Here is a 226,900-nt window from a genome sequence, read left to right on the forward strand (position 1 = left end):
CTTGAAGTGCCTGCTCAGATGACTCCTGAAGTATGCAACACATCCCTGGGCTCCCTGCACAAAAGGCATGGTGCCGTCGAAGCCTGAGGCACAGAAGACTGCGCCGAGAGGCTGGCATGCCTTTGCAGGATTGATCTTGATGTTCTCCCTCTTGAAGTTGAGCTCCTTATATTCTTCGGTCTTGGTCCAGTCCGAAACTTCCTTCACCTTTTCTGCGGGCCAGGGCCTTTCGAACTCTTTCTTGCGCTCGAACTGGGCCTGATAATCAGGCTGATTGAATAATTCGTTATGGTCTTTTATCTTGATCATTTCTTCCTCCTTAAATTACACCCTCCCCTTTGTCCCCTCCCCTCAAGGGAGGGGGTTATATGGTCCCTCGCCCCATAAGTGAGGGAGAGGGCTGGGTGAGGGGCTTTGCTATGCTTTCTTCCTCCGTATCAAATCCCATGTGGGGCTGTTGACCGTCATGTCCATGTCCCGGGCAAAGACCGGAAATCCGTCAAACCCATGGTAGGGTCCCGAGTAATCCCAGGAATGCATCTGACGGAACGGCACGCCGAGTTTGTGGTATGAATATTTTTCCTTGATGCCAGAGCCGACCATGTCCGGCTTCAGCCTTCTGGTGAACTCCTCAAGCTCATATAACGTGGCGTCGTCCATGATGACCGCACCCTCCTTCAGTTCCGGGTATGTGCGCTTATAGTCATCGCTGTGGCCGAACTCATAACCCGAGGCAACCACTTCCATGCCAAGATCTTCATATGCCCCGATGGTGTGGCGGGGGCGAAGGCCTCCGACATAGAGCATCACTTTCTTTCCTTCAAGCTTTGCCCTGTACTGTTCCACGACTGCATCCATGATCGGCGTGTACTTTGCAATTACCTCTTCCGCATTCTTCTGGATCTTCTCGTCGAATTTGGCAGCGATCTTCCTGATGCTGTCATACGTCTTTGTGGGACCGAAGAAATTGAACTCCATCCAGGGAATGCCGTATTCCTCTTCCATATGTCTGCATATGTAGTTCATCGACCGGTAGCAGTGGATCAGGTTCAGTTTTGCCTTGGTCGCGATGGCGATCTCGTTGAGCGTTGCATCACCCGTGTACTGTGAGATAACGCGAAGCCCCATCTCCTCAAGGATCTTGCGCGAGGCCCAGGCGTCGCCACCGATATTGTAGTCGCCGATCAGGGCAACATCGTAAGGAGTCGAAACATCAAGCTGCCCTTTGCCAAGCACGTAATCCTTGATCGTATCGTTCGCAATATGATGACCCAGGGATTGGCTCACACCGCGGAACCCTTCACATCTCACCGGGACGATCGGATAGTTGAACTCCTTTGCCACGCGCTTGGACACAGCCTCGATATCGTCTCCGATCAGACCGACCGGACATTCGGAGAGTATGCCGATGCCCTTGGCGAGCGGGAAGAGCCCCTTCAACTCATGGAGCGCGGCATCAAGCCCCTTGTCACCGCCGTACACGATATTCTTTTCCTGAAAGTCAGTGGTGATATGCATGGTGCCGAACGTATCGATGCCGGTCTGACCGTTATAGTAGTTGCGGCGCGACCACCAGCTGTACTGACCGCAGCCTATGGGGCCGTGGCTGACCGTGATCTGATCTTTGACCGGGCCCCAGACAACGCCCTTTGCCCCTGCATACGCGCAGCCCCTGACCGTCATAACGCCCGGACGGGACTTGACGTTCGACTTCACCTGGCAGGTGCTGCACTGGCCCGAAGGATCGTTCGCAGCAAGATGCTTTGCCCGGTCCTTCTTCGACTTTTCCGGATATGCATCCAGGACTTCCTCTATCATTTTTTGTGTATCTTTAATTGCAGTGCTCATTGGTTTCTCCTTCTGTATTGGATAATGCGTGAACGCGTTTACGCGTGGATGCGTGCTGAGTTTCTCATGTTTTTACGCATATCCGCTTCTACGCATCTGCGCGTCAGCGGCTACGCTGCCTCTTCTTTTTCCATAATGCCGTAATCCATCAGCAGCCGTTCCAGTTCGTCCATGGTGATCGGCGTCGGGATCACGAAGTTTTTGTTGTCAGCGATCTTCCTGGCAAGCTCCCGGTATTCGTCTGCCTGCGGGTGATCAGGCGCATAATCGATGACGGTCTTTCTCCGAAGCTCTGCGCGCTGCACCTCGTTGTCACGAGGCACGAAGTGGATCATCTGGGTCCCAAGCTTGCTCGCCAGCTCTGAGATAAGCTCAAACTCCATGTCTGTTTTGCGGCTGTTGCAGATCAGGCCGCCCAGGCGAACTCCGCCGGACTGGGCATATTTCAGGACTCCGCGTGAGATATTGTTCGCTGCGTACATGGCCATCATTTCACCAGAGGTGACGATGTATATCTCTTTTGCCTTGCCTTCGCGGATCGGCATCGCAAACCCGCCGCAGACCACGTCGCCTAACACATCATAAAAAATAAATTCCGTATCATCGCCATATGCTCCGTTTTCTTCAAGGAAGTTTATGGCCGTTATAACGCCACGGCCTGCGCAACCAACTCCCGGCTCAGGGCCGCCCGATTCAGCGCACCTGATGCCCTTGAACCCGGTAAGCAGCACTTCATCCAGATCCAGGTCCTCTACCGTGCCCTTTTCCCGCGCCATGTCCATGACCGTGTTCTGCATCTTGCGGTTGAGGATAAGCCGCGTTGAGTCTGCCTTGGGGTCGCAGCCGATAATCATGCACTTGCGGCCTGCCTCTGCGAGTGCTGCTACCAGGTTCTGTGTTGTTGTTGATTTGCCGATGCCGCCCTTGCCGTAAATTGCTATCTGTCTCATGTAATCCTCCTGATGATAGAGTTTGTAATTCTTTGTCATTGACCATTGTGCAATTGACATGCCAGACATGAAATCCCTGCAGATATGATCTTTTCAATACGTCCCTGTCATTACTTGAAGACATTTATGTAGGCTAATAAACAATTCTGTTGTTTGCAAAATACCCGGCGTCTGCGGATAGAAGAGCATGCTTATGTGGTATAGTTTCCCTATGAGGAAGGCAACGAAAGAGATAGCAGACAGAGCGGTTATTATCAACCTTCTAAACAGCTGCCATGTCGGCAGACTCGGCACGAACGGGAGAGACGGATACCCCATGGTCAAGCCGCTGAATTTCGCCTGCTCTGACGACCGGCTCTATTTTCATTCGGCGATTGAGGGCGAAAAGATCGATGATATACAGCGGGACAACCGGGTCTGTTTTGAAATTGACCTGCCGATCGCGTTCGTGAAAGGCGAAGAAGATCCCTGCAAAGCCTCATATCGTTACCAAAGTGTGATCATCAGGGGAAGAGCATCTATCGTGGAGGACCGGCAGGAAAAGGTGTTTGCCCTTTCCTGTCTTATGAACAAATACCAGCCTGAGGGCGGATATGGGGACTTTCCGGAAGAGAAGCTGAGGATAACCGGTGTTGTCAGAATTGATATCGAGGAGATGGTCGGCAAGGAAGACCTGGGCAGGTAGATTTGCCATGATGAGTGATCACTGTTACGTGTTTAATTGCAGCCTCATTTACTAACAATTCAATATTCAAGACTATGGAGGCATGGTATGGAACTTTTCGAGGCGATCGAGACAAGAAGAAGTGTGAGAAAGTTTTCGGACAGGCCCGTTGAAGACGAGAAACTGCAGCGGGTCCTTGAAGCAGTACGCATGGCCCCTTCGTGGGCAAACATGCAGTGCTGGCGTTTCGTCGTAGTGAAGGAAAAGGCGGTCAAAGAGCAGATCAGCGAGTTGTCCTATGTGGAGTCTTTCTTTGCACCAAAGGGATATAAGGTCAATCCTGCAAAAAAGGCACTTGCCGAAGCCCCTGTAGTGATCGTTGCCTGCGCAGACCCTGAGAAATCAGGGGTATTGTGGGACCAGACGTATTATATGACCGATCTCGGCATTGCCTGCCAGAACCTTTGGCTCGCTGCCCGCGGACTTGGCCTCGGCACGGTCTTTGTCGGTGTGTTCGACGAAATAAAACTCAGGGAACTTCTCGGCATTCCCTCGAATATCAGGGTCGTGGGCCTTTTTCCTCTCGGCTATCCTTTTGAGGAAAAGACAGGAGGGCCTGTACGGAAACCGCTGAACGAGATCGTTTTTATGGAGAAATGGCAGAGTTAATTTTATTCATAAAATCCCTCCTAACCTCCCTTTGCCAAAGGGAGGAATTAGTGACCCCTCTTTGGCAAAGAGGGGCGAGGGGAGATTTATTCAATGCAAACACTATTTCAAGAACTGCTGATAATCTGCCTGCATGAACCTCATTCTTCTTTCTGAAGACGATTTCACGGGGCAGAACTGTGTACAGCTAAAGGGCCGCAGACTGAAACATATCCTGACCGTGCACCGCGCCGTTCTGGGCGACCAGTTATCAGTAGGCCTGCTGAACGGACCGCTCGGAAAAGGGACCGTCACCACGGTGACGTCTGAGACCATCACCCTGGAGCTGCATCTCGGCCAGAAGCCGCCTGCCCCGCTTCCAATCACGCTTATCCTCGCCCTGCCACGCCCCAAGGTGCTGAAGCGCGTGCTCATTGCCGCATCCTCCATGGGCGCGAAAGAGATCTTTCTGATCAACGCCTTTCGCGTAGAAAAAAGCTTCTGGAAAAGCCCGCTGCTGAACAGGGAACGCATTGATGAATTTCTGACCCTCGGCCTTGAACAGGCAAAGGATACGCTTATGCCTGAGGTGCATCTCAGACCGCTGTTCAAACCGTTTGCAGAGGACGAACTGCCTGCGATCATAAAAAACAGTCTCGCGCTTGTCGCCCATCCTGCAGCGCAGCATCCCTGCCCCCGGGGCACGAAGGAACAGGTCACCCTTGCGATCGGCCCTGAGGGAGGTTTTATTGCTTATGAGATCGAAAAACTTGTCTCTCTCGGGTTCAGCCCTATAAGCCTCGGAGAACGTCCCCTGCGTGTCGAAACAGTTGTGCCTGCCCTGCTTTCAAAGTTATTCTAAGACATGCGATGCAATATCGATCTTCACGTTCATTCAGTCAACAGCGGAGACAACCCGGCCGATCCAGAGGAAGTGGTCCAGAAGGCCATCGAGCGAGGACTGGACGGCATCGCCTTTACAGAGCACTACTATTATGAGGCTTCTGAAGGCGTCGAACTCCTGCGCGAGAAATACGGCAGTCAGATCATGATCTTCAGGGGTGTCGAGTTCTCTGCTGCTGAAGGCCACTGTCTTGTTTTTGGCGTGAACACGGACAGGCTGTCGATCAAATACGCACCGATAGCAGACCTGGTCAGGATCGTGAACGAACATGGCGGCATCTCGATTCCGTCACATCCTTACCGCGGAGTCAACAGCATCGGCGACATGATAAAGAACCTGCACGGGCTTTGCGCCCTGGAAGGATACAACGGCTGCAATATGCACCCCTTCAACAAGAAGGCTGTTGATACAGCACAGGCACTGAACCTCCCTTTCACAGGAGGTTCAGATGCACATGCTGCCGGGGAAATCGGTTCGTGCTACACGGAATTTTCTGATATCGTTACGTACGACAATTTCATTTCTCTGCTGAAACTGGGCAGGTATAAAGGTATTGATACCCGCAGAGTCAGCCGGATGTGGCCATTCTGACAGGTCTTCGCCTCTATGCTGCCGCAAGGGCTGCGCCTTTTCCGTTATATACCTCTGCTGAGCGCTCTTTCGGAATGAACTGCAGCCCCAGGTTCCCTTTCTCATCATAGTCAAAGACAACCTTTTCCCTGACCAGGACCGAAACAGTATAGGCAAGGTCTTCGAGCTTTTCTGCCAGGCCTGCAGGAGTCCTGTCCTCAATATCGTAAAGTTCAAGGATATCAATGATATCCTCAATGTCGCCGGTATTGTAAGACTCGAGGATAATGCCGCCCTCCGGCGCTGAACCATCGCCGAGCCTCTCATTGGCCTTTGTGATCTGGTGTTTAACTCTCATAAGGCATACATTGTATATTTTTGCATCATCCATGATCCTTCTCCTTACCTTAAGTATTGATTATCTCCATAATTAGCAAGCTCCGTGCCAGGCCTATAATGAAGCATTACCGGGCCATTATAGCCATACAACACGCCTTTAATGATTAAATAATGCCCATTGTGTATATTATTTATACAGATAAATGGGCTTTCAGCGGCAATGGCAGCAAACATGATCGCCAACCTCCTTTCCACGGCACTTTTCATGCCTTCAGACCCCGGGAGCAGGACTAATTTACCCAAAAAATCTGAACAAATGCCCTCTCTCCAAGTCATATGGTCTCATGCGTAAAGGGATAAAAGGGGGGGCGTTGCTCCTGGCAAGACCTGTTTAAGAGGCCTGATTAATCTAACCTTAGCAAGTCATCGAAGAGACGATTCACAGGTGCTGTCATATCCCGGAGAGGGATCTTCTTCCGAGTCAAGCCGTGCAACGATTTTTACATAGCGGCATTGTGACTTTGTCTCAACTGCTCTGGAACAGTAGTGAGACCTAATGAAAGTTACCGGATCATCAGGGGCAACCCCTGTAAGGGCAGCGAGAATGGCCAGGGCAGTTCCCGTCCTTCCGTGTCCGCCGACACAGCAGACCATAACATGCAACGCATCTTTTCCCATGCGGAGTCTCAATCCCCTGAGATCCTCTATGAGCGCCCTCCAGTTGTCCTCTGTCAGGGACGGTATTCCACCGTCAGGCCAATCTATCCGTATTACCTGTTGAGCATGAACTTCAGAAGAGTTGCCACCCGCGCCGGAAAATTCCTCGCAGCCTTCAACCTCAGCCCCGCAGTCGATGATAACATCCATATCATCGGTGTTTAACCCACGGTTGCTTCCAGCCCCGTAGAAAAGCAGCCCCTCGGAATAAAAGGCGTTTCGTGTGCCCCAGTGACATGATGTCACCGCGTCTCCTTCAGTCTTCTTCACAACTACATTGTACGACTTCCTTTAAGCCGAAATCTACCGGCAGATTCCGGCGTCATATATCGAGACAGCATTACTCAAGATTTTCGAACCCCACTGTACCGGCCGATAGAGACTGCTATCGGAGGTCTTTAACTCAGGGATGCCATCTGCCAGTCTCAGGGTATAGGCGCGTACCAGCAGGTCCTTCGCAAAACTGAAGACAGGGAGCGGGCCATCGATATCCAGTATGGAGCTGTTTTTTTTCAGGTCAAGTATGTCCAGGTACTTCCGTTTGTGCCAGACATGAAACCCCGTTTCAATCTTGTTAAATACCAGTCCCCCATGATGGCTGAGATCTACACAGTGATCCACAAATATTTCATCAGGCAGGGACCAGTATTTCAGGGTCGTCTCACAAATAATGGCCCAGGCAGTCCCTCCATAGGGCTGAAGCCAGCACTCAAGGAAAACGTCCCTGAGTTTAGGCAGTGCGTCCCTGGGGTCATATTCTTCAGCAAGACGATAGGCGGCCTTTCTGTCCAGGACACTCGATATTTCAGGTATGACGATACCGCAGCGCTCGTGCGCGTGGCGCGCTTCTCCGAAACACATCTTGACCAGCGTATCAAAAAGAACGCTGGCCAGCAGCCGCTTGAACCCCTGGCGCCTTGCACATAAATCCTCTCTCAATCGCAGGCGTGCATGAGAGGTCTCGTGCGGACCAAGCCGCAGAAGCAGGTCTTCGAGCAGATAAAAACTCGATACCCAGTAGATAAGGTCTTTTTCTGTTTCCATCGCCTTCGTTGGAGGGCTGCCGGACTTGCCTGAAGCTGAAGGGTTACAATGAAAGCCCCGCTGATTCTTATTAATTTTTGCCGTCATGAAGAAAATACCCTTAGATTCCTAAAGTGAGCATAAACCGTTTCTCCCTCCTCCAGCTCCAGTGTCTGGAAGCGGTCTCTGCTCAATTCAGCCTCTATCTGTTCTCCGGTGAAGTGTTCGCGGAGTTCAAGTTGTGCAACCGCTCCTTTGGCAATAATGCGCGTAATCGTTGCTGTCAGGGCAGGTTCTCCGTTGCGTTTCTTCAGGATTTCGATATCGTGGGGCCTGACGTAAGCCACGGCCGGGATATCGTCAGCGTCGGAATGCTCCGGCGTCTCAAATTCCAGGTCGCAGATGCGGGCCAGTCCCCGGTGCATCCGGCCGTGGAAAAGGTTGACGTTGCCCAGAAACTGGTAAACAAAAGGGGTTGCAGGATGATCATACACAAAGTCGGGAGCTCCTGCCTGCTCGATGCAGCCTTTGCTCATAACTACAACCTCATCCGATACCTCCATGGCCTCTTCCTGGTCGTGGGTGACGAATACGCTGGTAACATTCAGGTCGTCGTGAAGCCGCCTCAGCCACCTTCTCAGTTCCTTCCTGACCTTCGCGTCCAATGCGCCGAAAGGTTCGTCAAGCAGCAGCACCTCAGGTTCTACCGCGAGAGCCCTGGCAAGGGCCACACGCTGGCGCTGGCCTCCGGAGAGCTGGGACGGGAAATGGTCCGAAAGCCACTCGATTTGAACAAGTCGCAACAGTTCGGTCACTCTCTCCAGAATCTCTGTTTTCCCCGGCCGTTCAGAACGCGGACGCACCCTGAGGCCGAAGGCGACATTCTCGAAAACCGTCATATGTCTGAAGAGCGCGTAATGCTGAAATACAAAGCCGACCTTTCTGTCACGGACATGTTGGCCTGTCGTATCTTTGCCGTTGATCAGAATCGCACCCCTGTCCGGGGGCTCGAGGCCCGCGATGATCCGCAGCAGCGTCGTCTTGCCGGACCCGGACGGCCCAAGCAGGGAAACCAGACCGCCGGAGGGTATCACCAGGGTAATATCCCTCAGGGCCGTGTAATTGCCAAACGTTTTCGTAATCCCTTTTATATCAATGCTCATATTATTCCTCCTCCTGTCTCTTTCCGCTCATGCCCGGCTGCCCGGTGCTTCCATTCAACAAGGGCTTTTGCGACAATGGTTACCAATGCCAGCATGATAAGAAGCGAGGCCACTGAAAAGGCGCCCACAAAATCATACTCGTTGTAAAGGATCTCAACATGCAGGGGGACGGTATTGGTGAGTCCGCGTATGTGACCTGAAACAACGGACACGGCCCCGAATTCTCCCATGGCCCTCGCGCTGCAAAGAATTGTCCCATAGAGCAGGCCCCATTTAATATTCGGCAGGGTGATCCTGAAAAAGGTCTGCCACCCGCCTGCGCCAAGGACCGTTGCAGCCTCTTCCTCATCCGTGCCCTGGGCCTGCATGAGAGGGATAAGCTCTCTTGCCACAAACGGAAACGTCACAAAGACTGTGGCCATTACAATGCCCGGGACGGCAAAAATGACCTTAAGCCCTGATTCGGCGATGATGGGCCCGAGCAGGCCATAGATACCGAAAAGCAGTACGAATATCAGCCCTGATATCACCGGGGACACGGCAAAGGGCAGATCAATAAGCGTCGTCAGCAGACCTTTTCCGGCAAAATCGAATTTCGCAATAAGCCATGCCGCGGCAACTCCAAACAGAAGATTACACGGGACTGCGATGGCCATCGCCAGCAGACTCAATCTGATAGCAGAAATCGTATTGGGCTCGGCAATAGCCTTAACATATGCAGTAATGCCTTTTTCGAATGCCTGCCCAAATACGGCTGTCAAGGGAACAACAATGAACAGACCGAGAAACAGAAGGGCTGTCGCCGTCAGAGACCACCGCACAAAGACAGACTCTTCATTGATCCTTTGATGGTGCGAAAAAACCGGCTGCTGCTCCGCAAGTTCCTTTATCTTTGAAATATACATGGCATCCTACCTTAATGACCGTCTCCACCACTGAAACAGGTTTATCACCAGCAGCAGCGTGAATGAAGTAACGAGCATCACCACGGCAATAGCCGTGGCGCCGGTAACATCATGCTGCTCCAATTTAGTCACAATCAGAAGCGGCACGATTTCGGTCTTCATCGGCATGTTGCCGGATATGAAGATGACAGAGCCGTATTCTCCCAGGGCACGCGCAAAAGCAAGGGAAAATCCGGTAAGCACCGCAGGGAAAAGATAAGGGAAAATGATCCGGGAGAAAATTTGAAACCTTCCCGCTCCAAGGGTCGCTGCAGCCTCTTCGACCTCCCGGTCAAGATCTGCAAGCACCGGCTGGACTGACCGAACAACAAAGGGCAACCCTATGAATGTCAGGGCAATAATTACCCCAAGGGGAGTGAAGGCTATTTTAATGCCGATCGCCTCGGCGTATCTTCCGATCCAGCCATTGCCGGAATATACCGCAGTCAGCGCAATGCCCGCAACCGCAGTCGGCAAGGCAAAGGGGATATCCACAATACTGTCGAAGATGCGTCTGCCCGGAAAGCGGTACCGCACCAGCACCCATGCGACGAGCAGGCCGAAGAAGCTGTTGATCAGTGCCCCGGCAAAAGCCGCTCCGAAACTCAGCCTGAACGACGCCAGCAGCCGTGCAGAGGTGATCGCCTCCAGGAACTGGCCAGTGGGAAAACCCGATGCCCTGATAAAAATCGTAGACAGGGGAATCAGCACGATCAGGCTGAGATAGAGCATGGTTATTCCCATGGCAGGGCCAAAACCGGGGAGTACGCTGTGATGCCTTAATTGAAATGTCATTGTTTTCTCGCTCACTTCCTGTATCAGTATACCCCTGCAGGTATCAGCTTGTGATTCGGTATTGTGTAGACAAGACATGAGACATCGTTTGAAACAGCCTTGTAACGGAATGGGGAATAAACAATGTCTATATCCTCCTCCTTTACATACTGCACGATCATATCTTCAGGAGACCCTTCGGCCACTATGACCTTTGACCAGATACCGGCCGCTTCTTCCTGAAGTGTCTTCCCTGCTTCTTCGAGATATCGTAGTGACTCCTGTCTTGCTGTCACCTGTGCTCTGTATCCACCCTCATAATCAATGAACAGATTACTTCTAAATACATGAAGCAGGATAAGCCTTCCGTTTTCCTGGCGGGCCTTTTCGATGCCGGTCCGCAGGGCATGCTTTGAGCAAAGTGAGCCATTATAAACAACCAGAATATTCATATCGTTCTCCTTCATTTCTGGGGCTGGTAGATCTGGTCGAAGTTGCCCTTTTCACTGAAGTGGATCTTCTGCGCCTTCTGCCATCCGCCGAATACTTCGTCAATAGTAAAGAGCTTTACCTTTGCAAACTGTTTTCCGTATCTGTCGGCGACAGATACCAGGCGGGGACGGTAATAGTGCTTCGCAGCAATCTCCTGACCTTCTTCTGTGTATAGGTAATCCAGATACGTCTGGGCAACCGTCCTTGTATTCCGCTTGTCAGCAACCTTGTCCACAATTGCTACCGGAGGTTCCGCCAGGATGCTGATTGACGGGGTAATAATTTCAAAACCATCTTTACCTGTTTCCTTTATGGCGAGCAGTGCCTCATTTTCCCATGCCAGCAGCACATCTCCTATGCCCCGCTGCATAAAAGTGATAGTGGAACCTCTTGCTCCCGAGTCGAGCACAGGAACATTTTTGAACAGTTTTGTAACAAAATCCTTTGCCCTGGCATCATCCCCTTTAAGCTTTTTCGTGACATAGCCCCAGGCTGCAAGGTAGTTCCACCTTGCGCCGCCTGAGGTTTTAGGGTTAGGGGTTATTACGGATATGCCAGGCCTGACAAGATCGTCCCAATCCTTTATGCCCTTGGGGTTCCCCTTGCGCACGAGAAACACAATAGTCGAAGCATAAGGCGCGCTATTGTTGGGAAGTCTCTTCTGCCAGCCGTCGCGTATCAGCCCGCTCTTCTGTATCTCATCGATATCATACGAAAGCGCCAGGGTCACCACGTCAGCCTCCAGTCCGTCGATGACCGCCCGAGCCTGTTTCCCCGATCCGCCATGGGACTGATTGATCGCGATCTTTTCACCTTTTTTTGAAAACCAGTGTTTTACAAAGGCAGCGTTAAAATCCTGATAAAGCTCTCGGGTCGGATCGTAGGACACATTCAAAAGGGTGACATCGGCCCGAGTCCCTGCCGGAAGTGTGATAATTGTCAATGTTGCGACGACGAAACATATAATGATATTTTTCATAATAGGGTCTCCTTATGTTCTTTCCTGCTCGTAAACTACGCGGTTTAATTCCTGCTGTTAGCGTGTAATCCGCACTCTTTCTGGTCTTTCGTTTCCCACCACCAGCGGCCTGCCCTGACATCCTCTATAATCCTGACTGCACGGGTACAGGGTTCACAGCCTATGGACGGGTATCCCTCATCGTGAAGGCGGTTGTAGGGAATATCATATTTCTTTATATAAGCCCATACATCGGTCTCTTTCCAGTCTGCCAGCGGGTTGATCTTTACAATGTTTTTATTGGAGATATCAATCTCAACTTTTCTGATATCAGTCCGTGTGGGGGACTGTTCCTTTCTCAATCCGCAGATCCAGGCGTCCAACTCTTTGAGCTTTTCCCGTAAGGGTTCCACTTTTCTGACATTGCAACATAATTTACGTTCCTCTATTCCCCGGTAAAATGAGTTGAACCCGTGCCCGTCTGCCAGTTCCTGCACCCGCTGTCTGTTTGGGAAACATACCTCTATCGTAATACCGTATTTTTTTATTATTTCGTCCATCAATACATAGGTCTCCTGCGGCAGCCGGCCTGTGTCGAGAGTAAATATCCGCACGCGCGGGTTGATCCTTACAGCCATGTCTATCAGAACCACGTCCTCTGCCCCGAAACTTGATGCTACGGCCGATTTTTCGCCATAAACCTCAAATGTCCGGCGCAAAACATCTTCGGCGGTTCCGGAATCCAGCTCCACCTGTGCATCTGAAAATCTGCTAACCATTGTTTGATTCCTCCTCTGTTGCATGATATACATATCTGCTATCGGCCGCCTCAGCAGATTCACCGCTGTGCAAGGCTGCCTCTCTCTCTTCCTTCAGTCCTGTCATGATCTTTATCGCGGCATCGAAATCCCCTGCCTCGGCAAAGGTCACCGCTTCGAAAATCCTTTCCAGCTTTTCCCTGATACCCATGACAGCATTCCTTTCTGAATCGTTATATTTAAAACCTCTTTTGCAACTCGCATGCCATGCCCTATTTCCAGCTAACTATGAGCATCAGGCAAGCGAATTAAATAAGAGTTGATTAATATTTAACCACTATGTATATTATTTATCAGAGGTAGGCCATGAAGAAAATTATCGTTTTTACAAAAGATCCGTCGCTGAAAAAAGAACTTTCATCTGTATTGCCGAAGGACTACAGGCTGGTCACCGAGGCAACAAGGGAGAAGGAGGCGTTCATCTTTTTTGATATAGACACTATGAAGCCGGGCCTGATCCGTGAGCTGAGCGAACGGAATTTCGTGATTGCCGCTACCAGCCAGAAATGGACTGAGCCGGTTATGGAGGCTGCTACGTTCGGGGCCTACGAGGTTGTACACCGGCCCATCTCCGCAGAGACCGTGCTCCCGATCCTCAGAGAACTCGGCGCGTTCAGCGAAGAACTGCAGAACCACATCAACCTTGCGAGTCTTCCTCCTACCCCGACTTGCGCCATCGTCGGCCAGTCACCCATGATCATGGATGTCTGCAAAAAACTGGCAAGGCTCTCACAGGTCGATGCGCCGGTGCTGATCACCGGCGAGACAGGAACGGGCAAGGAGCTGATCGCCGAATCGATAGCCCAGCTCTCCTCGCGCTTCGGCAAGCCCTTTGTAGTTGTCAACTGCGCTGCCATGCCCGAGAATCTTCTGGAATCCGAACTCTTCGGCTTTGAGAGAGGGTCATTTACCGGAGCTGTTGCTGCAAAAGAAGGTATACTGAAGATCGCGGACGAAGGCTGCGTATTTTTTGATGAGGTGGGAGAGCTGCCGCCTTCTCTTCAGGGAAAGCTTTTGCGCTTTCTCCAGACCCAGACATTTTATCCCATTGGCAGCACCAAAGAAGTGCAGGTCAACGTACGGGTGATTTCTGCTACAAACAGGGATCTGGGGATAATGGTCAAGGAGGGCAAATTCAGGGAAGATCTCTATCACAGACTGCGGGTCACTTCGATCCATATCCCGCCTCTACGGGAGCGCAAGAAAGACATACTTCCGCTCGTCACTTTTTTTGTGAACAAATACAAACATACTGCACCTCGTCAGATCAAGGGACTTTCAAAGTCGTTTCTGAAGAAACTGGCCTCCCATGACTGGCCCGGCAATATCCGCGAGCTTGAAAATGTCATCCGCTCGGCCCTGGCCTTATCCAAGACACAACACCTCACTACTCATGAGCTGAAGGAACTCGGCAGCAGACCTGTTGCCGTTTCCCAGCCGGAAATAACGGAGTCTGTCGCCTCTGCAATAATCCCTTTTGTAAAAAATGCCATCGAAAAAGGCGAGAAAAATATCTATGACAGGGTGCATAATGAGATCGATAAATCGCTGATCAGTTATGTGCTGTCTTCCACAAGGGAAAACCAATCAGAGGCCGCGCGTATCCTTGGCATCAACCGCCTCACCCTCAGAAAAAAACTGAAATGATATTTATTGCCCGCTATTTTCTGAACATCTGGTGGCAGCTTACGCAGCCATCGAGGAGCTGTTTTGTCAAAGCCAGCATCTTCTTCTGGTCGTTCTTGTGCGCTGCGTGAGCAAGGGTCTCAAGCCTGGCATGGAAATCTTTATCCATCTTGACGAACTCCTTAACCTTCCCGGAATTCTTCGGTATGGTGACCTTCCCGGCTTTCACTCCCTCATGGGTCTTCTCCATGGCGCCGTGCATGGACTCGATCGCTGCATGCACCCTTTCACCGTCTCCCAATGCAACGCCTGAAAACACAGAACGGAACACTTCATCAAGCTGCACCATCTCCTCTATCAGGGGATTGGCCCCGTTGTCAGCTGCTGCGTGCATCTTACTGTGGTCATGCCCTTCAGACATGGCTGCGTACACTGCCGGAACAGCCGCTGTAAGGCCCAATACCAACCCTGCTGCGATCTTCTTTCCTGTCTTCTTCACTAGATCACCCTTCCTTTTTCAAAAAATGTGTTCTTATCATAACAAGGCCAGAAATCGTCTGCCTTGATCTAAATCATACTCTGTTCTGAGCCCTGCTGCATTACATTTAACTTCTTGCCGAATGGCTTGCCTGCCGGTATACTGGTGAAGATGGAACAGATAAAGCCTAACATCATTGAATCTGTGCAATTTCTTGCCGCGACTATCGGACAGAGAAGCTGGAAAGATCTGGACAAGCTCGCTGCATCAGCAGACTTTATCGAAGAGAGCTTTCATGCTTCGGGATGCAAGACCATACGGCAGCCCTTCTTCTTCAAGGGGAATACCTATCAGAATATCATCACAGAGGTCCGGGGCACTGATCCTGACTGCCGGGAAATCCTTGTTGTGGGCGCCCACTATGACTCCTGCGAGGGCACGCCGGGAGCTGACGACAATGCAAGCGCAGTGGCTGCGCTGCTTGAACTTGCACGCCTGACAAAGGAGAGGCCACTCAGCAGAACCGTGCGCTATGTGGCCTTTTGCCTTGAAGAACCGCCTGCATATATGACACACCACATGGGCAGTTATGTTCATGCGGAAAGCCTGAATGATGAAGGAGCTAAGGTCTTTGGCATGATCTCGCTTGAGATGCTGGGTTATTACAGCGACGAAGAAGGGACGCAGTATTATCCGTCGTCGCTCTTCAAGCCCTTCTATCCGAACACCGGCAATTTCATCGCCTTTGTCGGCAACTTCTCTTCACGCAATTTTTCGAACAGCGTCAAATCTGCCTTCAGCTCTGTTTCGTCATTTCCTGTCGAATCCCTGAACGGGTTTTCGATCATTCCGGGCGTGGACTTCTCTGACCACCGGAACTACTGGAAGTTCGACTATCCTGCGTTCATGATCACAGACACTGCCTTTTACCGCAACCCGAATTACCACGATTCCGGCGATCTGCCTGATACGCTGGACTACAACCGGCTTGAGCAACTGACCAAGGCCTTGTATGAAACATTTCGAATTGTTTAATGTGACGTGTAAAACAGTGCGGCAACGGACAATTCCCGAAAACAAATCACACTTATTCGGCGTCGGTGTTGATGCTGACGTTATACATTCTGTTGTTCCAGTTTTACCGTTGCTTCGGTCAATTCCTCCAAAATAGCAATAAAGTCTTCCTCAGTATATTCTTTCAGTTTCATTATGCCGGCATTAATGACATAGGCAATCTCGTTTCCTTGATGGACCGTATTTGGCGTTGGTCTTTTATAACTGATCATAAATGTAGGCTCCTTGTTTAGTTCTCTAAGTGGTGTCATGGCAATTCGTATTGACATGGAAGAGACGATAAACAAAGAGTTAAAAGAACAGGCAACTTTTCTGTTTTTGTATTGTCCACTGATTTTCATGAAAACAGGTAATATGGGAAATGAATATTCTACTGATGTGTTAAGCAGTTTTGATAAAGCTTGAAATTTCGGTTTCCAATAATAACCATTGCCGATATTCAGAGCGACTCTGAAAAAGAGAACAGCTGCGAAAATGCCTATAATTTGTATTACTGTCATAATTTTATTTCAATGCATAACATTGTCTTTTTATAGCATGAGAGTTTTCATCATTCTATGGACAAGTGGTGGTAACGTCAAGAAAAAACCGACCGCAATATCCCTTTCCTCCTCCAAATTCCGCTTCATGCTATAATCCCCCATGCGTTTTATTGCCGACCTGCATATCCATTCGAAATATTCCCGCGCAACCAGCAGGGACCTGAACCCGGAGAACCTCTGGAAATGGGCGCAGCTGAAAGGCATTTCTGTGGTCGGTTCCGGAGATTTCACGCATCCCCAGTGGATCAAGGAACTTGAGGATAAGCTCGAACCTGCAGGCAATGGACTTTTCAGCTTGCGAGAATCTTTCAGAATTGACGATATACCAGATTCCTGCAGAGCAGAGGTCTCTTTCATCCTCTCTGCCGAGATCAGCTGCATCTATAAAAAGAACGACAAGACCAGAAAGATTCATACGGTTGTCCTTGCGCCCGGCTTTGCAGCTGCAGAAAAGATCAATACCCGGCTCAAACAGATCGGCAACCTGCATTCAGACGGCAGGCCGATACTCGGGCTTGATGCAAAGGAGCTTCTGAAGATCATTCTTGATATTTCGCCCGATGCCATGGTAATCCCGGCCCATGCATGGACACCGCACTTTTCGGTCTTTGGCGCAGCATCAGGCTTTGACAGCCTTGAGGAATGCTATGAAGAACTAACACCCCATATCCATGCGATCGAAACCGGCCTCTCTTCTGACCCGCTGATGAACTGGCGGCTCTCTGCGCTCGACAACATAACGCTCATCTCGAACTCTGATGCACACTCACCATCCAAACTGGGCCGCGAGGCAAATGTATTGGATACGGACATTTCGTATGACGCGATCGCTGATGCACTCAAGACGCGGAAAGGCTTCTCCGGGACGATCGAGTTCTTCCCTGAAGAAGGCAAATATCATTATGACGGCCACAGGGCCTGCGATGTGAGCTTTACGCCAAAAGAATCGGTCAAATATAACAACATCTGCCCTGTCTGCAACAAGAAACTCACGATTGGTGTCATGCACAGGGTCGATAAACTGGCTGACAGAGAAGAAGGTTTCCGGCCAAAGAACGCGCCGCCCTTTCATTCGATCATCCCTCTCACTGAAGTTATCGGCGAGGCATTGAGCGTCGGCCCGACCAGCAAGAAGGTGGCGGCCATGTATTTCAACCTTCTCAACGCGCTCGGCAATGAGTTCAGGATTCTCCTGGATGCACCTTTGCATGAGATCGAGGCAGCCGGTTCTGCAAAGATAGCCGAGGCGGTTGCAAAAATGCGGTCAGGTGATGTATCGATTGCTCCTGGATATGACGGCGAGTTCGGCAAGGTCAGGATATTCGAACGGTTCGAAAAGAAAGTGTACCGGGGTGAGATAAGAAAGTGCTTGAAATTACAATAAAGGACTTCCGAGAAACTAAACGAAAGGGTTACGGAAGGGTAAAAGAGTGGAATTATCAAGCGAGAATTGATAAGGCAACCAACCATCCCTCCCCCTGATCTTGCGAAGCAAGGGCTGTCCAGTTTTTTCTCCCTCCCCAGCATTCTTCGTCATCAATTCATACCACACTCACCCGGCAAAAAAGGCTGTTTTGCGTCGGCCAGCTTTCAATCCTCGCTTGAAAATAATATTATTCTTCTGCGGCAGAAACCGGAGGGGCATCGCTCTGGGATACCGGTGATGGTAAGGGACAGAATTCAGGAGCTGCAGGAGCTGTGACCTTCTTCTCTTTTTTACCCTGCTGCCTCTTCACGCATGCCTTTGCCATCTCATATAATTCAGCGCTAAAAAGCTTGCTGATGCACTTGTCTATAGCTTCTTCGCTGACATTATGGCCGGTAACAGTCTTCAGCTCAAGTCGTATTGCAGAAAGGACTCTCTTAGAAAGCATGGCCTGGACGAGATTCTTGTCTCCCAGGGATGTAACCTCTGCAATGTATTTGTCGATAAGACCCTTTCTGAAGCTCTCTTTTGACAGCAATTTCAGTTTTTCTGAGACAATATCGATGTCATCGTCAAGAAGGTTGAAGGAAAGGATCATATTGTTTTCGACCTTGGCCTTATCCCAGGTCAGATGATAGAGTCTGTAGTCGATACCGTTAGTGAGCACGCACAAATTGACGCCTCCGGATGCTGCATAGTTAGTGGCCTGGTATGCGTGGGTGTCCCTCAGCGTAGTATCGACAGATTTGGCCTCGATGAAGAAGACAATCTTTCCCTTGTTCTTAACCGTCAGATCCACATAGTGACCTTGTACCATGTGCTCCTGCGTAATCTCATCTAAAAGATCGTAGCCAAGTACCTCGTGAAGCAAAAGCCGTATCCTCATCCTGGTGTCTGCCTCATTGAGGCTCTTCTCCTTCGCATCCCTGATCTTCGGCATGAACTTCCGTAGCGCTGCCTTAATTACTTTCATTTTCCTTGTCTCCTTTGTAAACTTTCCATCTGTGCTTCATATCCCCGCCTTTGCTTTCTCTTGCTCAACTCTAAACGATAGAGGTCCTTGCAAGCGGCAAGAATCCGAAGGGATTCAATCTTGTAGGGGGCCGACGCGATTTCAGTTTCAATGACAGGCTTGAGGCCTTCGGACCGCTCCATGTAGCCCTGGAATATTAAATCAGGCCTTGGGTCATTCGTCTTTGGAACATTCGCGCAGATATCGTCAAGCTCAGACTGAAATGACGGGGTTGATGATGTCGAAGATGGAGATTTAGCCTTTGGCGCTACGCTTTTTCTGGGAGAATCACCCGTAATATTGACATGAATAACGCCGTCATCATCGACTGTTCTTGAGGATTTCACCTCGGCAGCAGATGGCATTACATACAGGCAGATCAGCATGCAGATAATAAAAGCTCTCTTCATCATTGTCCCCCTCCTCTTTTGTGAAATGCATATCTCAAAAATGTTTAATTGGAACGCCTTGCCCACAGATAGCAACCGATAGACAAGAAGGCTCCGAACCCCATTGGGATCAAAGCGACTTCCTCGTTTGATTCCAGCCTTCCACCAACAAACCCCATGATAATTATAAAAACACCCAAAACAATACCGATATAACCGAGGACAGAAAGCTTTCCTTTTCTCATAGTAATATCTGATTTGTAATGAGCAAAAGGGTCTATGGCGCTTATGCTAACGTCAGCCTTATTCTGGCTTCCATCAAGCATTGATCCACAATGCTTACATTTTACGGCTGACGCCTTTATTTCTTCAGAACAAAAAGGGCAAGTCTTAGTTGAGGAGGTCGAAGTGGTACCACCACTATTTTTCCATCTCTCGTAATCTTCCGATGTTTTAACCCAATCCGGAAACTTCTTTTCCATTGTCCCCTCCTTATTAATGTAGCAGCAGTCTCATTATATCAGTTCAATGGTCAAGCGCAATCATCCGGCGTCTTTCAGCTTTTTGCGCTCTTCGAGAAGCTCCCGGAGGAGTTTCTTTTCCTCAACACTTCGCAGTATCTCCAGCCGGGCCTCCTCCGGCATATCCTTCAGCATAATTACGATCTTTTCCGTCACCGAGTCGGGGCCGTAAGCAGCACGCGGATCACATACCACATCAGTTGCCGCCGGTGCGCGCTCTTCGTGTTCATGTCCGGTCAATAGCCAAGCCGGGTCGCAGTCAGTAGCATTAACCATTCGGTTAAGCTGAGCAGCATCAGGCGTCCTATGTCCGTTCTCGTATTTGCTTAGGGTTTCCTTTGCAACGCCAACCTGCAAGGCCAATTGATCCTGTGTTAGAGATGCCTTTTCGCGAGCTGTTTTTATTCGCAGGCCCAATGACTTGTCCGTTTGATTAATTTCTCTTGACATTAGTTAACCGTTTGATTATTCTTTCTGTAGTTCAGGTAAAAACATTTACCACAGGAGGAAAAAAAGAGAGTGTTTTTAGATCGACGGGAATATGAAGACCTTAAAGACCTGATTGGAGAAGAGTCAACGCTCATATTAGCCAGGAAGTTCAATGGGACTTACCTTTATCTTCCCAAAATACAGGGGACTGAGCCGACTTCCAATACTTCTCCTCAACAGCATCAAGAGCCTGAAGCCAATCCACCTTCCGAAGGGCATCAGGGGCAACAGGCTGGAGAAGGCCGGAGCTGATGATGGTTTCTTTAAACCGCAGAAACAACTCATTGAACTGCGCTTCAGGAGCTCCTGAGATGGCGGCGAGATACTCTTCGTCAAACCAATCCCGGATTGCCCTCAACAGTGACAAAGACATCATGGAAGAAAGCCAGCTTACGCGGGCGTCAATATCCATATCCATGGAGGCCTCCATTGAATAACGAGATCAAGGCAGAGCTTGTCCGGGCAGGCATAAAGCAGAACGAGCTTGCACGCAATCTGCGGGTCAGCAGCACGATGATCTCCCTCGTGGTAGCAGGGAAGAAACAGTCTGCACGGATACAGAAAGAGATCGCCCGGCGTTTGGGCGTGCCGGCGAATGAACTTTGGCATAAGAAGGCGGCATAAATGGAACTGATCAAGCGGTTCACCTCCGTCAAATCTGCCTTGATTATATATTTTTTTGCCCTGAGGAGCAATGTCTAAGATGAAAACCAAAATAGACTCCGGCCAGCTCAATATCTTCGATTTGATCAAGGAAGTATCCCGTAAACAGGCAGAGATCACAGACCATCCACAGACCACAGGCAAGACCAGCATTGACGCTGCCACAAGGCATCTAATCAGCGATGCGCTGAAGCACACAAGGTTGTCGCGCTATGAGGTCGCAGCCCGCATGTCAGAGATCCTCGGCTGGGAAATTACCAAGGCCCAGATAGATGCCTGGTCAGCAGAAAGCAAGGAGCAGCACCGGTTCCCCTATGTCTACGTCGGAGCATTCTGTCAGGCCACCGGTGACAAGACACTCACCCGATATATATGCGAGCTTTGCGGCGGCTTTTTCATCGAGGGCGTCGAGGCGCTGGAGCTGGAATTGGGCAAGATCCACGAAGCAAAGAAGGACCTCTCCAAAAAAGAAAAGCTGATCATGGACACACTCAATCAGGTGAATCATGGGCGCTGATTATAAAGGACAGGACAAGGCCATCGCAGAGCTGAGCGCACTCAGCCGGGAGGCAAAGGAATTTCTGAACCATCATATCGGAAACTCGCTGAACATCGTGATCGTCGGCATCGAGGTCGACAACAAAGAAATGGCAACAGACGCAGCATGGCACATCATCGATGACCTGCATATGGCAGGCATCCGAAATACACGGAGGTGAGCATGGAGACAGCAGTCAGCAATCAGTGGTCAGTCATCAGCAAAAAGGGGGGATGCATTAATGAGTAAGGAAGGCAAGACGGATTTCACGAACGAGACGCAGCAGAACCTGATGAAGATCGTGGAGTTTCTGGCCACGGATGTCTTCAGGCCGACAACGGTAAAAGAGATCGTGGACGCGCTGGGCATCACAACGAGCAAGGCAGTCTGGGCGCTGCATAACCTGAAGATCCGCGACTGGGCTGAGCAGGTAGGAGACTCCTGGCGGCTGAGTCCCCGGATCGTGAAGATCGCTGATGCGGCGAGGGCAAATCTTGGAGAGAATTTGAAGCGATATTTTCCGGAGGTGAAGTGATGGACTTTAAATTTACAGAAGAAGAATTCAATGAGTTCAATAGAGCACTCGACATACAGAAGTTGGGTATGGATTGGCAGAAAGAATGGGAGCAGAACTGGCCACTATTTTTGCATGTATTTAAGTTCCTTGATGCTCAGGCGCAAGCGCATCCAATGGTAGGTATGAGCGCTTATGTGACAGCCCTCAATGGTGACGTGACCGAGGCGAAGAAAAATTTTGCACAGGTGAAAAGAGTGGTTGATGCATATTTCGAACTGATATTTTCGGCACTCAATGCAATAGACGAATTAAAAGAGAGGAATAAGCGCAATGGCGAATAAAAAAAACGAAGACAAGATCACGGATAGGGAAGCAGATATCGTGCTGAGAACGAAGGCCACGATGGATGATAGATACAAGCGAGAGATTGAGGCCCTACATCAGAAGAATGAGGCTCTTGCTGGGTTATTCATGACAATAGGGGAAGCTCGGGCACTTGGCATGATGAAATCTTTTGCCGGCTTTATCTTCCTGCTAAAAATCAAGAAACTCAAGGACTCCAGAGAATATTACACCAAATACGGGATGAACTGGGAGCAGACCTGTAAATATCTCGGGTAAAGAGACGTACAATGGATGAGAACTTAGAGGATTTAAGCCCAGTTCAGGATGATTTTCTGGCGGACTTCGCCAATTTAATGGGAGACGATTCCTATAAAATCAAATACTTATCTGCTGACATTGCGGCGGACTCCGCCGTAATTAAGGACAATGAGCTGTATTACCAGGGCAAGCATATCCCCATGTCCGAAATCCCCGCATATATCGCAATGCGAGAGGAGCAACACAAAGACCAGCTCGCAGCGCAGAAGAAAGAGGCCGACAAACATGCTAAGGGGCTTGAAGGGCAGTTGAAGGAGTCCGCCTCAGAGAAGAAGGCCCTGCTCGGGCGGGTCAAAGAACTCGAACCTTTTGAGCCAAAAGACCTCGACAAAGCAGCAATCGACACATTCGACGCTGTGGACAATCATCTCCGCTTGGCCGACAACATCCTCCGGGCCTTTGCCTTCAAAACAGACGACCTGAGTGATGACGCTGTAGCGCGGATCAACAGCATCCTCAATCGCATGAAGGACCGCGTTGAAATGTTCGACCAAAATTGGACAGCCCAGCTCACCGGCGACGAATAACATGTCCATCTCGGCGACGGTTATAGAGCAGATCAGAAGAGACCTCGACAGCGCACCCTTCGGCCATCAGACAACGAGAGGGCAAGAGTGGGCTGCCATGGTAGGGGTGGCTTATCCGACTCTCTGTAAACTGCTCAAACCGCTGAGCGAGAAAAAACGCGCATCAAAGGTCTTCAGGCCTGAATACCATGAATGGACACCGATCATCTTTGCGATAAAGAAATCACCGCCCAGCGGTGGAGGGGAGATCAGCACAGATCAGGCTGTGAAGCTTGCCGTTGAATGGCACAAAATACCAGCCACTGCGCTTGAGGTTGAGCCCGGAACGTTCGACCGCATAGCCAGAGAAAAGGGCCTGAACAGGAAGCAGCGGCGCGTGAGCCGCTTTCAGGCTGACAAGCCAAATCGGTTGCATCACTTCGATGCGTCGAGTTCCAAGTTCCTGTACATCGCAAAAGAGACTAATGACGGAGATTACATCCTGAAACTTCATAGGCCCGGCAGTATCGGAAGTTACAAGAACAAACCCATCCCCTGCAACCGGCTCAGGCCCTGGTATTATGGCATTGTAGACGATCACTCCGGGCGATTTGAGGGCAGTCTTTTTGCGGCAGAGGGCGAGACGGGCCTGCACAACCTCAAGGCGATATGCACTGCATGGGAATCAATGGGCATACCGGAGGAGCTGCTTGCAGACCAGGGCATGCTCAAAAAAAATCTCATATCGAAAGAGATGATCGGCAGGCTCGACGTAAAACTCCCGGAATCAATGCCCTATGCAAAGGAAGCGCACGGCAAGATCGAGCGGCCATGGAGAACGATATGGCAGCGGTTCGAGCGGCCATTCTTTGCAGGTGACTGGACAAAGTTTTCTATCCTGCTTTCAGAGCTGCAGCATCAGTTCGCTGTATTTCTTTCTGACGATTACAACCAGTTGGAGCACAGGTTCGAGCGCGATATCACACGCATGCAGGCATGGAGCAGGATCAACCTGCATGGCGGCATCGTGCAGATACCGGCGGATGCCATTGCCGCGGCAGCAAGGCGCAAGGAGCGGACAATTGATTCAGACGGCATACTCCGCTACGACGGTAAACTCTACGATGTAAAGCATCTGCATAGCGCAAAGGTGATCGTCTTCGAGGGTGTATTCAATGATCGCTTGATTGTTCAGGACATGGCGACCGGCAAGAAATACGAGGTGCGGGACTTCAAGCCGCTTAACGTGGGGGAATACAAAGGGCATGCAGACACACCGCATCAGGCCCTGATCAAAGAATACGCGCCGCAACTTACCGGCACTGCGCCGATGCTTTATGCAGAGAAAAAAGAGCAGACCGAAAAGGTCGTATCCATGCCGATCAGGACCAAAGAAGAGCGCACCATCGAAGATCCGTTCAACATCAACACCTATCCGCATATCGACGAAGCAATGAAGGATTTCATGTCTCACATGATCGGCATATTTCTAACACAGGAAGAAAGGGGGGATGTGGCAGCAGCGATCGAGGCGCACGGCCTCGACAGGCAGTGGGTGGAGAACTTCGCTCTTGAGGTGAGAGCGAACATGAGCAAACGAGTGGCAATGTAAGACCCCTCACCCTAACCCTCTCCCCCAGCCAGAGGTAGGTGCCTTAGGCAGGGCGAGGGGACTGATGGGAGGAGGAATGGAGGTGAAAGAAATGAGTGTAACAGCAGCACGGATATACCACATGCCTTATCGTCCGACAGTAGCGAGGGACCTGCTTGTTGAATGCGGGATATCCCAGAGAGAAGTGGCAGCAGCATTAGGCTTCAATATAGAGACACTTCGGCATGCAATCAATCGGGGCTTTGTACCCAGCACGCATGTCAAGAGAGACATCCGGCAGCAGCTCACGATCTTTATTGAAGCCAACGTAACGGCAGCAACATGGCTCAGGGAACACAGGTTAGCACTGGTGGATCTCTTCCGGCCCAGCGCAAACAAACAACGACACATCTATCCCATCAATCACGGAGAAAAAGTTTATTACGCCCGCAGGCATGGCCTGCAGGCAAAGTCTCGCGAAAGACGGGACATCAGAATTCTACGCAACCAGACAGAGAGGAGAAAGAAGATTATGGAGAATGGCTTCGCAACACTGGCCCAGTTCGGGTATCATCGCAATCCCTTTGAGGATGTGCATATCCAGACAGCGGACGGCAACACATTGAAACGCTTATTCAAGATGGCGACAGACTCAAACGCAATGGTGCAAATGATCGCCCAGTATGGCGCAGGCAAGACCACCGCAATAGAAGCGGCACTGGAAGGGATCGAATGCGCAACTGTCATGCTGAAGATGGCGGACAAGGAACGCATGACCATCGCAGACGTAGAGAGGGAACTGATCAGGCAGCTCTCGTCTGAGCCGGTCACCCGTGACCGGGGCGCACGCGCACGCCAGGTCAGCAGGATCGTGGGCGAAGCGGCGCGGACCAAGCCGGTGATCCTTATCATCGAGGAGAGCCACGTCATGCATCACAGCACACTCAGGGCGATCAAGCGCGTGAGGGAATATGACTGGATGGGCAAGCGCCCGCTGCTGTCGGTGATCCTGATCGGCCAGTATGACAAGCTCAAAACCGCAAACCTTGCAGAGTGCCACAGGGGCATGCGGTCGGACACGTACAAGCTGCAGGGTCTTGCGCCCTCAGAGTCACGCCATTATATCAACGAAACCGTGGGCCAGAACTTTGAGCCCGAAGCGATCAAGGCCACCAGCGATCTTGCCGAGGCCCGCAACTTCCTCGATCTTCAGGAGGCGCTGATCACGCTGATGCAGGCAGCGCTTCACAACGGCACGAAGATGGTCACTGTGCTTGATGTGTTTTCGACGTACGGCGGCGGCATCAAGCAGCTCATGGAGAAATACGACATCAAGCAGACACAGTTGGCCGAGATGATCGGGGAGTCAACGACAACCGTCAGCCTGATCGTCAACAACAAGTCTCACACTCTCAACAAGGACAAAGAGGTGCAGGTGCGCAGCGCCATACAGGACGCGCTGAAGACGCTGACACAGCAGCACAGCGATAAGAAGCATCAGGCCAGCCTGAAGGCGGTGTAACGATGGAGACAACACTCATGATCAAGTGCGAGGGCTGCAAGAAGGACCACAAAGCGGAAGGCGGGTATTACTTCAACATCGCGACGAACAGGGCTGGGATGCTCATGCTGACCGTCGCACCGGCAGGCACAGGCTTTTATCGTGAATCTTTCCAGTATTTTGCCTGCGGCAAGGAGTGCTACATGAAAAGCCTGAACGAGGCGATGGATAAAAAGATGGCCCCGGTCGGGACGGACCGGGGCCTGGGGACAACCACCCCACAAGGGGGTGTAAACGCGACTCCTCCCAAAACCCTGGGGGGGACGGAAAGGAGCGCGGCATGAAGATTATACCAGCAATCAGCAATCAGTTGTCAGCTATCAGCCATACACGGCCCATACGGGAGATCGCTCTCGGGCTTCTGGGCAACGTCATTCTGTGGGGCGCAGTCATGCTGCTGTATGCGGCGTGGGACATGTTGGGAGGGCGATGATGGAAAAGGCATGGGATGCATCGCTCAACCTCAAGAAAGTATTCGCTGACGTGGACAAGGCAAGCAGATGGAACAAGCAGCCCGGTCTCTGCCTCATGTGCGGAGAGATCGAGACGCGCTCTCCTGATCAGACCTGTGCAATCTGCAAGGTAATAGCGCGGGCACGGGAGAGAGTAATGAGTGGGGTATTGGAGATCCCCGTATTTTACAGGGGTCGCAAGCGAGGCAGGTTTTCCAAGCGCTTGAACTATGTGGGGGTGTGATGATGGAGACAATTAAAAGCGAAATACGTGCGCTCATAGAACAACATGGCCACGCTGCCGTATGGGAGACATTCCTGGTGATGCTTAAAGGTGCTTTCCCTGACACATGGGAGATCGCCCAGCGCAGGATGGAGCTTCACCTGGCAGCAAAGAAATTAAACCTTATACCCCACACCGTGGGGCAGGACGAAATCAAAAGGAGAACGAACTGATGGCAAGGATGAAACCGAAGAACATGATCACATCGAGGGCGCAGGCCGAGGCAGCAATGTCAAAGCTGAATGAGATAGACCGGCATCTCGCAACGTGGGATCTGGACGAGGCCAACGCAATAGCAGAGGTCCGGCAGGAACATGCTGACACGCAGCGCAAGGGTGGCAGGCCGGGGCTTGAGGCAGAGAAGGCCCTGCTCATAAAGGAAGTGGAGGCATGGGCCGGTGAGGATGTTGGCACATGGGAGAAGAGGAGCATCGAGACCCCGTTCGGGTCGTTCGGCTTCCGCGTATCTCAGCCGACCGTGGCACTGATCAAGAAGATAGCAAACAAGTTCGACGTAGCGCTTAACTCGCTTCAGATGCTCATGCCGCAATACGTGCGTGACGTGCCTCAGATCGACAAGGAAGCGATATTGGCCGATGACCGGGCTGAAGTATTGAATGCTGTTGAACTCGCTAAATGCGGGCTCAGGGTGATGCAGGACGATGAATTCTGGATCGAGACAAACGCCAGCAAGGACCTCGATGCAGCGGCCAAGAAATTGAGGGCGGCATGATTATTCAGGTGGTAGAAGGCATTTACCGGGGGCCGAGACCGAGGTGTCTCAACGATCTGATAGATCTGAACATCAAAACGATCTTGAATCTCGAAGACGACATGGCATGGGTGGAGAGTGAACAATCGGTCTCATCCATGTATCACGTCAACGTCATCAGTCTGCCGATGAGTGAGATAAAGAGGCCGTCGCGCGTGGATCTGTACAAGGCGGTGCACATTCTACAGGACGAAAGCCTGCATCCCATCTACGTTCACTGCCTGCACGGACAGGACCGCACCGGGTATGTCATTGCCGCATACCGCATGCTCGTCCAGGGATGGATTTATGAGTTTGCATACCAGGAGGCGAAGGACAACGGCCACAAGTGGTGGTTCGCACCCTATCTGCTTTTCTGGCCAAAAAGCCTGAAGGAACTGGCGAAATGAAATCAGCGTCAGACCTTGACTGGCTCACATCGTCATCAGCCGAGGATACGCGCTACTATGCCGCAAAATCGACGGATATGCCGCTGCTTCTACAAGCATTGGAAATCGTGCAGAAGAAAGGGGCAATTACAAAGGCAAAGCTGATAGAGGCCAGGATTATCAAACTACAAAAGACAAAAGGAGAGACATCATGACAAAAGCAGAATTGATAGCAAAGATGAAGGCAGAGTGGTTAGACATCAAGACAACTCCGCAGGCAGAGGGATATGTGAACACCGTGCTCATAGCGATCACTGACGCCCTGGCATCCGGTGACAACGTAATGCTCAAGGGCTTCGGCGCTTTCAAGGTGAAGGAGACCAAGGCGCGCACAGGCCGCAACCCGAAGACCGGGCAGGCTGTACAGATCCCGGCAGGCAGGAAGGTGAGCTTCACCGCGAGCAAGGAGTTGAAATCAAGAGTGGGAGGAGGTGATTAGAATGTCGTATTCAGTGATTCAGAAGTGCGGAACCTGCAAGAAGGAATCGAAATGCGCTGATGGGTTGATCATCAGAAATGCAGTGCAGGGAATTATCCATCAGATACCGTTTGGAACAGTGCATCTGGGCGGCGGAAGCGTTACTCATGACTGCACGTATGGCTTTGAGGATAAGAACGCTCCGGAAGTTCCAGCAGCAGGCTAAGGCCGAAACCCGCCTCGGCGGGTCGCACCGTGATGCGGTGCCTGATGAGGGCCATATGAAAGACTTTGAAGGAAAGCAGATCGTGATTGACTTTGAGCAGCTCGCAAGCGGGCACGCTACTGACATGACGCACGCGGAGACATTCATCCTCCACCTGATCCAGAGAGGCAAGGCAAACGCGATCAAGGTTCCTGTACTCGAGGCAGCAACGAACCTTCAGGGCGTCGAAGTCCGCGAGACTATCAGGCATCTGATCATGGAGCATGGCGTATTGATTGCCTCATGCACTCACGGTTTCTTTATCGCCGAGACAGCAGAGGAGATCACCGAGGCAACGCGGTCCTTACGGCACCGGGGAATCATGATACTTATGCGGGCTGCAAAGCTGCAGAAGATCAGCATTGAGGAGATATTTAATCAAACAGTATTTGAATTTACTACGGAGGTGAAGAAGTGAGCAAGGTAAAAAGTAAACTGACGGATTTAAACGATCATCTGTTTGCGCAGATGGAAAGGTTGAATGACGAGGATCTGGCCGGAGACAAACTCGACGAAGAGATCAAACGTGCCCACGCGATGGCCGGGGTAGCAAATCAGATCATCAGTAATGCCAGTCTCGCGCTGACTGCGCAGAAGGCGCTTGGCGAGACAGTTCGCAGTCTCCCTGAGATGCTAAGAATCGGGGGCAAGGAGTGAAACAATACTCCGCTGAGCAGATTGAATTCCTGCGAACAGGATATGCGGCCATGTCGCGGAGTGAACTCACCGTTGCCTTCAACACCAAATTTAAACTCCGCAAAACAGAAAACCAGGTCATATCGACGCTGAAGAATCACGGCATTGTTTCCGGTCGCACAGGCCGCTTTGAAAAAGGGCAGAAGTCATGGAATAAGGGCGTCAAGGGCTACATGGGGGCTAATCGCACGAGCTTCAAAAAAGGCAATGCGCCGAAGAACAGAAAGCCCATCGGACACGAGCGCATCCGCTCCAAAGACGGCTTTATTTTGATGAAGGTGGCAGAGAAAGACCCCTATACCAAAGCCCAGACAAGATACAAACATAAGCATGTCCATATATGGGAGAAGAAACATGGCAAAGTCCCGGACGGCATGGTCGTAGCATTCAAGGACGGCGACAACATGAACTGTGTCGAAAACAATCTAATGCTGCTGTCACGCGCTGAGCTTCTGCTTGCAAATCAGCATCGATACAAGGATATGCCGATCGAACTGAAGCCTTCTATACTGGCCCTTGTGAAACTGGAAGCCAAGGCCGGGTTCAGGACTTCCGGATACAGAGGCGGGCGCAAAAAAAATCTATCGAGGTGAATCATGACAACGCCACGTAAAATAGACAGCGTGCAGATCAAGCTCTTGCACATAGCAAAGGCAAAGTTGAAAATCACGGATGCTGATTATCGGGCGCTGCTTATCAAGTTCTCTCCCACGAGCTGGGACATGGACCCTGCGCATCCATCCTGCAAGGCCATGACCTATGCAGAGGCCTCAGTATTGATCGATCACCTGAAGGCGAAGGGATTTAGAATAATAAGCCGTCAGCAATCAGCTGTCAGCAGTCAGCAAAAGAAAAAACCGCTGCCGCCGAGCATCACTCAGATGGTGACGACTGAGCAGCTCAAGATGATTTTGCACCTGAAGGCGGATATCCGCTGGCGCATCATGCCGGATGGATATGAGCGGTGGCTGAAGAAGTATATGCAGATCGAGCGCGTGGCAACAATGAAGCAGGGGCAGAAAGTTATCGAGGCACTGAAGGCGATGAAAATCAGGCAGCAGAACGAGGACTCAATCAAGTCGCAGCAGGGCCAGCAGTTTTATGACAGACCGGCAAGCGAGGGCGGGAATTACAGATGGTAAATTCGTCTATGATAGAGCAGCTTCCCGGAGACATCCGGAGGATCGCCGAGGTGATCGGTGTAGAGGCTGCTCTTGCCCTTGCCAAGGAGTTCCGTGGCACGTATCTTTACATCCACAATCTGGACGATCTTCTCCGCGAGATCCGCAACAAAGATATCCGCACTGCATACAGCAACGGAAAGCCTGTCCGCACGCTTGCCATCAAGCACCGTTTGACAGAGCGGCAGATTTGGAATATATTAGGGAACGAGCCTGAGTGCGAAACATCCCCCTCCCTTCTTAACCTGCTGAAATAGACCTTCTGAAACGCTGCACGTAGTCTGCTGCATTCTTTTGCCTGTACTCTTTGGGCATGATTCATCAAACATCATCGGATACGAATAACAAATCTTTGCTGCCTCCTGCTGCCGTTGGTGCCGTTACTTTCTTCACCCCCAGGCGGGGGCCGGGCTTCACCTCCCTCAGCTCCCGCCACCCTTTTTCAAACACCACCGCCCCTCTCTCCCCTCCTTACCAAGGAGGGGATGGGGGAGGTTTTAGCAAGTCGGCGGCATGATTAAACCCACCCCCGAAATAGACTCCTTCATCCGCGCTGCCGCTGCAAAGCATAACATCCCTTATGAGCTGCTCTATGCGCAGGTCAAACAGGAATCCGGATTCAACCCGATTGCGGTATCGCATTGCGGCGCACGCGGCCTGCTCCAGATCATGCCTGCCACCGGCACAAAAGACCTCGGTCTGAAGGAAGAGGATTTCTTTAACCCGGAGAAGAACCTCAATGCGGGAGCTCTGTATCTGCGTCGGCAATATAAGGGCGGCAAGCGCATGATCGAAACCATGAAATGCGCCAACGAATGTGCTGATGACGACTATTGGAAACTCGCCCTTGCCTCATACAACGGAGGCCTCGGATACATAATCGCGGCGATCAACATCTGCGTGCAGGATGGGCTTTCCATCTGCTGGCCCAACGTGGCCGCAAAACTGGCAGACAAACGCTGCAGTGTCCGGGGCAAACGTCCTGACCATAAGCAGATGACGGACTACGTCGAAAGGATCTGGGCGGATTACACAGCCAACACAACCGCCCCTCTCTCCCCTCCTTGCCAAGGAGGGGATGGGGGAGGTGTAGACAAAGCATGAAACAGGTCGCCCCCATCTACGGAAAAGACTACGGGCCGGGCTTTGCCATGTTCTCAAAGAGCGACAGCAACCTGCTGTCAAACGGCATCAGCTGGTTCGGTTCCCTTCAGGAGGCCGCATCCTTCAGCGCCTCGCACGTTCTGCTCGTAGTGGATCACCGCATGGGCATCGAGGCTGCTGCGCAGGGAATCAAGTTCTGCCGCATTGATGAACGTATAGAAGATCCCGGCCTCCAGATCGTATTCAGGGAGCCGGTAGACCTCACCAGAAAGGCCGCAGGCCAGGCAATCGATTATGCCATTTCGCAGATCGGCAGGGCGTATGACTACACCGGCCTCGCGCTTGGGTTCCCGCTTATGATCGCCTCCGGGCTTTCGAAGTGGATCTCGCCTCTCCGCAAATTACCGGTGCCGTTTCATCTGCCCGGCTCACGCGTATGCTCTGCTGCTGTGGCTGATGACTATAAGCATACAGATCAATACCGGGATGCGCAGCTGCTGCGCGAGTGGCATGTGTCGCGCATCACGCCGATCATGCTCTGGAACAGCTTTCCCTTCAAGCCGTTCAGGTTTGAAGCACATTGATAGTGGAGGTGCAGCGTGCTCAATAAGCTCATCGAAAGAATTCTCGGCGGCGTCGGCAAAAGGCTGGACGGATACAAGACCACCATCGGCGGCATCGGTTCTATCCTCACCGGCATTGTCGGCATCATCAGCATCCTGTTCCCTGACCAGGGCTTCCCAAGTATCGGCATCGAGGCCAGTGTGGCCTTTATTGTCGGCGGCTTCTCGATCCTCGGTGTCGGCGGCAAGGCGGACAAACAGAAGGCCGCGATCGTCGCACAGACGGCAGTAATCAAACAGCAGAATGTGCTGGTCAAAAAGCAGAACGAGATATTGAGTTCAGCCTCACCCACCTTACAGGTCCCCCCTCTCCCAGTGGGAGAGGGCAAGGGTGAGGGAAGATCCGGCAGGATCGAAGAGATAAGGCCTGCTGATTGAACACCCCTGATCAGAAGGTCACGGATCTTCAGCGCACGATCGAGGGAGAGAAACGGGCAGTAGTAGACGGGATCATCAAAATCCCGCTTGACGGTAAGGATAAAGGCGCTCTGACGAAATACGGAATTCTCGGAGCATTAAAAAACATTCTAAGGAGGAAGTGATGAAAAAGTTATTTTCGGTAGTAATGATGGTGATGGTTTTAGTTCTTGGTGGCTGGGGCGCGGCATTCGCAGCGGATGTTCCTGCATCCGGGTTGAGTGATCTGGGCGGAAAGCTCACAAAGGCGGTCGATGGATCTGGCGTAGACATTGCGGGCGGCAAGCTGCATGGGTATATCACCGCAGGCAAGCTCTGGGATATCGATTATTCCTTCACCCCCAGCGCTAACGACACGATTGATAAATTCTCTGCAACATCTCCCCGGTCGCAGTTCCTGGTCGGCGGCGGACTGAAATACAAATACGGCAGCGTCGAGGCCTTCACAGATTATCTCGCGCTCACCAACAAGGACTCAATCAGCGGCGACCTGACCATCGGCAAGAGCCTGTTCAACATCGGCGCGGATATCGACATCTGGAAAAACGTCGGTGTGCGGGTGCAATACTTCGACTTCATCACCAGGACGGCAGCGGGCAAAGAGCACGATCCCCGTGCATACACCGGCCTGATCGTCAAGTTCTGAGGGAGGCACAGTGAGCTGGGAAGAGATCTTCAAGTCATTAGTCTTCTGGGGGCCGGGCGCGGTGATCGCAGGGCTGATGCTCTGGATCTTCTACAAGCTCGCAACAAACCTGGGCATGAAGTTCATCGATGCCCAGAAAGACCAGGCAACGGCGCTGGGCAGACAGGCACAGTCTATGGAAGGACTGCAGCAGGCCATCACCGGCTTTGTCACCAAGGACAACAGCGAGCACCGGGAAATGCTGGTGCTGCTGAAATACATCGCGCAGCAGCAGGAAACAAACAGGACCGTCTGTGAGGAACATACCGAGCACAGAAAAGAATCATGCCCATACAGGAAAACGATATTGAAGATCACGTCTACGGAGGAGCCCGTTGAAGAAGATTGACAGCGAAAAAAACAAGCGCATACGCATAGCGATCCTTGAAGCGCTCAAAACAGAGTATCCCGGATCGCTCGATATGAAGGTCCTTCTCTTCTTCCTGGATAACCTCGGTTATCCTCTTATGGACGACATGCTGAATGCGCACCTGCGCTATCTCGAAGAGAAGAAGCTCCTCAGGATCGAGCGGAAAAAGGGCTATGGCTTCCAGGTATCGTTCGCCACGCTCACTGCGGAAGGCTGGGACCTGCTCGACGGGCACGGCCATGAGCATGGCATTGACGAGGCGCTGTGAAAGGTAAATCCCTCATAGCGGAGAACCGCGAGCTGGCGTTCAGGATCTATTGCCGCTGCGGCGGCAACGTGGAGATGACCCTCCGGGAGATGGCCAAGGAAGGCCTGACTCTCAGCAAGCCCACGTTCTATGACTGGATGGAGAAGTTCAACTTCGAAGAACGACGGACGAAGGTGGACGCAGAGACGCAGAAGGCAAAGGACTCTCAACTCTCCTTTGATGACAAGATGCTCGGGGCGCTTCTCAAGCAGAAGGAAAAATACGAGACCTATTTCGAGACACTGACCATACCCGACCATCAGGCCCAGTATGCGTATGCCGGGATCATCAAGACGATCTTCGATATCAGGAGCAGGACGGCATCATTTAAAACCTCGCTCTTTATCGGCTTCATGAAAGACCTGATTAATTTCTACAGCAAGAACGATCCTGCAGTCGTTGCTCTCATCGAGAGCAGCTTTGATGACTTCATGACCTTTGCCAGGGAGAAGTATGCTGCCTAAATTATCAGAGAAGAAATTCAACAAAGAGCTGGAGGCCCTGCGGGGCATTATCCAGTCGGCGGCGAAGCCCTTTCCTGATGACAAGCAGGCGCAGAAGGAAAGGATCGCCAGGGCCGAGAAAGATATGGAGTATTTCGGCAGGACCTATTTCCCTCATTACATAAGCTCTCCGAGTTCGAAGCTGCATAAATACTTCTGCACCCGGTATCCGGAGATGATCGAGAGGGCAGTCAAGACCGGAGAGGGAGACAAAGAGGCCAACGCAGCGCCGAGAGGAAATGCTAAGTCCACCTGGGGCACATTCGTGCTTCCGCTCTGGTGCGCGGTATATAAGAAACGTACGTATACGCTGATCGTCTCCGAAACGTTGTCACAGTCCGAAAGCTTTGTGCAGGCGATCAAGGCTGAGATCGAAAGCAATGAACGACTGAAGCAGGATTTCCCCGCTGTCTGCGGAGAAGGCCCTATCTGGCAGTCAGACACCATTGTTCTGCGCAACGGGGTGAAGATCCAGGGCGTGGGCGCGGGGCAGAAGCTGAGAGGTCTGAGGCACGGCAGCAGACGGCCTGACCTTGTTGTCGGCGATGATCTTGAAAACGATGAATCAGTCGAATCTCCTGAACAGAGGAAGAAGCTCTCGAACTGGTTCTTTAAGGCGCTGATGAAGATCGGCGCGAAATATACGGTCTATATCGTTGTCGGGACTATTCTCCATGCGGAGGCTCTTCTCTCCGATCTACTTGAGCGTCCCGGCTGGAAGGGCCATAAGTTCAAGGCCGTCTTGAAATTCTCACAGTCCAAGCTGTGGGAGCAGTGGGAAGGCATATTCCGGGACATCTCTGTCGGCAAGGCCGAGGCTGAATCCCTGGCCGATGCGTTCTTTGATCAGAACAAGGTAAAGATGCTCGCAGGCACTGAGGTGCTCTGGCCTGAACAGGAAGATTATTACTTCCTGATGAAGATGAGGACCACTGACGGTCCTGCTGCATTCGACAGCGAAAAGCAGAACGAACCGCTGAACCCCGAAGACCAGGTATTCCTTGAAGAGTGGTTTGTGGACTGGGAAGACGGTGATGTGGACCTGACCGGCGTGTTGCATGCCGGGGCTGTGGATCCATCTCTCGGCAAGAAGAACAAACGGAGCGATCCCTCTGCGATCCTGGGCGGCAGAATGAAGGGCAATATCCTCTACCTCGATATCGCGGACATCGAAAAGAGACAGCCTGACAGGATCATGACGGATATCCTCGAACATCATAAGCACGATCCGTTTGACAAGCTCAGGATGGAGACGGTGCAGTTTCAGGAGTTCTTTGCACGGCAGTTTGCCCAACTTGCGCATGACAAAGGCCTGACGATCAATATCGATGAGTATATGCCGAATACGGACAAGGACCTCCGGATCATCCGGCTGCAGCCCTGGATCAAGAACGGCTGGATCAGATTCAGAAAAGAGATGAGAGAGCTGAAAAAGCAGCTCATCTATTACAGACCGAAAAATCGCGGCGGACATGATGACGGCCCGGACGACCTTGAAATGCTGCTGGGGCTTTGTGAATCCGGACTGGTGCAGGCAGCGTCAGCGGCGAGCGAGACCAAACAGGAAGATTATCACGCTGAACGCAAGGGCAGGATGGCAGGAGGACGGATGATGGGACGGATCAGGGGGAATGCGGTATGAAGATCACAGAACGTTTTGTCGCAGCCTTCTTCGGGGATGTTATTGACGCGAAGGTCAAGGCGCAGGTGAATGAGCGGATGCCGGCAGCGTCCGCGTCTGAAAGCCTTGAGGAGGAAGGATACCGCAGGCTCACCGGTGATTCCACCAGGGCGTTGCCGGGCATGAGTCAGGACAGGATGATCCAGATCGCATACTGGCTCTGGAAGACGAATCCGCTGGGCAACTGGATCATCGAGATCATGACCTCCTTTGTCGTAGGTGAAGGGTTCAGGATCGAGGCGGACAATGATACGGTCAAGGAGGTGCTCAATAAGTTCTGGGGCCATCCTCTGAACAATCTGAACATCTACCTCGAAAAGCATGTCCGCGAGTTAGGTATCTACGGCGAGCAATGCTGGCCCAAGTTCGTCGGAGATTACACCGGCACTGTCGCGCTCGGCTATGTGGACCCGGCAAACATCAAGACCGTAGTGACCGATCCGGAGAACTGCAAGATGATTATCGGCGTGGTCACCAGGGGCGTGAACTTTACAGACGGCAGGAAATACAAAACAGTGCTGCACCCGGATGCTGAGGAATTTCTCTCTCCGTCTGCCCGGTCCTGGCGGGACAATTGCCAATATGCCTGCTACTTCTCTGCGATCAATAACGTTACGAACGATCCTCGCGGCACCTCGGATCTGTTTGTTGTGGCTGACTGGCTCGATGCATATGAGCAGTTCCTTTATGACTATGCGGACAAGTGGCCCCTGCTGAATACGTTCGTATGGGACATGCTGGTCGAAGGCGGCACCCCTGCAACGATCGCCGAGCAGGTCAAGACCTTCACCAAAAAAAGCGGCTCCGTCTTCGGCCATAACGAAAAGGTAAAAGTTGAGCCTTCCACTCCGGACCTGAAATCCATAGACGCCGCGGAAGGGGCGAAGCTTTTCCGGAACCATATCCTCGGCAACAAGTCCCTGCCGGAACATTGGTACGGCGGCGGCGGTGATGTGAACCGTGCGACCGCTGTAGAGATGGGGACGCCGACCATGAAGATTCTCTCCTCGCGCCAGAAGCTGGTGATCTTTATCGTCTGTTCTGTCCTGGACGATGTGCTGAGGGAGGCGGATGCCCACGGCATGCTCAAAGGCGTTGCAAAAGATGCACGCGGGTACAAACTGATCACACCGGAGTTGTCGTCAAAAGACATTACCAAATTCTCTACAGCAATACAGGCGCTCACAACGTCGCTGGTGTCTGCAGAAGTGAATAACTGGATAGACAGGGACAGCGCGGTGAAGATCTTCGCCTTCTGTCTCTCGATGATCGGGTATGAACTCGACGTGGATACGATCGGAACTGCCCTCGATGATGAGGAGATGAAGAAGGCTTATCAGGATTACCTTCAGGATTACCTGAAAACAAGGCAGCCAAAAGAGGGGAAACCGGCAGATGAGTAGATCAGCCATTTGGCCTACAATCGATTTCCGGGCGACGGATGCGGCCAAAGAGTGGCGCATCGGGGAGTTATCGCCCATAAACCGGTTTATAAACCCGATTAGCGGGGATTGCTGAGTCCATGCCGACCGTCAATTCAGCCATAAAACGCATTCTGAGGGAAAAAGAGGCCGGAATCAGCTCAGGGATCGATGCCATTCTGGCTCTGCTGAGAGAGATGCAGGCCCAGGTGATCGGAGATCTCGGTAAGGCAGCTCTTGGGTCATGGGATTCGTATCAGCTGAAAAAAATGTTGAACAGTCTTGAGTCCCAGATATCCAGTTTTGATTCACAGGCAAAGGCAGAGATGAACGGGCTGCTGAATACATCGGTCAATAACGGGGTGATGATGGTGGACGGTCCGCTTGCCATGTCCGGGATCTCGATGGGAGGGTTCGGCCTCGGCACATCCGTGCTCGATACGCTCAAGGATTTTGCCTTTCATAAGCTTGAAGGTCTGAGTTCAGACCTCTGGCAGAAACTCAAGGGAGAGTTGACGCTCGGCATTCTTGGCGGCAAGACTCCGCAGGAGGTCGCTGCTGCGATCGGCAAGACGCTCGGAGAGGACCGGGGCATCTTCACTTCTGTTGCCGCCAGGGCCGAGGCGATCACGAAGACCGAGATGGGCAGGGTCTTCAGTCAGGCAACGCAGCTCAGGATGGACCAGGCAGGTGCGCAGGTTGAGGGTTTCGGCAAACAGTGGAAGCATGCAGGCAATCCAAAAGAAGCGCGGCCCAGTCATGAGGCAGTGCACAACCAGCATGTGGCCTATGACAAACCTTTCATCGTCGGCGGCAGTGCGATGATGTTTCCGCGTGATCCGGCTGCGCCGATCGCAGAGGTGATCAACTGTGGTTGAGACCATGTTCCATATCTCGCCCGTTGGGCGGATTAGAAAATAGTGAAGAGCGGTCAGCATCAGTAACGGGCGCTGATCAAAGACACTAAAAACAACGAAAGGAGAAATGACGATGGCTGAGGAGAGAAAAGAGATCGAAGCGAAGTATCTGAGGGGGTTGAAGTTCCGGACCTCAACGTCTGAAGTGGTGGCAAAGGACGGCGGCAGAAAGGTAAAGCAGTTTACGCCTGTCGAGCGAGCACTGGAGGCGGATGATGTGCTGTCCTGGAAAGACACGGGCAACGCTGTCGTGATCGTGACTGCGGATGGGCAGAAGATCACGGTACAGAAAGACGACGGGAAGAAAGACGACGGGAAGAAAGGCAAGTAGCCATGAAACTCTCATACGAGCAGCTCAGGGAAAAGCTCAGACAGATATTGCTCTCCATGTATATCTTGGAGCTGTATGACGACCATGCCATCTGCGAGAAGGACAGCGGAGGATACTGCCGGGTCGATTACAGCATTGACGATGCCGGGAACATGACCATGAAAGAGCCTGTTGAAGTTCAGCGGGAGTATGTGTCGGTCACGGCCCAGGCTGCAATGAGCATCACCGGCGCTGCATCTGCAGACACTGGAGAACCGTCAGGGTATAAATGGAGAGTCCAATTGATCGATGCAGGCCCGGACAAGCAGGGCAGGTTCGATTATCCGCTCGATGTTATCCATGCTGCCGCAGGTTTGTATGAGGGCGCTCCTGTGTTTGTGCTTTCAGAGGCACAGCACTCTGCCGGGAAGCATCCATTTGGCAAGCCGGTCGGCGACATAGTCGGCAGGATCTCGGATGTGAAGACAAACGCAAAGGGCAACGAAGGCACGCTCACGATCCTGAAATCAGCAGCCTGGTTCCGCGACATGATCACTGACGCTTTTGAGCAGGGCATGATCGGCAAGGCAGGGCAGAAGGATCTGATCGAGCTGTCTCACGACGTGCAGGGCAAGACGATCAAGGGCGCAGGATCTCCTGCGCGGGTTGCCCAGATCGTTAAAGTGGACGGAATAGATGTGGTATACGACGCCATCGGCGGCGGTAAGTTTATGAGGATGGCCGCAGCTCATTATGGAGCAGGCCACAAGGAGGACTCCATGTTTAAAAGACTGTTGGCCGCTCTGAAGACACAGCGGCCAGACCTTGCAGGGAAGATCGATGTGTTACTTGCAAAGGGCGATGATGTAACAGAGACAGAGATCAGTCAGTTGATAGCGGCAGCGATGCCGGGCGCTCAGGCGCTTGATATCGAGACGCTGGTAGCAGCGCTCAAATCTGACGACAAGGGCGCAGGCACAATGTTGGCAGATGTTCAGAAGCTCCTGGCCCAGACAAGGCTTGTTGCCTGCGGAACAACCCTGAGCACAGAGCTTGCCGGAAGCGAGCTTCCTGATGCAGTCAAGGAAAAGTTGACAGCAGCATTCACCGGCAGGATCTTTGAGGCAACGGAGCTGCAGGCAGCGATCAAGGCAGAAAAGGAAATGCTTGAAAAGCTCACAGGCTCAGGCCTCGTGACAGGGACCGGAGATATCAGGGTCGTGCAGGGGGATCTTCAGGCCCGCATAACGATGCTGGATGATTTCTTTGCGGGCAAGGTGCACAGCTTCAAGGCTGCCTACGCCCATATCACCGGCGACGATCTTGTGACGGGACACCTCAAGGCAGCACGCAGGCTCACCGCGTCCCTGGAGACAACGTCATGGGCGGAGATCTTCGGCGACTCTGTTGCCCGCGCAATGCTGCGCGACTATAACCTGCCCGGACTGGATGACTGGAAGAAGATCGCGGACATTGTGCCGCTGAACGACTTTCGCACCCAGCACAGAACGCGGATGGGCGGTTACGGAGATCTGCCGACCGTTGCACAGGGCGGACCATATACTGCATTAGGGTCACCCGGAGATGAAGAGGCGACCTATGCAGCAGGAAAGAAGGGCGGCACTGAAGATCTGACCATGGAGATGGTCAAGAGCGACGATGCCGGTGCGATCAGGAAGATCCCGGTCAAGCTCTCCCGTGCTGCAAAGAGGACCCTGTACAAATTTGTCTTTGCCTTTCTCTCTGCAAACCCGACCATCTACGATGCCAAGGCCCTGTTCCATGCGGACCACGCGAACCTCGGCTCTGCTGCGCTGGACGCTACGAGCCTTACTGCACGCAGGCAGGCGATGTTGAAGCAGACAGAGGCAGGATCGAGCGAGGTTATCGGCATTCCGCCCAAGTGGCTGATCGTGCCTGTGGATCTCGACAAGACTGCGCATGACCTGGTGGTTGTACCCGGCCAGTTCACACCGACCGCTCCGGACTTCACCCGGACACTGAATATGGAGGTGATCGTGGTGCCGATCTGGACTGACGCGAACAACTGGTTCCTGATGGCTGCCAAGGAAGATGTGCCGACTATCGAGATCGGCTTCCTCGACGGCAAGGAAGAGCCTGAACTCTTTATTCAGGACATGCCGAATGTCGGCTCGATGTTCAGCAACGACAAGCTGACCACGAAGATCCGGCACATCTATGGCGGAGCGGTGACTGACTACCGTGGAGCTGACGGCTCGATCGTAGCGTAACAATCGACCCTCTATCCTCCCCTAATCTCAGGGGAGAAAGGAGGGGACAACGTAGGGGGCGGTCCTTTGCGGGCCGCCCGCCAACAATATCGAAGGAGGAACATATGCAGAGAATCAAAGCTGTATTGACAATATGCGCAGTCGTGGCGCTCTGCTGCCTGCCGATCATGGCTTCGGCAGCGACCACGAACTATCCGGAAGTTGTCACCGGGATACAGGTAATCCCATTTCATTTCCCCGGCGCGATCACCGCAACGGTAACGCCGGTCAAGATCAGACTGCCTTTTAAGACTCAGGTGTTAGGAGTGTCTGCGTATTCGAGGGTGATAGACACATCGAGCGGCAATGAGACCCAGACTGTTGATGTGCTTGAAGGTGCGTCCTCGATACTGTCAGCCGCCATATCGCTTGCTGCACAGGACACGATCTATGAAGGCACGATATCGGACACCTCTATCGCAGATGAAGCGACCGTGAGCATTGTGCTGACCCTTGGCGGGACCACGCCGAGCCTGACGGATACAACCGTATTGCTGACGGTCAGACGAACGAATTGATGCGAAACCCGCCGCATGGCGGGTCATCCGGAGGTGGCGCTCCGGATCTGATGAGCAGCCAACAAGGAGGATTTGATTTGAAAAAGATTTTGCTTATACTTACAGCCCTATTAATCCCCGTCTCAACATGGGCCGCAGCCCTTGTCATCCCCGATCGCTCAACCGATCTGCGGGATATGCCCGCTGCGGTCTGCACAGACCAATACCTCAAGGGCAGCGCAGGCTCATATGTCTGCGCTGATGCTGCAACTGCTGAGACTGATCCTGTATATACTGCGGCCATAGCACCCGTTGAGGTCAGCACCACGCCCTACACCGTGCTCGCAGGCAATGTCAACAAGGTGCATAAAATCGCCGATCTGCCGGTAATAATCGATCTGCCCATGACAGGTTTTGTTGCTGGGGACAGGCTCACATTTATTTCGCAGGGAGCCCAGGGTAATGTGCATACGTTTGTCTCTGAGGGCGGGACTCAGTACATAAAAACCGGAACCGGAGATACTTTGAGTTTTGTCACGCCCGGTGATCCCGGTGAGAGCTATGTTTTCCAGTTTACCGACCAGTGGGTGATAATCGATGCGTTTGACCTCAAATATGCATACCAGTCAGACAAGCATACACAAGGAACTGATCTTGGACTCGACACAGGAGGCACTAACCCTGTTACGGCAGAAACTATTACCGGCCATATAGCCAGCACATCCGTTCATCTGGCGGCCAGAGATGATATCGCGTCAGTTCATATTGGTCATGATGCCGGAAAGGTTAGTACAGGTTATTACAACGTCTTTGTTGGATATGACACGGGGCTCAATAATACCATTGGCAATAATAGTGTCGGAGTCGGTTACAACTGCCTAAAATCAAATACCGTTGGTATCGACAACACGGCTATCGGATGGGAAGTCTTGAAGGCCAATACTGAAGGTCGCGGCAATGTAGGTCTGGGCTGGGGAGTTTTGCACGAGAATACTATAGGACAGCTCAACATCGCCATGGGCGATACGGCGATGTATGAGCATATAAGCGGCAATGATAATATCGCAATCGGAGCACAATCACTCGGATCGGATTTAACGGGACATAGCAATGTCGCCATTGGCTCAAATGCGCTGCTGTATGGATCAGCAAAACAGGAGAATGTTGCCATAGGGTTTAATACGGGCATGAAGTTTTACACCGGCAATAATTGCGTTTTTATAGGAAAGGATGCAGGGAGCAATAATAACCAAAAGGCGGATGCGGTAAACAGCCTTGCCCTTGGCAGCGGGACATACACGACAAAGGACAATCAGGTTGTCCTGGGCAATGACTCAATAAACGAAACATTGTTGAAGGGGAACATAGGGATAAATACCACCTCGTTCGGCACAAACGCAACGAAGACCATCGGTATTTCGACAGGCGTAGCTCCTACATCCAGTCCAGCAGATATATTCCAGTTGTATTCGGCAGATATTTCCGCAGGCAATGCGGCGCCCCACTTCAGAACTGAAAACGGAACGGTAATTAAACTCGATCAGCCGATAGATACCACTGCAGCGCCTGTTTTCAGCGCGGCGAATATGACGAGTTTCCCGACACTTAACCAAGACACCTCAGGGACGGCAGCCAACTTGTCAGGAACTCCTGCACTTCCTAATGGCACGAGCGCAACAACGCAAGCGCAAGCAGATAATACTACCAAAATAGCTACAACGGCGTATGTTGATACTGGTCTGGCGACCATCACAGCAGGCAATGGCTATATGCAGCACGTCTCTTTCTCACCGACAAGCCCAGCGGACAGCGCTACGTTGTATTTTTCTCATATAAACTGGCCCTTATTGTCAAGTGCAACGCTGTTCCGCGTTCCGGTTATTAAAGCCGGCACGATCAAGGCAGTCAGTATTTTTACTTATGCAAATGCCACGGCAGGATCAGGCGAGAATATATCAATGTATATACGTGTAAACAATACGACGGATACGCTGATTGCGACAGTTGGGTCGGCCACAGCCGAGAGGATATTCAGCAACACAGATTTGTCGATTCCTGTTTCGGTCGGAGATTTTTTCAATATAAAAATGGTCAACCCGGCCTGGGCAACTAATCCAACAGCTGTGTTTGGATCAGGCAGCATCTACATCGAATGAGGTCGGAATGAAGATTTCCAGCTTACTGCTTACTGCCTGCATCCTGCTGGGCGCGATAGAGGCACATGCAGTTGATGATATCTGCGCCATAGGCTTTGATGCAGGTAAAACAGTCTCGGTCGAGATTTACGATGCTACCGCTGCGGCAATAATTCTGGCGGACACAACCACAGGCGTAACAGAGCATGCCTCAACGTATAGTTCCAGCTATTGTTATGAGGGAGCTATCGCACCAACGGCCTGCCACAAACTGATAATGAGCTGGCATGACAACAGCACTCCAGTTAGGTCCTCAGTTGAGACCAAGGTGTGGGATTGCGCCTCCGATCCCTGGGCAACCGCTCTGCCCGGCGCATATACGGCAGGCACGGCCGGATACATCCTCGGTAATTACTCCCAGGGAGGCGGCGACACAGCAGTCAATCACAACACCGGCAGTGCTGATAATCTGCGCTATACGACAGCTCTGGGCGCGGGGATCTCAGGCGCAACAATCAAGGCATATTTAAAAACAGACTATGACGCAGGCAGCAGGACAGATGCATATGTTAAGGGCCGCACAACGACCGACGTCAATGGCCGCTGGAACAACGATCTGTATCTCGATGCAGGTTATACCTACACCGTCCTGTTCTACAAGAGCGGCGCATACGGGCCGGACACAAAGGAGGTCACTCTCCCATGACCGTTACAGGGACCCCTGCAGCAGGCGGCTCGCTGCTCGAAAGGACCATCGCCATTGTTGCTGACAGCTCTGCAAAGCTGGTCAACCCGGATGACTATCAGGCAAAGCTGACAGCCGCGCTCAAGACCTACACAGGCCACAGGCCCGATACTGCGGTCGTCGATATCACCGGAGATGCCGGACATGACTATGCCCTGCCCGCCGGATGGGTCGAGGGCGTCAGCAGGATCCTCTCGATCGAATACCCGGTCGACAGCGTGCCGGCTGCGCTTCTGGACAATGACGAATACCAGATATATCAGGCCACGGCCGCAAAGAAGATCAGGCTGCTGAATAATGCGCCTGCTGCGACCGAGACCGTCCGCGTCACCTTTACGACCCCCCGCACAGAGGCTACTGTGCTGGTGAGCGATGAGGACGCGGTCTGCGATCTCGCTGCAGCGGCCTGCCTCGAACAGTTAGCTAATCTCTTCGTGCAGACCTCAGATCCGACGATACAGGCGGATGTAGTCAACTACCGCTCCAAGTCTCAGGAGGCGGCGTCCAGGGCAAAGACCCTGCGCGGCCTGTACAAGGCGCATATGAACCTGAAGGACGATGACACGGTACAACCGGCCTCTGCAGTCGCCTCGCTTGAGCAGCACTATCCGGGCGGAGCTGATCGCCTGACGCATTCGCGCTGGTCCAGGAGGAGACGTTGATGGATATGCAGGCAACCATATCGGTCACCGGCAGGATCTTCAAGGGCGATGCTCCTGCTGTCATCAACAAGTCTATGACCGCGCTGATGTACAAGGTGGTTGCCTTCCTGGAGCGGGCAGTAAAGGCAAGAACACCGCGTGGTGTCTTCGGAGCCCAGGGCGGTCTACTCGGGAGCATCCAGGGCGAAGTCCAGGGCAAGGGCACTCCGACAATTAAGGGGACTGTGTTTCATGGCTCAAAACATGGCGATGTGGTAGAGAAAGGCCGTACAGCAGGCAAGGCAATGCCGCCTGCAGGGACACTTGTCAGGTGGCTGGAAGTGAAACTCGGCCTGAGCGAAAAGCAGGCGCAGAGGATTGAGTATGTTGTGCGCCGCAAGATAGCAAAAAAAGGGTTCGCTGGTGCATATATGTTTGAGCGGGCATGGACAGAACACTGGCCCTACATTCAACGGATGTTTGAGCAGGAAGGGTTTGAAATAGCAAAGGAGCTGTCTGAATGAGTGAGGCTCTGATCCGCACACAGATCTTTACCATCCTTTCGGGAGTCACAGACATCGGCAAGGTCTATGACTATGAACGCTGGTCCGCAGACTGGGGGGCCTTCATTTCACTGTTTAAATCCACGGTCGGCAGCAAGGACCAGATCAGGGGGTGCGAGATAGCAAGGCGGGCTGCTCCCGGTGGATATGACAGCAATGCAGAGGAGCTCATCAGGCATCAGTATGTGATCAGAATGTATATGTCTCTGTCCGACGCCGACGCAACGGAAAAAACATTCAACGCCCTAATCGAGGCAGTTAAAAGCGCATTCAGATTTAATTTTCAATTGAATGATACCTGCGAATCAGCAGGCCCGGTCAGTGCAGATATTATTGAACCAAGGTTTTTCGGCAGCGTGCTCTGTCATTACGCCGAGCTCAGTCTGCCGGTGATAGAAATGGTTACCAACTAAAGGAGGACGTATGAACAGAATAATCGCAGTAGCAAGGAGAAACGGAGTTGACACAAAGACGGGTCTTGACCTGAAGCGCGGAAATTCATATCAGATCAATGAAGACGAGATTGATCCATCAGTCTTCTCCCGCACAGGAGAGGATCTGGGGGAAGAGGCCATCGCCATCGCAAAAGAAACAAAAGGGAAAAAGATAAAGGAGGTAGCATCTGATGAAAAGTAAAACTGTTGCAATCTGGAGTCTGATGTTTCTGTTCGTGCTGATCGGTATTGTGGGCGTGGCTGGGGGCTCAGCGCCCTTTGCCCTGGGCTCTCTGCCCTTTGTCTTCGGTACGGTTGCTGTAGGCGCGGAGATTACAGCCGCCATCCGCAAGGCGCTTGTATGGGGCACGGCAAAGCCCTGCGGGGCCGGTCACGGCCTGTTGATCCTGCCGTCGAGCATAAAGAAGGACCGGAATAACCTGCTCGATGACAGCCTCGGCAGTTACTGGCCGACAGACAGCGATCCTGCTGAGGTGAAGGTCGAGGGAGACATAGTCTCATACCTGCGGTATGACGGGCTCGATTTGCTGATCGCGACTGTTATGGGCACTGCGGTTCTGCCGACCTATACCGCACCTGTTACAGGGACCGCGACAGGCGGCAGCACATCCACCCTGATTAAGGCCGCGGCCGGCTGGACCGTGGATGCCTATATCGGGAAGTTCGTGAAGATCACTGCAGGCACAGGCATCGGCCAGGTGAGAAAGATCACCGACAATGATGCGACAACGCTCACGGTAGATGTCACTGACGGCAACTGGATCGCGCCTGATGCGACCTCGGAGTTCGAGATCTTCAATGCGTATGCGTCACACCCCTACGACCTCGCGGATAATATCGATACCCTGTTCCTGACCTTCTGCGTCAACAATAAGGTCAGTGTCGAGGAATATGTCACGCTCAAGCCGATCGGCATGGTGATCAAGGGCGATGTCGGCGGCGCCGTGCAGGTGTCGTTTAAATGCCTGGCGTATGACAAGACCATGGGGTCTGTCATCAATACGCTCGTCACCTTCGCAAGCGTAACCACGAGGGAGACTGCAAACCGGGTGCTCTATTCGCAGGGGGTCTTTCGGATAAACACACAGAGCGGCGGCGCCCTTGGTTCCGGCGATACGGTCTATCCCAAGAACTTCGAACTGTCGTTAATGCGCAAGGCCTCCGGCGACTATGGTGCCGGCGGCTCGTTCGATTATATTGACGAGCCCACGAACGACGGCCTGCCAGAGGTTAAGCTGAAGGTCGAATTCCCGAAGTATACCGCAACAACTCATTTCGACGACTGGGATGCGAACACCGCGAAAAAGATGGATATCACCTTTACCGGTTCGGGATCTCGCAGCCTGCTGCTGCAGTTGCCGAACCTAAAATATGCGAATGTGGATCTGCCGATGGACAGAGGCAGACTTAAGCATTCGCTTGAGTTCAACTGTCTGGCCGCAGCAGCAGCGCCGACCGGCATGACCGGCGTAACAAAACCGTTCAGGCTTACCCTGGTGAACACATATGGCGGCGATCCCCTGCAGATAGGGAATTAGTATTAACCCGCGCTGCCTGAGTAAGCCGAACCTTTCCCGGACGAAAGGGCAGCGCATAAAACAAGGAAAGGGAGACAGCAAGATGGCAAAGTTAGGAGTTTTCACAGGCGAGAAATCAAAGTGGATCCAGTTCGATGCAGACACCGAGGTCCGTATCCGGCTGATAGGCAAGAAAGAGCTGCGGGAGATCGTCAACAAAGCGGAGAAGGCCGCCAGAAAAACAGGCGCTAATTCTCAAGATATTGTTGATCGCAAAATAGGCCGCGCCTCTGTATTGGGCTGGCGCAAGATAAAGGATCACGACCATCCCGGCCTGATCGTCGGTGACCAGCCTCTGCAATTTACACCTGAAAACGTCGATATGCTGATGGATCTGAGCATTGACTTTACCAGGTTTGTGAATCAGAACTGCAGCGAAGAGAAAGAGTTTATTGACGAGGACGAAACCGAAATAAAAAACGCCTGACAGCTTACATCCGGGCGAAGCTGGACTTCCCCGATGTGAGCTGCGATAAATGCCAAAACATAATGGAGGTTGATGGAGTTGAGCCGGACTGTATCGATGGGCAGTGCGTTATTCCCGAGCTGGATGACACAGGCACGCGGATCTTTAAGATCCGCTCGCTTCTGCTCAGCCTTCAGGGTGTCGTTGACCCTGGGACGATACTGAGAATGCACGATGCTACATTGGCAGATATCGAACTGCTGGCAATGCTCGAGGATGAAGTTAAGGAGCTGAAGGGATCTAAAGATGAGCAAACAGGGTAAAGACGATATAAAGGGCAGGAGCGCCGAAGTAGGCGATGACCGAAAGGATGAGCATGGTCTTGATTGTTGCCCAGATCATACTCACATTATGAGGTAAAACATGGCAATCGTCAAGATAGAAATAATTTCAGATACCACTAAGTCGGTTGCGCCTCTCAGGGAGGTCAGCTCTGCCTGCGACAAGGTGAAGTCTTCGGTGGTCGATATGGTGAAGAGTTTTGCACCCCTTGCCCTTGGCACGGCCGTAATTGCCAAACTGTCAAGCTCTATCGCATCTGCTGTTCCCGACACACAGAAACTCGCCTCAGAAATCGGGAGACTGCAGCGCATTACCGGTATGTCGGCAGAAACGGCATCCGAATATATCGCAGTTTTTGACCAGGTCGGTGTTTCATTCGGTGCACTTCAAAATTCTGTCACGGCGATAGCAAGGAAGATGGGCGGCCTGAAGGGCATCGAGGACATGGTGACTGACGCATCAGGCCAGATGGTTGATGTATTTGAGAAATTCGATATTCAGATCAAGAACAGCGACGGGTCTCTGAAATCCTTCTCTGACGTATTCGAGCAGATACGGGTAAAGATTAAATCAGCCTCTTCAGAGACCGAGCGCATGGCCATTGCTACACAGTTTTTTAAGGGTAATGCTGTCGAGCTGATGCCTGTGCTCACCATGTCCGCCTCACAATGGAAAGAGATAGCCGATGACGCCAAAAAATACGGCATTATCCTTTCCCAGGATAATGTGAACGCGGTCAAGCAATACACCATGGCACAGAGGGACATGGATGATGCGGTATCCGGACTTAAACTTGCGATCGGCAATGAGCTGATCCCTATTCTGAAAGAGGTCACCCTGGAGCTGACGGAAAACATCGCATCAGTGAGGGATTTTGTCAGTGAGCATAGAGCATTGCTTTCGCTGCCCTGGGAGATACTGAAGACGGTCAAGAATAACTTCTATGAGATCGCCGGTGCGATCACCGTTATGATGACGGTAGCAAAGGCCGATGCCATTGCGCTGCTCATTACCCGCCTGTCAACGCTTTCCACCACGTTGGTTCTAACGACAGCCCAGGCCCATGCATTAGGCGCAGGGCTTGCCCTTCTGGCTGGTTACGAGATCGGAAAACTTATCGATGAATGGACCTATAAACTGGCGGATATAGACATATCCGGCATGAACAAGGTTAATGAGGCTCTGCGGGAGGCGGCTGAAGAGATGGACTATCTCAGCAGCAGATCCGGAAAGCAGAAAGAAACCTTTAAAAGCCTTGGGTTTGAAGGGGCAGGCGCAATGAAGCAATTTAATGAGGCAGTAAAATCCGGCACTGTGGTATTTGATCAGCTCACCGGGCAATGGATAAAACAATCTGCAGCAGTCAAGGCCGGAGCCGGGCAGACAGCAGAGGAGATCAAGAAGATAGTAGAGGCGCTATCCAAGGCATCCGCCGAAATCGAAAAGATCGGTGAGGCACAGTTGAAGATAGGCGGTGACAATTTTACCGAAGCCCTGAAAAAAGAAGAAACAAGCATGGCGGCGGTGCGTGCCGAGACAGAGCGTTACGGCAAGAGCATGGCGACCATCGCGGACAAAAGCGCAGCAATGCAGGCGACAATGGCAAAAGAGGCAGAGAGTGTTAATGCTATCGCGACTGCCAACAAGGTCTATCTCAATGTGATTGAGTCTGTCTATGCCAGGCGGTTGGCAGGCGAAAGGGCAATCGCAGAGGCGATGAAAAAGGCAGGGGCTGACCCTGCTGCGCTGGCAACCCAGCAGACGCAGATCCTGCAGACCGAGATGGCCGGAGCTACTGCGAGGCTCGGGGCATGGAAACAATACTACATCACGCTGGAAGGCCTGCATAAAAGAGCAATCGATGAAATGGCGCGGCTGACACAGGAGCAGGCAGAATTCGAGAAGTCGAAAATAGCACAACTGAACGGCTATGCGGATCTGCAGAACTCCCTGCGGCAGCAGTTAATGACCGACCAGCAGAAGTATTACGACCAACTCACCATTTCTCAAATGAAATTTGACGCGGCAATGCAGCTCAGCGGGCAGGAAAAAATCAATGCTCTCAAAGATTGGCAGGCCACAAGAGGTTCTATCGTAAGGGAGGTGACCGAGGGCGATGCTATAGTCATCAGCAAAGAGACTGCGGTGAGAGACGCCCTGCGGGACATAGCAAAAGCCCAGGACGCCATAGTCCAGACAACAGGTGAGGTGGATGCTGCAAGACAACAGTCAATGGATCAGCTTGCGACATACACGCAGCAGATCGAGACGGCAATGTCAAAAGCCGCAGAGATGGTGGAACATTACAAGGCCTCTATCATCCAGCTCGATAGTGAGCTGGCAAAGCAGCGTGAGTTGAGTGTGAATACCGGACCGGCGCAAAAGGCCATCGAATCGGTCATAGCTGCAATGGCCGAGGTGAAAGACAAAACCGTCACCATAACGGTGCTGACAAACAATGTGCCTGCCGGGGGCGGCATGGGGCTGAGCAGTTCCCACGGGGAATCAGTTGGCGATGTATTTCAGGATACCTCAGTGAATGTTGATTTTACCGGCACAGGATCACCCAAAAAGCCGCTGACTGAAAAGCTGAACGATTATCAGCAGCAGTTGAAAGACTTATCAGGAGATATTGCTCATAATTTCGATTTCAGCGGTCTCAGTAGAAGCATTTCGTCAGTAGCTGCACAGTCCCAGATCATGGGGTCAGCTGCCTCGCAGGCGCAAGCATCGGCCACGGATGATACATCTGCGATCGGTATGTCAAGCGGCATGACAGACGGCATCGCAAAGGTCCTTGAGGAGCTGTATATGAAGCTGGCTGCAGCCGAGGGCCGCGTGGCCTTTGCCGAGCAGGCGCGCAAAAATCCGGAGTCACCATACTATGCGATCTATGCGACGCAGATTGCTGAAAATGAGGCGATAATCAGGACTCTTGAACAGGCCATATCAAAACTGCTTTCCAGTGCAGAAAAATCTGCTGATGACAAACAGCGAGTGTCCGGGGGCGGGCTGCAGTCTGCAGGGACCGGTTCCGGTGGATCAGCAGGAGCCTTTAATCCGAACGCGAAGAATAACTATCCCCCGCCGCCTTCGCAGGGCAATATCACCTTTGCCCCGATCATAAATATACACGGCACGAATAAGAATCCTGAACAATTGGCGCGGGAAATTGCCAGGCCGCTCGAAAAAGAATTCAGGCGGCTGCTGGTCCTGAAATAATAGCAAGAAAAGGAGTTAATCATGTGGAGCTTTGATATGAATTGCTGTGTGAACTGCGCCAAGATCAAGACCTGCCCTGATGCATCGGTATTACAGCAGGGCCTTCGGGGATTGCTCGATACACTCTCCGGCAACGAGGGAGGATCTGCAGCCGGTATCGTGGTTGTGGTCTGTAAGGACAGAGAATAAATAGCCTGTGCGCACCTTTGGCGGAGCCTTTACAGCAGAGAAGAACAAGAAGATCGGAGCGGCGCCTGTCTGGATCCTGAAATGCCCATTTGCCTCCTCCGGAACGTTTTACCTCTCAGATCTTGCCATGACAACACTCGACGGCTGGCAGACCCGGTCATGGATAAAAACATGGGGCAGCATCGATGAAAATATATCAGGCGACATGGCGTTGACGGCAGTGTCTGACTTCTCGATCGAGGTCATTATAGATCCTGATACAAGCCCGAATATCCATGATATCCTCTGGTTGGCCGCTAATAATATTGAGACGCGAGACTGTGAACTGTATCTGTATTTCCGCGATGCATCTGCCTTCGCCGAAAGGATCTGGGTAGGCAATATCGTCGATTTCGAGAAGCTGAACGAGTTGACCTATCGGATTGATTTTGCCGACCTGTCTGTCCGCCTCGATAAATACATCGGCAGTAAGATCAACCTGAGCGCGTATCCGTCGGCAGACCCTGACGACGTGGGCAAGGTACCTAACATCATCTATGGTACAGTCGAAAAGGTCCCTTGCCTGATCGTGGATGCAGGGGCCATGACCGGCCTGCCTGCTAATATTACCGCTGCGGCAACCAGTTTCAGTCTGTCAGACGGCTCGCGGTTTGCAAACGGCATGGTGATCACCATTGATGCCGAGGAGATACTCATATCGGGCATCTCCGGCGACACGATATCGTCATGCACCCGTGGGTATAACAGTACAACGGCAGTATCCCATGCCAAAGGGGCCGCTGTGTGGGAGAAAAAAGCAGCATTTGTCTATATGTGGGCGGATCACCCTGTGACCAGCATAGGCAAGATCTACGGCAGGGTCAATGACGCTGAGCTGGACATTACGGCGATATGCACAAAGCATCCGGGCGGCACGACAGGCTACACCAACAAGGCAGTGATTTCGGTGCCGGGCTATATTACGGCAGCGCAGGCAGTGGCCCTTTTGGTGGCTGACGGCATATCGATAAATGACGCTATTGCGGTAGTGGACACTATTGCGGTCAACGATACGATCAGCGTGGCCGACACCATATCTGTCGTGGACACTATCGGGGTGAGCGATGGGATAGGGGTGAGCGACACGATCGGGTTTAGTTCAGCAGGATCGACCATTACGAGATATCCCGACAGCGGGACTTACAATGAATACATCGATGGCGATGAGACCACCTACCGTTTGGTCACCAGCGGTTCTTACAACTACGCATATTACCCAACGACATCCTTCGGCACGATTGCCGAGCAATATCATTATGTAATTGCCGAAAACACCGCAGGGACTTCTCAATCATTGCAGTTGAATACGACTTCTTTTACCCTCCCCGCGAACTCAGGGAAGATCAAACTCAGAAAGATTGCGACAGGCGGCAATTGGAATGACAGCACGGTGATTTATACAGGTTCTTCCAGTATACGCATTTACGAGCTCTGGAAGGAAGTCCTATACACACAAACTCTGACGAAGGCAGGCTCTGCGTCAAAAACAGGATCAGCGAGTAAAACAGGCTCTGCGAGCAAGTCCGGGTCAGCGAGCAAGTCTGGCAGCGCGAGCAAAAGCGGGGCAGCCAGCAAGAGTGGATCAGTCACTAAATCCGGCACAGTTACCCTGTCCGGCAATAGTGTTGCCAACACTCTGGTTGGCACACAACTCGTGGCGAGTGGCGTTGGATATAATTATTCAGCCCCAAATGACATCATAAGCCATTTTCTGAGCACCTACCTGGGCTATGCCTCTTTCAGCGGAACTGCAAACGGCTCGTATGTCTTTGCGGTCGTGATCAACGAGTATAAACGCGCAAAAGAATGGCTGGCACTGATGGCGTTCCAGTGCAGATGTTATCTGCGATTTGCCAATGCTCAGACCGAGTTACTCAACAGACCCGATATGCTGACCAGCGACAAAACCATCACGGCGGCCATGATCCGCATGGAGAGCGATTATAAAACCTCTGTAAGAGGGCCTGCCCGTTCCCCTCTGGGAGAGGTGATCAATAAGATCGACGTGCACTATAATCGCGACTGGACAAAGTCTGGTGACGGTGCATACAGAAAACTGTATGCAATATCAGATGCTACATCGATCACCCGGTATGGTACAAAAGAGAACCCGCAGATGTTCATGTTCGATTTCATCAGGGATGACGCCACTGCCCAGAGCGTCGGGGATTTCTACCTTGCCAGATATAAGGACAGAAAAAAGATATTGAAAATGGATCTGTTTCTCGACAACGTCGAGCTGGAATTCGCTGACGGAGTCACTCTTGCTTCGGAGGGCAATTTGTTGTGCGAAGTGGAAAAGGCGAACGTTGCACCGGGCAGCGCGACGGGCAAAAGAAATGACCGGCTAACGCTGGAAGCGAGGGAGTATTGATATGGCGCTGATAAAATTTGAGAGGACATCCGCCCCGACCGGATCAGTGCAGTTTGCGCGGAACCCAGGCCCTGGAAGTTACAGCCGGAAAACAGAGTATATGCAGCCAAAAGAGCGGTCTAACGGCGGGGACCTGTACAGTTACGACAAGGGCATCTCGCCGGACAGGTTCCGGACACTGTCATGGAAAAACATATCCGCGACCGATCTGGCTAATTTCATGACGTTCCTCGGTGTCGTGGTCGGGATCAAAGAAAACTTCACGTTCACGGACTATGACGGTGCAACATACACGGCGAGGATCTGGAACGCCGACGATATCCAATCTGCACCGGTAGCTACTGGCCGGGAGTCCCTGACCGTGGTATTGAGGATTGAAAGTTAGCTTGTAGACAGGCGGACAGTATTCCGGGGAGTGCGACCTCCCCAAACCCTATGTATCTCGCATAGGACGGGATAACCCGCTACCATCCGCACCCTCGCGAAGGGCGGATAAATAATAGCAGGTTTCCCTTGTATTTCAAAGAAAAAGGGAGGTCGCACATGAAGAAAAGCTTTCTATCCTACGTCGGCGGCAAGTCGCTGCTGGCAAACAAAATCATCCCGAAAATCCCGGCTCACGAGTGCTATTGCGAGGTATTTGCCGGCGCGGCATGGCTCTTCTTTAAAAAAGAGGAGTCGGAGATCGAGATCATCAATGACATCAACACTGATCTGGTCACATTGTATCGGATTGTAAAGCTGCATCTCGATGAGTTTATTCGGTATTTTCGCTGGATATTGATATCGCGGGAAGAGTTCGATCGCTTCCGGATGGAGCGGCCCGAGACCCTGACCGATATCCAGAGGGCCGTGAGGTTCTATTATCTGTTAAAATGCGGCTTTTCAAGTAAGATCGTCGCGCCGACCTTTGGCGTCAGCGCTACCAGGGCTCCCCGTATAAACCTGTTGAGGATCGAGGAAGAGCTGTCTGAGGCCCATCTGAGACTGTCACGAGCCTATATCGAGAACCTGCCCTATGCAAAGCTCATCGAGCGGGTCGATCGCGCCGGCACATTCTTTTATATCGATCCTCCCTATTTCAATTGCGAGGATTATTATGGCAAAGGGATATTCTCGAAAGAGGACTTCGGCACGCTGCGGGATCTCCTTGGCAGAATCAAGGGAAAATTTATCCTGTCGTTAAACGACACTTCGCAGGTTAGGGAGATCTATAAGAGGTTCCGGATCGAGAGTGTGTCTACCAGTTACAGCTTGGGAGGCGGAAATAAGAAAAAAGCGGTCAAAGAAGTCTTGATTCGGAACTTTTGACCGCTCAGCGTGCTATACTTTTCAAGCGAAACTTGACCCTGTCAACGTACGCCGGGAAGCCAGTTTTCGCAATTCCGAGCCCTGACTTTTCGCGCGTGCTAACAAAGAGCCGAAGGGCCAGAAAACTCTTTTCTGATTATTTCACTTACTGTCCAATCTTCTCACGAAGCTTTTTCGCCAATGCCGGATCAATTACCTGCAGTATTTTGTATTCTTCAAGCGCAGGGACTCTGTCATCCAGATAGCTGTATAGCAGGCCAAGCCCGTAATGGGCATCAGCAAATGAAGGTTTCAGCCTGATCGCCTCGTTGTATGCTGTGACGGCAGACTTATACTTTTCGAGTTTTGTGTATGCAATGCCGAGATTGAAATGGGCAACCGCAAGCTCGGGCATGATCCTGATCGCAGCATTCAACTCATCAGCCGCTTCCTTATACATCTTTGCTTCAAGGTATGCCATGCCGAGATTGGAACGTGTCCAGGCCGATTGGGGGTCAAGACTGAGCGCCTTCCTGAGGGCTGTCAGGGCGTCGCTGTTCCTGTTCAGACTCAAATACGCCACGCCAAGGCCGTTATACGCTTCAACAGCGTATGGGTCAGCTGCCACAGCCTTATTGTAAGCTTCAAGGGCTTCGGTATAGCGCACTGCAGAGTTGAGGCTGTTCCCCAGGTTAACCCAGTAGCTTGCAGAACCTCCCGGATCACGGTAAAAAGCCTCCCGAATCGTGATGACACGGTCAAGGGATATGTTGTCCCAAAATGTATACAAAGGTGCAACAAAATTGACCGTGCTGTCCGTGATGGTTGACACCGCAATGCCGATCACGTCCCCATTCTGATCAAAAATAGCTCCGCCGCTGTTCCCCGCAGTCAATGGGATCGTGATCTGGAACATCTGTCTGCCGCTGATCTCCCTGAAGCCATTCACGCTCCCTTCCGTTATACTTACGCGGCTGCCCTGAGAGTTGTCCATGAGGAATACCTTGGCACCCTGTCTGACCTCACGACTGTCGCCGATCGTTACTGCCCGGAACGCTCCGCCACTCACCTTGAGGACCACAATGTCATGCTCACGGTCTGCATGCAGAACACCTTCGACCGGCAGGACCGCACCATTGACCTTTACCCTGACAGAGGCCGCATTGCTGATGATATGATAGCTGGTCAAGACAGCGCCGTTGGCTGCGATCGTAAACCCGCTCCCATGACTGAACGATCTCTCCTTTTCGTCATATGCCACAACGGCGGCAATTGAACTGACATTCGCCTTGAAGATTTCAACGCTGCCCATCGGCATTCGGGAAGCCCTGCCGGCTTCTTCACCTGCCCCCGATCCCGGGGCATCAGGCAATTGTCCGTGTCGTGTGCCGTATCGCTCCAGGTCCTGATCAGTATAAACAGGCTCTGCTGCCCGGGCCTGCGGCCTAACAAAGAGCATGGCGGCCAATAGCAGCAATGCGATAGACCTTGCTGAGTTCAATTCATTTCACCTTCTATCAGAATACTCATCTGACTTATCCCCGACTCTCTAATCAGTGTTATAACTTGTATCTATTATAGGTGATTTTTAAAGCCAGCCAAATTATTTCATTTGCTGCGACCAGCACAATATTTCTCTTCATAAGCTGAAAAATGGGGGTATAATGAAGGCATATCCAATCGATTCAGGAGGTCAGTCATGAAACCATTTCTCCGCATTATCTTCTGCATGCTCGTATCAGTTCTGCTATCAACCTCTGCATATGCCAAAATCCAGAGTAAGGCGATCGAATATAAGGACGGCGATGCTCTGCTTGAGGGATATCTTGTCTATGACGATGCATCAAAAGAAAAAAGACCCGGTGTGCTTGTTGTCCATGAATGGATGGGGCTCGGCGCATATGAGAAGGGCCGCGCAGAGCAGCTTGCAGCCTTAGGCTATGTGGCCTTTGCTGCGGACATCTATGGCAAGGGCATCAGGCCCAAGGACGGGAAAGAGGCTGCTGAATTTGCCGGGAAGTATCGCGGCGGCGACCGCAAGGTGCTCCGCTCCCGGGTAAATGCAGCGCTTGATGTATTCAAAAAGCAGCCAATGGTTGATACGACAAAGACAGCTGCTATTGGGTACTGCTTCGGCGGTACAACCGTTCTTGAGCTTGCAAGGAGCGGCGCAGACACTCTGGGTGTTGTGAGCTTTCATGGCGGCCTTGCCACCTCTATGCCAGCTGATGCGAAGAATATCAAAGGCAAGGTGCTGGCTCTGCATGGCGGAGATGATCCCTTTGTAAAGGCCGAAGAAGTGCTTGCATTTCAGGACGAGATGCGCAAGGCAGGCGTTGACTGGTCTTTTGTGAGCTACGGCAATGCTGTGCACAGCTTTAGCAATCCTGCGGCAGGCAATGACAACTCCAAGGGTGCTGCGTACAACGAGAAGGCTGACAAGCGCTCCTGGGAGGCGATGAGAAAGTTTTTCAAAGAGATCTTCGGAGAAAAGAAATGAGCACAAAGATGAAATATCTTATTCTCTATGCCCATCCAAACCCCAAGAGCTTTAACCATGCCATCCTGGAGACGGTCCAGGCTGAACTGCAAAAGGCCGGAAAAGAAGTCTCTGTACGCGATCTTTATGCCCAGAACTTCAACCCTGTGCTCTCAGCAAATGACCTTGCAGGCATGATGCAGGGACAGCTGCAGCCCGAAATAAAGGCGGAACAGGAGTTTGTCGGCTCGGCAGATCTGATCGTTGTGATCTATCCGCTCTGGTGGGCGGGCATGCCTGCGATCCTGAAGGGTTACATAGACCGCGTCTTTACTGAAGGCTTTGCTTATAGCATTGTTGGGCCAGACCTTAAAGGCCTGCTCCAGGGCAGGAAGGTGCTGCTCATCACCACGACCGGTGCGCCGCAGGAGATGTATGAAGCGTCAGGCATGTTCAAGAGCATCGCCCAGACCACCGGGGAAGGCATATTCCAGTTCACCGGCATGGAACTGATCGAGCATAAGTATCTCTGTGCTATACCGTATCTGACGGATGCGGACAGGAAGAAGATGCTGGAAGAGCTGAGAGAACTCGTTCAGAAGAAACTGCTGTAAGGTCAGACAGTCACGGCGGGGGCAGCCTCATCGCTCCCGCCTTGTTGTTGCTTTTACTTTATTGATTGAATGCATTTCCCTTTCCAAGATTGCATGTCTGACACTTGGTTTGCAAATTATCCGGTACAGTCTCACCTCCTTGAGACCATGGAAGTATGTGGTCTACATGTAGATCGATGCCCGGTATTTTAATGGGACTTCTGCCACAGGATTGGCAACGAAAGCCATCGCGCAGAAGTATAGAGAACCTCAGGCGGGGAGATATTTCTCTTTTGGTTCTTCTTACTTTCCGTGGTTTTGTGATGTCGTCTGGCTCATCGTTTGTTATAGTGTCAGATACCAACGAGTCAGTCTGCCCTTTATCGATGTAAGACATGAACGCCATTAATGCTTTGTTCCAAGTCCCGAAACGCCTTTCATAAGTCCCCGTAGAGTAATTGGATAGCGGCGGTTTCATTTCCTCATACCGAGGTTGTCGTGCAAGCGAAATCCAAACTTCTCTCAAGTTCTCAAAAAGAGCTTCTTCAGGGATATTCTTCCGCTGTGATGGGTTTTCTTTTAAACCAGCTACCTTAAGAGCTTTGGACCACGACCCGAAGCGTTTGGCTATACAATCGGGAGAGAAGTGGCCGAATTGTTTATAGGCTATTACAGTAACAGTGTTGGTTCCTCTTTCCTCACAGACCCTTTTCATGTCTGCTATTAGTTCAGTTTCGGGTATGTTGTACCTTTTTAAATTCAGTTCAAATTTCATTTTATTTCTGTCCATCATTTTAGAGACAAATGGGCAGAGGATCAAGGAATAACTGCAAAATTGCCACGGGTTACTTATCCCCTTTTTCTGACTTCTCATCCTTCTTCCCGAAGAGCATATTCGAAAAGATCATGCCCGGGCAGATACCGGTTGCCGCTGCAAAGAAGAAAGATATCACAAGCCAATCAAGCTGCCTTCTCTATTTCTCTTGCCTCATATTCAGGAAACATTATTATGGCCGGATGAACATTGAAGGCCACAGCAAGCTGCTCCGCACGCTTCTTGCCAATTTCGACCCTCTCATTCTCCAGAAGACTCAGATTAGGCACTGATATCCCTGAACGGCGCGCAAGCTCAGGCTGCGTCCATCCCTTCAGATCACGGAGCATTCGAATAACCTCACCTGTTGATAAAACAGCATGCGCCTTAGCGGCACGGTATTGAGTCTGAGCTTTCATTTTTTACCTCCTAATACTTATGCGGTGTTATTTCAACGACCATAACGGTAACGATATCGCGTTCTATCTCATAAATAAGCCGGTATTGATCGCTCAAACGCGAGGATCGCTGCCCCTTGCGTTCACCTTTCAATTTTTCATCATGAAATCCCGGAAACTCTCGCAATTTATCAGGACCGTGCCGGAATACGATATTCTTCCAGAGCTCATATTTTTTGAGAACCTGCAAGGGCAGCCTTACACACGTTTTCGCTATGGTGCGGTGCTCAAGAATATGCCACATTATGAATAATCATAACTTCTTATGTTTGATAAGTCAAGATGAGAAGCCGACAAAAAAAGCGATCAACCTCTCAGAAAATGACCTGCAAGACCTCGTCGATCTTTTTCAGCGTTCTGATAATGCCTGCGGACTGAACAGCGGACAGTGACGATATATCGATCTTCTTCAAGATCCCCCGCATAGCATCAAAAGCGGGCTTCACGCTCATGTCATTGTCCATGCAGGTGACAAAAGCATCTCCAAGATCACTGGAGATCTGCGACTTCTCAGGTCTAACAGAACCGGCCTTCCTCCTGATCAACTTCACGCACTCCCTGAAATCCCTCAGCCTATGCGCTGCTGCTTCCATGGCCTTATCAGAATAATTGAGCTTCTTCCGGTAGTGGCTGTACATCAGGAAGAAGCGGATCTCCTGTGCAGAATATCCCTTCTTGATCAGCATATCCGTGTACAGGATATTGCCCTTGGATTTGGACATCTTCTGGTTGTTCACGAAAAGATGCGCACCATGCATCCAGAACTGCGACATGGGATATGGCTTGATCGCTTCCAGGATCGCAAGGGAATAGTCATGATGGCGGTAGAGATTATCGATGCCGCCGCAGAAGGCAGAGAGCGTTCCTCTGAAATGACGCAGCACCATGCTGGGGTCCTGCACGTTCCATGACGGCCTGCCCTCGCCCAGTTCAGTATTCCAGCAGGCCTTTTCGCTGATCTCGCAGCCGTGCCAGAGGATGAAATCGCCGTAATTCCACTGTATGCCGGGATAGGTATCTTTATGGAACCTTCTCCTTTTCTTCGGCCATTTCGACATATCCAGCCCGAAAAGCTTGCCGAATCCGCGCACCTTGAGTGGATCAAAATAGATATTGCCGCCATGATTGTACGCGATCTTTTTCTCGATCAGCTTCTTTATGATCCCGACCGACTCATCCACGCATTCTGATGCACGGGGCATATAATGAGGCACCTTCATTTTGAGCAGTTTCAGCTCTTTAATGAATTGGGAGATATTGCGGTCAGTAAGCTTTTTTACCGAGGTCTTATGCTTTTCCGCCTCTTTGATCGCCTTGTCCTCGATGTCAGTGACCGCCATGCCGCGCTCCACCGCGAACCCGGAATATTCGAGGTACCGGACAAGGATATCTTCGAACAGAAAGGTCCTGAAATTGCCGATATGAGCGCGCTGGTACACCGAGGGGCCGCAGGTGAAGATCGCAGCGCGTTTATTGCCCGCAGTCCTGAATGGTTCAACTTTTCTGCCAAAGGTATTGAATAATCTCAACATGATCAGTTCCTCTCATAATTCTATCCCATTTTATCGTTTCAAACCATAATCAGCGACAGGCAGAAATGCCGGAAAAGGACTGCCTGCAACACCTTATGCCCTAAACCCTACCAGCCAACCTGTCTTCTGAATGGCTGAAATGGCAACAACTACGTTTACGTGATATTCAGTTAATCATGTTGTCATTGCAGACCTTTTACGGTGTTTCTGGCTGTTGCAATACAACGTAAAGATATATCTACTCAACCTTCAGATGCTTCCACGTTCCTTTATGGAACCGCGCTGACATTAGTATGCCCTGTATACACATCGATATGACCATCGCCATCCAGACGCCCGTGGCGCCGTAATTCATTACAAGCGCGAAAAACCATGCGAGAGGCAGCCTGATAAGCCACATGCTGATGCCGATCACTTTCAGAGTGCCCCTCGTGTCTCCTGCTCCCTGGAGAGCACCGCCAAGGATCGCGCTCATGGCCATAAAGGGCTCTGAGAGCATATTGAACTGGAGATACCGCGTTGTCTCTTCAAGCACGTCCTGGTTCCGTGCAAGAAGAGACGCAAAATACCGGGCATTCAAAAAGAAAACAACAGCCATGGCACTCATAAAGAACGCACCCGAAAGCGCGATCTTCCATCCGGCCTTTTCAGCACGTTCAGGAGAGCCTGCTCCGAGGTTCTGGCCGATAAGCACTGAAGCCGCCATATTCAGGGCAAAAGCAGGGAGATAGATGATACCCTCGATCCTGAGGCCATTCGATATGGATGCAAGCGCAGTAATGCTGGTATCGCCAAGCCTGCCGAGTATGTTGTACAGGACGATGCTGCCGGCGTTCCAGGTGATCTGGAGCATTGCCGCAGGCCAGCCAATACGCAGGATCTTGCCAACGGTCTCCCCCGAGATCCTCCAGGGTTCAGCAAAGAGCTTCCTCCATCTGCTGAAGCCGAGAAAAAGAAGGTTCATCAGCATGCCGATCATCAGCGAGATTGCTGTGGCGGTTGCGATGCCTCTATATCCCAGAGCAGGAAAAGGACCGAGGCCGAAGACAAGCCCGAAGACCGTGATCACGTTGACAACGGTCACCAGAGACATGGTCATGAGCGGTTTTTTTACTTCTCCGCTTGCATTAAAGACCGCATTGGAGATGATAAGCACATAGTTAGGAGCAAGGGCAATTACAAAGATCCTGAAGAAGTCTCCGGTGATCTCCCTGATCTCTGGCGGAACGCCTGCAAGGGCTATGATCTGCCTGTACATGAGGAGTCCGGCAGCTGCAAGGCTGACTGCGCAGACAAGGCTGAAAAGAAGGGACTGCCGCGCAATATGCAGCGCACGCCGAAGATCATCGGCTCCGATGGCTCGTGCAACCAGTGCAAGGGTGCCGACACTGACTGCATTGGCAACGATCACCACAAGGAAATAGAGCTGACTTATGAAGCCTACCGCAGCCTGGACCTGCGGATTGATCAGTCCTGCCACATAGATGTCTGTGAACCCGACAATGAAATTCAGGACCATGATGATCAGCATGGGCCATGAAAGCTGCCAGATGTTTTTCCAGAGACTTCCTGAAATGATACTTTCGTGCTGCTTCCGGGTCTCCGCCATAGGAATATTGTAGCAGTAAGAAAAGATCAAGAGAAACAGGAAAAGAAAAGAAACTATGCGGGTCTTTTGTTTATTCTTCCAGACTGATCGCGTCGACCGGACAGTTTTCTTCAGCCGCCTCGCAGCAGCCGGTATAGTCGCAGGCCTCTTCATCGATCACCTTTGACTTGCCGATCACAGGGTCAACATGGAAAACAGCAGGGCAGATCTCTTCACACCTGCCGCAGCCTATACAGACATCTTCATCGACTATAACTCTCATGGCATCTCCTCAATAACAGCAGCGGCCAGCAGCGGGAACATGATCTCATGATGACCGGTAAGGGCAAAATTCTGGCCGCAGTTCATGGTCGGCCTTTTCAGAACATTCTCTCTTGGCCGGTAGTGCTGAATGAAATCCATATTCACGGTCGTTAACTTCTCTACCCTGTTGCCGAGATTGCGTGCTACATTCAGGGCCTTCAGAAAGACCTCGGGAAGTATGACCGCAGAGCCGAGGTTGATATAGACACCGCCCTCAAGATCGGCAACAACAGAGGCAAGAAGCCTGAAATCATCCATGCTCCCCTTGCCGAGAGCAGCGCCATCAGCCTCGGGATGCATATGTATGATGTCCGTTCCTATGGCAATATGAACCGTTATGGGAATGCCGAGCTCGTAGGCCTGGCAAAATATGCTTTTGTCCCTGAACGTGAATCTTCCTTTGCTGATATATTCACCTGCTGACTTGCCGATGCCGTATCCCTTCTTCACACCTTTATTGATCGCAAGGTTCAGTCCCCTGCCTGTGTCCTTTGACATGCCGAACGCTCCGGCACAGAGTTCCCGCGCAACATCCTCCGACGTATGACCTGCCATGGCTATCTCAAAATCATGAATAACACAGGCGCCGTTTGTGGCGATCGCGGTTATGATCCCCTTTTTCATCAGGTCTATGATGACCGGCGACAGACCCAGCTTTATTGGATGGGCGCCCATGCCGAGGATAACCGGCCTCCGGTCCTTCTTCGCCTGTACAATGGCAGCGACAACAGATCTGAAGTCTCGGGCAGCAAAGAAATCAGGAAGCTTTTCGAGGAAGTTCGCAAATGAATCTCCGCGCTCGGACACGCCGGCAAAAGAGCTGACCGACACCTTGCTCTTCCTCCCGGAGAGTGAATAGGTCTTTACTGATCTGAGCGACAGAGGTTTATACTGTTTCATGGGATAAATTGTAGCATAGAAGGTTCAGGGGTTGCATACAGCCCTTCTTCAGGCCTTTCATTGCTTTAACAGGTTGTTTTATGGTATAAAACAGGACTTTTCGATCAAGGAGGACAGCACATTGGCAGCAAAAGCACCGGTAAAAAGAAACCTTTCAGCAGAGAAGAGGGCACGGCAGGCTGAAGTAAAAAATGCCCGTAACAGAGCAGCAAAAAGCACGATCAAGGGCGCCACAAAGGCTGTTGAGACATCGGTCAAGGCAAAAGACAAAGAGGCGGCAGCAAAGACTTTGCTGGCTGCTATCAAGACCATCAGCAGCGCAAAATCAAAAGGTATACTCCACAGGAATACCGCTGCACGCAAGATATCCAGACTGACGAAAAAGACTAACGCGCTGGCGAAAGCCTAAGCAGTTTGACCAGCAGCAGCTCAAAAGGATAGAATCCCCCGGTCTTTATGCCCAGGTCTGCACTGTTCAGCAGGCGAAATACTTCATACAGATAGTTCAGCTCCCTGGGGGAATTCTTTTCCCCCAGCTGCTGAGCATATTGCCAGTTCAATGCCCCCAGCAGTCCATACGGCTCCTCGGTCTCCCTCAGGATGCTGTATATCCTGAATACCTTTTCCTTGTTCCGGTCGCGGATCGCATTGATAAGGTCAAAGGCGCCAAAGCTCCTCTTCCCTTCTATGATCTCGGCAATGTCGCCCTTTTCTATGTCAGCCTTACCGACAAGTGTCAGCTTCTCGATCTCTGTCGAAAGCATGCCGAGGTCAGGGCCGATCATCGCAACAAGATATTCAGCGGAATCTCCTGACAGTTTCAGACCCTTCAGTTTCGCCTTTTCGACGATCCAGGCAGGCATGTCGCTTTCCCTGATATCAACCGTGATCTGCTTGACCCCCGCGAAGCTCTCTTTCGCATCCTTCTTAAGCGTCCCCTCATACAGGAGCACCAGCACTGAACTCTTTGACGGGCTCTGCAGATAGCCTTCGAGTTTCTTCAGGTCCTTCTTCGCGATCTTCTGGGAATTTTCGATCACGACAAATTTTCGGCCGGCAAAGAACGGAACCGTATTCAAGACATCGAGGACCTGGTCAAAGGCTGTCTTTTCCTGCTCAGGGGAAAGCATATCAAAGGACTGAAAATTGAAGTCCAGTTCTTCAGGCGGAACAAGACCCTTAATAAGAGAAGCTGCTTCAGCATGCAGAAACCGACTGGAGGAGTTAATCAGATAACATGGCGCTGGAAGAGCTTTCTTTATCTCATCAAGAAGGTTTTTGTAGCTCATTTGTAAATGAGTGCGCCGACGATCTCCACGGCAATATCTGCAGCTGCCTTTTCTTCGGCCATGCCACGGGAACCAAGGAGCAGGGTCATGTCCCCCGTACCTGCAGATGAGATAATAAAGGGCGATGTGACCTTTATTATCCCGCGCACGTTCCCATCATGGTCCTTGTACGTAAAGTCAGCATCAGCAGTGATCCGGTATTCAACGGTTATGTCGTTCTTCTCTGAAAGACTCGACATTTCGAACCTGCGGACAATACCGGAAAGGACATTCCCGGCTGAAGGGGTAACGGTGATGCCGTTCCTGGCAAATTCCAGGACAAGCGCCTTATGCAGCTTGTCCTGCAGCTTCGGCTCATGCGAGAGGTTCTCGATCTTGCCTATCCTGATCTCGGTGAACGGCAGGTCTGCCCTGCGATGAAGAGAATATCCGCAGCCCGCAGTCATAAGAACCGCAATGTATGCAAGCCCCAGGAAGACAGATACCGTTGTCAGTCGGCAGTGCGTCATCATCTCCCCACAACAATATTTACGAGTCGGCCTTTAATTACGATAACCTTTTTTATGTCCTGCCCGCCAATGAACTCAGCGACTTTGCTGTCCTTAAGCGCCCGTTCTTTCAGGTCATTATCAGTCAGCCCGGCAGGGATCATGAGTTTGCCCCGCAGCTTGCCATTGACCTGGATCACGAGCTCGATCTCCTCATCTTTTGCAATCTCTGCATCCCATACAGGCCAGGGCATTTCTGATGCGTTTTTGCTGTGATCCAGTTGAGACCAGAGCTCCTCGGCAATATGGGGCGTAAAAGGAGACAGAAGCAGGAGCAGGTTCTCTGCGGCAAACGTAAGCACCTGCATCTCCTTCCCGTTATCAGGCTCGAAGCCGATCATCTCATTCACCAGTTCCATCATTGCAGCAATGGCGGTATTGAAATGATAGTCTTTTTCAATATCTGCAGTAACTTTCCTGATCGTCTGGTGCGTCTTCCTGAGAACTGCCCGTGCACTGTCCGAAAGCTCCCCGTTATCTGTGGCTGAAGAAGCAGCTCTATTCAAGGCATCACGATGCTTCTGGGCCACTGACCAGACCCTGTTCAGGAAGCGATAGGCCCCGTCAACGCCCTTGTCAGACCAGTCGAGATCTCTTTCGGGCGGAGCGGCAAAAAGGGAGAAAAGTCTCGATGTATCAGAGCCGTAGCGGTTGATAAGATAATCAGGATCGATCACATTGCCCTTTGACTTGGACATCTTTGCGCCGTCCTTGATGACCATGCCCTGTGTCAGCAGGTTTATGAACGGCTCGCTCACATTAACTATGCCGAGGTCTCGTAATACGCGGGTAAAGAACCGGGAATAGAGAAGATGAAGCACTGCATGCTCAACGCCGCCGACATACTGGTCGACAGGCATCCAGTACTTCAGTAATGGGTGATGAGTGATGGGTGATGAGTCTTCCTTAAACTGGTCACGCACTACGGATAACCCATTACGGTCTTTGAGGCAGTAGGCAACAAAATACCAGGAAGAATCCACAAAGGTATCCATGGTATCTGTTTCGCGGCGGGCCTTGCCCCCGCACTTCGGACAGGTTGTGTGAAGGAACGCATCAGATTCCTGAAGCGGAGAGCCTCCGGTGCCGGTGAATTTCACATCTTCAGGAAGTATCACAGGCAGGTCCTTCTCAGGCACAGGCACAATGCCGCATCTGTCGCAGTATATAATAGGAATCGGGGTTCCCCAGTACCGCTGCCGCGATATGCCCCAGTCACGCAGTTTGTAATTAGTAACCTTCTTGCCAAGGCCCTTTTCTTCGAGATGATCAGCGATCTTCTGCTTAGCATCGGCGCTGTTCAGCCCGCTGAACTGCCCCGACTCAACAAGTATCCCTTCGTCCTCAAATGCTTCCTCTAATGCCGAATGCTGAATACTGAATGCTGAATGCAGTTTAATGACCTGCCTGATCGGGAGCCCGTATTTCTCCGCAAATTCAAAGTCCCGCTGATCATGGGCAGGGACCGACATAATTGCGCCGGTGCCGTATTCCATTAAAACAAAATTCGCGATGTACACAGGGATCTTCTCATTGTTCATGGGGTTGATGCAGTATGCTCCCGTGAAGAGGCCGACCTTTTCGTCAACCTTGCCGTAATGCGCCCTCACCTTCTCAAGTTCTTCCTTATCGGCAACAAGCCTTTCAGCAAGCGGATGTCCGGGAGAAAGGCAGAGAAAGGTCGCGCCAAAAAGCGTATCAGGCCTTGTAGTGAATATCCTTATGTTCTGATCGATCCCCTCGACACGGAAATCAACCTCAGCGCCATGGCTCTTGCCGATCCAGTTCTTCTGCATAAGAACAACCTTCTCGGGCCAGCCTGACAGGGTATCGCAACCGCTCAGAAGCTCCTCTGCATAGTTGGTGATCCGAAGGAACCACTGCTCAAGCTTCTTCTGCACCACAACACTGTCGCAGCGCCAGCATTTTGTGTCGATCACCTGCTCGTTCGCAAGAACGGTTGCACAGGAATGGCACCAGTTCACGTACGAGGACTTCCTGTACGCCAGTCCCTTTTCGAGCATCTTGACAAAAAACCACTGGTTCCATCGGTAATACTCAGGACTGCAGGTTGCCACTTCCCTGTTCCAGTCATAGCTCAGGCCAAGCTTCTTGAGCTGGCCTTTCATATATTTGATGTTCTCATAAGTCCACTGCGAAGGGTGGACATTGTGCTTGATCGCGGCATTCTCAGCCGGCATGCCAAAGGAGTCCCAGCCCATGGGATGGAGGACATTAAATCCCTGCATCCTTTTATACCGGGCGATCACATCGCCGATCGCGTAGTTGCGCACATGGCCCATATGGATCTTTCCGGAGGGATAGGGGAACATTTCAAGACAGTAGAATTTCTTGCGCGAGTCGTCCTTCTCAGTTCTGAAAAGATCTTTCTCTTCCCAGTACTGCTGCCATTTGGGTTCGATAGCTGCTGGATCGTATCTCTCTTCCACAGACTCCTGCCTCCGGAAATGTTCAGGGAACAATAAGATTTATCAGGAATTACGTCAGCTATTATAGCAGGTTTACCCTTGCATATCATAACCACTCAGAATATGAGTCTTATTCTTTTGCCGCCACTGTTGTCTGAACGCTGGCATGTACTTTTTCTTCACTTTTGCTGGGGGTCGAGGGGCAAGTATTGTTAAGGCTTGCGTATCTTGCGTCCCGGTGAATCACACAACATCAGCCAAATAAGTCAGAATGAGTGCCTGTGCGGATAAAGATGATCTCCTCGGCATTACTGTCAACTTTATAGATCAGAAGCCAGTCCGGCTCAATATGACAATCCCTATGGCCTTTCCTGTTTCCGGTAAGCGGGTGGTCATGGCGCTTGATCTCAAGCGGCTCCTCACTTACGAGCTTGTTCATAATCCGCTTCAGCTTCGTAAGATCCTTGCCTTGCTTCACAATCAGTTTATAGTCGCGTTCAAACTGTTTTGTGGTCCTGAAGGTTAGCATTAGGCCTTCATCTTCAGAAAGAAATCATCAACACTGTCATAGCTGCTCAGATTGCGGCCCTCCTCGGCATCCTTCATCGCCTTCAGAGTGGTCTTGTTCGGTATTTTCACATCAAAAGGCAGACCCTTGCGCAGCCTCACCTGAGAAAGAAACAGGTTTATTGCCTCTGTTGTGCTGATCCCAAGCGCCTTCAAAACCTTCTCCGCATCAGTCTTCAGCTCTGGTTCAACTCGTGTCGTAATCATTGCTGTCTTTGCCATATGAAACCTCCTATGATAGTCAATTGTATCACATTTGATAGACAGTCAAGCGATATTTTACAGCAACACAAATGCGGTCAGAATTTTACGCCAACCATTGCGCTGCCATATCAGAAAGTTTTTTGGTAAGAAAGAACGGTCAAGCCTGAAAAGCGGTGAGCACTTCTCAGAAATTGATACCGAGATCAGGGAAAAGCGTTGTAAGCTGACGGACGTTGTTGGTAAGGAGCAGGACGCCAAAGGCAATAAGAACAATACCGCTTACCAGCATAATGACCTTCATATACTTGCGTATCCTGGCAGAATAGCTCAGGAACGAGTTGAACATAAGAGAAGAGATGAAGAACGGCACTGCAAGGCCAAGGGAGTAGACTGCAAGCAGTTTGAAGCCGTATTCAGCAGAACCCTTGGAACTCGCGTACAGCAGGATCGTGCCGAGGATCGGGCCAATACAGGGGGTCCAGGCAGCGGCAAAGGTCATGCCAACGAGAAAGGTCCCGACATACCCGGCAGGTTTTCCGGACAGATGGAATTTCCGTTCCCGGGTCAAAAAATCCAGTCTGATAATACCTGAGACAAAAAGGCCGAAGAATATGACCAGCACACCGCCGATATTCCTGATCCAGTCCTGATACTGGAACATGAACTTTCCGACCGCTGAAGATGAAGCGCCAAGAGCTACAAAGATCGTTGAAAAACCTGCGATGAAGGCGAGCGAATTGGTTACCGTGAGAAAACGGATGCGCTTCCGGTCAGTCCCCTCTTTCAGGTCTTCGAATGAAACACCGGTGATAAAGGTGATATAGGAAGGGACAAGTGGAAGCACGCAGGGAGAGAGAAAGGAAAGGATGCCGGCAAGAAACGCAAGGGAGAAGGAGACATCCTTCATACGCGAGCCCCTTCGCTCAGAGCGCAGTCTTCAGTGCTGCCCTTGATCTTCTCTATTGCATGCGGTATCACATCCATGATCGCTTCCAGTCCCTCTTTCACTGCCTTGGGGCTTCCCGGCAGATTAATGATCAATGTCTTTCCCCTGACGCCTGCTACAGCGCGGGAAAGCATTGCCCTGTTCGTTTTCTTTAGCCCTGCCATCCTCATTGCCTCGGCAATACCGGGAATCTCCTTTTCGATAACCTGGAGTGTTGCATCCGGCGCCACATCTCTTGGAGAGAGACCGGTGCCGCCGGTCGTGATGATCAGATCCACGTTTCTACAGTACTCGATAAGTTTTTCTTTAATCAATTCTTTCTCATCAGGGATGATCTCGTAATAAGAGACGTCAGCATCTATGGCCTTGAGCATATCCCTGATCAGTGGGCCGCCAAGATCCTCACGTTCGTTGCGCGAGCCCTTGTCGCTGAGTGTAAGAATGGCTGCGGATATCATAAACCGGAAGACGCTGCCATGACAGTGACTTTGTCACCATTTCTGACTGTGCCGCCATTGATGACTTTGATGAAGATGCCTTCCTTCGGCATGACGCAGTCTCCGGCCTGGTAGTAGATGGCGCAGCGGGTATGACATTCCTTGCCGATCTGGCTCACCTCGCCGATGATCTCCTGCCCGATCTGCAGGCGTGTTCCGACTGGCAGGGAAACGAGGTCAATGCCTTCAGTAGTTATATTCTCTGCAAAATCTCCGGCCTTCACATCCAGGCCCATATCCTGCATCTTCTTAATGCTTTCGACTGCAAGGAGACTGACCTGTCTGTGCCATTCTGATGATGAATGGGCATCGCCCTCGATACCGTAGTTTGTGCGGATCTCTGCCTCTGCGACTGGCTTCTTCCGCATCCCTTTTTTATCGCTGATATTGATCGAAACAACTTTGGCAGACATGTTAAACGATACCACAATAAAACAGGGGGGAACAAGCTGATACTGCAAGATCGGATATCATTTTCATCCTAAGTAATATGACTTTTCTGCTACCTGAGTCTCTTATAAATTTCTCTTCGATGACCAACTCTGAGGATGACCACATCATTGCCTTCAATATCAAAAACAACCCTGTAATCGCCAATCCTGTATTTGTAAGTCCCAAGCTCGGGGTTGCTCAGTTTTTCCGAATTTAACAGAGGATTATCCTGAAGTTTTAAAAGGGCTTTTCCGATATTGCCTTTTACCGAAGAATCCAGTTTCTTTATGTCTTTTTCAGCCCTGCGGGTATAAACAAGCTTGCAGCTCATTCACCAAAAATCTCTTTATGAGATTTTGTCTTGCCTGCTTTGTACTCTGCCCTTGCCTCTTTAATGCTCAGCACATACTCAGGTGAAATTATTGCCAGCAGATCCTCAACAAAAACTTCCCTATCGCTTTTCTTCATCTTTTTCACTGCTTCTATAATTTCGTCGGTTGGTATAGGCACTTTTAGCTCCAGCATTTGAACACCTCCTGTAAGATATTATATCAAGCAGCCTTTTTTACAGACATGCCCTTAGACTACCACAGAGGTTCTGAAGGGGACAAGACACGAATGGACAAAGCTTCATTACAGTAAAGGCCGTATCCCTGTTCTTATGGGATACGGCCTTTTTTAGATATTCGCTAAAAGCTCTTACGTGCCTTCCTGCCAGCTTGCGAGGCATTTCTTCTGCGCAGGAGTAGGAACATCGATCGTGATGCTGATAACTACCGGCTAATAGCGGTAGTGCTCGGTCTTGTACGGTCCGTTCAGCGGCACGCCGATATAGGCGGCCTGTGCATCGGTGAGCGTCGTCAGCTGAGCGTTAAGCTTCTTCAACTGCAAACGTGCCACCTTTTCGTCGAGGTGCTTGGGCAGCGTATGAACGCCGACCGGATATTTATTGGAGCCCTTCTGCGATTCTGTCCATAGCTCGATCTGCGCGATGGTCTGGTTGGCGAAGGAGGACGACATCACGTAGGATGGATGACCCGTGGCGCAGCCGAGGTTCACCAGGCGGCCTTTGGCCAGCAGTATAATGCGGTTGCCGCTCGGCAGAATGATGTGATCGACCTGCGGCTTAATCTCCTCCCACGGGTATTTCTCCAGGGAGGCTACGTTGATCTCGGAGTCGAAGTGGCCGATGTTGCAGACGATCGCCTGATCCTTCATCTTCACCAGGTGCTGGTGGTCGATGACATGAAAGTTCCCGGTTGCGGTGACGAAGATGTCAGCCTTGTCGCACGCGTAGTCCATGGTCACTACGCGATAGCCTTCCATCGCGGCCTGTAGCGCGCAGATCGGATCGATCTCGGTGACCCAGACCTGGGCCGAGAGCGCCCGCAGCGCCTGGGTCGAACCCTTGCCCACGTCGCCATAGCCACAGACCACCGCGATCTTGCCAGCCACCATCACGTCGGTGGCGCGCTTGATGCCATCCACGAGCGACTCGCGGCAGCCGTAGAGGTTGTCGAACTTGGACTTGGTGACCGAGTCGTTGACGTTGATCGCAGGGATCTTGAGCTCGCCCTTCTCGTGCATCTGGTAGAGGCGATGCACGCCCGTGGTGGTCTCTTCCGTGACGCCCTTGATCTGCGCCAGACGCGTCGAATACCACTTCGGATCCTGCTTGAGCTTCTCCTTGATGCTGGCGAACAGAACCGTGGCTTCCTCGCTGTCCGGTTTGTCGAGCACCTTGATGTCCTTCTCGGCGCGGGCGCCGAGGTGCAAGAGCAGTGTTGCGTCGCCCCCGTCGTCCAGAATCATGTTCGAGTACCCGCCATCGGGCCATTCGAAGATGCGGTGTGTGTAGTCCCAGTATTCAGGCAGTGATTCACCCTTGACAGCGAACACTGGTGTGCCTCCTGCGGCGATGGCCGCGGCAGCGTGGTCCTGCGTCGAAAAAATGTTGCATGAGGCCCAGCGCACCTGCGCGCCGAGCGCGGTCAGTGTCTCGATCAGCACAGCGGTCTGGATCGTCATGTGCAGCGAGCCGGTAATGCGCGCGCCTTTCAGGGGCTGGCTCTTGGCGTATTCCTCACGGATGGCCATGAGACCGGGCATCTCGGTCTCAGCGATCTTGATCTCTTTTCGGCCCCAATCAGCCAGTTTGATGTCTGCGATAACGTAGTCTGTTGCTGCCATTGCCGTAGTCATGGTATTCCTCCCATTCGGTTTTTTGAATGGGCGCCGTTTCTGTTAAACCACTCCTTCGAGCCTGACAGACGCACCTTCCGGTGACTGCTGCAGCGCCCCTCGACGGAGTCACACAATATTGAGGGCAGCCCCGCAGGGCTGCCCTATAATTTCAGACAGCAATGCATCTCGGATTTCGGTTTTCATTTCGCGTACCGAAATCCGCATTCCGCATTACTATAGTCCTGCTTCTTTCTTCAGTGTCTCTGCCTTGTCTGTATTCTCCCAGGTGAAATCAGGATCGGTCTTGCCAAAGTGGCCGTACGCTGCGGTCTTCTTGTAGATCGGCCTTCTCAACTGCAGATGATCGATAATTCCCTTTGGCGTAAGATTGAAATTATTCCTGATCAGTTCTGCGATCTTCTCTTCTTCGATCTTGCCCGTCTCATGCGTATCAACAAGGATCGAGACCGGCTCAGGCACGCCGATAGCATAGGCAAGCTGCACCTCTACCCGGTCTGCAATGCCGGCGGCAACAATATTCTTTGCAATGTACCGGGAGATATATGCGCCTGAACGATCTACCTTCGTCGGATCCTTGCCAGAGAATGCGCCGCCGCCATGGCTTCCCACGCCCCCGTAGCTGTCAACAATGATCTTCCTGCCTGTGAGGCCGGTATCGCCCATCGGGCCGCCCACAACAAAACGGCCGGTCGGGTTGATATAGTATTTCACCGTCTCTTCATCAAGCAGCTCATGCGGCACAACAGTCTTGATCACCTTTTCGATGATGTCCTCACGCATCTCTTTCATATGCACATCAGGACTGTGCTGTGATGAAACCACGATAGTGTCAATGCGGAATGGTTTGCCGTCCCTATACTCGATGGTAACCTGTGACTTGCCGTCAGGCCTGAGATATCCGAGGAGATCCTGCTTCCTCACTTCAGACAGTTTCATCGCGATCTTGTGTGCAAGCATGATCGGCATGGGCATCAGCTCAGGTGTCTCGTTGCAGGCAAAACCGAACATAAGTCCCTGGTCTCCTGCTCCTCCGGTATCAACACCCATCGCAATGTCGCCTGACTGCTGATCAATGGAAGTAATGACCGAACAGGTTTCGTAGTCAAAACCGTATTTGGCGCGTGTATAACCGATATTTTTTATCGTCTCCCGGACGATATCCGGGATATGGACATAGCAGGATGTCGATATTTCGCCGGCAACAAAGGCAAGGCCGGTCGTTACCAGAGTCTCGCATGCAACCCTGGCTACCGGGTCCTGCGCGATGATCGCATCAAGGACAGAATCCGATATCTGATCAGCTATCTTGTCCGGATGGCCTTCAGTTACGGATTCTGATGTAAAGAAATAGTTTTTCTTTGGCATAAAAGCGCTCCTTTCCCAAGCTGTAATTGCATATTTTAATCTTTTTGTAAGGAAATTACAAAGAAGAATGCGCCCCAAATTACATTTTTCAGAAAATTAACATTACATTAGTGATATAGAAACTTCCGGGGACATAACAGGACAGAAGACGCTGCGAAAAAACAGAAACGATCCTGAAAATTGTTACGGCATGAACTCCTGCAGAGCATCGGCAAATTTCTTCGGCATGAAGCCAAAATGCCGCTCCACGGCATCGAGGTCGCAGATATTGTCCTGTTCGAGGAGGCGCAGCTGATCAGAGGTGACCGGCGGCGAAGGTAAAAAGCGCTCAAGGATGGAGGTGCTGAGCTTCATGAACCCCATCGGAATACTGAACGTCGGCCTCCTGTGGCCCATGGCCTTTGAGAGGTTCTCAACAATCTCGCGGTACGCAAGATGCTCAGGTCCGCCGATATCAAAGGTCCCGGAATACCTGGCGGGGTCATCAATGACCCTGCCGATACAGGTGAGCCAGTCTTTTATATAGATCGGCTGAAATTTCGCCTTGCCTTCACCGGGCAGCGGGACCACAGGGGAAAATTTCAGCATGTCCATGATCTTCTTCGTGAATCCGTCCCAGGGGCCGATGATCAGGGAGGGCCTGAATATGGTATACGCTATGCCGCTCTGTTTGACGATCTCTTCAGCCTCTGCCTTTGTCTTCAGATACCCTGACCATGAAGATATGTCCGACCCCAATGCAGACTGATAAAAGAAATGCTTCACCCCTGCTCGTTGCGCCTCCTTCACGAGATTCTTTGTGCCCTCGACATGGATGGACTGGAACGTGGCATCACCCCTTTCCTCTATGATGCCGACGAGGTGGATGACAATATCGTCAGAACGAAGAACTCCCTGCAGAGAGACGGCCTGCGTGATATCGCCGGGAATAACCTCAGCTCCTTTTTCTGCAAGAGCTGTTAGAGCTCTTTTTGAGCGGGCAAGGCACTTCAGCTTATGGCCTTTCGCAAGGAGAAAATCTGAGAGATGGCCGCCGGCAAACCCTGATGCGCCGGCTATGAAGATCATTGCAGGTGGGCGAGTTCTCTGAACTTTTGAAAAGAAGCTGACTCTATTGCTCTATGGGTGCTATTGCCCAGACTGTCCATGGTAACGATCGCCGGGAAATCCTTCACCTCAAATATCCACATCGCCTCAGTTGTGCCGAACTCTTCAAGCTTCCATGAGCCGATGGTCCTCACGATCCTGTCTGCCAGATACGCTGCTGCGCCGCCAATGGTCTGGAGGTACACGCACCCTGCTTCCTGAAGCGCTTTGAGCGTCTTCTCTCCCATACCGCCCTTGCCCATGACGCCGCGCAACCCGTATTGCCTGATCACATCTGCCTCATACATCTCGACCCGCATGCTGGTCGTCGGGCCTGCAGCAATGACCTGATACCCGCTCTCTGTCTTTTTCATCACCGGTCCGCAGTGATAAAGGACAGTGCCTGCAAGATCAAAAGGCAGGTCTTCTTTTTTCGGCTTATTTTCAACAAGATATTTATGCACCCGGTCCCGGCCGGTCACGAGCTTCCCATTAAGCAAAACCATATCACCGGCCTTAAGACCTGCAACGTCGGCTGCGGATAACGGAAGATCCAATCTTTTCCCCTCTACCATATCAGCCGGCCCCTTCTCATCGCCCAGCAGCCCAAAGAGACATCGACAAAATAGGAAGCAGGATGGCGATGGTTAACACCCACCTTGACGCCAAGCGCTGTGGTTCGTCCTCCGAGTCCCATGGTGCCGATGCCAAGCTGATTTATTTCCGTAAGAAGCTGCTTCTCGAGACTGGCAAGTTCATCTATCCTGTTCAGATCATTCAATTTTCTCATGAGCTGCTCTTTGGCGAGTCTTGCAACCTGGTCCTTGGCAGCGCCTATGCCGACACCTACGATATAAGGTGGGCATCCCCTGCCCTGAGCCTTCTGGATCGCATCAAGCACGCACTTTCTAACGCCTTCGAGGCTGCGCTGCGCGCCCAGCTCTTCGAGGGGCAGTTTGTATGTCTGGCCTGCATTTTCACAACCGCCGCCCTTGAGCATTAGGTCGATGATCAGAGAACCGCTCGGCGTTTCTTCAAAATAGATGATCGGAAACCCCTCGCCGGTATTATCCCCTGAGTTCTTATCCGTAATGATATCAACAGCATTGGGCCGCAAAGGGATCCTCTGAGTTGCTTCACGAGTTGCCTCAAGAATGGTCTGTTTTAGTTCATTCTGACTCAGCCCAAAGGGAACCTTAACGTAAAAGACCGGTACTCCCGTGTCCTGGCAGATAGGCCGTGAGGTCTCCCGGGCCCGTTTTATGTTCTCAAGAATGACCGAGAGCGATGAAGCAGCAGTAGAACCTTCCGATTCCCGGGGCAATGCTGATTTTATAGCCTCCTCGATATCAGGAGGCAGCGATGTAGCAACTTTTTTGTACAGCTCTACAATGCCGTCGAGGAGTTTGAGCACCTGTTGCTGCCTTTCTTTTCCTGAAATTTCTTCGCAAATTACAGTTGTTATCATACCAAATTAGGCGCAATATGTATGCATTCCGCAAATCTCGGTAGTGGGTCAGTTTGATTTTTCTGCATTGATTTTTCTGCATCTTGACCGCTCAAGGAAGCCATGTTAGACTATTTGCATGGAAAAGAAAAAGAAGAAAGTACCCACGGATATTAACCAGATCGCCTCTTATATCTGCGATGTCACAACGAATGAGAGCAAGCCCACTGACGTTATCGAATGCAAACCCGAAAAGAACCCTGCTGCCGTTGCCCTTGGTCGCCTTGGAGGGCTCAAGGGTGGAAAGGCAAGGGCAGAGAGCCTAACTGCCAAGAAGCGCAAAGAAATAGCTAAGAAGGCTGCTCAGGCTCGTTGGAAGAAGTAGCCCCGCTAAAATCAAACTTTGGTTGGTCTCCAAAGACATTATTCACGTGTGTTTCGTATTCATATTCGTCTTTTGATATTTGAGCAATACCAAGCAACTGTCCTAGATGCGTGCGAAGTGCTTTAACTCCTATTTCTGCTAAGAATTGATGCAGTCTTTTCCATCGCTCTCCACTTGCCGCCCTTTGAGCAACTGTCAATTCATGTATTTTGCCATTGCTTTTCGCTAGTGGAACATAAACCTGATTGACTGTTAGGTGTTTAAATTTCCATGGATGATTTCTTTCAGGTTTTGGCAGTCTATACAGTCGATACCATTGTTCGTAAAGCTGATCCGGAAATTCTTTTTCGTATTCTCTGGCTTCTTCTCTTACATATAACTTGAATGCTGTAATTACTTCTTCTCTGGTAGCATCGTAACCCGAAAGGGCATATACAAGCCCCCTAATTCCAGCCTTTGCAGATGCATTTAGAATAATATGGGCCTGTTTAGCTATTGGTCGTTGCCGTGGTGTAAGACTTCCCTCTGCCTCAGCCGCTACAATTGCCTTGCAAACATCAATGAGCAAGGTAACATCAAAGCCATGAAGGGTTTTGCTTGATGGATCTCCTGAGACCGTATCAAGTCCTTGGAAAACAATAGGATTTTGAAGTTTTGCCATAAGTTCGAGACCAATGTAAGGAGCGATATTCTTACCGCTAATAAATCTTGGGAATCTACCACCACCCTGAGAACTAAATCCAAGTGCTGCGCCCATACCTCGTTGATGGATCACCGCCGTCTTCTGTCCATCATCTAAGACATAGCATTCAACATCAAATCCAAAATCCTCTTTGAAATTGCCTTTGTGCGTTGCCTTGGACGGTTTAACTCCCCATCTTGCGGTAGCGGCTTTTTTTGCTCTTTCCCTTCTTTCTTCAGGCGACATCATTTCAGCCAACACCTTAGCACCCTTTGCTTTTCCTGATATACTCTCGCTCATGCTAGCATCCTCCTTCAATAATATGCTTGCATTTTACTCCAAAGCAAATATATAATGCAAGCATAAAATAACATTCGATGCTAGCAAATAACTCTTGACAATGCTTGATCGGTCAAGTATAATTTAATCATGAACAAGTTAAGCATAACCAAACAAAAGCAGGTAATTGCCTCTCTGGTAGAAGGTAACTCTATCCGCGCCACTGTCCGTATGACCGGCGTGGCGAAGAATACTGTGGTAAAGCTCCTTGCGGATGTCGGCAAGGCATGTGGTATGGTGATGTCTATACATGGACTTCGATAGATGCAGACACAAAGCTTGTTCCTTCTTGGTATGTCGGCAGGCGTGATTATCATTCTGCCCGCGTTTTCATACAGGATTTAGCTGATCGCCTTGCAAACAGGGTTCAGCTTACCACAGACGGCCACAGGCCATACTTACAGGCAGTTGAAGAGGCTTTCGGTAGAAATATAGACTATGCAATGCTGGTAAAGCTCTATGGCAATGAAGGCGATAGGGGAGCTACAGCTAAATACAGCCCCGCACAATGCACAGGAGAGATCAAGGAGAGGATACAGGGCAAACCCGATATGGAGCATGTCTCCACGAGCTACGTCGAAAGACAGAACCTTACAATGCGTATGAGCATGAGAAGGTTTACCAGACTTACAAACGCTTTCTCAAAGAAGGTCGAGAACCTTGAACATGCTGTTGCCCTTCACTTCATGTATTACAACTTCTGCCGGATACATCAGACATTGAGAGTAACACCGGCAATGGAGGCAGGGGTTACGGATCATGTGTGGGATATCGAGGATATTCTTTCTCTGTTATAAATCTATTTAATTAATTTCAACTTTTTCATGTCTTCGATTGACCAACCAATAACGTCGAGCAAGCCCTTTAAGAGGTTTGGCCCATAGGTTTTTCTGGGATGATAGTGAATCGTGACTCGATTTCTTGTTTGGGGATGAAGATACACGTGGACTGCACCAGAACTTTCGTCTTTAACATATCCATATTTTTTTAAGGCTCTTACAATATCATCAGCAGTTAAGTTTTTTAATTGATCCCAATACTTGGGTTCGTAATTCATCCCTTTGTGGGATTAAACTGTAACCAAGATATTTTGGGTATGTTGAGGAGGACAAAAATATCGCGTAGAAGGCTGTTGTTCCTTTTCTTCTACACATATTTGTAATGGAATGGGTTCGCCATGCTTCATAAGAGACTTTATATAGAGAGTTATGGCTGTTTGAACATTCTCTAATGCTTCTTGTTCTGTCTCTCCATCAACATGAACACCTCTAAGTGCAGGACAAAATGCATGATAACTTGCACCATCCCTCTCGATGCAAATATCTACCGAAATTATTACTTTTTTCTTTTTAAACATTTGTTTAATCACAGTTTCATAAATTTCTTAATGTTGCTGTGCTTGACTAAATTATAGTATGGGTATTGTATTTGTCAATGAGGTTTATAGACCTATAAGATCATTTAATAATATATTATATATTATCGCTTGCTTATGCAATAAAAAGGAGGCATTTATGCAGATGGATAAAGCTCAGAAAATCAGGAAGGCATGGGGAAATAAGCCATGTCCTCATCCAACTTTTGACAAGGAATATTGTCTTGGCTCAGACACAGGGGACTACATTTGCATCCAATGTGGGAGATCATTCACAAAGGAAGAAAAGAATCAGATTGAAGCCAGTAAAAAATAAATCAAACTGACCCACTACCCAAATCTCTTATTCACAGCGGATGGCTTTTCTACAGGACTTGGATTATAAAGAATAAAGATAGTTATTTACAGAAATAGTATTTTTATGCTATTTTGTCAAATGCTTGTTAAAGTTGATGAAAATCCAACGCGGCAAAATATCATAACGCTCCTGAAAAAAAACGGGGGCATGACCATCGAGGAGCTGAGCAAGAAGATAAGCATTACCCCCATGGGCATCAGGCAGCATCTTCTTTCCCTTGAAAAAAAAGGACTTGTCAGCTATACCGCAAAAAAACACGGCATCGGAAGACCTGGTTTTGTCTATACGCTCACGGAATCGGCGGATGAACTTTTCCCAAAAACATACGACCGGTTAGCTCTCGATATTCTTAAGCAGGTCAAGAAAAACGAAGGACAGGAAAAAATCAACAAAATCTTCGTCTGGCGGCGGGACAAAGTTCTCCGGCAGAAAAAAGAGGCTCTGTCCGGGCTCACCGGGATCGATGAGCTCATGCACGGCCTGAAGGATCTCCTTATATCAGAGGGATATGTCGCTGATCTTGAAAAAGAGGCTGACCGCTACATTCTCAAGTCCTACAACTGTCCTATCAGAAAAGTAGCTGCCGAGTTCAATGAAGCCTGCCTGGAGGAACTTCAGCTTTTCAGAGAGCTCTTGAACCGCAATGTATCAATGGAGCAGTGCATGGGCCAGGGAGGCCCGTCCTGCGTCTTTTCAATCCCCAGCGCTTAATCTGCCTTTCTATTACTCTTTTTTTGCCTGCTTCAACAGCGAGACCAGTCTTTTCATCTGCGTTTTCTCATGGGCTGCCGTCACAACGATCCTTATCCTCGGCTCTTTAACCGTAGGCGGCCGGATAGCAGGCACATAAACTCCGTGCCCGAAAAGGAACTGCGAAATCCTGACAGCCTCCTTAATTGAAGCGGTCCTGATCGGGATAATGGGTGTCTCACTCAACAGATTGTCGTACCCGATGGCATGAAGGGCTTTTATAAGATATTCCCTGTTTGACCAGAGTTTCTGTACACAGCCCCGGTCATTTCTGGTCATCGAAACGGCAACATTGGCAGCGGCAATGACCGCAGGCGGGAGAGCGGTTGAAAAGAGCAGACTGCGTGCCCTGTTAGAGATCCATTGCATGACAGTATCGCTCCCGGCAGCAAAGGCGCCGAAAGCACCCAATGCCTTTGAAAAGGTGCCTATCTGTATGATCCACGGTTCCGGTCTTATGCTGAAGTGTGCAAGCGCGCCTCTGCCCCTGCCGAGCACGCCCGTGCCGTGAGCATCATCAAGATAGAGAAGCAATGAGTGATTCGTGCTGATGCGTGACGAGTTAACAGAATTACAAAGATCATAAAGATCTCTTAAGGGGGCGATATCTCCATCCATACTGAAGACCGTGTCAGTGGCAATGATCTTCCTGCCCGCAGTCTTGCAGTTCTTCATGAGTGTTTGAAGATGTCTGACATCCTTGTGCCTGTACACAACGGTCTTTGCCCTGCTCAGCCTGCAGCCGTCTATGATGCTGGCGTGGTTCAGCGCATCGCTGAAGATCACATCTCCCTCATCGGCAAGGGCCGGTATAATGCCGGTATTTGCAGCATATCCTGAGTTGAAAATAACCGCAGCCTCCACTCTCTTCCACGCTGCAATGCTCTTTTCGAGCTTATCATGCAGAAGCGTTCCGCCGGCAAGAAGCCGGGAGGCACCGGCACCAAACCCGTATTGTTGCATTGCCAGAGCTGCCGCCCTGACAAGATCAGGATGATCCGCAAGGCCGAGGTAGTCATTTGAAGCGAAATTGACGAACTTCTTTCTGCCGATGGCTATTACCGGCCCCTGGCCGGATGCCCTTGCAAGTATCTGCCGGAAAAGCCCCTGCTCCTTCAATGCCTTGATATCTTCCTCGAACATGGCCTGATAGTATCACACATTCGATACAGGGGATTAAAGTCTTTCATCTGCCGCTGCTGTCAGGAACGGAGATGACGTCTAACCTGTTACAAATAATACTTTTTTATAGCGCAGTATCCATTCTTGCGATATAATGGGTTCACATCTTCAACCATGCATATTCACGGGAGAGGGGTCTGTGTATCTCCTGAAAGGACAAGGATGACCATGCAACCAAAACGTATTGGTGAGCGTCTTATCGAAGCAGGTCTCATCACTGAGGCTCAACTGAAGATCGCACTTGAAGAGCAGAAGAAAACAGGAGAACTGCTCGGCGCCATCTGCTTCGGGCTCGGCTTTATAAGCCAGACGGACCTGTTCACCGTACTCTCAATGGTGCACGGAAGCGACCAGCAGAAGAAAGAGCCCGGTGACAGTGCCAATATTCCCGACGATCTCGACGATATAGTCAAACAGAGCACCTCAGCGCTCAGGACCTTCGAGCGGGAAGCCAACAGGCCTGGCGATGTTTCCATAGCACCGGTTGTCAGACTGGTTGACAGGATCATCACTACCGCGCTGCAGAAGGGAGCAACCGACATCCATATCGGGCCTGATGCCAAGGGCACACGCGTTCGCTTCAGAGTAGACGGTCTGCTGCAGCATGGCATGTATCTGCCAAAGGAAATTCTGGCAGCCCTTGTTTCGAGAATAAAGATCCTGGGAGCCATGAACATTGCGGAAAACAGGGTGCCCCAGGACGGAGCAACAGAATTCGCCTGGAAATCAAAGGTGCTCGATCTCAGAATTTCAACCTTTCCTATTCTGGGCGGCGAGAACATCGTGATCAGGATACTCGACAAATCCCGCCTTCTCCTGGGCCTTGAGAACCTCGGGTTCATGAAAGAAGACATCGAGTTGCTGAACAGGTCGCTTGTCATGCCCTATGGTCTGATCCTCGTGACCGGACCGACAGGCTCAGGAAAGACCACAACGCTCTATTCGCTCCTCTCTATCATCAACAGCGTGTACAAAAATATCTTCACCATAGAGGACCCTATCGAATATCAGCTGCCTCTTGTGCGGCAGTCACAGGTGAACATCAAGGCAGGACTCACCTTTGCTACCGGCCTGCGGTCCATACTGAGGCAGGACCCTGACGTTATCCTGGTTGGCGAGATGCGTGATGTAGAGACCGCAGAACTTGCGATCCGGTCTTCGCTGACCGGCCACCTGGTCTTCAGCACACTCCATACGAATGATGCAGCATCAAGCCTTCCCAGGATCATTGACATGGGCATTGAGCCCTTCCTGCTTGCATCCACGGTTGATACGATCATTGCCCAGCGGCTCGTCCGCCTTCTCTGCGAGAAATGCAGGGAAGCATATACCCCTCCGCCCGAGATGGTGAAGCGGTTTATCCCCCCCAGTGGGGGACTTGAACCCTCGATCACCAAAGATACAGTGCTGTACCGGGCTAAAGGCTGTCCTGAATGCAGCGACACCGGATACCGCGGCAGAACCGTTATTTACGAAATATTCAAGATGAACGAAGAACTCAGAAAGCTTGTACTCTCCAAAAAAGGGTCGGATGAGCTTTTTGAAACAGCTATTCGAACAGGTCTCAAGACCATGTATGCGGTCGGCATCCAGAAAGCCGCAGAAGGCCTCACTTCTCTGGAAGAAGTCCACAGTGCTACGAGGACTGCATTCTGATGGCGTTTTACAATTACCGCGCTGTTGATGATGAGGCAAAAGTCATTGCAGGAAAACTGGAAGCCTCAAACGAGGGAGAGCTCGAAAACCTGCTTAATGCAAAAGGCCTCACGCTTATAGAAGCCTCACGCGCAGGCTTTGGATTCCAGGCGCCATTCAGGCTGCACGACAAAGAGCTCATGGATTTTACCTATTTCCTTCAGCTTATTCTTTCCTCAGGCGTGCCGCTTATGAGCGGTCTGGGCGATCTTGCCAACCAGACTGCAAACAGAAAAATATCGAGAACAGCATCCATGCTCTACACAAAGCTCGAATCAGGCAAGTCTATTTCAGAATCGATGTTCGATTATCCTGACATCTTCCCGGGCTATTACGCGAGTATGGTGAGGGCAGGTGAGGCAGCCGGCAGTCTCGAACAGATACTGAACGATCTTATGGTCTATATGGAATGGCAGATCAAGCTGAAGAAAGATGTAAAGTCGGCACTGGCGTATCCCGCCATAGTCCTCACCGCGGTGTTCGGCCTTATCATGATCCTCTTTGTCTTTGTGATGCCCAAGTTCGTGAAGATCCTGACCGACCTGAAGGTTGCACTTCCGCTGCCGACACAGATCATGATCGGGACCGTGGAATTTCTGAAGGTTTACTGGCCGCTTATCATCCTGCTCTTCTTCTCCCTTCCCTTCATATACCGCCAGCTCGACAGGCACCTGGCCTCAAAGCGGATCATTGACCGTATCATGCTTAAGCTCCCTCTTATCGGAGACCTCACAAAAAAGCTAAATCATTCACGCTATTTCAGGACCTTTGCAATACTGTACCGTTCAGGCCTGAGTATGCACGAGACCCTGCGCGTTTCTGCAGACGTCATCAGAAATACGGTCATTGCCGAGTCCTTCAACCGTGTTGCCAATGCCGTGCTCAGTGGCGAACAGATCAATAAGGCTCTCAGGATGACCGGTGATTTCGGACCTCTGCTTCTGAATATGGTCGAGATCGGGGAAAAGACCGGCACGCTGGACAATACGGTCATGAAGATAAGCACCATGTATGACAAGGAAATCCCGGAGACCTTGAAGAAGGTCTTCACGGTCATCGAGCCGCTCATCCTTCTCCTTCTCGGCGGGATCGTCCTCCTGACGCTTGCGTCATTCTTTCTGCCTCTGTACAAGATCGTTGGAGGACTCCGGGTCCGATGAACAATTATCATCTGATAGACAGAAAATACTCCGCAGGGGTTATCGCTCCTTGTGGGGGAAAGTATAAATGCCCCGTTAGGGGGTTTACGTTGATCGAGGTCGTCGTGGTGATGGCGATCATCGCAACGCTCACCGGCATTATGATCCCGTTCATCTACCGGGTTTGGGAAAGCACTGAGATCGATACGACCAGGGAGCGCATGACTGATCTCAAGAAGGCGATGGTCGGTGATCCAAAGCTGATCCAGAACGGGGTAAGGACACATTACGGGTATATTGGTGATGTTGGACAGCTTCCGTCATCTCTTGAAAACCTTGTGACAAATACAGATGGCGTTTCGAACTGGAAGGGCCCGTATCTCCCGTCTGGATTTGACATCTCGAAATATAATAAAGACACATGGGGCACGGCGATACAATATTCTCCAGCCACTGTAGCAGGAAGAAGGGTATCAGCGACATTGATAAGTTACGGGCCAAACGGTGCAAACAATGGAGGTAGTGGAGACGACATAGCAGACAGTATATTTCAGATCAGTCCATTAGAGGTAGCCCCGGTCAGTTTAATTCAGGGGAACGTGAATGTGACGTTCCAATCAGCACCGCTCGCAAACAGAATCTTCTCTATAGGGGTTTCTGCCCGCTACCGCAACGGCACCGGTGTTTTAGTCACGGATACTTGCTGCGACAGCGCTATTAAAACAATATCAGGAACTGCCGGAAATACGCAGGTCAACTACACACAGAACTTTAGCTGCGCACCGCCTAATAACCTGCCAGTCGGCACAGCGTACCTCTATCCGGGTCTTTATTCCGATAGCAGCTGTGCAACCAGTTTGGGCGGGTCACCGCTTGAAGTGGCGATTAATGTTCATGGCAGTACAATTTTTTCCACTATGCAGATCCAGGCAGTCCCGTGAGGAAGGATAAATTATGAACTCATTGAACATCGACTTCAGAGGGGAGAACCTGAGGGTTCTGTCGGCTAAGGATGGGGTCTTAAAACATGTTCTCATTTCGAGGAATTTCTCGATCTCTGACCTGAAGAATGCACAACAACAGTTGACCGCAGCCATTAAGGAAGCAGGGGGCAAAAAAGGAAATGTGCATGTTATCCTGCCCCACAAAATTCTGAAGTTCGGCATCTTCCAGGTGCCGGCTATGGATATCGCTGATGCGGAGAAGGTGGTCAGAAGAGATATAGCAAAAGAACTCGGCAGTCAGGACTTTGTCCTGGGTATCAGAAGGATCATGAACAATAGACCAGGTAAGCAGGACATCCTTGCTGAATATGCGCTTACATCGGACATACAAATCTATCTGACGCTCCTGAAGCAATGCGGCATCAAACCCGCACTTATCACAACAAGCCTTGAGGGCATAATCAGCGCCTTCAAGAAGGTCCGGCCCGAGACCGAAGGCAATGAGGCTGTTCTTGAGATCGGCCAGAGCTTTATGGAGATCCTCGTCTTTAATGACAGCAGGCTCATTAATTACAAGAAAGTTCAGATGCCTGCAGTCGACGATGCGAAGCTCTCCAGCAAGGACAAGGAGCCGGAGCAAGTCTTCAAAATGAAGATGTATACGATCGTTGATGCACTTTACAACTTCATCATGGCAGCCGGGAGCGGCGCAGCTGAGGATAAGATCTCCCGCCTCTGGATCAGCGGCCTCGGTTCAGTCGAAAAGGGTATGCCTGAGGTCTTGTCCGAAAGCCTCAGCCTCAGCAGCATGCTCATTAACCCCTTTGTTTCTACCCCATTACGGGGCACAAGCGCCCCAGAGGGTGATGCGGACGTGGAAGATGCGAGTATATACACTGCTATTGCCGGTCTTTCGATGCTCACACCTGGGGACCCGGTTGTCAATCTCATACCTGCGGCTGATAGGGATAAGGGCAGACAGGTTCTGGAAAAGACAGGCCTTATCGTTGCTCTTGCCTTTTATGCGATCCTGATCGGAGGCGGGTACACAGTCCTGAGCAGGACGGAAAAAGATCTCAGGACCCTGAAGGACAGATCTGACACAGAAACCAAGGCATCTCAAAAGTCAGGGGTCCAGGATAAAAGTCAGCAGGATGCACTGAGAAAGATCATGAACAACAACAAGAGCCTCTATCCCCTGTTCAGAGATATTGCCAATTTGACACCTCCTGTCATCAGCCTGACCAGTCTCGATGTCGAAAAGACGGCTGAGGCCACCTTTATCAAACTGGGGACAAATCTGCAGTCCGCAGATGAAGGTCTCAGAAAGTCGGCACTTTCAAAATTCCTTAATGCTCTTGAAACCACAGGCCGGTTCGCTCTGGCAGCGCCGCCGGAGATCACCACGACCACTGCAGCACCCAACACAAAGAAGCAGGAATTTACGGTCAAGGCAAAGTTCGAGGTGCTGCAATGAACAGCCGGAAAAAGGCCTTTTACACTATTCTCGCTGTGGTCATAAGCACAGGGCTGATCTTTTCCCTGTACGCCGTTTCAAAGATCAGATCGATCCATGAACTTCGGGCGGCTGTTGAAAAAACCGCAACAGAGCGCTTACAGGCGATCAGGAAAGATTCCGACAGCAGCACCGATGCCGGAAAGTCCGCCCCCAAGGGTGCAATCGTACCCCCTAAGATGTGGACAACAGAATTCATCGAAACAGCATATAACGCATCGCAAAAATATGGCATCAGAAACCTGACGTTTGAGCAAAAATCATCGGACAGTTCCCGCAGGCAAACCCCGGGCAATAGCCGGCTCTCACTTCAGGCCTATCCTGTCAAAATGACCTTCCATGCGGGGTACCGGGAAATGGCAGAGTTCCTTCGCGAACTGCAGGATCTTGACAGACTGGTGACAATAGACAATCTCAGGGTAAAGAGCGAAAAGAGCTATCTTGCGGCAGAGGTGACTATAAGCACATATGCCATGGAGGGGAAATAATGCTTATGCCCCAGGGAGTATTTGGGAACAAATATGTTGCAATCACCGTGGCTATTATCCTGGCTTTGGTGATCGCATATAATGTGCAATTCTTCATGACCAAGGACAGGCCGGCAGTTCCGGCCGAAACGGCCAATCGTCTGATACGATCGAAGCAGGAACCTGCTGCACAGTCAGCAAAGACCCGCTCCGCCGATCTCTCCCGGCCCGTTGACAATGGCGCCGATAAAACCCCATGGAAACGGGACCCCTTCTCGCTTAGGCCGCCCGTGACCGGCGACAAGTCAGATGATGTCAATGTCAGGCTCATGGGTATCATAAAAAGGACTGATAACAGCCTTGCACTCATCAATGGCAAGGTCTACAGGATCAATGACCGTATTGGTACTGCAGTTATCAGGGAGATAAAACAGCACAGTATCGTGGTTCAGGTAAAAAACAAAAAACAGGAAATATCTTTTGATGATTATAAAGTGATCGAGGAGAAGAAGAAATGAAGACCTTACATGTGATAGTAATTGTTCTCGCCTTTGTTGCCCTGGGATGTGCAACACCCAGGATGACCGAAGTCCCTGAGACCATGGCACTAAAGCAGCCGCCTCAGGTGCCTGCGCCAGGCATGCGGCCGGAACCTCCGAAGACAGAAGAGCTGCCGCCGGCAAAAGACAGGAGCAGGTTTTCTCTGAGCGTAAGGGATGCTGATGTGCGCGACGTGTTCCTTCTCCTTTCAAAAGACAGCGGGATGAACATAATAGCTGACAAAGATATAACAGGGAAGGTCTCCATTGATTTTACCAACCTTGAACTGAACAGCGCACTGTACGCCATAACGCGTCAGCTTGGCTATACCTTCAGGATGGACAAGGGATTCATTAGGATAACAAGGCCGGTCCTTGAGACAAAGACCCTCAGGGTCAACTACATTACGGGAAAACGGACATCAACCAGCACCATGAATGCGGCAATATCAACAGGGAACAGTTCAGGCAGCGGTTCCGGCGGAGGGACAAATATAAATATCTCCTCCGGAGCCACAACATCATCAGGCTCTTCTTCATCCGGAAGCCAGGGCAGCGTCAACGTAACCACTTCCGGCACTTCGGATTTTTGGAAAGAAACCCGGAGAGGGCTTGAGGTGCTCATCTTCGGTGACACAAAGGGGGGCGGAGACAGTGAAGGAGGCTTCAGCAGAGGTGATGAAAAGACAGGAAAGAAACTTATCATAAGCGAAATTGCAGGTATTGTTTTGGTCACCGACTATTCAGACAATATGGAGAGAGTTGAGGATTTTCTTAAGGATGTTGAACTGTCGGCTAGAAGACAGGTGATGATCCAGGCACATATAATTGAAGTAGCACTTAACGATGGATACAGGTTCGGCATTGACTGGACTGCAATAGAACGCTTCAATGGGGTTAAGTTAAACATTGCCCAGAACCTGTCAACCAACTCTGGCGTATTTACGGTTGACCTCGCCAATAATAAAATTAGTGCTTTTCTTGACGCGATGAAAGAACAGGGGCAGGTAAATGTGCTGTCGAGTCCCAAGGTCTCGACCATGAATAATCAGCGGGCGGTGATCAAATTGACCACAAAAGAGGTTTCCTGGGTGACCAATTCCTTTACAAGCGGGACCACAGGCGAGATAGTCGTCTCCAACACAACACCTCAGATAGACGAGATAGGCCTTTTTCTTGACGTTACCCCGCAGGTAGATGAGGCAGGCATTATAACCATGCAGATACATCCGAGCATTTCCGAGAAGCTGAAAGATCTGGTTTCGCCAGACGGGAAAAACACGAAACCACTTATCAATACAAGAGAAGCAGACACTATGATCAAGACGCGAAATGGACAGACCATCGTTATTGCGGGTCTTATCACCGATAAGGTTAATGATACGACCAAAAGAGTCCCTCTGCTCGGCGATATACCCTTTGTCGGTGCGGCCTTCAATCAGGTCATTCAGGAAAAGAGAAAATCCGAGCTCGTAATTCTGCTGACTCCCTATGTTTTGACTGATCAGTCCATAGAGGACATCAGGAAAGAGCATGAGGAAAGGTTCAGGAAGGCCGGCAGAGCATTTGAAGCATCACCCGTTCTTCCTTTCAGCGGGAAATAACAGATAGCTGCCGCTGGCTGCATTGCCTTTCACAGCAAGAAGGGATGACAGAGTGCCATCCCTTCTTGTTTCCTGAGCAAGCGAGTTCTATTTCTTCTTCTTTGCCGGTGCCTTCTTCGCTGTGGCTTTCTTTGCTGTCCCACAGGCGCCGCCCTTTGATTTGCAGGCCATGGTTACCTCCTTTATTAAGGGTATATGTAAAACCTATCACAGCATCAACTCTCTGTCAATACGCGTTGATGCCGGATATGCATGAGAAGTATAATGATGCTGATTGTTGGAAGAACGGGAGGCGGTTCATGAAGGTCTGCAGTAATTGCAAAAAGGAAATAGAGACCGATAAGTTTTTTTCGAGGAAATCCGTCTGTCCGAAATGCGGCAGTGACCTGCATGCCTGTCTGAACTGCCGGTTCTATGCAGAGTCTGCCCACAACAAATGCTCTGAACCAAAGGCCGAGTTCCAGAGGACCAGAGATAAGGCAAATTTCTGTGATTACTTCGTCTTCAGGGAGGGGACTGCGGCTTCGTCATCTTCCGGCAAGGATGATGCACTGAAAAAATTGAACGATCTCTTCAAAAAATAGGTCTTACCTGAATATAAGCACACCGGCATAGACAAGATAAAGAACCCCTCCAAAGAGCATCACAAAAGGGGAAATACGCTTTGTCACCGTAATGACACCAAGGACAGCGGCAGCAGAGATGATCGCAAGCACTGCCGAAAAGAGCGCCATGCCGGTTATGTTCCAGTCGGTGTAGAGCAGTCCCACTGAAACAGGAAATGTTGACTGAAAGACCATGGCGCCGCTGATATTGCCAAGGGCAAGCGTATCCCTCCCCTTCCATGTCCAGGTAACGCTGTTGAACTTCTCCGGCAGCTCTGTCGCAACCGGGGCAAGAAGAAGAGAAAAGATCAGCGGATCCATGCCGAATGTTACTGAGATCACCTCAAGGCTCTGCACAAAGGTATGTGCCCCCTTTATCATCACTGCGAGGGCTAACATAATTTGCACGAGAATAACAAATAGGGGGGGCCTTGGCCTCAAAAGCAGGGGTTTGAGACTCTGTATGATCCGCCAAAGATACATACCCTCTGAATGCTCCATTTCAGCGCTTTCACTCCTGAAGGTCAAATACGCATAAAATACATAGCCGGCAACAAGGGCAAAAGAGATCGGGACTAACAGGGTCTTCCCGCCGATTATCGGCAGAACAATAGCCGATGCATACATCACAAGAAAGAAGACAAGGTCCCGTCTGATGGAATGCGCCTCGACCTTGAGCTCAAAAGTGCGTTTTTTGCTGAGTGCTGAAATGGTCACAGTCAATCCGACAAGGAAAAAGGCCAGGGTCGAGAGCATGAAGGGAGCGCCGAGAATTGCGCCCACGCCGATCTCCTTTGCAGAAGCTCCGCCATACATAAAGATCGCAACAACCGGCAAAATCGTTTCGGGCAGCGCAGTGCCTACTGCGGCAAATATGCTGCCAACAACTGCCTGGGAAAAAGAAAAGTGGCGTCCAAACTCCTCAATGCCGTTTGTAAAGAACTCAGCAGCGATCAGGATCAGAACAAGGCCGGATATCAGGAAGAGAAAGGAGATCAGCATCAGTGGACAATGAGGACCGGACAGGGAGAGGACCTGAGGACTGATTCTGTAGTGCTGCCGATGAGCAACCCCTGAATATAGGAGAGCCCGCGGGCGCCCATAACGACAAGGTCATATCCGCCTTCCTCCGCGACAGAACAGATGGTTTCAGCCGGATTGCCGTGGAGCACCTCGCCTGCATGCTGACCGCCTGATCTCTTGATCATCCTCGACAGTTCTGCTTCAGCTTCTGCCTGCATCTGCGTATCGAACTGTTCCTTGTCTGCCTCTCCAAACGTCTCCCAGACTGCCCATCGGCTCTTGATGGTGTGCGAAGGGATGCTATGGACAATATGAAGGTCTGCGGAAAATACCTGGGCATAATCAGATGCCTTCGCAACTGCCTTTTGAGCGTTCTCGGAAAAATCTACAGCACAGAGGATCTTTTTGACAGCCCGGGAGCCCGGCCTGTCTGCTCTGGCCCCGCGCACAACAAGCATAGGCATCTCCAGGGATTTTATGAGCCGTTCTGAACTGCTTGGCCTGAAGGCGTGGGACTGATACCCGATGACCAGGAGGTCAGGTGAAAACTCCTCTATTGCCTTCACAAAGGATTCATGGAGCCTCCCCATCATAATGCGCGCATCGGAAGAGATATCCTGCTTCTCAAGAACAGCTTTCCAGCGCTGAAGTTCTTCCTCATCGCGCTTCTGCTCTTCAGCAATATAGGGCATGAGATATGTCGGAGGTGTCAGCAGGTAGTCAATGACATACAGCAACCTGATCGCTGAGCTCATCCCTGCAGAAAAACATGCTGCATAGGAAATGATCTTTTCCGTATCAGGGCCCAGATCTATACCTGCAAGAATACAATGCGATCTCATTTTTTCAGTGACATCCCTCTCTTTTTCCACAGATCGAGCCTTTCCCCTTTTCTGTTATTATGATCCTCTGCAACTGAGTTCCCGATACACGAAAAAGAAAAGGGACAAATTCCTTTGTCCCTTTTCCGAACCTGTTCAGAAAAAGTGCTATTTCCTTATTGCATCCTTCAGTGCCTTGCCGGCAGTGAACTTAGGCGTCTTTGCAGCCGCGATCTTTATCTCCTGGCCGGTTCTCGGGTTGCGGCCCATCCGTGCCTTTCTCTTGGTAACACTGAACGTGCCGAAGCCGACAAGTGTCACCTTCTGCCCTTTCTTCAAGGCACCCTTGACCGCATCAAGTGATGCATCAAGCGCCCTCGATGCATCCGCCTTGCTGAGACCTGCGCCTGCAGCAATCTTTTCAATCAGTTCTGCTTTTGTCATTATCTTCCCCCCTTTCTGTAGTGATTGTTCTATGAAAAATATGGCTGTGATAACACTATCAAGAACATGCTTTTTTGTCAAGCGTTTACCCTATGTTCAGCCCTATAAATAAAGGCTTTAGGGCGCCTCATGCCCTGCAATGCAGGCTGCCTCATGCCTGAAGTTCCTGCCCCCTGCTGACGGCAGATATGCCTCTCGACTATTTGGACGTTTTAGGGTAGCCTAATAACAAGGAGAACTATTATGAACCATATCCATAAATATGAATCAGTCTCCCACCATGGCATATCTACGGAACTCATGGAGTTCGGGATCGAAGCGGCTGAGATACGCAGGTGCAAGAAGTGCGGCAAAGAAATGCCATTTCTGCTTACCAGGAGAGGGGACTGGATCTCCCTGTTCGCAGAAGAAAAAACAGATAAGCAGGATATTCTTCTTGCCTAGCTGACAGTTTTCCCGGGGCTCCTTCATCAGTGCCTGTTAACGCCGCCGGGCTGTCATGCCACCACAGCGTTACTGCTGCAGAGCGTGATACATGCTTCTGCAGTATCCGCCTGTTTGCTATCAAGAAAGGAGTTTGACCCGATGACCTATATCGAGATCATAGTAACGGCAGCTGAAGAATCGCGCGATGCACTTATCAGCAGAATGTCCGAAATGGGGGCATTAGGTTTTGTTGAGCAGAACGGCGGACTGATCGGCTATTTTGAACCTAACCAATCGCCGGCTGAACTATGCGACGAACTGGGCAGGTTCAGGCCAGTGCTGAAAGCTTCAGGCCTCGATGCCGCTTTTTCTCTCGCCAGTAATGTCCTGCCGGAAAGAGACTGGAACGAGACATGGAAAAAGAGCTTCGTCCCTATTGATGTCGGAGACAATCTGACTATTATCCCGTCCTGGCTTCAGTCGGAGACCGATCGGACACCGATCATTATAGACCCTGGCATGGTCTTTGGTACCGGACATCACGAGACCACGCGGACCTGCCTCAGTATGATAGAAAGGATAGCCCGCGTCAGCAGCAGGAAGAGATTCCTGGACATCGGCACGGGTACCGGCATCCTTGCGATCGGTGCTTCAAGGCTGGGGTTCGAACAGGTAACTGCAGTGGATATCGATCCTCTTGCTGTTGACGCTGCTCAAAGGAATGCAGAAGCGAACGGTCTCACCAATATCAAGGTCCTTGAAGGCACTGTTCAGGCGGTCAGCTTCAAATTCGATCTTATTGCCGCAAACCTGCTGGTTGAAATACTGATCGGGATAGCACCTGAACTGTCGGACAGGCTCGAATCCGGCGGCCGGGCGATCCTCTCCGGCCTGCTTCTTGGCCAGGAGGACAGTGTCATAGAGGCAATGGTCTCAGCAGGCCTCATCTTGCAGGAAAAGATCATTGACAACAATTGGGTTACGCTGGTCATGGCAAAGTGAAAACCTTTTCTCACCGCCTGAAGAATCGAAAAACTGATTACCGGGTGGCGCTCCCTGAAGGTTATCTGTCGATCAACTCCCTGATCCGGGGCAAAAGTTCTTTTGATGAAACCGGTTTTAAGATAACATTGACCCCTTCCTCTATATCCCCCTCTTTACTTATGAGATCAGGAGCATACCCGCTCATAAAAAGGACTTTTATATCTGGCTTCATATCCCGGATCTCCCTATATGCCATCATGCCGCTTTTCTTCGGCATGATGACATCGAACAGAAGGAACTGGATCTCGTCGCGGCTGTCTTTGAATCTGTTCACTGCTTCCTCTCCGTTTTCAGCAACGATAACCCGGTATCCTGTCTTTTCGAGTGTATCCTGAACAAGTTTCCTTACCGTGGCATCGTCTTCAGCGACTAATATCGTCTCTGCTCCGCGCTGAACCGGCAGCGTACTTGCCGGCTCGGTTTCTTCGGTCACTGCATTGGCAAGAGGCAGATATATTGAAAACAATGTTCCTTTCCCGGCTGAGCTATCAGCGGTGATATACCCCTTATGCTGTTTGATGATCCCATATACCACGGCAAGGCCGAGCCCGGTCCCCTTTCCCGGTTCCTTGGTCGTAAAGAACGGCTCAAAGATCCTCTCGATCGTCTTTTCGTCCATGCCGATGCCGGTATCGGAAACAGATATCAGCGCATAGGTCCCGGGTTTCCCATAATGATGCCTGCTTATGAATGCCTCACCCAGCTCCACACACCCGGTCGCTATGGTGAGAGACCCTCCGTGGGGCATGGCATCCCTGGCATTTGTGGCAAGATTCATCAGGACCTGCTCAAGCTGACCGGGATCGGCCATGATTATGACGTCTTCATCCGGCACAATGCTTTTCAGTTCAATGCTCTCGCGGATGAGCCGTGAAAGAAGCTTCGTTACGTTCCTCACAATCTCGTTCAACCTGACCGGCCTTGGTTTCAGCACCTGTTTTCTGCTGTACGCGAGCAGGCCCTGCGTCAGGCTGGCTGCACGAAGCGCAGAGGACTGGATCATATCTGCATAGACACGGAGAGGACTGTCCTTGTCTATGCCCTCCTGCAGGAACTCACCGTAGCCTATGATCGCGGTCAGGATATTATTGAACTCATGAGAGATACCGGCAGTCAGCGTGCCGACAGCCTCTATCTTCTGGGCATGACGGAGCTGATGCTCCAGCCTTGCCTTTTCTTCCTCAGTCCTCTTCCGTTCAGTGACATCGCGGAATATCCCCTGAGTGGCTATCACCTTCCCATCGACATACCGCACATTCACATTCCCCTCAACATAAACCTTTCTCTTGTCCTTTGCAATGAAGACAGCCTCGATATTGTCCTCCACCTCGCCGGCCATGACCCTCTGAAAGGTACTCAGGCAATGGTCCAGGCATGCGGGATCCAGGATATCGAACATGGTGATTGTCCTGATGTCCTCAACTGTATAGCCAAGGGTTTCCATCCACGCCTTGTTCACAAAGACGAACCGTCCTTCAGGGCTCACGCTCTGTATCAGATCGTGGGCGTTCTCGAAAAGGTCACGATAACGCTCCTCGCTTTCCTTCAGGGCAATCTCACCCAGCTTGCGCGTTGTTATATCTCTGGTAACTTCGATCCCGCCGATGACCCTGCCGTTTGCGTCCTTTATCGGTGACGCCGTGATCTCCAGATGCAGGGTCCTCGCGTCATTGCTTCTTTCCACGATATGGACATTGCCGTCTGCAAAGGACAGGGCAACCGGGCATTGATAACAGACCCGGTCCCTTTTTTCATACACCTCATAGCAGTATTCTCCGACATGAGTTCCAAGCATGTCACGGGCGGTCTTATTCTGATAGAGGAGCCTGTAATTCGTATCCAGAATGCTCAGCCCGTCTCCGATAGCTTCAATGACAGCCTCTGTTTTGGCCTTCTCTTCCATCGCTTTTTCAAGCGCCTGCCGCATCTCCTCCGCAGCCAGTCTCTGGTCCGTAATGCTGCGGATGACAAGGACAACACCGATCGTATTCCCTTTATCATCTTTAATAGGCGCAGCGCTCGTCTCCACCGGTAATCTTTGCCCGCCTCTTGCTATGAGCACGGAATGATTGGCAGGGACCACCACTTCGCCCCCTCTGAGGGCCGCTGTCACAGGATTTTCAGCAGGAAGAAGCGTCTGCTCATGAATGAGGACGAGTATCTCGGGCACGGTCTTGCCCACGACATCATGCTGCCGCCAGCCTGTCAGCAGTTCTGCGGCCGGATTCATGAACGTCACCCCACCATTCCCATCCGTGGCGATCACCGCATCGCCTATGGAGCTGAGCGCTGCCGCAAACCAGCGCTGACTCTCCCGTAAGGTCGTTTCCATCTGATGACGGTACAGGGCAATTTCAATGTTCGTATGCAGCTCTCTCTTGTCTACAGGCTTAAGGATATAGGCATAGGGCTCTGTTATCTTCGCATGCTGCAGCGTCTTTTCATCGATATAGCCCGAAACATACACAACAGGGATATTGAAACACGCCCTTATCTGCTCGGCAGCCCTGACGCCGTCGAGCGCCCCCTTCAATACAATGTCCATAAGCACAAGATCAGGTTTTGTCTTCATGGCCTGCCTGACCGCATCCTCTCCTGATGAAGAGATGCCGGCCACGTTGTATCCGAGGTCCAGGAGCATATCCTGCATCTGTCCGGCCATGAGCGGATCGTCTTCAACAACAAGTATCTGCGCAGGAGAAGTCATATCAGTGCCTCTGCAGCAGCATATAGCAACTGCAGATCCGGCTGATCGGTTTTGGACCACAGGAAGGTTCTCTGCATTGTGAAACGTAAGCCTGTTTTTGATTCCATGTCAGTCACGATCATCCTGCTTCCTCAAGTAATAGAGCTGATGATTTGCTGCAGCAGAGTCAATATTGAGAATGCCGGTTCTTTAGTTTTGCCTCGTTGTTTCATGATAACCAATACGTGAAATCACAGTAAAGCGAAAAACCTTGACTGCTGATCATAACAGCAGGCATCAATTGTGCCGGGCAATGCAATGTGCAGTTGACAGAGAAACCTGCTGCTCTTTCACCTCTTCTGATCTTTGCCGGAACTTCCCTGCGGCCCACGCAGACCTGTAATGCGGAGCTTTTCTAACGGAAGGAGCAGGATCGCTCCGATGACCGTTCCGGCGCCGATCAGCTGCGGCAACTCCATGACCTCGCCAAGAAAGGCGTACGCGAAGATGCCTGCCATCACCGGCTCAAGCGTTGCCGTAATGCCTGCATGCGTGGAGCGGATACGTTTAACCCCCTCGTTATAAAGACCAAAAGGCGCTATTGTGCCAAAAAGGCTTATAAAGACTATCCATCCCCAGGCAGAAGCGCTATAGTGTGCCGCAAAAGCTGCGAAGGGTGGGATTATAACATTCCAGATGATTGCTGCGACCAGGAGAGCGTAGGACAGGACCGTCCAGGCTGAATAGGTACGCATGCCATATTCGCTCCGGACAGAATAGAGCGCCAGGGCAACGGCAGAGGCCAGGCCGGACAGGATGCCGGCTTTATTCATATCAAGCAAATTGAGGTTATAGGCTCCGACCATAAGATAGCAGCCGCTGATCGCACCAACAATCGCCACAACCGTAAATGCTGACAGTTTTTTTTGCTGAAAGAAAAAGGAATAGAGTGCTATCAGTGCAGGAGCCTGGTACTGAAGCAGGACAGCCGCAGCAACATGTATCCTGCTGATCGCATAAAGATAGGCAAACAACATTACGGCCAGAACGATACCAAGAACGATGAAATATGCCGCATCTTTTCGCGCTATCTTCAGCAGGTCACTCCTTCGAACCAGCAGAAAGAGAAAAAGCAGGGTTGCGGCTATTGTTGTCCTGAGTTGGACCAGTTGAAACGGGGTAACCTCGCTCTGCAGAACGAACTTCGATGCATTGCCTGATGCTGCCCAGAGCAGTGCGGCAACACATACTGCGATATAGCCGGGCCTGACAGACGGGCTATCGTGCTGAAGCACGAGGCGCTACCTCGTGAGGCTGCGGTATTTGATCCTGTGCGGCTGATCAGCAGCAGAGCCTAAACGTGCCTTACGGTCAGCCTCATATTCGGAATAGTTGCCGTCAAACCAGACAACTTTACTGTCCCCTTCAAAGGCAAGGATATGGGTCGCGATCCGGTCAAGGAACCACCGGTCATGACTGATCACTACAGCACATCCGGCAAAGGTCTCAAGCGCCTCTTCCAGCGCCCTCATGGTGTTGACATCAAGATCATTCGTCGGCTCATCAAGGAGAAGAACGTTAGCACCTTCCTTCAGCATTCTGGCAAGATGCACACGGTTGCGCTCTCCGCCGGAGAGCAGACTCACTTTCTTCTGCTGGTCCTGGCCGGAAAAATTGAATTTCCCCACGTAGGCGCGGGAATTCACTTCTCTGTTGCCTATCTGAACCGTGTCCTGGCCGTCAGAGATCGCTTCCCATATGGACTTGTTCGGGTCGAGCGAATCCCTGCTCTGGTCAACGTACGCAAGCTTCACAGTATCGCCTATCCTGATCTCGCCTGCATCAGGCTTTTCCTTGCCGGTGATCATGCGAAAAAGGGTCGTCTTTCCTGCACCGTTTGGGCCGATAACGCCGATGATGCCGCCGGGCGGAAGCGAAAAGGTCATGTCCTCAACCAGAATATTCTCACCATAGGCCTTGGTCACATTCTCGGCCTCTATGACAACATTCCCGAGCCTCGGGCCGGGCGGAATAAATATCTCCATCTCCTTTGCCTGTTTTTCCATGTCCTGCTGAAGAAGCATTTCATAGGAGGTGATGCGGGCCTTGGACTTTGCATGTCTGCCTTTAGGCGACATCCGGATCCACTCAAGTTCCCGCTGCAGGGTCTTCTGCCGTTCGCTCTCGGACTTCTCCTCCTGCTTAAGCCTGTTCTGCTTTTGATCAAGCCAGGACGAATAATTGCCTTTCCAGGGGATGCCCTGCCCCCTGTCGAGCTCCAGTATCCAGCCTGCCACATTATCAAGGAAATACCGGTCATGGGTAACGGCAATAATGGTGCCGGCATAGCTCTGAAGGTGATGCTCAAGCCATGCAACTGATTCAGCATCAAGGTGGTTGGTCGGCTCATCAAGAAGGAGGATATCCGGCTTCTGAAGAAGAAGTCTGCAGAGCGCCACCCTCCTCTTCTCTCCTCCGGACAGCACTGTTATCGGCGTATCCGCAGCAGGGCAGCGGAGTGCATCCATCGCCATATCAAGACGGCTGTCAAGGTCCCAGGCATCAAGGTGATCAAGCTTTTCCTGCACCTTGCCCTGACGCTCGATCAGCTTGTTCATCTCATCATCAGACATCGGCTCAGCAAACTTCTCATTGATCTGGTTGTACTCGTTCAGAAGATCGGCCGTCTCCTGCACACCCTGCTCAACGATCTGCCGCACCGTCTTTGTGTCATCAAGAACAGGCTCCTGCTCAAGGAATCCGATCGTATGGCCGGGGGAAAGCACGGTCTCGCCGACGAATTCCTTGTCAACGCCTGCCAGAATGCGAAGCAGAGAGCTCTTGCCTGATCCGTTGAGGCCGAGCACACCAATCTTCGCGCCGTAGAAATAGGAGAGGTAGATGTCTTTCAGCACCTGCTTCTTGTTGTGGAACTTGCTGACCCCAACCATTGAGTAGATCACTTTATTCTGTTCGTTTGCCATAGGGGAGATTATACCATTTTTTGCATAATAGCTTACTGACAATAACTGATCGACAGTCAAGCCCGTTTAGCCGAAAACACTGCGGGCAGTGTGCCTTATCAGTTCACCACTACGTCTTGATAAATTTAACACGGGGATGTAATCTTAATTTTGTGGCAGACTTTGCAGAGACCTCTATGGCGGTTAATTATGAATCTTAATGCAAAAACTCGCTATGTCCTTCTCTTCCTGCTTGTTCTTCTTTCTTTTAGTGTCTATATCAGCACGCTTTCCAACGATTTCGTCTGGGACGACAAGTATGAGGTGCTGTCAAATGAATGGATCAAAGACTTTGCCTATCTGCCTGACATCTTCTTTTCGCACTCATTAGGATGGTTAAAGCCTGAACAATCCTCAACAAAATATGGGCCGCTGAAGTTACTGGTGAGATTGTTACAGTACCATATATCAGGGACTGATCCATGGGCGTACCAGGTTACCAACGTCCTGGTGCACGCACTCACCTCCGTAATGGTCTTTCTCGTCTGCGCAAGGCTTTTTCTTGCTCTCCATGGAGAAAATTCAGTCATGTATCCATTTGCCGCCTCATTGTTGTTTGCAGTCCATCCTATTCATACAGAGCCGGTGAACTGGGCTATCGGATTATCTGAATTATCCATGACTTTTTTCTGCCTGTTATCGTTTTACCTTTTCATGAAATCAACCGGCAATACTATCAGGGCTCATGTCTTGCCCGGTCTTCTGATGTTTATTGCAATTCTTTTCAAGGTCACCGCAGTCTTCTTTTTGCCTGTTTTTGTGGCGTATACCTATGCTCTATCACGAAGCAGCATCCAGCCGCATCCAAACTCAACCGTTCCCCGGGGCATATTGCTCAAACGCTATATGCCGATTGCACTTGCCCTGGTCGCATATTTCTCTCTCTTCTTCCTGGTAACTGCAGGGGAGTCGGATCCGGTGAAAACAAACCATATCCGTCTCGATACGTATAACCTGATGCTGAATATGCCTCTGCTTCTGTTTCAATATATGGAAAAACTGGTTTTGCCCCTGCAGCTGAATGTCCTGTATGTCTTTCACCCTGTCTCGTCCATCGCTGAAACGACGTTTCTCTTACCCTTATGTTTTATGATTATCTATTTCTTCATTATGATGTTCACCATGAAAAAAAATATTATGCTGTCTCTCTGCTCCGTATGGATCATTGCGCCCTTACTGCCATGTCTCTATCTGCCGGCGACCGGATACAGCTATTACGTCTTTGCTGAAAGGTACCTCTATCTGCCCTCCGCAGGATATGTCATTTTAATCGCCGCACTGTCAAGAATTGCAGTAAAGAGGAGCTTTTTCAACAGACAGACCATCCCTGTTATTGTGTCCCTGTTCGCAATAACGGGAATGTATTTCGGCATACTGACCGTTCAGAGGAATCAGGCATGGAAAAGTGATTTCATACTCTGGTCCGATACCGTAGAAAAATCCCCTGACAGCGATGTGGCACATAATAATCTGGGGGTAGCATATGAACATAAAGGGCTATTCGATGACGCCCTGCGTGAATATGAAACGGCGATCTCACTTAATCCGACATACATGGAAGCCTATGATAACCGTTTCAGGGTAATGAGGCTGAAATAGAGACTTGCTGATAACAGACGCAATACCACCGCTTCAGGGAAAAATTCAGCTGCATTTCTCTCAACAGGATATATTGCTGCGTACCTGTCCGGAAAAGAAGCCTTGTCTCACCCCGGCGGCCAGTGCATGGGCCTGCCGCCTAACAGGTGCAGATGAATATGAAATACGGTCTGGCCGCCGTCAGCGTTCGTATTCATGACCAGCCTGAAGCCTTTCCCGTCGATGCCTTTGTCTCTTGCGATCCTTGCTGCTGCACGGACAAGATGGCCGATCAGGGCGCTGTCTTCCTCAGAGACCTCAAGGGTAGTTGAAATATGTTTCTTCGGAATGATCAGGGTGTGTACCGGTGCCTGGGGCGTAATGTCCTCAAAGGCAAGACAGAGATCATCTTCAAAGGTGATCTTTGCCGGTATCTTCTTCTCTGCTATCTTGCAGAAGACGCAGTCACTCATTACGGTCCTCCTTTTTGTTAAATCTTCTTTCAAGTTCCCTGAATACATCATTCAGACTCACCCTGTCTTCAGGCATGAGCACCATACAATGGAACCAGAGATCAGCCAACTCATGGATGACCTGCTGTCTGTCTCCGCTCTTTGAGGCAACGATAACCTCGACCGCCTCTTCGCCGATCTTTTTCAGGATCTCATCCCTGCCTTTTGCAAACAGAGATGATACATAGGATTCAGTCCGAGGATGGTCTTTCCGGTCAATAATAACGGCCTGAAGGTCATCGAGGATCATGGTTTGCCGTATACGTCTTCTTCGGAAAATACCTTGCCGGAGATCTCGCTGCCGCTGATGTCTGTATAAAAACATGACCTATGGCCCGTGTGGCAGGCCCCAGGTCCCTTCTGGATGACCCTGATGAGGACAGTATCCTTATCGCAGTCATAGAGGATCTGCTCCACTTCCTGGACGTGGCCGGAGGATTCACCTTTTTTCCAGAACTTCTGGCGGGACCGGGACCAGAAATGCGTATATCCTGTTTCGATAGTCTTCTGCAGCGAGGTTTCGTTCATGTATGCCATCATCAGAACCTCATTGTTCCGGGCATCCTGAATGATCGCCGGTATGAGCCCATGCTTGTCGTATTTCAGTTCAGGTAGATTCATCTCTTCTCCATACCTATAGTTTGTAGCCGATCTTTCTGAGAAATTCATGCCTATGCGCCTTATCCTCAGGGGTTTCAATGCCGCGGGGAGAAAATCCGTCAATGACGCCGAGAACGCCTTTCCCCTGCGATGACCCTGCCGTTATCACTTCAACGGGGTTGGCTGTTGCGCAGAATATCCTGCAGACTTCAGGGCAGTTCTTTATCTGGTTCAGGACATTGATCGGGAATGCGTTCTTCAGGAGTATGCAGAAGACGTGGCCTGCGCCGACAGCCTGCAGGTTCTTTACGCAGACGTCTGTCAGTCTGCGGTCATTGCCTTCGGTCCTGATAAGGCAGGGTCCTGATGCCTCGCTGAAGGCTATGCCGAACTGTGCCTGGGGAACTGTTGTGGCAATGATCTCATACAGGTCTTCGGCAGTCTTGATGAAATGCGTCTGGCCAAGTATGACATTGCAGTCTTCCGGTATCTCGAGTTGTACGGTTGTTATCTCCATAGGACCCCCTATTCTTCAGCCCTGGAACCCTTTTGGATTTACAAGGTTATGCTATAATGGAAATATTTTTCAGGAGATGTCAAGCCAAAATGTCCCGTATTTTCAGCATAGTTATATTCGTTATCGCCCTGTTACATCCCCTTGTGTCGGAAAGCCAAACCCTTTCCGGACCTGAGGTAAAGAGGGTCAATAGCGATCTCTTCGTATCCTTCAGCCTGAGTCTCGACGAAAAGGGGCTGGATGCGATCAGGGGCGGTGTGGATAAAGAACTCAAGTTTTATGTCGACCTCTTCAGAATATGGAAGATCTGGCCTGATGAGTTCGTGCTTGGCAAAGCCTATGTCAAGACCTTGAAGGTCGATCCTATCAAGAAGGAATATGTGGCGACTTCAAGCGACGGCAGTCTGCTTATAGAAAAGCGGTTTAAATCATTTGAGTCCATGATGGCATGGGTTGTCGTATTCAAGGACCTGAAGCTTACCAATATCAGGGAACTTGAGCCCGGCCAGTATTTTGTGCGGATCACTGTTGAGTCGAAGATCCGCAATCTCCCTCCTGTCATAGGATACCTGTTCATCTTTGTTTCAGAAAATGAGTTCAGGATCATGAAAGACTCGACCGTATTTGCGATCGACGGCAGCCGATGAAAAACCTCAGGTTCCCGCTCTTTATTTCCCTTATAATACTTTTCATCATTACGGTCTTTTCCATAGAATTCCATTATATCGGGCTCAAAGATGTTCCTGTACTTACGAAAGTCCTTCTTTTCGTCCTCTTGAACCTCAATCTTGTTGCCCTTCTGACGCTGATGTTCTTTGTCGGAAAAAGCCTGATCAGGCTCTACTTTGAGCGCAAGCAGAAGGTGCTGGGGTATAAACTTAAGACAAGGTTTGTCGTGGTCCTTGTTGTCATGACCCTTATTCCGTCAGCCTTTCTTTTTGTTGTCTCGAGCGGTGTTGTAACGAACTATCTGGACCGATGGTTCGATCCCCAGATAAAACAGCCCCTGGACCTCGCTGTCGAGGTTGCAAAGTCTGCTTATGAGATGCAGCGTCAGCAGACCCTCGTGTTTGCAAGGGCCGCAACTGCGGGACTGACCCTGCCGGAAGGGTTAAAAGCTTACACGCTGCGTACAATTCCTGCTGATGCATCAGATATCATTAAGGCCGGGTTTGAGGGCAAGGAAGATGTCGAGATCATTTCCACGAAAACAGGGGATATAGTCCGTGCCGTGGTACCGAGGAACAGACAGAACCCGCATGATGGAATTGTGGTCGTAGAATCCGTCATGGACAGCAGCATCACCAGAAATGCGGGGATGATCCAGGCAGCATACAAGAACTATCTTACCCTTGATTCCTGGAAAATGCCGATGAAGACGAATTATCTCCTGATACTCGGCTTCTCCACCCTGCTGATGGTCTTTATGGCGCTCTGGACCGCGCTCAGAATTTCGCGCGGTATTACAGACCCAATCCAGGCCCTTGCGCAGGCAACCGCTGAGGTTGCGAAGGGGAATCTTGACATGTCGGTCAATATCGAACGGGATGACGAGATTGGGCTCCTGATCAGCTCCTTCAATAACATGGTCAGGGATCTGAAGGAGAACAAGGAGTCGCTCCAGCATGCCTCACAGGTATCGGACAGACGCAGGCTTGTTATCGAGAAGATCCTTGAAAACGTGAACTCAGGCGTCATATCCCTGGATGCCGAGGGAAATATCCTTATCATTAATAATGCAGCCTGCAGAATACTGAACATAGACCCTTCTGATGTGATGAACAAAAAATATGATACCCTCCTTTCCCTCATTGACTCGGATGAACTGAGAGAAACCGTCAAAGGCATTATCATCAGGGATTTCAAAGGCGTGGAAAAAGAGATCAGGATCATGGTCGGTGAGAAGCGCATTCTGCTCAGACTCTTTATCACGAGCCTGAGAGATACCGGAAATTTTATGGGAACACTGGTTGTCTTTGATGACCTGACCGAGATCACCAGGGCGCAGAAGGCCATAGCCTGGCAGGAAGTCGCCAGAAGGATAGCCCATGAGATCAAGAACCCGCTCACCCCGATAAAGCTGTCGACTGACCATATGGTGAAGAAGTGGCAGAACAAAGACGAGGACTTCGGCAAGGTTTTCGAGCGGTCAACAAAGACGATCATCAGGGAGGTAGAGAGCCTTAAGCGGCTGGTCGATGAGTTTTCGCGCTTTGGCAAAATGCCTGAGATCCGCAAGGCCCCTGCGATGCTCTCCTCGATCATCGAGAGCGTGATCAACCTTTATAAAGACTACAAAGACATTGAGATGCATCTTTCCCTAAAAGGCAGCGAAACGCCCATTGAGCTTGACGCTGAACAGTTCAAAAGGGTCATCATCAATATCGTAAATAATGCTATTCAGGCAATGCAGAATCAGGGACGGCTTGATATAATGATTCACCAGGATGCTCTCTCTAACCGGGTGTATGTTGATATCGCCGATAACGGACCAGGGATTCGTGAAGAGGACAAAGAGAAGCTCTTCCTGCCCTACTTCTCTACCAGGAAGGACGGCACAGGGCTTGGTCTTGCGATCGCCAGCAGGGTCGTGACTGAACACAGAGGTTATATCAGGGTAAGGGACAACAAGCCTCACGGAACGATTTTCAGCATAGAACTGCCGATAAAGGAAGGCTAAATGGCAAAAGCTCTTGTAATGATTGTTGATGACGAAGAAGGCATACGGGAAAGCCTGTCTCAGATCATAGAGGATGACTATGACGCTGTTACTGCGTCGTCAGGCGAGGAAGCGCTCAGGATCTCAAAGGAGACAGCTCCTGACCTTGTGCTGTTGGACATCTGGATGGACGGCATGGACGGCATCCAGACACTGCAGGAACTCAAAGAGGCATATCCTGACCTCCCCGTTATTATGATCTCCGGTCATGCAAATATAGAGAATGCGATCAAGGCAACACGCATGGGGGCCTATGATCTCCTCGAAAAACCTCTCTCTCTGGAGAAGGTTCTTCTTACCGTGCAGCGGGCACTTGAAAAGAAAAACCTTGAGGTCGAGAACAGGGCGCTCAGGGAGAACTTTTCAAAACAATGGAGGCTTATCGGGAATTCTGTAAAAATAAAGCAGGTAATCGAGCAGATACAGATGGCTGGTGCCAGCAATGGCAGGGTGCTCATATTGGGAGAAAGCGGCGCTGGCAAGGAGCTTGTTGCTCATCTTCTGCACCAGAACAGCCCCCGGCATAGCGGCCCCTTTGTTGAGGTAAACTGCGCTGCCATTCCCCAGGAACTGATCGAAAGCGAACTCTTTGGCCACGAAAAGGGCTCCTTTACCGGCGCGTTTGAGCGGAAGCAGGGGAAGTTCGAACTTGCCGACAGGGGTGCGCTCTTCCTTGACGAGATCGGTGACATGTCGCTCCAGACGCAGGCAAAGGTCCTGCGGGTGATCGAGACCCAGGAGTTCCAGCGCGTCGGCGGCAGCAAGAACATCAAGGTTGACGTGAGGATCATCTCTGCTACGAACAAGGACCTTGCAGAAGAGGTGAAAAAAGGGGCCTTCAGGGAAGACCTTTTTTTCCGGCTTAACGTGATCCCGATCAGGGTGCCCGGACTCAGGGAGCGGGCAGAGGATATCCCAGCGCTGGTGGATCATTTTCTGGATCTCTTTGCTGCCGAGTATGGACAGCAGAAAAAGGAGGTTTCCCCTGAGGCGATCAGGGCTCTTCAGAATTATTCCTGGCCCGGCAATATCCGTGAACTGAAGAATGTGCTCGAGAGACTCGTGATCATGACGCCGTCAAGGACCATCAGCAAGGTTGACATTATTGCGGCAGGGTCACCCCGTTCCGATTACTTATCATTATCTTCGCTGAAAGATGCCCGGGAGGCTTTTGAGAAGGACTTTATCTTCAGGAAACTTGAAGAGAATTCCTGGAATGTTTCAAAAACTGCTGAACTGCTTGACATCGAACGGAGCAACCTTCACCGGAAGATCAAGGCCTACGATATCAAAATGCCATAAGAGGCTTGCGAATTAAGACAGCGTAGAAATTAGTTGGGCAAAATAAGTGAATGTTGCATATAGATTGACATATGTAACGATAGTGTATAATCTTTACATATGAAGAAACATATGTAAAGAAACTGGTGACATGACAAAACAGCACTATAAATCGGGTAGTTACAAGCAGCAATATGAATACAAAAGCTTCTCTCCGAGCTTCATAAACGCGCCGCTTGACTGGCATGATGGCGACATTGCCATATTACTGGAAAATGCAACGAGGCTACTCGGTGAATTAAACGCATATTCAACCTTGGTGCCGGACGTCGACTTTTTCATCCAGATGCATGTGATAAAAGAAGCGGCCACTTCGAGCAGAATAGAGGGAACTCAGACAGGTATTGATGAAGCTGTCATGCCTGAAGAAGAGATAAAGCCAGAACGCAAGAATGACTGGATCGAGGTACAGAATTACACAAATGCCATGAATCTTGCTATAAGTAGATTGAAAGAGTTGCCTCTTTCAATGCGGCTTCTTAATGAGGCACATAAAACCTTGCTTGAGGGGGCAAGAGGTGAACATAAAAGTCCCGGCGAGGTAAGGACAAGTCAGAACTGGATTGGCGGGGCGACACTGAAAGACGCTTTTTTTATCCCACCGCATCAGAGTGAGCTGCCTGACCTGCTGAGCGATCTTGAAAAATTCTGGCATAACGACAATCTCAAAATACCCCATCTCATAAAAAATGCTATTAGCCATTATCAATTTGAAACGATCCATCCATTTCAGGACGGCAACGGACGTATCGGCCGCCTGCTTATAACTCTCTATCTCATAGACAAAGGAATATTGAGCAAGCCGACTCTTTACGTGTCCGATTTTTTTGAGCGCAACAAAGGCGCTTATTATGATGCCTTAACCATGGTCAGGGCGACCAGCAATATCGGGCAATGGATAAGATTCTTCCTGGTTGGGGTTGCTGAAACCGCAGAAAAAAGCAAAAAGACCTTTGAAAGTATCATTGTCCTTCGTCATAGACTTGAAGCGGAAATCCTTACCCTCGGCAAAAGGGCAAAAACAGGTCAGCAGTTACTTAAGTTTCTTTATTCCCGGCCGATAGTAACCGCCAAGATTGTCGGGAAACAAATGTCTATCACGCACCCTGCCGCAAACCAGCTATTAAAGAATTTCCAGAAAATCGGAATCTTACAGGAACTAACCGGGTTCAAACGGAACAGGCTTTTTGCCTTTAAAGAATACCTGGATCTGTTTGGAAAGTAGAAAACATGAAGCTCGATATTGAACGGAGCAAGCTTCACCAGAGGATCAAGGCCTACGATATCAAAATGCCGTAAGGGGCTTGCTGAATTAATGCATTGTAGAAAAGCAGGATAAGTGCATGACATAAACTCGCACCGTTGGTGCGAGAAATCAGCTATCCCAAGTCTGATCGAAAGCTGTCCCCTACTCCCCTATTTCGTGTATCTTCATGAAATTCGTCTTGGCCTGTGTAGAAAGCGGCGAGGCGGAGATGAGCACAATATGATCGCCTTTTTTTACGATCTTCTCTGCAAGCAGCGCTCTTTCGACTTCGCGAAGCATCTGGTCTATGCCGCTGAGCTGCTTCATGAATTTGGGAAGCACGCCCCAGCTGAGCGCAAGCCGGGCAAGGACCGCCTTGTCGGGCGTAAAAGCGATGATCGGCAGTTCCGGTCTGAACTTCGACACGAGTCTTGCCGTGAACCCTGACTCGGTAAATGCCACAAGCACCGTCGCCCGGATGTCTTCCGCTGCCATGCAGGCTGCATCAGCAAGGGCTTCTGCATAGGAGTTCCCCCGCTTGTAACCGGAATCTGCTGCCCTGGCCTGTTCGGTAAAGGTGATGATCCTGTCCATCATGGTGAATGCTTCAAGCGGATAGGCACCCGCTGAGGTCTCGACAGAGAGCATCAAGGCGTCCGTGCCGTCAAGCACGGCATTGGCAACATCCGTAGTCTCGGCACGGGTAGGTCTCAGGTGTTCTTTCATGGATTCGAGCATCTGCGTTGCCGTGATCACCAGCTTTCCCTTATTGTTCGCCCTGTTGATAAGGTCTTTTTGTATGAGCGGAACCCTCTCGGGGAATACTTCAACGCCAAGGTCTCCTCTGGCGATCATGATGCCGTCAGCAGCATCAAGGATCGCATCGATATTGTCGAGCGCTTCGGGCTTCTCGATCTTGGCTATGATCGGGATATTCTTCCCCTTTTTCTTCATCCAGCTTCGGATCTGGCGGATCTCCTCTGCCTCCCGGACAAAGGAAACAGCAATATAATCCACATTCATGCTGAGGCCAAAGGTAAGATCTCTCCTGTCTTTTTCCGTAAAAGATCTGAGGGATATCTTCATGCCGGGAAGATTCACGCCTTTTCTGTCCTTAAGCATGCCCCCTTCAATAACCTTTGCGGTAAGAGATCTGCCGGATCTTTTTTCTATCCTCAACTGGATCAGCCCGTCATCGAGCAGTATCCTGTCGCCTTTCTTTGCATCTCTCAGAAGATGCGGATACGATACAAAGATATTTTTTTCATCGCCTAATCCTTCGCCGGGGAAGATGTCTATTGCCGAACCTTTTTTAATTTCTGCGCCGCCGTTTTTCATCAGACCGACACGGATCTTGATCCCCTGCAGATCCTGAAGAATTGCAACGGGTCTGCGATATTTTTCTGCAAGCTGCCTGATCTCCCTTATGGTATTACGATGAAAGGTATGATCCCCGTGAGAAAAATTCAGCCTCGCCACGTCCATGCCCTCGCGGACAAGAGCAGAAAGGACCTGCGGCCTGATGGATGCAGGCCCCATGGTGCAGACGATCTTTGCTCTTCTCTGTTTCATCGGCTATCCTTTTTTTGGTCCGGCAACTGACTGTGCGCCGACAGCTTAATACGATCTCTGTCCCATACAAAATGCTGATGCCAGTCTTCTCCGCGATCCTTGAAGTCAGAACGAAAATGTGCCCCGACGCTTCCTTTTCTTGCAAGCGCCGCCTGAACAATGATCCCCGCGACCGTCAGCATATTCTTGAGTTCGAGTTCCCGACGGGTGCTGTAGTCCCGTTGTGTTATTATGCCCCATTCACGCAGCCTGGAAGCCGCTTCAGTAAGGGACATGGCGCATCGGATTATGCCGACCCTCTCCCACATCAATTTCCGGAGCGCATGACGTATCTCATCATGGTCCCTGATAGAGGCAGGACTGAATACCGTTGCACCCGTTTCCGACGGATCGATCGGCGCGGAAAGCGCTGCATTTCCTGTTCGTGCGCCGAAGACCAGACCTTCAAGCAGGCTGTTTGAGGCAAGCCTGTTTGCACCATGAACACCGGTGCAGGCGACCTCCCCTGCGGCGAAGAGACCTTTTAAAGAGGTCCTGCCGTCAGCATCTGTTTTTACTCCTCCCATGATGTAATGGGCAGCCGGTGATATCGGGATCAGGTCTCCTGTGATATCGAAGCCATATTGAAGGCAGGTTGCGTGGATGTTCGGAAAACGGCTCCTTACAAAATCTTTGCGAAGATGCCTGAGATCAAGATACGCATAGTTGCTGCTCGTCTTGACCATTTCGGATATGATAGCGCGGGATACGATATCCCTGGGCGCAAGCTCAGCAAGCGTATGATAAGACTGCATGAACCGCTGCCCGTTGCTGTTGAGAAGCAGGGCGCCTTCGCCGCGCATTGCCTCGCTCAGAAGGAACTGGGGTGCTGTCGGAGAATAGAGGCTTGTGGGATGGAACTGGATGAACTCCATATCCTCAAGTTCTGCTCCTGCCCTGAAGGCGATCGCCATGCCGTCACCGGTTGCAACCTGAGGATTGGTCGTGCGGGAGTAGAGCTGTCCCCCTCCGCCGGTAGCGAGAATGGTCGCCCGGGCATACAGGGCGGTCATTTCACGGTCGCGCAGCACATAGGCCCCATGGCATTCATTGTCCTTAATAATAAGGTCAACGGTTATTGCAAACGGATATCTGCGGACCGAGGGGAAAGACCGTGCTTTGTTCAGAAGTACGCGGGTCAGTTCTTTGCCGGTAGAGTCGCCCTGAGCATGCAGCACGCGCCTGCGTGAGTGAGCGGCTTCAAGGGTAAGGTCCAGTTTGGAACCTTCTTTGTCGAATTCAGCCCCCCAGGAGATAAGCTCAGCGATCCGCTTCGGCCCCTCTTCTACCAGGGTCCTTACCGTGTCTTCATTGCAGAGGCCATCTCCTGCCCTGAGCGTATCTTCGAGATGGATGCCCACCTCGTCCTCATCGCTCATGACCGCAGCTATGCCGCCCTGCGCATATTCAGTATTGCTCTCTGTAGGCTTGTCCTTGGTGACGACAAGGACGCTGCCGTAAGGAGCGAGCTCAATGGCTGCCCGAAGACCTGCCACACCGCTTCCAATAATGAGGAAATCGACGATCTCCTGTTGCATACAGCAAGAATACAGGATGGGGTAGAGGAAATCAAGGCAACATCCCGGCCGGGATGTTGCTAAAAAATAGGAATATTTATTAGAATACAAGACCAAATTTCAGGAGGCAGACAGTGAAAGCAGATATTCACCCGGATTATCAGGAAGTCAATGTGGTTTGCGCCTGTGGCGAGACCTTCACCACACGTTCAACCCGTAAGGACATTCGCCTCGACATCTGCTCCAAGTGTCATCCGTTCTTCACCGGCAAGCAGAAGATCATGGACACTGAGGGAAGAGTCGAGAAGTTCAAGAAAAAATACGCCAAGAAGTAGTTAGGCTGAGAATTTATAAAAAACAGGAAGCCGTCATGGCTTCCTGTTTTTTTCTTGCATACCTATGAGCACACACCAGAAGATAAAAAGTGTAGGTGGACAGGCTGTTATTGAGGGTGTCATGATGCGCTCACCCAAAAACTGGACTGTTGCCGTGCGCGACCCGAAGGGCACGATCCATCTCCTCAAAGAGAAGCTGACCGAAATGCCCCGTTTTTTCAAGGTTCCGATGATCAGGGGTGTTGTCGCCCTCTTTCATGCATTATCATTGGGGATCAGGGCCATAGAGTTTTCTGCCGGCAAGGCCTACGAGGAGGAGGGCGAAGAGAGCCTGAGCAAGTTCTCGCTTGTGATGACCATGATCGTGGCATTCGGCCTCGCCATCGGTCTTTTCATCCTGCTTCCCCTGTACGCCACAAAGCTCGTCGGCCTGGTCATTCAGGGCGTTGAAAAAAGCTCGTTCCTGTTTAACTTTGTTGACGGCATCATCCGGGTCTTTATCTTCCTCTGTTATGTTCTGATCATCGGCATGTGGAAGGATATGGCAAGGATCTTCATGTATCATGGAGCAGAACATAAGGTGATCCACGCCTACGAAAAAGGCCTCGAGCTTACCCTTGAAAACGTCAAGCAGTACAGTCCGCTTCATCCCCGCTGCGGCACGAGCTTCCTTATGATCGTTATGGTGGTCAGTATCCTTGTCTTCTCATTCATTCCGCAGAGCTGGCCTTTTATATATAAGTTCCTTTCACGGATCGTCTTCATGCCGATCATCGCAGGAACGTCCTTTGAACTCCTGAAACTTTCGGCGAAATGGGACCATCATCCGCTGATGCACCTTATCATCACTCCGGGCCTTATGCTTCAGCGTCTTACAACACGCGAGCCTGACGACGCGCAGCTTGAGGTCGCACTGAGCGCTTTGATAGAAGTGCTCAAAATGGAGGAAGCAGATGCTGCAGAAGCTCCAGGCGCTTGAGCACAAATACGAGGAGCTGAACAATCTCCTCAGCGACCCCAAAGTGCTTTCAACACCGACCGATTATCAGAAGTATTCCCGCGAACATTCAGAGCTCCTGCCTATTGTTGAAAAAATACGCGAGTATAAGAAACTTATTGTTGACATTGAGAGCACCGAAGAACTTTTGGGCGGAAATGATGCCGAGATGAAGGAACTGGCAAAGGCTGAGCTTGAAGACCTGAAGAAGAGAGCCCCGCTTTTTGAAGAAGAGCTGAAGTTCATGCTGCTGCCGGTCGATCCGCGCGATGCAAAAAGCGTTATCCTTGAGATACGTGCAGGGACCGGCGGTGACGAAGCTGCCCTGTTCGGCGCGAATCTCTTCAGGATGTATACCAAGTATGCCGAGTCAAAGAGATGGAAGGTTGAGCTCATCAGCATGAACGCGACCGGCATCGGGGGCATAAAGGAAGTGGTCGCTTCTATCGAAGGAAAAGGTGCCTACAGCAGACTGAAATACGAAAGCGGCGTACATAGGGTACAGAGAGTTCCGAGCACTGAAGCATCAGGCAGGATACATACCTCGGCTGCAACAGTTGCTGTGCTTCCTGAAGCTGAGGAGGTGGACGTCAAGATAGACCAGAAAGACCTCCGGATAGACACCTTCTGTTCATCCGGCGCAGGCGGCCAGAGCGTCAACACGACCTATTCTGCGGTCAGGATCGTGCATATCCCGACCAATACTGTTGTTCAGTGCCAGGATGAGCGCTCCCAGACAAAGAACCGGGACAAGGCCATGAAGGTGCTGCGCTCACGGCTTTATGAGATACAGATCGAAGAAAAGGATAAGGAACGGGCGCAGGAGAGGAAGTCGCAGGTCGGCTCAGGCGACAGGTCCGAGAGGATCAGGACCTATAACTATCCGCAGAACCGCATCACGGACCACAGGACCGGCCTGACACTGCATAAGCTCGAACAGGTGCTCGAAGGCAACCTTGATGAGATGATCGATAACCTCACTACCCATTTTAACGCCGAACGTCTTAAATACTTGTAACATCTCCATCGAAAAAAGAGGTCTGGATGTCGCTCAAACTCCATGAATTGACTGCATCTTTAAGTGGCATATCTCTTCTTGATATTAAACGTCTGAGGTTTCATATTGTTAACTGTTTTATGGATGCCCTGTGGTGCCTGTTTTCAAGGTGTCACCATGGAGTTTGCTTGCCACCCAGCCCTCTTTTTCTTACCCAAGAACAGGTAACCTATGAGACTGCTTGAGCTGTTAAGAAAATCGACTGAGTATCTTGAAGCTGCAGGCATTGACGATGCCTTGTCTGAGGCGGAGATGCTTGTCTTCCATGCAGTGAACAGGGACAGACTCGATGCGTATATCGAAAATCCTGAAGTAAAGAGTGCCGATTCCGCAAAGGTCAGAAGGCTGCTTCAGCGAAGGATAAAAGGCGAACCTGTACAATATATCATCGGTCATATCGAATTCCTCGGTCTGATCATAAAGGTCGGAAAGGGAGTGCTCATCCCAAGACCTGAAACAGAACTGCTTGTCGAAGAAGTCACTAAGACCGTGAAAGGTGAAACGTTAAGTATGGACAGTTCAGAAAAAAACAGTCCACGCATTACGCATTACGCATCACGGATGTTTTTGGATATCTGCACGGGTACCGGCTGCATTGCCCTGGCTCTTGCCAGGCAGTTTCCTGATGCAGAGGTGTATGGGACGGATCTTTCAAGGGAGGCCCTTACCTATGCAAAGAAGAATGCAATGGCAAATGGCATCAAGAATGTTACGTTTCTGCAGGGATCGGTCTTCGATCCTGTGAAGGGAAAAAAGTTCGATATTATCACTGCCAATCCGCCGTATATAAGAAGAGACGAGATCGAAACCCTGCAGCGCGAAGTTCGGGACTGGGAACCGGTTGCTGCGCTCGATGGCGGCATGGACGGCATGGATTTCTATAGGGCCATTCTTTCTTCAGCAGGCGATCACCTCAACCCTGATGGATATATATTTCTCGAGCTCGGATACGACCAGTCAGAAGACGTGCAGAAAATCGCACGCGCTGAAGGGTTCAGAGAAGTAGCTATTATCAATGATTACGCCGGAATCGGAAGAATTCTGGTAGCTACTCAGATTGGTTAGACGGTAGCTTGTCAGATAATCAGGCTAAGGTCTGTTAATAAAAAATGGTCGAAATTAAGAGGCCAAAGCGGGTCGCATCTGGCGCCTAAAGCGCCTACTGTTGGTCATTTTTCATTCCCGATAGACTAAACTTCTACAGACTATCCACCTTGAGAATTACTCTCCACAATATGCAGGGCAGCCCTAATTCCGTCAGCTCCGCTTGATATAATGCCTCCGGAGCATCCGCTGCCTTCGCCTGCCAGATAGAGATTTTCAATACCGGCGCAGTACCGCTCTTTTTCCCGCAAGACCTGAATTGGGGCCGAAGTCTTGCTTTCAAGCCCCATGATCATACCTGTTTCAAATCCCTTTATTTTATTGCTGAAATCCCTAAGCCCTTCCCTGATAGCGCTGCTTATCTCAGCAGGCAGGAGATCCCATAGCGCTGCGGGCTTTAATCCAAGCGGATAACTTGATTCCACGATATCGGTCTGCTCCTTCTGATCAATAAAATTCTGTATGCTGCAGAACGGGGCTGCAAAGCCGTTTGAATATTGGTGAAAACGCTCTTCAAGGGCTTGCACCCAATCAAGGGCCTCTTCTGGCGATGCCTCCCTGCCGATCAGTCTGTCAGGATGAATGCCGGCTACACATGCGGCATTCGCAAACTTTTCGTTCCGCTGATATCGGCTCATGCCGTTTACGATGTTGGTATTATGGTACGCAGCTGCAGGGACAACAATGCCGCCGGGGCACATGCAGAAGGTATACACCGGAAGTCTGTTGTCTCCGGGGGAAGTGAGGCGGTATTCGGCAGCCTTTACACCCGGCAGGCTTTCACGGCCCCACTGTGCCTTGTTAATGATCCTTTGGGGATGCTCCACTCTGCTGCCCAGGGCAAAATTCTTTGTGCGGAACTGAACTCCCTTCCTGATCAGCATCCGGTACGTCTCGTACGCAGAATGGCCAGGTGCAATAATAAAATAGTCAGCCTCCATTGCACCTGATGACGTGATCGCTTCAGTGACTTTCCCGTTTATGATCTTCAGATCTTCAAGGAGTGTTTCAAATGCCATGCGGCCGCCAATGGCTATGAATGCATCTCTGAGATTCCTGACGATCTTCCTGAGATTATCGCTCCCCAGATGAGGATGTGCCATGTACCCTATTTCTTCCGGGGCTCCGGCGCTGATGTAGCTCTCCAAGATGAACTGCCGTTCTTTTGATATATGCTTGGACCGTGAGGTGAGTTTTCCGTCTGAAAATGTTCCGGCACCGCCTTCACCAAAGGCATAATTGCTGATAGAATCAAAAACACCGGTCTTCTCAAACTCCCTGATCCCTTCAGTCCGTTTATGAACATCCGCGCCCCTTTCAATAAGCGTGGTATCAAAGCCTGCCTTCTGCAGAACAAACGCTGAAAAGAACCCGGCAGGACCGCTGCCGACAACGACGGCATTTTTTCCTCTCTTTTGATATGGGATATCCAATGACGGGGAAAAAAGTGGCGCGCCTCCGTCAATTTCGTCCGATAAGACTACGACCCTGACGAGCCAGTGGATATTCCCTTTCTTTCTTGCATCAAGGCTCTTGTTCTCTATCTGACAGGAGAATTCCCGTATGCCCAGCTGTTTCGTAATGCCTTCCTTCAGTTCGTCTTCATGGTAATCAGTCGGCAGTTGCAATGAAATTTCCCGGTATCCCATGGCAGTATTCTACCTTATATAAAACAATTGACACCTACTGAACAGGCGCGGAGCGGCAGCTGATGCCATAAAAAAAGGGCCTGCACTATGATAAGTGCAGGCCCTTTCGCAGCTCATGTTCGAGGAGTTATTCTGCCAAGGTCTCCTCAGGGGGCGTATACCCGCCCGAACTTTCCGTCTTGGAAAAGGCAAGCCACCCCGGATAGAAAATGCCTACAAGCGGAACAAGAATGAGAAGTCCAAGCCACTTGTTCTTGCCCAGGTTCTCTGTGATGCACATCCAGAGATATATTCCTACAAACAAATTGACAATAGGAACCAAGAACAGAAGGACCCACCATCCGGGCTTTCCGGCTGAGACGACAAAGGTCCAGGCCTGAACGATCGGTATCCAGGCGGTCCAGGGAGCCGGCACATCCAGCTTTTTTGCAATAAGAAACAGACAGAGGCTGTAATACAGGTAAACCGCGAGCCCGATAAAAACCAATATCATGCCAAAGGCGGCAATAATTGCAATAAGGGCAGCTGGTCCCGCAGCATCGGGCATCTGCTTTGGCATAGGCATGGGAACAACAGGTGCCGGCGGTGTCGGAACTGCCTGAGGAGACTTGGGCGGCTCAGCCTGCTGAGGAACTGACTGTGCGGGAGCTGATTTTTGAGCAGTGGTCGGGGCTGGAACAGTCTCTGCTGCCTTTGCTTTCTGCTCTGCAGGGGCTGCCAGGCCAGACTTCCCTTCCTTTGCATCAGATGATGCCGGCAGTGGTGTTTTTGCGGAGGGCTCAGGCACTTTTACGGTCTGGTCCGGTTTTGCCTCTCTCTTCTCAACAGCAGATTCAGACTTCTTCGTTATGGCAGATCTGATAGCCGCAACTTCACCTGAGGCCCTTCTTATAAGACCAACCTTCTCAAGCGAATACTCGGGATCGATGAGGTATGCATCTCTGAAATACTCATCAGCCTCGCTGAACTTGCCCAGTTCATACAGGGAATAGCCGATCAGGTAATATGCAGTAGGGTCAGGTTTCTTATTGATGTACTCCTTGAAATACTGGACCGCAGCTCTAAAATTCCTTGTATTGTACGACTTGAGCCCTGCCCTGAAATCCTTGTCATCATTTGAGACAGCAGCACCTGCTATCGCTGCAAACAGCACTAACAATGCTATGACCAGTGCTACCTTTTTCATGCCCTCCTCCTTGAATAAAAAAACCTCATTCTGAAGATAATATGCAATCATTATAGCAAATCCCGTTTCCGTTTATACCTTTTTGTATCATTTATCAATATATCAATTAGTTTATTCACTTTGAACGTTGTTAAAAATAGGATTTCATTATAGGATGTACCTGTAGCTTGACTATCGCGAGGGAAGGCAATGCTTTTTAGAATTCTGAAACATGAAGACCTGAAAAAGCTGTATGATCTGCTGTCCAGGGGGAATCGGGTTATCGGACCGGTCAGGAAAGGGGCTGACAAAGACGGCAACCCCATATATGCCTTTGAAGAGATAGGTGATTTCATCAATATTCATCTGGATTACACCACAACAAAAATACCTGCAAAGAAGTTCTTTATGCCTTTTAGAGAAGTTATGGCTGACTTCCGGATCAAAGGGAAAGACTGGGAGAAGAAGATCGGATTCAATATCGGCAGCCCCTTCATTGTCTTCGGTATGCATGCCTGTGACATAAATGCCCTGAACAAGCTCGACAAAGTTCTGCTCGGGAGCCACTATCCCATGCCGTATTATGCGGCAAAACGGAAGAACATGTTCATCGTGGGTATTGACTGCATACCCCAGCCATATTGTTTCTGCCGCTCCATGGGCTCAGATACGGCACTGCATGGATTCGACATGTTCCTGACAGACCTTGGTGACCACTACTTTGTCGAAATACTTTCTGATACTGCATACAATTTTCTCCGGCAGATCACTAATGCGGAGCCTACAGAAAGCGATCATGCCCGCTATATGAAGGCCGCATCGGAAAAGAACAGGAAGTTTACTGCTCATGTAGATACAACTGACCTTACCAAAATTCTGGATATGGAATTCCAGGCAGATGTCTGGAAGAAATGGGGCGATCAGTGCCTGTCCTGCGGCACCTGTGCGAATGTCTGCCCGACCTGCTACTGCTATGGCGTAGATGAGTCTGTGGCACTTGATCTCTCACGGGCGCAAAAGATCAAATCCCTCTACTCCTGCAATCTGATCGATTTCGCTGAGGTTGCCGGCGGACATAATTTCAGACCTGAGAGTCACACACGGCTCAAATACCGTTACTACCACAAGCACCGCGGTTTTGTTGAAGCGTATGAGGAATCTCTCTGCGTTGGCTGCGGCAGATGCGGAGAATCCTGCCTTGCAGGCATTACGGTCCCGGAAGTCATTGCGAGCGTCAGGGGCGGGGAAAACTGATATGAGCAGCCAGATCAAATTCACGGATATTACAGCCGGTCAGCAGCGGCGGCATTTTCGCGAGAACGACCTTGGAGCCTTTGAGAACACCTATAAGGCCGAGATCACTGCAGTACACAGACTTACCGCAATCGAGAATCTCTTCAGGATCCAGATCGTCGACCCGACAGACAGAAAGAAGTTTGTTTTCCAGCCGGGCCAATTCGTAATGCTGGAACTGCCGGGTATCGGTGAGGCGCCCTTCTCGATCTCCTCCTCTGCCTCACGGCATGGAGATCTTGAACTCTGCATACGCAGGGTCGGAAGCCTGACCAATTTTCTTTTCAGGCTTGACCGCGGCACGCACGTTGGCATACGCGGCCCTTTCGGCACCGGTTTCCCGATGGATCAGATGCATGGAGAAAATATTCTCCTCATAGCCGGAGGCCTCGGTCTTGCTCCTCTGCGTTCGCCGATAGCCTATGTGCAGGAAAACAGGAACCTGTTCGATAATGTTGATATTATTTATGGAACAAAGGAACCCTCCCAGCTCCTGTTCACCTATCAGTATGATATGTGGCGTGCTGATGACGTGAACCTTCATATTATTGTCGAAAAAGGCGATCCAGCCTGGAAAGGGCCTGTCGGCATGATAACCAAAGTACTCCAGGATATTTTCATGCATAGGCATGCAGACTACTTTCAGAAGACCTATGCTATTGTCTGCGGCCCTCCGGTCATGTTCAAATTTGTCTGCACCATGCTGAATGAGCGGAGTATCCCTATGGAGAAGATGTTCGTTTCCCTTGAGCGGAGGATGCACTGCGGCATGGCAAAATGCTGCCGCTGCAATATCGGCTCAACGTACATCTGCCTTAAGGGCCCTGTCTTTGACTACTGGTCGGTCATGAACATGAAGGAGGCCATCTGATGGCCGGGACAACTCACAACCAGAAGAATTTTCTTGGCGTTCCGGTTGCAAAGCCACGGGTCGCCTTCTTCGAGCTCTCTTCCTGCGAAGGCTGCCAGCTCCAGATATTAAACAACGAGGCAACGCTCCTCGATTTCCTTTCCCTGGTGCAGGTGGTCAATTTCCGCGAGGCAATGACAGAAAAGTCCGACGACTATGATATTGCCTTTGTCGAGGGAAGCATAACAAGAAAGGATGAGGTGGAGAGGCTCAGAAATATCAGGCAGAATGCCAGGGTCCTTGTTGCGCTTGGGTCCTGCGCATGTTTTGGGGGTATAAACCAGCTCAAGAACCGTTTTGATCCTGACTGGGTAAAGCGTAAGGTGTACGGAAACTCACCTGTCGATACTGACAAGGCCCAACCCCTTGAGGAGTTCGTGCATATAAACCTCAGGATCTATGGCTGTCCTGTCAGAAAAGAAGAAGTCGAAAGGATCGTGACGAATCTGGTCATCGGCAAGGAGATTCATCATCCGCGGTACCCGGTATGCATGGAATGCAAGGCTAACGAAAATGTCTGCCTTTTTGACCTTGGTGAGCCCTGCCTGGGGCCTGTCACCAGGGCTGGCTGTGATTCGTGGTGTCCGAACAGCAGGGCCGGCTGCTGGGGCTGCCGCGGACCTGCAGATGAAGCCAATATGGAACAGATGAGGAAGATTATGGCAGAGAAGGGATTCTCTGAGGAAACCCTGATCGACCGCCTTGAATGCTTTGGCGGGTTCAAAGACAGTGTTGATAGGATCAGGAAAGGTCAACCATGAAGCTCACCTGCAAGGTGGATGTGCATCACCTTTCCCGGGTCGAGGGGCACGGGAATATAACGATACGCATACAGGATGGAAAACTTGAGGAAGCGCGATGGGAGGTCGTTGAGACGCCCCGCTTCTTCGAAGCCTTCCTCATCGGCAAGAAGTGGGACAATGCGCCCTGGATCTGCGGAAGGATCTGCGGCATCTGCTCAATAGGCCACACGCTTGCGAGCATACGGGCCGTTGAAAATGCCTTTGGCATAGAGCCGACAGAGCAGACGCGAAAATTGCGGCTGCTGCTCAAACATATGGAAACCCTTCAGAGCCATATCCTTCACCTCTATTTTCTCGCAGCGCCTGATTTTGCAAATGTGGGAAGCGTATTTCCGCTTATTGAGACAGCACCTGATATCGTGGCAAGGGCGGCAAGGATCAAGCTCCTCGCAAACGATATCTGTGACTGTATCGGCGGACGCCGCATGCATCCTACCAGGACGATCGTCGGAGGGTTCACCCTGCTGCCGACAAAGGATGAACTCCGCGGCCACAGGGACCGCCTGAAAGAAGTGATGGATGATCTGGTAAAGACAGCTGACCTCTTCAGGTCGTTCACCCTGCCGGATTTTATACGAGAGACGGAGTTTGTGTCGCTCAAGGGTAGCGGGCAGTACCCCTTTATCGGCGGCGACCTTGTTTCGACCGACGGTGTCCAGAAAAGGGAGCAGGACTATCGTGAGATGACCAATGAATACATTGTAGAACAGTCAACATCAAAGTGGTCGCGACTGTCCCGCAAATCCTTTGCCGTGGGGGCACTGGCGCGACTGAACAATAACTTCGAGCTTCTTCACGAATGGGCGAGAGAGATCTCGCTCAGTTTCGGGCTCCAGCCTGTGAACCACAATCCGTACATGAACAATATGGCCCAGCTTGTTGAGGCCGTTCATGTAGCTGCGGAATCGATCGATATGATCGATGAGCTTCTTGATTCGGAATTCTCGGAGCCGAGACAGCCTGTCGCGGCAAGGGCAGGTATTGGCGTTGGCGCTGTTGAGGTCCCAAGAGGGATCCTCTATCACAGCTACGAATTCGATGACACAGGGCATATTATCAATTGCGACTGCGTCATCCCTACCAGCCAGAATCATGCGAACATTCAGCACGATCTTCAGGAACTTGCGGAGCATTATGCAAAAAAAGGGAGGAAGGACCGGGATATTGAACTGCTGGCCCAGATGCTCGTCAGGGCCTATGACCCCTGCATCTCCTGCTCAGTACACTGAAAAGGCTATTGTTTTTCCGGTTGAGCCTGTGCAGCCTGTTCTTTCATCTGCTTTTCTCTTTCAGCAAGCACTTTCTCTTTGGCCTTCTTCCTGGCGTCTTCCCGCACCTTGAAGTCACCTTCCCCATAAAGGGTGAATCTGAGCCATGAGAGAGAGAATTTCAGCAGTTCCAGTTCATCCTGCTTCAACTTTTCTATCACTTCAGGCTCTATTTCGTAGGCATCGAGGAACCTGCTTTCAAAAACAAATTTCCTGAAGGCATCAAGGTTGGTGCTTACCATGAAAAACAGGTCCAGAGACTTCTGGCTGAACTCTACCATGCCGAGGGTCTTTGCCTTCAGAACGATCTCCATCCAGTCATCATTTACCGCGTCGTAAACATCAGAACCCTGGTCAGCCCGCCATTCGTCGATCGTCCATTCCTTGTCTTCGTTATGTCCGAGGCAATGATCTTCCCTGATCTTTATGAAAAAATTGGTGCCTGTATTCTTATCGAAGTGCTTCATTATCCCCATGCCTATCGGATAATAACGGCAGGTAAGAGGACGGTCCTCATAAACCGTGCAGCCCTCTGCTGTCACAAAGGGACATGACCTGTTTTCGTCGTCCTTCAGCCTCATGATCGCAACAGGGAGTTGAGACCTGTCGATCACTGTCTGATGCGTATGGGTGAGGAGAAACTCGTCGTACGTCATCCCGAGCCGTTTTTTCAGTCTGTAGATATCATAGGGAGACAGGAATATCTTTATCCCGCTGCAGCATTTGGTAAAACATCCGATGCCAGGATAGCAACGAAACCTTATTTTTGATTCACCGGTCAGATATTCCGGCACAATGACGCTTTTTTCGATCCGGCCCTCAATCTCACGCTTGATCTCGTTAACCGCACTATTATCAGTATTACTGGAACTGTCGTTGTTTGCCATGGATACTCCCTTGATTGTTATTATGCATCAATGAAATTATATTGCCGGCAAAACAAAGGTAGAGGGAAAAATGTATGCTATGTTCGCGCCGCTTTGTATCCACTGAATGCGAGATGATGCTATTATACTATATTGCAGATGCTTATAGCACATATTGAAAGCCTTAAAATAGGATGCATATGAGGAGATTGCCGTATGACCGGAAATGAACTTGATGATATGAACATTTATGACGTACTCTGTCTTGATGCACTAAAGGTACGGCCCGACATCCTCTCTGAGATTAAATTGGACGTGACCCCGCAGATGATGATGGAGCCGAGGTTCCAGTCCCGCCCTGAAGACCTCGAAAAGCTCAAGGAGATTTCGGGTTATATATTCTACATAGAGACCGAGACAGAGCCACCCAGCGTCATGCTGCTTAAGATCGGCAGGACGGACATAACCACAACGGTCGGACATGTCGCTGAGGTCCCTGCCGAAATGGTCCGCAGGGCGGTTGACAAGCCTTTGCTGCCCCCTGTAAATGGCATGTGTGCAATCACGGATGAGATCAGGGACTGGTTGAGGCAGGCACTGTCTCTCTAACCGTTCTTTTTCTGCAAAAAAAGAGGCCGATCCTTGATTTCAAGGACCGGCCTCTTTTGATATTGTTCTAAACTGCTATTACAGCATCGGTACGATCAGAAGCGCTACGATGTTGATAACCTTGATCATCGGGTTGATCGCAGGTCCTGCAGTATCCTTGTAAGGATCTCCGACCGTGTCACCGGTAACAGAGGCCTTGTGACCATCGCTGCCCTTCTTGTGGACGACACCCTTGGAGTCAGTGACGCCGTCTTCAAAGGCCTTCTTGGCATTGTCCCATGCACCGCCGCCGCTTGTCATGGCAATGGCCTGGAACAGTCCGGTCAGGATGCTGCCGATAAGAACGCCGCCGAGTGCCTCTTTACCAAGAAGCAGTCCAACTGCGATAGGCGCTACAACCGGGATTAGTGCAGGAACCATCATCTGCTTGATGGCTGACTGGGTAACGATATCAACGCACTTGCCATATTCAGGCTTTGCCTTGTATTCCATAATGCCCGGTATCTCCCTGAACTGTCTCCTGACTTCATCAACAATGCTGCCTGCTGCCTTGCCGACCGCTTCCATAAGCAGTGAGCCGTAATAATAGGGAAGAAGACCGCCGATGAAAAGACCGGCCAGAACCATCGGGTTCGACAGGTCAAAGAGAACGGGAGAAGAGAAAGACCGTGAGTATTCAGCAAAGAGAACAAGTGCAGCAAGTCCTGCCGAGCCGATAGCATAACCCTTGGTAACAGCCTTTGTAGTGTTGCCGACTGCGTCAAGCGGATCGGTTATATTACGGATCTCTTCAGGCAGTCCAGACATCTCTGCGATGCCGCCCGCATTATCCGTGATCGGACCGTATGAGTCGATGGCAACAACAATACCGGTCATCGAAAGCATCGAAACCGCTGAAAGGGCAATAGCGAAGAGACCGCCGGTCATATCAGGGTTGGCTGCAAATCCTCCGCCCAAGTGATATGCACCAAGGATGGAAGCAACGATAACCAGAACTGGGGCTGCGGTTGACTTCATGCTGACCGCAAGACCTGCGATGACGTTCGTGCCATGACCGGTCAGGCTTGCCTGTGCAATGTGCTTAACAGGGGCATACTCTTTGGCAGTGAAATACTCAGTTATGACAACGATCAGTCCTGTCAGTGCAAGGCCGATCAGCGACATAAGAAAGACGTTCATCTGGGTAAAAGACGGATGTGCGGCCATTGAAACAGCATCAACACCCTTCAGAAATTCACCAGTAACTATATAGAAGGTTATTGCAGCAAGAATACCTGCAACAGCCAGCCCCTTGTAAAGAGCACCCATAATGTAGTTGCTCTTGCCGAGCCTTACTGCAAATGTGCCGATAATGGAAGCAATAATCGATATTCCGCCCAACATCATCGGGAATTCAACCCATGGGCTTTCGGCGCCAAAGACAGTCTTGGCAAGAAGCATTGCGGCCACAAGAGTAACCGTGTAGGTTTCATAAAGGTCGGCAGCCATGCCTGCACAGTCGCCAACGTTGTCACCAACGTTGTCTGCGATAACTGCAGGGTTCCGGGGATCATCTTCAGGGATTCCTGCCTCGACTTTTCCGACAAGGTCAGCGCCAACGTCAGCAGCCTTTGTATAGATACCGCCTGCAATACGGGCAAACACGCTCATAAGCGAGCAGCCGAAGCCAAGGCCGATCAATGCATGGAAGGCCTGTTCAGGAGCAGCCTGCTTTGCAATGAAATAAAAGCCCGCAAGTCCTATGATACCTGTACCAACAACCATAACGCCGGTAACCGAGCCGCCCTTGAAGGCAAGGCCCAGTGCAGCCTGAAGGCCCTTGCTGGCAGCCGCTGTAGTGCGGACGTTTGCACGGACCGTGACCCACATGCCGACAAAGCCCGCAAATGCAGAGCCGACCGTTCCAATTATGAAACCGATCGCTGCCCACATGCCGAGCTGCGGTATGGCGGCAATAGCAATAACGAGAACAACAGCAACCATGGCAACCGTTTTATATTCGCGTGCAAGAAAGGCATATGCACCCTCTTTCACGGCGTTTGAAATTTCCTGCATCTTGGCATTCCCTGCGTCCTGCTTTGAGACCCACATTGCGGTCATGACTGCGTATATAACGCCTAATACGCCGCAACCTAAAGCAAATAAAATAGTCGAACTCATTAAAACTCCTCCTTTGATTTGGGGTTTAGTATCTGGTGTTTCGAAAATCGTGTTAGTATTTACAATCCAAGCGAATAATGCAAATTATAAATATTTATGAAAAAGCAAGAAAATCTTATTAGTAAAATTTATCCAGGGTATTTGTCAGATATATAGTCTTTTAGATAATGGTTCTCTGCCCTGAGATCCGATACCTGGGCCTTTACCACATCTCTGATGGACAGCATGGCAACGATCTTCGTATTTTCGACAATGGGCAGATGCCTGATCCTGTTTTTGATCATAATAGTTGTTACATAACAGAGATCGTCTTCGATCTCGCAGATGATGAGGTTCGTGGTCATGACCTCGCTCACCTTTATGTCCTTGAAAAGGATATTTCCCTTTCTGGTCCAGGACTTCAGCACATCTCTTTCTGTAAACATCCCGACCGGCTTTTCGTTATCAACAACGATCAGCGCTCCTACCTCGTTCTCCACCATCTGGTAGATCGCATCTGCGACCGACTTGTCCCTGTCAATCGAGATGATGTTCGAATTAATCGGCCCTAAAATCTGCTTTACCATCATAGCGCTTTACCTGCCCTTTCGTTTGGACGTTTAAGTCTATTTAACCTCTCTGCCCGAATATTTTGCAAATACCAGGGCAGTTGTCCTGTATACCATATGAGCCATCTTTGAAAAAGGCGCATACGCAAAAAGGAAGAAGACCGAAACAAGGTGGATAAAATAGACCGGATAAGCGACCATGCGGACGTGCACCAGTCTCAGGACTTCAGACAAAATACCGGTCACGACAATGGACGTTATCACGCTGATAAAGAGCCAGTCATAATAGCTGCCTGAACCGGCTTTTTCCGCGTTCTTCCGCCTGTTGGTAATCACCTGAAGGATGCCTGCAAGCAGAAGCACGGCACTTACGTTGCCGACAATCTTCATCGGGTCATACAGCGGGTAGGGTGATTCACCAAAGTTCAGCCAGAACGTTCTCTGGATATGGAAAAACTCATGACCGTACAGATAGGCGATCGCCCAGGTCGTTGTTATGGCCAGACCGACAAAACCGAAGAATACGAACATGTGGGTCTTTGATCTGTCATTCGTCACATCGCATTTTTCAAACCGTTTATGGGTCATGAATTCAAATACCGTTTCAAGGATCATGGCGATCATCGGGCCCTTCACCTTTTTCTGCCAGGGGTTTGAACTCACCTCGATATTTTTTGTGAGATCCTTCCAGTATCTTGTCACTCCCATGAAGAATCCAAAGGCGGCGAAAAGCGCTGCTGCACTGAAAATAACATCAATGTACGGCACCTTCATAAATTTCTCGGCATACACGATCTCGCCTTCAGGAAAGAAGGAGTTTCCCTGTATCATGATCGCTGCAATAAAGATAATGACCGGAACAGCGAGGAGACCGAGCAGTGCCTTTGGACTGCCGACAGCTTTTGCAAGGAAACCCGGCGTGGCATAATGCTCTATGCTCAGCTTTCTGATCGCGCCTAATACTTCGCCGGGTTTCGCACCTCTCGGGCAGTACGCAGTGCAGTCGCTGCACTGGTGGCAGAGCCAGACGTCGGGGTTGCTGATGAGGCGGTCCTTAAGCCCCCACTGCGCATGGATCATCTCTTTTCTGGGAAATGGATTATCTTCCGGAGTAACATTGCATACTACGGAGCAGGTTGCGCACTGGAAGCACTTTTTTACTGACTCACCGCCTGCGGCAATGATATCGTTTATGAAATTGACATCAGGTTTAATGATCTGCTCTGCCATATATTTCTTCCTCCTGTAAATACGTTAGGTTGAGGCTTAGGTCGAGGTCGAGTTTTTCTCAGCCTTAACCTTAACCTGTAGTCTCTGTCTTTTAGAAGCCCTTGAACGGATTAGGGCCTACTTCGTCGATCCTCTTCATAAAATCATCGATCATTGCAGGCAGTTTATCATAGTCGGAAATCGACACCTGCATGAGCTGGCACCGGTCTGCCTCAAGCTGCAGTTTGCTGAGCGTCTCCTGGAGTTTGCTGAAGCGATAATTTGCAAGTTCGCTGCCTTTGACGAAATGGCACTGATAGTTCTCGCCGTATTTACAGCCAAGAAGGATCATGCCGTCAATGCCTTTTGAAAGGGCGTCTGTTACCCAGACAAGGTTTGTGGAACCCAGACACCTGACCGGGACGATCCTCACGGCCGGATGGAGCTTCATCTTCTTTATGGCTGCGCTGTCGAGCGCGGGGTACGCATCGTTCTCACATGCCAGAACAATGACCCGGTACCCTTCATCAGGGACATCGATACCTTTTATCATGGATCCGACAATATCAACGCTAAAGTCCTTGAAGGATACGATCCTTTCAGGGCAGGCTCCCATGCAGGTACCGCAGCGCCTGCAGCGGTTGAGCCTGTAGAACGGAATACCCTTTTCATCCTCGTCAATGGCGCCAAAAGGACACTCTTCAGTGCACCGCTTGCATGCCGTACACTTTATCAGCATGGGATCAGGATACGTAGTATCCCATGCCCTTGGGTGAACAGCCATGCCTTTTGCCACATGCTCAACGCACTGGATTGCCTTAAGCGCAGCGCCTGCAGCATCATCAGCAGCGTCTGACATGGTCATCGGCTGCTTAACACATCCCGCAGTATAGATACCTGTTCTTCTGGTCTCATACTGGAAGCAGATGAAGTTTGAATCTGCAAAACCATAGGCTCCTTCAAGTGTCGGAATTTCCGGGCCCTGGCGATAGTTAAGGTTCAATATCGAATCAGGCTTCGGCGTTTCCTCAAGAAAAGCTTTTTTTGCATCATCACCCTTCTTGCCTGCTTCAGTAAGTCCGTCAAAATATTCCTGGGTGGCCCTGGTTGCAGGCACAATACCGGTTGCCAGCACGACGAGGTCAGCCTCAACCTTTATTTTTTCGCCAAGGAGCGTATTCTCTGCCTCAACATAGAGGTTGCCGTTTCCGGCATCTGTGATTGCCGTGACATCGCCTTTGGTCAGGAGCACACCGGGGTCATTCTGCATATTCTTATAGAAGAGCTCGGTCTGGCCAGGGGTTCTGATATCCTTATAGAAGATCATGGCAACAGCATCGCTGCTCTTTTCCCGTACATATTTTGCCTGCTTGAGAGACGTGCCGCAGCAGAAGGAGGAACAGTAGGGCAGATGGTTTGCATCCCGGGACCCCGCACACTGAATAAAAGCTACGTTCTTGGCCTCTTTGCCGTCAGAAGGCCTGACAATCTTGCCTTTCTTTGCAATCTCTTCCATCTGTACGTTGGTGATAACGTTCGGATGGCCGTATCCCAGATGTCCAAGCTTTGTCGCATCATACGGCTTCCAGCCTGCTGCCATGACAAATGCGCCGACCTTGATCGTCTGGCTGGTACCGTTCGTGTTCAACGTCACATCAAAGAGGCCGGGCTGGCCGTCCGTGTTTTCCACTATTGTTGACTTATATATCGTAACGTCAGGGTGTGCTTCCACTTCCCTGATCTTGTCGAAGATCCTCGGCTCATCAAGTTTTTCATAGGGATAGACTCGCGGCGTTTCCTTGTAAAGCTTTGCTGACCAGCCTCCGAGCTCTGCCTCTTTTTCTACGAGAATGACCTTGTATCCGGCATTGGCAGCCTCAAGTGCCGAGGTGATACCGGTAATGCCGCCACCGACGACCATGATCGTATTGCTCAGGTCCTCAAGAATGTTCGGCGTCGGCATATCGCCCTTCTGCACCTTGATAACGCCCATCTTCATGTAGTCTTCGGCAACCGCCTGCGTGTCTTCGTTCTGCGGTTCCATGGTCCAGGCAATAAACTCTCTGAGATTCACCCGTTCTGTGATCGTGCCGGGGAAGTCGAACTCCTCGAACTTTACGCGGGGGGAGCAGGCACCAACCACAACGCAGTTCGTCCCTTCCTTGATGTCATTCTTTATCATTTCAAGACCGGCCGGGCTGCAGAGTATCTCGTGGTCTTTGATCGCATCAGCAGCAACCTTCGCGCCGCCGGCTGTGGCCTTTTTCAGGTCATCCACATTAATAGCCTCTCCAATGCCGCAGCCTTTACAGATATAAACGCCGAATTTCTTTTCCATTATATAATCCTACCTCCTTGCGCTCTGAATGCTTTTGATAGCAACTCCTGTTGCATCCTGCACTGACCGGGCAACGTCAACAGGACTTTTGAGAGTCCCGACCGCGTATATGCCCCTTTTCAGCGAAGCTGCTGCAACAAAACCATCAGGCGTGTATGAGATGTCACCCGGTATCTTTGCCGTCTTGGTCGAGGGGACCATGCCTGCTGCAAGCACAACCATATCGAACTTTACTTTTATCTTTTTACCCGCCATGATATCCTCAGCCTCGACGATCACATCCTTTGTCTCAGGATCTTCTGTGATTCTCGCAACCTTTCCTTTTGTAAAAGAGACATTCGGATCCTCCTTCACCTTCCAGTAGAACTGCTCGTATCTTCCCGGCGTTCTCAGGTCAATGTAGAAGATGCTGGCCTTGGAATCCTTATATTGCTCCCTGAGGTAGGTTGCCTGTTTCATGGATGCCATGCAACAGATATAGGAACAATACGGCAGATGGTTCTCGTCCCGCGAGCCTGCACACTGCACAAAAGCTATGTTCTTGGCCGGCTTGTTATCTGAAGGCCGGAGGATCTTTCCGCCCGTCGGGCCATTCGGTGATGCAAGCCTCTCCATCTGCATGTTCGATATGACGTTTGCCACCTTGCCTCCGCCGAGGTTGTCGAGCTTGGAGATATCATAGATATCCCAGCCGGTAGCCATTACTATGGAGCCGACATTTACATTGAGGGTCTGGGGCTTCATAGCCAGGTCTATTGCATCATACTTGCAGGCCTCGGCGCATTTGCCGCATGATGACCCTTTGCAATTCTTGCCATCAATGGCATAAAGGAACGGGAATGCCTGATTATGCGTTATGTAAGCTGCCTTTGTCTGATTCAGACCAAAGTTAAAATCATTGGACATTTCTACCGGGCAGGCCTCAGCGCAGGCATTGCATCCGACACATTTGTCGTTAACAAACCGCGGGCTCAGCTTGATCGTAACATCATAGTTGCCTTCCTGGCCTGAGATCTTCTCGACCTCAGCAAGCGTATAAAAGGTAATGTCACCGCTGTTCTTGATCCTCTTATAATTCATTTCAAGGCCGCAGTTCGGAGGGCAGAGCTTTGGAAAGTATTTGTTCAGCTGCGTGACCTTTCCGCCAAAGAACGGGGACTTCTCTACGATAATGACCTCGAAACCGGCCTCAGCAGTCTCAACTGCTGCTGTCAGGCCGCTAAAGCCTCCGCCGATCACCAGGACTTTCTTATGTTCTGCCATATCTATCCTCCTTGAGGCAGTAATTCTCCACTGTTTCTCGAAAACTGCAGATTGCAATGAACAAGATTATAGTTGCGCACTGGAATATGCAGTTTTAATTGATAGAAAAAATTGGGGAGGGCATTGCCCTCCCCAAACAGTCTTTAACTAAGGATACATCTGCACATAGGGAACCTTCTTGAATTCCCATGTGTTGGCCTCGCTGTTGTACTTTGAGTTCGTAAAGCACTTCCAGTTTACGTCGTCGATCTTGTTGAAGTCGCCTCTATAGTAGTAGCCAGGATACCTGGACTCTTCCCTGAAGAGGATATGCCTTGCGTGTGCCTCTACCGACAGGATTCTGTGGTAGTTTTCGAAGCACCTGAGAAGTTCATGGAGGTCTTTTGCCGCCATCTTGGCTGCGTCCTCTTTCAGCATCTCGAGCTTTGCAAGACCTGCTTCAAGCATCGTCCTTGAGGTCATATACCAGGTTGCTACGCCGCCAAAATACTCGTCAGCAATCTTCTGAAGTCTCAGCTGCAGTGATTTTGGTCCGATGTAGTTCGGATTGATCGTAGGATCTGTGGTGTATGTCTTGTACTTCTCATACATCTCAAACGGCAGATACAGTTCAGCAGCAATCTCGTCGAGGCTCAGCTTCGGAGAAGGCTTGTAGTCAGCATGGTCCATTATATACTGAAGTGCTGACTTGGCTGCTATCCTGCCCTCTGCATGAGAACCGGAGGAGAACTTGTGGCCTGATGCGCCGACAACGTCGCCAGCCATGAAGAGGCCGGGAACGGTGGACATCCTGTTGTAACCCCAGCTGTAGTGCTCAGGGGTGCCCGGCAGATCGCCAGGGCCGCTTACCCAGAAGCCTGCGCAGCCTGCATGCGAACCAAGGAGATAAGGCTCGGTAGGCATGATCTCTGAAGGGGTCTTGTCAGGCTCGGTGTTGGTAGCTGCCCAGATGGACGCCTGACCGATAGCCATATCAAGGAAGTCTTCCCAAGCTTCTGCCTCGAGGTGCTTCATCTTCTTGGCGCCTTCTTTTTCACCAAGCTTCTCTTTAAATGCCGCACCCAGCTCAGCCATGGCCGTATGGGTGTTCATCAGGATGGGGCCCTTGCCGTCCTTCATGGCTCTCATCATCAGATGATTTCTGATCGCGGTGCCCATACCCTTTGCGTAGTCTCCGTATCTTGCTACTGCATCATCAAAATATTCCTTGTTTGTGCAATAGTCTTCACCAAAGCTGTCTGTAGCCTTTGCCTTGAAGAAGAGGAACCATGCGCCTACAGGACCATAACCGTCCTTGAATCTTGCAGGCACGAACCTGTTTTCCATGAGTGAGAGCTCAGCACCTGCCTGCATACCGAATGCATAGCCTGAGCCTGCGCTGAATACGGGGTACCATGTTCTTCCCATACCCTCGCCGACAGACCTCGGCCTGAAGCAGTTAACAGCTCCAGCGGTCGCACAGATCATTGCCTTCGCCTTGAAGGAGTAGATCTTGTTCTCTCTGGTGCTGAAGCCGATGGCAGCAGCAACGTTCTTGCCGTTGGTATCCATAACAGCCTTAACGATGAATACTCTTTCAAAATGGTTCTGGTCCATGCCGGTCTTTTCGCGGTTGGTCGCAAGGGCCTTCTTGGCAGCCTCTGCCACGATTACCTTGTAAGACTCACCGTTGATCATGATCTGCCACTTGCCGGACCTGACCGGTGTTCCGCCATCCTTAAGGCTGGCCTTGCCGGCATCCCTTGCCTGGAAGCCGTCGAGCGAGAAACCGTCATCGCCTTTCTTCCAGATAGGGAGTCCCCACTCTTCAAAGAGCTGAACAGAATTGTCGACGTGTCTGCCAAGATCGAATACAAGATCTTCCCTGATGATGCCCATGAGGTCGTTTCTGACGTATTTGACATAGTCAGCGACCTGGTTTTCGCCCACGTATGTGTTGATAGCCGACAGACCCATAGCGACTGCGCCGCTTCTGTCTGTTGCTGCCTTATCGACCATGACCACCTTCAAGCCTTTTTCATTTGCCCAGCGGGCGCCTTCAAAAGCTGCACCGCATCCTGCCATACCGCCGCCCATGATCAGGAGATCGCACTCGACCTCGGTGACTGCAGGCTTCTGACAGTATGAAAATGTACACGTTTCTTTTTCCATTTATATAGTCCTCCTATTCTGTTCTTGCAGGCCCATTGAAGAACCCGGGCTTGTTGAGATTCGCAAAATCCGGTGCCGGCTTGCCTGCATACGGATCGACTGAACCTTCTGCGGTTGTTCTGATCGGGAATTTAAACCTCTTGAGTATTCCGTTTCTGAACTTGATCGTCCACATGATGGAGTCTGTGCCTCTCATCGGGACATTGCTGGAACCGAGGGGAACAAAATCTGAATAACCCCTGGTCTCGATCGCCTGCTGCGGGCAGATCTTTACACAGTTAAAACACTCCCAGCACTGCTCCGGCTCCTGGTTGTACGCCTTCATCAGTGTCCTGTCAAGGGCCATCAGGTCATGAGGGCAGATATACTGGCAGGCGGTCCTGTCCTGCGCCTTGCAACCGTCACACTTCTCAGTAATAACAAAACTTGGCATTGCTTGATCCTCCTGTAAAATTTTTGAGACTTATATTGAGCCTGAAAAACAGGCTTTGCAAACCGAACCGGGTTCCACCCCCTCTCACCATAATTGGGGCTTTGAATTCTGAATGGGGCTTGACTGATTTGTCAACCCCCATTCCATAACCCCTTACAATTTATGCGCCTTCTGACTGAGCATGAACTTATTTTTCAAGGCTCTGATAATACTTGATCAGAATTTCAGCCACTTCAGGACGTGAGAATTCTTTAGGTGGTGCAATACCATTACCTAACATTTCACGAACCTTTGTTCCTGACAGCAGGACAAAGTCCTCTTTTTTATGATCAGGCGCTTCACACATCATGACAACCTTGTTAAGTTTCTTTGAGTAAGCAGTGTGGTCTGCCTTGAATATCTCAATTTTAAGTGCACCAGCAGGCACCTCATTATCAAAGATAGTCTGGGCATCGAATGCTCCGTAGTGATCTCCTACACCGGCATGGTCACGGCCCACGATGAAGTGAGTTGCACCCATATTCTGGCGGAAAATTGCATGCAGAACGCCCTCTTTCGGTCCTGCATACAGCATATCAAAGCCATAGCCGGTCACCATTGCGCTGTTTTTCGGGAAGTACAGCTCGACCATCTTGCGGATAGCGGCATCGCGCACAGGAGCCGGGATATCGCCCTTCTTCAGCCTGCCCAGCAGCATATGGATCACGAGACCGTCGCAGCCGAGGCGGTCCATCGCCATGTGGCAGAGCTCTTCATGGGCCAGATGCATCGGATTTCTGGTCTGGAATGCAACAACCTTCTTCCATCCGCGCTCCTTGATCTCGTCGCGTATCTCGACTGCGGTGCGGAAGGTGTCCGGGAACTCGGCCTGGAAGTACGAAAAGTTCAGCACCTGGATCGGACCGGAAAGCAGGACCTTGCCCTGGGCCTTGAATGCGTCAACCCCCGGGTGCGCCTCTTTGTCGCTGGGGCGGTACACACTCTTACAGATCATCTCGACGTCCGCATCGCTGAACTCTTCCACTGCCTTGACATCCATGACCGCTAGCACAGGATTGCCTTCGACATTGGGGTCTTTCAGAGCAATGCGGTCGCCTGCCTTGATAGAACCTGCATTCTGCACCAGGTTCAGGACAGGCACGGGCCAGAAGAGGCCGGACGCAGTCTTCATGTTGTTTGCAACAGACAGGGCATCAGCCTTGTTCATGTATCCGGTGAGCGGGTTAAAATACCCGGAACCCATCATAACGGCATTAGCTGCCGTTGCGGAACTTACAACAATTGAAGCAAGGCCTTTTGCTTCCTTCTGCAGGGCCTCGTTCTTCTCTGAGTCATAGACAAACAGCGGATTCAGTTCGTCAGAACCATGGGGCTTGATCAAAGACATTTGCACTTCCTCCTGTTCAGGTTATAGATATTGATACGGTAAATACGCTATTTCAGGTTCAGGGCATTACAGACCTTGACGAAGATCTCGTCAATCGTGCCTGTGCCGCCATCAACTGATTTAAGGATGCCCTTTTTGCCGTAGTAGTCTATCAGCGGAGCTGTCTGGGCAGTGTACACATCAAGTCTCTTCTTGATCGTCTCTTCCTTGTCATCATCCCTCTGGAAGAGCTCGCCGCCGCACTTGTCGCAGGTACCCTCTTTTTTCGGCGCGCCAAAATATACATTGTACATCTGGCCGCAGGCCTTGCAGGTCCTCCTGCCGGTGAGCCTCTTCATCAGATTCTCAAGGGGAACATCAACACTGAGCGCTGCCGTAAGCGACATGTTCAGTTTTCCCAACATTGCATCAAGGGCCTCTGCCTGCTTCGTATTCCTCGGGAAACCGTCCAGGATATACCCGTTCTTGCAGTCATCCTGCTTGATCCTCTCCTCCACCATGCCCAGAACAACACTGTCAGGCACGAGTTCTCCCCTGTCCATTACAGCCTTTGCTTCCTTGCCAAGCGCTGTTCCTGCAGCAACAGCTGCGCGTAACAGGTCGCCTGTAGATATTTGCGGCACAGCGTGCTTCTCTATGATCTTCTTTGCCTGCGTTCCTTTACCGGCTCCAGGCGCTCCAAGCAGTACTAACCTCATGCAGCCTCCTCATGAATTAACTGTATTTGCATCCAGAAAAACCACAACCGCGTGTAGACCTACTACAGACAGCAGTTTAAACCTTTTGAAACCCTATAACTATATAGGCCGGCATTTTTGTTAGTCAAATTCATATTTTTGATACGCAGATAAGAATTATTTATTTTCAGCTCTCAATAAGAAAGGGGCTACTGTATAAAGGTCTCTGGTGGCTGTTATAGGATTGATTTTAGATATGCATGAAGCTTCTTCATTGCCCTTCCTCTGTGGCTCAGCGCATCCTTCTCAAGGTCGGTCATCTCGGCAAAAGTCCTGTCATGCCCTGCAGGGTAAAACAGAGGGTCGTATCCGAACCCATTATAACCTTTCGGCTTCTCAGCGATCCTGCCGCTGACATATCCGGTAAACGTCCTGCATTTCCCATCAGGGAGGGCAAATACCATACAGCAGACAAATCTGGCCTTTCGGTCCTTCTGGTCTGTTACAGTTCTCATTTCCCTGAGTATTTTCCTGACATTTTTCCTGTCATCCGCATTTTCTCCGGCATACCGGGCAGAAAAAACCCCGGGGGCATTGTCCAGGGCTCTCACCTCAAGGCCTGAATCATCAGCAAGGGCCGGACAGCCGGTATAGCGTGCTACGGCAAGGGCCTTCTTCCTGGCATTTGCCCGGAATGTCTGCCCGTCCTCATCGACCTCGGGACATCCGGGAAAGGCATCGAGGGTCTTAAACGTGATCTTATGGCCGGGAAACATCCTTTTCATCTCCTCGACCTTTTTTCTGTTCCTGGTTGCAAGCACGATATTCATACGAAGTTATCTCCTTCCTGGATTGAGAGAGCATGCTATTCTATGTTAATTATTGAAAAATATTAAAGGGTTTTGTTAGTATTCCCAATGTCCGAGGAACCGAGAAGGGCTGGGCTCCTTCTGAGAGCAGCCGCAAAAATCCTTGATTTTATTCTCATTGCAGCAGTAATCGAAATTATACCAAGGGCCGGTTTTCTTGCCGGTTTGGCCTATCTTCTTTTAGGAGATGGTCTGTTCGACGGCAGAAGCCTTGGGAAAAAACTGATCCGGCTGAAGGTGGTTTCCCCAGACACCCTGCAGCCCTGCACCTTCAGGGAGTCTCTGCTCAGAAACAGCACACTTGGTCTGGGATATGTCTTATGGCTTGTGCCATGGATCGGATGGATCGTTCTTCCTGTGATAGCTGCAGTGGAGTTTATTCTGATCCTCGGCAATAAAGAGAGCAGGCGCCTGGGCGATGAGATCGCCGGGACAACCGTAATCGAACGTTAATTCTACTTTGAGGAGCTGACATGTTTTTTCATAATATACTTGGAATGTTTTCAAACGACCTTGCCATTGATCTGGGTACCGCAAACACCCTGGTGTACGTAAAAGGACGGGGTATCGTCTGCGACGAACCTTCTGTTGTCGTTATCAGAAAAGACAACCGGAAGACCATCGCAGTAGGGGCAGAGGCAAAGAAGATGCTGGGCAAGACCCCTGCGAATATTATGGCGATCAGACCCATGAAAGACGGTGTTATTGCCGACTTTGACGCCACCGGCGAAATGCTGAAATACTTCATCAAGAAGGTTCACAACAGACGGAGTTTTGTCTCGCCGAGAGTTATCATCGGCGTTCCATCAGGCATTACACAGGTCGAACAGCGGGCTGTCAAGGATGCGGCAGAGGCATCAGGAGCCCGTGAGGTTTACCTGATCGAAGAACCGATGGCCGCAGCTATCGGCGTCGGCCTTCCCGTGGGAGAGCCATCCGGGAACATGATCGTTGATATCGGCGGAGGCACGACTGACGTAGCGGTCATCTCTTTGGACGGCGTCGTGTACAGCAAGGCTGTCCGCGTGGGCGGCGACAAGATGGACGAAGCGATCATGGCTTACATAAAACGTAGATACAACCTCATGATAGGCGAAACAACGACCGAGCAGATCAAGATCAATATCGGTTCTGCATTCGGTTCCGGTGGTCCTGATAAACGGGTCATGGATATCAAGGGCAGAGACCTGATCTCGGGCATTCCAAAGACGATCACCATAAATGAAGATGAGATCCGTGAAGCACTATCTGAGCCGACGAACATTATCCTCGATACCATCAAGGCAGCGCTTGAGAATACGCCGCCTGAACTTGCGGCCGACATCGTGGACAGAGGCATTGTTCTTGCCGGCGGCGGAGCGCTTTTGAGAGGGCTTGATATGCTGATCAAACAGGAGACGAACCTTCCGGTCATTGTGGCCGAGAATGCGCTCACCGCAGTTGTGCAGGGGGTCGGCAAGATGCTCGACGAGCTGGAACTGCTCAGAAGAATTGCAATAAACTGATCTCGACAATGTAATGTTCAGAAAAAAGGCAGTTCTTTTCTTTATCATTGTCATTATCCTTTTTTCTTTCATGACCTACCAGAGCAGAAAAGGATATTCCCTTATGGACAATCCTGCGTCCTTTCTCCTCAATGGAGCCTCTTCTGCCATATCCGCTGTTCTTGAGACACTGAAGCGCCCTTTCCAGATGATCGCGGTCAGGGACGAGGACAACAGAGCGCTGCAGAAAAAAGTGGACGAGCTCATGCTCGAACGTATGAGATACCAGGAAGCCCTCCTGGAGAATAAGCGTCTGAAGGACCTGCTCAAGCTTAAAGAAGACCATAAGGATACCATCGCTTCAGCCAGGATCATCGGCAGAGGCACGAGCCACTGGACGCATACCTTTATTCTTGACAAGGGTATGCAGGACGGCATAACAAAAGACTCGACCGCCATCACGCCAAAAGGCCTTGCCGGCAAGATATTCAATGTCTCTGATTCGTTCTCGAGTGTCCTGCTCCTTACGGACATCAACTTTGCAGCAGCGGTCAGGCTGCAGGAAAGCAGAAAAGAGGCGATTCTGTCCGGAACCGGAACCGGCAAGACCATCCTGAAATATCTGCCGCCGGAACATGAAGTAAAAGAGGGAGAGATCGTGGTCACCTCAGGGCTGGATCTGCTCTTTCCTCCGGGCATCCCGGCAGGATATGTATCAAAGGTCAACAGGCAGGGTGCCGGCCAGTTTCAATATATCGAGGTTATTCCCTTTGTCGACAACGCAAGCATAGAAGAAGTGCTTATCATAAAATGAACTACCTGCTCTGGGCATTGATCTTTTTCATCGCATTTCTGCTTCAGGCAAAGATCTCTCTGCTCTCTGTGGCGCCGAATATCACAGCCCTTCTCGCGTACTACGCCGGCATAAAATACGGCCAGAACAGAGGGGTGATCTTCGGGCTGCTGATCGGCGCGATCGAAGACAGCCTCTCATCGCCTATTCTCGGCCCGAACATGCTGGGCAAGAGCCTGGTGGGTTTTCTCTCCTCTTTTTTCATTTCCGGCGGGATCTTTGTATGGACGCCTCTGTTGGGCATGCTCGGCATTGCCCTTTTCACCGTTATCGACAACTCGGTCGTCTTCCTTTCGCTCAGCATTTTTGACAAACCTCCGACAGACCCGGGATCTGCCCTGTTCATAACCATCATGCAGGCTCTCCTGAACTCGGCAGCAGGCATGTTCATAAAACCGGCCCATGCAGACTGAAAAGTCAGGCACAGAAAAGATCATACTCATCAGCTACCTGCTCATTGCAGGGTTCGTGGTCGTTCTCCTCAGGCTTTGGCAGCTCCAGGTCCTGCAGGGAAATGAATTGCGAAAGATATCAGAATCGAACAGGCTGCGGGTCATCGGTGTGCCTGCGCCGCGTGGCATTATCTTTGACAGGAACAGGGTCCCCCTTGTAAAAAATACCCCCTATTTCTGCGCCTCCGTGATACCGCAGGAATTCAACAAAGGCAATATCACTGCCCTGTCAGGGCTGCTGAACGTCCCGGAACCTGAGCTGTATGACAGGATCATGCGTAAAGCTGCAAGCCCTTTTACGCCTGTCAGGGTAAAAGAAGGCCTCAGCTTCAGCGAGATCAGTGTTATCGAAGCCCGGCGATCTGATTTTCCGGGCCTTCTTGTCGAGGTCGAAACGAGCAGGGAGTATATGTATGGCAGCGTAGGTTCTCACCTGATCGGGTACCTCGGAAAACTGAATCCGGCCCAGGCAAACGATCCGAATTTCAAGGATGTCCCCCCTGAGGCCTTCATCGGGCAATGGGGAGTTGAGAAACTGTATGACAAAACCCTGCGTGGAACGGCAGGCCAGCGGATCATCGAGGTTGATGCTGTGGGCAGGGAGATACGGCTTCTTTATGAGACAGCGCCCATCAAGGGCTCTGACCTTGACCTGAGCATCGATATTGCCCTGCAGAGAGAGGCTGAGAAGGCTTTTGAAGGCAGGGCCGGCGCGCTCGTTGCCCTCAAGACCGATACGGGCGAGGTCCTGGGCCTCGTCAGTTCCCCCTCGTTCGATCCGAACCGGTTTGCAAAAGGCGTGAGCTACAACGACTGGAAAGACCTCATGGAGGATAAAAAGAAGCCCATGCTGAACAGGGCGATCCAGAGCCAGTATCCGCCGGGCTCCACATTCAAGATCCTGACCGCTATCGCTGCACTTGAAGAGGGCGCCATTGATACCGGCACAAAGGCCGACTGCAGGGGCGGGCTGAATTACGGGAAATGGCGGTTCGGCTGCTGGAAAAAAACAGGACACGGCGTTGTCTCCATTCATCGCGCCCTTGTTGAGTCCTGCGATGTCTTCTTCTATGAGACCGGAAAGCGTGTGGGTTTTGACAAGGTCCACGACTATGCACTGAAACTCGGCCTCGGCGCTGAGACCGGCATTGCTCTCGGCAGAGAGAGGAAGGGCCTGATTCCGAATTCCGACTGGAAGCTCGAAACGAAAAAGACAGCCTGGTTCCTTGGCGAGACCTTTATCAATTCAATTGGACAGGGCTATGTTTCAACGACCCCCTTACAGCTTGCGGTCATGATGAGCGCAGTTGCAAATGGAGGCTCTGTATACAAGCCGCTTATACTCAAGGACACGGTTCCGGAGCTTGTTCGAAACGCGGGGCTCAGGCAGGAAACCCTTGAGATTGTGCGGGATGCACTCAAAGGTGTTGTCAATGAGCCGGGAGGCACAGGGGCAGCTGCACGATCATCCATGGCAACCGTGGGCGGCAAGACAGGGACTGCCCAGGTCGTAGGCATCAGGAAGGACTCGAAATATCTCTCCGAAAAATTCCGGGACCACGCCTGGTTCGTCTCCTTTGCCCCTGTGGAAAAACCGGAGATCGCCATGTCGGTCTTTGTGGAGCATGGCGGCCACGGCGGCAGTGCAGCCGCACCTATTGCAAAAAAAGCTCTTGAGGCCTATCTCCTGCCTGAGGAAAAGAAGAAGGAACTGCTCAATGTTCAGAATTGACCGGCGTTTTATCCAGAACTTCGACTGGGTCACCTTCATTACCATCATCGCGATCTCATGTATCGGCATAATGACGATATTCAGCGCAACGCGGCAGCCGGGAGATGCGCCGCAGGCCTCATTTTATATAAAACAGATCGTATGGCTTATGATCAGTATCTGCGCGCTCATCGCAGTTGTCAGCTTTGACTATATCTGGCTGGGAAGGATCGCCCTGCCCCTGTACGTGATCGGTGTTCTGCTTCTGGTCCTGGTGCTTGTTTCCGGGAGAACCGGCATGGGTGCGCAGCGATGGCTCAGCTTCGGCTTCTTCTCATTTCAGCCCTCTGAATTCTTCAAGCTCATATTCATCATCATGCTGGCGAGCTATTACAGTCTGTCACGGGAAGCTCTGCAGGCCATCTCCCTCATGCGCGTCTTCTTTACGGTCGTGTTCCTGCCGTTCCTGCTCCTCTTCAAACAGCCTGACCTCGGCACTGCCATTGTCGTTTTTCTGATCTTTGCATCCGTTTCCCTTGCAAAAGGTTTCCAGAGAAAACTTCTGGTAACACTCGTGGTCATTGGGCTTGTGTCGCTTCCTTTTGTCGGCAATATCGCCTGGACAGGGTTGAAGGACTACCAGAAGAACCGCCTTATCGCGTTCATCGATCCCCAGGCTGACCCCACAGGCATCGGCTATCATATAAACCAGTCAAAGATCGCAATAGGATCAGGAGAGTTCTCGGGAAAAGGATATCTTAAAGGAACGCAGGGTCCGTTTCGGTTCCTGCCGGAAAAACATACTGACTTCATCTTTGCCGTGTTTGCAGAAGAATGGGGTTTTATGGGCTCGTTCTTTCTCCTGTTCCTCTACTTTATCCTGCTCGTGCGCGGCCTTGATACAGCAAGAAAGGCAAAAGACGATTTTGGAAGGCTGCTTGCGCTCGGCATCACCTTCATGTTCACGATCTATTTTTTCGTCAACATCGGTATGACCCTGGGTATCATGCCTGTTGTCGGTATCCCTCTGCCGTTCATGAGCTACGGAGGCACAGCCCTGCTTTCCAACTTCATCTCGGCAGGCGTTCTGATCAATATCAGGACGCGGCGCTTCAGCCTCTTTTATTAGACCGGTTGAATCTGGTATAATTTCAATCTTGCTGAAAGCCAACAGCTGTCAGCTATCAGCTTTCGCGGCGGTGTAGCTCAGGTGGTAGAGCATGCGACTCATATTCGCAGTGTCCGGGGTTCGAATCCCTGCACCGCCACCAACTTTCCCCATGACCAGCCCCATTGCATGGCCAAGATCCCTTTCACAAACATCGTTGCCCTTTGATCTCTTTTCCTTTTTTGCCCTGCTGCTTATAGTGGGGCTATATTGAAACTCATGGATCCCTCAAGCACGGTAAATTCTATCTGCACCCTGGTATAGCCGAGCGAAAAGGCAGCCGGAGCAGGTACAAAACCCCAGTTGATCTCATCGAGAAAGGCCTTCAATACTGGTGACGCAGAATCGACAACAATCTCATGCAATGTACGATCAGGCCCAAACGTTAAACTGACGACAGCAGTGCCGCCGAAGAATTCTCGTCTGTTCACCTTAAGCGCCTCGCCCAAGAGCTCATGTATTCTGGCCCCGGCCTTTTGCGCGAAGATTTTTTTATGGAGAATGATGAATTGATAATAGGCTTCCCGGCTGGTGAATCCCTCTCTCTGGATAGAAGGCTTTTCGGCATCTTCAGTCTTCGGACTGGCTGAGGGTTCGACTTTCTTTTCAGGCTCAGGGATATTTGTTGACTCTGTTATGAGATTGTTGACAGCCTGATCCAACAGGCTTATCCCTTCATCAGAGGGCGGGCTGGACTCCAGGGGCTGAACATATTCAGAATCGCTCAGCGTTGCGGACTGGTCTTTACTTTCTTTCATCGCGAGATCAACCGAGAGGATCTTCTGGACGTCCCCCAGGCGGCCCGTCGTATAATTCGACACTGCTATCATGAGCAGGAATAGAATTAGGTGAAAGAATAAAGAAGATATTATCGTTTCTTTTAGATTCATGACCATGCTGTTCTTCCGGATTTATTATAACCGATGATTGGCCGGTATCATGAACGTCCTGCGGGCAGTTTGATTTTCGACTCGTGGCTCATACATCGCCTGATACACTGAAGACTTGCTGCCGGGTCCTATTTATGAAGAGTGCAGACCTGCCCCGTTCCGGCGCCCCTTTCTCAGTCCTCTTCCCCAACAATGATCAGGGGCAGTCCGCAATCCTGGCATTCGCGGCTATCATGACCGATAGGGGACCCGCAGGCCGGGCATTTCCCTTTCCCGAACATCTCTTTTGCGATCCTCAGGTCTGGGTCCAGTTCCATAAGGTATTCTTCGATCGTCTGCTGAGACCTTTCGAGATCCTCCAGCGAGACCTTCAGCTGCACCGTATTACCGCAGCAGCCCTTCCTGCAGCCGGCATCGGAATGGAGCATGCACGGGATGCCGGCATCCAGGAGTACCGTCCTGAGTTCGCTCATCCAGCTCAAGTCACCTTCCATGACCTTCATCGAGTTATCAACAGCCGTCTCCTCTGTCCGCTCCCGTTCCTCCTGCGCCTTTGCTAATTCTTCAGGCAAAAGCAGGACCACACCGCAGTCCGCGCATTTCTCGATATGCGGCTGATACTCAGCCCCGCAGTCAGGGCACATTTTATTCAGGTTCATGGTTCACGACCGTCCTCATTATTTTCTCAAAAAATTAATTGCAGCTATTATATTTCATTGCACCGGTATCCGCCAATTACCGTCTGCAGATTCGGAGGCTGGAAGAACAGTTATCCCCTTCAGCGTTTCACCGATATATCACGATCTCTCCGGTTTCAGCATCCTGCGCAACTCTATCGCTTCTTCTTTTTTCGCCGGAGTATTGAAAATCATCCAGAGAATAGGCGACGATAGGTCTAAGACCTCTACCTGCATATTCCAGTGTCTTGAACAGATACCGGATAAATGAGCCTGAATAACGATATCGGCGGATACAGCCTTCAATATGTTTCTGAATCAGATCGTCAAGTCCTTGCCAGCATGATATCCTTGGGTGCTGTTCGATCCACTGATCGATAGTGAACCTGAGCAGCCTGACAAGATCCTCTTTGGCATCTGGATTTCCTGCCTGGGCAATTCGTACCAGGGCAATGCTGATGATGTCCCGAACTTCTCTATCCTGTTTATCCACCGGAGAGAGAAATGTATAAAGTTTGTCCTGATATTTTTTCAGGATAATTTCAACCGCTCTCTTATCCCGACAGGATCTTGATCGTCTGCCACGAGGCGAAGCAGTCCATTTTCGTTGAACTTTGCGGTCCAGGGCTCTGGTGATCCTGTCCCAATCTATGCCGCCTATTTCTGTTCTGATATTTTTCTGAATAAAACGGTAAACCTGCGGAGCATTGTGCAGTATCCAGGAACCATTAAACGTATGAGGCTGAATCGTTTTTAGAAGACTATTTATGACCTTTACTGCAGAGGCGAAATTCATGGTCTTAGAAAAAAACCTTTATCTCTGGGCTGCTCCGATATATACGCTTTTGCCTTCGCCGTAGTAGCTCTCGTACACATGTTCAAAGAGCGTCGCGCATTTCGCCTGATATAAATCTTTCGAATAGGCCCGAGGCAGACCATCATCAAGCACATCCTCGATCTGTATGCGCACCTGTGCGCGGGTGGCTGAGCGGGTTCTCCAGTCCAGCACAAGTAAGGCCTTCAGTCTCTCCAGCAACATCCTCGCGACTTTCTTGACCTCCTCGCGCTCTTCAGTTGCCAGCTCCGGCCCCGGCCTTGTAAGTATGTCGAAGATGGTCAGCTCTTCATCAGTCAGGTGCTCGCGTACATGGCGCGTCTGTTCTTCGCTGAGAATCTGTGACATTGCGAGCAGTTCACGGAAGATCTCCTCGATGTTTCGACTGCCATTGTTGTAACTCTCAATGAGTTCCTGAAACTTCGTCAGATAGTCTGTTCTGGTGCGGTTCAGTCTTACCATCCGTTCAAGCTGGGCCCGAACTGCAGACTTCAGTCTTTCCACATCAGTATTAGTCGGGGCTGTCCGTTCAAAACGTTTCCGGAGGGCCTCAAAGTCGATAAGGGAAAGATTAACCGCACCAATATAGGGCGCTGATTGTTCGCTAATGCGGAATGGATCAGATGCTATCGATTCATCAAGAAGCACCTTAATACCCTGCATAACCGCTGAAATGTCCGGCGGCTCAGTAGTACCGCGGACAACCTCGGCAATTGCACGCAAGCATGCGCATCGTGATGAAAATTCAAAAGCAACAGGATCGGGCTTTACTGCACGATACAATCCATTCACCAGCCCTTCCTTTGCAAGAAACTCCCTGCGAAGATACTCCGGAGCCATGAAACGGTCTGCTGCTTGAGCAATGGCTCCTGCCTGCTCGAAATTGACAGCAGGTATTGTTTCGATGTTTGTAAGATTTACACCATGATCTGCGCAGAAGTCTGTTGCCTCAGCCAGTGCAGTGCGGAGCTCTGCAACCAACTCTTTCTTGTCCCGCACCGGCATTGCGCCGCCCTGACCTTTTCCATAGATCGCCAGCGCCCTTTCGAGGGAAGCAAACACATTGGCATAGTCAACGATCATACCGCTCTTCTTTTCAGGAAAGACCCTGTTTGCGCGCGCAATCGCCTGCATCAGGGAATGGTTGCGCATGGGCTTGTCGAGGTAGATGGTAGAACAGCTCGGCGCATCAAAGCCGGTCAGCCACATGGCGCAGACAAATACCAGACTCAAGGGGTCAGCCGGGTCTTTAAACTTTTCGTCAAGCGGCTCGTCATTCATGCGCTTCCGGTGCGACACGATATCAAGGCCGAGATTTTTCATCTGCTCGATCTCATTCTGTCCCGGAGAGACGACTACCGCCATATCTGCAGTTGTCAGCACCTTCAGCCGGTCCTCCAACTCCCGGCGTCGCTCATCCGGCAGGCCTGCAGCAGCAAGCTCCTTCTCGATCCGCGCTCGATCTTCCTGCCAATATTTTCTGACCTTGTCATACATGCGCAATGCCGTGGCTTTATCAATAGAAACGACCATGGCCTTGCCCTGAAAACCCCTGCCTAAAAAATGCTGCACTATGTCCTTTGCAATCACCTCAAGACGCTCGTCGCGGGTAATAAGGTGATACTGCCTGCCGAGTTCCCGCTCCAGCCTCTTTTCAGCATCTTCGCTCAGTTCCGCAGCTTCGACCAGTTCGTAGATATCATCGTTAAGGTTCGGGTTATCCAGATGCAGTTCCGGTGTCCGGTTCTCATAGAAGAGCGGAACCGTGGCACCGTCATCAACAGACTGCTGAAAGTCATAGATAGAGACATAATCGCCGAATACCTCGCGCGTCCGCTCTTCCCCTGCGATAAGCGGCGTGCCGGTAAAGGCAAGGAAAAGCGCATTCGGCAGGGCGGTCCGCATATTGAGCGCCAGAGTGTCGTACTGGCTCCGGTGCGCCTCGTCAGTCAGCACGATCACATCGCGCCTGTCGCAGAGGACTTCAGCTGTCTGGAACTTATGGATAAGCGTGAAGACGTACCGGTGGTTTTCGGCCAATAACTGCCTGAGATGCGCGCCGCTTTCTGCATGGCAGACCTTGCTTTCTGTCTCGCTCACAGCTCCGCAGGCCTTGAAGGTCCTTGCGATCTGATCATCAAGCTCTGTGCGGTCGGTGATAACAACAAAGGTCCAGTTCCCCGGCACCTTGCGCATGATCTTCTGCGCGAAAAAGACCATCGAAAAACTCTTGCCAGCACCCTGCGTCTGCCAGAACACACCGCCCCGGCCATGACCCTCCTGCCTTGCATTGAGCGCTGCGGTTATGGCGTTGTTCACGCCAAGCACCTGATGGTTCTGTGCCAGCACCTTTACCAGCCCTGCCTTATGTTCGGAAAAGAGTGTGAAGTTCTCAACAATATCTATCAGGCGTGCAGGTTCACAGGTGCCGCGAATCATAACGTCAAGCGATATCCGGCGCGGCTCGTCTTCCCGTTCGATCCGTTTCCACTCGAAGAACCGGTTCCAGTCAGCGGTGAGCGATCCGACGCGGCTGTCAGTTCCGTTCGAGGCGATCATAAAGGCGTTATACCAGAAGAGCGCGGGGATACCATTCTGCAGGTGCTTATAACTGGTTAGGTTTTCGTCAAAGGCCTGTTTGGCCGGAACGCTCGGCTTCTTCAGCTCGATAACAACAATAGGCAGACCGTTCAAATACCCGATCAGATCAGGCCTACAGGTATAGAGCGGGCCGGTAATGGTCATCTGACTCACAAGCAGAAAGTCGTTCTCTTTCGGGTTGTCCCAGTTCACGACCTGCACGCGCTCGATCTTCTGTCCTCCGCTTTGATTCCCTCGCCCGCTGGGAGAGGGTTGGGGTGAGGGTCCGTGATCAGGAACCGAAACCTTGATCCCGTCCTTGAGCAGCTCCCATACTTCACGGCTCGCTGCAGCAGGACTCATGGCTGAGCGGTCACGGGATATCTCGTCAATTGCCGCTAAAATCGCCTCAGGCTGGAGTGTTGGGTTCAGCTTTTCGAGTGTCGACCGCAGGCGGGGAAGAAGGATTACTTCGCTTTTTGTTTCACGTCCCAACGCTACGCGTCCCTCACCCGCTCCCTCTCCCAGAGGTAGAGGGCCATCACTTTTCACTCCCTCGCCCTTGAGGGGAGAGGGCTGGGGTGAGGGTGTAATGAAAACCTCTTCCATCGCCGACACTGTCTGCCAGCCAAGCTCAGCAAAGAGCTGGATCGCAGGCTGCTCGACAAGGTGGTTTTCAGTGTAGGAATGCGGCATTAAAAGTAGTCCTTATGTCCGCTAAAATGTCCACTTTTTATTTTCGTATTTTTTATTAATATCAAGATATTAGCGTTAATAAGCTGAATATTTGTCATGAAAAATGTCCACTAATTTGTCCAGTTGTATTGCCTATACAATATTGTGAAAGTGTTGGGTAGGTTTTGACGGTTATTAGGATGCGTTCTTTTGGCATGTCACCGTCATAGGTGCTGCGCAAGACTGGAACTGTCCAGCCGCTCTATGGCATTAGAAACCCGCTGCCGGTGGCACATTGAGGGTTTCTCTTCATAGCAGGTGAGCGCCACGCGGTGCCCCTCATGCTCGATCCAGTTCCTGATCTTTTGAAGCGCTGCAGCCTGTTGCGGCAGGCAGGCCTGTTCATATCGTTCAAACAGTGCCTCGTAGTCAGCCTGAGTTTCGAGCTTGCCCCGTTCGGAAGATGCTATGCCAAGCTCCGGCAGATGCTCATAACGTATACCCACGCCCTCGCATGCCTTGCTCAGCGAACCCTTTGAGAAGCCATATTTCCGACTAAGCGGATTTCTGCGTACGTCACACAGCAAAGTAACGGATGCCTTGAGCAACTGATTTAAATATCTTTCCAGTGTCTTACCCTCATATCCTATTGTCAGGAGGCTGGGGTCAAGGTGCGCTGGGCGTGCAGCATCAACCTGCTCACGCACAGCAGGATCGGTCAAGACTCTATCAACAATTTCGCTGCGTGTTGCATAGTAGGGATAGCGGCGATAGACCTCTGCGATAAGTTCATCGCCGTGCAGTGCAGAGTGCTGAGTGCAGAACTCTGTTACTGCTTTCTGATCAACAGGTTTATGTCGAGCTTCTGCCTGACCTGCCTCTGTAAGTTTCCAGTTTTTGTCGTCGTTCACAAGCAGACCAGCTTCGATCATCTTGCGCTTGTCTGCATAGGAAGTGAACGAAAAAGCGCCGAAGTGGTATGGCACAAACTCATAGCTGGGTGTTTCTTCATGCTCCATGGTGTAAAGAAAAAGCAGTTTCTGGAAGTCTGTACCGCTCACCTTCTGCCCAAGGGTATCAAGCAGCGTTAATAATAGTCTCCGACGGTTAAATAGCATAATTAATGATACCTTACGCTTGACGTCATAACAAATAAATTCAGCCCAGAGGCAGTAATCTGATCGGGCTGCCAGCCAAGGTTGGCGAAAAGGCCTATGGTGGGCTGCTCGACAAGCTGGTCTTCAGTGTAGGCGTGTGTCATGGGTCAGCTCGTCGTACCGAGCGAAAGATGAGGGATTTTTCTTTCATTCGCAGTGATGGTGTTGGCAAATGAGAGTATAGGCGCAGGGATCTCATCTGAATACTTACGAAATGCAGTGTTATAGAAATTCCGTAGAATGAAACCTCCGAAAGTTAACGGAGTAACTGGTGAGCACAAGGGAATACGACAATTCTTATATTGGCCTAGTGTAAGGTGCGAACGGGGATGATGGATTTCCACAAACTTTGCATCATCATTACTAAAATCGAAGCGGATTGGAAACGGCACAATGTTCCTTGCGATAATGTCAGCGTAGACCTCGTCCAGAAGATAGACTTCGGGATCATTTTGGAAATGCTCCAAGTCTGGCGAAGGGAAATAGGAAAGCACATGCTCGCGTATGTCGCCATTACAAAACCTATACTGAAGCGTCACAAGTGCGCCATCAAGCATCTTTAAATTGAAGCATCGTGCTTGCTCCAGTTCGGCATAAATATCACGGTAGGCGATGTTCTTCAGCGCTGTCGTCATGCGATCCGATCCATTGACCGTTATCTCAAAATCCCGATCGATTTGTCCATGAGTAGAGGGGAAGTTCTGATCATTCGAAAGACTCAGGCCTACCATCGTCTCTGTCAATTGCGCTAACTGTTGCAGCGTTTCTCTGGAGTTCATCTCGATCGCCTTTTAGGTTTTTTATCAAGGAGCTTTTGCAACTTACTAATGACGTCGGCCGGATAATCTTCAATAAACGTATCGCCTGATTCCAACGACTCAATGATATCAAGCATGTTACTTTGTTTCTTCGCAAATCTTTCCTTTTCCTCCTTCGACATATCACGATTCACGATTGTCATCTTCTGTCGCTCCGGCTCTGTCGGGTATTTGAATCGTAACTCGAAACCGGCCTGTCGAATCATCATGAATTCAGCCTGCAACGCCTCCATGGCTTGCCCATAGCCAAGAACACGCACCCATGCTTTGCTGCGGGTGATAGCGGTAAAAAGCCGATTGCGAACACGAGCGCGATCTCTCGGCAGCAACGCAGTGAAACAATCCTGCGCGTTAATAACATACACCATTGCGGCCTCATTTCCCTTTGCGCGGAAGATGCCAGTGAAAGTTACTGTGCCAGGCTCTGAAAAGATATCTACAGATGTGGTGACCCCTGCCAAGTTGGAATTGATCCCCTTCTGAAGGAGGAGCTTTCTTGGTTCGGCCACAGCTTCTCTCGTAGTTAGCGGATTGGGATTGATGACAACAATATCATCCGGCAGGAGTTCATCTGTCCTGAGGTTTTGCTCAATAGCCTTTGCGAGCCATGCTGTTTGTTCGGCTTCTGACTTGAAAGTTTCAAACGCAATTAAATCTTCAATCGGCGAGTGACTTGCCAAAAAAGCCGGGCTCGCCTTTGATGTGCGAACCATTGTGACCATCTGGCCGTCCTCAAGCTCTCCATCTTTGACAGTGTAGCCGATATCCAGCCACAGGCTTTTGTTCTCAAATATCTGCACGAGTCCCTCGCTGCGATATACTCCAAATCCGAGTGCATGTGCAGTTGACAGCACTGGACCGGAATTTCGGTAGCAGACGTCCAAAACAATGTCCTGTTTAGGTTTGCCCGGCTCTTCAGGTTGCAAAACGACACGAGGAGTTCCATCCGGGTTCTTGCCAAAAATATCTTCGACTGGTGGCAGTGATCTTTTCCCAAGGTTCTGCAATTCGTCATATGCGAATACAAGTCGCTTTGGATTCTTCAAATACTCGTAGCACAGGAGAAGGAAATTCGATGCGAAATCTTGCGCCTCGTCTACAAGGATAACGTCATACTTCGGAACGAAGCCTTTCACGGAAGAGAGGGCGAGATCGCAGGCCCCCTCAAACTGCCGGTCAGGGCCAAATTGCCGGGCGGAACCGAAATCAAGGTATTCCACACCGTGATCACGGCAAAACTCATAGTAAATTCCTGTTCGGTCTTTGCCCCCGGGTGCGCCCCAAGCGTTCAGTATTCTTACTTTCTCCCAATCCGGCTCTTCGTTTGTCTGTTCAAAAACAAACATAGTTATGAGCTGTTCAAACTGCTTTTTAAGCGAGCGTGTGTTAAACGTGACTGCAATCAGCCAATCGGGATGACTTGCATGCAAATAAGCAACTTTTAGTGCCAGTACGATTGTCTTGCCCGAACCGGCCAAACCTCGGATCCGCTGTACCCCATCAGAAGTTTCCACGACGGCTGCACTTTGTTGGGTATCGAGATTAGCGATTGAGTCCTCGAGCGACTTGATTATCGCTCCCTTGGAAGTAGTGCTACGCAGTTCTCTTCTCTTTCTTCCGCGGCGAAGAGTGGAAATGGCCTGAATGACAGCAACCAATGACTCGAACACGCTTGGATCGCTATCCTCAAGCGAATCCAAAGTCCCCAACAGTGATTCTCCGTTGCAGATCGGGTGTTCTTCGTCAGCCTGATTAAGTTGCGCCACCGCTGGTGCAAACGTGATTGTATGAATTTTCACCAAGAGTTGCCGTTTCCGAATCAGAGACTGATGCTGAAGCAATTTAGCCTGCATCTTATTGAAGGCTTCATCTTGTGCCGCCCCATATTCTTCAAGAAGTCTGCCCTCGATAAGATTGAATAACACCAAGCCTTTTGATGCAGATACAAAAAGGGCATCAATAGGAAAGGATCCCTCAGAAGTTCCGATAATAGGGTAGCCGATATAGAGCGTCCCGTTGAGCTCTCGCTGAGCGGCCAGCAGCGTAGCCAGTTGCTTACTCGACACTGGTTTGTCCGTGCTACCCCAAACAGTGTTAATCATATATCAGCACCTCCGAGATTATTGAAAATATTTACCTCCCCCGACAGCAACCGCGGCAGCAACAGATCGCGGGTGCTGCGGAGATTAGCAGTCTGCGTTGAAAGCACAGCTATTTCTTCATGCAATGGCGTTAGGTGGCTCTCTGCAGAACAAATAACTGACTCAGTCGGGCAGATTAATTGGATGTTTTGCATGTCATCGCGCGTAACCGCAGCAAATATTGCACCGTTTCCTATCGTGTCTTCTTCTTGAAATCTGTCACATAACTGCTCCCACAGGAAAGTCTGATGGCCGTCCTTGTGGCGAATTGCCGAAAGGCCACGACCAAGGATCATTTTCTTTTCAGCTATATTCATACGCCCGACAGGAGCACGAACACTGAAAAGTATATCGCCCGGTTCGGCAATGCGTCCCTCGACTGAGCAATAGAGTCGATCAGTCGGGAACCTGTCGCCAAAGTTAGTTACGCCCTGATGGAACGGCAAACCCTCGCCGATTTTATTGTAGTACTCTGATTTTGGTGACTGTCCCATTGTAAGGTGACAAACATCATTGAGCTGCTTGACCTCCCACCCTTTCGGAATCTTGCCAAGAGGCGAATCGACGAGAGGGATTTTTTCATGGTCGGGGAAGCGAAAGAGGACGAACCACTCGCGGTAGAGGGCGCGGGCCATTTCCTCCAGAATCTTTATCCGCCGCAGGTTGTTTTCGATCAGCTCGTCATAGGCAGACAGGATACCCGCGATGCGCCGCTGCACGGGGAGAGGAGGAACTTTAATCTCTGTATCGTTGAGAATCGTCAGTGTCAAAAACTTAGTTGCCGCCCCCGTCGAGACACTACGAAACTCTGAAAGCTTAGGGCGGAGCGTATAGTAGAGAAATCTGGTTGTCAGTTGATTGGGGTCGCGAGGCGTCACCACATACGTTCGCTGATAAGCATCGAACTTCCCGTGGAAATACTTCAGCGGGTAAATTCCGTTAGCGTTGTTCCCGGCCAACAGCACGCACTCAGTATCGAAGCTGAAAGTATTTGTCCGCAGAGTCTCCTGGGAGCAGGTGAAGAAAGGGTAGTCCCCGTTGGGCACAGCGGCATTTGAGTCGAGCTTGCCTGTTTTGAAAGCAACAACCTCTCCGAGCTTAGCAGTTCGCCACTCGCTCACCATCCCCCCGCCTCCAGCATCTCCGCCAGGCTTCATTTCTTCCCACCCTTCTTCTTCGCCTTGGGCTGTGTCGGCAGATGCATGATCGCCTTCTCAAACTCCCCGCCGTCCGCGTCGGCCTGTTGGATGCGCTGGAGGTTGAACTTGTCATATTCCGACTCGGCCAGTTCCTTCGCCATTTCGTGCGAAATCTTTCCGGCATGAGTAAGAATATCGCGATCGTTAATGGTCAGAAAACCGTGGAGCTTGGCGAGCCAGTCGCGCATATGCATGGGCACGCGGCGCATTGCCTGGCCTTCGGCAAAGACCAGATATTGCTCGACAAGATTGTTCAATGCCGCCAGTTCCGGCTCATTCAGATAATTCTTGGCAATGGCAACATCCTCCTTGCGTACCTTGACGCCGCGCCAAGTGGTCAGCCCCATGTTGGGTTTGGCGCTATCGGCACGGGTGTGGATAATCTCCGCCGCAGTCTGGCCGGTGATGGCCCAGTGCATCTTGTTCTGTACGGTCTGGAAGAACTCGATGCTCTCCTGCTGGGTGGGGTCGTAGTCAATGCTGGTTGCGTAGATATCGGTGATCTTCTGGTAAAAGCGCCTCTCGGAGGTGCGGATATCCTGTATCCGCCGAAGCAGTTCGTCAAAATAGTCGAAAGGACGATCAGGGTTCTTGAGGCGTTCGTCATCGAGGACGAAGCCTTTGACGATAAACTCGCGCAGCTGCTGTGTGGCCCAGATGCGAAAGCGGGTGGCAACAGCGCTTTTGACCCGGTAGCCGACGGAGATGATGGCGTCGAGGTTGTAATGTTTTGTGGCGTAGTTTTTACCGTCAACGGCAGTTATTAAGAATTCCTTAATAACTGAATCCGCCTGTAATTCTCCTTCGGCAAGCACGTTGCGCAGGTGCATGCTGATATTGGGTATGGTCGTCTGAAAAAGTTTTGCTATATGCGCCTGGGTTAGCCAGACAGTTTCGTTTTCCAGGCGGACTTCGAGCTTTGTCCGCCCATCCTCGGCCACGTACACAAGGAATTGGCCTTTGGCAGGTAGCTTGCTCTGATCTGAATCACTCATCGTTCATCTCCGGGTATCGGAATCATGACTCTAAAATCTCCGCCACATTCCTTGCAATGGTAGCTTCCAGTTCCCGCGCCTGGGCGTTCAGAACTTCCAACTCTTCATTCAGCGTCTCCAGCTTCTCCTTGAAATCCTCATCACTCACTACCTCGCCCGGAGCAACGCCGACGTAACGGCCGGGATTCAATGACCAGCCCTGCGCTTCGATCTCTTTCAGCGTAGCGACCTTGCAAAGGCCGGGGATATCGCGATACTGGAGATACCCCTCACCCCCGCCCTCTCCCCCAAGGGGCGAGGGGGTTACTTTCTTGGCGGCCCCCTTTTTCAAAGTGGGCGAACCAAACACTTCTTCAAGTTTTGCTTTTGCCTCATCTCCACCGAGGGTGAAGTCAGGCTCTTCTCCGCGATAGAGTCTTACAATGTTGGCAAGGAAACCGATCTGAACATCTGCCCAGTCCCGATGTGCGCGGTCTATCTGCCGGTAGATATGTCTGGCATCTATGAACAGCACGGTATCGCAACCCCTCACCCCAGCCCTCTCCCCCAAAGGGCGAGGGGGCAAATTCTTCTTGCCGCGGTCGAAGAACCAAAGCGTGCAGGGGAGTGTGACGGTATAAAACAGATTCAGCCCGACAGCGACCATTACATCAACCGCGTTGTCATCAAGAAGCTTGCGTCTTAAATCCTGCTCAGACGAGCGGGCGTCTGAGGCTGAGTTGGCCATCACAAAACCTGCACGGCCCTTTTCATTCAGCGCAGAATAGAAGAGCTGAATCCAGAGATAGTTTGCATTATCAGTCCGGGGCAGACCAAAGGGATACCTGCGGCCTTTGCCGACCTCTGCCTCAAGCCTCTCCTTATCCACTGCGTTGACATTGAACGGAGGATTGGCAAGGAGAAAGTCGAACCGGCCAGTGGACTGGTGCAGGTCGTCATAATAGGTGATCGCCTCGCGGATGTCGCCTTCAAGCCCGTGCATGGCAAGGTTCATGCGGCAGAGCGCAATGGTCGCAGCAACCTTTTCCTGGCCGTGTATGGATAATTCTGAGGAAGGGTTCTTCTTATGCTCGGCAACAAAGCGCGCACTCTGCACGAACATGCCGCCTGAGCCGCAGGCAGGATCGAGTATGCGGCCATGATAGGGCTCGATGATCTCGACAAGAAGCCGGACAATGCTTGCCGGTGTGTAGAACTCGCCGCCCTTCTGTCCCTCTGTCCTGGCGAACTCGCCTAAGAAATATTCATATATTCTGCCAAAGGCGTCGTAGTCAATAGTTGCCGGGATTTCCGAGACTTTTTTGAGCAGTTCCTTGAGCAGTGTTCCTGAAAATATCTCATACGTCTTCGGCAGGACGCCTGCAAGCTGGGGGTTGTGCTTCTCGATGTCCCGCATAGCCTCGTTGATCGTCTTGCCGATATTGCCGCCTTCAGGAAGAGACAGGAGGGAATCGAACCGGGCGTTCGGCGTGAGATAGATCACACCTTCTGCATGATAGGCTGCAGGCTCGTCAATGCGTGAGGTGGACCGCCGCGATGATTGGCCTGCCTTTTCGAGTTTGCTGCGCAGGACATTGAAACGGACTTCGGCAAAACGCAGGAAGATCAGGCCTAAAACAGGGGCTGAGTATTGAGCAGAGGTAAGGCCGGAGTTGGCCCGAAACTGGTCCGCCGCATCCCAGAGCTTTTTTTCGAGTGTGTCTGTGGCAGTATCCTTTTCAGACGGCGCGACCCACTGCATCTATGCGCATCTCCACTGTTTGGAAGAGTAAATCAGATCGTTTTGCAAAGCGCCTGTAACCCCCTGTTTGTCCCCTTATGGTCTGACTAAAGATAACAGCACTATTTTAGTGAGCAACAGCCTATTTTACAAGAACAATGCTCTCTTCCAAAGAGTCTGGCTGGACTTCCTATTCTTTCTCAGGAGACATCAGTTCCCGGAAATCATGGATCGCGGGGAAGTGGGGGGAATGGCCTTTCTCAGCCTTTGAGCTGGCATAGGCCTTATAAAGAATGTATTTGATGCCGTACTGCTTTGCCGTCTTCAGGACCGCCTCGGTGTCATCAATAAAAAGGGTCTTTTCCTTGTCGAACTTGAGCCGCTTCTGGACCTTTTCCCAGAACCCGATCTCTTCCTTGGCATACCCCATCTCGAACGAAGTGACTGCTGCATCAAAATACTTGCCGATCTCTGTCTTTTTCAGCTTGATCTCAAGCACCTTGTAATGGGCATTGGTCACCAGAAATACTTTTTTCTTCTGCTGCCTCAGCATCTGCAAAAACTCCTCAACATGGGGATGCACCTCGATCAGGTGGCGCATCTGCTCCTTCAGCGCCGGGATGTCTATATCCACCTCCCGGGACCAGAAGTCAATGTCAGTCCAGTTCAGGGTGCCTTCGTGCATTTTGTATCTGGCAAGGAGTTCTTCCTTTGCCATGCCAAAGGTGATCTTCTTTTTCTCTGCATATCTTTCCGGCAGGAGGTGCTCCCAGAAATAGTCGTCGAAATACTTGTCAAGGAGGGTGCCGTCCATATCCAGAAGGACATACTTGATCTCATGAAGAGGGATGAGGGGCTTCAACAACTATGCTCCCTGTGACGTGGTCGAATCATGAGCAGCGTCAGATCAACTTCGCGAGCCTTTCTTCAACGGCTTTTCTGGCCACCCGAAAGCCCTCTGTGCGCAGGCTCTGCAAGGTCTTGTTTGAGGCAAGACCCTTCAGGAAACGTTCTCTTTTTTTCGCGTCACTTATGCCGGCCAAAGCCCTCTTTCTCATGCCCCTTACAAAACAAAGGTATTCTCCGATCTCCTGGCCATAGATCTTTTCCAGTTCCTGCCGAATGGTCCTGGAAAAAGCAGGGCTTATTCCTCCTGTTGAGATCGCGATCGTCAAGGGCCCGCGCTTAATGACCGAAGGCGCAATAAAGGAACACTCTTTCGGGACATCAACGACATTGACCAGGGCCGGCGCATCAGCAGCAACCCGCGTGTTTACCGAGGGATCATCGGTTGCAGCAACAACGAGCACACTCCCCTTGAGGTCACCCTTCCGGTAAGAACGATTTATATGCGTCAGGTGTTTCTTCTCTTTTTCTTTGCGGAGTCTGGCAGTTATTGAAGGGCTGACAACAGTCACTGCAGCGCCTGCCTTCAGGAGCGAGAGGATCTTTCGTTCGGCTATGGTGCCGCCCCCCACAACAACCGTTTTTTTTCCCTGGAGATTGAGAAACGCAGGATAATAGTTCACAAAAGGCAGGATGAGACTACTTCTTCTTCTCGTCTTTTGTCAGGGAGCCGAGCTCTTTTTTTGCTTCCTTTGACAAAGGACTGTTCGGATATTTTTCAATAAGACGGTTCAGGAGCGACTCGGCTTTTTCCTTCTGACCTGCCCCTCTATATGCCATGCCGAGCTTCAGCAGGACCGTATCTTCTTTCTTGTAGTCAGGGAATTTCTTCATCAGGGTCTCAAAACGGTCAATGGCAGCGCTGTAGGATTTCTTGTTCAGATAATAATCTCCCACCAGATACTCATAGTCGGCCATTATTGTCCTGCACTTCTCGATCCGTATATCGATAAGGTCCTTATACGGATTCCGCGGAAAATCCTTTTTCAGTTTCTCGAATTCGGCAAGGGCCTTTGCAGCACCGCCATACCCTCTCTCAGGGCCTTCGATCTGGCCGAAATAGACCATGGCAACCTGGTACTGGGCATACGCTGCATGCTGGTGGTCAGGATAGATCTCAAGGAACCGGCGGTACTCGGCAACTGCCAGCTCAGGTTCGCTATCCTTGGCATAGGCATCTGCTATCCTGAGCTGCGCAAGAGGGGCATATTTCTTGGTAAGGTCCCTGTTTTTTATTTCGAGGAGCAGCGCCCTGGCCTGTTCATAGTCTTTGCTTTCAATAAGTTTATTTGCCTTCTCAAACGAAAGTTCAGCATTAAATTCCTCATTGGCAGCAGGCTTCACCGCAGACTTCGAGCAGGCGAAAAGAAGCAGAAGCAGGGACAGAGCTGAAAGTATTCTTATTATTTTCATGAAGTTATTAAAGCTGTACCCATAAAGCGAAGTCAAGGCAAGCCCGGAATCCGTTGCCTTGCCAAAGCGGTTTCACGAGTGCTATCGTTATGGGTGAATCTTTTGCATTTCCAGAAGCCGGGCAGATATATAAACAGCGAGTACAACTCTGTCCATAAAAATGCCCCCCTGTCCATTGCCCTGGCCTTTCCGGACATTTATGATGTGGGCATGTCCCACCTCGGGCTCAGGATCCTTTATGCTGTTGTCAATGATCTTGACTATGCCTCTGCTGAACGTGTCTTTTCTCCCTGGCCTGATCTTGAAACAGCCATGCGAGAGCAGAAAGAACCGCTCTCGTCCCTTGAGTCAGGCAAACCCCTGCATGCCTTTGATATCGTCGGCTTCAGCCTTCAGTATGAGCTTGCCTTTACCACGGTCCTGAATATGATCGATCTTGGCAATATGCCCCTGACAACTGAAGAACGCTTAGCACGCAAGGATCTTCCTCTGATCATTGCAGGAGGGCCCTGCACGGTAAATCCCTATCCCATGTCTCCTTTTATTGATGCCTTTCTCATCGGTGACGGCGAGGAAGCGGTCAGGGAGATCCTTTCGGTCTTTCACCACTGGAAGACCGGCGGCTCAGGCGAAAAACTCGGTCTGCTGAAAGCCCTTGCCAGGATAGAAGGCGTCTTTGTGCCTCTTTTCGGCAAAGACAGAATGGTGAACCGCCGGTACATTGATTCCCTTGATAATGCTCCTTTTCCGGCTGAGCCTGTTGTGCCTTTTACGAATATCGTCCATGACAGGATCAATATCGAGATCTCCCGGGGCTGCACCATGGGCTGCAGGTTCTGCCAGGCAGGCATGATCTATCGGCCTGTGCGCGAACGGTCACCGGAAAAGGTGCTGGCGATCGCCGGGCAGTCGCTGAAGTCAACGGGATATGACACGGTCTCCTTTACTTCCCTGAGCTCGGGCGATTACTCATGTCTGGGTCCTCTCATGAAGGAGTTCAACCGGCGGTTCTCTTCTGAGCGGGTTTCCCTCTCCCTGCCGTCACTGCGCGTCGGCTCGGTAAATGACGAGATGCTCAAAGAGCTCCGTGCTGTGCGCAAGTCCGGTTTTACGATCGCTCCTGAGGCCGGCACAGACAGGCTGCGGGCGGTCATCAACAAGGATTTCACGAGCGATATGTATGCACAGGCGCTCGAAAAACTTTTCAGGGCAGGATGGCAGAGCCTCAAGCTCTATTTCATGATAGGCCTGCCGACCGAGACTGATGAGGACATCACTGCCATCCCTGAGATGGTCTGGCAGGCGATCAATACCTCAAAAAGGCTGACCAATAGACGCGCCACGCTCAGTGTCGGTGTTTCTCCCTTTGTGCCGAAGCCGCATACGCCGTTTCAATGGTATGGACAGAACAGCCTTGAGCTTATCATCGAAAAGAACCGGTACCTGAAGGGAGCTCTTCTGAGAAAAGGCATCCAGTTCAGAGGGCATGATCCTGAGATGTCCGTGCTTGAGGCAGCCTTCGCACGCGGCGACGAAACCCTTGCACGACTCATTGAAGAAGCCTGGCGTCTCGGTTGCAGGCTCGATGCCTGGACAGAATATTTTGATATGGCCAAATGGAAACAGGCTATGGAGAACACCGGGATTAATGCTGCTGATTATGCTGAACGCACCATTGATCCTGAGGCAGCACTTCCCTGGGACAACATCAATATCGGCGTCACCAAAAAATTTCTCTGGAAGGAATACCAGACTGCTTTAGCCGCCCAATTCACCTCTGACTGCAGAAAGGTCTGCCATGCCTGCGGCCTGAAATGCAGGCCTGAGGATATGGCGCAGGAGACCGCTGCTGACCTGTCCATCACAGCAGATAAAGAAACAAAAAAGTCCTTTCCTGTTGCAGGCGTATCCATGAAAGTGAGGCTCCAGTATGCCAAGACCGGAAGGCTGCGATATCTTTCTCATCTTGAGACAACGACAGCCCTGCTGCGCGGCATGAGACGGTCAGGGTTTCCGTTCAAATATACCGAGGGATTTCATCCCGGACCAAAGACATCGTTCGGGCCTGCGCTCAGCGTCGGCACAGCAGGCCTGAAAGAATATCTCGACATGGAGCTGATCCCGCCTTTCGATATAGCAACAGGGCTCCTGCTGCTGCAGGGAAATCTTCCCCGGGGCCTTCAGGCCCTGACCATGAAAGCGATAGACAAAGGTGAAAAATCCCTGACAGGGTTTGTAGTAAGATATACCTATGAGATCATTGGTAAAAAGGGGCTTTCCCTTGATGCCTATCTCGAAAACAGGGATATGCCCGTGCAGAGAAAACAGAACTCATTCCGCATATCTGATATGGTCGAGGAAGCTGTTACAACAGGGGATACGTCTGCCCGCATCACCGTAAAGGACCTTGGAGATATAAAGGTGAGGCTTGATGAACTCCTCCCTCTGATCTTCGGCAAGCCTGCTGATGACCTTGAGATCACCAGGATTGCCATGTACGGCTGGGACAACGGCTGGAAAGAACCACTGGAGGATTAGACTATGGGCATGGAACTTCTGATCAATATAACGCACGGCGAGACACGGGTCGCCCTTCTGGAGAGCGGTCAGGTCATTGAGTTCTATGTCGAACGCAGGCGCGATACAAGCTTTGTCGGCAACATATATAAAGGGAAGGTTGTCAAGATCCTGCCGGGCATGCAGTCAGCCTTTGTTGACATCGGCCTTGAAAAGGCCGCTTTTCTCTATGTGGCTGATATCCAGACAGATGCAGATGAATATGCCCCGATGTTCGAGGAGAAGGACTCCTCAACAGATCTCTTCCCCAGAAGGTCCCGTGCCGAGACTCCCATTGATGAAGTGCTCCAGGACGGTCAGGAGCTTCTGGTCCAGGTCTCGAAAGACCCCATCGGCAGCAAGGGTGCGCGGGCGACATCCTATATAACACTCCCCGGAAGATATCTGGTGCTGATGCCGAATGTTGAACATGTCGGCATCTCACGAAGGATCATGAGCGAAGATGAGCGTGTCCGGCTGAGTGCGATCGTTGAACGCATAAAGCCTGAAGGGTACGGCCTTATCATCCGCACGGCAAGTGAGGGCTCCCCAGAAGAGGACCTCAAAAAAGACCTTGAATTCCTCGTACTGCTCTGGGAAAACCTCCAGAGGAAAAAGGACCGTGTGCCTGCCCGCGGTCTGCTCTACAGCGATCTTGATCTGGTGATCAGATCGATCCGTGACCTGATGAGCCAGGAAGTTGAGCGCCTTGTCATAGATTCCAGGGAAGAATATGCCCGGGTGATCGAGTTCGTGAAGACCTATTTCCCCAAGCTGCTCAACAGGATCGAACTCTATGAAGAGGCAGAACCGATCTTCGACGCCTTCGGCATTGAGCTTGATATCTCACGCGCCCTGGGCCGCAGGGTCTGGCTGAAATCAGGCGGCTATATTGTCGTTGACCAGACAGAGGCAATGACCGTCATAGATGTCAACACCGGAAAATTCGTCGGCAAGGAAGGGCTCGAAGATACGATCCTGAAGACAAATCTCGAGGCAGTGAAAGAGATCGCTTACCAGATAAGGCTCCGGAACCTCGGCGGCATCATCATCATAGACTTTATCGATATGGACATTATCGAGAACAGGGAAAAGCTCTTCAATGCCTTTTCCGAGGCGATGAAAAAGGACCGGGCAAAGAATACGATCCTTCACGTCTCAGAGCTCGGCCTTATCCAGATGACCAGAAAGCGGGTCAGGGAAAGCCTGGGCAGGACGCTCTGCACTACCTGCCCTTACTGTGAAGGGAAAGGATTTATAAAATCTCCTGATACGCTTTCGTATGAGATCCTGCGCACCATAAAAAAGATGGCGCGCCACGGCAGCACCAAGATCATCATTACTGCCCATCCTCTCGTTGCCGAACTTCTCTCTGACGAGGAGATGCTGGGCATCGAGGATGTCGAAAAACAGTACGGTGCAAAGGTGATCATCAGGCCTGACAGCAAGATGCATCAGGAAAATTATGAGGTCAGCTCCCTGTGAGCCCTGAGGATCCTGAAATCCTCGACCAAAAATTATCTTCCCTCATAACGATACTGAAAGATACACCGTCTGCGCTGCTCGCCTTTTCAGGCGGTGTTGACAGCTCGTTCCTGCTCAGGGCAATGAAGATCTCGGGCGTCCCCTTTCTCGCAATAACAGGAAAATCCGAAACAGTCCCGGAAAAGGATCTGCAGCAGGCCATTGCCTTTGCCCTGCAGGAAGGTGTTCAGCACCGGGTGATCATGACCGGAGAGCTGCAGAACGAATCCTTTCTGAACAACCCTCCTGACCGGTGCTTCTTCTGCAAGCAGGACCTTTTTCAGAGAATGCAACAGATCGCAGAAGCAGAATCCTTTGATGCTCTTTTCGACGGAAGCAATGCAGATGATCTGAAGGATTTCAGGCCGGGGAGAAAGGCTGCCCGGTTGTACGGCGTGCAGAGCCCCCTTGCTGAAGCAGGGCTTTTAAAAGACGATATCAGGCTGCTTTCAAAGAAATTAGGGCTCGATACCTGGAACAGACCCTCTTCTCCCTGCCTCTCCTCACGTTTCCCCTATGGTCAGAAGATAACCCTGCCTCTCCTTCGCCGGGTCGAGCAGGCAGAGGGGTATCTAAAATCGATCGGCATCGAGGTCGTGCGCGTCAGGATCCATAATGATGTTGCCCGCATTGAAGTGCCTGAGCATGAAATGATGACCGTGCTCAAAAACCGGCAGGCTGTTGCTGAAAATTTCAGATCGTTTGGATTCAGCTTTATTTCTCTTGATCTTGAAGGCTTCACGAGCGGAAGTCTGAACCGCGTTCTGCCACAGGACCCGGCAGGAAGCTGAGAGAGAGCGCAGCAGCTCTGCTGTCTGACCACATCTTAATTGTTTATAATACCTCATGCATAAAGAAGACTTTCCTGACCTTTCACGATGCACCCTCTGCGGCAGCTGCAAGGCCACCTGTCCGACCTATGACGACAGCCTGACAGAGGGCATGAGTGCGCGTGGGCGGCTTAAGCTGGTCAAGGGTCTTATGAGCGGTGAACTGGAGCCCTCCCCTCTTCTGAGCGAGCGTCTGTACAGCTGTATTCTCTGCGGTGCATGTTCCAGCATATGCCCTCTCGGCATTGACATCCCGGAATTGATCCACAAGGGACGGACCCTGCTCAGAAATCGTGACAAGCGGAGAAGGTTCCTGAGATATCTCCTGAAATTTTCGACATTGTGGCCGGACCTGACATTCAGGATCCTCTCTATGGGCCAGGATTTTTTTATACCATTCCTCTCCAAGCGGAAAATCATACCCTTCAGTCCTGAGATCCCTGACCAGCCCTTTCATGCCATTGAACAGGTGCATAAAGTACCGAAGAAAAAAGGCAGGGTAGCAATTTTTACCGGATGCAGTGTCAATTATCTTCTCCCTCATCTCGGCGAATCCCTTATCAATGTGCTTCAATCCCTCGGTTATGAGGTCGTGCTGCCAAAAGACGAGGTCTGCTGCGGTGCCCCTCTTCGTGCGCTCGGCATGGCAGAAGAGGCTGCAGAGCTCGCACGCAAGAACCACCGCGTCTTCAGCAGGCTCAAGGTAGATGCCATACTGAGCCTCTGCCCCACCTGCACGCTGACATTGAAACATGAATATGTCACCCTGATCGGCAAGGGACTTGAAAAGGCGACCGACATCTCTGTTTTTCTGCAGGACAAACTGGAGCGGGTTGAGGCCATTGACCGTACCGTGACCTATCACGACCCCTGCCATCTTCAATACAGCCTCGGCGTGAAAAAAGAACCGCGGGATATCATCACCAGGGCCGGGCTCGGCCTTATTGAGCCCGCCACTCAGGAGTGCTGCGGTTTCGGAGGGACGTTCTGCGTCTCTTACCGGAAGATGTCCGAAAACCTGCTTTTCAAACAGTCGGCAAGTATTATGGCAACAAAGGCCTCGACCGTTGTCACGTCATGTCCGGGCTGCATGCTCCAGCTCGGCAGGACCATCACCGACAGACCGGTTATTCACCTCATAGAACTGATCGAAGAGGCGTACTGCATGAGAACGCTTTACCAGGAGCCGGTGCTTGCAAAGAAATAATAGATCAAATTTCAGACGAATTGGATAACCGAATGGGAAAACAGGCTGATTCTGCTCAGGGAGCAACAAGGATCATAAGGGAGATACGGATCAATCCGGTTGTGCCGACCGAATCGGTGCTGGTTGCCACAGCCCGAAGCATGAGGCCCAGGAAAGATGAGGCTCCTGCGCCGCATGATGCCCGTCCGCATCTGGATACCTGTCCGTTCTGCAAAGGCAATGAGGGGATGACGCCGCCGCCTATTGCCCAGATTCCAAAAGATGGACCGTGGCAGCTCCGCATTGTCGAAAACAAATATCCTATCCTCGGGGATGATCGTGAGAACCCGGATTTTGGTTTTGGTCTGCAGCAGGCAATAGACGGGTACGGCAGGCATGAGGTGGTTATCGATCATTCTTCACACGGCATCAGGATCCATGAAATGGATGAGGAGCATCTTGTTCTTCTTTTTTCAACATACCGTGAGCGGATGGAGCAATTGTATTATTCTGACGACAGGCTTCAGCATGTGCTTATATTCAAGAATTTCGGGCCGGCAGCCGGCGCGAGCATTGCGCATACGCATAGCCAGATCATTGCAATGCCCGTTGTCCCTGACAACGTGCAGGCTGAAGTCAGCAATAGTCGGGCATTTTATCAGAAATCCCATAAATGCATATTCTGCACGCTCATTGATGAGGCACTGACATTTGAAGCAACCATTTACGACAGGGAGTCAGGGGAGATCCGCCGCAGGATCGATCTGGGCCAGTTCGTGATAGAAAGAAGCGACAGGTTTATCGCAATAAAACCCTTTGCCAGCCGCTATGAGTGGGAGGTGCATATCCTTCCGCTGCAGCATGGCGCAGATTTCATTGATATGGTGTCTGAAGATTGTGCGGATCTTGCAAGACTGTTCAGGAGAACCATGGCCAGGCTCAATGCAGTCCTTGGTGGCGCCCAGTACAACTTCTTCATCCATTCCCTGCCGCACGGTCAGGCATTTAGCGACAGCCTCCCTTCGTTTCACTGGCATATTGAGATATGTCCCCGCACAAGTATCCCGACCGGTTTTGAGCTGGGCTCAGGACTCTTTGTGAATACCCTCTGTCCGGAAGATGCAGCCGAACGGCTCAGAAACGCAGATTTGGAAAATAGATAGGGCGCTTACGGTTTGTTACTGTTACCCTTTAGAACGCCTGCAATAAAGTCCTCTGCATATGAAGACAGCGTTTTCCCCCTTCTTGAAACCACGGTAAGATAGTCAGTCCCGAAATATTCAGTTAAGGGCAGAAACTTGATTTTCCTGCCTTAATCAGAAGAGTTTCAGCTTATGCCGAAGGTCTTTGCAACCGGCTTTATGGTCGGGCTTTTCGAATGGGCCTGTATCAGGGCGATCAAACCGTATATGGACTATCCGCATGAGCAGACCGTTGGAATCCATGTCAATTTCAGCCATATCGCAGCCACTCCTTCAGGGCTGTCCATCACGGTCAGGGGAAGATTGGATAAGGTTGAAGGCCGCAAGTTGTCCTTCAGTCTCGAAGCCCATGATGGGATCGAAAAAATATCCGAAGGGACCCATGACAGGTTTATTATTCATACCGAGAAATTCAACAGGAAGGTCCAGGAGAAAAAGCACCAGGACCGAGGTTAGGGGCTGGGCTCCTCCAGCTAATATTTCTGAAGATTATTCTTTAAGATTGGACCTGCGCCAGAAATCGGCAGCAACAGAAATCTCGTACTGTTCTATGGCATTGTTGAAGAATTCGTATATCTCGTCAATGGATGTTTTAACGCTTACCGTGGCCAGACCTTCATCTTCCACATCCAGAGGTATCTTCCCGGTCATAACAGCTTTGTAATATTCAGGATCGTTGTTAGTGCCGAGATTTTCCACTATATCCAATGCTTCTGTTATCGAAAAACCATAATCACGAATCAAAATCATCAGATCAAAGAGATCCCTTGATCTGGCCCTATTGGCCAGGACAAGAGTTTTTGCAGTCTTGAGACCTTCAAGCCCAAGAATGGGAAAGGAGACCTTGCTGGATACAATAGAGAGTGTCCGCTGGTAGAAATTTCTCAGCTCCTTATTATGGCCATAGGCAAAGAAGGTAATTTTGACGTTATCGATTGTATAATCGCGGGCAAAACTGAGCAGATTTTCGCCCGTATTGATTTTGAAAACGCTTATTTGTGATGGGTCAGTAATCAAATTGACGCTATGCCCCTGTTCCTTTAGCTTTGCAACCAGATTATCTACCTTCTGTGTTGGCAAATGTTCTGAAAATACTGCAAAATCAAGGTCATTACTTACCCTGTGGCCGATCTGCAAAGAAAGGGCAGTGCCGCCTATAAGGGTAAACGCCGCGGCATCGGGGAGTGCTGCTATCACACTGAATACCTTGCGCGTGGCAGGATTCAGGTGTGACAGCTTAAGTTTTGAATTCCCCACTTGCTATCTCTTTTCCAATACGGATACGTTTTAAGGTCTGCTCTGCAGCAGTACGGATATCAGGGTCCTTAATGCCGGCTGCAACTGCGGAAATCTTATCAAGACCATACTGTACACAGATACTCATGACATCGTGAAATCGATTCTTCCGTAGTACACCAGAAATCAAAGTGTCGTCGCTCATATTGCTGTTTGCCCAGTTATAAGGAAAGCTTAAATGGTCAACGGCTTGCGCGCCCGGGAAGGCTTTGACAGGTGTATATTCATAATACTTGCGGTTTTCGGCCAAGCCCGCACTCCCCTTAGCTGACTGTTTTAGATCTATTCCGTGGGGTTCTGCTTTATCAAGAAACTTTAAGCGGTATCTTGTTGGCTTATGAGAAGAGCCGCGTTGAAGAATTTCCACAAGCCCTTTAGATTCGAGAGTTTTTATCGCATGGCGAAGGGTTACCGTCGTGAGCCTGGCATTCGCAGACAAGCTCGCTGAATCATATTCGAAAGAATCCCCGTCAGATTTAGAAAATTTCAAAAATAATTGATTGAGCACGGCTTGATTATGCACCGTTAGTGTCGGGAGAATATCTCCTGCCATTAGAGAGTAGAGCTGACCTATATCCGCGGCTGACTTCATGTTAATAGTTTACATGAATTATTTTAGGTAAATCAAGATTTCAACTCATTGGCTCGCCCGAGGCTTACTGAATAAACAATATAATGGCGGGAGCGTGTGGGAATCGAACCATACTACTGCACCTGTAACTACTTGATATTGAACACTATTTTAGATATCAAAAACGCCCTGTTCACGGTCTGTTCACGGTCCTGCTAAACGATCTATGAGGATATTTAGAGTAAGGCGCGAATAAAATTAGTTAGCAGGATAAGTGCTCTTGAGTTGCAAGGCTCTCTCAATGATATCAAAACGAACTTTTCCACGGAAAGGAAGATTAATAAAATTATTTTCTATCCTTTCGTGGTCTACATCAGATTGAGAAAGAAAAGACACATCCTCATCTTCAATTACCACATCATCTTGGAATAATGGGGTTTTATTCGACGTATAAGTCGTCAAATGAAACTTGCGGCATAACAATGTCAAATCCTCAATTTTTAAAAAATCAAAAACTCGGCGAGCGAATTCTTTATTTTGTCCTTTATAGATCGTTATATGAGGATTAAACCCGTATTGGCTAATTGGATAATCCGGCTTCCACCATAACTTTCTCAGCCCTTCACTCACAACCTTAACATAAACTATATATTCGCCATGATTGTTAAAGATTCCGACATTACCAATAAAGAGAGGAGCATATTGTTGCAATAATAATTCGTATCTATCAAGGTCGCCAGGTTTTATTTTATGTGAATAAGGACCACGAACAGTGATATGAATATTGCTACTACTTTTCTTCTCATTGAAAGCGTTTCTCAATCCATTAAGGATAGCGTTTACATCGATATCCAACAACTCCAAAAAAACAAATCGATTAATAAATGATTTTGATGAATTCATATAACCAAATATTTTCTTAGATCCGCTTCTATTTTATTATGGCAAAGAACAGTATAAATAAAACCTGACACTTGTCGAGCCGCCTTAGCACACTCATCATCAAAAGATGGCGTATGAATTAATTTCTTGTCTTCCTTCCAACATAAGAATGTTTCGTAATTATTCAAAAAAGCCCTATACTCAATTTCTAAAGTAGAATCATCCAACATATCAAGACCAATAGCAAAACGCTCATGCGGTGAATACTTTGTCAATTGTAGGATATCACTAGCGTCAGACACAGGTTTAGCAATTACCGGCAGCACTGTGCCAAACACAGTGAGCATGCGACTAAATTTCAAATTAATATTTTTTTTGCGCCAATGCCGACGTGGGTCATCGCGTATCAATTCATAATTAAGGCAAAGTGTCCGCCAAAATCGCAATAAATCATTAAGAAAAAAAAGTGGACGAAATGAGCGTTTCCCTCGCTTGTCTCTAAAATAATGTTCAACAATAGCCTTCAAATATCTTTCATAGAGTGCCATTTGGTAGACAGGCCGACTTTCCAAAATCATTAGCATGCGAGCGGTGAAAAGATTTTCACTGTCATCCCAAGGTTCCCCCAAGACATCCAACATTTTTTCGAGAGAATAAACCTTTAAATATCGGCCATCGTTACTGATTTCTTCGTAGCCAAGACTTTCGTTTATGCCAATAATAGCAGAGAGCATTTTTAGCTCTTCCAATTTTGAACAGTGATTTTCCGATAAGACAAAAACATCTAAATCAGAAAGCGAACACACCTCACCTCGACCAATAGAACCCGCACAATATACAGATAAATTCTTAGATCGAGATATTTTTCTGAACTCATCCTCTAACTTTGCTAAACGAGTTGATGATTCTGTCTTTCGTTTGGCTAAAGCTGAGTGTTTTCCAAGAATGCCGAAATAGGTGCCTTTCCTAACTGAATCCACCATTGCCCCCCTTTTTGGGAATCAAATTATTTCAACAGCTGTTTTTCTTTTTTTGCTTATGGGTTTTGATTGATGATTTCAGAAGGCGTGCCTTTCAGCCTTAGACTTGATGATCCATTCACGGACATTAGGCCTTCTTTTCATAAAGGACCATCCCGTTCTTTTGGATATTGTTGATGAATGGATCAAAATACTTTTCCCGCTTCTTGATCTCTTCAGGCGTCTTGACGATTATATCCATCGGAAGTTTTCTCGGTTCAAGAAGTGCGCTTACATACGCATACCTCTTAACTCCTTTTTCCTTTGTCTTTGCAACGACGAAAAGATCAAGATCACTGTCTTTGGTAAATGTGCCGGTGCTGTATGAACCGAACAGGACGATTTTGATTACGTCGATATTCCCGACGAGCCTTTTAACAACATCGTCCAATAAGGTCTTTGTTTCTCTGGTCAATGATCTCTTCATGAAATTGTCAATTATGCTGCCTGCCGATCTACTTCCCTCACATGCAGTATTTCTGTGCTACTCATAAGTCTGACATCGTTTAAGTTCAGTGGCAAGACTGCAATTGTCCTTCCATCGGCTGTCACAAATTCAACCTCATAGGCACTATCATCAGCATAACAATGCACCACGACGCCGATATCGCCCTCGACTAATCCATGCTTTGCGATATCACGTGTCAGAACAACTGTGTCCAGTTCCTTGATCATGTTATGCCTCCCTGTCTACACCGCATAAGCAATCACAAATCAGAACGTGTTTAAGCTGCAATTTTTGAGTTTTCAAGCACCTCAGCAAGAAACGAATCCTTCTCTTTTGATCCCATTTCCTGAGGCGTATAACCTTTTGCCTGAATAGGCTGCATTATTCTTGCCGAGGCGATCCCGAGTATCTCAAGCCTTTCCCTGATATTCATTTTCTCAAAGTCCTTTGATACCACGATGAGGTCAATATCGCTGTCTTCCCTCGGATGCCCCTTTGCGTAAGAGCCGAATAATATCACTCGCTCAACTTCCATACCCAGGTCTGCGAGTTTTGAAGTATATTGTTTTATTATCTCTTCAATCTCTTGTCCTGTCTTAACCAATTCAGGGCCTCCTTTGTCTTGTCAAAATATTGCTTTGCAATATCCTTTGGGTAAGCAGAAATTACCTTCGACAGCTCCTCAGGATATCTCGTTACAATGCTTGAACTGTTGACTTTGCCGATAAAATCAAGAAGGCTTTCCGGGAATTTTAAACAGATGCTCCGCAGTAACAAGATCGTATTCAGATGCGGACAGCCAGTTTTCGGTCTCTTTCCTCATGATGCTAAGTATAATACAAAAGCCAACTTATTCAAATGAAGTAATTAAATATGGAGTCCTAACGGAGTTTTCTGGCGGGAGCGTGTGGGAATCGAACCCACCCTGCCCGCTTTTGGCAGGCAACACTGGATTTGAAGTCCAGGAGGGACACCAGAACCCTATGCACTCCCGTGCTTGATATTAAAGGATTTTTCCGGGATAAAGCAACCCTGTTTTTATCGGGCTAAATAGCTTGTCACTGAATTTTCAGATAAGGTATACTAACAGGCCTAAAGACAGTGATTTGCATTCATTTCTATTACTAATAATACAAACACATGCGCGTCGAAAAAATCGAACTCATAGGCTTCAAGTCCTTTGCGGACAAAACCGTGTTCAGCCTGCACCCGGGCATAACCTGTATTGTCGGCCCCAACGGATGCGGCAAGAGCAATATTGTCGACGCCTTCAGATGGGTGTTGGGCGAGCAGAGCGCAAAGAGCCTCAGAGGCGAGAAGATGGAAGAGGTGATCTTCAACGGTTCTGCTTCCAAAAAGCAGAAGGGCATGTCAGAGGTGACGCTGCTCGTTTCCGGCCTAAGCGCAGCGACTCCTTCAGGCAACGGCGATAATGGACAGTCGTCGTCTGACCTGGTCTCGGTCTCCCGCAGACTCTACCGCTCGGGCGAAAGCGAATACCTGATCAACAAGCAGCCCTGCAGGCTGAAGGATCTCAAGGACGTCTTCCTCGATACCGGTCTTGACTTCAGGAGCTATTCCATATTGGAGCAGGGAAGGATCAGCGCGATCCTGAACTCAAAACCCCTGGAGAGAAGGTTCATTATCGAGGAAGTTGCCGGGGTCATGAAATACAAGGTGAGGAAGGCAGAAGCGCTTTCGAAGCTTGAATCGTCCCGCCTTAACCTTGCCAGGATCGGCGACATCATCTCTGAGGTTAAGAAGCAGATCAATATCCTTGACCGGCTTGCAAAAAAGGCTGAGCGGTACAAGAAGCTCAGAGCAGAGCTCAATACGATCGAACTGAAGATCGCCCGCAGAGAATACCAGCAGATGACCGATTCCCTGTTCGCGATAAACGAGGAATACGGCGCGCTTAAAGAGAAGGAAGCAGTTCTGGGCGCCGGGATCACCGAGATAGAAAACAGGACTCAGACAAGGAGGATCAACCTTGTCGAAAAAGAGAAGGCCCTTGACCTTGTCCAGCAGGACTTTCAGGCAGTGGAGAAGGATATTGCCGAGATCAACCGGCTCATCTCGGTCAGCGGGCAGGACATTATCAACTATGAGGAGTTCCACGCAAAGTTCCTCCAGCAGGCAGAAGAGATCGTGCAGAGGATAGCTGCATTGACCGCCCGGTACAGCGAACTTGAGGCTAACGGGGCACGGATCTCCGAGGAGATCGAGGCTGCCACTTCAGTGCTCAGGGAAAAGACCGATGCCTTTAAGGTGGTAGAACAGGAACTGTCGCAAAAAGAAGAAGCTATAGAAGAGAAGAGGCGTCAGATCTTCGCCATATCCGAGCAGATCAGCAGGACCAGGAACGAGAAGGCCAGGCATCAGATCTCGTTTGATTCCCTTGAGAAGAAGGAAACGCTTGCGATCGCTGATTCTGAAGATTCCCGCAAGGTCCTTGCTGAAGTAGAATCAGCAATTGCTGCGGCAGAGTCAGAGATCCTCGGCAGGAACAACGAGGCCCTGCTGCTGAAAGAAAAAAAGGAGATCGTCGGTCAGGAGCTCGCCTCGCAGAAGGCAAGGCTGGAGAATATCACCAGAACACTTGCCGAGGCACGCGAAGAGTTTGCCTCCTTTACCTCAAGGCTCGATTCACTGAAAGAGATCGTGCTCGATAAGCCGACGAGAGAACTGCTTGCATCAAGCGGCAATGTGCGGCTCCTTGCCTCTGTTTCGGATGTTTTTGAGGTCCAGGCAGAATATGAGAAGGCAATAGAGAGCGCCCTGTCTGAAAAGGCCGATTCATTTGTGGTTGAGGCTTCCGAAGATATTGAACATGCAATCGATGACCTGAAGGGAAAATCCCTCGATAAGGCATCGTTCATCACCATAGCACCTCCCCTCTTTACCCTGCCGTCACAGGTCCCCGCGGGTATTGTCGGCAAGGCCCTGGACTTTGTGCGCATTAAGGAAGGATATACCCGGGTCGCAGAGAACCTGCTCGGCAACATTGTGATCGTGCAGGATGTGCGGGCTGCGCTTGAACTGCGGCAGAGCACAGACCAGTTCCTTCTGGTAACGCTTTCCGGCGAGGTGATAGAACCGTCAGGGGCTGTTATCGTCGGCGGGGAAAGAGGCATATTCCGCAGAAAGCGCGAGATACGGGAGCTCGAGCAGCAGATAGAAGAAAAGAAGGCTGCCATAGAGGCAATAAACAGTGAGATGCGGCTTGTTCAAGAGTCCATACAGCAGAAAGAGGAAGAGATAAGGTCGGTCGAGAATTCCCTGCACAGCTTTGAGAAGGAGATCTCTCTTGCACGCATGACCGTTGAGACCTATTTTGCCGATAAAGAGCGGATCGGCAAGAAGCTTTCCTATCTCACGATGGAACTGGAGCAGATCATCCGTGAAAAGGAATCCCTGAAAGGGTTCATGACCCATGCCGAGGCAGAGGCCGCTGCCCAGGAAGCGAAGAAGGCCGAAATGGAGCTGGAGATGCAGGGGCTTCAGGAAGGCATATCGCAGAAGAAAGAGGAGATAGAGCTGTTCAGGGCAGAGGTGACGGAACTGAGGATGCAGACTGCAACGAACCGTGAAAAGCTCGAGTCTGTCAGGAATGAGATGGAGGCATCTGTCAGCACGCGGGAAGAGCTCGGCAGGAAGAAGGACGAGGTCGGAAACGAGATCGGGTCGAATCAGGCAAGAATATCACAGAGAAAGGCCGAGATCAGGGACCATGAGGAACGGCTGAAGACACGGGTCACTGAGGCAGACAGCCTTGGCCAGGACATAACCAGGCGGAAAGATGAGATCGCCCTTGAGAATGAAGCGCTGTTTGCTGTTGACCAGGAGCTGAAGACCCTGAGACAGAATGCTTCTGCTACCACGGCAAGGATCAGTGAACTGGATGTTGCCCGCGCAGAGCACAAAATGCGCATAGAGAATATATCCGAGCATGTCATGACAAATTACGGGATGGAAATAGCCAATGAGGAGCTTCTGGAGATCACTCCTGAAGAAGAGGAGAAGGTCATTGAGCTGAGAAGCAAGATCCAGGAGATCGGCCCGGTGAACCTCGGAACGCTTGACGAGTATGAAGAGCTTCGCACGCGGTATGAGTTCATGACAAAACAGCAGGATGACCTGAACAGGTCCATCACGGAACTGGAAGAGGCCATAACAAAGATAAACAGCACCACACGGAAAAAGCTGAGAGATGCCTTCGAGGCACTCAGGACAAAATTTGCCGAGGTCTTTACAACACTGTTCGGCGGCGGCAGGGCAGAGCTTGTCCTTACGGATGAAAGCAATATCCTCGAAACAGGCATCGATATCATAGCCCAGCCTCCGGGGAAAAGGGTGCAGAACATCCACCTTCTTTCCGGCGGCGAACAGGCGCTTACAGCCCTGTCGCTCCAGTTCGCCAGTTTCCTTATCAAGCCTACGCCTCTCTGCATACTTGACGAGGCTGACGCGCCTCTTGATGAGTCGAATACCGAGCGGTATGCAAAGATGCTGCAGGGCCTTTCGCAGGAAACGCAGTTCATCGTTGTCACGCACAACAGGACCACCATGGGAGTTGCCCAGCATCTTTACGGCATCACCATGGAGGAAGCAGGCGTTTCCAAGGTGATATCAATGCAGTTTGCCGAGGTCTGACATGGACCATAGAAGTGCGCTCCGCGTAGAGGTGAACGGGCAGATATGCGGCAAGATGATCCTTGTCGAGAGTCTCGAGATCCTGGACATCAGCATGACCGGCATCAGATTCAATTGCATGCGGCGGGTGGATATGAACAGCCCGCACAGGATCAAGATAGAAAAGAACGATATCCTGGTGAACCTCAGAGGCACCATTGTGAGGGCCTCCTTTCGGGGGCTGCAGCAGATAGAAGAAAGAAGTCTGCCTGTGTATGAAGTGGCGATGCATTTTGACCATTTGACCGATGCTGACAAGCAGAGCCTCGAAAAGCTTATTGCCATCCTCTGTCATGAATGACCTTTCAGAACTCCTTCCCGGAAAAGTCTCCCTAGAACCTGAGGACCTGCTCTGCTACGGTTTTGATGCCTCAGGGCTTGAAGCGCCACCGGGGGCAGTTGTCTGGGCAGAGGATGTGCTTGATGTGGTCAAGGTCATGCATTATGCTCAGGAGCAGAACATTGCGGTCATCCCCCGGGGAGCCGGCTCAGGCATGACCGGAGGATCGATACCCGCCAAGGGAGCTATTGTTCTGAGCACCGAGCGGATGAACAGGATCCTCGAGATAGACCGGGAGAACCTCACGGTCCTTGTCGAGCCGGGCGTGATCAACGGCAAGCTGCAGCGGGAACTTGAGCGCCACCGTCTTTTCTTCCCGCCTGACCCCTCAAGCATGAACTTCTGCACGATCGGCGGCAATGTTGCCGAGAATGCAGGCGGGGCGCGCGCCCTGAAATACGGCGTGACCAGGGATTATGTGATGGGCCTTGAGGCAGTGCTCCCGGATGGAAGGATCATCACGACCGGAGTCAGGACCGCTAAAGGGGTTGTCGGTTATGATCTCACCCGGCTCCTTGTCGGCTCCGAAGGAACACTCGCTTTTATAACCAAGATCAGGCTTAAGGTGCTTCCTCTTCCAGAGGATGTCATAACCCTGCTTGCACTCTTCCATGAGCTTGAACCTGCCGGCGATGCTGTTCAGCAGATCATCTCGGAAGGCATTGTGCCGCGGACCCTTGAGTTCCTGGATGCCGAGACCATACGGGCAGTCGAGAACTATAAGACCATAGGTCTTCCCCGGGGGATCGAGGCAATGCTCCTGATCGAGCTCGACGGCGCACCCCCGGTCATCACGCGCGATGCTGAAAAGATAACCTCCCTCTGCAGAAAGCTTCAGGGAGATATCATTATGGCCGAGAACGAGCTCGCACGCCTGAAGCTTTGGGAAGCGCGCAGGGCCATTTCCCCCGCACTTTTCCATATCAGCCCCACAAAGATCAATGAGGATATTGTGGTGCCGAGGAGCAAACTGTCAGAAATGCTGAAAAGACTGAAGATGCTTTCTGAAACGACCGGGATAAAGATCGTGAATTTCGGCCATGCAGGCGACGGCAACATACACGTGAATCTTATGGTGGACAAGGCAAACAAGGAAGAGTATGAAAAGGCGCAGAAGCTTGTCCAGGATATATTCAGGATAACTCTTGAGCTTGGCGGCACGATCTCGGGGGAGCATGGGGTTGGACTGACCAAGCAGAACTATATTGCGATGGAGATCCACCCTGCAGAGCTTGAGCTCATGAAGAAGATCAAGCAGGCCTTTGACCCGAAGAACCTGCTGAACCCGGGCAAGATCTTCCCGTAATACGACGCTATTCATGGACAACATCCTTCTTGCCCTGGCCATTGTCTCTTCTGCCTGCTATGTCTTTGGCTATTACCGCATGCCTTTTTTGTTTGCAGGCCTCCTTCTTCAGATCGCCTATCTTTTCGTCCGGGGGATCGCGCTTGACCGCATGCCGCTGGTGGGGCCGCATGATACGCTCTTCTTCATGTCGGCCTCTGTCGTGCTTTTCGCCCTGCCTGTTGCCTGGAGGATGAAGGAGCGAAAGCGGGTCCTGAATGCAGCTGTCGGCATGGCTGTCTTTTTCATGGCCATGTCATTTCTGTATAAGCCGCACAACAGTCCGCTGCCGCCGGTGCTCAGGACATTCTGGTTTGAAACGCATGTGGCATTTTCATTTTTTTCATATGCGCTTTTCGGCATTGCCGCCATCCTTGGTGTCATGTTCATCATGAGCAGGGAGCGCGAGTTCGACCTGGTTCAGTACAAGATCAATCTTGTGGGATACTGTTTCTTTTCCGCAGCAATGATCTTCGGCGGCATCTGGGCATACCTTGCCTGGGGGACCTACTGGCTCTGGACACCCAAGGAACTCTGGACCGTGATCCTCTGGCTCTATTACAGCCTCTATCTGCATGCGCGTTTGAGACCGTGGTGGTCCGGAAGGCCTGTGTCTGTGATGTCTGTTGCCGGTTTTCTGATAGTTCTCTTTACCTATCTTGGGGTGAGCCTCTTTATGAAGAGCTCGCATTCTTTCTGAGGCAGTAATGAGTGATGCGTGATGAGTAACAGGAAAACACAAAGATGGATTTAATAAAAAAAATATTGGGGTTCTTCATCTCGCTCAGGACAGCCATCTGGCTCCTGATAGCGCTGATCTGTCTGCTCCTCTTCGGGTCGCTTGTCATGCCGAACCATGAGGAATTCCTCGCCCTTCATACGGTTGCGCTTTTTGACTGGATGCAGGAGATGCCGATGAGCATTACCTGGTGGTTATGGGCCTGCATTGCCGTGCTCTCGCTGCTTACTGCCAATACGCTGGTCTGCAGCGTCGAGTCGCTGCTCAGAAAACGGGAATCGCGGCAATGGCTCCTGATCATCTCTCCCCAGGTGATGCATATCGGATTTCTTTTTATCCTGCTTGCCCATCTCCTCAGCTCATACAACAGCTTTAAGGGAATTACCTATGCATACCAGAATTCAGTGTTCCAGCTGCCGAACAACCTTGAGGTGAGGTTCAACAAGGTCAATGCCGATGTTGATGCCATGGGATATGTAAAGGACTGGTCAGCAGATATAGAATATGTTAAAGATGGCAAAACGCTTTCTCAGGACAGGATACTTCCTAACAGCCCGTCGTTCAAAGAAGGCCTCGGCATCTATATCAAGACCGTGAAGGTGGCTCCCTTTCCCGTTGCAATGATCGAGGTGAGCAGGGAACCCGGCGCGCCCTGGGCCCTTGTCGGCGGCATCCTCTTCATGCTCGGCATGGTCACGCTGCTTTCCCTGAAGATCAGGCAGGAAGAACCCAATGAATCCTGAGAGGCTGTAACGGACATCTAATGCGGCCCTTGGCTCAGCGCCGCATTAGACTGCGGTTCACTGATTTTTCTTCGGGTCTTTAATTAATTGGCTCAGAAGCGTGAGCTGTTCCTGTTGAATTGAAATAAGTTCTCTCCATTGCTTCTCCAGAATATACGGGTATGGATCAAATGCCTCGCCGTATCTGATCAGAATAAATGAATTCAGGAATTCAAAAACAGGTATTGCATGAGCGGCCCAGGATATGCAATGCTATCCCTAAAGGGGGACTATTCATGGCTGCCTCCTATGTTTTCTTACAGCATGAGGCATGGTGCGAATAACAAAAATGAACCCATGAACAGACTGACACCATTCAGGATCGTTTTTTTCTACATCCTTGCAGGAGGCCTCTGGATCCTGTTTTCTGACAAGCTCCTCGCATCCCTCACGAGGGACCCTGATAAGCTCATACTGATTCAGACCTATAAGGGCCTCTTTTATATCGCTTTGACAGCTGCGCTGTTGTTTGTCCTCATCCGCAGGTACTCCCGTCAGCAGAAGGAGATCGAAGCTGCCCTCAGGACTGCGGTGGACCGGACCATTGAAGAGAGGAGCAGGGCAGACGCTATTGTTGCCGCGATCGGCGACGGCATAAGCATTCAGGATACGGACTTTAAGATCATCTACCAGAACGAGGCGCAGAAGAGAATCGTCGGAGACCACCTGGGTGAATACTGCTACATGGCTTATGAGAAGAGGGAAAAGGCGTGCGAAGGGTGCCCGGTCGGACTGTCGTTCGCGGACGGAGGCATTCATACGGTTGAGCGGTCTGCACCTACAGAAAGAGGTCTGATCCATGTCGAGATTACAGCATCGCCGCTGAGGGATGCAACAGGGAAGATCATTGCAGGCATTGAAGCGGTCAGGGACATTACCGAGAGGAAGAAAAACCTTGAAGATCTTAGGGCCATGAATGAGCGCATGAATGCAATACTGCAGACCTCTCCTGAGGCCATTATGACCCTCACCCCGGAAGGGATCGTAACTTTGTGGAACAAGGCGGCAGAGAAGATCTTTGGATGGACAGCGGATGAAGTGATAGGGAAGTTCTATCCTCTTGTTCCGGAAAATAAGCTTGCAGAGTTTCAGGCTACCGTGAAGAGAATGATGCAGGGAGAATCATTCTTCGACAGGGAGTTTATGCGTCAAAAGAAAGACGGTTCACCTGTCGTGATCAGTCTTTCCGGTGCGCCGCTTCGGGATGCTGACGGCAGGATTGTCAGTCTAATCGGTGTGTTGTCCGACATTACCGAACGCAAATGGATGGAAGAGGCGCTGAAAAAAAGCGCAAAGGATTACCGTCTGCTGTTCGATAGCAACCCCCATCCCATGTGGGTGTATGATCTTGAAACCCTCTCGTTCCTCGCTGTCAATGATGCAGCAGTCAAACACTACGGCTACACAAAGGATGAATTCCTGCACATGACCATTAAGGACATCAGGCCGCCAGAGGATGTTCCTGCGCTTCTTGAAAATATATCCCGTGTGACAGAAGGAATGAACGAGGCAGGCATATGGAGGCATAGGAAAAAGGACAACTCCATTATCTATGTTGAGATAATGTCGCATACCCTTGATTTCTCCGGCAGACAGTCAAAAGTTGTGCTCGCAAGTGATCTGACCGAGCGCATGAAACTTGAAGAGCAGCTGCGACATGCCCAGAAAATGGAGGCAGTCGGTCAGCTTGCCGGCGGGATCGCCCATGATTTCAATAACATTCTCACGGCAATCATCGGGTATGGCAACCTTCTCCGGATGAAAATGCGGGAAGATGATCCGCTGCGGATTGATGCGGATGAGATACTCAAGGCTGCTGAGAAGGCAGCAACCTTGACACAGAGCCTTCTTGCCTTCAGCAGAAAGCAGATCATCAGCCTGAAAGCGGTTGATCTGAACGAGATCGTGAGAAGAGTTGAGAAGCTGCTGCTGCGGGTCATGGGCGAAGATATTGAGCTCAAATCTGATCTTGCCAAAGAGAACCTGACAGTGCTTGCAGACAGCAGCCAGATCGAACAGGTCCTCATAAATCTTGCAACCAATGCAAGGGATGCCATGCCTGGAGCCGGGATGTTCATTATCGAGACGGAACTGGTGATGCTGGACAGAGAATTTCTCCATGCCCATGGCTATGGAAAACCCGGTCTGTACGCCCTTTTGTCTGTAGATGATACCGGGGAGGGTATGGATGAGTCTACACGGCAGAAGATATTCGAGCCTTTTTTCACGACTAAGGAGGTCGGCAAGGGTACCGGGCTTGGCCTCTCCATCGTTTATGGCATCGTAAAGCAGCATAACGGATATATCAATGTGTACAGCGAGATCGGTAAGGGGACGACATTCAGGATCTATCTCCCTATCGTAGAGGCTGAGATCAGTGAACTCAAACCTCCCGAACCGGCAGTAGCACGGAGGGGAACTGAAACCGTGCTTGTTGCAGAGGACGACGAGACCCTGCGAAAGCTGGTCAGCTCAGTTCTTCAGAACTTCGGGTATTCCGTGATAATTGCTGCAGACGGGGCTGAGGCTGTGGCGAAATTCATGGCTGATCAGGACAGGATCCAGCTGCTTATTCTCGATGTGGTGATGCCCAAAAAAAACGGCAGGGAGGCGTTCGAAGAGATCAAGGCAATACAGCCTGATGTCAGGGTGCTTTTCACCAGCGGGTACACTGCCAACATCATCCACAAGAAGGGCATAATTGAGGCAGGACTGAATTTTATCCATAAGCCGGTTTCTCCCAACGAACTTCTGATAAAGGTAAGAGAAATCCTTGATCAGTAAGCCTTTTTCTTGACAAACAATTCATGCAGTACCTATAATCTTAACCACTATGGACGAGCATTTACAGGAACTCTACGAACTGGGCAAAAAGCTCTTCGAAGAGGCAAAATACGGCGAAGCTGAGCCGATCCTGCGCGAAGTTATCAGGAAAAGCCCCCGCTATGCTGACGTGCATAACAAGCTCGGCGTCATCTGTAACCTCAACGGCGACCTGAAGGCCGCAGCAGGCCACTTTGAGAAGGCCCTTGAACTGAATCCGCGGTACACAGAAGCATCCCTCAATCTTGCAGTAACCTATAATGACCTCGGCGAGTTCAAAAGGGCCCAGGAGGTCTTTACCGTAGCAGCGCAGATCGCACATCCTGACCCGAACATGATCGATCCCTATATTGCCGGAAAGCTTGCAAACGAACATTTCAGGGTCGGCAATATGTATCTCGAATTCAATATGAACGACGAGGCGATCGAGGAATATCAAAAGGCGGTCAAGCTCCATCCGAAACTTGCTGATGTTCATACAAAGCTGGGCATCGCCCTGAGGAACAACGGCAAGACAGAAGAAGCGATCGTTCATTTTGTAAAAGCCAAGGTGATCAATCAGAACTACGGCCCTGCCTGGGTGCAGCTGGGCCTGAGCTATTATATGGAAGGTCTCACCGGTCTTGCGTTTGAAGAGTGGCAGAAGGCCCTTGAAAACAACCCGGATCTGAAGGAAGCAGAGAACTACCTCAAGCTCTTGAAAAAAGAGGAAAAATAACCTCCCGTGTCCCTGCTTGGCGTTAGGGATCTCAACATCTTCTTCCGGTCTGCAGCAGAACCCGTAAACGTCGTATCAAACCTCAATTTCGACATTAAAGAATCCGAGATATTCGGCCTGGCAGGCGAGAGCGGCTGCGGCAAGAGCATTACTGCCCTTTCTATTCTTGGCATCCTTCCTTCATCTGCCCGCGCTGAGGGAGAGATATCGTTCAAAGGGAATAATCTTCTCACGCTTGATCGGGAAGCGCTCAGGCGGATACGAGGCAACGAAATATCGATGATCTTCCAGGAGCCGATGACCTCGCTGAACCCTGTGCTTACCATAGGGTACCAGATAGCAGAGGTTCTGACGACCCATAAGGCCATGAAGAAGAAAGACGCCATGGACAAGGCAGTCGAACTCCTCAGGTCGGTCAGGATACCTTCTCCGGAGCTTCGTGCAAAAGAATACCCTCACCAGATGTCCGGCGGCATGAGGCAGCGCGTTATGATCGCCATGGCAATAGCCTGCAATCCGGCACTGCTCATTGCTGATGAACCGACAACAGCGCTTGATGTCACGATACAGGCCCAGATCCTTGAGCTGATCCAGGGGCTCAGGGAAGAAAAGAAGATGTCGATCCTTTTCATTACCCATGACCTTGCGATCATATCGGAGAATGCTGCGAGGGTCGGTATTATGTATGCGGGAAGGATCATGGAGCTTGCCGGGACAAGGGATATCTTCAGCAATCCGCGTCATCCCTATACCATGGGGCTGCTCGATTCCCTGCCTCAGCAGAAGGGCAAGGTCCTGAAGCCGATCCCCGGTTTTGTGCCGAGGCCTGAGGCGCTTCCTCCCGGCTGCAAATTCTCTGACCGGTGCAGCCATGTACGCGACTATTGCCGGCTGCAGGAACCGCAGCTCTCCGAGATTGCACCAATGCATTTTTCGCGCTGTATCAGGGCAAAAGAGATATCATGGAACTCCTGAACGTCCGGGGACTGACAAAACATTTTGCGATGTCCGGCGGCTTTGGCAAGGCCAAACAGGTGCTCAGGGCTGTTGACGGCGTCAGCTTTTCGATCAACGAAGACAGCGTTGTAGCGATCGTCGGCGAGAGCGGCTGCGGAAAATCAACGGTTGCCCGTCTCGTGCTCAGACTGATCGCTCCGACATCCGGCAGCGTTCTCTTTAAGGGCAAGGATCTTCTCAGCTTTAACAATAAAGAGCTCAAGACATTCAGAAAGTCTGCACAGATCATTTTTCAGGACCCCTTTGCATCGCTGAACCCCAGAAGAACGGTTTATGATACGGTCTCGGAACCCCTGGTGATCCATAAGCTTGCGGTACGCGCCGAAATGCGGGACAGGGTTGCTGCGATCCTCGGCAAGGTCGGTATGGGACCCGAGACCATGAGCCGCTATCCGCATGAGTTCAGCGGCGGGCAGAGGCAGAGGATCTGCATAGCACGTGCTCTTGCCGTTTCTCCTGAGCTGATCATTGCGGACGAACCCCTTTCTGCCCTGGATGTCTCCATACAGGCCCAGATTTTGAACCTGCTCCATGATCTCAAGCGCACGTCAAAGATAGCGTTTCTTTTTATCAGCCACGACTTGAGGGTTGTCCGGTATTTCAGCGACGAGGTCAATGTCATGTATCTCGGGAAGATCGTGGAGCATGCAAAAACAGAAGAACTTTTCCGGAAGCCGTATCATCCGTACACAGAGGTGCTGCTTGCCTCAGCGCCAAAGATAAAAAGCAATCAGCAGTCAGCAGTCAGCAGTCAGCAGATTACGGTCAAAGATTCTTCATTCCTTGCATCGCAGGGATCACGCATCACGGATTTAGGCGACGTGCCCAGTCCGGTCAATATCCCATCAGGCTGTCCGTTCCATCCTCGCTGTCCTAAACGCTTTGGCCCCTGCGACAAGGTCATTCCGGAACTGAAAGAAAAAGACGGGAGACTTGTGGCCTGCCATCTGTGGCATACGGTCTGATCAGGAACCCTTCACTGCGATGCCCTGTTGCTGATATGCTGCCTGAGTGTTGACACTGCCCGTATAATCTCCTCTGTTGCCGGAAGTATTGAGATGATCCTGTCGATATGACCACGCTCTGAGGCAAGTCTGAATGAGACCGGAAAATTGAGGTCATATATCCAGGTGAGCTGCATGATGCCAAAGTCATTGAGCGTTTTCAGATCAGAGATGCGGGAAAGCCTTTTCCCCGCAAGACATGCCAGTACATTATCAGAGTATTCCGGTCTGTCAGGCAGACCGAGGCCTGCAGCTGTTTCCCGCTCTGACGGAGCTTTTTCATAATATTCGGCAAATACGCGCCAGATATCGAGCTTGTCAGCATCACGGATCATCCTGAGAAAGAATTTCTTTTCCGGGTCGAGGCCTTGAGGGATGGCATAGGCATTATGGAATCTGACGGCATCAAGGACAAGTTCCTGCTCATCACGGGAAAGCGCGGCCAGCATCTTCCTTTCCGTGAGCACCTCTGCACCAAGCCTGCCGTGATTGACAGAGTCACTGTCTCTGAATGTCCGGTATTGCGCATACTGAGGGAATCTGCCTATGTCGTGCAACAGGCCGATAGTTTCGGCGATGAGCACCATATTCCTGTTCTGAAGTTCTGACTGAGCGATCGAAAGCATAGTTGCCGACACATTCAGGGAGTGCAGCTCTTTGAGGGTGTAATTTTTCGCTTCTTCTTTATTATCAGAAGCGAATGACCTGCAGTAATGTAAAAACTGCTGCTGAAGGTTCAGAAGATCAACAGGGTCCACGAAATAGCTGTCAGTTATTTACTGCTCAGAGCGAGCCCTTGGTAGAGGGAACGCCCTTGACCCTCGGATCAAGGGTCACAGCCTGCTTTAATGCCCTTCCCAGGGCCTTGAAGACCGCTTCTATGATGTGGTGCGTATTCCTGCCATACAATACGTTGACATGAAGGGTGATGCCTGCGCTGCCTGCAAAGGCCTGAAGAAAATCTTCGATAAGGTCAGGATCGAACTCCCTCAGCTTGCTCTTCTTCGGAAAAGCGACGTTGTACACAAGATATTGCCTGCCGCTGATATCAAGACTCACATGAGCCAATGCCTCATCCATGGGAACAGATGCCTGGCCGTACCGGGAAATGCCTTTCATGTCGCCAAGGGCCTCTTTGAGGACCTTTCCCAGGACAATGCCGGTGTCCTCGACTGTGTGGTGGTCATCGATCTCAACATCACCCTTTGCCATGAGCTTCATGTCAAAGAGACCATGCTTGCACATGAGGGTCAGCATATGATCAAAAAAAGGTATCGGCGTCTTTATCGTATATGATCCTGTTCCATCAAGCTTCATCTCAAGCGAGATCTGCGTCTCTTTTGTCTTCCTCTCGATCCGTGCTTTTCTCATAGTTCTCCCCTGTCCATGTCGTGAGTTATACGACCTTTTCGAGTGCCCTGAGAAACAGGACATTCTCTTTTGGCGTGCCGATCGTCACTCTGAGGCAGCCTGCAACTGCATCGCAGAGATCTCTGACCAGTATCCCTTTTTCAAGAAGCCGGTCATAGATCTTGCGGGGATCTTTTACCCTGAAAAGGATAAAGTTCGCCTCTGAAGGAAAAGGAGTTACCCCCTTTATATGCTCCATTGCTGAGATCATCCTGTCACGCTCCTCTGCTATCACCTGTATCGCCGCCTTCAGCGCTTTTTTCTTTTTCAGCGCCTCGATGGCAACAGCCTGGGAAAGCGCATTCACATTAAAAGGCAGTCTCACCTTGTTCACCTCACCGATGATCTGCTCATCGGCGATCAGAAAGCCGAACCTGAGGGCTGCAAGGCCGATCTTGGAGAGTGTCCTCATGATCACCAGGTTCTTATAGTCCTTCAGCAGGGGCACAAAACCCTTTTCGCTCGAAAAGGGCTGGTATGCCTCATCAACAACTACCAGGCCTTTTGAGGCCTCAATAATCTTCAGGATCTTTTCAGAGGAAAAGCAGTTGCCTGTGGGATTGTTCGGGGTACTCAGAAAAACGATCTTAGGTCTTTCTTTTCTGAGGGCTGCCATCATAGGGTCAATATCGATATCAAAATCCCGGTCAAGGGGGATCTCTTTTTTCTTCTCGCCAAGGGCCTGGCTGATGATCCCGTACATGGAGAAGGTCGGCACAGGGTACAGGACCGGCCCTCCAAAGGCGGCGATGAGGTAATAGATGAGCTCATCAGAGCCATTGCCCTGGAGCAGGTTCTGCGGTCTTACACCAAGGTCTTTTGCAAGGACTGCCTTCAGCGCCTTTGCCTCAGGGTCAGGGTACCGGTTCGTCCGGATTTTTTTGACAGCTGCCAGTGCTTCGGCAAACCCATACGGGCTTTCATTGGCATCAAGCTTTATTCTGCAGGAGATTTCCTTTGCCTGGTATGCCCTGAGTGAAGCAACCTCTTTTTTAACAAGCCTGCGTATGTCCATGGTTCGTGGATTATATCACAAAAGCAGGAAGTCGAAACAGGAGGGGGGAAAGGGAACGATGCGAAAAGAACTTACCGGATCCTTCTGCGGTCCATGATGTAGATGCTCTTTGCAAATGATTTTGCATACTGCTTGAGCTCTGCCACCTTCTGGGATATCTCCATAGGATCCCTGACAAGGGTGCGGTCCGTGTTGACCACAGCCAGAGAGACGGTCATGATGCCGAACATGGCAGGTTTGTCATTCCTGTCTATTGAGATAATAAATCCCTTCTTGGCGTCCTCAGGATCATAGTGAGCGGGAATGCCCTTATCGAACTCCTCGATGATCTGGGTGCATATTTTCTGGATCCTGTCAGGCGAACAGATGATCACAAAATCATCGCCGCCGATATGTCCGAGGAAATCCTCAGGCGCGCCGTATTCCTTTTTGATGGCGGTCAACATCTCCGCCATCCATTTGATCAGGTCACTGCCCCGCGCATAGCTGTACCGGTCATTGTATGCCTTGAAATTGTCCAGGTCTACGAGGCAGAAGGAGAAACTCTGCGTCTCATTGAGTCTCGTGAGCAGTTCTTTCTCTATTGCCAGATTTCCCGGCAGTTTTGTCAGGGGGTTGGCATCAAGGTTGATCACCTCAAGTTCCTTGAGGCGTGACGACATCTCTCTAAAGGATATCGCCAGGTCTGCAAGTTCATCCGCTCCCTTGATCTCGGGAATACTGTCAAAATCTCCGCTCCTGATCATATTCGTCGCCTCTTTCAGCCTCTCGATAGCAGCATTGAGATGATTCGTCAGGAGTGTGGCAAAGAGGAGGCCAAAAACAAAGGATATTGCGCTCAGCACGATCATGATGAGCAGAGCCCGCTCACTCAGGGCATTCGACTTATTAACATGCAGGTCCTGCTGGGATTTGATCCTCAGGTCCATGTCTTTGAGGGCAAGGAGGATCTTGTTGAAATGCGATTTCAGGTCATGGCCTGATATCTCTTCCGCTTCCCGGCTCTTATGATCCTTAATGAGCTGTATCTCTCTGGTAAAAAGGGTGTTGTATTTCTCATGAAGGGAAACGAGCGTTTCGACATTGACGCCGAGGTATGTCTCAGTCCTGCTGATATCACCAAGAAGGTTCCTGAACTCCCTGCTCCGTGTCCAGAACAGGTTCTCTGCATCCTGCTGCTGGAGCATGAGAGACCTTTTTTCATACAGATCCTGGGCAAGTATGCTGTCATTCAGGCGCGTCAGCTTTTCATTGACCGCAATGGAATTAAAGACGATCGTCTTCGTAATGGCGCTCAGCTCCCTAAGGCTGAAAATGGCATACATGCCGACAAGCAGCGTAAAGGATATCATCACGATATATCCGAGAAAGATCTTTTGCCGTAAGGAAAAATTCATATCGTTTCTTCGCTCGTGTTGAACCGGGGATGCTCATAGAGCGTTACCCTGTTCCTGCCTGATTCCTTGGATTTATACAAAGCCGCATCTGCCAGTTTTGTCACAGCCTCTATTGTATCACCATCCGCAGGAAAAGTTGCCACCCCGCCGCTGACCGAGACAAAACCGAGGGGCTGTTTCTCCCGGTGCTTAAAGGGGGTGGCCTCGATCATCTTCCTGATCTTTTCTGCATACTGCGCTGCCCCGTGCTTGTCAGTGTTGGGAAGCATCACAATGAATTCCTCGCCGCCGTACCGTGCCACGACATCCCGGCTCCGTGTATGTTTCTTCAGAAGACTGCTGAGCTCCCTCAGGAGATAATCTCCCTCGGCGTGGCCGTTCTGATCGTTGTATTTCTTGAAATGGTCAATGTCGAACATAAAGATCGATATGGGGAAACTATAGCTGAGTGCCTTCTGCACCTCATCCAGCGACCGCTCTGCAAAATATTTTCTGTTATAGAGCTTTGTCAGAGCATCAGTATTCGCCTCATCCTGGGCAGTCGAAAGCCTTTCACAGTTCTGCAGGGATATTGCAGCAAGGTCTGTCACCATCGCGATAAGGCGTTTTTCGTCTCCCGTAGGATTGAGGAGCCTGCCAAGACCGAGTATGCCGATCAGCCGCCCCCTTGAGATCATCGGCGCAGCATGCATCATCTGGCCGTCTAAAGCCTTTGTCCCGGTCCCATTGTTCTCCTGGGCAAGCATCATCTTCAGCTTGGCTGCCTTTCCTATGAGACCTTCGCCGACAGCGAATGAAACAGACTCTTTTCTTTTTGATCCGTATGCAGCCTCGAGCGTCAGCACGCCCGCTGCTTCATTATAGATGTAGGCTTCAATGCAGTCAGTATTGACCAGATCTTTCGTGACCCTGATAACGGATGATATGGTCTCGTCAAAGGTGAGGCTTGAGTTCAGATGCTTTACGGTCTCCGGTATGCGGACAACAAAATAGGCATATTTCTCATTCTGCTTTTTCAGCTCATCGACCTGCCGCCGGATTTCGTTCTTCGCGGCTTCTGACAGGGACAGCTTTTTTTCAAATTCTTTCTGCTCGTTCAGGAGCCTCTTCTTTTCAAAGATGCCGCCGGAAGCCTTGCCGATGAAGAAAAAAATGATCCCGGTTAGAGCTGCGATAACAAGGGCATAGGCTGTTTGAGTTTCAGCCAGCAGTTCCATCATACGCGTCCTTATCCTTCGGCCGCATGGAACCGTGGCGTACTCTGCATCATAGCATTAAGGCTGTTCTGCTTATTTCTGACTGCCGCACGTTGGACATTGAGGGTCCTTGAACCCCTTGAAGGTCCTGAAACTCATGTCATTGCCTGACCAGACAAGCAGTTTGCCCTTTAGCGGCTTGCCGATGCCTGCAAGATATTTGAGGGCCTCCATTGCCTGCAGGGTGCCTATTACGCCAGGGGTCGCGCCGAGCACCGGAAAGACCTCTTTAGGAGGGGATTCAGGGAAATAGCATCTCAGGCACGGCGTCTCCGGCGACTTGATGAACGTAATCCTGCCGTCGAGCCCCCAGATGCTCCCATGTACCAGAGGGATATTCTTCCGGATCGCGGATTCATTGAGCAGATACCGGGTAGGGAAATTGTCCATGCAATCAAGGATAAGGTCAGCCTTCCCGACCAGTTCATCCACATTCTCTGCAACGATCTTGTCCGTGATTGCTGTTATGGTAATGTGAGGGTTCAGCTCTTCAAGCGTCTGCTTTGCGGAAATGGCCTTGTTTGTGCCGATCCGGTTATGGTTATGCAGTATCTGGCGGTTGAGGTTCGACTGGTCAGGAGAGTCAAAATCGCAGATGCGGATATTGCCGACTCCGGCTACAGCAAGGTAAATCGAGACCGGAGAACCGAGCCCACCGGCTCCGGCGATAAAGATCGTTGAGTCCTTGATCTTTGCCTGGGTTTCTTCTCCCCAGCCTTCCATCATCATCTGGCGGGTGTATCTGCTGATCTCTTCCGGTGTGAATGCCATACCTTCCCTCCCCTTCTGCCTCGTGCTGCGGCAAACATGCTAATATAAATTGAGGCCGCAGTTGAAAAAAGTATAGCAGATGACTGAACGAACCTTCAATACATTGCAGGGACTATGGCAGAAAGCATAATTGACCTTTTCCGCAAGACAGCATCAACCTATCCCGATGCTATTGCCTTTCACTATTACGGTAACGGTTGGCAGACCGTTACTTACCGCGAGCTTGCCGACAGAGTAACGAACCTTGCATCGCATCTGATACGGTCCGGGGGCAGAAAAAATGACCGTATTGCAGTCATCGCCGAGAATCGGCCTGAATGGTCTGTTGCGTACCTTGCGATCCTTTCTTCAGGCTGCATTGTCGTACCGCTTGATGCACAGCTTGCTCCGGCAGAAGTTCAGACTTTACTGAATGACGCAGAGGCGCATGTCGTCCTGCACAGCAATAAGACAGCCGGACAGATTGCGGGTTATGCAGAGCATTTCCGGAGATCTTCCGGCAGGGACCTCCTGCTCATTGATTTTGACAGCACTGACTACAGGGAAATAGAAAAAAAGCCTCCAACCGGATCCCTGCCTGCATGCGACCAGGACGATATCGCATCAATAATATATACATCAGGCACAACAGGAAATCCCAAGGGTGTCGTTCTCACCCACAGGAACTTCTGCTCAGATGCCCAGGCCCTCATTGAGGCACGCATTGTTTCGCATGAAGATAATGTTCTTTCCATCCTTCCTCTTCATCATACCTATGCATTCATGTGTACCCTCATGGTACCGCTGTTTCTCGGGGCTTCCATAACGTACCCCCTGAGCATGAAAGGCCCGGACATGATTGCTGCCATACAGGGAAAGGGTGTCAGTGTGGTGATCGGTGTGCCGCAGCTGCTCGGCATGATCAGAAATAACATTATTGCCAGGATCAATGCCCTGTCCAAACCGCTCCGCTTTCTTCTGACTAAACTGACCGCTTTTTCAGGAGCTGTCAGAAAAAGGCTCGGCATCAACCTCGGGAAGTTGATATTCAGATCTGTGCACAGGAGTTTCGGAAACCGATTTCGGTTCTTTACGAGCGGCGGCGCCAGGCTCGATCCTGCTGTCATGGAAGATCTTGAGGCGTTAGGCTTCACGGTACTTGAAGGCTACGGCCTCACTGAAACCTCGCCCGTCGTTACCTTCAATCCTGTTGAAAAGCGGAAACCCGGTTCTGCTGGCAAGCCGCTTCCCTCTGTTTCGATCAGGATTGCCCATCCCTCAGATGCCGAAGAGGGAGAGATAGAGATAAAGGGGCCGATGGTCATGAAAGGCTACTACAACAGGCCTTCTGCAACTGCCGAGGTGCTGCATGACGGATGGTTCAGGACCGGAGATATCGGCAGGCTTGACCATGAGGGGTATCTTTTCATTACCGGCCGCTCTAAAGAGGTTATTGTTCTGAGTTCAGGCAAGAACATCTATCCCGAAGATGTCGAAAGAATGTATCTTTCATCAAAGCTGATCAAGGAGATCTGCATCATGGGAATTGAGCGTCAGGGGATAACAGAATCACTGCATGCCGTGATTGTCCCTGATTTTGAGCATGCCAGGCAGGCTGCCATCTCAAACCTCTATGATGCAGTTAAGTGGGAGATAAATGCCCTTTCCGGAGCTCTGCCTTCCTATATGAGAATACAGGGGTTCACGCTTCAGAAAGACCCCCTGCCCAGGACGCCTCTCGGCAAGTTGCGGCGCTTTATGATCAAAGCCGCTCAAACACAACCTGAGCCAAAAAAGCAGGGTGTTTCTGATACCCCGGAGGCCTTGTTTGCAGAGGATACCGGCAGCAAAGTGCTTAAGGCCCTCAGGAACGTATCGAAGAAAGATCAGGAGATACAGGCAGATGACAATCTTGAGCTTGATCTCGGCCTTGACTCACTCTCCAAAATAGAACTTGTCGTGGCGATCGAAGCAGCCTTTTCCCTGAAACTCCCTGAGGATTTCATGTCTGATATCCATACCATCAGGGAACTCATCGAAAAGGTCAAGGCTTCTTCAGGCTCGCCCCGGGCAGCAGGGGCTGAAAAGACCGGCTGGAAAGAGATCATATCAGCAGACCCTGAAGAGCAGATAGTACTTGAGAAGCCTGAATTGATGATGCTTCCGTCAAAAATAGTGTTTGCCGTCATGAAACTTCTCGTGAAGTTTCTTTTTCGTCTCGAAACGCGGGGGCTTGAGAATATCTCTGCTTCCGGGAATTTCATCATTACCCCAAATCATGCCAGCTATCTTGACGGATTTGTTGTCGTGCTTTCATTGCCCTTCTCTGTATTCAGAAACCTGTATCTGCTGGGAATCAGCGATTTTTTTACCGGCACGTTAAAGGGCTGGTTTGCAAGAAGAGCCCATATAATCCCCATTGACTCTTCTGCGTACCTGAGCCGGGCGCTTCAGACATCTGCCTATGTGCTCAGAAATGCACGTTCGCTCTGCGTTTTCCCTGAAGGCGGAAGGTCGCCTGACAACACGCTCCTTGAGTTCAAGAAAGGAGTAGGCATTCTCGCAGTTGAGATGGGAATACCTGTTGTTCCTGTTTATATCAAGGGAGCGTTTGAGGCCCTGCCGCGGGAGGCAGCATGGCCAAAGTTCAAAAAGATCACTGTCACCTATGGAACGCCGCTTTCTGTAAAGAACGTGGATCTTTCGAAGAAACCTGTTGGCATGGATGACTATCAGTATTTCGCATATCTGATACGGGAAAAGGTGAAGGAACTGTCAAAATCAGCTTAGACTTCTGGTCTGCCCGTACCGTTTTTCCTGATTCCGCTGATAATAACGCTCAGTTTCTTTATCAGCGACTTAAACATGCCGCGGCCTTTTCCTGCAGAGCTGTTGAGTGAGGGATAAATGGTGATACGTCCATGCTTGTCAGCCTCGTATGTCCTGCATCCCATGAGAAAATTATAGCAGAGAAAAATGGAGAGTCAAATTAATATTGCTTCATGTATGCCCTCAGCAGTTTTTTCATCAGTTGTAATACATGCTGATCAGGGGGTTTTCTTCCCTCAGCATCGTCCCGGGTCGTGTTATGTTTTTACCCGGCCCATTGCTTTACATTTCTCCGGTAATTCCTGTATCTTTTTATGATGATCGATCTTCATACACACACTATTTTCAGCGATGGAGAGCTGATACCTTTTGAGCTGGTAAGAAGGGCTGAGGCAATAGGATACAGGGCCATCGCCATTACAGACCATATGGATGCATCCAATCTTGACCTCATTATCCCGCGTATCGTAAAGGCCATCGAAAAACTCAGATCCCATATTTCGATCGATGTGATTCCCGGCGCAGAAATAACCCACGCACCGCCTGAGCTGATCGCTGACCTGGTAAAAGAGGCGCGTGCGCTCGGCGCAAAGATCGTTGTTGTGCACGGCGAGACGATTGCTGAACCGGTGCTGAAAGGAACGAACCGGGCAGCCATCGAAGCCGGCGCTGACATCCTCTCGCATCCGGGAATGATCAGCATCGAGGACATGCTCCGCGCCAAGGAAAAAAATGTTACTCTTGAGATTACGGCGCGCCGCGGCCATGCATTCACCAACGGCTATCTGGCAAAAGAAGCGATCAAGTTCGGTGTGCCTCTCTGCATCAATACAGATGCGCACAGCCCGTCTGATCTCATCACAAAAGAACATGCACGGAACATCCTGCTCGGTGCCGGCATCGAGGAGAACAGGGTAGATTCCATATTTGAAAGTTCCAAATCACTTGTAGATAGAGTCCTAAGGAGGAGCAATGCCTAAAGCGATAAAAAAGAAGTCTGTGCTCAAAAAAGAGGTTGATACCGAGATACAGGTAAGGGACAGTTTCGAAGGTATAAAAAATGTCTTCGAGCAGAAGCAGAAGCTGCTCGTGAGCTACGGGCTGATTGCGCTCAGCGCGGCAGTTGTCATCGGCGGCATCGCTGTTTACCGGTTCAATGCCAATGATAAGGCCCAGCAGTTGGAGTACGAGGCATACAAGACTTACTACAGCTTGTATCAGAAGACGCCTCTTGCCGGCCAGGAAAAGGCGCAAAAAGCCCTTGAACTTTTCCAGCAGGCGTATGAAAAGAAAAAATCACCAAGAGTCCTTCTCTTCATTGCTGACACATACGCCGAGATGGCAAAGTACGATGAGGCTTTAAAGGCGCTCGATGAGTTCACACAGCGGTTTGTTCGTGAAGAGGCCCTTATCCCCCTTGCTTATCAAAAAATGGTTGCGCTTCAGCTCAAGAAAGGGAGTAAGGAAGAGGCATTAAAGACCCTGGACAGGATTTCTGCTGCAGCCGGCGATATGCTGAAGGACTTTGCCCTGATCCAGAAGGCAAGAATGCTCGAGCAGGATGGCAAGAAGGACGAGGCAATGGCAAAATACAAGGAACTTGCAGAGAAATATCCCCAGTCGCCCTATGCTGAGGAAGCAAAGACAAAATCCGGCGAGAAGAAAGCAGGATAAAATAAAAGACCGATCAGACCTTTCGTGTTTTTCTGGATTTGGCGCTCTTCCTGTCGGTTGCAGCGCCTTTCTTTTTGCCTGAAACGGCAGAGGCCTTCACTTTCCTGTGCGAGACCTTTTTCATAAGGGCCCTGTCGAGATTGTCCAGGCTGAAAAGATCCTTCGGAGGCAGATAGATCGAGCTTCCTTTCTTGAGAGGCATGATCTTTTCCATGGCGTTCAGGGAAAGAATTACCGGAACCGGTATCCCCGTCTTTCCTGAAATGCTCTTAAACGTATCACCCGACTTCACGGTATAGCGGTCAATGGTAAACCGTTCTGCTTCAGGAATGGAAGCGAGCTTCTCCATAAACATTGCGAGCGATCCTTCAGGGATCTTCAGAATATACCGCTCTGCATCCGGCGGTGTACACCATCTCCTGAGCTCAGGATTCAACCTCCTGACCTCGTCAAGCGATATGCCGGCGCATTCAGCTACCACCGCCAGATCAATGGGAGAAGTTATCTCAATCTCATCATAGCTTAAGGGTGTCTGATACTCTATTGCTTCAAACCCGAACTCCTTGGGATTAGAAGCTATCATGCTTGCAGCAATGAACCTTGGAACATACTCCTTTGTCTCAGCTCTGATATGCTTTGTATCCAGAAGGTCCCAGTAGTCGTCCGCATTGCTCTTCTTCATTGCCCTCATGATCTTACCCTCTCCTGCATTATAGGCAGCCATGGCAAGGTTCCATGATCCGAACATGCCGTGAAGGTCTTTCAGGTAGTCTGCCGCAGCCTCTGTAGATTTCACAGGGTCGCGTCTTTCGTCTTTCCACCAGTTTATCTCAAGGCCGTATCTCTTCGCTGTTGATGCGATAAACTGCCAGGGACCTGCAGCATGGGCGATGGAATAAGCATTGGTGCTGAAACCGCTCTCTATGAGCGACATAAAAACAATATCTTCAGGAACATCTTTTTTTCTGAGGATATCCTTCATAACCTCAAGATACTTGCCTGATCTGCTCAGATACAGGGCAAATCTGTCCTTGATCCTGTTGGCAAAAAGGCTGATATTTCTATCAACAGCCCTTGACGCGGTCTTATTATCAGCATAAGGCACGAGGAGCGGAGGCGCCTGCAGGACAATGCTTTTCTGGGACAGATCAACGGGCTGAGGCTCTTGACTATCCTTTTCTTCCGATGCTATTGCCGGTAAACTTATAAGCAGAAGAAAAGATAGAATGGAAACAAGATGGATGAGTCTTTTCATTGGTATTATTCTCCTGTTAGCACCCGTCCTTTGTCAAGCATATCGAGGTTTTACATATCATTAACTTTAGATAATCAGATGCCATGTCAGGCAACTTATCAACCATGAAAAAACCAAAAACTCTAAGCCCCGGCATGGACCGGAAAAGCTCATCTGAGAACTCGTAGCTGCTAAACACGGTAATCATTGACAAGGGCAAAGTCCGGGCTCCAAAATAGAACCGGAAAATCATGGGCCTGAAAACAGCAAAAAGTATCTACGCCATCTTCAAAGAGAAAGATCTGACACTTTCTGTTGCAGAGTCATGCACGGGCGGCCTGATCTGTCATTATCTTACGGCTGTCCCCGGTGCAAGCAGTTTCCTGCAGGCAGGCGTTGTGACCTACTCAACTGAATCGAAAAAAAGAATTCTGGGAATCCCTGAAAAAGTCCTCTCCTGTCACGGGATCGTGAGTGAAGAAACCGCCCGGCAGATGGCCGAAAGAGTCCGTGCACTTACAAAAACAGATATTTCGGTCTCAACAACAGGCAATCTCGGACCTGATGTCCTTGAGGAGAAGCCGAAAGGTCTTGTCTTTGTTGCGATAAGCTCAAGAACAGGAACGGTCTCAATAAAACTGCAGCTGAAAGGGACAAGGGCACAGGTCAAAGAAAAGGCTGTTGTCGCTGCCCTGAAATTCCTTGCCGAGGTGGTCAGCAATGGCTGAACAGATCCCGGCTGCAATCAGGAAAGAGGTCGAAGAACTCGTCAGGGAGCTCAATGACCACAGCTACCATTATCATGTGCAGGACAGGCCCCTTATTTCCGATGCTGAATACGACAGCCTGTACCGCAGTCTTAAAGACCTTGAAGAGAAATATGGATATGTTCTGCCGGACTCGCCCACGCAGCGTGTCGGCGCTGCGCCCTCCGAAAAGTTTGAGAAGGTGAAACATACAGAGCCGATGCTCTCTCTTGACAATGCCTTTTCCTACGAGGAACTCAGGGAATTTGACAGAAAATTGAAACGCCTCCTGGATGCGGATACAGAAATAGAGTATACCGTAGAGCCCAAGATAGACGGCCTGGCTGTGGAACTCTCCTACCATGACGGCAGGCTCCTGAAGGCATCAACACGCGGCGATGGATATGAAGGAGAGGACATTACCCATAACATAAGGACCATAAGGTCATTGCCGCTAAGTATCAGTAAGGCCCCGGTTCCGGATGAGATCGATATCCGCGGTGAAGTTTATCTGGATATTGTCGAATTTGAGAAGCTGAATCAGCAGAGAGAAAAGAGCGGTGAGCCTCTTTTTGCAAATCCGAGAAATGCTTCAGCTGGAAGTGTGCGGCAGCTTGATCCCCGGATAACTGCATCACGCAAACTTCATCTTGCCTGTTATGGCCTTGGCGCGATCAAAGGTCTGAGTTTCAAGAGCCAGACAGAGTTCATGGCATGGATGAAGGAGCTCCAATTCCCTGTGCCGGCAAAAATGGTACGAGCAGAGGGCATCGAGAAGGTGATCGAGGCAATCCGGCAGTTTGAGCAGGAGCGGGATTTCCTTCCTTTTGAAACAGACGGGGCCGTAATAAAGGTGAATGACCTCAGCCTTCAGTTGAAGCTGGGCGTCAAGACACGCGAACCGCGCTGGGCAACCGCGTACAAGTTCAAGGCTCATCAGGGCACTACCAGGGTGAAGGAGATCCACGGGAGTGTCGGGAGAACCGGCGTAATTACACCTTACGCGGTCTTTGAACCGGTCAGGATAGGCGGCGTCACCGTGTCCCGCTCAACACTTCATAACTGGGACGAAATACAGCGGAAGGACATAAGGATCGGCGATATGGTGGTTGTTGAGCGGGCGGGTGATGTTATCCCCCGTGTTGTGATGGTTCTTAAGGAAAAGCGCACCGGGCAGGAGCAGGCCGTTCCAGTACCTGAGAGATGTCCTGCCTGCGGCTCTGAGGTTGTCCGGGAGGAAGGAGAGGTTGCGGTCAAATGCGTTTCTCTCCACTGTCCGGCACAGGTTCAGGAGAAGATCATCCACTTCACATCGCGGGGCGGCATGGACATAGAAGGCCTCGGGGAAAAGAATGTGGAGCTTCTCTTTTCCCGGGGGCTGATCAGCCATTTTGAGGACATTTACCGTATCAAAAAAGAAGATCTGCTCAAGCTTCCGAGGTTTGCTGAAAAATCCGCTCAGAATCTGATAGACGCAATTGAAAGATCGAAGAATGCAACTCTTGCCAGATTTCTTTTCTCAATCGGCATTCTCCATGTCGGTGAGTATGCAGCAAAACTCCTTGCCAGAAACTTCAGGAACCTGGACGAGCTTTATCATGTCAGGAAAGAGTCGATCCTCGGCATCAGGCAGGCAGGAGAAAAGATCGCGACGTCTGTGTGCACTTTTTTCAATGATCAAAAGAACATTGACCTGCTCAATTCCATAAAAAAGCTCGGCATGAATCTCTCAAACCCTGACTATACAGCAGGGACAAAGAACAATCTTGTCTTCAGCGGCCTGACCTTTGTTATTACCGGTTCTTTGCCAAGATCGAGAAAAGAAGTGGAGGATCTCATCGAAAACAACGGCGGACATGCAGCATCTGCTGTTTCTGCCGGCACTGATTATCTGGTGGCAGGTGAAAATGCAGGTTCAAAGCTCGACAAGGCAAATAAACTTGGCGTAAAGACGATATCCTATGAGAAACTATTAGACATGATAGATCGCGATAAAGGACAACAGAGATTATTCTGACCTTCATGAAACGACTGACTGAAAAAGAGCTGAAAGAGGCGCCGGACTACGAAGAACTTAAATGGTACAAAGGCGTGCCGGTGATTGCAGCAGCCTTTGGAGAGACATGGAAGCGGCTGAATGACACACAGGACTATACGGATGCCGACTACTTTGTTGTTGTTGACGAAGATGACCGGGGATCTTTTTTCGGCACGTATGCTGACGACGAACCTATAGAACCGAGCAACTGAAACGATTATCAGCTCTCCGGCGTCACCGGCTGCTGAACCGCAGATACATTGCCAGTCGCCTCTTTTACTTCAGGCTTGAAATCATTCTTGAATATGGTGAGCACAATATGGGGGATGGCCTCGGCAAGATATGCGACTACGGTCGCCCAAAAAGCCATCATAAGAAGAACCTTCAGATCTCTCACTTGATCGGTAACAATCGCATTCAGCAGGTAACAGAAGGTAAAAAATAGTCCCCAGGCGATCGGCGCAACAAATGCTATCAGAATTAATATGCGGTGAGGTTTGTTCGCTGCAAGCTTCCAAACTCCTGCGGCAAAAAGGAGATAGGGGACAAAGACGCGAACTGCATCGAACATATGTTTTATGATGAACGCATACCCCTCTTTATTAAAGATCGAAAAAACGAGCAGACCAAGGAACCACATGATGAGAGGAAAGAGCAGAGATAATTGAAAGAATCTTGATTGTGTCATATTTTATGAGATAACTTTATAAGCCAATAACCAGATTGTCAACGTGAAATTACAATTATAATTTCGGTTATTTATTGAATTTTGCGGAGTAAATGCTTCATGCATATTCTATAAACTACCATCACAAGGGGAAGCGGCATGCCACTTCCCCTTGTGACGTCTACTACTGTCCCTCTCCCCCAAGAAGCCTACGCGCCAAAGGTATACTTTGTTCCTGCTGTGTTCAAGGTGAAGGCGTCCGGCATTTCCCTGCTCAATGCCACCATCGCCCTGAACCCGGTACAATGGGTTCCCACGATATGGTCGGGCTTCATTGCCTTGATATCGGCAACAGTATTCTGAATAAGTTCAGGCTTCGCAACAATAAGATGGAAACCTCCCATGATCGCGTGCACCTTCTCGGTTCCGGTGACCTTCTGCGCATGCTTCACCGTATTAACGATCCCGCAATGAGCACAACCGGAAAGAACAACCAGGCCTTTTCCTTTTACGTTAAAGAAGACGGCCTGCTCACCCTGAAAATTATCGGATTCGATCTTGTCCCCGCGCTTTATCTGCTGACTCAGCGGAATTTTCTCATAGCTCGTGACCCTTTCTATGTTTCCGCTAATGTAAGCACCGGGAATGATCTCAATCGGGGTCTTCGCCTCCACAACCTTTACGCCAAGGGCTTCGATATCTTCTTTGCTCAGCTGCCCAAGATCTGTAGGTTCTGATGCTCCGGGGCGCAGTGTATATCTCCGGGAAAAGGCCTCCTCGCCTACATAAAATGGCGTTCCAGTGGCAATCTTGGACTGGTTCTGTTTGAGGATACTGATTGCGCCGGTATAGTGATCGTAATGGCCGTGGCTCAGGCTGAAGGCGTTTGTCTTTCCGATATCAAGACCCAGAAGCGCGATATTGTTCAGCACGCTCGTCGGGTCAAGCCCGAAATCGAACATGCAGGCGCTTGTCTTTCCGCCAACAATAGTCTCGATATAATAAGAGAGCCCGTGTTGCGCACCCATTGATTTCCCGGCAACTGAGCGAAAGCGCTTTGTGATCTTGGTATCCGGTTCATTCGTGTCATAATAGTTGTCTGCCAGGATCCATATTGTCAGCTTATCCACTTCGGTGGCACCCGTGGCAGCCACTGCCATTGCCCCGCTCCTTAATGCCTCTCCGGCTGCGACCAAAACGCCGGTTGCTGCTGCGTACTTAAGAAAATCCCTGCGGTTTAATCCACTTTCCATCTCCATAATGCACCTCCTTAGTGTTTTTACATCTTCTTAACCAAAAGAATGGCCGCATACCGGAGGGGCGGGGAAAATATATTCCCCTCCGGTATGCGCGTTGTCTACTTGGCCCGTTTCCAGACCTGTGTGTTCTTTCCGCCACCACCAATGGACGGGGCGGGGTTTATGATCTTCATGTCGTCTCCAATGACGGTCACGGGCCGCTTCTGATCCTGGCCATCCCAGTTGGGGAACGTGCTGCCCACAATGTGCAGATTCAATATCTGCTCCTTATCGCCTGTCACTGTGTACGTGCCAATAGCGGCAACGGAACCGTCAACAACAGCCTTGTATTCCTCAGCGGTTCCTTTTGTGCGGACGTTGGAAGCGAATTTAGGCAGGCTTGACCTCATCAGGGTCATAGAAAAATGGCCATCCGGTGTCAATAGCATGGATCCTCTGGGGTTAGGACCGAACGGCTCGAGCCTCTTGCCGTCTGTCTCGTTGTAGAGTTCGACGAGAATCCAGCTTCCCTGCACGCCTTTCTCCTGTGCCCAGACCTTCGATGCTCCAAACAACATTCCACCTGCAAGTACAGCAACAACCAGCAATACGCTTAGCACTTCCTTAATTGAACGTTTCATAGGTGTTTCTCCTTTCACTGAGTGCATTTCTTCCCAAAAAAGGAAGATTGTTAAAAACTGTGTTGCACTGTCTACACCTCAACCATTTACAGACCTTCCCCTCCCTTCTAATGACGTAATAGATTAATCAGCAGGATAAAGAGCCCACAGACTGTCAGAAGGATTCCGATCACAAGCACAATGTAGTCGAACGTGCTGTGAGTCCATTTTTGGATACGCCACCTCCTCAATCAGATGAGCCAATCCTTCTATGCTCTATTATCAAGTAGGATGCCAACTCTTTCGGCAGAGAAATAACCCTTTATTTTCGACGAGGTAGTTGTTTTCAAGACTGTGTGGACTTCAGGATCGCCACAGCATAAGGTAAACATGGTTGACTATTAAAATAACGTGGTGGGGATAACGCCTTGAAATTACTTAATTAATTGGTCATGCAAACAAGGTTTGCACTAAGCGCGAATCGTTTACATAAATCTTTTGCAGGACAGGTGGAAGGAAGATATTATTTCTGAGAGCTCAACAGGGAGCGATGCTGGACTTTATCAAGTGACGGATATATATCATCGGAGCCGTCATGGCATTATTGCTTCCTACCACGTTATCCCGAACTCTTTTTTCAGTTCCTTCAAATATCGCCAGTCAGTATGCTGGTCAATGAACTGCTGTGGATTGGACTTAACCATGCCAATATCTCTCATGCGCAGTGCGTAAAATCGAATTGTATCTTCAGGATTATAATCCCGCCACTTGGTGTATGGTATTTTCTTAAGTGCGGGCAAGGTGTTCATGTATTCGAATTCCTTGATTACCTTCTTCTCAATAAGGATACGAGTTGCCATCTCGGGGTCATGGGCGACGATATCGTTTGCCCTGAGGATGGCGCGAAGAGCCCGTTTGGTGGCAATGGGGTTTTTGTTTATGAAATCTCTGTGCCCCGCCACCATGCAGCAGAAATACTGGGACCAGGGTTTATCGACATTGGTGTCAACCAGAACATGGCCGATGCCCTCTCGTATCAGCTCATGTGCACCGGGAGGGAAGGACATGAATAAATCGATCTTGCCTTCGCGAAACATTCGAATTGCTTCATCTTTGTCTACCCATACATAGTTGACATCCGTACGCGGGTCAAGGCCGACATAAGAGACAATAGTGGAGAAAAAGATGTGAGGACCATCGTTCTTGACAGCTCCGGCCCAGACGGTCTTTCCTTTGAGGTCACGGACCGAGCGGGTGCTTGCGCTGCCGATCAGTGTATAACAGCCCACATGCAGGCCTGACAGGAATTTAAGCGGATGCTGTTGATGTTCCAGCTGATACATTGCGCGCGCGGAAAACTCCGCACTCAGATCAAAGGCGCCTTCCCTGCTCATTTTCGCAACGTCCGGCCCGAGCCCAAATACATACTGAATATCGGTGAACCCTTCTTCGCGCAGAAGGGGCTCGGCCGCGTATATGGGCGCCCAGCATGCCGGCTTCCCCTTATGTATCAACAGCCTCGTCGTCTCAGGAGGCGGCTCCACGGCAGCAGATACAAGTTCGGGTCGTACGCCTAAAGCGGCAGCCGTACCAGCAAGCGCGAGCCCTCCAAGGAATTCCCTCCGGCTCCAGCCATTGGACTTTTGGTTTCTCATAATGCTCCTCCCTTTTTTATATCATATAGCGTTTGAGCTTCTTATCGAGTCCCTGCCTCGTGATCCCGAGGAGTTTCGATGCCTGCAGTTTATTCCCTTTTGTCTTAAGCAGCGCATTCCTGATGCATGCGATCTCGAGCTCTTCCACTCTTTGGGGAAGGAAGAGAGTGGGCTGGCTCTGCATAACAGTTAACGGAGCGGCGTTTCTCCATTTTTGCAGTTCCGAAGAGCTGTGCTTCAAAGAAATCCGCTCCCCCTCCGGGGTCAACGCAACCATATGCTCCACTTCATGGAGAAGCTGACGCACATTTCCGGGCCAGGGATATTCTTCAAAAAAGTTAAGCAGCTCAGGGGAAAACCCCTTCACTTTTTTCTTGAAACGTCTGCTCACCCTGTTCATAAAAAAAAGTGTAAGAGGCACTATATCCTCCCACCGCTCCCTTAAAGGTGGAATAAATATCTCAACGGAAAAGATGCGGTAAAAAAGGTCTTCCCTGAATCTGCCTTTTTCAACCTCATCCCGCAAATCCTTATTTGAAGCGCTGATGATCCGCAGGTCGTAGCGTACGAGTTTGTTGCTGCCGAGCCTGCTGCCTTCACCCTCCTGAATGACGCGCAGAAACTTTGGCTGCATTACAAGCGTCATGTCTCCGATCTCGTCCAGGAAAAGCGTGCCTCCATCTGCTTCCTCAAAGCGGCCGCCCCTGCTTGCGATCGCCCCGGTGAACGCACCCTTTTCATATCCGAAGAATTCGCTCTCCATGAGATTCTCAGGGACAGAGGCGCAGTTGACCGCCACAAAGGGCTTGTCCTTCCGGTCACTGCCCTGATGGATCATGCGGGCAATCACTTCCTTGCCTGTACCGCTCTCTCCATGGATAAGGACATTCACAGGGCTTCTGCAGACGGCACGCATCGTGCCCAGGACCTGCTGCATGGCCCGGCTCTCAGCTATGAACTGCACCTCTTCTTTGAGGTTTCTGAGTTCCAGTGCTTCGCTTAGTTCCCTGAGTCGCTTGTTTTCGAGACACATTCTTATCCTGGCCTTCAGAAGGACCGGATTGAACGGTTTGAGCAAATAGTCATCAGCTCCCATCTGGATGCAGCCTACAACACTGTCCATCTCATCGAGTGCTGAGATCACGATAACAGGAACGTCCCTGTGGAGATCGCTGCTTTTCAGACGCTGCAACATCTGGTACCCGCTCATCTCAGGCATCATGATATCGAGAAGGACCATGTCGAACGCTTGAGTCTGCATGATCTCCATGGCCTGCCGTCCATTTTCCGCAGCAGTGACCATATGGCCCTGCCGCTCAAGCTGACGGCAGATCAGGTCACGGTTTATCTCATTGTCGTCAACCACAAGCAGATTTCCGCGGATGACCGTATCAGGGTAATACCTGCCCTCTTTGATCGGGGGGATATCGCTCATTACAGTCCGGACCATATCTGAGGCATCAGAAGGTTCAGATGCCGGATATTTGCTCTTCCTGGACCTTGTGAAACAGGCTATTTCCTCAATAAAAGACAGGAACAGCCTGCCTGCAGAGCGAATCTTCTCAAGATCAGGGATGAATCCTCTCGGTCCATGCTCCTGGGCATCTTCAAGCAGCATTTCGGTATAGCCGATGATTGCGTTCAGAGGCGTACGCAGTTCATGGCGCAGGTTGGCGCTAAAGTCCTCCAACTCTTTCCCTGTCCCGGCAGTATCTATTTTTGCATCATCCAGACTGTCATCAACGAGCAGAAGTAGCTTCTTGCCCAGGGCATGGATCTTCCTCAGGTCGGATATGAAGCGTTCCTGACCTTGCTCCCCTGCATCTTCCAGCAGCATTCCACTGTATTCAATGACTGCATTTACCGGCATCTGCAGTTCATTGCGCAGGTTGGCGAGAGATGCCCGATACGAACGATCGGCTTCGTCTTTCGGCTCTGTCATGCCTTCTCCTGTCTCTTCAGAAGCGCCTCTATTTTTGCGAGCAGCCGCCCAAAATCCACCGGTTTCGTATCATAGTCGTCACAGCCTGCCCCCATCGCCTTTTCACGGTCCCCTGCCATAGCATGAGACGTCAGGGCTATGACCGGTATTGCGGCTGTCTCCGGCATCCCCTTGAGCCGCCGGGTCGCTTCCCAACCATCGAGCAGAGGAAGGCTCATGTCCATCAGAATAAGGTCTGGCCGCTCTGAGGCGGCCATGGTTACCCCTGTCTCACCGTCCATGGCGATCACTACCTCATACCCCTTGCGCTGGAGCCGGCGGGACAGCATGTCCCGGTTCATTTCATTGTCTTCCACCAAAAGTATCTTGGGCATTGATCTCCCTTCCTGTTATTAATTAAGTTTGCAAGTAATCGGAAAATTTATAAAATCCCTCCTAACCTCCCTTTGCCAAAGGGAGGAATATTCCCCTCTTGCCTAAGGCACCTACTGTTGGTTGGCAAAGAGGGGAGATTTTTAGAATGAGTGACCATTTATTAATACACAGATTATGACGAATCGCCTGAGGTTGCCAATGAAATTGCATCAGCCTTGGGTGGTGCTGCCATAGGAAGCCTTACCGTAAAAATCGTGCCTCTGCCGAATTCGCTGTTGACCTTGATCTCCCCACCCATCATCTCGCAGAATTGTCTGGTTATTGCCAATCCCAGTCCGGTTCCCCCGTATTTTCTTGCGGTCTGAATATCTGCCTGAGAAAATGGCTGGAACAGCTTTTCCATCTGTTCCATGGTCATGCCGATACCCGTATCAGTTACGCTTACTGAAAGCCAGCCGGTTCCTTCTGAACAATCCTGGACTGCATCCAGGGTAATGGTTCCGAGTTCGGTAAATTTGCAGGCATTGCTCAGCAGATTAAGCAGTATCTGACGGACCTTTGTAATATCAGCGTACATGGCGCATGAATTATCGGCGAAGTTAATTGCGAGAATATCTGAATTCTTTTCAATCAGAGGCTGGACAGTGCTGGCCACTTCTTCTATCAGGGCCTTCAGATTAAAAGTCTCAGGAAAGAGTTCGATCTTTCCTGCCTCGATCTTGGATAGGTCAAGGATATCGTTTATGAGCGCCAGCAGGTGCTTGCCCGAGGCCCGGATCTTCTGAAGGTCAGGGATGAAATCCCTCTGATCCCTGTCTTCGGCCTCTTCTGCCAACATTTCGCTGTACCCGATGATGGCATTGAGCGGCGTTCGGAGCTCGTGACTCATGCTGGCCAGGAAATCTGACTTATGGCGGCTCGCAACTTCAATCTGTTGATAGAGGTCCCTTAACTCATTGTTCATGCGATTAAGGTTGTCGGCCAAAGTCCCGAGTTCGTCCCGGTTCGGCACTTCGACGCGCTTCGAGAAATCTCCTGAGGCTATCTGTCCGAGCTGTTTATCCATCAGCATAACCGGGCCCATCAGCGATGAAGAGACCGCATAACCAAGCAAAATTGCGAGGCCGATGCTTCCAACGGCAAAGCCGATGACAACCCAGCGCGATGTCTTGTGCGCCAGGTTACTCTCGTCCACCTTTGCCTCCATATCAGCCTCGGCCCGGTTGACCATCTCATTGGTCAGCCTTTCAAGGGTGTCTGCCAGAGGAACAGTCTTAGTTAGTCGAAGTTCGTTTGCTTTTTTAAATTCACGTGCCCGTGTAAGCTCTACAACCTCTGTGATCATCTGGATCAATTGCTCATGTTCTATTTTGATCCTTTTAAAAAGCTCAGCCTCATCCCGCGTTACAAACTGAAGCCGGTCAAGGTCGTATCTAAACTCATTTAGCTGACGGAGCGCGCTTTCAAGCATCCGGTCCTCGGGCGACAGAAGAGCTGAAGTGACGCCATAGATCTGAGCGGTCGTGTCATGCTGGAGCTGGCGGAAGGCGGCAACTTTGCGCCGAAGTTGGCTGAGTTCCTCTGAGCGGCGGTTAATGCCGCTCAGGACCTGTATTACGACGAGACCGAATATGATAAGCAGCGCTGCGATGGCAAAGAATGCTCCGATCAGCTTGGAATGGACCGTGAAAGGCGCTCTCGCCACAAGCCGGGGCAGCCAATCCTTCATATCCACGCTAAGCACACCATCGGAACTGTCATGGTGTGAATAACCCTATGGCAAAGACCGCAGGACATTTCTTATTCGAATGTAAATATATTGCTTTCATTGTCTCGAAAATAGCGTTTATTGCTCATTTGTGCAAATCCCCCCTCCCCCCCTTTTTCCAAAGTGGGGTATTCTTCCTCCCTTTAGCAAAGGGAGGTTAGGAGGGATTTTGGAACTCATCTTTTCTTACCACGTTATCCCGAACTCTTTTTTCAGTTCCTTCAAATATCGCCAGTCAGTATGCTGATCCATGAACTGCTGAGGATTGGACTTCATCATACCTATATCTCTCATGCGCAACGCGTAAAAACGGACTGTATCTTCAGGGTTGTAATCCCGCCACTTATTGTATGGTATGTGCTTGAGTTCCGGGAGTGTATGCGGATAATCGGATTCCTTGATGACCTTCTTCTCTATAAGAATACGCGTTGCCATCTCAGGGTCACGGGCGACAATATCGTTTGCCTTGAGGATGGCGCGAAGAGCCCGTTTGGTGGCAACGGGGTGCTTCTTTATGAAGTCGCTGTGCCCCGCCACCATGCAGCAGAAATACTGGGACCATGGTTTGTCAACATTGGTGTCGATCAGGAGATGACCGATGCCCTCGCGCATCAGCTCATGCGCACCAGGAGGAAAGGACATGAAGGCATCGATCTTGCCGTTGCGGAACAGACGGATTGCTTCATCCTTGTCTACCCATATATAATTGACGTCCGTGCGCGGGTCAAGGCCGACATATGATACTATAGAGGAGAAAAAGAGGTGCGGACCGTCATTCTCGATAGCTCCAGCCCAGACGGTCCTTCCCTTAAGGTCGCGGACCGAACGGGTCCGCGTGCTGCCGATCAGCGCATAGCACCCCGCATGCAATCCTGACAGGAATTTGAGCGGATACGGTTGATGCTCTAAATTGTACATTGTCTTCGCTGAAAAGCCCACATTCAGGTCAAACTTTCCTTCACCGAACATTTTCCCAACTTCCGTCTGGTGCCCAAATACATACTGAATATCGGTGAACCCTTCTTCGCGCAGCAGCGGCTCCGCCACGTATATGGGCGCCCAGCATGCCGGCATTCCCCTATGAAACCGCAGTGTTTTCGTTTCTGGAGGCGGTTCCACTGCAGCCGTCCCAGCTTCAGGTCGCCAGCCCAGAGCAGCGGCCGCACCCGTCAGAGCGAGTCCGCCAAGAAACTCCCTTCGGCTCCAGCCATTGGCCTTTTGGTTTCTCATGTTACGCCTCCTTATTTCGATAAATAATAAAAAATCAAACGTGTCAAAGGAGTGTTATCCTTCGACACGTCGACCATCTTTAATAAGATTCGCCGCTTTCCGTCCCCTCCTAACGAAAAGTTTAGTTTTTATCAAGATCGCTATTTATGTCTCACTTATAGCAGTTAAGTCCTGACCCGTCAACGTCAAGCTCCCATAATAAAGCAATCATATACTCAGAATTGTCTCTATTTTAAAAGCCTATACGCCAAAGGTATACTTTGTTCCTGCCGTATTCAAAATGAAGGCGTCGGGCATTTCCTTGCTGAATGCTACGATCGCCTCGAATCCCGTGCAATGCGTCGGCACGATATGATCCGGTTTCATCGCCTTGATGTCGGCAATGGTGTTTTGGATAACCTCAGGCTTCGCATTAACGAGATGAAACCCTCCCATGACCGCGTGGATTTTGTCCATCGCGGCGACCTTTTGCGCCTGCTTAACTGCGTTCACAATGCCTGTGTGGGAGCAGCCGGAAATGACCACCAGGCCTTTTCCTTTTACATTAAAGAAGAGTGCCTGCTCGCCGCGAAAATCATCCGGCTCGGGCTTGTCGCCCCGTTTGATCAACAGGGTGAGCGGCACCTTCTCGTAAGACGTGACACGTTCGATGTATCCGGTGAGATAGGCGCCCGGGATGATCTGGGACGGCTTCTTCACTTCCAGGACCTTCAGGCCAATCGCTTCGATGTCCTCTTTCACGAGCTCTCCGATGTCATCAGGCTCAGTACGTCCAGGACGGAGCGAGTATCGCCGTGCAAATGCCTCTTCGCCAACATAGAACGGCGTTCCCGCTGAGATCCGCGATTGGTGCTGCTTCAGAATGCTCGTCGCAGAAAAATAGTGGTCCCAGTGCCCGTGGCTCAGACCGAACGCGTTCGTTTTGCCGATGTCGATCCCGAGAAGATTGATGTTGTTCAGCACCCCCGTCGGGTCGCTCGCGAAATCGAACATGCAGGTGCTGGCCTTGTTGTCAACAATGGTTTCCACGTAGTAGGCCAGTCCATGCTCGGCATGGATCATCTTTCCCGGCACCGACCGGAATCGCTTTGTGATCTTGCTATCGGGCCTGAGCATGTCGTAGTAATTGTCCGCGAGTACCCAAATCGTAAGCTTGTCCACCTCGGTCACCTTCATTGTTTCGTCCGCCATCACGCGTTCTATCATGCTTTCTCCTGCCGCAAGCAAAACTCCCGTTGCTACCGAGTATTTAAGAAAATCCCTGCGGTCTATTCCACTATCCATAGTGTGCACCTCCCTTTGCATTTTTTTACATCATCTTGCTCCAGCAACACGCTCTCTCGATGTAAGAAGACCGGTTGGTCTCGATCAAATCTCCATAAACTGGCGCAACCAGTTTAATCTGAGTCTGGCCCGGTTTTTCCTTGATTGAAAGGAGGAACCTCTTCTACCGCTGACTCCATGGCGGGGTCGGGAACCGAGGCTTCCCGGTCGCGAGGTCGTCCGGCCAGACCACAACCCTCGCACCGTCCTGCCATTGAATAAAGAGCCCCCTGTTGGCGAGTTGATATCCCCGCTCGTCCACGGCGTAGTCGCTGAAGATGGTTTTCATCCTGAGCTTAAGCAGCTGTTCCCGAAGCTTCTCGGAGTCTATGCTGCCCGCCCGTCGGGCGGCTTCCATGAAGATCTGGCAGCTGCCGTAGGCACCGGCAGCGTGATAGATCGGAGCCCGATTGAACTCTTTCTGATACGCGGCCACGAACTCCTTGATGCCGGGGTTGGGTTGGCTCGGCTCCCATGGCGAGACACCATAGACAAAATCGGCCGTATTCCCAAGCTCCTTTTGGAACTCGGCGACCGCCTGCCCGATCCCGAACATTTTGACGTTGATATCCTGCTCTTTCATTTGGCGGCCGACGACGATTTGATCTCCCAGCGATGAGGCGACCATTCCCAACACATCGGCGTTCCCTGCCTTGACCTTCGCCAAAATGGCGGAGAAGTCTTTGGTCCCCTTTGCGTACGTCTCATGGAGGACCACCTGCATGCCCCTCTTCTTGGCCAGCTCCACGGCCCCTTTGCCCACGGCCATGGGGAAGAGGGCGTCCTCCTCGATGATGGCGACGGTCTTGAGCCCATTGCGGGACGCCATGTCGATCAATCCCTCCAGGAAGAGTTCTGCGGGCGGGAGCACCATGAAGATATATCGACGCCCCTTTTCCCAGATGGAGGTGGTGGCGGCCAGCGGCGAGATCATCGCCTGGCGGTGCTTCTCGGTGACCGGAGCCACAGCCTCGGTAAGAGTCGAACCATAGGGGCCCATCACAGCATCTACCTTATCCTCGACGATCAGCTTCTCGTAGAGGGCGACAGCGGCTTTGGGATCGGATTTATCGTCGTAGATCAGAAACTCGACCTTGCGTCCCAAGAGGCCGCCTTTCTCGTTGACGTCCTTCTGGCAAAGGCGATAGCCGGCGGCTGCGGGCACGCCCTGTGTGGCAAATGCTCCAGTCTCGGACATGGTGGCGCCGATCCGGATAGGCTGCTGGGCCTGAACCAGTGCCGGCACCGCGATGTCGGAGACGGTTATTAGAGTTGATAAGACTAACAGCACTAACCGTTGGGAGAGACTCACCAACATGTCTATTTTTTGTCTCATGACAAATCTCCTTTCTTGCTGAAAAAGTAACCGCGCGCACCGGAGGGCCGGGGAAAACATATTCACCCTCCGGCTTGCGCGTCGTCTACCTGGCTCGTTTCCAGATGACGTAATTCGTTCCGCCACCAACAGAAGGGGTGGGGTTTATCATCTTCATCTCGTCTCCATTAATGGTGATGAGTCGCTTCTGATCCTGGCCGTCCCAGTTCGGGAACGTACTTCCTTCTATGTGCAGATTCAACGTCATATCCTTATCGCCCGTCACTGTGTACGTACCAATAGCGGCGACGGACCCCTGGACAACGGACTGGTTTTCCTCAACGGTTCCTTTATGGCGGGCGTTGGAAGCGAATTTCGGAAGGCTTGCCCGCAAAAAGGTCAGCGAAAAGCGGCCATCAGGAGCCAACATCAGGGAGCCTCTCGGATTGGCACCGAACACATCAGTCTTCTTGCCGTCCTGATCGTTATAGATTGAAACGAGAACCCAGCTTCCCTGTGCGCCCTTCTCCTCGGCATAGACTTTCGATGCTCCAGACATCATCCCAACAACAAGTACAGCAACAACCAACAATACGCCTGCTACTTCCTTAATTGACCATTTCATTGTGTCCCTCCTTCTTTTTTCTCCCTTGAAAAGGGAGGTTGAATCCAGTTCTTAATACTGCACCTCCTATCTCTTGCTGGCTCTATCTTTTCAGCATAAGGCAACAGAGTAAAGGTGAAATCACCATCAAAGAAGGTGAAAATACCATCGGCGGAGATAAAAAAATTCTTTGTCCACTTAATGCATAAATCTCAAGTCATAAAAGGCCTAATAAGGCGGGACATGGTATCCGAGCGGTTTCTTTTGCCGATAGTCATGCAGTATGTATCTCTGAGATAAAGAGGCAAAAGCCTCGGAGCGCAGCGAGAATGAGAGAGAATGCTATGTGCCGCCTAATTTCTCAAAAGTTTATGAATTAGCTGGGTTAGGGGAAGTTCTTCGCAGGTGTGGTCTGAAGTATTATTGCAGCTTTTTACTATAAGTCTTCTGCATATACGGAAGGTGATATCAGGGAATACGTGTCCTTCTCCATAATTATCTTTTCGGAAGCAAGAGTTCTCAGGATCTGCGAGGTCGCCTCTCGTGAAGCGCCTATTCTTATGGCCAGCTCCTTTTGGGTGCGCTTGCCTATTTTGAAGAAACCGTCTTCTACCTTCTTGCCTTCTTCTCTTATCAGTTCCCCAAACAGTTTTAATAACCGCTGCCGCACATCAAGAAATGCAAAGCGTTCTTCCCGTTCAGTGGCCTTTCTCAGCTTATGCACAAGGGTCGAGAGCAGATCAAGTGCAAGTATGGGGTCCCGCTGTAACGCTTCAATCAGCCTTTCCCGTTTCAGCATAGCGAACGTCGAGTTCTCCACGGCAACTACCGTTGCACATCGGGGCTTTCCATCGATAAGGCTCATCTCGCCAAAATAGTCACCCACGTGCAGGTCTGTCAGGATATACTCTTCACCTTCCCCGCTCATAAGAGTCACTTTAACTTTACCCTTGAGAATTATATAGAGATCCGTACTGGTATCTTCCTGCACTATTATGACCTTATTCTTTACGGCATGAAGAATACTGAAATCATCAACAATCTGCTTCAAATACTTCTCTGTAATGCCCTTGAACAAAATCACTCTGCGAATAGACTTTTCTAATAATTCCCTCTCGCCCTTTGAGTGAAGCATTGTCAAATGGTTTCCTTTTCAGGGATATCATGGTTATGGATCCGGGACAATTCCTGATCCCTGATCTTGATAATATTAAATGCGGCAACGGGTTTGGAAAACCCTTTAAGGGATAATTGATCCAGGGATTCTGTTTCGACGATTTCTTCGACTTTGCCTAACGTTTTTTGATTAATAATTACCTGTCCACCTTTGGCTTCAGCGCAGAGACGGGCTGCCATATTCGCTACAGAGCCGACTACACAGTAATCCTTACGGCCTTCAAAGCCGATTGCCCCGATAGTGGCATAGCCATAGGCGATTCCATAACCGCAGTCAAGACTGTGACCGCGCTTCTGCCATATAGCTTTCAATTCCCCCATGCGCTTACGCATGGCTGTTGCCATTCGGACTGCACGCTCAGTCGGATTCGTCAAGAGCACCGGATCGTTGAATACGATCATTATCCCGTCACCGGCGAAGTGCTCCAGAGTGCCCTCATATTCAAGAATAAGCTTGGACATCTCGACATGATACTCGTTCAGCACGGAGATCACCTCCTCAGGCTCGGACAGTTCAGTGAAGGCGGTAAACCCGCGCAGGTCCACAAAGACAACGGTCACCTCCCTGCGATGGGCCTTGAGAGGATCATCCGCACCGCCTGCGATGATAAGCTCAGCTAATTGAGGCGAGAAAAAACGTTTCAGCCGTCCCAGGCGCTCAAGCTGGTCCACCTGGTCCTGGACACGCTGTTCCAGGGTTCTGTTACACTCAGTTAGCTGGGCTGACTGGACCTGGACCGTATCATACAGTTCCTTTATCCTGAGCAGCGATCGCACACGTACCAGCAATTCCTGTTCGTCAACAGGCTTGGCGAGGAAATCGTCAGCGCCCGCCTGCAGTCCGTTCATACGTTCCTCGGCCGGGTCAAGAGAGGTGACCATCACTATCGGCAGGATCTCTGTGGCAGGGTTTCTACGGATGGTACGGCATACCTCATGCCCGTTCATCCCCGGCATAAGGATATCGAGCAGGACAAGGTCGGGCTGCCCGGTCTCCACTTTTTCCAATGCTTCAGCCCCTGATGTCGCTGTTATAACCTCGTAGCCTTTGTACGTAAGTAAATCGCAAAGCAACTTTACGTTTGCAGGAGTATCGTCAACCACCAGGATTCTTGCGGGATTATTCATTCGGTACTCCTTTCAGCCCCGAAGCGCTCAATAGTGCCACGCACTGCTTCAAGAAACTCATCAATCTCAATAGGCTTTCTCTGGTACCCGTCAAAACCTGCTTCGGTGATCTTTTGATGGTCCTGGGTCATGACCGAAGCGGTAACCGCAATCACCGGAATGCCCGCTGTAGCCGAAGATGCCCTGAGACGCTTAAGCGCCTCGAATCCGCTTATCCCAGGAAGCCCGATGTCCATCAGAATGAGGGCGGGAAGATATTCGCCGGCCAACCGAAGACCTTCTTCTGCAGTATCGGCCTCCAGCATCTCGTAGCCCTCATACTGAAGCAGATCCCTTACCAGTTTCATGTTCTTCTCATTGTCCTCGATAACGAGTATCAGCTTGCCTGACATGATGGTCCCTCCGCTAAAGTAAAGGTAAAGGTTGAACCCTTTCCGGCCTCGCTCTCCACCAGCATTCTACCCCCGTGCAGCTCAACGAGTTTCTTTGTCAGCGTGAGGCCGAGCCCCGTGCCTTCACGTTTATGAGAATCATCGCCCACCTGGCGAAACTCACCGAAGATGACCTGCTGGTCCTCAGGCTTGATGCCTACGCCGGTGTCAGTCACGGATATCTGCACTCTGCCATCAACAGGGACAGCCTTCACATTGATTCTGCCGCCATCCGGAGTAAATTTTACTGCATTGGAGAGCAGATTAAGCATGATCTGTTTGAGTTTGCGCTCATCACCCATAAAAGACCCCCCATCAACAGCAAGATCGATGACAATGCCATGACGATTGGCGCGTTCCCTTACCAGTGTAATCGAATTCTCCAAAGCAGACGGGAGGTCAAACTGTTTGACATCAAGTTCGATGCGTCCTGACTCAACTTTGGCGAGGTCCAGAAGATCATTGATAAGAGACAGGAGATGGTTTCCGGAGGTGTAAATATCTTCGACATATTCAGCCTGTTTCTCATTCAGCTCACCAAACATGCGTCTTTTCAGTATACCTGAAAACCCGATGATGGCATTCAGAGGCGTACGTAACTCGTGGCTCGCATTAGCAAGAAACATGCTCTTGGCCTGGTTGGCGGCATCGGCGGCATCACGGGCAAGAAGGAGTTCGGCGGTTCGTTCATCCACTTTACGTTCCATGCTTGAATAAGACTCGCGCAGCCGTTCGGTCATACTATTGAACTGGTTTGCCAATGATTCGAGCTCGTCTCCGGTCTTCACTTCGATCTTCTGATCCAGCTCGCCTGCGCCGACTTTTTGAGCGCCTTCTTGCAGTATGCGAATTGGACGCACAAGGCCGCGTGCAAACCAAAGCGCTGTCAGCACCGAGAACAGCATCCCTGCAGCCATCATAAATCCGGTTCGCCGAATAGCGGCGTAAAGCGTTTCGTAAACCTCGGTGACGGGCTGCTCGACGAATACTTTCCAGCCTAATGGCTCAATGTCCGCGTATGAGGCAAAGACCTTCGAACCGGAGAGATCATACGTTTTTATCACCTTCATATTTGATGCATTCTGCACAGAGAGCGCAGATTTCACGTGAGCAAGCTGGGATAAGTTAGTCTTTCCAAGTACCAACCCGATGTCGGGGTCAGCGATGAGGTTGCCGGTGCTATCGACCACATAAGCCTTGCCTTTTTTGCCAATCTGAATGCTCGCTACTACGTCCCAGATGAATTTGAGGTTTACGTCGACTATGGACACAGTGCCTTCTCCGGTGCGCGAATACACAGCGATTGTCATGTACGGCTCGGTCTCCTTCCTGAAATACACTGGGCCGTACCAAGTTTTGCCCAGTTTAGCTCCGAGGAACGCCGGGGCCTGCGAGCGGTCTATTGAGGAGCCTACAACATCCATCTCCAGGCGCGATACTTTGAGCAGCTCGCGGCCATTAGCATCGAGTTGTGCAATGTCGCTCACAGCCGGCACTTGCCGCATCAGCTTGAGAAATTCGAACCTGCGCTGTTCAATGCCGCCAGCGCCCTTGCCCAGCTGCGGCAGCGCAACGAAATTGAGTTGCTGTTCTATCTGGCGAATGAAATGCTCAATCCTCAATGCAGCGGCATACGCTTTCTCATGCTGTAAGCTTCCAAGAGTTGACTGGTGCTCAAGGTAGGAAAAATAGGCACTGGTTCCACCCGATACAAGCAGTGTCCCGCAGACCAGCACAAGGACCAGCAGAAAGTTCTTGCGGAACAGTCTGCCACGGTAAAACTCCGGAGCGGCATTGGTCTTCTTTGCGAAGAACCCTCGTAACTTCATGCCGCTCCATTCATTGAATCACCTCATCCGCTCGCAGCAGCAACGATTGTGGGATGGTGATACCGAGGGCTTTGGCGGCCTTCATGTTCACCACCAGTTCGAACCGGGTTGGTTGTTCGACAGGAAGGTCTGAGGGCTTGGCCCCTCCGAGGATCTTCTTTACGTAGATGGCAGAGCGGCGAAAGATCTCTGGGCGATTTGTGCCGAATGAGATCAGACATCCGGAGGTTACGAATTGAGAATTGGCGGCGATGGTTGGGATCCTCTGAGTTGTCGCGAATTTGGAAATAACGTCTCGCTGAGAGTAGAACATGGAATCGGGGAGTACCAATAACGCGGTGGGCCGGTACTGCGTGATCGCGCTGAACACGGCATCGAGACCTTTGGGCATGGTCACCTCGAACGCCCGTGCAGTAATTCCAAAAGAGGAAGCAACAACACGGACGCGCTCGAACATTTTCGGAATCGACGGATTACCCGGGTTGCTGAGGACTGCAATACGGGATGCACGGGGAAGCACTTCGCGCAGAAGTTCGATGTATTTATTGACCGCGTCCTCATTCTGACTCGTAAGCCCGGTTGTATTGCCCCCGGGATGCGCGAGGCTCGCGACCAGGCCGCTGCCCACCGGGTCATTGGTGTTCACGAATATGATCGGGACCGTTTTGGTCGCCTGCTGCGCCGCACGTACCGCTGCGATCGTGTTCGCCATGATGATCGTGGGGTTGCGCTTCAGCAGCTCATCGGCGAGGGCAGGGAAGCGGTCATACTTTCCGTCTGCATAGCGTTCGTCGAGGATATAGTGTTTGCCCTCAATCATGCCGTTTTCTCGCATGCCATCCTTGAAGGCTAATACGATAGTTGCCTCCCCTTCCGGGCTGCCTGTCCATAGCCATGCGATACGCGGCGGAGCCTGAGCCCAGCAGGGCACCGCAATCAGCAGGAACATGACAACTATTGATTTCATGATCGTTCTCATTCTTGTACTCCTTGTCCTAATCATTGGATCACCTCATCCGCTCGCATCAGCACCGATCGCGGGATAGTGATACCGAAGGCTTTAGCGGTCTTTAAGTTCACTGCTATCTCGAACCTGGTCGGTTGTTCGACAGGGAGATCAGCGGGTTTGGCTCCTCCGAGGATCTTCTTTACGTATATTGCAGAGCGGCGAAAGACTTCGATGCGATTTGTGCCGAATGAGATCAGGCATCCTGAGGTTACGAAGGCCGCATTGGAGGCAAAGGTGGGGATCCTCTGAGTTGTCGAGAATTTGGAAATAACATCTCGCTGAGAGGAGAACATGGAATCGGGGAGCACCAATAACGCGTTGGGCCGGTACTGCGTGATTTCACTGAACACGGTATCGAGATCTTTGGGTGTGGTCACATCGAACGCCCGTGTGGTAATTCCGAAGGAGGAAGCAACAACACGGACGCGCTCGAACATTTTCGGGATTGACGGATTACCCGGGTTGCTGAGGACTGCAATACGTGATGCACGGGGAAGCACTTCGCGCAGGAGTTCGATGTACTTATTGATCGCATCTTCATGCTGACTCGAAAGCCCGGTCGTATTGCCTCCGGGATGTGCAAGGCTTGCGACCAGGCCGCTGCCCACCGGATCATTGGTGCTCACGAATATGATCGGGACCGTTTTGGTCGCTTTCTGCGCTGCACGTACCGCTGCGATCGTGTTCGCCATGATGATCGCTGGATTGCGCTTCAGAAGCTCTTCGGTAAGCGCTGGGAACCGGTCATACTTTCCGTCTGCATAGCGTTCGTCGAGGATATAGTGTTTGCCCTCAATCATGCCGTTTTCGCGCATGCCGTCCTTGAAGGCGAATACGATAGTTGCCTCCCCTTCCGGGCTGCCTGTCCATAGCCATGCGATACGCGGCGGAGCCTGAGCCCAACAGGGTACCGCGATCGCCAGAAGCATTGCAATGAAAATTTTTTTGATCGTAGTCATTCTTGCACCCCTCCCCCTTATCTATTTATCCCTGGTCTTGTAACGTCTCTGTGGTGAGCCACTGAAGATATTCGGCAGAGCCTTCAATAATAGAGAGCGCTATGATCTCAGGCACTGTGTAGGGATGAATCTCCTTTACCCTCTTTTCGAGGGTTCTGAAGAACGCCTGTTTTGTCTTCACGATCATAAGGACCTCTGCTTCGTCCTCGATCCTGCCGTGCCATTGATAGATGGAGCGGATGCCCCTGATGATGTTGACACAGGCGGCAAGCCTTGACCCTACAATGTCTTTGGCTATCTTTGCAGCCTCTTCTTCGTTTGGAGCTGTGATCAGGACAACAACAAATTCTGCCATGCCATCACCCCATCTTTATGGTATTGCCCGGCAGGGAGAAGGTCGCAGGGCATATGTGCTGCAATCGGCTTCGTTTAAGGAAGAAGCCTTATTTTCAGGCTAAAAGAAGAACTCCATCTGTTCAAGATGTTCGCCGGGAAAGTTGATAGGATAGATATTATCAAAACAGGCTGAGCAGTAGTTGTCTGCCTCAGGCACGATCTTTTTGAGGCCTTCAATGCCAAGATAGGCAAGGGAATCTGCAGTCACATATTTCCTGATCTCCTCGACATCATGGCTCGATGCAATAAGCTCCTGACGCGTCGGTGTGTCAATGCCGTAATAGCAGGGCATTATGGTCGGCGGAGAACTGATCCGCAGATGGACCTCTTTTGCCCCGCCTGTTTCCCTCAGCATCTTGACGATCTTCTTGCTTGTGGTTCCCCTGACAATCGAATCGTCAATAACAACAACGCGTTTGCCTTCTATGAGCTTTTTGACAGGGTTCAGCTTGATCTTCACACCAAAGTGCCTGATGCTCTGCTTCGGCTCGATAAAGGTCCTGCCGATATAATGGTTCCGTATAAGACCAAAATCAAACGGTATCCCGCTTTCTTCCGAATAGCCCAGGGCCGCAGGCACTCCGGAATCAGGCACAGGGATGACCAGGTCTGCGTCCACCTTTGATTCTCTTGCAAGCTGCCTGCCGAACTCCTTCCTGATCTCGTTAACGTTCTGGCCGCCGAAGATATTGCTGTCCGGCCGGGCAAAGTAAATAAACTCAAAGATGCAGAACGCCTTTCTGGGGCTGAGAAGAAACTTCCGTGAGGTTATGCCCGCGTCATTGATGATGACCATCTCACCCGGCTCTATATCCCGGATATAGGTGGCATTGATCAGGTCAAGGGCGCAGGTCTCAGATGCAACAACATAGGCGCCATCCACCTGGCCAAGACAGAGCGGCCTGACGCCATAGGGGTCCCGCACAGCAATAAGCTCTTTTTCTCTCAGGACAAGGAGACTGTATGCACCACTGATCGCCCTCAGGGCCTCAGCCACGCGCTCGGAAAAGTTATCGCCTTTGGAATGCGCTATGAGATGGACAACAACCTCGCTGTCGGATGTTGACTGAAATATTGCGCCCTCATCCTCCAGGGTCTTTCTGAGCTCAGGGGCATTGACAAGATTGCCGTTGTGCGCAAGCGCAAGAGCGCCGAGAGCAAAGTTCGCGACGATCGGCTGGACATTTTTCAGAACACTGCTGCCTGCCGTGGAATAGCGGTTATGACCGATAGCAATATGGCCCGGAAGCTTCTTCAGCCTCTTCTCGCTGAAGATATCGGCCACAAGCCCCATTCCCTTCTCGATATAGAGCTGCCGTGCGTCAGACGAGCAGATACCCGCACCTTCCTGACCCCTGTGCTGCAGAGCATACAGACCGAGATAGGTAAGGTTCGCCGCCTCCGGATGGCCGTACACGCCAAAGACACCGCACTCTTCATGAAACTTGTCAAAGGGATCAGACTTGTCGGTATAGGGGATATAAGAACCCTGCCGGCAGGTTCGCAGCATATGGCAAGGCTTCTGTTTCTGGCTGTTCCTCAGTTTCTGGCGCACGGGTAGCGGACACTTTCTCCGGGAAAATATAGTATATCATTCTACCATAAACTGCGCTGCCATTTGGGGAACAACCATTCGCATAAGAATAAGTCCTTGAATGCAAACAGTTCCTTATGGTAATTTATTCATAGAATTTACAGGCCATGAAGGCTTGAGCAGGACCGAAGTCTTGCCCAAAAACCTTTATGGCTTTTTTATTTTCTGCAAAAGGAGACACCATTCATGCTAAAGAAGACTTGCGGGAAAAAAGTGGTCAGCATTCTGGTTATCTGTTTAGCTTTGCTTCATGCAACAACAACTCATGCCGCACACCCGCTGATTACTGACGACACAGGCACACAGGGCAAGGGCAAGTTCCAGATTGAGATAAATGCCGAGCATGCCGGCGACAGCGGCAACACCGAGACTGCTCTTGGTGCCACGTTCACTGCCGGACTGCTGGACAATCTTGATATCGTGATCAGCTCCCCCTATATCCTGTTCCGCGAAAAGGATGAAACGGGTCGCTGGTACCATGAAAACGGGATATCGGATCTTTCTCTTGCAGTCAAATGGCGGAGTTATGACCATGAGGGCCTCAGTCTTGCGCTTAAGCCCGGTGTCACAATCCCAACAGGTAATGAGAATAAGGGACTGGGAGACGGCAAGCCGGACTACAGCTTATTCTTTATCACAACGAAAGAACTTGAGCCTTTCACCCTGCATCTGAACCTCGGGTACATTGCAAATCGTAAAGAAATTCGCGACATCTGGCACTACTCCCTCGCAGGAGAATATGCAGCCTCAAAAAACATCAGGATCGTCGGCAATATTGGCGGAGAGACAACTCCTGACAGAACATCAAGAGTCAACCCGCTCTTTGCGTTGGCAGGACTGATCTACAAAGTGGCAGACAATTTTGATATCGACTTCGGCATCAAGACCGGCCTGAACAAGGCAGAAGCAGATTACACCCTGATGGCAGGCATTGCCTTCAGATTCTAAGGCGAAATAACCATGCATATGGCAGATGCCTTGCTTTCACCGGCAGTCGGGGCAACCTTTTGGGCAGGAGCATTAGGGACTATTGCCTACTGTTCAAAGAAACTTAAGGAAAATCTGGATGAGAAATTAATACCCCTGATGGGGGTTCTCGGCGCCTTCATCTTCGCAGCCCAGATGATAAATTTTACGATCCCTGCAACTGGCTCATCCGGGCATCTTGGCGGCGGCCTGATCCTGGCTATCGTTCTTGGCCCTCATGCCGCCTTCCTGGTCATGGCATCGGTCCTTACGGTCCAGGCCCTTTTCTTTGCAGACGGCGGCCTTCTTGCCCTCGGCTGTAACATCTGGAACCTCGGCATATATCCCTGCTTTATTGCTTATCCGTTTATCTACAGGCCGCTGGTCAAGACGGGCAGCAGCTCCGGCAGGATTGCGATGGCATCGGCAATAAGCGGGGTGGTGGGATTACAGCTGGGCTCTTTTTCTGTTGTCATGCAGACATTGCTCTCGGGAAGAAGCGAACTTCCCTTCAGCGCTTTTCTGCTGTTGATGCTGCCTGTTCATCTGGCAATCGGCCTAGTTGAAGGGTTCGTGACTGCAGGGGTTATCAACTTTATCAGGTCTGCCCGTCCTGAGATTCTCGAAACTGCTTTTTCTGCTCGCCCTCTGCCCGCCGGGATCCCGATCAAAAAAGTCCTTGCAGGGCTCCTGATCGCCACAGTGGTCATTGGTGGAGCACTCTCCTGGTTTGCCTCTGATAATCCTGACGGACTTGAATGGTCTATTGAAAAGATCATGGGCAGGCAGGAACTTCCCGATGCAGAACGCGGTGCAGCCTCTGCACTGAAGTCCATACAGGAAAAGACCGCTCTTCTCCCTGACTACAATTTCAGGAAGTCGGACGAACAGACAAACAGGAGCGCGGAGTCAGGGCCTGCATCGCACTACGGGAAATCTGTTTCAGGGATCGCAGGCGCTGGACTGGTGTTGGTTGCGGTCCTGCTGATCGGTCTGCTGATCAGAACCGTGCGGAGGCAATCCTCCTGAAACAAAGATCTTTCGGGTAATATAATTCAATGTTCGATAATGCATATTTTAATCTCGGTTATCTCGACACGCTGTCCTACCGGGACACGGTCATCCACAGGCTCGACCCAAGGACAAAGCTGCTGGCCACCCTGGCGTTCATTGTTACGACCGTATCGTTTCCCAAGCATGAAATAGCAGGGCTTCTGCCTTTCCTGCTTTTCCCTGTTCTGATCTTTTCGTTCAGTGATGTCCCGGTGAAGTTCATCCTGAAAAAAGTGCTCCTGGTATCATCTTTCGCCGTATTTATCGGCATATTCAATCCTCTGCTTGACAGACAGATCATCACGTCTTTCTTCGGCCTTTCTGTTTCAGGTGGCTGGGTCTCTTTTTTCTCGATCATGCTGAAGTTTGTTCTGACGATAACGTCTGCCCTGCTCCTTATTGCAACCACCTCATTTCCAGGGGTCTGTCACGCACTGCAGAAGATGGGCATGCCGGAAATATTTGTTTCTCAGCTTCTATTCCTCTATCGGTATATTTTTGTTCTGGCTGAGGAGAGCATGAAGATCGTACGCGCCAGGGATATGCGTTCATTTGGGGGAAAAGGGCTCGGCATCAAGCCGGCAATAAACCTTTTCGGCACTCTTTTCCTCCATACGGTTGAACGGGCCGAACGAATCTATCAGGCCATGCTTTCGCGCGGCTTTACCGGCAGACTCAATACCTCAAGGACTTATTGCTTTACCATTGCTGACGCACTGTTTGCCGGCCTCACGATCATTTTTTTATATTTTTTCAGAATGCATGACGTGGTCGGCATTATAGGAAGAGTTTCGATGAGGATGCTGGGGTAACCGGTGAGCCATCATATCGTCGAATTTAAAGACGTTCATTACCACTACCCTGACGGCACCGCCGCTCTCAACGGCCTCTCCCTCAGGATCACCCATGGAGAGTCGGTCGGGATCGTAGGAGCCAACGGCTCGGGCAAGTCAACGCTTCTGATGCATACAAACGGGTACCTGCTGCCGCAGACCGGCACGATCACCATCGGCGATTTCCGGCTTGATAAAAAGACCCGGCAGGAGATCAGAAAAAAAGTCGGCCTGATATTCCAGAACCCTGATGATCAGCTCTTCATGCCGACGGTCTTTGACGATGTTGCATTCGGCCCGCTCAATCTCGGTCTCAGCTCTGAACGGGTCAACGAAACCGTGCAGGAGGCGCTCGAAACTGTCGGCTGTTCAGCGCTGAGAGACAAGCCGCCGCATCATCTGTCCGGCGGACAGAAGAGCGCGGTTGCGATCGCATCGGTCATTGCGATGCAGCCGGATATCCTGGTCATGGACGAACCGGCTTCTCACCTTGACCCGAAATCGAGACGGGCATTAATCAACCTTCTGAAACACTTTCACCATACCAAGATCATTGCATCGCATGATCTTGATCTGATCCTCGATGTCTGCAGGAGATGTATTATCGTAAAGGAGGGAAGAGTTGTTGCCGACGGGCCGACAGAAGAGATCCTGTCCGACAGGCAGCTGCTTGAAGAGAACAATCTTGAACTGCCGTTATCATTACAGAAAAGAGATCTGCCAAGAGGAGGAACTATGGACGAGATCAGCAAACTGCAGCACCTGTTAGGTCACTGGGCCGAACACAACATGGAGCACGCAAAAACATATGAGGACTGGGCAAAGAAAGCCGAGGCCCTCGGAAAGAGGGAACTGGCCGAAGTCCTGAAGAAGATCGCCGACGAGACCATGACAATGGACAGCCAGTTCAAAAAGGCGATGGAGCTCTGCAAATAGACCATGGCCGTATTGAACAAGAAGATCCTCTGGCAAGGCAGATTTTTGCGCGCTGTGCTCATTGATTACAATGTTCGCTGCAATTCGAGCAACTGCATCGAAAAGAGAGACTGGGAGGCATTTGAACGCGTAAACTGCGACGGGGTCATCGGCATTGTTCCGTTTACCGGCAATAATGAGCTGATCCTGATCAGGCAGTTCAGGCCGCCCATAAACGGGTTTGTGATAGAACTTCCTGCCGGGCTTGTTGATAAGGGAGAATCCTTTGAGCAGGCCGTGCGCAGGGAACTGATCGAGGAGACCGGATATGAGGCAGGGGATGTACAGTTCCTGACCGAAGGCCCCATGTCATCAGGCGCCTCTTCGGAGATCCTCTCGGTGTACATTGCCACAGGCTTGAGACATGTCGGCATAGGCCAGCGCGATGAAACAGAGGATATCGAGGTGATCCCTGTCCCCCTCGGAAACGTAACAGCCAAACTGGAAGAACTGCGGCAGAGCGGAAACCACATTGATATGAAAATTTACGGGATGATCGAGATGGCGAAAAAATACTTACTAAGGAGTTCATAAATTATCAAATCCCTCCTATCCTCCCTTTGCTAAAGGGAGGTGTCATACCCCTCTTTGGCAAAGAGGGGTGAGGGGAGATTTATTGTTAATGATATATAACCAATGCACTTGTTAGAAACAGACAAAAAAGGACTATGAACCATGGAAAAGTTTGATCTAAAAGCAATGGCAGAGAAGCAGAATGGGGAATATGTCTTCGGCTCTGCAGATACTGGATCTCATGCCTGTTACATGATCTACGGCAGACTCATGCCCGGCGAAAAGGAGCGTGAAATAAAACCGGGAAAGGGCCATGAGGAGATGCTTTTTGCTGCACGAGGAAGTTTCAGCGTAACCGGTGATTTTGAAGGGATAATCGAAGAAGGTTCAGTAATTCATCTTTCCGGCGAGCAGGCCTGCTATCTTGAGAACAAAGGCTCTTCGGAGGCTGTGTACGTGATCGCCGGCGGCCATGCCGAACACGGGCATCACCTCCACTAAATCTGCTCTTTATCTCTTCCACCCTGGCAATAAATTGAAAGGTCTCTTTTGTTTTGTCCGATAGACCCTGAAATCGTCATCAAGTGTAAAAATCGTATGAATATTCTCTTTTTCTGCAACAGCTACAAGGGAGGCATCAGCAAAATCCATGGGGAGGTCCCGATATTGTTTCATCAAGGCTCTGCATCGTTTTGAAAGTTCTTTATCAAGCTGATGGACTGTGACAGTTCCACGCTCTATGAATTCCCAAAGATTGTCCTGGACCGTGGTTGAAAAGCCAAGAAGATGGAAGGCCTCTGTCAAAACAGGCCAGGTTGTAATAATAGGCTGCCGGATTGCCTTGAATGTTCCAAGACAGATATGGTGTTTGTCATCCTCTCTGTCAAAAAGAGCGACAATCGGGCCAGTATCAATGGCGAGCATTATGTTTCTTTCGCAGCATCTCCCTGAATATCTCTTTCCCCCTGACTGAAAGATCGCGTCTGCCGCTGCCTTCTTTGCCGATAAGGTCTTTAGAGAGTTCGTAAGGAGTCTTTTCTTCCTGCTCCAATATTCTTAGGCAAAAAGCTTTAATGGATTCCTTCATTATCCTGCTCCGAGGCTTGCTCATCACTCGCGCCGCTTTTTCAAGCAACTCTTCTGTTTCTTTGTCTAATCTTACGCTTACCGGCATGATAGACTCCTTTATTTATGTATTACATAAATGTATCACACTATCATCGCATCCGGCAAGCCTTTTTAAAACCATAGATTCCGCAGAAAAATCGTTTTAATTCATCCCCAGGCTTGAAAGCCATGGGGTTTTCTGGCCGTCTTTATAAACAAAAAGGGATAAAAGAAGAAGGTTCAGTGATCCACTTAGTCGGGGAACAGGCCTGCTATCTTGAAAACAAAGGCGTTTCAGAGGCTGTGTACGTGATCGCCGGCGGCCATGCCGAACACGGGCATCATCATTAGCTTTTTATCTCAAGCCTCCTGACAAAACTCAGACCTGAGAGGGTTTCGATCACCTGCCTGATAGGAGAGCTGTGCTGACCAGCCACGGTAAAAACAAAGGTCCGTTCTTTTTCAGGGAACTGGATCTCATAATCCATCTTGGTGACCCTGAATCCTTTCTCCTCAAAAACTTCACAGATCGTTTTTTCGTCTCCGGTGCTGTCTGTGATCAGGGTCACAAATTTATAGACCGTTCTCGGCATTCTCGTCTCAAGAAGTCGCAGGAACCAGAGGGACACAAAGGTGATCACAAAACCGACAATACCGGCAACATACTGACCTGCACCGATGGCAAGCCCGATGGCAGAGACGATCCAGACACAGGCAGCCGTGGTAAGCCCCTGCACTGAGGCGCCTGTCTTGAGGATAACGCCTGCGCCCAGAAATCCCACGCCGGTCATGGCACCTGCAGCGATCCGCGTGGGATCGATCCGCATCAGCCCGAACTGTGCGCTGTTCGCATAATAGCCCTCTGAGATGATCATGAGCAGCACGCAGGAAACGCAGACAAGGAGCTGTGTTCTGAAACCGGCCGGTCTGCCGTGAGTCTGACGCTCGAACCCGATAATGCCGCCGAGGAGTGTGCCGAGAAGGAGCTTCAGTATGATTTCGGCAGCTGCCACTGACTATCCTTTCACGATAATCTTGTAGAACTTCTTCTTGCCGACCTTCACAATATGTTCGCCGGTCTGAAGTCTCAAATTCGTATCAGAGACGACCAGATCGTTCACTTTGACCCCGCCCTGCTTGATAAGTCGAACTGCCTCGCCAGTGCCTTGCACAAGTCCGGCCTGCTTCATGATCTGAGGAAGCCATGCAGCGTTTTCTGCACTGCCGGCAGATACTTCAAGAATCGGGAAGGTCGCCTCAAGATCGCTCAGGTTTTTTTCTTCAAACACTGCATGATACTTATCCCTGGCCTTTTCAGCCTCTTCCTGCCCGCAGTATCGCGTCACCAGCTCCATGGCAAGTTCCTTCTTCGCATCCCTCGGATCTCTTGAGCCATTTTTCAGGCCCTCTTTCAGTGCATTGAACTCCTCCACAGAGATGCGGCTCAGGAGCTCAAAATACCTTTCTATCAGGGTATCCGGAACGCTCATCACTTTCTTGAACATGCCGGCAAGCTCACCATTTACATATTCAAAGGCAGGCTCGTTGATGCCGATGTAGTTGCCAAGGCTCTTGGACATCTTGTTCACGCCATCAAGTCCCTCAAGAAGCGGCATCGTGATCACAACCTGCTCTTCCATTGAACTCTTTCGCTGCAGGGTCCTGCCCATCAGAAGGTTAAATTTCTGGTCTGTGCCGCCAAGCTCAA

The 226,900-nt window shown here is 50.7% G+C and carries 242 protein-coding genes, 2 tRNA genes, 1 other RNA gene, 2 pseudogenes and 1 riboswitch (2 of these 248 only partly in view); of the genes and pseudogenes, 124 read left to right on the top strand and 123 right to left on the bottom strand.

Annotation, left to right across the window (positions count from 1 at the left end):
- From nifK to nifH, 3 genes are all read right to left on the bottom strand, one after another.
- Positions 1-309, bottom strand: partial view of a nitrogenase molybdenum-iron protein subunit beta gene (nifK, locus tag HZB62_10430; protein MBI5075563.1) — the 5' end (the start) only. 1,200 nt of this gene lie to the left of the window's left edge; the window shows 309 of its 1,509 coding nt (coding positions 1-309); it begins with the start codon at positions 307-309; its stop codon lies off the left edge, out of view.
- Positions 310-417: 108 nt separating this feature from the next.
- Entirely contained in the window at positions 418-1,848 is a 1,431-nt protein-coding gene (gene nifD, locus HZB62_10435) for a nitrogenase molybdenum-iron protein alpha chain (GenBank protein MBI5075564.1), read from the bottom strand.
- A 110-nt stretch (positions 1,849-1,958) separates the two neighbouring features.
- On the bottom strand, positions 1,959-2,798 hold the full coding sequence (gene nifH / locus HZB62_10440; GenBank protein ID MBI5075565.1) for a nitrogenase iron protein: 840 nt from the start codon (positions 2,796-2,798) through the stop codon (positions 1,959-1,961).
- 211 nt (positions 2,799-3,009) lie between these two features.
- Here nifH and HZB62_10445 point away from each other — a divergent pair, with 211 nt between their 5' ends.
- The 4 genes from HZB62_10445 (at position 3,010) to HZB62_10460 (ending at position 5,605) form a co-directional block, all read left to right on the top strand.
- Complete coding sequence (locus HZB62_10445) at positions 3,010-3,483, top strand: pyridoxamine 5'-phosphate oxidase family protein (GenBank protein ID MBI5075566.1); 474 nt, start codon at positions 3,010-3,012, stop codon at positions 3,481-3,483.
- An 87-nt stretch (positions 3,484-3,570) separates the two neighbouring features.
- The gene (locus HZB62_10450) at positions 3,571-4,131 is read left to right on the top strand and encodes a nitroreductase family protein (GenBank protein MBI5075567.1); all 561 of its coding nucleotides are present in this window, start codon (positions 3,571-3,573) and stop codon (positions 4,129-4,131) included.
- Between the two features lie 133 nt (positions 4,132-4,264).
- The gene (locus HZB62_10455; protein ID MBI5075568.1) at positions 4,265-4,972 is read left to right on the top strand and encodes a 16S rRNA (uracil(1498)-N(3))-methyltransferase; all 708 of its coding nucleotides are present in this window, start codon (positions 4,265-4,267) and stop codon (positions 4,970-4,972) included.
- A gap of 3 nt (positions 4,973-4,975) precedes the next feature.
- Complete coding sequence (locus HZB62_10460; protein ID MBI5075569.1) at positions 4,976-5,605, top strand: PHP domain-containing protein; 630 nt, start codon at positions 4,976-4,978, stop codon at positions 5,603-5,605.
- 13 nt (positions 5,606-5,618) lie between these two features.
- Here the strand turns inward: HZB62_10460 and HZB62_10465 are convergent, their stop codons facing one another.
- The 11 genes from HZB62_10465 to HZB62_10515 all read right to left on the bottom strand — a co-directional run bounded on the left by HZB62_10465 (position 5,619) and on the right by HZB62_10515 (position 12,963).
- Positions 5,619-5,975 (bottom strand): hypothetical protein, encoded by a 357-nt coding sequence (locus HZB62_10465; GenBank protein ID MBI5075570.1) that lies wholly within the window; start codon positions 5,973-5,975, stop codon positions 5,619-5,621.
- 11 nt (positions 5,976-5,986) lie between these two features.
- Positions 5,987-6,259, bottom strand: a complete 273-nt coding sequence (locus HZB62_10470; GenBank protein ID MBI5075571.1) for a hypothetical protein — start codon at positions 6,257-6,259, stop codon at positions 5,987-5,989.
- Between the two features lie 87 nt (positions 6,260-6,346).
- A complete protein-coding gene (locus HZB62_10475) occupies positions 6,347-6,910 on the bottom strand; it encodes a hypothetical protein (protein ID MBI5075572.1) in 564 nt (187 codons plus the stop codon).
- 33 nt (positions 6,911-6,943) lie between these two features.
- The gene (locus tag HZB62_10480; protein MBI5075573.1) at positions 6,944-7,771 is read right to left on the bottom strand and encodes a hypothetical protein; all 828 of its coding nucleotides are present in this window, start codon (positions 7,769-7,771) and stop codon (positions 6,944-6,946) included.
- Positions 7,768-8,826, bottom strand: a complete 1,059-nt coding sequence (locus HZB62_10485; GenBank protein ID MBI5075574.1) for a sulfate ABC transporter ATP-binding protein — start codon at positions 8,824-8,826, stop codon at positions 7,768-7,770. The genes HZB62_10480 and HZB62_10485 overlap by 4 nt, the downstream gene beginning before the upstream one ends.
- Positions 8,823-9,731, bottom strand: coding sequence for a sulfate ABC transporter permease subunit CysW (cysW, locus tag HZB62_10490; GenBank protein ID MBI5075575.1), 909 nt, complete (start codon positions 9,729-9,731; stop codon positions 8,823-8,825). Before cysW ends, HZB62_10485 begins: the two co-directional genes overlap by 4 nt.
- Before the next feature lie 6 nt (positions 9,732-9,737).
- On the bottom strand, positions 9,738-10,565 hold the full coding sequence (gene cysT, locus HZB62_10495; protein MBI5075576.1) for a sulfate ABC transporter permease subunit CysT: 828 nt from the start codon (positions 10,563-10,565) through the stop codon (positions 9,738-9,740).
- A gap of 23 nt (positions 10,566-10,588) precedes the next feature.
- Positions 10,589-10,996, bottom strand: a complete 408-nt coding sequence (locus tag HZB62_10500; protein ID MBI5075577.1) for a universal stress protein — start codon at positions 10,994-10,996, stop codon at positions 10,589-10,591.
- An 11-nt stretch (positions 10,997-11,007) separates the two neighbouring features.
- On the bottom strand, positions 11,008-12,015 hold the full coding sequence (locus HZB62_10505; protein ID MBI5075578.1) for a sulfate ABC transporter substrate-binding protein: 1,008 nt from the start codon (positions 12,013-12,015) through the stop codon (positions 11,008-11,010).
- Positions 12,016-12,059: 44 nt separating this feature from the next.
- Positions 12,060-12,797, bottom strand: a complete 738-nt coding sequence (locus tag HZB62_10510; GenBank protein ID MBI5075579.1) for a phosphoadenylyl-sulfate reductase — start codon at positions 12,795-12,797, stop codon at positions 12,060-12,062.
- Positions 12,766-12,963, bottom strand: a complete 198-nt coding sequence (locus tag HZB62_10515) for a hypothetical protein (protein ID MBI5075580.1) — start codon at positions 12,961-12,963, stop codon at positions 12,766-12,768. The genes HZB62_10510 and HZB62_10515 overlap by 32 nt, the downstream gene beginning before the upstream one ends.
- Before the next feature lie 155 nt (positions 12,964-13,118).
- Between HZB62_10515 and HZB62_10520 the strand changes: the two genes are divergently transcribed.
- Complete coding sequence (locus HZB62_10520) at positions 13,119-14,459, top strand: sigma-54-dependent Fis family transcriptional regulator (GenBank protein ID MBI5075581.1); 1,341 nt, start codon at positions 13,119-13,121, stop codon at positions 14,457-14,459.
- A 13-nt stretch (positions 14,460-14,472) separates the two neighbouring features.
- Here HZB62_10520 and HZB62_10525 read toward each other — a convergent pair whose 3' ends face one another.
- Positions 14,473-14,937, bottom strand: a complete 465-nt coding sequence (locus tag HZB62_10525) for a cytochrome c (protein MBI5075582.1) — start codon at positions 14,935-14,937, stop codon at positions 14,473-14,475.
- Positions 14,938-15,087: 150 nt separating this feature from the next.
- Here HZB62_10525 and HZB62_10530 point away from each other — a divergent pair, with 150 nt between their 5' ends.
- Entirely contained in the window at positions 15,088-15,951 is an 864-nt protein-coding gene (locus HZB62_10530; GenBank protein MBI5075583.1) for a M28 family peptidase, read from the top strand.
- An 80-nt stretch (positions 15,952-16,031) separates the two neighbouring features.
- Here HZB62_10530 and HZB62_10535 read toward each other — a convergent pair whose 3' ends face one another.
- The gene (locus HZB62_10535; GenBank protein ID MBI5075584.1) at positions 16,032-16,490 is read right to left on the bottom strand and encodes a hypothetical protein; all 459 of its coding nucleotides are present in this window, start codon (positions 16,488-16,490) and stop codon (positions 16,032-16,034) included.
- A gap of 142 nt (positions 16,491-16,632) precedes the next feature.
- Between HZB62_10535 and HZB62_10540 the strand changes: the two genes are divergently transcribed.
- Positions 16,633-17,916, top strand: coding sequence for a DNA helicase UvrD (locus HZB62_10540; GenBank protein ID MBI5075585.1), 1,284 nt, complete (start codon positions 16,633-16,635; stop codon positions 17,914-17,916).
- A 229-nt stretch (positions 17,917-18,145) separates the two neighbouring features.
- Here HZB62_10540 and HZB62_10545 read toward each other — a convergent pair whose 3' ends face one another.
- The 5 genes from HZB62_10545 to HZB62_10565 form a co-directional block, all read right to left on the bottom strand.
- The gene (locus HZB62_10545) at positions 18,146-18,931 is read right to left on the bottom strand and encodes a type I restriction enzyme HsdR N-terminal domain-containing protein (GenBank protein ID MBI5075586.1); all 786 of its coding nucleotides are present in this window, start codon (positions 18,929-18,931) and stop codon (positions 18,146-18,148) included.
- Positions 18,928-19,446, bottom strand: a complete 519-nt coding sequence (locus tag HZB62_10550) for a hypothetical protein (GenBank protein ID MBI5075587.1) — start codon at positions 19,444-19,446, stop codon at positions 18,928-18,930. The genes HZB62_10545 and HZB62_10550 overlap by 4 nt, the downstream gene beginning before the upstream one ends.
- Complete coding sequence (locus HZB62_10555; GenBank protein ID MBI5075588.1) at positions 19,425-19,841, bottom strand: hypothetical protein; 417 nt, start codon at positions 19,839-19,841, stop codon at positions 19,425-19,427. The genes HZB62_10550 and HZB62_10555 overlap by 22 nt, the downstream gene beginning before the upstream one ends.
- A 60-nt stretch (positions 19,842-19,901) precedes the next feature.
- Positions 19,902-20,330, bottom strand: a complete 429-nt coding sequence (locus HZB62_10560) for a helix-turn-helix domain-containing protein (protein ID MBI5075589.1) — start codon at positions 20,328-20,330, stop codon at positions 19,902-19,904.
- 148 nt (positions 20,331-20,478) lie between these two features.
- Positions 20,479-20,787, bottom strand: coding sequence for a hypothetical protein (locus HZB62_10565; protein MBI5075590.1), 309 nt, complete (start codon positions 20,785-20,787; stop codon positions 20,479-20,481).
- An 11-nt stretch (positions 20,788-20,798) separates the two neighbouring features.
- On the opposite strand from HZB62_10565, the gene HZB62_10570 reads away from it, so the two are divergent.
- The 52 genes from HZB62_10570 (at position 20,799) to HZB62_10825 (ending at position 56,028) form a co-directional block, all read left to right on the top strand.
- Positions 20,799-20,993, top strand: a complete 195-nt coding sequence (locus HZB62_10570; protein MBI5075591.1) for a helix-turn-helix transcriptional regulator — start codon at positions 20,799-20,801, stop codon at positions 20,991-20,993.
- A 70-nt stretch (positions 20,994-21,063) separates the two neighbouring features.
- The gene (locus tag HZB62_10575) at positions 21,064-21,549 is read left to right on the top strand and encodes a hypothetical protein (GenBank protein MBI5075592.1); all 486 of its coding nucleotides are present in this window, start codon (positions 21,064-21,066) and stop codon (positions 21,547-21,549) included.
- Complete coding sequence (locus HZB62_10580) at positions 21,539-21,751, top strand: hypothetical protein (GenBank protein MBI5075593.1); 213 nt, start codon at positions 21,539-21,541, stop codon at positions 21,749-21,751. Before HZB62_10575 ends, HZB62_10580 begins: the two co-directional genes overlap by 11 nt.
- Positions 21,752-21,811: 60 nt before the next feature.
- The gene (locus HZB62_10585) at positions 21,812-22,105 is read left to right on the top strand and encodes a hypothetical protein (GenBank protein ID MBI5075594.1); all 294 of its coding nucleotides are present in this window, start codon (positions 21,812-21,814) and stop codon (positions 22,103-22,105) included.
- On the top strand, positions 22,105-22,428 hold the full coding sequence (locus HZB62_10590; protein MBI5075595.1) for a hypothetical protein: 324 nt from the start codon (positions 22,105-22,107) through the stop codon (positions 22,426-22,428). Before HZB62_10585 ends, HZB62_10590 begins: the two co-directional genes overlap by 1 nt.
- Positions 22,418-22,708, top strand: coding sequence for a hypothetical protein (locus HZB62_10595; protein MBI5075596.1), 291 nt, complete (start codon positions 22,418-22,420; stop codon positions 22,706-22,708). The genes HZB62_10590 and HZB62_10595 overlap by 11 nt, the downstream gene beginning before the upstream one ends.
- An 11-nt stretch (positions 22,709-22,719) precedes the next feature.
- Positions 22,720-23,277, top strand: coding sequence for a hypothetical protein (locus HZB62_10600; GenBank protein MBI5075597.1), 558 nt, complete (start codon positions 22,720-22,722; stop codon positions 23,275-23,277).
- Between the two features lies 1 nt (position 23,278).
- Complete coding sequence (locus HZB62_10605) at positions 23,279-24,868, top strand: hypothetical protein (GenBank protein ID MBI5075598.1); 1,590 nt, start codon at positions 23,279-23,281, stop codon at positions 24,866-24,868.
- An 82-nt stretch (positions 24,869-24,950) separates the two neighbouring features.
- A complete protein-coding gene (locus HZB62_10610) occupies positions 24,951-26,369 on the top strand; it encodes a helix-turn-helix domain-containing protein (protein ID MBI5075599.1) in 1,419 nt (472 codons plus the stop codon).
- A 2-nt stretch (positions 26,370-26,371) separates the two neighbouring features.
- Positions 26,372-26,692, top strand: coding sequence for a hypothetical protein (locus HZB62_10615; GenBank protein ID MBI5075600.1), 321 nt, complete (start codon positions 26,372-26,374; stop codon positions 26,690-26,692).
- On the top strand, positions 26,689-26,841 hold the full coding sequence (locus tag HZB62_10620; protein MBI5075601.1) for a hypothetical protein: 153 nt from the start codon (positions 26,689-26,691) through the stop codon (positions 26,839-26,841). The genes HZB62_10615 and HZB62_10620 overlap by 4 nt, the downstream gene beginning before the upstream one ends.
- On the top strand, positions 26,841-27,104 hold the full coding sequence (locus HZB62_10625) for a hypothetical protein (protein MBI5075602.1): 264 nt from the start codon (positions 26,841-26,843) through the stop codon (positions 27,102-27,104). The genes HZB62_10620 and HZB62_10625 overlap by 1 nt, the downstream gene beginning before the upstream one ends.
- Positions 27,104-27,316 (top strand): hypothetical protein, encoded by a 213-nt coding sequence (locus HZB62_10630; protein ID MBI5075603.1) that lies wholly within the window; start codon positions 27,104-27,106, stop codon positions 27,314-27,316. Before HZB62_10625 ends, HZB62_10630 begins: the two co-directional genes overlap by 1 nt.
- Entirely contained in the window at positions 27,316-27,876 is a 561-nt protein-coding gene (locus tag HZB62_10635) for a host-nuclease inhibitor Gam family protein (protein ID MBI5075604.1), read from the top strand. Before HZB62_10630 ends, HZB62_10635 begins: the two co-directional genes overlap by 1 nt.
- Entirely contained in the window at positions 27,873-28,304 is a 432-nt protein-coding gene (locus HZB62_10640) for a dual specificity protein phosphatase family protein (GenBank protein MBI5075605.1), read from the top strand. The genes HZB62_10635 and HZB62_10640 overlap by 4 nt, the downstream gene beginning before the upstream one ends.
- A complete protein-coding gene (locus HZB62_10645; GenBank protein MBI5075606.1) occupies positions 28,301-28,498 on the top strand; it encodes a hypothetical protein in 198 nt (65 codons plus the stop codon). The genes HZB62_10640 and HZB62_10645 overlap by 4 nt, the downstream gene beginning before the upstream one ends.
- Complete coding sequence (locus HZB62_10650) at positions 28,495-28,782, top strand: integration host factor subunit beta (GenBank protein MBI5075607.1); 288 nt, start codon at positions 28,495-28,497, stop codon at positions 28,780-28,782. Before HZB62_10645 ends, HZB62_10650 begins: the two co-directional genes overlap by 4 nt.
- Before the next feature lies 1 nt (position 28,783).
- Positions 28,784-28,987, top strand: a complete 204-nt coding sequence (locus tag HZB62_10655; GenBank protein ID MBI5075608.1) for a hypothetical protein — start codon at positions 28,784-28,786, stop codon at positions 28,985-28,987.
- On the top strand, positions 28,941-29,444 hold the full coding sequence (locus HZB62_10660) for a hypothetical protein (protein MBI5075609.1): 504 nt from the start codon (positions 28,941-28,943) through the stop codon (positions 29,442-29,444). Before HZB62_10655 ends, HZB62_10660 begins: the two co-directional genes overlap by 47 nt.
- A gap of 50 nt (positions 29,445-29,494) precedes the next feature.
- A complete protein-coding gene (locus tag HZB62_10665; protein MBI5075610.1) occupies positions 29,495-29,683 on the top strand; it encodes a hypothetical protein in 189 nt (62 codons plus the stop codon).
- Between the two features lie 50 nt (positions 29,684-29,733).
- Positions 29,734-30,315 (top strand): HNH endonuclease, encoded by a 582-nt coding sequence (locus HZB62_10670; protein MBI5075611.1) that lies wholly within the window; start codon positions 29,734-29,736, stop codon positions 30,313-30,315.
- Between the two features lie 3 nt (positions 30,316-30,318).
- Positions 30,319-30,864, top strand: a complete 546-nt coding sequence (locus tag HZB62_10675) for a DUF1018 domain-containing protein (GenBank protein MBI5075612.1) — start codon at positions 30,319-30,321, stop codon at positions 30,862-30,864.
- On the top strand, positions 30,858-31,160 hold the full coding sequence (locus HZB62_10680; GenBank protein ID MBI5075613.1) for a hypothetical protein: 303 nt from the start codon (positions 30,858-30,860) through the stop codon (positions 31,158-31,160). Before HZB62_10675 ends, HZB62_10680 begins: the two co-directional genes overlap by 7 nt.
- Before the next feature lie 256 nt (positions 31,161-31,416).
- On the top strand, positions 31,417-32,007 hold the full coding sequence (locus HZB62_10685; protein ID MBI5075614.1) for a transglycosylase SLT domain-containing protein: 591 nt from the start codon (positions 31,417-31,419) through the stop codon (positions 32,005-32,007).
- On the top strand, positions 32,004-32,591 hold the full coding sequence (locus HZB62_10690; protein MBI5075615.1) for a hypothetical protein: 588 nt from the start codon (positions 32,004-32,006) through the stop codon (positions 32,589-32,591). The genes HZB62_10685 and HZB62_10690 overlap by 4 nt, the downstream gene beginning before the upstream one ends.
- Positions 32,592-32,606: 15 nt before the next feature.
- Positions 32,607-33,008 carry a hypothetical protein gene (locus HZB62_10695; protein MBI5075616.1) on the top strand — a complete coding sequence of 134 codons (402 nt, stop codon included), beginning with the start codon at positions 32,607-32,609 and terminating at the stop codon, positions 33,006-33,008.
- On the top strand, positions 33,005-33,172 hold the full coding sequence (locus HZB62_10700) for a hypothetical protein (protein MBI5075617.1): 168 nt from the start codon (positions 33,005-33,007) through the stop codon (positions 33,170-33,172). The genes HZB62_10695 and HZB62_10700 overlap by 4 nt, the downstream gene beginning before the upstream one ends.
- Positions 33,172-33,693 carry a hypothetical protein gene (locus tag HZB62_10705; GenBank protein MBI5075618.1) on the top strand — a complete coding sequence of 174 codons (522 nt, stop codon included), beginning with the start codon at positions 33,172-33,174 and terminating at the stop codon, positions 33,691-33,693. Before HZB62_10700 ends, HZB62_10705 begins: the two co-directional genes overlap by 1 nt.
- A gap of 10 nt (positions 33,694-33,703) precedes the next feature.
- Positions 33,704-34,081: a hypothetical protein gene (locus HZB62_10710; protein ID MBI5075619.1), complete on the top strand. Its 378-nt coding sequence runs from the start codon at positions 33,704-33,706 to the stop codon at positions 34,079-34,081.
- Complete coding sequence (locus HZB62_10715) at positions 34,068-34,370, top strand: hypothetical protein (protein MBI5075620.1); 303 nt, start codon at positions 34,068-34,070, stop codon at positions 34,368-34,370. The genes HZB62_10710 and HZB62_10715 overlap by 14 nt, the downstream gene beginning before the upstream one ends.
- Positions 34,367-34,873, top strand: a complete 507-nt coding sequence (locus HZB62_10720; GenBank protein MBI5075621.1) for a hypothetical protein — start codon at positions 34,367-34,369, stop codon at positions 34,871-34,873. The genes HZB62_10715 and HZB62_10720 overlap by 4 nt, the downstream gene beginning before the upstream one ends.
- Positions 34,863-36,554 carry a phage terminase large subunit gene (gene terL / locus HZB62_10725; GenBank protein ID MBI5075622.1) on the top strand — a complete coding sequence of 564 codons (1,692 nt, stop codon included), beginning with the start codon at positions 34,863-34,865 and terminating at the stop codon, positions 36,552-36,554. Before HZB62_10720 ends, terL begins: the two co-directional genes overlap by 11 nt.
- A complete protein-coding gene (locus HZB62_10730; protein ID MBI5075623.1) occupies positions 36,551-37,996 on the top strand; it encodes a hypothetical protein in 1,446 nt (481 codons plus the stop codon). Before terL ends, HZB62_10730 begins: the two co-directional genes overlap by 4 nt.
- 119 nt (positions 37,997-38,115) lie before the next feature.
- Positions 38,116-38,892 (top strand): hypothetical protein, encoded by a 777-nt coding sequence (locus tag HZB62_10735; protein MBI5075624.1) that lies wholly within the window; start codon positions 38,116-38,118, stop codon positions 38,890-38,892.
- A gap of 112 nt (positions 38,893-39,004) precedes the next feature.
- Positions 39,005-39,262 (top strand): hypothetical protein, encoded by a 258-nt coding sequence (locus HZB62_10740; GenBank protein MBI5075625.1) that lies wholly within the window; start codon positions 39,005-39,007, stop codon positions 39,260-39,262.
- 2 nt (positions 39,263-39,264) lie between these two features.
- Positions 39,265-41,493 (top strand): hypothetical protein, encoded by a 2,229-nt coding sequence (locus HZB62_10745; GenBank protein MBI5075626.1) that lies wholly within the window; start codon positions 39,265-39,267, stop codon positions 41,491-41,493.
- A gap of 104 nt (positions 41,494-41,597) precedes the next feature.
- Complete coding sequence (locus tag HZB62_10750) at positions 41,598-42,050, top strand: hypothetical protein (protein ID MBI5075627.1); 453 nt, start codon at positions 41,598-41,600, stop codon at positions 42,048-42,050.
- An RNA gene (locus HZB62_10755) (hammerhead ribozyme type II) lies at positions 42,050-42,114 on the top strand. Before HZB62_10750 ends, HZB62_10755 begins: the two co-directional genes overlap by 1 nt.
- Positions 42,115-42,127: 13 nt before the next feature.
- Positions 42,128-44,185, top strand: a complete 2,058-nt coding sequence (locus HZB62_10760) for a hypothetical protein (protein MBI5075628.1) — start codon at positions 42,128-42,130, stop codon at positions 44,183-44,185.
- A gap of 7 nt (positions 44,186-44,192) precedes the next feature.
- Positions 44,193-44,870, top strand: a complete 678-nt coding sequence (locus tag HZB62_10765; GenBank protein ID MBI5075629.1) for a hypothetical protein — start codon at positions 44,193-44,195, stop codon at positions 44,868-44,870.
- Positions 44,867-45,571, top strand: a complete 705-nt coding sequence (locus HZB62_10770) for a hypothetical protein (protein ID MBI5075630.1) — start codon at positions 44,867-44,869, stop codon at positions 45,569-45,571. The genes HZB62_10765 and HZB62_10770 overlap by 4 nt, the downstream gene beginning before the upstream one ends.
- Positions 45,571-46,074, top strand: coding sequence for a hypothetical protein (locus tag HZB62_10775; GenBank protein MBI5075631.1), 504 nt, complete (start codon positions 45,571-45,573; stop codon positions 46,072-46,074). Before HZB62_10770 ends, HZB62_10775 begins: the two co-directional genes overlap by 1 nt.
- Positions 46,071-46,526, top strand: coding sequence for a hypothetical protein (locus HZB62_10780; GenBank protein ID MBI5075632.1), 456 nt, complete (start codon positions 46,071-46,073; stop codon positions 46,524-46,526). The genes HZB62_10775 and HZB62_10780 overlap by 4 nt, the downstream gene beginning before the upstream one ends.
- Positions 46,527-46,536: 10 nt before the next feature.
- Positions 46,537-46,749, top strand: a complete 213-nt coding sequence (locus tag HZB62_10785) for a hypothetical protein (protein MBI5075633.1) — start codon at positions 46,537-46,539, stop codon at positions 46,747-46,749.
- Complete coding sequence (locus HZB62_10790; GenBank protein ID MBI5075634.1) at positions 46,739-48,106, top strand: hypothetical protein; 1,368 nt, start codon at positions 46,739-46,741, stop codon at positions 48,104-48,106. The genes HZB62_10785 and HZB62_10790 overlap by 11 nt, the downstream gene beginning before the upstream one ends.
- Before the next feature lie 82 nt (positions 48,107-48,188).
- The gene (locus tag HZB62_10795; protein MBI5075635.1) at positions 48,189-48,572 is read left to right on the top strand and encodes a hypothetical protein; all 384 of its coding nucleotides are present in this window, start codon (positions 48,189-48,191) and stop codon (positions 48,570-48,572) included.
- A 62-nt stretch (positions 48,573-48,634) separates the two neighbouring features.
- The gene (locus tag HZB62_10800; protein MBI5075636.1) at positions 48,635-48,874 is read left to right on the top strand and encodes a hypothetical protein; all 240 of its coding nucleotides are present in this window, start codon (positions 48,635-48,637) and stop codon (positions 48,872-48,874) included.
- A gap of 100 nt (positions 48,875-48,974) precedes the next feature.
- Entirely contained in the window at positions 48,975-52,115 is a 3,141-nt protein-coding gene (locus tag HZB62_10805) for a hypothetical protein (GenBank protein ID MBI5075637.1), read from the top strand.
- Positions 52,116-52,136: 21 nt separating this feature from the next.
- The gene (locus HZB62_10810; GenBank protein ID MBI5075638.1) at positions 52,137-52,304 is read left to right on the top strand and encodes a hypothetical protein; all 168 of its coding nucleotides are present in this window, start codon (positions 52,137-52,139) and stop codon (positions 52,302-52,304) included.
- 7 nt (positions 52,305-52,311) lie between these two features.
- Complete coding sequence (locus HZB62_10815; GenBank protein ID MBI5075639.1) at positions 52,312-54,717, top strand: hypothetical protein; 2,406 nt, start codon at positions 52,312-52,314, stop codon at positions 54,715-54,717.
- A 1-nt stretch (position 54,718) separates the two neighbouring features.
- Entirely contained in the window at positions 54,719-55,102 is a 384-nt protein-coding gene (locus HZB62_10820; GenBank protein ID MBI5075640.1) for a hypothetical protein, read from the top strand.
- A 158-nt stretch (positions 55,103-55,260) separates the two neighbouring features.
- On the top strand, positions 55,261-56,028 hold the full coding sequence (locus HZB62_10825; GenBank protein ID MBI5075641.1) for a DNA adenine methylase: 768 nt from the start codon (positions 55,261-55,263) through the stop codon (positions 56,026-56,028).
- A gap of 145 nt (positions 56,029-56,173) precedes the next feature.
- On the opposite strand, the gene HZB62_10830 is transcribed toward HZB62_10825, so the two are convergent.
- Positions 56,174-57,508 (bottom strand): serine protease, encoded by a 1,335-nt coding sequence (locus HZB62_10830; protein MBI5075642.1) that lies wholly within the window; start codon positions 57,506-57,508, stop codon positions 56,174-56,176.
- Between the two features lie 198 nt (positions 57,509-57,706).
- Between HZB62_10830 and HZB62_10835 the strand changes: the two genes are divergently transcribed.
- Positions 57,707-58,507 (top strand): dienelactone hydrolase family protein, encoded by an 801-nt coding sequence (locus HZB62_10835; GenBank protein ID MBI5075643.1) that lies wholly within the window; start codon positions 57,707-57,709, stop codon positions 58,505-58,507.
- An 8-nt stretch (positions 58,508-58,515) separates the two neighbouring features.
- Entirely contained in the window at positions 58,516-59,100 is a 585-nt protein-coding gene (locus tag HZB62_10840; protein MBI5075644.1) for an NAD(P)H-dependent oxidoreductase, read from the top strand.
- Between the two features lie 58 nt (positions 59,101-59,158).
- Here HZB62_10840 and HZB62_10845 read toward each other — a convergent pair whose 3' ends face one another.
- From HZB62_10845 to HZB62_10875, 7 genes are all read right to left on the bottom strand, one after another.
- Positions 59,159-59,854, bottom strand: coding sequence for an HNH endonuclease (locus HZB62_10845; GenBank protein ID MBI5075645.1), 696 nt, complete (start codon positions 59,852-59,854; stop codon positions 59,159-59,161).
- 185 nt (positions 59,855-60,039) lie between these two features.
- Positions 60,040-60,312: a helix-turn-helix transcriptional regulator gene (locus tag HZB62_10850; GenBank protein MBI5075646.1), complete on the bottom strand. Its 273-nt coding sequence runs from the start codon at positions 60,310-60,312 to the stop codon at positions 60,040-60,042.
- 10 nt (positions 60,313-60,322) lie between these two features.
- Positions 60,323-60,595 (bottom strand): type II toxin-antitoxin system mRNA interferase toxin, RelE/StbE family, encoded by a 273-nt coding sequence (locus tag HZB62_10855; GenBank protein MBI5075647.1) that lies wholly within the window; start codon positions 60,593-60,595, stop codon positions 60,323-60,325.
- A gap of 70 nt (positions 60,596-60,665) precedes the next feature.
- On the bottom strand, positions 60,666-61,883 hold the full coding sequence (locus HZB62_10860; GenBank protein MBI5075648.1) for a class I tRNA ligase family protein: 1,218 nt from the start codon (positions 61,881-61,883) through the stop codon (positions 60,666-60,668).
- Between the two features lie 238 nt (positions 61,884-62,121).
- Positions 62,122-63,492 carry an MATE family efflux transporter gene (locus HZB62_10865; GenBank protein MBI5075649.1) on the bottom strand — a complete coding sequence of 457 codons (1,371 nt, stop codon included), beginning with the start codon at positions 63,490-63,492 and terminating at the stop codon, positions 62,122-62,124.
- Positions 63,493-63,562: 70 nt separating this feature from the next.
- A complete protein-coding gene (locus HZB62_10870; protein ID MBI5075650.1) occupies positions 63,563-63,754 on the bottom strand; it encodes a ferredoxin in 192 nt (63 codons plus the stop codon).
- On the bottom strand, positions 63,751-64,695 hold the full coding sequence (locus HZB62_10875; protein ID MBI5075651.1) for a deoxyhypusine synthase family protein: 945 nt from the start codon (positions 64,693-64,695) through the stop codon (positions 63,751-63,753). Before HZB62_10875 ends, HZB62_10870 begins: the two co-directional genes overlap by 4 nt.
- Positions 64,696-64,816: 121 nt before the next feature.
- On the opposite strand from HZB62_10875, the gene rpsT reads away from it, so the two are divergent.
- Positions 64,817-65,104 carry a 30S ribosomal protein S20 gene (gene rpsT, locus HZB62_10880; protein MBI5075652.1) on the top strand — a complete coding sequence of 96 codons (288 nt, stop codon included), beginning with the start codon at positions 64,817-64,819 and terminating at the stop codon, positions 65,102-65,104.
- Here the strand turns inward: rpsT and holA are convergent.
- From holA to HZB62_10950, 14 genes and pseudogenes are all read right to left on the bottom strand, one after another.
- Positions 65,082-65,984 (bottom strand): DNA polymerase III subunit delta, encoded by a 903-nt coding sequence (holA, locus tag HZB62_10885; GenBank protein ID MBI5075653.1) that lies wholly within the window; start codon positions 65,982-65,984, stop codon positions 65,082-65,084. The genes rpsT and holA overlap by 23 nt on opposite strands.
- Complete coding sequence (locus tag HZB62_10890) at positions 65,981-66,496, bottom strand: hypothetical protein (GenBank protein MBI5075654.1); 516 nt, start codon at positions 66,494-66,496, stop codon at positions 65,981-65,983. Before HZB62_10890 ends, holA begins: the two co-directional genes overlap by 4 nt.
- The gene (locus HZB62_10895) at positions 66,493-68,982 is read right to left on the bottom strand and encodes a leucine--tRNA ligase (GenBank protein ID MBI5075655.1); all 2,490 of its coding nucleotides are present in this window, start codon (positions 68,980-68,982) and stop codon (positions 66,493-66,495) included. Before HZB62_10895 ends, HZB62_10890 begins: the two co-directional genes overlap by 4 nt.
- Positions 68,983-69,214: 232 nt before the next feature.
- A complete protein-coding gene (locus tag HZB62_10900; protein MBI5075656.1) occupies positions 69,215-69,490 on the bottom strand; it encodes a type II toxin-antitoxin system YafQ family toxin in 276 nt (91 codons plus the stop codon).
- On the bottom strand, positions 69,490-69,750 hold the full coding sequence (locus HZB62_10905; protein ID MBI5075657.1) for a type II toxin-antitoxin system RelB/DinJ family antitoxin: 261 nt from the start codon (positions 69,748-69,750) through the stop codon (positions 69,490-69,492). Before HZB62_10905 ends, HZB62_10900 begins: the two co-directional genes overlap by 1 nt.
- Positions 69,751-69,916: 166 nt before the next feature.
- Positions 69,917-70,639 (bottom strand): cytochrome c biogenesis protein CcdA, encoded by a 723-nt coding sequence (locus tag HZB62_10910; GenBank protein ID MBI5075658.1) that lies wholly within the window; start codon positions 70,637-70,639, stop codon positions 69,917-69,919.
- A complete protein-coding gene (locus tag HZB62_10915) occupies positions 70,636-71,136 on the bottom strand; it encodes a MogA/MoaB family molybdenum cofactor biosynthesis protein (protein MBI5075659.1) in 501 nt (166 codons plus the stop codon). The genes HZB62_10910 and HZB62_10915 overlap by 4 nt, the downstream gene beginning before the upstream one ends.
- Entirely contained in the window at positions 71,133-71,588 is a 456-nt protein-coding gene (locus HZB62_10920; GenBank protein MBI5075660.1) for an MOSC domain-containing protein, read from the bottom strand. Before HZB62_10920 ends, HZB62_10915 begins: the two co-directional genes overlap by 4 nt.
- A gap of 89 nt (positions 71,589-71,677) precedes the next feature.
- A complete protein-coding gene (locus HZB62_10925; GenBank protein ID MBI5075661.1) occupies positions 71,678-71,938 on the bottom strand; it encodes a type II toxin-antitoxin system RelE/ParE family toxin in 261 nt (86 codons plus the stop codon).
- The gene (locus HZB62_10930; protein ID MBI5075662.1) at positions 71,935-72,132 is read right to left on the bottom strand and encodes a hypothetical protein; all 198 of its coding nucleotides are present in this window, start codon (positions 72,130-72,132) and stop codon (positions 71,935-71,937) included. Before HZB62_10930 ends, HZB62_10925 begins: the two co-directional genes overlap by 4 nt.
- A 255-nt stretch (positions 72,133-72,387) precedes the next feature.
- Entirely contained in the window at positions 72,388-73,797 is a 1,410-nt protein-coding gene (locus HZB62_10935; protein MBI5075663.1) for an adenosylhomocysteinase, read from the bottom strand.
- Between the two features lie 33 nt (positions 73,798-73,830).
- A riboswitch (S-adenosyl-L-homocysteine riboswitch) is annotated at positions 73,831-73,916 on the bottom strand.
- 109 nt (positions 73,917-74,025) lie between these two features.
- Complete coding sequence (locus tag HZB62_10940; GenBank protein ID MBI5075664.1) at positions 74,026-75,177, bottom strand: methionine adenosyltransferase; 1,152 nt, start codon at positions 75,175-75,177, stop codon at positions 74,026-74,028.
- A 183-nt stretch (positions 75,178-75,360) separates the two neighbouring features.
- Positions 75,361-76,245 carry a complex I NDUFA9 subunit family protein gene (locus tag HZB62_10945; GenBank protein ID MBI5075665.1) on the bottom strand — a complete coding sequence of 295 codons (885 nt, stop codon included), beginning with the start codon at positions 76,243-76,245 and terminating at the stop codon, positions 75,361-75,363.
- A pseudogene (locus HZB62_10950) lies at positions 76,242-77,731 on the bottom strand (fumarate hydratase). Before HZB62_10950 ends, HZB62_10945 begins: the two are co-directional and overlap by 4 nt.
- Before the next feature lie 118 nt (positions 77,732-77,849).
- Here HZB62_10950 and HZB62_10955 point away from each other — a divergent pair.
- Positions 77,850-78,095: a hypothetical protein gene (locus HZB62_10955; protein ID MBI5075666.1), complete on the top strand. Its 246-nt coding sequence runs from the start codon at positions 77,850-77,852 to the stop codon at positions 78,093-78,095.
- Here the strand turns inward: HZB62_10955 and HZB62_10960 are convergent.
- Complete coding sequence (locus HZB62_10960; protein MBI5075667.1) at positions 78,061-79,077, bottom strand: hypothetical protein; 1,017 nt, start codon at positions 79,075-79,077, stop codon at positions 78,061-78,063. The two genes, HZB62_10955 and HZB62_10960, sit on opposite strands and share 35 nt — an antisense overlap.
- 129 nt (positions 79,078-79,206) lie before the next feature.
- Between HZB62_10960 and HZB62_10965 the strand changes: the two are divergent.
- Positions 79,207-79,913: pseudogene (locus HZB62_10965) on the top strand (DDE-type integrase/transposase/recombinase).
- A 2-nt stretch (positions 79,914-79,915) separates the two neighbouring features.
- On the opposite strand, the gene HZB62_10970 reads toward HZB62_10965, so the two are convergent.
- Entirely contained in the window at positions 79,916-80,173 is a 258-nt protein-coding gene (locus tag HZB62_10970) for a type II toxin-antitoxin system HicA family toxin (GenBank protein ID MBI5075668.1), read from the bottom strand.
- A gap of 12 nt (positions 80,174-80,185) precedes the next feature.
- Positions 80,186-80,473, bottom strand: a complete 288-nt coding sequence (locus tag HZB62_10975) for a type II toxin-antitoxin system HicB family antitoxin (protein MBI5075669.1) — start codon at positions 80,471-80,473, stop codon at positions 80,186-80,188.
- Between the two features lie 157 nt (positions 80,474-80,630).
- Here HZB62_10975 and HZB62_10980 point away from each other — a divergent pair, with 157 nt between their 5' ends.
- Both HZB62_10980 and HZB62_10985 read left to right on the top strand, forming a co-directional pair.
- Positions 80,631-80,807 carry a hypothetical protein gene (locus HZB62_10980; protein ID MBI5075670.1) on the top strand — a complete coding sequence of 59 codons (177 nt, stop codon included), beginning with the start codon at positions 80,631-80,633 and terminating at the stop codon, positions 80,805-80,807.
- Between the two features lie 120 nt (positions 80,808-80,927).
- Complete coding sequence (locus HZB62_10985; protein ID MBI5075671.1) at positions 80,928-81,560, top strand: winged helix-turn-helix transcriptional regulator; 633 nt, start codon at positions 80,928-80,930, stop codon at positions 81,558-81,560.
- A 12-nt stretch (positions 81,561-81,572) separates the two neighbouring features.
- On the opposite strand, the gene HZB62_10990 is transcribed toward HZB62_10985, so the two are convergent.
- Positions 81,573-82,742 carry an 8-amino-7-oxononanoate synthase gene (locus HZB62_10990; protein MBI5075672.1) on the bottom strand — a complete coding sequence of 390 codons (1,170 nt, stop codon included), beginning with the start codon at positions 82,740-82,742 and terminating at the stop codon, positions 81,573-81,575.
- Positions 82,743-82,943: 201 nt separating this feature from the next.
- Between HZB62_10990 and tadA the strand changes: the two genes are divergently transcribed.
- The 8 genes from tadA to HZB62_11030 all read left to right on the top strand — a co-directional run bounded on the left by tadA (position 82,944) and on the right by HZB62_11030 (position 91,269).
- Entirely contained in the window at positions 82,944-84,437 is a 1,494-nt protein-coding gene (tadA, locus tag HZB62_10995) for a Flp pilus assembly complex ATPase component TadA (GenBank protein ID MBI5075673.1), read from the top strand.
- Positions 84,437-85,636: a type II secretion system F family protein gene (locus HZB62_11000; protein ID MBI5075674.1), complete on the top strand. Its 1,200-nt coding sequence runs from the start codon at positions 84,437-84,439 to the stop codon at positions 85,634-85,636. The genes tadA and HZB62_11000 overlap by 1 nt, the downstream gene beginning before the upstream one ends.
- Positions 85,637-85,725: 89 nt before the next feature.
- A complete protein-coding gene (locus HZB62_11005) occupies positions 85,726-86,556 on the top strand; it encodes a type II secretion system protein GspG (protein ID MBI5075675.1) in 831 nt (276 codons plus the stop codon).
- Positions 86,557-86,569: 13 nt separating this feature from the next.
- Positions 86,570-88,036: a hypothetical protein gene (locus HZB62_11010; protein ID MBI5075676.1), complete on the top strand. Its 1,467-nt coding sequence runs from the start codon at positions 86,570-86,572 to the stop codon at positions 88,034-88,036.
- Positions 88,033-88,563, top strand: coding sequence for a type 4a pilus biogenesis protein PilO (gene pilO / locus HZB62_11015; protein ID MBI5075677.1), 531 nt, complete (start codon positions 88,033-88,035; stop codon positions 88,561-88,563). The genes HZB62_11010 and pilO overlap by 4 nt, the downstream gene beginning before the upstream one ends.
- Positions 88,563-89,060: a hypothetical protein gene (locus HZB62_11020; protein ID MBI5075678.1), complete on the top strand. Its 498-nt coding sequence runs from the start codon at positions 88,563-88,565 to the stop codon at positions 89,058-89,060. Before pilO ends, HZB62_11020 begins: the two co-directional genes overlap by 1 nt.
- Positions 89,057-90,685 carry a secretin N-terminal domain-containing protein gene (locus tag HZB62_11025; protein MBI5075679.1) on the top strand — a complete coding sequence of 543 codons (1,629 nt, stop codon included), beginning with the start codon at positions 89,057-89,059 and terminating at the stop codon, positions 90,683-90,685. The genes HZB62_11020 and HZB62_11025 overlap by 4 nt, the downstream gene beginning before the upstream one ends.
- Before the next feature lie 299 nt (positions 90,686-90,984).
- Positions 90,985-91,269, top strand: a complete 285-nt coding sequence (locus HZB62_11030) for a hypothetical protein (protein ID MBI5075680.1) — start codon at positions 90,985-90,987, stop codon at positions 91,267-91,269.
- Positions 91,270-91,272: 3 nt separating this feature from the next.
- On the opposite strand, the gene HZB62_11035 is transcribed toward HZB62_11030, so the two are convergent.
- The 3 genes from HZB62_11035 to HZB62_11045 form a co-directional block, all read right to left on the bottom strand.
- Positions 91,273-92,292 (bottom strand): sodium:calcium antiporter, encoded by a 1,020-nt coding sequence (locus tag HZB62_11035; GenBank protein MBI5075681.1) that lies wholly within the window; start codon positions 92,290-92,292, stop codon positions 91,273-91,275.
- Entirely contained in the window at positions 92,292-93,185 is an 894-nt protein-coding gene (locus HZB62_11040; GenBank protein ID MBI5075682.1) for a universal stress protein, read from the bottom strand. Before HZB62_11040 ends, HZB62_11035 begins: the two co-directional genes overlap by 1 nt.
- Positions 93,186-93,302: 117 nt before the next feature.
- Entirely contained in the window at positions 93,303-93,578 is a 276-nt protein-coding gene (locus HZB62_11045; GenBank protein MBI5075683.1) for an HU family DNA-binding protein, read from the bottom strand.
- Positions 93,579-93,821: 243 nt separating this feature from the next.
- On the opposite strand from HZB62_11045, the gene HZB62_11050 reads away from it, so the two are divergent.
- Both HZB62_11050 and prmA read left to right on the top strand, forming a co-directional pair.
- The gene (locus tag HZB62_11050) at positions 93,822-94,022 is read left to right on the top strand and encodes a hypothetical protein (protein ID MBI5075684.1); all 201 of its coding nucleotides are present in this window, start codon (positions 93,822-93,824) and stop codon (positions 94,020-94,022) included.
- A 141-nt stretch (positions 94,023-94,163) separates the two neighbouring features.
- Positions 94,164-95,006 (top strand): 50S ribosomal protein L11 methyltransferase, encoded by an 843-nt coding sequence (gene prmA, locus HZB62_11055; GenBank protein ID MBI5075685.1) that lies wholly within the window; start codon positions 94,164-94,166, stop codon positions 95,004-95,006.
- Positions 95,007-95,067: 61 nt separating this feature from the next.
- Here prmA and HZB62_11060 read toward each other — a convergent pair whose 3' ends face one another.
- From HZB62_11060 to ettA, 3 genes are all read right to left on the bottom strand, one after another.
- On the bottom strand, positions 95,068-97,755 hold the full coding sequence (locus tag HZB62_11060) for a PAS domain S-box protein (protein MBI5075686.1): 2,688 nt from the start codon (positions 97,753-97,755) through the stop codon (positions 95,068-95,070).
- A gap of 329 nt (positions 97,756-98,084) precedes the next feature.
- Positions 98,085-99,029, bottom strand: a complete 945-nt coding sequence (locus tag HZB62_11065) for an EamA family transporter (protein MBI5075687.1) — start codon at positions 99,027-99,029, stop codon at positions 98,085-98,087.
- A 6-nt stretch (positions 99,030-99,035) separates the two neighbouring features.
- Positions 99,036-100,718, bottom strand: coding sequence for an energy-dependent translational throttle protein EttA (gene ettA, locus HZB62_11070; protein ID MBI5075688.1), 1,683 nt, complete (start codon positions 100,716-100,718; stop codon positions 99,036-99,038).
- A 189-nt stretch (positions 100,719-100,907) separates the two neighbouring features.
- Between ettA and HZB62_11075 the strand changes: the two genes are divergently transcribed.
- Positions 100,908-102,356 carry a tetratricopeptide repeat protein gene (locus HZB62_11075; protein ID MBI5075689.1) on the top strand — a complete coding sequence of 483 codons (1,449 nt, stop codon included), beginning with the start codon at positions 100,908-100,910 and terminating at the stop codon, positions 102,354-102,356.
- A 107-nt stretch (positions 102,357-102,463) separates the two neighbouring features.
- Here the strand turns inward: HZB62_11075 and HZB62_11080 are convergent, their stop codons facing one another.
- Genes HZB62_11080 through HZB62_11095 form a run of 4 tightly spaced genes read right to left on the bottom strand, consistent with a single transcriptional unit; the run spans position 102,464 to position 103,964 of the window.
- Entirely contained in the window at positions 102,464-102,808 is a 345-nt protein-coding gene (locus HZB62_11080; protein MBI5075690.1) for a histidine triad nucleotide-binding protein, read from the bottom strand.
- Complete coding sequence (locus tag HZB62_11085; GenBank protein ID MBI5075691.1) at positions 102,801-103,097, bottom strand: phosphoribosyl-ATP diphosphatase; 297 nt, start codon at positions 103,095-103,097, stop codon at positions 102,801-102,803. The genes HZB62_11080 and HZB62_11085 overlap by 8 nt, the downstream gene beginning before the upstream one ends.
- Positions 103,094-103,468 (bottom strand): phosphoribosyl-AMP cyclohydrolase, encoded by a 375-nt coding sequence (hisI, locus tag HZB62_11090; protein ID MBI5075692.1) that lies wholly within the window; start codon positions 103,466-103,468, stop codon positions 103,094-103,096. Before hisI ends, HZB62_11085 begins: the two co-directional genes overlap by 4 nt.
- A gap of 13 nt (positions 103,469-103,481) precedes the next feature.
- On the bottom strand, positions 103,482-103,964 hold the full coding sequence (locus HZB62_11095) for an adenosine-specific kinase (protein MBI5075693.1): 483 nt from the start codon (positions 103,962-103,964) through the stop codon (positions 103,482-103,484).
- A gap of 89 nt (positions 103,965-104,053) precedes the next feature.
- Here HZB62_11095 and HZB62_11100 point away from each other — a divergent pair, with 89 nt between their 5' ends.
- The 4 genes from HZB62_11100 to HZB62_11115 all read left to right on the top strand — a co-directional run bounded on the left by HZB62_11100 (position 104,054) and on the right by HZB62_11115 (position 109,249).
- Complete coding sequence (locus HZB62_11100) at positions 104,054-104,611, top strand: DUF4390 domain-containing protein (protein MBI5075694.1); 558 nt, start codon at positions 104,054-104,056, stop codon at positions 104,609-104,611.
- Positions 104,608-106,644 (top strand): HAMP domain-containing protein, encoded by a 2,037-nt coding sequence (locus HZB62_11105; GenBank protein ID MBI5075695.1) that lies wholly within the window; start codon positions 104,608-104,610, stop codon positions 106,642-106,644. The genes HZB62_11100 and HZB62_11105 overlap by 4 nt, the downstream gene beginning before the upstream one ends.
- On the top strand, positions 106,645-107,985 hold the full coding sequence (locus tag HZB62_11110; protein ID MBI5075696.1) for a sigma-54-dependent Fis family transcriptional regulator: 1,341 nt from the start codon (positions 106,645-106,647) through the stop codon (positions 107,983-107,985).
- A gap of 130 nt (positions 107,986-108,115) precedes the next feature.
- Positions 108,116-109,249 (top strand): Fic family protein, encoded by a 1,134-nt coding sequence (locus HZB62_11115; GenBank protein MBI5075697.1) that lies wholly within the window; start codon positions 108,116-108,118, stop codon positions 109,247-109,249.
- Between the two features lie 183 nt (positions 109,250-109,432).
- Here HZB62_11115 and pyk read toward each other — a convergent pair whose 3' ends face one another.
- Together pyk and nadB are read right to left on the bottom strand one after the other, a co-directional pair.
- Complete coding sequence (gene pyk / locus HZB62_11120; protein MBI5075698.1) at positions 109,433-110,842, bottom strand: pyruvate kinase; 1,410 nt, start codon at positions 110,840-110,842, stop codon at positions 109,433-109,435.
- The gene (gene nadB / locus HZB62_11125) at positions 110,839-112,419 is read right to left on the bottom strand and encodes an L-aspartate oxidase (protein MBI5075699.1); all 1,581 of its coding nucleotides are present in this window, start codon (positions 112,417-112,419) and stop codon (positions 110,839-110,841) included. Before nadB ends, pyk begins: the two co-directional genes overlap by 4 nt.
- Positions 112,420-112,532: 113 nt before the next feature.
- Between nadB and rpmE the strand changes: the two genes are divergently transcribed.
- From rpmE to prmC, 4 genes are all read left to right on the top strand, one after another.
- A complete protein-coding gene (gene rpmE, locus HZB62_11130; protein ID MBI5075700.1) occupies positions 112,533-112,733 on the top strand; it encodes a 50S ribosomal protein L31 in 201 nt (66 codons plus the stop codon).
- A gap of 64 nt (positions 112,734-112,797) precedes the next feature.
- Positions 112,798-113,712, top strand: coding sequence for a DUF1385 domain-containing protein (locus HZB62_11135; GenBank protein MBI5075701.1), 915 nt, complete (start codon positions 112,798-112,800; stop codon positions 113,710-113,712).
- Positions 113,687-114,748 (top strand): peptide chain release factor 1, encoded by a 1,062-nt coding sequence (gene prfA, locus HZB62_11140; GenBank protein MBI5075702.1) that lies wholly within the window; start codon positions 113,687-113,689, stop codon positions 114,746-114,748. Before HZB62_11135 ends, prfA begins: the two co-directional genes overlap by 26 nt.
- A gap of 210 nt (positions 114,749-114,958) precedes the next feature.
- Entirely contained in the window at positions 114,959-115,852 is an 894-nt protein-coding gene (gene prmC, locus HZB62_11145) for a peptide chain release factor N(5)-glutamine methyltransferase (protein MBI5075703.1), read from the top strand.
- Positions 115,853-115,992: 140 nt separating this feature from the next.
- Here prmC and HZB62_11150 read toward each other — a convergent pair whose 3' ends face one another.
- Together HZB62_11150 and HZB62_11155 are read right to left on the bottom strand one after the other, a co-directional pair.
- A complete protein-coding gene (locus HZB62_11150) occupies positions 115,993-117,540 on the bottom strand; it encodes an FAD-dependent monooxygenase (GenBank protein MBI5075704.1) in 1,548 nt (515 codons plus the stop codon).
- 127 nt (positions 117,541-117,667) lie between these two features.
- The gene (locus tag HZB62_11155) at positions 117,668-118,726 is read right to left on the bottom strand and encodes a tetratricopeptide repeat protein (protein MBI5075705.1); all 1,059 of its coding nucleotides are present in this window, start codon (positions 118,724-118,726) and stop codon (positions 117,668-117,670) included.
- Between the two features lie 189 nt (positions 118,727-118,915).
- On the opposite strand from HZB62_11155, the gene HZB62_11160 reads away from it, so the two are divergent.
- From HZB62_11160 to HZB62_11175, 4 genes are read left to right on the top strand one after another with little or no spacing between them, the layout of a single operon-like run.
- Positions 118,916-119,959 carry a 4Fe-4S dicluster domain-containing protein gene (locus tag HZB62_11160; protein MBI5075706.1) on the top strand — a complete coding sequence of 348 codons (1,044 nt, stop codon included), beginning with the start codon at positions 118,916-118,918 and terminating at the stop codon, positions 119,957-119,959.
- A 1-nt stretch (position 119,960) separates the two neighbouring features.
- Positions 119,961-120,869, top strand: coding sequence for an FAD/NAD(P)-binding protein (locus HZB62_11165; GenBank protein ID MBI5075707.1), 909 nt, complete (start codon positions 119,961-119,963; stop codon positions 120,867-120,869).
- Positions 120,869-121,669, top strand: coding sequence for an NADH:ubiquinone oxidoreductase (locus tag HZB62_11170; GenBank protein ID MBI5075708.1), 801 nt, complete (start codon positions 120,869-120,871; stop codon positions 121,667-121,669). The genes HZB62_11165 and HZB62_11170 overlap by 1 nt, the downstream gene beginning before the upstream one ends.
- Complete coding sequence (locus HZB62_11175) at positions 121,666-122,940, top strand: Ni/Fe hydrogenase subunit alpha (GenBank protein MBI5075709.1); 1,275 nt, start codon at positions 121,666-121,668, stop codon at positions 122,938-122,940. Before HZB62_11170 ends, HZB62_11175 begins: the two co-directional genes overlap by 4 nt.
- Positions 122,941-122,945: 5 nt before the next feature.
- Here HZB62_11175 and HZB62_11180 read toward each other — a convergent pair whose 3' ends face one another.
- The gene (locus HZB62_11180; GenBank protein MBI5075710.1) at positions 122,946-123,866 is read right to left on the bottom strand and encodes a YkgJ family cysteine cluster protein; all 921 of its coding nucleotides are present in this window, start codon (positions 123,864-123,866) and stop codon (positions 122,946-122,948) included.
- A 195-nt stretch (positions 123,867-124,061) separates the two neighbouring features.
- On the opposite strand from HZB62_11180, the gene HZB62_11185 reads away from it, so the two are divergent.
- Positions 124,062-124,454, top strand: coding sequence for a hypothetical protein (locus tag HZB62_11185; protein MBI5075711.1), 393 nt, complete (start codon positions 124,062-124,064; stop codon positions 124,452-124,454).
- 78 nt (positions 124,455-124,532) lie between these two features.
- Here the strand turns inward: HZB62_11185 and HZB62_11190 are convergent, their stop codons facing one another.
- From HZB62_11190 to HZB62_11235, 10 genes are all read right to left on the bottom strand, one after another.
- Positions 124,533-126,614 carry a sodium-translocating pyrophosphatase gene (locus HZB62_11190; protein MBI5075712.1) on the bottom strand — a complete coding sequence of 694 codons (2,082 nt, stop codon included), beginning with the start codon at positions 126,612-126,614 and terminating at the stop codon, positions 124,533-124,535.
- A 128-nt stretch (positions 126,615-126,742) separates the two neighbouring features.
- Positions 126,743-127,183: a CBS domain-containing protein gene (locus tag HZB62_11195; GenBank protein ID MBI5075713.1), complete on the bottom strand. Its 441-nt coding sequence runs from the start codon at positions 127,181-127,183 to the stop codon at positions 126,743-126,745.
- A 36-nt stretch (positions 127,184-127,219) separates the two neighbouring features.
- Positions 127,220-128,392, bottom strand: a complete 1,173-nt coding sequence (qmoC, locus tag HZB62_11200; GenBank protein MBI5075714.1) for a quinone-interacting membrane-bound oxidoreductase complex subunit QmoC — start codon at positions 128,390-128,392, stop codon at positions 127,220-127,222.
- A gap of 91 nt (positions 128,393-128,483) precedes the next feature.
- Entirely contained in the window at positions 128,484-130,709 is a 2,226-nt protein-coding gene (locus tag HZB62_11205; protein MBI5075715.1) for an FAD-dependent oxidoreductase, read from the bottom strand.
- A gap of 9 nt (positions 130,710-130,718) precedes the next feature.
- Positions 130,719-131,972: a CoB--CoM heterodisulfide reductase iron-sulfur subunit A family protein gene (locus HZB62_11210; GenBank protein ID MBI5075716.1), complete on the bottom strand. Its 1,254-nt coding sequence runs from the start codon at positions 131,970-131,972 to the stop codon at positions 130,719-130,721.
- 147 nt (positions 131,973-132,119) lie between these two features.
- Positions 132,120-134,123 carry an adenylyl-sulfate reductase subunit alpha gene (locus tag HZB62_11215; GenBank protein ID MBI5075717.1) on the bottom strand — a complete coding sequence of 668 codons (2,004 nt, stop codon included), beginning with the start codon at positions 134,121-134,123 and terminating at the stop codon, positions 132,120-132,122.
- A 13-nt stretch (positions 134,124-134,136) separates the two neighbouring features.
- Positions 134,137-134,556 (bottom strand): adenylyl-sulfate reductase subunit beta, encoded by a 420-nt coding sequence (gene aprB, locus HZB62_11220; GenBank protein ID MBI5075718.1) that lies wholly within the window; start codon positions 134,554-134,556, stop codon positions 134,137-134,139.
- A gap of 187 nt (positions 134,557-134,743) precedes the next feature.
- Positions 134,744-135,937, bottom strand: a complete 1,194-nt coding sequence (gene sat / locus HZB62_11225) for a sulfate adenylyltransferase (protein MBI5075719.1) — start codon at positions 135,935-135,937, stop codon at positions 134,744-134,746.
- Positions 135,938-135,990: 53 nt separating this feature from the next.
- On the bottom strand, positions 135,991-136,641 hold the full coding sequence (locus tag HZB62_11230; protein MBI5075720.1) for an adenylate kinase: 651 nt from the start codon (positions 136,639-136,641) through the stop codon (positions 135,991-135,993).
- Positions 136,642-136,856: 215 nt separating this feature from the next.
- Positions 136,857-137,450 carry an XTP/dITP diphosphatase gene (locus HZB62_11235; GenBank protein MBI5075721.1) on the bottom strand — a complete coding sequence of 198 codons (594 nt, stop codon included), beginning with the start codon at positions 137,448-137,450 and terminating at the stop codon, positions 136,857-136,859.
- 87 nt (positions 137,451-137,537) lie between these two features.
- Between HZB62_11235 and HZB62_11240 the strand changes: the two genes are divergently transcribed.
- The 7 genes from HZB62_11240 (at position 137,538) to HZB62_11270 (ending at position 143,260) form a co-directional block, all read left to right on the top strand.
- Positions 137,538-137,942, top strand: coding sequence for an RDD family protein (locus tag HZB62_11240; GenBank protein MBI5075722.1), 405 nt, complete (start codon positions 137,538-137,540; stop codon positions 137,940-137,942).
- A 44-nt stretch (positions 137,943-137,986) separates the two neighbouring features.
- Entirely contained in the window at positions 137,987-138,994 is a 1,008-nt protein-coding gene (locus tag HZB62_11245; GenBank protein ID MBI5075723.1) for a rod shape-determining protein, read from the top strand.
- Positions 138,995-139,007: 13 nt separating this feature from the next.
- Positions 139,008-139,787, top strand: a complete 780-nt coding sequence (gene mreC / locus HZB62_11250; protein MBI5075724.1) for a rod shape-determining protein MreC — start codon at positions 139,008-139,010, stop codon at positions 139,785-139,787.
- Entirely contained in the window at positions 139,784-140,239 is a 456-nt protein-coding gene (gene mreD / locus HZB62_11255; GenBank protein ID MBI5075725.1) for a rod shape-determining protein MreD, read from the top strand. The genes mreC and mreD overlap by 4 nt, the downstream gene beginning before the upstream one ends.
- Positions 140,229-142,010 (top strand): penicillin-binding protein 2, encoded by a 1,782-nt coding sequence (mrdA, locus tag HZB62_11260; GenBank protein MBI5075726.1) that lies wholly within the window; start codon positions 140,229-140,231, stop codon positions 142,008-142,010. Before mreD ends, mrdA begins: the two co-directional genes overlap by 11 nt.
- The gene (gene rodA, locus HZB62_11265) at positions 141,997-143,118 is read left to right on the top strand and encodes a rod shape-determining protein RodA (GenBank protein ID MBI5075727.1); all 1,122 of its coding nucleotides are present in this window, start codon (positions 141,997-141,999) and stop codon (positions 143,116-143,118) included. Before mrdA ends, rodA begins: the two co-directional genes overlap by 14 nt.
- Positions 143,119-143,184: 66 nt before the next feature.
- Positions 143,185-143,260: transfer RNA gene (locus HZB62_11270), tRNA-Met, on the top strand.
- Between the two features lie 91 nt (positions 143,261-143,351).
- Here the strand turns inward: HZB62_11270 and HZB62_11275 are convergent.
- From HZB62_11275 to bamD, 13 genes are all read right to left on the bottom strand, one after another.
- A complete protein-coding gene (locus tag HZB62_11275; GenBank protein ID MBI5075728.1) occupies positions 143,352-143,978 on the bottom strand; it encodes a hypothetical protein in 627 nt (208 codons plus the stop codon).
- A gap of 242 nt (positions 143,979-144,220) precedes the next feature.
- A complete protein-coding gene (locus HZB62_11280; GenBank protein ID MBI5075729.1) occupies positions 144,221-144,706 on the bottom strand; it encodes a hypothetical protein in 486 nt (161 codons plus the stop codon).
- 127 nt (positions 144,707-144,833) lie between these two features.
- Positions 144,834-145,520 (bottom strand): hypothetical protein, encoded by a 687-nt coding sequence (locus HZB62_11285; GenBank protein ID MBI5075730.1) that lies wholly within the window; start codon positions 145,518-145,520, stop codon positions 144,834-144,836.
- A gap of 18 nt (positions 145,521-145,538) precedes the next feature.
- The gene (locus tag HZB62_11290; GenBank protein ID MBI5075731.1) at positions 145,539-148,835 is read right to left on the bottom strand and encodes a type I restriction endonuclease subunit R; all 3,297 of its coding nucleotides are present in this window, start codon (positions 148,833-148,835) and stop codon (positions 145,539-145,541) included.
- A gap of 203 nt (positions 148,836-149,038) precedes the next feature.
- Complete coding sequence (locus tag HZB62_11295) at positions 149,039-149,932, bottom strand: DUF488 domain-containing protein (protein MBI5075732.1); 894 nt, start codon at positions 149,930-149,932, stop codon at positions 149,039-149,041.
- Between the two features lie 146 nt (positions 149,933-150,078).
- The gene (locus HZB62_11300; GenBank protein ID MBI5075733.1) at positions 150,079-150,750 is read right to left on the bottom strand and encodes a DUF2290 domain-containing protein; all 672 of its coding nucleotides are present in this window, start codon (positions 150,748-150,750) and stop codon (positions 150,079-150,081) included.
- Positions 150,747-152,891, bottom strand: coding sequence for an ATP-binding domain-containing protein (locus tag HZB62_11305; protein MBI5075734.1), 2,145 nt, complete (start codon positions 152,889-152,891; stop codon positions 150,747-150,749). Before HZB62_11305 ends, HZB62_11300 begins: the two co-directional genes overlap by 4 nt.
- On the bottom strand, positions 152,888-154,087 hold the full coding sequence (locus HZB62_11310) for a restriction endonuclease subunit S (protein MBI5075735.1): 1,200 nt from the start codon (positions 154,085-154,087) through the stop codon (positions 152,888-152,890). The genes HZB62_11305 and HZB62_11310 overlap by 4 nt, the downstream gene beginning before the upstream one ends.
- Entirely contained in the window at positions 154,084-155,124 is a 1,041-nt protein-coding gene (locus HZB62_11315; protein MBI5075736.1) for a virulence RhuM family protein, read from the bottom strand. The genes HZB62_11310 and HZB62_11315 overlap by 4 nt, the downstream gene beginning before the upstream one ends.
- Before the next feature lie 22 nt (positions 155,125-155,146).
- Positions 155,147-156,865, bottom strand: coding sequence for an SAM-dependent DNA methyltransferase (locus HZB62_11320; protein MBI5075737.1), 1,719 nt, complete (start codon positions 156,863-156,865; stop codon positions 155,147-155,149).
- A 169-nt stretch (positions 156,866-157,034) separates the two neighbouring features.
- Complete coding sequence (locus HZB62_11325; protein MBI5075738.1) at positions 157,035-157,658, bottom strand: HAD-IA family hydrolase; 624 nt, start codon at positions 157,656-157,658, stop codon at positions 157,035-157,037.
- An 88-nt stretch (positions 157,659-157,746) separates the two neighbouring features.
- Complete coding sequence (locus tag HZB62_11330; GenBank protein MBI5075739.1) at positions 157,747-158,373, bottom strand: bifunctional precorrin-2 dehydrogenase/sirohydrochlorin ferrochelatase; 627 nt, start codon at positions 158,371-158,373, stop codon at positions 157,747-157,749.
- A gap of 16 nt (positions 158,374-158,389) precedes the next feature.
- Complete coding sequence (bamD, locus tag HZB62_11335; protein MBI5075740.1) at positions 158,390-159,163, bottom strand: outer membrane protein assembly factor BamD; 774 nt, start codon at positions 159,161-159,163, stop codon at positions 158,390-158,392.
- 102 nt (positions 159,164-159,265) lie between these two features.
- Between bamD and HZB62_11340 the strand changes: the two genes are divergently transcribed.
- The 6 genes from HZB62_11340 (at position 159,266) to HZB62_11365 (ending at position 166,917) form a co-directional block, all read left to right on the top strand.
- Positions 159,266-161,701, top strand: coding sequence for a TIGR03960 family B12-binding radical SAM protein (locus tag HZB62_11340; GenBank protein ID MBI5075741.1), 2,436 nt, complete (start codon positions 159,266-159,268; stop codon positions 161,699-161,701).
- Between the two features lie 3 nt (positions 161,702-161,704).
- Complete coding sequence (locus HZB62_11345) at positions 161,705-163,204, top strand: Rne/Rng family ribonuclease (GenBank protein ID MBI5075742.1); 1,500 nt, start codon at positions 161,705-161,707, stop codon at positions 163,202-163,204.
- Complete coding sequence (larE, locus tag HZB62_11350) at positions 163,201-164,034, top strand: ATP-dependent sacrificial sulfur transferase LarE (GenBank protein ID MBI5075743.1); 834 nt, start codon at positions 163,201-163,203, stop codon at positions 164,032-164,034. Before HZB62_11345 ends, larE begins: the two co-directional genes overlap by 4 nt.
- Before the next feature lie 55 nt (positions 164,035-164,089).
- Positions 164,090-165,280: a (Fe-S)-binding protein gene (locus HZB62_11355; protein ID MBI5075744.1), complete on the top strand. Its 1,191-nt coding sequence runs from the start codon at positions 164,090-164,092 to the stop codon at positions 165,278-165,280.
- A gap of 32 nt (positions 165,281-165,312) precedes the next feature.
- Positions 165,313-166,422 (top strand): DUF4931 domain-containing protein, encoded by a 1,110-nt coding sequence (locus HZB62_11360; protein MBI5075745.1) that lies wholly within the window; start codon positions 165,313-165,315, stop codon positions 166,420-166,422.
- A gap of 171 nt (positions 166,423-166,593) precedes the next feature.
- Positions 166,594-166,917, top strand: coding sequence for a thioesterase family protein (locus HZB62_11365; protein MBI5075746.1), 324 nt, complete (start codon positions 166,594-166,596; stop codon positions 166,915-166,917).
- Between the two features lie 33 nt (positions 166,918-166,950).
- Here HZB62_11365 and HZB62_11370 read toward each other — a convergent pair whose 3' ends face one another.
- The 8 genes from HZB62_11370 to HZB62_11405 all read right to left on the bottom strand — a co-directional run bounded on the left by HZB62_11370 (position 166,951) and on the right by HZB62_11405 (position 171,670).
- The gene (locus tag HZB62_11370; GenBank protein MBI5075747.1) at positions 166,951-167,658 is read right to left on the bottom strand and encodes a nucleotidyl transferase AbiEii/AbiGii toxin family protein; all 708 of its coding nucleotides are present in this window, start codon (positions 167,656-167,658) and stop codon (positions 166,951-166,953) included.
- Between the two features lie 40 nt (positions 167,659-167,698).
- Positions 167,699-168,349, bottom strand: a complete 651-nt coding sequence (locus HZB62_11375; GenBank protein ID MBI5075748.1) for a hypothetical protein — start codon at positions 168,347-168,349, stop codon at positions 167,699-167,701.
- 237 nt (positions 168,350-168,586) lie between these two features.
- A complete protein-coding gene (locus tag HZB62_11380; GenBank protein MBI5075749.1) occupies positions 168,587-169,231 on the bottom strand; it encodes a hypothetical protein in 645 nt (214 codons plus the stop codon).
- Positions 169,228-170,193, bottom strand: a complete 966-nt coding sequence (locus HZB62_11385) for a nucleotidyltransferase domain-containing protein (protein ID MBI5075750.1) — start codon at positions 170,191-170,193, stop codon at positions 169,228-169,230. The genes HZB62_11380 and HZB62_11385 overlap by 4 nt, the downstream gene beginning before the upstream one ends.
- A gap of 124 nt (positions 170,194-170,317) precedes the next feature.
- The gene (locus HZB62_11390; GenBank protein ID MBI5075751.1) at positions 170,318-170,656 is read right to left on the bottom strand and encodes a nucleotidyltransferase domain-containing protein; all 339 of its coding nucleotides are present in this window, start codon (positions 170,654-170,656) and stop codon (positions 170,318-170,320) included.
- 11 nt (positions 170,657-170,667) lie between these two features.
- Positions 170,668-170,904, bottom strand: a complete 237-nt coding sequence (locus HZB62_11395; GenBank protein ID MBI5075752.1) for a DUF4926 domain-containing protein — start codon at positions 170,902-170,904, stop codon at positions 170,668-170,670.
- A 50-nt stretch (positions 170,905-170,954) separates the two neighbouring features.
- Positions 170,955-171,281, bottom strand: coding sequence for a nucleotidyltransferase domain-containing protein (locus HZB62_11400; GenBank protein ID MBI5075753.1), 327 nt, complete (start codon positions 171,279-171,281; stop codon positions 170,955-170,957).
- 291 nt (positions 171,282-171,572) lie between these two features.
- Positions 171,573-171,670: transfer RNA gene (locus HZB62_11405), tRNA-Sec, on the bottom strand.
- Positions 171,671-171,817: 147 nt separating this feature from the next.
- On the opposite strand from HZB62_11405, the gene smc reads away from it, so the two are divergent.
- The 9 genes from smc (at position 171,818) to HZB62_11450 (ending at position 184,098) form a co-directional block, all read left to right on the top strand.
- Positions 171,818-175,330 (top strand): chromosome segregation protein SMC, encoded by a 3,513-nt coding sequence (gene smc / locus HZB62_11410; protein MBI5075754.1) that lies wholly within the window; start codon positions 171,818-171,820, stop codon positions 175,328-175,330.
- Between the two features lies 1 nt (position 175,331).
- Positions 175,332-175,670: a PilZ domain-containing protein gene (locus HZB62_11415; protein MBI5075755.1), complete on the top strand. Its 339-nt coding sequence runs from the start codon at positions 175,332-175,334 to the stop codon at positions 175,668-175,670.
- Positions 175,618-177,015: an FAD-binding protein gene (locus HZB62_11420; protein ID MBI5075756.1), complete on the top strand. Its 1,398-nt coding sequence runs from the start codon at positions 175,618-175,620 to the stop codon at positions 177,013-177,015. The genes HZB62_11415 and HZB62_11420 overlap by 53 nt, the downstream gene beginning before the upstream one ends.
- A gap of 13 nt (positions 177,016-177,028) precedes the next feature.
- Positions 177,029-177,754 (top strand): cytochrome c biogenesis protein CcsA, encoded by a 726-nt coding sequence (gene ccsA, locus HZB62_11425; protein MBI5075757.1) that lies wholly within the window; start codon positions 177,029-177,031, stop codon positions 177,752-177,754.
- A gap of 44 nt (positions 177,755-177,798) precedes the next feature.
- On the top strand, positions 177,799-178,536 hold the full coding sequence (locus HZB62_11430; GenBank protein ID MBI5075758.1) for a hypothetical protein: 738 nt from the start codon (positions 177,799-177,801) through the stop codon (positions 178,534-178,536).
- Between the two features lie 336 nt (positions 178,537-178,872).
- Entirely contained in the window at positions 178,873-181,359 is a 2,487-nt protein-coding gene (locus HZB62_11435; GenBank protein MBI5075759.1) for a PAS domain S-box protein, read from the top strand.
- 49 nt (positions 181,360-181,408) lie between these two features.
- A complete protein-coding gene (locus HZB62_11440; GenBank protein MBI5075760.1) occupies positions 181,409-182,116 on the top strand; it encodes a tetratricopeptide repeat protein in 708 nt (235 codons plus the stop codon).
- 6 nt (positions 182,117-182,122) lie between these two features.
- Positions 182,123-183,091 (top strand): ABC transporter ATP-binding protein, encoded by a 969-nt coding sequence (locus HZB62_11445; GenBank protein ID MBI5075761.1) that lies wholly within the window; start codon positions 182,123-182,125, stop codon positions 183,089-183,091.
- Entirely contained in the window at positions 183,079-184,098 is a 1,020-nt protein-coding gene (locus tag HZB62_11450; GenBank protein MBI5075762.1) for an ATP-binding cassette domain-containing protein, read from the top strand. The genes HZB62_11445 and HZB62_11450 overlap by 13 nt, the downstream gene beginning before the upstream one ends.
- Positions 184,099-184,109: 11 nt before the next feature.
- On the opposite strand, the gene HZB62_11455 is transcribed toward HZB62_11450, so the two are convergent.
- The 6 genes from HZB62_11455 to HZB62_11480 form a co-directional block, all read right to left on the bottom strand.
- Positions 184,110-184,895, bottom strand: coding sequence for an HD domain-containing protein (locus tag HZB62_11455; GenBank protein ID MBI5075763.1), 786 nt, complete (start codon positions 184,893-184,895; stop codon positions 184,110-184,112).
- 25 nt (positions 184,896-184,920) lie between these two features.
- Positions 184,921-185,508: an imidazoleglycerol-phosphate dehydratase HisB gene (gene hisB, locus HZB62_11460; GenBank protein MBI5075764.1), complete on the bottom strand. Its 588-nt coding sequence runs from the start codon at positions 185,506-185,508 to the stop codon at positions 184,921-184,923.
- Positions 185,509-185,533: 25 nt separating this feature from the next.
- Positions 185,534-186,562: a histidinol-phosphate transaminase gene (gene hisC, locus HZB62_11465; GenBank protein ID MBI5075765.1), complete on the bottom strand. Its 1,029-nt coding sequence runs from the start codon at positions 186,560-186,562 to the stop codon at positions 185,534-185,536.
- A 71-nt stretch (positions 186,563-186,633) separates the two neighbouring features.
- Positions 186,634-187,959 (bottom strand): diguanylate cyclase, encoded by a 1,326-nt coding sequence (locus HZB62_11470; protein MBI5075766.1) that lies wholly within the window; start codon positions 187,957-187,959, stop codon positions 186,634-186,636.
- Positions 187,956-189,179: a sensor domain-containing diguanylate cyclase gene (locus HZB62_11475; protein MBI5075767.1), complete on the bottom strand. Its 1,224-nt coding sequence runs from the start codon at positions 189,177-189,179 to the stop codon at positions 187,956-187,958. The genes HZB62_11470 and HZB62_11475 overlap by 4 nt, the downstream gene beginning before the upstream one ends.
- Positions 189,180-189,248: 69 nt before the next feature.
- Positions 189,249-189,986: a HesA/MoeB/ThiF family protein gene (locus HZB62_11480; GenBank protein MBI5075768.1), complete on the bottom strand. Its 738-nt coding sequence runs from the start codon at positions 189,984-189,986 to the stop codon at positions 189,249-189,251.
- A 114-nt stretch (positions 189,987-190,100) separates the two neighbouring features.
- Between HZB62_11480 and HZB62_11485 the strand changes: the two genes are divergently transcribed.
- The 3 genes from HZB62_11485 to HZB62_11495 all read left to right on the top strand — a co-directional run bounded on the left by HZB62_11485 (position 190,101) and on the right by HZB62_11495 (position 194,468).
- On the top strand, positions 190,101-192,755 hold the full coding sequence (locus tag HZB62_11485; protein MBI5075769.1) for an AMP-binding protein: 2,655 nt from the start codon (positions 190,101-190,103) through the stop codon (positions 192,753-192,755).
- Between the two features lie 356 nt (positions 192,756-193,111).
- Positions 193,112-193,774, top strand: a complete 663-nt coding sequence (locus HZB62_11490; protein MBI5075770.1) for a histidinol phosphate phosphatase domain-containing protein — start codon at positions 193,112-193,114, stop codon at positions 193,772-193,774.
- Positions 193,767-194,468 (top strand): tetratricopeptide repeat protein, encoded by a 702-nt coding sequence (locus HZB62_11495; GenBank protein MBI5075771.1) that lies wholly within the window; start codon positions 193,767-193,769, stop codon positions 194,466-194,468. Before HZB62_11490 ends, HZB62_11495 begins: the two co-directional genes overlap by 8 nt.
- A gap of 13 nt (positions 194,469-194,481) precedes the next feature.
- Here the strand turns inward: HZB62_11495 and HZB62_11500 are convergent, their stop codons facing one another.
- Positions 194,482-195,723, bottom strand: coding sequence for a transglycosylase SLT domain-containing protein (locus HZB62_11500; GenBank protein MBI5075772.1), 1,242 nt, complete (start codon positions 195,721-195,723; stop codon positions 194,482-194,484).
- A gap of 230 nt (positions 195,724-195,953) precedes the next feature.
- Here HZB62_11500 and HZB62_11505 point away from each other — a divergent pair, with 230 nt between their 5' ends.
- The 3 genes from HZB62_11505 to HZB62_11515 are packed head-to-tail and all read left to right on the top strand — an operon-like array spanning position 195,954 to position 198,698.
- Positions 195,954-196,430: a CinA family protein gene (locus tag HZB62_11505; GenBank protein MBI5075773.1), complete on the top strand. Its 477-nt coding sequence runs from the start codon at positions 195,954-195,956 to the stop codon at positions 196,428-196,430.
- The gene (gene ligA / locus HZB62_11510) at positions 196,423-198,465 is read left to right on the top strand and encodes an NAD-dependent DNA ligase LigA (protein ID MBI5075774.1); all 2,043 of its coding nucleotides are present in this window, start codon (positions 196,423-196,425) and stop codon (positions 198,463-198,465) included. Before HZB62_11505 ends, ligA begins: the two co-directional genes overlap by 8 nt.
- A 5-nt stretch (positions 198,466-198,470) precedes the next feature.
- Entirely contained in the window at positions 198,471-198,698 is a 228-nt protein-coding gene (locus tag HZB62_11515) for a hypothetical protein (GenBank protein ID MBI5075775.1), read from the top strand.
- 8 nt (positions 198,699-198,706) lie between these two features.
- On the opposite strand, the gene HZB62_11520 is transcribed toward HZB62_11515, so the two are convergent.
- The 19 genes from HZB62_11520 to HZB62_11610 form a co-directional block, all read right to left on the bottom strand.
- Complete coding sequence (locus HZB62_11520; GenBank protein ID MBI5075776.1) at positions 198,707-199,174, bottom strand: hypothetical protein; 468 nt, start codon at positions 199,172-199,174, stop codon at positions 198,707-198,709.
- A 188-nt stretch (positions 199,175-199,362) separates the two neighbouring features.
- Positions 199,363-200,412 (bottom strand): twin-arginine translocation signal domain-containing protein, encoded by a 1,050-nt coding sequence (locus tag HZB62_11525; protein ID MBI5075777.1) that lies wholly within the window; start codon positions 200,410-200,412, stop codon positions 199,363-199,365.
- 98 nt (positions 200,413-200,510) lie between these two features.
- Positions 200,511-201,032 carry a lipocalin-like domain-containing protein gene (locus HZB62_11530; GenBank protein MBI5075778.1) on the bottom strand — a complete coding sequence of 174 codons (522 nt, stop codon included), beginning with the start codon at positions 201,030-201,032 and terminating at the stop codon, positions 200,511-200,513.
- A gap of 590 nt (positions 201,033-201,622) precedes the next feature.
- Positions 201,623-202,666 carry an ABC transporter substrate-binding protein gene (locus HZB62_11535; protein ID MBI5075779.1) on the bottom strand — a complete coding sequence of 348 codons (1,044 nt, stop codon included), beginning with the start codon at positions 202,664-202,666 and terminating at the stop codon, positions 201,623-201,625.
- Positions 202,667-202,682: 16 nt separating this feature from the next.
- Positions 202,683-204,608, bottom strand: coding sequence for a sigma 54-interacting transcriptional regulator (locus HZB62_11540; GenBank protein MBI5075780.1), 1,926 nt, complete (start codon positions 204,606-204,608; stop codon positions 202,683-202,685).
- Positions 204,605-204,982: a response regulator gene (locus tag HZB62_11545; GenBank protein ID MBI5075781.1), complete on the bottom strand. Its 378-nt coding sequence runs from the start codon at positions 204,980-204,982 to the stop codon at positions 204,605-204,607. Before HZB62_11545 ends, HZB62_11540 begins: the two co-directional genes overlap by 4 nt.
- A gap of 173 nt (positions 204,983-205,155) precedes the next feature.
- Positions 205,156-206,718 (bottom strand): HAMP domain-containing protein, encoded by a 1,563-nt coding sequence (locus HZB62_11550; protein ID MBI5075782.1) that lies wholly within the window; start codon positions 206,716-206,718, stop codon positions 205,156-205,158.
- Between the two features lie 219 nt (positions 206,719-206,937).
- On the bottom strand, positions 206,938-207,981 hold the full coding sequence (locus HZB62_11555; GenBank protein ID MBI5075783.1) for an ABC transporter substrate-binding protein: 1,044 nt from the start codon (positions 207,979-207,981) through the stop codon (positions 206,938-206,940).
- A 240-nt stretch (positions 207,982-208,221) separates the two neighbouring features.
- Positions 208,222-209,265 carry a hypothetical protein gene (locus tag HZB62_11560; protein MBI5075784.1) on the bottom strand — a complete coding sequence of 348 codons (1,044 nt, stop codon included), beginning with the start codon at positions 209,263-209,265 and terminating at the stop codon, positions 208,222-208,224.
- Positions 209,266-209,428: 163 nt separating this feature from the next.
- A complete protein-coding gene (locus HZB62_11565) occupies positions 209,429-210,640 on the bottom strand; it encodes an amino acid ABC transporter substrate-binding protein (protein ID MBI5075785.1) in 1,212 nt (403 codons plus the stop codon).
- An 85-nt stretch (positions 210,641-210,725) separates the two neighbouring features.
- Positions 210,726-211,244, bottom strand: a complete 519-nt coding sequence (locus tag HZB62_11570) for a lipocalin-like domain-containing protein (GenBank protein MBI5075786.1) — start codon at positions 211,242-211,244, stop codon at positions 210,726-210,728.
- A gap of 415 nt (positions 211,245-211,659) precedes the next feature.
- On the bottom strand, positions 211,660-212,301 hold the full coding sequence (locus HZB62_11575) for a Crp/Fnr family transcriptional regulator (protein ID MBI5075787.1): 642 nt from the start codon (positions 212,299-212,301) through the stop codon (positions 211,660-211,662).
- A gap of 59 nt (positions 212,302-212,360) precedes the next feature.
- The gene (locus tag HZB62_11580; protein ID MBI5075788.1) at positions 212,361-213,527 is read right to left on the bottom strand and encodes a response regulator; all 1,167 of its coding nucleotides are present in this window, start codon (positions 213,525-213,527) and stop codon (positions 212,361-212,363) included.
- Positions 213,524-213,919 carry a response regulator gene (locus HZB62_11585; GenBank protein MBI5075789.1) on the bottom strand — a complete coding sequence of 132 codons (396 nt, stop codon included), beginning with the start codon at positions 213,917-213,919 and terminating at the stop codon, positions 213,524-213,526. The genes HZB62_11580 and HZB62_11585 overlap by 4 nt, the downstream gene beginning before the upstream one ends.
- Entirely contained in the window at positions 213,904-215,787 is a 1,884-nt protein-coding gene (locus HZB62_11590; GenBank protein ID MBI5075790.1) for a sensor histidine kinase, read from the bottom strand. Before HZB62_11590 ends, HZB62_11585 begins: the two co-directional genes overlap by 16 nt.
- A gap of 10 nt (positions 215,788-215,797) precedes the next feature.
- Complete coding sequence (locus tag HZB62_11595; GenBank protein ID MBI5075791.1) at positions 215,798-216,754, bottom strand: ABC transporter substrate-binding protein; 957 nt, start codon at positions 216,752-216,754, stop codon at positions 215,798-215,800.
- Between the two features lie 32 nt (positions 216,755-216,786).
- The gene (locus HZB62_11600; GenBank protein MBI5075792.1) at positions 216,787-217,755 is read right to left on the bottom strand and encodes an ABC transporter substrate-binding protein; all 969 of its coding nucleotides are present in this window, start codon (positions 217,753-217,755) and stop codon (positions 216,787-216,789) included.
- A 25-nt stretch (positions 217,756-217,780) separates the two neighbouring features.
- A complete protein-coding gene (locus HZB62_11605; GenBank protein ID MBI5075793.1) occupies positions 217,781-218,110 on the bottom strand; it encodes a divalent-cation tolerance protein CutA in 330 nt (109 codons plus the stop codon).
- Between the two features lie 99 nt (positions 218,111-218,209).
- The gene (locus tag HZB62_11610) at positions 218,210-219,661 is read right to left on the bottom strand and encodes an amidophosphoribosyltransferase (protein MBI5075794.1); all 1,452 of its coding nucleotides are present in this window, start codon (positions 219,659-219,661) and stop codon (positions 218,210-218,212) included.
- 270 nt (positions 219,662-219,931) lie between these two features.
- On the opposite strand from HZB62_11610, the gene HZB62_11615 reads away from it, so the two are divergent.
- The 6 genes from HZB62_11615 (at position 219,932) to HZB62_11640 (ending at position 224,586) form a co-directional block, all read left to right on the top strand.
- Positions 219,932-220,693, top strand: a complete 762-nt coding sequence (locus HZB62_11615) for a transporter (protein MBI5075795.1) — start codon at positions 219,932-219,934, stop codon at positions 220,691-220,693.
- Positions 220,694-220,705: 12 nt separating this feature from the next.
- Positions 220,706-221,740, top strand: a complete 1,035-nt coding sequence (locus HZB62_11620) for an energy-coupling factor ABC transporter permease (GenBank protein MBI5075796.1) — start codon at positions 220,706-220,708, stop codon at positions 221,738-221,740.
- Positions 221,741-221,769: 29 nt separating this feature from the next.
- On the top strand, positions 221,770-222,576 hold the full coding sequence (gene cbiQ, locus HZB62_11625; protein MBI5075797.1) for a cobalt ECF transporter T component CbiQ: 807 nt from the start codon (positions 221,770-221,772) through the stop codon (positions 222,574-222,576).
- A gap of 3 nt (positions 222,577-222,579) precedes the next feature.
- Complete coding sequence (locus HZB62_11630) at positions 222,580-223,533, top strand: ATP-binding cassette domain-containing protein (GenBank protein MBI5075798.1); 954 nt, start codon at positions 222,580-222,582, stop codon at positions 223,531-223,533.
- A gap of 3 nt (positions 223,534-223,536) precedes the next feature.
- Positions 223,537-224,106, top strand: a complete 570-nt coding sequence (locus HZB62_11635) for an NUDIX hydrolase (protein MBI5075799.1) — start codon at positions 223,537-223,539, stop codon at positions 224,104-224,106.
- Between the two features lie 141 nt (positions 224,107-224,247).
- Complete coding sequence (locus HZB62_11640) at positions 224,248-224,586, top strand: hypothetical protein (GenBank protein MBI5075800.1); 339 nt, start codon at positions 224,248-224,250, stop codon at positions 224,584-224,586.
- Between the two features lie 9 nt (positions 224,587-224,595).
- Here HZB62_11640 and HZB62_11645 read toward each other — a convergent pair whose 3' ends face one another.
- From HZB62_11645 to HZB62_11660, 4 genes are all read right to left on the bottom strand, one after another.
- On the bottom strand, positions 224,596-225,009 hold the full coding sequence (locus HZB62_11645; GenBank protein ID MBI5075801.1) for a PIN domain-containing protein: 414 nt from the start codon (positions 225,007-225,009) through the stop codon (positions 224,596-224,598).
- Complete coding sequence (locus tag HZB62_11650) at positions 224,996-225,259, bottom strand: ribbon-helix-helix protein, CopG family (GenBank protein MBI5075802.1); 264 nt, start codon at positions 225,257-225,259, stop codon at positions 224,996-224,998. Before HZB62_11650 ends, HZB62_11645 begins: the two co-directional genes overlap by 14 nt.
- Before the next feature lie 280 nt (positions 225,260-225,539).
- Positions 225,540-226,205, bottom strand: coding sequence for an MgtC/SapB family protein (locus HZB62_11655; GenBank protein MBI5075803.1), 666 nt, complete (start codon positions 226,203-226,205; stop codon positions 225,540-225,542).
- Between the two features lie 3 nt (positions 226,206-226,208).
- On the bottom strand, positions 226,209-226,900 hold the 3' portion of the coding sequence (locus HZB62_11660) for a tyrosine--tRNA ligase (GenBank protein MBI5075804.1). The gene runs 562 nt beyond the window's last position; only the last 692 of its 1,254 coding nucleotides appear in the window; its start codon lies beyond the right edge, outside the window — the gene reads right to left on this strand; its stop codon occupies positions 226,209-226,211.

The organism is Nitrospirota bacterium, assembly GCA_016214855.1.
Taxonomy (GTDB): Bacteria; Nitrospirota; Thermodesulfovibrionia; order Thermodesulfovibrionales; family UBA6898; genus UBA6898.

What these genes read in the sequence shown, in the direction of transcription:
- nifD (MBI5075564.1), bottom strand. Translation starts at nt 1,848, where the DNA reads ATGAGCACTGCAATTAAAGATACACAAAAAATGATAGAGGAAGTCCTG.
- nifH (MBI5075565.1), bottom strand. Translation starts at nt 2,798, where the DNA reads ATGAGACAGATAGCAATTTACGGCAAGGGCGGCATCGGCAAATCAACA.
- HZB62_10445 (MBI5075566.1), top strand. Translation starts at nt 3,010, where the DNA reads ATGAGGAAGGCAACGAAAGAGATAGCAGACAGAGCGGTTATTATCAAC.
- HZB62_10450 (MBI5075567.1), top strand. Translation starts at nt 3,571, where the DNA reads ATGGAACTTTTCGAGGCGATCGAGACAAGAAGAAGTGTGAGAAAGTTT.
- HZB62_10455 (MBI5075568.1), top strand. Translation starts at nt 4,265, where the DNA reads ATGAACCTCATTCTTCTTTCTGAAGACGATTTCACGGGGCAGAACTGT.
- HZB62_10460 (MBI5075569.1), top strand. Translation starts at nt 4,976, where the DNA reads ATGCGATGCAATATCGATCTTCACGTTCATTCAGTCAACAGCGGAGAC.
- HZB62_10465 (MBI5075570.1), bottom strand. Translation starts at nt 5,975, where the DNA reads ATGGATGATGCAAAAATATACAATGTATGCCTTATGAGAGTTAAACAC.
- HZB62_10470 (MBI5075571.1), bottom strand. Translation starts at nt 6,259, where the DNA reads ATGACTTGGAGAGAGGGCATTTGTTCAGATTTTTTGGGTAAATTAGTC.
- HZB62_10480 (MBI5075573.1), bottom strand. Translation starts at nt 7,771, where the DNA reads ATGACGGCAAAAATTAATAAGAATCAGCGGGGCTTTCATTGTAACCCT.
- HZB62_10485 (MBI5075574.1), bottom strand. Translation starts at nt 8,826, where the DNA reads ATGAGCATTGATATAAAAGGGATTACGAAAACGTTTGGCAATTACACG.
- cysW (MBI5075575.1), bottom strand. Translation starts at nt 9,731, where the DNA reads ATGTATATTTCAAAGATAAAGGAACTTGCGGAGCAGCAGCCGGTTTTT.
- cysT (MBI5075576.1), bottom strand. Translation starts at nt 10,565, where the DNA reads ATGACATTTCAATTAAGGCATCACAGCGTACTCCCCGGTTTTGGCCCT.
- HZB62_10500 (MBI5075577.1), bottom strand. Translation starts at nt 10,996, where the DNA reads ATGAATATTCTGGTTGTTTATAATGGCTCACTTTGCTCAAAGCATGCC.
- HZB62_10505 (MBI5075578.1), bottom strand. Translation starts at nt 12,015, where the DNA reads ATGAAAAATATCATTATATGTTTCGTCGTCGCAACATTGACAATTATC.
- HZB62_10510 (MBI5075579.1), bottom strand. Translation starts at nt 12,797, where the DNA reads ATGCAACAGAGGAGGAATCAAACAATGGTTAGCAGATTTTCAGATGCA.
- HZB62_10515 (MBI5075580.1), bottom strand. Translation starts at nt 12,963, where the DNA reads ATGGGTATCAGGGAAAAGCTGGAAAGGATTTTCGAAGCGGTGACCTTT.
- HZB62_10520 (MBI5075581.1), top strand. Translation starts at nt 13,119, where the DNA reads ATGAAGAAAATTATCGTTTTTACAAAAGATCCGTCGCTGAAAAAAGAA.
- HZB62_10530 (MBI5075583.1), top strand. Translation starts at nt 15,088, where the DNA reads ATGGAACAGATAAAGCCTAACATCATTGAATCTGTGCAATTTCTTGCC.
- HZB62_10535 (MBI5075584.1), bottom strand. Translation starts at nt 16,490, where the DNA reads ATGACAGTAATACAAATTATAGGCATTTTCGCAGCTGTTCTCTTTTTC.
- HZB62_10540 (MBI5075585.1), top strand. Translation starts at nt 16,633, where the DNA reads ATGCGTTTTATTGCCGACCTGCATATCCATTCGAAATATTCCCGCGCA.
- HZB62_10545 (MBI5075586.1), bottom strand. Translation starts at nt 18,931, where the DNA reads ATGAAAGTAATTAAGGCAGCGCTACGGAAGTTCATGCCGAAGATCAGG.
- HZB62_10555 (MBI5075588.1), bottom strand. Translation starts at nt 19,841, where the DNA reads ATGGAAAAGAAGTTTCCGGATTGGGTTAAAACATCGGAAGATTACGAG.
- HZB62_10560 (MBI5075589.1), bottom strand. Translation starts at nt 20,330, where the DNA reads ATGTCAAGAGAAATTAATCAAACGGACAAGTCATTGGGCCTGCGAATA.
- HZB62_10565 (MBI5075590.1), bottom strand. Translation starts at nt 20,787, where the DNA reads ATGGATATGGATATTGACGCCCGCGTAAGCTGGCTTTCTTCCATGATG.
- HZB62_10575 (MBI5075592.1), top strand. Translation starts at nt 21,064, where the DNA reads ATGTCTAAGATGAAAACCAAAATAGACTCCGGCCAGCTCAATATCTTC.
- HZB62_10580 (MBI5075593.1), top strand. Translation starts at nt 21,539, where the DNA reads ATGGGCGCTGATTATAAAGGACAGGACAAGGCCATCGCAGAGCTGAGC.
- HZB62_10585 (MBI5075594.1), top strand. Translation starts at nt 21,812, where the DNA reads ATGAGTAAGGAAGGCAAGACGGATTTCACGAACGAGACGCAGCAGAAC.
- HZB62_10590 (MBI5075595.1), top strand. Translation starts at nt 22,105, where the DNA reads ATGGACTTTAAATTTACAGAAGAAGAATTCAATGAGTTCAATAGAGCA.
- HZB62_10595 (MBI5075596.1), top strand. Translation starts at nt 22,418, where the DNA reads ATGGCGAATAAAAAAAACGAAGACAAGATCACGGATAGGGAAGCAGAT.
- HZB62_10600 (MBI5075597.1), top strand. Translation starts at nt 22,720, where the DNA reads ATGGATGAGAACTTAGAGGATTTAAGCCCAGTTCAGGATGATTTTCTG.
- HZB62_10605 (MBI5075598.1), top strand. Translation starts at nt 23,279, where the DNA reads ATGTCCATCTCGGCGACGGTTATAGAGCAGATCAGAAGAGACCTCGAC.
- HZB62_10615 (MBI5075600.1), top strand. Translation starts at nt 26,372, where the DNA reads ATGGAGACAACACTCATGATCAAGTGCGAGGGCTGCAAGAAGGACCAC.
- HZB62_10620 (MBI5075601.1), top strand. Translation starts at nt 26,689, where the DNA reads ATGAAGATTATACCAGCAATCAGCAATCAGTTGTCAGCTATCAGCCAT.
- HZB62_10625 (MBI5075602.1), top strand. Translation starts at nt 26,841, where the DNA reads ATGGAAAAGGCATGGGATGCATCGCTCAACCTCAAGAAAGTATTCGCT.
- HZB62_10630 (MBI5075603.1), top strand. Translation starts at nt 27,104, where the DNA reads ATGATGGAGACAATTAAAAGCGAAATACGTGCGCTCATAGAACAACAT.
- HZB62_10635 (MBI5075604.1), top strand. Translation starts at nt 27,316, where the DNA reads ATGGCAAGGATGAAACCGAAGAACATGATCACATCGAGGGCGCAGGCC.
- HZB62_10640 (MBI5075605.1), top strand. Translation starts at nt 27,873, where the DNA reads ATGATTATTCAGGTGGTAGAAGGCATTTACCGGGGGCCGAGACCGAGG.
- HZB62_10645 (MBI5075606.1), top strand. Translation starts at nt 28,301, where the DNA reads ATGAAATCAGCGTCAGACCTTGACTGGCTCACATCGTCATCAGCCGAG.
- HZB62_10650 (MBI5075607.1), top strand. Translation starts at nt 28,495, where the DNA reads ATGACAAAAGCAGAATTGATAGCAAAGATGAAGGCAGAGTGGTTAGAC.
- HZB62_10655 (MBI5075608.1), top strand. Translation starts at nt 28,784, where the DNA reads ATGTCGTATTCAGTGATTCAGAAGTGCGGAACCTGCAAGAAGGAATCG.
- HZB62_10660 (MBI5075609.1), top strand. Translation starts at nt 28,941, where the DNA reads ATGGCTTTGAGGATAAGAACGCTCCGGAAGTTCCAGCAGCAGGCTAAG.
- HZB62_10665 (MBI5075610.1), top strand. Translation starts at nt 29,495, where the DNA reads ATGGAAAGGTTGAATGACGAGGATCTGGCCGGAGACAAACTCGACGAA.
- HZB62_10670 (MBI5075611.1), top strand. Translation starts at nt 29,734, where the DNA reads ATGTCGCGGAGTGAACTCACCGTTGCCTTCAACACCAAATTTAAACTC.
- HZB62_10675 (MBI5075612.1), top strand. Translation starts at nt 30,319, where the DNA reads ATGACAACGCCACGTAAAATAGACAGCGTGCAGATCAAGCTCTTGCAC.
- HZB62_10680 (MBI5075613.1), top strand. Translation starts at nt 30,858, where the DNA reads ATGGTAAATTCGTCTATGATAGAGCAGCTTCCCGGAGACATCCGGAGG.
- HZB62_10685 (MBI5075614.1), top strand. Translation starts at nt 31,417, where the DNA reads ATGATTAAACCCACCCCCGAAATAGACTCCTTCATCCGCGCTGCCGCT.
- HZB62_10690 (MBI5075615.1), top strand. Translation starts at nt 32,004, where the DNA reads ATGAAACAGGTCGCCCCCATCTACGGAAAAGACTACGGGCCGGGCTTT.
- HZB62_10705 (MBI5075618.1), top strand. Translation starts at nt 33,172, where the DNA reads ATGAAAAAGTTATTTTCGGTAGTAATGATGGTGATGGTTTTAGTTCTT.
- terL (MBI5075622.1), top strand. Translation starts at nt 34,863, where the DNA reads ATGCTGCCTAAATTATCAGAGAAGAAATTCAACAAAGAGCTGGAGGCC.
- HZB62_10730 (MBI5075623.1), top strand. Translation starts at nt 36,551, where the DNA reads ATGAAGATCACAGAACGTTTTGTCGCAGCCTTCTTCGGGGATGTTATT.
- HZB62_10735 (MBI5075624.1), top strand. Translation starts at nt 38,116, where the DNA reads ATGCCGACCGTCAATTCAGCCATAAAACGCATTCTGAGGGAAAAAGAG.
- HZB62_10740 (MBI5075625.1), top strand. Translation starts at nt 39,005, where the DNA reads ATGGCTGAGGAGAGAAAAGAGATCGAAGCGAAGTATCTGAGGGGGTTG.
- HZB62_10745 (MBI5075626.1), top strand. Translation starts at nt 39,265, where the DNA reads ATGAAACTCTCATACGAGCAGCTCAGGGAAAAGCTCAGACAGATATTG.
- HZB62_10750 (MBI5075627.1), top strand. Translation starts at nt 41,598, where the DNA reads ATGCAGAGAATCAAAGCTGTATTGACAATATGCGCAGTCGTGGCGCTC.
- HZB62_10765 (MBI5075629.1), top strand. Translation starts at nt 44,193, where the DNA reads ATGAAGATTTCCAGCTTACTGCTTACTGCCTGCATCCTGCTGGGCGCG.
- HZB62_10770 (MBI5075630.1), top strand. Translation starts at nt 44,867, where the DNA reads ATGACCGTTACAGGGACCCCTGCAGCAGGCGGCTCGCTGCTCGAAAGG.
- HZB62_10775 (MBI5075631.1), top strand. Translation starts at nt 45,571, where the DNA reads ATGGATATGCAGGCAACCATATCGGTCACCGGCAGGATCTTCAAGGGC.
- HZB62_10780 (MBI5075632.1), top strand. Translation starts at nt 46,071, where the DNA reads ATGAGTGAGGCTCTGATCCGCACACAGATCTTTACCATCCTTTCGGGA.
- HZB62_10785 (MBI5075633.1), top strand. Translation starts at nt 46,537, where the DNA reads ATGAACAGAATAATCGCAGTAGCAAGGAGAAACGGAGTTGACACAAAG.
- HZB62_10790 (MBI5075634.1), top strand. Translation starts at nt 46,739, where the DNA reads ATGAAAAGTAAAACTGTTGCAATCTGGAGTCTGATGTTTCTGTTCGTG.
- HZB62_10795 (MBI5075635.1), top strand. Translation starts at nt 48,189, where the DNA reads ATGGCAAAGTTAGGAGTTTTCACAGGCGAGAAATCAAAGTGGATCCAG.
- HZB62_10800 (MBI5075636.1), top strand. Translation starts at nt 48,635, where the DNA reads ATGGAGGTTGATGGAGTTGAGCCGGACTGTATCGATGGGCAGTGCGTT.
- HZB62_10805 (MBI5075637.1), top strand. Translation starts at nt 48,975, where the DNA reads ATGGCAATCGTCAAGATAGAAATAATTTCAGATACCACTAAGTCGGTT.
- HZB62_10810 (MBI5075638.1), top strand. Translation starts at nt 52,137, where the DNA reads ATGTGGAGCTTTGATATGAATTGCTGTGTGAACTGCGCCAAGATCAAG.
- HZB62_10820 (MBI5075640.1), top strand. Translation starts at nt 54,719, where the DNA reads ATGGCGCTGATAAAATTTGAGAGGACATCCGCCCCGACCGGATCAGTG.
- HZB62_10825 (MBI5075641.1), top strand. Translation starts at nt 55,261, where the DNA reads ATGAAGAAAAGCTTTCTATCCTACGTCGGCGGCAAGTCGCTGCTGGCA.
- HZB62_10835 (MBI5075643.1), top strand. Translation starts at nt 57,707, where the DNA reads ATGAAACCATTTCTCCGCATTATCTTCTGCATGCTCGTATCAGTTCTG.
- HZB62_10840 (MBI5075644.1), top strand. Translation starts at nt 58,516, where the DNA reads ATGAAATATCTTATTCTCTATGCCCATCCAAACCCCAAGAGCTTTAAC.
- HZB62_10845 (MBI5075645.1), bottom strand. Translation starts at nt 59,854, where the DNA reads ATGAAATTTGAACTGAATTTAAAAAGGTACAACATACCCGAAACTGAA.
- HZB62_10850 (MBI5075646.1), bottom strand. Translation starts at nt 60,312, where the DNA reads ATGAAAGCTCAGACTCAATACCGTGCCGCTAAGGCGCATGCTGTTTTA.
- HZB62_10855 (MBI5075647.1), bottom strand. Translation starts at nt 60,595, where the DNA reads ATGTGGCATATTCTTGAGCACCGCACCATAGCGAAAACGTGTGTAAGG.
- HZB62_10860 (MBI5075648.1), bottom strand. Translation starts at nt 61,883, where the DNA reads ATGTTGAGATTATTCAATACCTTTGGCAGAAAAGTTGAACCATTCAGG.
- HZB62_10865 (MBI5075649.1), bottom strand. Translation starts at nt 63,492, where the DNA reads ATGGCGGAGACCCGGAAGCAGCACGAAAGTATCATTTCAGGAAGTCTC.
- HZB62_10870 (MBI5075650.1), bottom strand. Translation starts at nt 63,754, where the DNA reads ATGAGAGTTATAGTCGATGAAGATGTCTGTATAGGCTGCGGCAGGTGT.
- HZB62_10875 (MBI5075651.1), bottom strand. Translation starts at nt 64,695, where the DNA reads ATGAAACAGTATAAACCTCTGTCGCTCAGATCAGTAAAGACCTATTCA.
- holA (MBI5075653.1), bottom strand. Translation starts at nt 65,984, where the DNA reads ATGAGCTACAAAAACCTTCTTGATGAGATAAAGAAAGCTCTTCCAGCG.
- HZB62_10890 (MBI5075654.1), bottom strand. Translation starts at nt 66,496, where the DNA reads ATGATGACGCACTGCCGACTGACAACGGTATCTGTCTTCCTGGGGCTT.
- HZB62_10900 (MBI5075656.1), bottom strand. Translation starts at nt 69,490, where the DNA reads ATGCTAACCTTCAGGACCACAAAACAGTTTGAACGCGACTATAAACTG.
- HZB62_10905 (MBI5075657.1), bottom strand. Translation starts at nt 69,750, where the DNA reads ATGGCAAAGACAGCAATGATTACGACACGAGTTGAACCAGAGCTGAAG.
- HZB62_10910 (MBI5075658.1), bottom strand. Translation starts at nt 70,639, where the DNA reads ATGAAGGATGTCTCCTTCTCCCTTGCGTTTCTTGCCGGCATCCTTTCC.
- HZB62_10915 (MBI5075659.1), bottom strand. Translation starts at nt 71,136, where the DNA reads ATGATATCCGCAGCCATTCTTACACTCAGCGACAAGGGCTCGCGCAAC.
- HZB62_10920 (MBI5075660.1), bottom strand. Translation starts at nt 71,588, where the DNA reads ATGTCTGCCAAAGTTGTTTCGATCAATATCAGCGATAAAAAAGGGATG.
- HZB62_10925 (MBI5075661.1), bottom strand. Translation starts at nt 71,938, where the DNA reads ATGAGCTGCAAGCTTGTTTATACCCGCAGGGCTGAAAAAGACATAAAG.
- HZB62_10930 (MBI5075662.1), bottom strand. Translation starts at nt 72,132, where the DNA reads ATGCTGGAGCTAAAAGTGCCTATACCAACCGACGAAATTATAGAAGCA.
- HZB62_10935 (MBI5075663.1), bottom strand. Translation starts at nt 73,797, where the DNA reads ATGGCAGCAACAGACTACGTTATCGCAGACATCAAACTGGCTGATTGG.
- HZB62_10940 (MBI5075664.1), bottom strand. Translation starts at nt 75,177, where the DNA reads ATGCCAAAGAAAAACTATTTCTTTACATCAGAATCCGTAACTGAAGGC.
- HZB62_10945 (MBI5075665.1), bottom strand. Translation starts at nt 76,245, where the DNA reads ATGATCTTCATAGCCGGCGCATCAGGGTTTGCCGGCGGCCATCTCTCA.
- HZB62_10955 (MBI5075666.1), top strand. Translation starts at nt 77,850, where the DNA reads ATGGAAAAGAAAAAGAAGAAAGTACCCACGGATATTAACCAGATCGCC.
- HZB62_10960 (MBI5075667.1), bottom strand. Translation starts at nt 79,077, where the DNA reads ATGAGCGAGAGTATATCAGGAAAAGCAAAGGGTGCTAAGGTGTTGGCT.
- HZB62_10970 (MBI5075668.1), bottom strand. Translation starts at nt 80,173, where the DNA reads ATGAATTACGAACCCAAGTATTGGGATCAATTAAAAAACTTAACTGCT.
- HZB62_10975 (MBI5075669.1), bottom strand. Translation starts at nt 80,473, where the DNA reads ATGTTTAAAAAGAAAAAAGTAATAATTTCGGTAGATATTTGCATCGAG.
- HZB62_10980 (MBI5075670.1), top strand. Translation starts at nt 80,631, where the DNA reads ATGCAGATGGATAAAGCTCAGAAAATCAGGAAGGCATGGGGAAATAAG.
- HZB62_10985 (MBI5075671.1), top strand. Translation starts at nt 80,928, where the DNA reads ATGCTTGTTAAAGTTGATGAAAATCCAACGCGGCAAAATATCATAACG.
- HZB62_10990 (MBI5075672.1), bottom strand. Translation starts at nt 82,742, where the DNA reads ATGTTCGAGGAAGATATCAAGGCATTGAAGGAGCAGGGGCTTTTCCGG.
- tadA (MBI5075673.1), top strand. Translation starts at nt 82,944, where the DNA reads ATGACCATGCAACCAAAACGTATTGGTGAGCGTCTTATCGAAGCAGGT.
- HZB62_11000 (MBI5075674.1), top strand. Translation starts at nt 84,437, where the DNA reads ATGGCGTTTTACAATTACCGCGCTGTTGATGATGAGGCAAAAGTCATT.
- HZB62_11010 (MBI5075676.1), top strand. Translation starts at nt 86,570, where the DNA reads ATGAACTCATTGAACATCGACTTCAGAGGGGAGAACCTGAGGGTTCTG.
- pilO (MBI5075677.1), top strand. Translation starts at nt 88,033, where the DNA reads ATGAACAGCCGGAAAAAGGCCTTTTACACTATTCTCGCTGTGGTCATA.
- HZB62_11020 (MBI5075678.1), top strand. Translation starts at nt 88,563, where the DNA reads ATGCTTATGCCCCAGGGAGTATTTGGGAACAAATATGTTGCAATCACC.
- HZB62_11025 (MBI5075679.1), top strand. Translation starts at nt 89,057, where the DNA reads ATGAAGACCTTACATGTGATAGTAATTGTTCTCGCCTTTGTTGCCCTG.
- HZB62_11030 (MBI5075680.1), top strand. Translation starts at nt 90,985, where the DNA reads ATGAAGGTCTGCAGTAATTGCAAAAAGGAAATAGAGACCGATAAGTTT.
- HZB62_11035 (MBI5075681.1), bottom strand. Translation starts at nt 92,292, where the DNA reads ATGCTGATCTCCTTTCTCTTCCTGATATCCGGCCTTGTTCTGATCCTG.
- HZB62_11045 (MBI5075683.1), bottom strand. Translation starts at nt 93,578, where the DNA reads ATGACAAAAGCAGAACTGATTGAAAAGATTGCTGCAGGCGCAGGTCTC.
- HZB62_11050 (MBI5075684.1), top strand. Translation starts at nt 93,822, where the DNA reads ATGAACCATATCCATAAATATGAATCAGTCTCCCACCATGGCATATCT.
- prmA (MBI5075685.1), top strand. Translation starts at nt 94,164, where the DNA reads ATGACCTATATCGAGATCATAGTAACGGCAGCTGAAGAATCGCGCGAT.
- HZB62_11060 (MBI5075686.1), bottom strand. Translation starts at nt 97,755, where the DNA reads ATGACTTCTCCTGCGCAGATACTTGTTGTTGAAGACGATCCGCTCATG.
- ettA (MBI5075688.1), bottom strand. Translation starts at nt 100,718, where the DNA reads ATGGCAAACGAACAGAATAAAGTGATCTACTCAATGGTTGGGGTCAGC.
- HZB62_11075 (MBI5075689.1), top strand. Translation starts at nt 100,908, where the DNA reads ATGAATCTTAATGCAAAAACTCGCTATGTCCTTCTCTTCCTGCTTGTT.
- HZB62_11080 (MBI5075690.1), bottom strand. Translation starts at nt 102,808, where the DNA reads ATGAGTGACTGCGTCTTCTGCAAGATAGCAGAGAAGAAGATACCGGCA.
- HZB62_11085 (MBI5075691.1), bottom strand. Translation starts at nt 103,097, where the DNA reads ATGATCCTCGATGACCTTCAGGCCGTTATTATTGACCGGAAAGACCAT.
- hisI (MBI5075692.1), bottom strand. Translation starts at nt 103,468, where the DNA reads ATGAATCTACCTGAACTGAAATACGACAAGCATGGGCTCATACCGGCG.
- HZB62_11095 (MBI5075693.1), bottom strand. Translation starts at nt 103,964, where the DNA reads ATGGAGATAACAACCGTACAACTCGAGATACCGGAAGACTGCAATGTC.
- HZB62_11100 (MBI5075694.1), top strand. Translation starts at nt 104,054, where the DNA reads ATGTCCCGTATTTTCAGCATAGTTATATTCGTTATCGCCCTGTTACAT.
- HZB62_11105 (MBI5075695.1), top strand. Translation starts at nt 104,608, where the DNA reads ATGAAAAACCTCAGGTTCCCGCTCTTTATTTCCCTTATAATACTTTTC.
- HZB62_11110 (MBI5075696.1), top strand. Translation starts at nt 106,645, where the DNA reads ATGGCAAAAGCTCTTGTAATGATTGTTGATGACGAAGAAGGCATACGG.
- HZB62_11115 (MBI5075697.1), top strand. Translation starts at nt 108,116, where the DNA reads ATGACAAAACAGCACTATAAATCGGGTAGTTACAAGCAGCAATATGAA.
- pyk (MBI5075698.1), bottom strand. Translation starts at nt 110,842, where the DNA reads ATGAAACAGAGAAGAGCAAAGATCGTCTGCACCATGGGGCCTGCATCC.
- nadB (MBI5075699.1), bottom strand. Translation starts at nt 112,419, where the DNA reads ATGCAACAGGAGATCGTCGATTTCCTCATTATTGGAAGCGGTGTGGCA.
- HZB62_11135 (MBI5075701.1), top strand. Translation starts at nt 112,798, where the DNA reads ATGAGCACACACCAGAAGATAAAAAGTGTAGGTGGACAGGCTGTTATT.
- prfA (MBI5075702.1), top strand. Translation starts at nt 113,687, where the DNA reads ATGCTGCAGAAGCTCCAGGCGCTTGAGCACAAATACGAGGAGCTGAAC.
- prmC (MBI5075703.1), top strand. Translation starts at nt 114,959, where the DNA reads ATGAGACTGCTTGAGCTGTTAAGAAAATCGACTGAGTATCTTGAAGCT.
- HZB62_11150 (MBI5075704.1), bottom strand. Translation starts at nt 117,540, where the DNA reads ATGGGATACCGGGAAATTTCATTGCAACTGCCGACTGATTACCATGAA.
- HZB62_11155 (MBI5075705.1), bottom strand. Translation starts at nt 118,726, where the DNA reads ATGAAAAAGGTAGCACTGGTCATAGCATTGTTAGTGCTGTTTGCAGCG.
- HZB62_11160 (MBI5075706.1), top strand. Translation starts at nt 118,916, where the DNA reads ATGCTTTTTAGAATTCTGAAACATGAAGACCTGAAAAAGCTGTATGAT.
- HZB62_11165 (MBI5075707.1), top strand. Translation starts at nt 119,961, where the DNA reads ATGAGCAGCCAGATCAAATTCACGGATATTACAGCCGGTCAGCAGCGG.
- HZB62_11170 (MBI5075708.1), top strand. Translation starts at nt 120,869, where the DNA reads ATGGCCGGGACAACTCACAACCAGAAGAATTTTCTTGGCGTTCCGGTT.
- HZB62_11175 (MBI5075709.1), top strand. Translation starts at nt 121,666, where the DNA reads ATGAAGCTCACCTGCAAGGTGGATGTGCATCACCTTTCCCGGGTCGAG.
- HZB62_11180 (MBI5075710.1), bottom strand. Translation starts at nt 123,866, where the DNA reads ATGGCAAACAACGACAGTTCCAGTAATACTGATAATAGTGCGGTTAAC.
- HZB62_11185 (MBI5075711.1), top strand. Translation starts at nt 124,062, where the DNA reads ATGACCGGAAATGAACTTGATGATATGAACATTTATGACGTACTCTGT.
- HZB62_11190 (MBI5075712.1), bottom strand. Translation starts at nt 126,614, where the DNA reads ATGAGTTCGACTATTTTATTTGCTTTAGGTTGCGGCGTATTAGGCGTT.
- HZB62_11195 (MBI5075713.1), bottom strand. Translation starts at nt 127,183, where the DNA reads ATGATGGTAAAGCAGATTTTAGGGCCGATTAATTCGAACATCATCTCG.
- qmoC (MBI5075714.1), bottom strand. Translation starts at nt 128,392, where the DNA reads ATGGCAGAGCAGATCATTAAACCTGATGTCAATTTCATAAACGATATC.
- HZB62_11205 (MBI5075715.1), bottom strand. Translation starts at nt 130,709, where the DNA reads ATGGAAAAGAAATTCGGCGTTTATATCTGTAAAGGCTGCGGCATTGGA.
- HZB62_11210 (MBI5075716.1), bottom strand. Translation starts at nt 131,972, where the DNA reads ATGGCAGAACATAAGAAAGTCCTGGTGATCGGCGGAGGCTTTAGCGGC.
- HZB62_11215 (MBI5075717.1), bottom strand. Translation starts at nt 134,123, where the DNA reads ATGGAAAAAGAAACGTGTACATTTTCATACTGTCAGAAGCCTGCAGTC.
- aprB (MBI5075718.1), bottom strand. Translation starts at nt 134,556, where the DNA reads ATGCCAAGTTTTGTTATTACTGAGAAGTGTGACGGTTGCAAGGCGCAG.
- HZB62_11230 (MBI5075720.1), bottom strand. Translation starts at nt 136,641, where the DNA reads ATGAGGTTAGTACTGCTTGGAGCGCCTGGAGCCGGTAAAGGAACGCAG.
- HZB62_11235 (MBI5075721.1), bottom strand. Translation starts at nt 137,450, where the DNA reads ATGAATATCGTGCTTGCAACCAGGAACAGAAAAAAGGTCGAGGAGATG.
- HZB62_11240 (MBI5075722.1), top strand. Translation starts at nt 137,538, where the DNA reads ATGTCCGAGGAACCGAGAAGGGCTGGGCTCCTTCTGAGAGCAGCCGCA.
- HZB62_11245 (MBI5075723.1), top strand. Translation starts at nt 137,987, where the DNA reads ATGTTTTCAAACGACCTTGCCATTGATCTGGGTACCGCAAACACCCTG.
- mreC (MBI5075724.1), top strand. Translation starts at nt 139,008, where the DNA reads ATGTTCAGAAAAAAGGCAGTTCTTTTCTTTATCATTGTCATTATCCTT.
- mreD (MBI5075725.1), top strand. Translation starts at nt 139,784, where the DNA reads ATGAACTACCTGCTCTGGGCATTGATCTTTTTCATCGCATTTCTGCTT.
- mrdA (MBI5075726.1), top strand. Translation starts at nt 140,229, where the DNA reads ATGCAGACTGAAAAGTCAGGCACAGAAAAGATCATACTCATCAGCTAC.
- rodA (MBI5075727.1), top strand. Translation starts at nt 141,997, where the DNA reads ATGTTCAGAATTGACCGGCGTTTTATCCAGAACTTCGACTGGGTCACC.
- HZB62_11280 (MBI5075729.1), bottom strand. Translation starts at nt 144,706, where the DNA reads ATGAACCTGAATAAAATGTGCCCTGACTGCGGGGCTGAGTATCAGCCG.
- HZB62_11285 (MBI5075730.1), bottom strand. Translation starts at nt 145,520, where the DNA reads ATGAATTTCGCCTCTGCAGTAAAGGTCATAAATAGTCTTCTAAAAACG.
- HZB62_11290 (MBI5075731.1), bottom strand. Translation starts at nt 148,835, where the DNA reads ATGCCGCATTCCTACACTGAAAACCACCTTGTCGAGCAGCCTGCGATC.
- HZB62_11295 (MBI5075732.1), bottom strand. Translation starts at nt 149,932, where the DNA reads ATGCTATTTAACCGTCGGAGACTATTATTAACGCTGCTTGATACCCTT.
- HZB62_11300 (MBI5075733.1), bottom strand. Translation starts at nt 150,750, where the DNA reads ATGAACTCCAGAGAAACGCTGCAACAGTTAGCGCAATTGACAGAGACG.
- HZB62_11305 (MBI5075734.1), bottom strand. Translation starts at nt 152,891, where the DNA reads ATGATTAACACTGTTTGGGGTAGCACGGACAAACCAGTGTCGAGTAAG.
- HZB62_11310 (MBI5075735.1), bottom strand. Translation starts at nt 154,087, where the DNA reads ATGAAGCCTGGCGGAGATGCTGGAGGCGGGGGGATGGTGAGCGAGTGG.
- HZB62_11315 (MBI5075736.1), bottom strand. Translation starts at nt 155,124, where the DNA reads ATGAGTGATTCAGATCAGAGCAAGCTACCTGCCAAAGGCCAATTCCTT.
- HZB62_11320 (MBI5075737.1), bottom strand. Translation starts at nt 156,865, where the DNA reads ATGCAGTGGGTCGCGCCGTCTGAAAAGGATACTGCCACAGACACACTC.
- HZB62_11325 (MBI5075738.1), bottom strand. Translation starts at nt 157,658, where the DNA reads ATGGACGGCACCCTCCTTGACAAGTATTTCGACGACTATTTCTGGGAG.
- bamD (MBI5075740.1), bottom strand. Translation starts at nt 159,163, where the DNA reads ATGAAAATAATAAGAATACTTTCAGCTCTGTCCCTGCTTCTGCTTCTT.
- HZB62_11345 (MBI5075742.1), top strand. Translation starts at nt 161,705, where the DNA reads ATGGGCATGGAACTTCTGATCAATATAACGCACGGCGAGACACGGGTC.
- HZB62_11355 (MBI5075744.1), top strand. Translation starts at nt 164,090, where the DNA reads ATGCATAAAGAAGACTTTCCTGACCTTTCACGATGCACCCTCTGCGGC.
- HZB62_11360 (MBI5075745.1), top strand. Translation starts at nt 165,313, where the DNA reads ATGGGAAAACAGGCTGATTCTGCTCAGGGAGCAACAAGGATCATAAGG.
- HZB62_11365 (MBI5075746.1), top strand. Translation starts at nt 166,594, where the DNA reads ATGCCGAAGGTCTTTGCAACCGGCTTTATGGTCGGGCTTTTCGAATGG.
- HZB62_11375 (MBI5075748.1), bottom strand. Translation starts at nt 168,349, where the DNA reads ATGAAGTCAGCCGCGGATATAGGTCAGCTCTACTCTCTAATGGCAGGA.
- HZB62_11380 (MBI5075749.1), bottom strand. Translation starts at nt 169,231, where the DNA reads ATGAATTCATCAAAATCATTTATTAATCGATTTGTTTTTTTGGAGTTG.
- HZB62_11385 (MBI5075750.1), bottom strand. Translation starts at nt 170,193, where the DNA reads ATGGTGGATTCAGTTAGGAAAGGCACCTATTTCGGCATTCTTGGAAAA.
- HZB62_11390 (MBI5075751.1), bottom strand. Translation starts at nt 170,656, where the DNA reads ATGAAGAGATCATTGACCAGAGAAACAAAGACCTTATTGGACGATGTT.
- HZB62_11395 (MBI5075752.1), bottom strand. Translation starts at nt 170,904, where the DNA reads ATGATCAAGGAACTGGACACAGTTGTTCTGACACGTGATATCGCAAAG.
- smc (MBI5075754.1), top strand. Translation starts at nt 171,818, where the DNA reads ATGCGCGTCGAAAAAATCGAACTCATAGGCTTCAAGTCCTTTGCGGAC.
- HZB62_11415 (MBI5075755.1), top strand. Translation starts at nt 175,332, where the DNA reads ATGGACCATAGAAGTGCGCTCCGCGTAGAGGTGAACGGGCAGATATGC.
- HZB62_11420 (MBI5075756.1), top strand. Translation starts at nt 175,618, where the DNA reads ATGCTGACAAGCAGAGCCTCGAAAAGCTTATTGCCATCCTCTGTCATG.
- ccsA (MBI5075757.1), top strand. Translation starts at nt 177,029, where the DNA reads ATGGACAACATCCTTCTTGCCCTGGCCATTGTCTCTTCTGCCTGCTAT.
- HZB62_11430 (MBI5075758.1), top strand. Translation starts at nt 177,799, where the DNA reads ATGGATTTAATAAAAAAAATATTGGGGTTCTTCATCTCGCTCAGGACA.
- HZB62_11435 (MBI5075759.1), top strand. Translation starts at nt 178,873, where the DNA reads ATGAACAGACTGACACCATTCAGGATCGTTTTTTTCTACATCCTTGCA.
- HZB62_11440 (MBI5075760.1), top strand. Translation starts at nt 181,409, where the DNA reads ATGGACGAGCATTTACAGGAACTCTACGAACTGGGCAAAAAGCTCTTC.
- HZB62_11450 (MBI5075762.1), top strand. Translation starts at nt 183,079, where the DNA reads ATGGAACTCCTGAACGTCCGGGGACTGACAAAACATTTTGCGATGTCC.
- hisB (MBI5075764.1), bottom strand. Translation starts at nt 185,508, where the DNA reads ATGAGAAAAGCACGGATCGAGAGGAAGACAAAAGAGACGCAGATCTCG.
- hisC (MBI5075765.1), bottom strand. Translation starts at nt 186,562, where the DNA reads ATGGACATACGCAGGCTTGTTAAAAAAGAGGTTGCTTCACTCAGGGCA.
- HZB62_11470 (MBI5075766.1), bottom strand. Translation starts at nt 187,959, where the DNA reads ATGAATTTTTCCTTACGGCAAAAGATCTTTCTCGGATATATCGTGATG.
- HZB62_11475 (MBI5075767.1), bottom strand. Translation starts at nt 189,179, where the DNA reads ATGATGGAACTGCTGGCTGAAACTCAAACAGCCTATGCCCTTGTTATC.
- HZB62_11480 (MBI5075768.1), bottom strand. Translation starts at nt 189,986, where the DNA reads ATGGCATTCACACCGGAAGAGATCAGCAGATACACCCGCCAGATGATG.
- HZB62_11485 (MBI5075769.1), top strand. Translation starts at nt 190,101, where the DNA reads ATGGCAGAAAGCATAATTGACCTTTTCCGCAAGACAGCATCAACCTAT.
- HZB62_11490 (MBI5075770.1), top strand. Translation starts at nt 193,112, where the DNA reads ATGATCGATCTTCATACACACACTATTTTCAGCGATGGAGAGCTGATA.
- HZB62_11495 (MBI5075771.1), top strand. Translation starts at nt 193,767, where the DNA reads ATGCCTAAAGCGATAAAAAAGAAGTCTGTGCTCAAAAAAGAGGTTGAT.
- HZB62_11500 (MBI5075772.1), bottom strand. Translation starts at nt 195,723, where the DNA reads ATGAAAAGACTCATCCATCTTGTTTCCATTCTATCTTTTCTTCTGCTT.
- HZB62_11505 (MBI5075773.1), top strand. Translation starts at nt 195,954, where the DNA reads ATGGGCCTGAAAACAGCAAAAAGTATCTACGCCATCTTCAAAGAGAAA.
- ligA (MBI5075774.1), top strand. Translation starts at nt 196,423, where the DNA reads ATGGCTGAACAGATCCCGGCTGCAATCAGGAAAGAGGTCGAAGAACTC.
- HZB62_11515 (MBI5075775.1), top strand. Translation starts at nt 198,471, where the DNA reads ATGAAACGACTGACTGAAAAAGAGCTGAAAGAGGCGCCGGACTACGAA.
- HZB62_11520 (MBI5075776.1), bottom strand. Translation starts at nt 199,174, where the DNA reads ATGACACAATCAAGATTCTTTCAATTATCTCTGCTCTTTCCTCTCATC.
- HZB62_11525 (MBI5075777.1), bottom strand. Translation starts at nt 200,412, where the DNA reads ATGGAGATGGAAAGTGGATTAAACCGCAGGGATTTTCTTAAGTACGCA.
- HZB62_11530 (MBI5075778.1), bottom strand. Translation starts at nt 201,032, where the DNA reads ATGAAACGTTCAATTAAGGAAGTGCTAAGCGTATTGCTGGTTGTTGCT.
- HZB62_11535 (MBI5075779.1), bottom strand. Translation starts at nt 202,666, where the DNA reads ATGAGAAACCAAAAGTCCAATGGCTGGAGCCGGAGGGAATTCCTTGGA.
- HZB62_11540 (MBI5075780.1), bottom strand. Translation starts at nt 204,608, where the DNA reads ATGACAGAGCCGAAAGACGAAGCCGATCGTTCGTATCGGGCATCTCTC.
- HZB62_11545 (MBI5075781.1), bottom strand. Translation starts at nt 204,982, where the DNA reads ATGCCCAAGATACTTTTGGTGGAAGACAATGAAATGAACCGGGACATG.
- HZB62_11555 (MBI5075783.1), bottom strand. Translation starts at nt 207,981, where the DNA reads ATGAGAAACCAAAAGGCCAATGGCTGGAGCCGAAGGGAGTTTCTTGGC.
- HZB62_11560 (MBI5075784.1), bottom strand. Translation starts at nt 209,265, where the DNA reads ATGGATAGTGGAATAGACCGCAGGGATTTTCTTAAATACTCGGTAGCA.
- HZB62_11565 (MBI5075785.1), bottom strand. Translation starts at nt 210,640, where the DNA reads ATGAGACAAAAAATAGACATGTTGGTGAGTCTCTCCCAACGGTTAGTG.
- HZB62_11570 (MBI5075786.1), bottom strand. Translation starts at nt 211,244, where the DNA reads ATGAAATGGTCAATTAAGGAAGTAGCAGGCGTATTGTTGGTTGTTGCT.
- HZB62_11580 (MBI5075788.1), bottom strand. Translation starts at nt 213,527, where the DNA reads ATGAATAATCCCGCAAGAATCCTGGTGGTTGACGATACTCCTGCAAAC.
- HZB62_11585 (MBI5075789.1), bottom strand. Translation starts at nt 213,919, where the DNA reads ATGTCAGGCAAGCTGATACTCGTTATCGAGGACAATGAGAAGAACATG.
- HZB62_11590 (MBI5075790.1), bottom strand. Translation starts at nt 215,787, where the DNA reads ATGAAGTTACGAGGGTTCTTCGCAAAGAAGACCAATGCCGCTCCGGAG.
- HZB62_11595 (MBI5075791.1), bottom strand. Translation starts at nt 216,754, where the DNA reads ATGAAATCAATAGTTGTCATGTTCCTGCTGATTGCGGTGCCCTGCTGG.
- HZB62_11600 (MBI5075792.1), bottom strand. Translation starts at nt 217,755, where the DNA reads ATGACTACGATCAAAAAAATTTTCATTGCAATGCTTCTGGCGATCGCG.
- HZB62_11605 (MBI5075793.1), bottom strand. Translation starts at nt 218,110, where the DNA reads ATGGCAGAATTTGTTGTTGTCCTGATCACAGCTCCAAACGAAGAAGAG.
- HZB62_11610 (MBI5075794.1), bottom strand. Translation starts at nt 219,661, where the DNA reads ATGCTGCGAACCTGCCGGCAGGGTTCTTATATCCCCTATACCGACAAG.
- HZB62_11615 (MBI5075795.1), top strand. Translation starts at nt 219,932, where the DNA reads ATGCTAAAGAAGACTTGCGGGAAAAAAGTGGTCAGCATTCTGGTTATC.
- HZB62_11620 (MBI5075796.1), top strand. Translation starts at nt 220,706, where the DNA reads ATGCATATGGCAGATGCCTTGCTTTCACCGGCAGTCGGGGCAACCTTT.
- cbiQ (MBI5075797.1), top strand. Translation starts at nt 221,770, where the DNA reads ATGTTCGATAATGCATATTTTAATCTCGGTTATCTCGACACGCTGTCC.
- HZB62_11635 (MBI5075799.1), top strand. Translation starts at nt 223,537, where the DNA reads ATGGCCGTATTGAACAAGAAGATCCTCTGGCAAGGCAGATTTTTGCGC.
- HZB62_11640 (MBI5075800.1), top strand. Translation starts at nt 224,248, where the DNA reads ATGGAAAAGTTTGATCTAAAAGCAATGGCAGAGAAGCAGAATGGGGAA.
- HZB62_11645 (MBI5075801.1), bottom strand. Translation starts at nt 225,009, where the DNA reads ATGCTCGCCATTGATACTGGCCCGATTGTCGCTCTTTTTGACAGAGAG.
- HZB62_11650 (MBI5075802.1), bottom strand. Translation starts at nt 225,259, where the DNA reads ATGCCGGTAAGCGTAAGATTAGACAAAGAAACAGAAGAGTTGCTTGAA.